Here is a 228,065-nt window from a genome sequence, read left to right as displayed (position 1 = left end):
AAAACCAAAGCGCGCAATGTGCACAAACTGGCCCACATCCTGGTGAATGTCCACGGCGGAGCGGTGCCACAGAGTTTTGAAGAGCTTGAAGCGCTTCCGGGTGTCGGTCACAAAACCGCCAGCGTGGTGATGGCGCAGGCCTTCGGCGTTCCCGCCTTCCCCGTGGACACCCACATTCATCGTCTGGCCCAACGCTGGGGGTTGAGCAAGGGCGACAGCGTTGTGAAAACAGAAGCTGATCTCAAGGCTCTCTTCCCCAGGGAGCACTGGAATCGACTGCACCTGCAGATCATTTTCTACGGCCGCGAGCACTGCACGGCTCGCGGCTGCGATGGCACGGTCTGCAAGCTATGCCGAGAGCTCTATCCCAAACGCCGCAAGCCGGTGATCTGGCGTAAACCCTGATGAAGGCCCATCACATCACTCCACCGATCGCCCTCACCATCGCGGGAAGCGATTCAGGAGGAGGGGCTGGAATCCAGGCTGATCTGCGCGCCTTTATGGCCTTCCGGGTGCACGGCTGCAGCGCTCTCTCATGCGTCACCGCACAAAACACCTGTGGAGTCGACCGGGTTGATCCAATTCCGCCCGCAGGCCTGGAAGCACAGCTGCAAGCCATCCAGAACGACCTGGCTGTCGATGCACTGAAAACCGGGATGCTGCTGAATGCCGAACTGATTCAAACCACTGCTGAGCTGTTACGGCACTGGACCATCCCCAAGGTGATCGACCCTGTGATGGTGAGCCGCACCGGTGCAGTACTGCTTGAAGCTGACGCGATCGCGGCGCTTCGCCAAAATCTCCTGCCGCTGGCAACCCTGCTCACCCCGAATCGCCATGAAGCCCGACTGCTCAGCGGCCATGAGTTGAACAACGACAGTGACACCGAGAAAGCGGCCGCCATCATCCACGCCCAGGGCCCTGCGGCGGTTCTGATCAAAAGCGGCAGTGATCGATCCCAGGGTGGCCGTGATCTGCTGTTCAACGGCCAACCCCACTGGCTTGAGGAAGGCACGTGGGTGGACACGCCACATACCCACGGCACAGGCTGCACGCTGTCAGCAGCCGTCACCGCAGGACTTGCTCTTGGCCAGGATCTCGAAGAGGCGATTGCGCGGGCGCGGGAGTACGTCAAACGAGGCCTGAAGCAGGCCCTGGCCATCGGACAGGGTCAGGGACCGATCTGCCACTGGGTGGAAATCAGAGACATTAAAGAAAGTGATTGAGAACAAAAGTCAATGTGCTGTTACATTGCTCAACATTCGCATCGGTTCCATGAGTCAGCAGCAGGCAACCAACAAGTGGTTTCAGGATTCAGCGGCCCGCGCCATCCATGAACAACAGCTCGAGCAGGTGGAACGTTTCAACGGGCGTGCCGCCATGTTGGGCATCGTGATTGGCGTCTTGACTGAAGCCATCACAGGTCAGGGAATCGTCCACCAGATCGGACTCGGACCACTCGTTGATGGATACGTCGCCTGCAGCGCCAAATATCTTCCCTTCTGTTTCTGACTCGCGTGCAGACCTGCAAGTCTCAGTCCGCCTGCAGGTCTCACTCCTAGGTTGAAGTCAGTCGACCCAGAGGCATGGCTCGCAAGCGTCGCAAACTGAGCAAGGAGATGGAGGCTGAGATCAAGGCAGCCGAGAAGAAAGTGGAATTTGTCTCGGCGATGATCAGAGACATCCGCGAGGAGGACGTTCAGAACGAATATGCGGAAGCCTTTGCCCAGGTTCATGCCGCTTGCACCCACCTGGCAGCGCTTTACGTCACCGAGGGGGTGACCGAAGAAAGCGAGGGAACTCTTGCTCTCTACAAAGGCCTTTTGACGCGCTTCGAAGAGGAATACGAGCTCTGAACTTGAGCCGCAGGTCACAGTGCCACCCATGGCCGAGCCGCTGGAAGCCGGTACAACCGGTGCATCAAGTGCATCCAAGCCATGGCAGACCAGGGCCCAAAGACCCCACAAAGCTCGGATCCACGTTGGTTCGTTCTGATGATGGCCAGCCGCTGGCCGCTGGCTGTGGTCATTGCCGCATGGGCCATTGCCGTGGCTGCCATTCAGATTCTTCGCCAACCGATTCCCATTGGCTTGCCACTCAATCAGCCATTTCCCGTGCGGCTCGTCGGTGGCATCACCGTCGACAAACTCTCTGCACCCGTCAGCGTGAAAGGCGAGGAGCCCCTGTCGATCGAAGCTGTCAAGGTGTTACCCGTCAGTGGTGACGTGGGAGTCCCCAAGGGTGTGGCTGTGACTCAACCAGTCAATGTCAAGGGCGGGGTCTCCGTGGATGGTTCCGTCACGGTGGGAGAGGTCACCGCTCCTGTCAGCGTGAATGGCCCCGAGGGAGGCCCAGTGCTGGTCGGCACTCCCGACGGGGAACTGCTGAATGTGACCGGAGGAGTGAAAGTGGATTCTGTTGGAGGCAAGATCAACGTGCAGCTGCGCGATGCCGCCAAATCCGTCCTGCCAATCCCCTGACGCAATGCCCACGCCTTTGGACCGCGAGTTGAAATCTCTCAAACTGGCGGTGGTGGGTCATCAGGAATGGGTCACCTTTCTGGAGGTCGATGCCCTGCCCAGGCCAGGCAGGATCGGCAGAGCTTTCCGGGACCTCGAAGAACCTGCGGGTGCCGGAGCTGTGATCGCAGTCCAGCTGGCACGCCTCACCGGTCAAAGAGTGCTCTTTTTCACAGCACTCGGTCGAGATGCGATCGGCCAACGCAGCGAACAACGCCTCAGGGAGTTAGGCGTTGAACCGGTGGTGGCCTGGCGTGACAAACCCAGTCGCCGCGGAATCAGCCTGATGGACCCCAGCGGTGACCGTGCGATCACAGTGATCGGAGAGCGTTTGATGCCTACGGCTCAAGATGAACTCGGCTGGGAACGACTTGCCGACTGCGACGGCGTCTTCGCATCGGCTACCGACTGCGATGGCCTCCGGCAGGCTCGCCAGGCCAGGGTTCTGAGCGCAACGCCACGGCTGGGCCTCTCGGTACTGCAGCAAGCATCGGTGCCACTGGACGCCCTGATCGGCAGCGGACTTGACCCCGGTGAACAGGTTCCCGAGAACTGTCTCAATCCTGCACCCGCTGTTCGCATCGCCACCGAGGGTGAGGCAGGCGGCCTGATGATTCCCGGCGGACGTTTTGATGCTCTGCAACTGCCAGGCCGGATGGTGGAAACCTATGGATGTGGTGACAGCTTTGCCGCCGGTGTCACCGCAGGACTGAGCGCAGGTTGGAGCACCCATCAGGCCGTTGTGCTGGGAGCGCGTTGCGGTGCTGCCTGTGCAACACGCTTCGGTCCTTACGGCTGAAGCTGATCCGTTCAGTGACAGAAAGCATCAATGGCGAACACACCGCTCTCGATTCGACGCGTTTGAACCGATGCTCTTATTGATGCATCAAGCTGCAATTGAGAACAGCAGAAACAATCATTCAAATGTGATTTGGCAGCGGTAGCGATAGCTCCTGCCTGTCCCAATTCTGATGCAGGATTGCTCTGTGATAGTTGCACCCTGTGGTACTTTTGACAAGAGGTTGTTTAAAGTCACCTCTTCGCTTGTGTGACCGAGTCTGATCAAGGTTTTGGGCTCTGCCTGAACCATGGGAACGCAAGCAAACAACCCCATGAAAAGCTTGATCGAGATCGAATTCCAGAGGATTTTCGACATCACCACAAATCGCTGCTAAGACTCTTGAACAACAAGATCAGCATCCTAAACGGATGAAATTTGACTTCACAAAAGAAGAATTCGACGAATTAGTTGCTGCCGCCAAGGAGGCAGGGATTCGCTGGAAAAAAGCCAGAACATTATGGAAAGTAAGACATCATGCCTATCTCAAGCATAACGAACAGGAGCTAGAAGAAAATATCGAACGATATAAGCAAACTGAAAAAATGCTGATTGATCGCTACAAGACCGTCACTGGCAACGACTGGCATCGGTGAGTCTCGCAACCGCAATGGTTTGATCAACTCAGGAATGCCGGGGCTAAAACCCTGGCGCGCAGCAACCAGTCATGCACATGCTCAGTGGAAGCTGCAGTGACCTTTCCCGCTTCGATATCGCGATAGAGATCAGCAATCTTCCATGCGCTGGTGCGCGGATCATCACCGCAGCGTGGGATCAGATGCAGATGCAAATGGCGGGCACCCTCTCCAAATGCAATGGCATAGACCCGATCGCAGCCTGTGACCTCACAGATCAACTGGGAAGCTCGTTGCACAACAGCGCCCCACTGTCGCGCTTCGTCAGGAGCAAAGTTCATCGGACCACCAAAGTGGCGCCGGGAATCCAGCAGACACCAACCGGTCAGCGGAGCAGGACGAGGATGATGTCGCAGCAACCAGAGATCACTCCGCCAGACCTCATGGGCCGTCAGCTCAGACTCATCGCCATGCAGGGCACAGATTGCGCAGGAGGCTTGCGGCTCCGGAGAAACCATGGACTTGAGGGAACGACCTGAGCCCACTCTGTCTTCGTCCCAGAAAAGGAGGGGGTTTTCGACTGCAATGGGCTCTATAAATCAGGGAAGCAGAAGGGCTCGCCTTCATGTCCATCCGTATTGGCATCAATGGCTTCGGACGCATCGGGCGTCTCGCCTTCCGACAGGCCATGGCCTGCCCCGACGTGGAGGTGGTTGCCATCAACGACCTGATCGAACTCGACTACCTCGCCTACCTGCTGCGTTACGACTCAACGCATCGCCGGTTTCCAGGTGAAATCAAGGTCGTGGATGGGCACTTGATGGTGAATGGCAGTCACATTCGGGTCACGGCCGAACGTGACCCTCGCCAGCTGCGTTGGGGTGATGTGGGAGCGGACTACGTGCTGGAGAGCACTGGATTCTTTCTGACCAATGACACCGCCCGCCAACACCTGGAAGCAGGCGCCAAACGCGTGGTGATGAGCGCTCCCTCCAAGGACGACACTCCGATGTTCGTGATGGGAGTGAATCACAACTCCTATGCAGGAGAGAAGATTGTGTCGAATGCCAGCTGCACAACCAACTGCCTGGCACCACTCGCAAAAGTGGTCAATGACCACTACGGCATCGTCAGCGGCCTGATGACCACCGTGCACGCCACCACGGCAACCCAGAAGCCTGTGGACAGCCCCTCTTTGAAGGACTGGCGTGGTGGACGGGGAGCCGGACAGAGCATTATTCCCAGCTCCACGGGTGCAGCCAAAGCGTTAGGCCGTGTGATTCCAGAACTCAATGGAAAACTCACGGGAATGGCATTCCGAGTACCGACACCGGATGTCTCCGTGGTCGACCTGACCGTCAATCTGGCCAAACCGGCCAGCTACGAAGAGATCAAGAAAACAATGAAAGATGCTTCACAGAATGGTCTCTCCGGCATCCTCGGTTACACCGAAGATCCGATCGTTTCCAACGATCTTCTCGGAGAAAGCTGCACCTCAGTGTTTGATGCAGGAGCGGGAATGGCACTCAATGATCAGTTCATGAAGCTAGTTGCCTGGTACGACAATGAGTGGGCCTATAGCTGCAAATGCATTGACCTGATGCAGCACATGGCCAAACATTCTTCAGATTGATAACTGAATCCCTCGATAGCAGAACTTTATCAGCAGAATTCAACTAACAAACTTCATGCACTAGCGGCGATGTTTTGCTGTTCACGCAGATGTCCAAGTGCCTGTTGGCAAGACCAACGCAGTGGAGCCCATGGAGCAGAGCTGGAAAGTTCAGCCAGTAATTCCATCTGATCAAAAAGCTGTAGTTCAACACAAGCCCAGGCGGCAGCAATTCTTGACTTGGTGTATTGAGGTGTTGTCTCCGCAAGCGCAGAGCGGATCAGATCTCCTTTCTCCTGAATTGAACGCAGTCCAACAATGCAGGTCAGGTAGTAGTGAGTCACATAATCAGACCAGAGCCTCTCCTGCATACTCTCAATTAACTTCAAACATTCATCACGATCTATTCTCATCAGACTCGCTGCAGCACCATATTGCCGTGCTTCATCACGATGACTGAGATTTTGCTCAATCTCGGAGGGATCTTCACCACACTGCCACTCAGAATTGATATCCAATAAAAGGGGATCATCACGTAAAAGCTGCTTTAAAAAAATCTGATGTCTGGGATCAGAGGCCGAGTCATTAGCATCAATAATCTGAAAGAAACTTTTAGCCCTGAGGGACATTGAAACAGGCGCACGAATCAAATCCGGAAGGAGAGCTTCAACGCCAGAGTCACCGATATCAATGACAGCGGACCTACGCTTGCCTGCGACAAGATCTGTCAGACATGCCACCAATGGCTTCATCAGATCATGTTCCCCGTAAATCGAGGCCATGCAGGCCCTGGCAGCACCAGAGATCAAAAGACTTTCGTGATCGCACAAACCTCCTATGCATTCTTTGGAACGAACGCTTTTGATGCGAAGCCTCGTGAAAAGCTGAATCACTGCACGTGCTTGCGTGACTTCTCCATCCAAGAGGTTGAGAAGATGACTTTCCTCTTCTTCACTTGGTGACCAGCCAATTCTGATCAATGCTGACAAGGAATTAATCACCGCCTCGGTATCAGTGCACCTCAGAACTTCAACCAATGCAGGAATCGCCTTTGCATCCTTCCTTCTACCCAGTGCTTCAACAGCTTTACGTCGAGTAATCCTGTCGAACAATTCGTCAACTTTTAGATCGCTAGTCGCCCTGATCAAAGCATCCAGAGTTTCGTCACAATCACACAGCCCCAATCTTGTAGCCGCAAAATACCGATCAGATGGTCTTTCAACAGAGTCTGTTTTGGCAAACAATAAATGAAGTGCATCAGGCTTTGATATCCCCTGAACCAAAACATCGAAACGCTCTGCCATACCCCTGCAGCATTTAACAAAGTATTTTAAACTATCGCCAAACCATTCAAAACCAGAACATTCAAGCAAATGCGTTACAGTTTTTAATTACACTTTGCCACCAATCAAAACCGATCAAACCAATACCGCTGACAGAACAATTAGACTTGACCTAACACCCATACTCAAGCAAACAATACAGCAATCTAAGAAGAACCCAATCTCAAACAAAACAAAACAAAAGCAACCTTAAACCACCAGACCCAAAAAACTATTTGGAGCGATGATCAATTAATTCAATAAGATGAGCATCATGCTTATTGCAGAAGTCAGAAACACACTCGCGCAAAATATGTCCAATAGAAACGCCTTCGGTATAACAGAGAAGTTTTAATTTCTTATGGAGTTCATCGCTGAGCTCAAACGTGACCCGTTTCATATGAAAACAGCTAGCTTAATAAGAGCGTAAAACAAAGAAAAGCCCTATTCCATTGATCCTAGATCGTTTAATAAGAAATGGATTCAGAAAGCAATTCAGTTTACAAAGCTCAACAGCCCTCACCCACGGTGCAAGCAAATATTGCAATCACAAGCTTGATAGCAATGAGAGAATCACAAAGCAGTAAATTGATGAAAACATCCAGGAGCCCAATGTCTAAGGCTGCGCTGCATGCTTTTATTGACAGAGCAAGAGACGACCAGGCATTCCGAGACCAATTAGCTGATCTTGGACCGCAACAAATCATTGATTACGCGGCTCGCAATGGCTTCATGTTCTCCGACGAGATCAAAGGCCGATTCATCAATCGCTGGGCTGGTGTTTATTTCTGCCCTCAGGCCATTGAGGTTGGAACTCTTTGCCCCAAGCTGGTTCCTGCCGGCTACAAAAATTTGATCCACTACGCTCAGTCAACCTGCAGCTCTTCAGAACTCAAAGAAGAAGAGCATGATTTCAGATCAGGACAAAAATACTAATTAATTTGCCCTATACCAAAGAGATTGGATTAAATATTTCAGGCAATTCACCTGCTTAATATTCATCTTAACGCCAAATCGTAATGCCATTTGGATTAACACATATCCGCTCGCTGACTTGAGCTGTCTAAAATCACACCTACGCTCAAGCAGGTCAAAAGCGACTTCAAAACATCCAAGACAAGGCACAGATCACAATCAATTATCCCACAATAATTACTAGTTTAAACAACAATCCATACAACCAAATTCAGCCAAGTATCCATAAAAAAGATCACCGACGAGTTAACGGCTAATTCGTCAATCCATTCAACAGATCAAAACAATCTTTGTTTCGCCTGCCACATCAGCAATGATCACTGATTGCCGGTCACTGATCTCACAGCAAACCAGCAAAAAGCCCCCTCGTGAGAGGGGGCTTCCCGATTCAGCTAAAGCTGAATCTCTTGGAGACTTCAGCCTCAGCCGATGGCGGGAGCTTGCAGAGCCACAGGAGTGGACTCAGCAGCAGCCAGGTCGAGGGGGAAGTTGTGAGCATTGCGCTCGTGCATCACTTCCATGCCGAGGTTGGCGCGGTTCAGCACATCAGCCCAGGTGTTCAGGACGCGGCCCTGACCATCAAGGATGGACTGGTTGAAGTTGAAACCGTTCAGGTTGAAGGCCATGGTTGACACGCCCAGGGCGGTGAACCAGATGCCGACAACGGGCCAGGCAGCCAGGAAGAAGTGCAGGCTACGGCTGTTGTTGAACGATGCGTATTGGAAGATCAGGCGACCGAAGTAACCGTGGGCAGCCACGATGTTGTAGGTCTCTTCCTCTTGGCCGAACTTGTAGCCGTAGTTCAGTGAATCGTTCTCAGTGGTTTCGCGAACCAAGGAGGAGGTCACCAGTGAACCGTGCATGGCGGAGAACAGTGAACCACCGAAGACGCCAGCCACACCAAGCATGTGGAAGGGGTGCATCAGGATGTTGTGCTCGGCCTGGAACACCAACATGAAGTTGAAGGTGCCGGAGATGCCCAGGGGCATGCCGTCAGAGAAGGAACCCTGACCGAAGGGGTACACCAGGAACACAGCGAAGGCTGCAGACAGCGGTGCGCTGTAGGCAACGCAGATCCAGGGGCGCATGCCGAGGCGGTAGGAGAGTTCCCACTGACGCCCCATGTAGGCGGAGATGCCGATCAGGAAGTGGAAGACAACCAGCTGGTAAGGACCGCCGTTGTACAGCCACTCGTCGAGTGAAGCCGCTTCCCAGATGGGATAGAAGTGAAGGCCGATGGCGTTCGAGGAGGGCACAACAGCACCGGAGATGATGTTGTTGCCGTAGATCAGGGAGCCGGCGACGGGCTCACGGATGCCGTCGATGTCCACCGCGGGAGCGGCGATGAAGGCGATGATGAAGCAGACGGTGGCTGCAAGCAGACAGGGAATCATCAGCACACCGAACCAACCCACATAAATGCGGTTATTGGTGTCGGTGACCCACTGACAGAAATTTTCCCAACTGCCGCGGCGCCCGCTGCGGATTGCAGTAGCCATGAAAGGAATGAGAACGGATTTGAACCAGGCTTTCCAATAGGTCGGCCAAGATTCGAACCAAGGCTATGGAAATGTCGACTGATGGCCTGGCAATCACATCATTCGAGTCAACTCGCAGCATTGATTCATGACGACTTCATGAAGGCTTCATGAACAAACTTGAAGCAAGTTGAATGAAGAGGCTCGGATCGTGTGAATCATGCCGTTGTGCAGCTGTTGCGTTCCTCGATCCATTCACGGGCCTGCTGAGCAAATCCAGCAAGATTGAGGCGCTCCTGCTCTGCAGCACGCGCCACCAACAATGGAGCCTGTCGCTTGAGCTCATCCAGATCGGGCTCAGCGACGCCGGCGTTCAACGCCATCCAGTCGGCCATGGAAACGCCCACCACCCGGGTCAGGTAAGCAGCGCTCAATCCCTGCATGGCACCTGCGGCGATCCAGCTGGCCCCGTCAAGCTTGGCCAGTCCAAGCAGCGCCTGCCCGCTCAACTCCACAACACCCTGAGCCAGGGCGGCGCTGCCCAGCTGCCTGGCGACCACCTGCAGCACCTCGGCACTCCAGGGACAGCTCCAGATCGTGGCCATCTCCTTCACCATCAGGCCATTGCCCACGGCAACAGCCAACAGATCAACAGAGGGAACAGGCGAAGCGATGACAACGCCAGCGACAATCCACTGACTGCGCTGCAGCAGCAGGCGGAATCTCTCTCTTCGCAGTGTTTCAAGGTCGGCTTGCCAGCGCCGATGCAGATTGCTGAGCAAGCGTTGACGGGTGCCCTGTCGCACCCTTCCCGAACGCATCAGCTGTTGGCGAACCGGCTGGAGCACTCCCCGCAGTTCGATGGCTTGACCGGACCAAGGAAGCAGGCACTGATGCCATCGCTCCGGCAACTGACAGCGCAAAGCCTGCAGATGGTCATCGGCAGATTTGCCGGCTGAGGATCGCAGCAGCAGCCAAACCGGACGATCCGCAGGCAGCTGATCCAACCAGAGCAGGTCTGCAGCACGGAGAGGCAGGGACAACACATGCAGCAGCACATCCAGCTCCTGAAGGTCGTCAGGCCAGCACCAGGAGGTGGATGTCACCGGCAATGGATTGGCCAGGCAGAGATCGAGAGAGCTCACGCCCACCAAAGCCTGCTGCAACTGATCAGTAGCGGGCAGATCGGATCCCTCAGTCGCCACAACACCGAGAGTGAGCGGCGCATCAAAGCCTTCGATTCGCCGCAGCTCAGTTTCACGGGAGGAGCGCAATCCCTGCAGTTCCAACACCTCCTCAAGCTCCGCGAATTGGTTCAACACCCGCTCACAGCGCTCGATCCAAGCTTTCAAGGATGTCGGCTCACGGAAGCTGGGTGGCTTCGGAGGCCTGGACAACCACCACAGGCCAGTAGCAGCAACAGCAATGCCCAGCCCACCACCAGGAATGTGCAGCACATCCGACAGAAGCCACTGACCGGTTCCGATCACGCCAACTGACAGCAGAACACGTCTGGTCAAACCGGATGTCATGGTTCCATCACCCAGCGACAGGGAGCGGATCAATTGCACCGGGTACTGCACTGGGATCCTCCAGATCAGGCCTTCTTAGCTCACCTCCAGTGATACAGCCCAGAGAATCCACAGCCTGCAATCGATCAACAACTCGGTTCTGCCTGCCCCACCCGAATCCTGCAAGGGGGGAAGGATCTGGTCTCGACCGCAACAATCTCAGCAAAGCTGTTTGAAACGGTGCGGGTCACTGTCAGAAGCGCGGTGATGCGTCACACTTGCGCCTGACTCCAGGCCCCAGGCCATGACTGATTCCTACAGCGATTCCCGCCATCAGGGCGGACAAGGTGACGACGGCCGCGATGGCCGTCGTGGAGGCCGCGGAGGTCGCGGCCAGGGCAACCGTGAGGGCGGTGGCTTCAGAATCAGACTGAGCGACAACGAAATGCGCTCCGCAAGAGCTCTCCAGGAGGCCTTCAATCTTCGCTCAACCGTTGCCGTGCTTGGCTTCGCAGTGCGCACACTCGGCCAGATGCTCGAGGAGGGGAAGCTGGAGGAGCTGGTGGCTCAGCAACGTGCCCAGGGCAACCAGGGCAGCCGTGGTGGTGGCCGTCGTGATGATGACCGTGGCGGTCGCCGTGAGGGCCGTGGAGAGGGAGGTCGCGGTTCCCGACCGGATCCCTTCGCGCGCCCGGCCAAGCCCCAGCCCCCCGCACCTGAACCGGAGCCTGAAGAGGTTGCCGAAACAGCAGCTCCTGCAGAAGCGGACTCAACTTCTCAACAACCGGCAGGAGATGACGGCGCAAACCAGGACAGCACAGCAGAGGCCTGATTGATGAGGCTGCCTCGTGTTCTTTCGGGCGTCCAGCCGACGGGCGCCCTTCATCTGGGCAACTGGCTGGGAGCGATCCGCAACTGGGTTGATCTGCAGAAGGATCACGACACCTTTTTCTGTGTGGTCGACCTGCATGCCATCACCGTTCCCCATGACCCGGATCGCTTAGCCCAGGACACTCTCAGCACAGCAGCGCTGTATCTGGCCTGCGGGCTGGATCCGAAGCACTCGACTGTTTTTGTTCAGAGCCAGGTGGCCGCCCACAGCGAGCTCTGCTGGCTGCTGAACTGCGTCACGCCTCTGAATTGGCTGGAAAGGATGATCCAGTTCAAGGAAAAGGCGGTCAAACAAGGCGACAACGTGTCTGTGGGCCTGCTCGACTACCCCGTGCTGATGGCAGCGGACATCCTTTTATATGACGCTGATCTGGTTCCGGTCGGCGAAGACCAGAAGCAACACCTGGAACTGGCCCGTGACATCGCTCAACAGCGCATCAATGCCCGCTTCGGCAAGGCTGAGACCCCGGTGCTCAAGGTTCCCAAACCACTCATCCTCAAGGAAGGCGCCAGGGTCATGAGCCTGACGGATGGCCGCAGCAAGATGAGCAAGAGCGATCCCAATGAGGGAAGCCGCATCACCCTGCTTGACCCACCCGAACTGATTGCCAAGAAAATCAAACGGGCCAAAACAGACCCTGAGCGTGGTCTTGAATTTGACAACCCCGATCGCCCCGAGACCGACAACCTGCTGGGGCTTTACGCCATCCTCAGCGGCAAGGGACGCGACGCCGTGTCCAAGGAGTGCGTTGAGATGGGCTGGGGCCAGTTCAAACCGCTGCTGGCGGAGGCCATGATTGCTGCTCTCGAGCCCATTCAGGAGCGTTACCGCCTGCTGATGGACGACCGCGCTCAACTGGAGATGGTCCTGCAGCAAGGTCGCGAGCGGGCTGGTGCCGTGGCTTGCTCCACTGTCAGGCGGACACGAGAAGCCATGGGTTTCCTCAGTGCCAGCTAATCAGTTCCAAATCAATTAAAAAGATTCGCTAATACTTAAAGCCTGATGAGAGCACCAAGCGCATCAAAGGGCACGCACTTGATGGGTTGCACTCCATCAGGCCGGTCTCGCGAGTCCAGCGCCGAGATTTGACTGAGCTTTTCTGCCTAGGCATATCAACGGCAACGCGTCAAGAGAGCGCTCGAGGCCCTCGCCATCAAGCCATGGCATTGACGAGGCTGGCGGCTCCTTTGTTTGGAGTTAACTCGGTTGCTGCATCGATTCACCCAACGGATCCAACCCCTTGTCCAGGCCGCTCCAAAAGCCATCGGTCTTGGCTCGATCGGAATGGGATTGGCGCTTTCCCTGGGACAGAGCCTGCAGGCTGAGCGCTCCAGCGAACGCAATCAGCAGAACCGCATGGTTGCCGAGGCACTGAAGCCGCAGCGATCCGCGAACACCACGGCGGACAACATCAGCGATGCGGCCCTCTCCAGCCAGCCCGCATCGCATTACGCGATCACCCCTGAACGTCGTGCACTGCTTAACACCATTCGCTTTGCTGAAGGCACCTGGAAGGACGGCAAGGATCTCGGCTACCGCATCCTTTACGGAGGAGGCCAGTTTCAGGACCTCTCTCGCCATCCCGAACGTGTGGTCGTCAAGCGATATACCAGCGCCGCAGCAGGGGCTTATCAGTTCCTCCCCACCACCTGGCAGGAAGTCGCCCACAGACTTGACCTGCCCAGCTTCGCCCCTGAGCACCAGGACCAGGCAGCGCTGCATCTCGTTAAAAAGCGTGGCGCCTTGCAGGAGATCGATCGCAATGGCCTCACCAAAGCTGCAATGAATCGGCTCGCACCGGAATGGGCTTCGTTTCCAACCCATGCCGGCCAAAGCGCCTACGGACAACCCGTGAAAAGCCATGCCGAACTGGTGGCCTTCTATGTGACCAATCTGAGTCAGCTGCGTCGGGGCGCCTGAAGGCGCTTCAGCTGACAACAGCAGAGAAACCCTGCCCAGCAGCGGATAGCGCCATCACCACATCCTGTTGGGCGACTTGCAGCCAAGTGCCACAAGCGGAAAGCTCATCCTGAGGAACGCGAAACACGGGCCGAAAGAGCCCAGACCTCCATCACCAGCTGATGCCAGGGAGCCATCGCTTTCATCGAGACGGCGACAGGCTCGGATGAGGCCTGCAACAGAGAGCGGGTGGCAGCGATCGAACGCTTTCCGTCAGCGAGACGTTCGGCCAAATCCAGACGATCACCGGACGCGAGAACACTGTCGGGACATTGCTCAAGTATTGACTGACCCCTGGTAAACCAGTGGTCGAAATCAGCAAGCAATGAAGCGAGGAGTGACCTCAGCAAGTCACCATCTTCAGCATCAGAGGACAAGTGAAACGAGCCTCGTTCTTTTGCGAGCGTACATCCACTAATAGGATGTTCGTGGCTGTCAGCTGCGGCAACAGCCATCGATCAGATCTCAGGACTCAAGCATCCATGCCCGTCGTCACTCTTCCAAACGGAACCACCAAAAGTTTTGACGGGCCAGTCACCATCGCAGACGTCGCTGCATCAATCGGCCCCGGACTGGCAAAAGCAGCTGTCGCAGGAGTCGTTGACGGTGAATCCTTGGATATGGCTATGCCTATCGAAAAGGATGTTGACCTACGTCTGTTAACAGCAAAAGATGCTGAAGGAATTGACATCATAAGACATTCATTTGCTCATCTCGTAGGACATGCGGTCAAACAGCTTTACCCAGAAGCTCGTATGGCGATTGGTCCTGTCATTAAAGACGGATTTTATTATGACATTGCCTATGACAAACCCTTCACCCCGGAAGACTTAGAAGCCATAGAACAGCGAATGAAAGAACTGATTGCAAAAGACTACGAAGTGAATGTTGAGGTAGTGAATCGCAACCAGGCAAAACAAGCATTCGAATCCAGAGAAGAGCCATACAAACTGGAAATTGTTGAAGAAATACCCGATGGCGAGATAATCAAGCTCTACCACCATGAGGAATACACAGACATGTGCCGCGGGCCTCATGTCCCCAATACAAGACACTTGCGACATTTCAAATTAATGAAGGTGTCTGGTGCTTATTGGAGAGGTGACTCCAAAAACCAGATGCTCCAAAGAATCTATGGAACTGCCTGGAGTACAGAGAAAGAACTCAAATCGCACTTAAAACAGCTCGAAGAAGCCGAAAAAAGAGATCACCGACGCCTCGGTCGTCAGCTCTCGCTGTTTCACATCCAGGACAATGCACCAGGAATGGTGTTCTGGCACCCACCGGGATGGGCTATCTATCAAAAGCTCCAACAATTCATCCGAAGACGACTAAGAGAAGCTGGCTACCAAGAAATCAGCACTCCTCAGATTGTTGACAGAACCTTGTGGGAGAAATCAGGACATTGGGACAAGTTTAAAGAAGACATGTTCACAACCTCCTCTGAAAACAGAGACTACGCGGTTAAGCCAATGAACTGCCCGTGTCATGTTCAAATCTTCAACCAGGGATTACGTAGTTATAAAGACTTGCCAGTCAGACTTTCCGAATTTGGCTCATGCCACAGAAACGAGCCATCAGGAACACTTCATGGATTGATGAGGGTCAGAAACTTCGTTCAGGATGATGGGCATATTTTTTGCTCAGAAGACCAAGTTCAGTCCGAGGTTTCCAACTTCATCGACCTTGTATTTGACGTCTACAAAACACTTGGATTTGACACGATTTCAATCAAATTATCTACACGTCCTGAAAAGAGAGTGGGTAGCGATGAAGTCTGGGACAAATCCGAAAAAGCACTCCAAGAGGCATTAGACAATAAAAACCTGGAATGGGAGTTGTATCCAGGAGAAGGAGCTTTCTATGGCCCCAAAATCGAATTCTCTTTACAAGACTGCTTAGGAAGGGTATGGCAGTGCGGAACAATCCAGGTCGACTTCTCAATGCCTGACCGTCTCGATGCAAGCTTCATTGGGGAAGATGGATTACGCCATACACCCGTAATGCTTCACAGAGCAGTTCTCGGCAGTTTCGAACGCTTCATCGGCATTCTGATTGAAAACTATGCCGGTGAATTCCCGTTCTGGCTTGCACCAGAACAAATCAGAATCCTTCCAGTGAGTGATGATGCGAGAAACTTCTCTGAAACGGTCCAGAAACAGTTACTCAATCAGGGTATTTCCGCCACGGTCGATGAATCAGGGGAGCGCCTTGGCAAATTAATCCGCAATGGAGAAAAATCCAAAATCCCTGTGTTGGCAGTGATCGGAGCCAAAGAAGCCGAAAACAACACAGTCAGCCTTCGAAGCAGAAAAAATGGTGATCTTGGGGAAATATCTGTTAACGAATTGATCGATTACTGCAATAACGCAAACACCAAAAAATCAGAAGATCCTCTTGTCAAAGCAGTGGATTAATGAAGCTGAGTGACTTAAACCGGTTAAGGACTGCACCAATACTCAGTGCGAATGAGAGGGCCTTATTAATTCCAGATCTTCAGGAACAAATGACTCTTTATCGATGGTTCACAGCTGGGATCATGGCGTTAACGGCTGATCAGGCTGTCGAATCACTTCGCCAGCTTGAACAACATCAGGGCTGGGCCGCTCACGAGCTCATCGCTGATCCCGCACTGGAAGGACCGGTTTATCTCAAGGCCAACCAACAGACATTGACCGCCAGGATGCGCATCGAGCATGGTCTCGGGGAAGGAATCCTGATCAGCGGTCACGGCTATGACAACACCGAGCCAAGCGTGACCTGGGGGCCGCTGCCCCTGGATTTCTTCGAGTCGACCACCTGAGGCTTCTCCATCCTTGAGCTGGGTGATCCCAATTGGTTGCCGAGTTTCGGCGTGAGCTCCAGCCTGAAGACAGCAGGCTTGATCCGTAGCCATGGCAGCCAAGACCTACCTGGCAGGCGATCTTGGAGGCACAAAGACACTCCTGAGCATCTACAGGGAAATTGATGGGCAGCTCAAGAAAGAGCACAGCCACCGCTACAAATCAGCGGATTGGCACGATCTCGAGTCGATGCTCAAGCATTTTCTGGATCAGACACCTGCCGAGCTGCCAAGGCCAACCACCAGCTGCATTGCCGTTGCCGGGCCTGTGCATCAGGGCAGCGCGAAGCTCACCAATCTGCCCTGGCAGATGAGTCAGACGTCCTTATCCGCTGCAACGGGGTTGCAACACCTGGAGCTGGTCAATGACTTCTCTGTACTGATCCATGGGCTTTCCCATTTCAGTCACGAGCAACAGGTCGTGTTGCAGATGGGACGCGACCGTTCGACTCCCGCACCTGCCGGTGCCGAAAACGGACCTGTGGCCATTCTCGGTGCGGGAACCGGCCTCGGCATGGCGCGCGGACTACCCACTCCGAACGGCTGGCTTGCCATACCCAGCGAAGGCGGACACAGGGAATTTGCACCGCGCAACGAGGCGGAATGGGAATTAGCTCAGTGGCTGAAGCAGGACCTTGAACTGCCACGGTTGTCCATCGAGCGGATTGTCAGTGGCACAGGACTGGGGCATGTGATGAATTGGCTGCTCCATCGTCAGTCGGGGATCGAGCATTTTCTGATGGCTCAGGCCCACGCCTGGCGCACCCTGTCTGCCGATCAACCCGGCTATCAAGATCTCCCGTCCTGCACAGGCAAAGCAGCCGCAAACGGTGATCATCTCGCTGGCGAAGCCATGAAACTCTGGCTGGGAGCCTATGGATCCGTCGCTGGTGACCTGGCGCTCCAGGAGCTCTGTATCGGAGGTCTCTGGATCGGAGGGGGAACGGCCCCGAAAAACCTGGATGGACTGGGTTCCAGGCAGTTTCTTGAGCCATTGCGGTCCAAAGGACGATTTCGATCTCTGATCGAGGGAATGACCATCCGTGCGGTCATTGATCCGGAGGCCGGATTGTTCAGCGCGGCTTGCCGTGCACGTGATCTCTTGGAGTCGGGTGGGACACTGGCCTGAGCAGAGCAGCAGGGATGGCGCAGCCGCGCATAGGCCAGACCGTGGTGGTGGATGTACCAGCCACCACCGCCAACATCGGGCCAGGCTTTGACTGCCTTGGCGCCGCACTGGATCTCAACAATCGCTTCACGATGCGGCGCATCGAGGGCCATGGAGAACGTTTTGAGCTGATTATCGAAGGACAGGAGGGATCTCACCTGCGAGGCGGTGCTGAAAATCTCGTGTATAGAGCTGCTCAACGCGTCTGGAAAGCGGCCGGAGAAGAACCAGTTGCTCTTGAGGCAAGAGTACGTCTCGCCGTGCCTCCAGCAAGAGGACTGGGCAGCAGCGCCACGGCAATCGTGGCAGGGCTTGTAGGAGCCAACGCGCTGGTGGGAGAGCCTCTGAGTCGGGAAAAACTGCTGGAGCTTGCGATCGATATCGAAGGGCATCCCGACAATGTCGTTCCCTCGCTGCTCGGCGGCCTCTGCATGACGGCCAAGGCCGCCTCACAACGCTGGCGGGTTGTGCGCTGCGAATGGATGAACAGCATCAAGGCCGTTGTGGCGATTCCAGCGATACGACTGAGCACCAGTGAAGCCCGTCGTGCGATGCCCAAGGCTGTGCCGATCAGCGATGCGGTGGTCAACCTGGGGGCACTGACACTGCTGCTCCAGGGATTGCGCACAGGGAATGGCGACCTGATCGCAGATGGAATGCACGACAGGCTGCATGAGCCCTATCGCTGGCGATTGATCAAGGGCGGACAGGAAGTCAAGGAAGCCGCGCTTGCTGCAGGAGCCTGGGGATGCGCCATCAGTGGTGCCGGCCCAAGCATTCTGGCTCTCTGTTGCGAAGAGCATGGTGCAGCCGTCAGCCAGGCGATGGTGAAGGCATGGGAATCCGTGGGCGTTGCCAGTCGCGCACCGCTGCTCAGCCTGCAAACAGCAGGCAGTCACTGGCAGCCCAAGGACGCAGGCTGAGCTCAGAGCTGGGTAGAAGTACTCAGGAGAGGCCTCGGGGCTGATAAGTTCAATCACAATCCGGGGAGTCTCATGGACGCCAACCTGCCGCTGACGGCTGCGTCCGACGCAGGGTTCCCCTGGCTTTCGCTGATCGTGCTGCTTCCTGCAGCAGCAGCGCTGTTGATGCCGCTTCTCCCAGGGGAAGACCAGAACACTTCGCCGATCCCACGCAATCTCACGATTGCCGTCCTGCTGGCGGATCTCGGCCTGATGATCATTGCGTTCAGCCGTCACTACGACCCGCTGGAGAGTCAACTCCAGCTGGTGGAACGGGTCAGTTGGGTGCCCGCAATCGGCCTGGAGTGGTCCCTTGGAGCGGACGGACTGTCAGCTCCACTTGTTGTGCTCAGCGGTCTGGTCACGCTGCTGACCGTTGCCGCCAGCTGGAATATCACCCATAAATCGAGGCTCTATTTCGCACTTCTGCTTGTCCAGGCCTCAGCGCAGGCCCTGGTGTTTCTGTCCCAGGACTTCCTGCTGTTCTTCCTGGCCTGGGAGCTGGAACTGGTGCCGGTGTACCTGCTGATTGCCATCTGGGGCGGTCAGAACCGTCAGTACGCGGCAACCAAATTCATTCTCTACACAGCGCTGGCATCTCTGTTGATCCTGATCAGTGGGCTGGCCATCGCCAATTCCGGTGACAGCTTCAGCCTCAACATGACTGAGATGGCCCAGCGCTCTCCCGGAGGCAGCTTCGGCCTGCTCTGCTACCTGGGTTTCCTGGTGGGATTCGGTGTGAAATTGCCGATTTTCCCTCTGCACACCTGGCTTCCGGATGCCCACGGTGAAGCGAATGCTCCCGTCTCCATGTTGCTTGCCGGGGTTCTGCTCAAGATGGGCGGTTACGCGCTGCTGCGCTTCAACGTGCAGATGCTGCCGGAAGCCCATTTGGTGCTTGCACCAGCTCTGATCATTCTCGGGATTGTCAACATCGTTTATGGCGCTCTCAACGCCTTTGCCCAGGACAATGTGAAGCGCAGGATCGCCTGCAGCTCAGTCAGTCACATGGGCTTCGTGCTGGTGGGGATCGGCGCCGTCGATGCTCTCGGCCTGAGTGGAGCCATGCTGCAGATGATCAGCCATGGTCTGATCGCGGCAGCGATGTTCTTCGTCACGGGTTGCTTCTACGAACGCACCAAGACCCTCTCGATCCCCAACATGGGAGGCCTGGCCAAGGCGCTGCCGATCACATTCGCTTTTTTCCTTGCCAGCTCCCTAGCCTCACTGGCCCTACCGGGCATGAGCGGCTTCATCAGCGAAATCACAGTGTTCCTCGGCATCACAAGTCAGGAAAGCTTCACCACCTTTTTCAGAGTCACGACCATCGTGCTGGCGGCCATCGGGCTCGTCCTCACTCCCATCTACCTGTTGTCCATGTGCCGGAGAGTGTTTTTCGGACCACGCATTCCCGCACTCGCTTTCGTGAAGGACATGCGCCCTCGGGAAGCGGTGATCGGACTCACCCTGCTTGTCCCAACACTGGTGATCGGTTTCTGGCCTCGGATCGCCATGGATCTCTATGAAGCATCCACCGATGCCCTTGCCTCCGATCTGGCAAGTCACACGGTTATTGCTGCCCGCGCCCTTCTCCCCACCGGCTGATCACCCATGAGTACCCCAGAACTGTTGCGCGGCAAAGGTCTTCCTCGCTTTGAGGCCATCGATGCTGAGCAGGTCAACAAGGAAATTCCTGTCTTGCTGACCACGCTGAACGATCAGCTGGAAACTCTGGAAACATCGCTGCAGCAGCGCCTCGCCGCAGCATCACCGCTGAGCTGGGACGAGCTGATGCCCAGACTGCATCAGCTTGGTGAGCGGTTGCGCTGGAGCTGGGGAGTGGTGAGTCATCTCACCGGTGTCCGCAACACTCCTGAGCTACGTGAGGCCCATGCAAAACAGCAACCCGAGGTGGTGCGCTTCAGCAATCGCCTCGGCCAGAGCCAGGTTCTGCACGAAGCGCTCAGCAGACTGAAAACATCCCCCGCTCAACCGCTGGACGGCACACAAACACGCATCCTCGACGCTGAACTTCTCTCGATGCAGCATCGCGGAGTGGGCCTGCGAGGGGCTGAGCAAGCTGATTTCAACAGCACAAGTGAGCGGCTGGCCGCTCTCTCGACCAGTTTCAGCAATCACGTGCTGGATGCCACGCAGACATGGAATCTGGTGATCCACAAACGTGAACAGCTTGAGGGGGTTCCCGACCGTGCCCTGGCAATTCTCGCTTCAGCTGCAGCTGAAGCTGGGGATCAGTCAGCTGACGGTTCAGCACCAACCGCTGCCGAAGGTCCCTGGCGTCTGGGTCTGGACATGCCGCGTTACATCCCGGTCATCACCCACGCCAAGGACCGAAACCTGCGCGAGACCCTCTACAAAGCACACGTGAGCAGAGCCAGCCATGGCGATCTGGATAACGCACCGCTGATCGAGGAAATCCTGCAGCTGCGGCGTGAGCAGGCATCACGGCTCGGGTACGCCAACTGGGCGGAGCTCAGCCTTGCCTCCAAGATGGCGGATGATATTTCAGCTGTTGAGTCACTGCTGGAAGAGCTGAGATCCTCGGCGATGCCTGTGGCTCAGAACGAGCTCCAGGAATTGCGTGAATGCGCCCTGAGTCATGGTGCCGCCGAAGCCGATGCACTGGCCCCGTGGGATGTGAGCCACTGGGCGGAACAGCTCAGACGCGAACGTTTTGATCTCGATCAGGAAGCCCTGCGTCCCTGGTTCCCGCTCCCCCAGGTGCTCGAGGGGCTGTTCAGCCTCTGCGAACGCCTGTTCAGCATCCGTATCAAGCCCGCAGACGGTGAGGCGCCCATCTGGCATGAGGATGTGCGCTTCTTCCGAGTGATGGACTGCAGCGGCGAGCATCTGGCGGCCTTTTATCTGGACCCTTTCAGCCGTCCCGCCAGCAAGCGCGGCGGTGCATGGATGGATGAGTGCCTGAGCCGTCAGCGCAATGCCGACGGTGATCTCACCCTGCCGGTGGCATACCTGATCTGCAATCAGACACCTCCCTCAGGCGACACGCCCAGCCTGATGAGCTTCGAGGAGGTGGAAACCCTCTTCCATGAATTTGGTCACGGCCTCCAGCACATGCTCACCACGGTTGAGCATCCGGAAGCGGCTGGCATCAACAACGTGGAATGGGACGCCGTGGAGCTTCCCAGCCAGTTCATGGAGAACTGGTGTCTCGATCGAAGCACCCTGATGGGGATGGCCCGCCACTGGCAGACGGGCGAGCCACTACCGGAGGCCGATTATCAGAAGCTCTGCAGCAGCCGCACCTTCATGCAGGGGAATGGCACGCTTCGGCAGGTGCATTTCGCCCTGACAGATCTGCGCCTCCACAGCCAATGGACCCCGGATCTGAAGATCAGTCCGGATGCGTTCCGTCGCCGCATCGCTGAAACCACCAGCGTGCTGCAACCGGTGGAGGAAGACCGCTTCCTCTGCGCATTTGGCCACATCTTTGCCGGCGGATACGCCGCTGGCTATTACTCCTACAAATGGGCCGAGGTGCTCAGCGCCGATGCATTTGCCGCCTTTGAGGAAGTGGGTCTGGAGAAAGACGATGACGTCGCTGCCACAGGTGAACGTTTCCGCAACACGGTCCTCAGCCTTGGTGGCAGTCTGCGGCCCGCCGAGGTCTATCGACGCTTCCGCGGCAGGGACGCCACCAGCGCTGCGCTCATCCGCCATACCGGCCTGGCGGTCTCGGCGTCCTGATCAGATTGAGGCCTGAGCCATGGCAGACAATCTGCTCGGGCTCAGTGCAACCTGGGGCCATTGCGCTGACGATGGCACTGATCTCGCGCCTCTGATCGCGCTGGATGAAGCACTGGAGCAAAGCAGCTTGCGACGCGGCATCAGTCGTGATGCGTTTATCAAAGAGCTGCTCAGCGATCTGAACCATCAACGTTTGATCCCGCTGTTACTGATGCTTCCTCGCCGTTGGCGCGGACAGAGCGCCAGCCTGCCGGAGCATCTGCGCAGCCTGGGGAGCCTGCTGGAAAACAATCTGGTCAGTCCACTGCTGTTAGCAACCCTGGCCGATGACCTGCAGCACTTGTTGCCCGCAGTCTCCAAATCCTCAGCAATCAATGCCCTTGAGCGCTGGTATCAGCGAACGATCAAAGGCAGCGCTGAACAAAACCTGGACCTGCCGCAAACCCTCGAGGAGCTCTGGTCGATGACGGCGGAAGCCATGGAGGAATTGCCGGTGATGCCAAAGAAGTCTTCAGGAACTTTGGCGAAGATCAGTGCCATGGGAGGGGTTCTGACCTGGAGCAACCGCGGACTCCCCAATGTGCAGACAGAAGCTGCACGACTGCGCAACCGTCTGCTGGCTCAGATCCTCAACGTGCTGGGGAGTAACCGAATGCCGAGAGCAGGGACTGCATCCGAACCATTCAGCTTCGAAAGCGTCAGCAGTGGCCGTGAGCTGTTGAATCATCTGAACAGCCAGGGATGGCAGTCTTGCGCTCGGATTCGCACGAGTGTGGCCAGTTTCGGCCTCGGTGCCAGCACTCGCGTGGAGGAGCAATGGCTGCAGATTCCCCTTGCGGTGCCTTATCGAACCGCTCTGGTCGATGCAACAGGCGAAGAGATCCAGGCACTGATGCCCCACTCCTCCCTGGAAATGGAGCTGCAGCCTCCCAGCGGCTCACCGCTGTTGTTGCAGTACTACCAGGGCGTTGAAGGACTGAATGGCTGGGCGGCCCTCAATGAGCTGCATCGTCCCTGGCAGAACGACCGGAGCAATGGCACCGTTGCCTATCAAGCCACCGAACTCAGAGGCGAACAGCTGGGCGAAACCCTCGACCTCTGTGAGCTCATGGCGGCAGTGCACAACAGCGAAGCCCAGTTCAGCCATCTTCATATGGGCGGATACGGAGCGCTGGGGTTCTGCATCGATTCCACAGCCCTGCTGGAGCAGGCCATCACGGGCACAACCAATCTGTTCCCGCTGACACTCGGAGACCTGTGGCGTCAGCGACTGCACCGCCAGTTGCAACATCAACTGGACGCTGGTCTGCAAGCGACCGACGACAGCGTGAACCGCTACCGCCTCGCCCTGGACCAGCTGCCCCAGGACCTCTTTCACGACAACCAGTCTCGACCTGAGGCTCATCGCAGGTTGAAAGCAAGCCAGCCAAGACACAGCCCTTTCGCGCTGGTGCGCGCTCTTAACGGAGAGCTCTCAGCGGAGGACTGAGCGCCGAACGCTCCAGTTCCTGGCAGATGGCCTCGACAACCGAGCCGCGGAACGCAGTGGAGAATGGACCGGATGATCCGTTGTGACTCATCCCCTCGATCATGTAGCGCTGCAGCGTGTGATGACGTTGCCAGCGATTCCAGTTGGTGAGTGGAAGCAGGGGCAAACGACCGGGATAAGCGATCCGCCCCAGAGCCGCCACGGGATCTCGGCTGCCCAACACCATGGCCACATCATTGACAGACTCGAGCGCGCCGTTGCCGCTGAAGACGCCACAGACCGTGATCACCTGAACTCTCACACGACAGAGCTGCTGCAGAATCTCAGCCGTTCCAATCGCCATCTCTCCACCTCCGCTGTAACCGACGAGGACGATGCGAGAAGCCTGATGGGGACGGAAGCCGATCGCATCGAGACGACGGGCGATCTTCAATGCCAACTCGTAGTTCATCACAGGGCCATAACGGCGATCCGAGGAGATTCCAACCTTGATCACGTTGTTGGCCTGCACGCAGAAGGCGCAGATGAAGCGAACCAGACCATTGGGGTGATGCTCCTGGAGGGCGAACAGGCGCTGCCAGAACCAGCCGGCGAAAGTGGTCGAGCGCAGTCCAACATTGGTGATCGTGTAGGCCTCGATCCCTTTCACCAGCATCGTGTCATCCGCAATCGACTCCTGCAGACAGCTGAGGAAATCGCTCACACGCGGTGGATGACTCTCTTCACTCTGATGAATGCCATCGAGATAGACGACATAGTGACGATGCCGATCAGAGCCCTCGCTGCCCGATGCAAAAAGGTGGCTGGGGTCTGGAAGACCATGCATCCAGCCTTCCCAGAAGACAAAATCCACCATCACCGAATAGACACCAACCAGTGCGACCACAACCACCAGCACGATCCCGAACCAGGTGAGCAGCTCCAGCAGCGATTCCGGTTGCAACAGGGAGGTCGCATCACGACGCACAGCGGTCAGACCAAGCAGGCCGAGCATGGCGACACAGACCAGCGCCACCACCAGCCAACGGCGCACATGACGAAGACGACGACGTTGATGCTGGACAGCTGCTTGTGTTTCTGCGTGGGGAGACCCTGTCATGGCGACGTCAGGGCTGACACCTCTGTGGCGAGCATGGCGTAGCTCGTGCGCCAGCGCTGCGCAAACAGCAAGCCCACCAGCAGCAGCGCGAGCACAAATCCAGGCAGCGCCACCACCAGGCTCGTCTCCAAGGGGATGTTGTAAACCGCCTGAAGCAGCAACATCACATTGAGATGGATCCAGGCCAGCAGGGTCACTGCAATCAGATCACTCACATAAGGAGCCGCCGCCAGCACATAAAACAAACCTGGCCACATGGCGGCACCCATGCGATTGGCGAAGGTGATCGGTTGCAGAGGAACACCTTCGAGAAGCATCAGCATCAGGCTGTGGCAGAGGATTCCGAGCAGAAAAGCCAGACTGAGCACCAGAGCATCCACGATCATGTGCATCAGGATCTGCATCGGCGTCAGTCGATTGGCGAGCAACGCGAACAGATGCGAGGCAGACATCGAGAATCCAACGCCGATCAGAAGTCCGACGCCGGTGTCCATGGCCAGCAGAACCTGACCCATGGACTCCAGAGATGCCAACAGCTGGTCAGCCATCGGCTTCAGGCCTGACGCAGATGGGGACGATTTACGATCCAGATCACAACGATCGAGAGCACGGCGCAGTAGAAACACCAGACCGAATTGAAAGTTGCGCTGTAAGTGGCCCAGGTGAGGAAGATCGACACGAAAATGAGCACACCAAACAGCTTCACTGCTTTGTCACTGAGGGCAATCAACGGCAAAACAATGAAGGCCCAGTACACCAGTTCACCGATCGGTTCCGTATTCACGAAGTTATGCAGGATGCTGTGCAGATCGGAAATGTTGTAGAGAAGTCGACCATTGCTGTGAACCGCTGGTTGAATCGCCGGCGGGTTGAAGAGCATCGGCAGATAGAAGGCGATGCCGATAACAGTGGCCACAATCGCGACCCATTTCAAACGTCGTTGCAATCCCTTGGAGTCCGTACTTCGGCTAACGGACCATGCGCTCCACGGGATCCAGATCATCCAGAAGCAATAGGCGAAGAAGAGAAAACCGAGCCCACCGATCGTTGCGAGGGGCTCGATGCCGCCACGGTCGATCGCAGTCCATTCCAGACCCTCGACAAATTGCTGAACCCCGAAGAAGAACGGCACCAGGGCGAGGGGTTTGTAATCAGGCCGCTCATGACTCGTAGCCAGATGATGCGAATAAAGACCGAGAGGAACGAGCACGGCTGATGCCGTGAAACTTGCCGAAGCCGAAAAACACATGCGCGGCAGGACATGGATGACATCCAAAGTGTGCCCATCAGCACAGAACATGTCACTGTTCGTGCACCAATCAGTCACTCAGAAGCGTTCTCAGCAAAACATCAAGCGATCGGGGATGCGACATCAACTGCTGATGGGTGAATACAGGAACACTGCTCACGAGTCCTATTGGCAGATGGGCCTGCCACCCCGGGAAAACCATCAAATCCCAGCGACAGTAATAACTGACGCAGTCCAATCCCTTGAGCGTCTGCAGATCAGCGTTGAGAGAACGCAACAGAGGACTGCCTCGTTTCATGTCGGCCAGCCCGGCGCAAAGCCATGAGGGAATCCATTGAGCCGTGACAGTTCCCCGCTGAGGACTGCCAACACTGACAAAACGATGGGTGCGTTTTGCACCACCCAGCTGCTGCAGCCAGACACGCCCGATGATGCCGCCCATCGAAAAACCAAGCAGGTCCACCTCCATGTCGTCACCCCAGCGCTCACGGATGTGAACGTCGAGCTGCTCCGCCAGGGTGCGCAGAGGAACAGCCCCCAGGCGGTGCGGAAGATGGGGCACGAGCAGTGGAACGTCATGCACCTCCAATCGACGGACCAATCGCCGAAACAGATGCGGCGTATCCCAGAGGCCATGGACAAGGACCAGCGGTCGCCGTGATGAAGAAGGCACCGTGGTGGTCATATCAGAACGGCTTACGGCGCCAGCGCTCAAGGCTCACCGTACCCGCGAAACCTGGAATCGGAGCATGACATTTGCTCAGCCGAAGATGGATCGGCAAAGCCCCATAGATCCCCTCAAGCTCTTCAAACATGCGCTCACTGAAATGTTCGAGGGTATGGCAGCGGATCTCGGCAGCAAGGTGCTGCAGAGCCTGCACTCCCAGGCTGTAATCAGCGGTGGCCGCCAGTGAATCAGCAGTGGCCGACTGGCTCAGATCAAGATGCAGCTCCAGATCAACACGGAACCACTGGCCGTGTTCACGCTCATGGTCGAGGACCCCGACATGGGCCCAGAGTCGGAGATTGTCGACTCTGATGATGTCCAGGGGATGGGTGACGTTGCTCATCCCTCCAGATCCACATGGCTGAAGCGACGCGCACCCGATGCATAGTCGGCAGCGATGTGGCCGTCACCACGCAATCGATAGCGATAGGTCACCAGTCCCTCCAAGCCCACGGGACCTCTTGGAGGCAAAGTCTGCGTACTGATGCCCACTTCTGCGCCGAATCCATAGCGGAAGCCGTCGGCAAATCGAGTGGAACAGTTGTGATAAACACCGGAGCTGTCGACTGAGCGAAGGAATCGCTCCGCAGTGGAGAGGTTACGGGTTGCGATCGCCTCGGTATGGCGTGAGCCATAGCGACGGATGTGTTCAAGAGCTGCATCGAGATCGTCCACAACACGAACGGACAGGGTCAAGGCCAGGTATTCCGTGCTCCAGTCCTCATCAGCCGCGGCCTCACTGATCCCAAGTGCACAGGCGCCTGGATCGCCGAGCAGCCGCACACCTGCCGACTGGAAGGCCGGGATGGCCTTCTCCAGGAAAGTGCCGGCGATATCGGCATGCACAAGCAGGGTCTCGATTGCATTGCAGGCAGCCGGGTACTGCACCTTGCTGTCCAGGGCAATGGTCACAGCCTGATCAGCGTCCGCCTCGGCATCCACATACAGATGACAGATCCCATCGGCATGGCCGAGCACGGGAATGCGGGTGTTGTCCTGAATGAAGCGCACCAGTTCGTTACTGCCCCTGGGGATAATCAGATCCACCAATCCCTCAAGGCGCAGCAGTGCAAGGCTGTCTTCACGGGTGGTGAGCAGAGCGAGGGCCTCGGGAGCGACCGAGGTGGCCGCGAGTCCCTCCTGCAGTGCTGCCATAACTGCCTTGTTGGTGCACTCGGCTTCACGTCCACCCTTGAGGATCGCCCCGTTACCGGACCGGATCGCCAGTGAGGCAATCTGGATCACAGCATCCGGTCGGGCCTCGAAAATCACACCGACGACCCCGAGAGGGACGCTGACGCGTTCAAGCACAAGACCGTCATCAAGCTCCCGGTGCAACTGACGTCGGCCGAGGGGATCAGCAAGCTCTGCCAGCTGTCGCACCCCGGTGATTGCTCCTTCAAGCTTGACTTCATCGAGCTTGAGACGGGCCATCAGTGCCGGAGCCAGCCCGTTGCGCTCGGCGGTCTCACGGTCCGTACGGTTCGCGGCAACGATGGCGCCGGAGTGCGCACGGAGTGAATCCGCCATGGCCAGCAGGGCCTGCCGACGCTGGTCGTCGCTGGTCAGGCCCAGATTGGTGGCGGCACGGCGCAGGCTCACCGCCACAGACAGAAGCTCCGGGGAGGGGTCTGGAACGGCCTGCACAGGCAACATTGAGAACGACTTCCATCATCCCGCCTGGGGAGACGCTGAAGGCAACAGCCGCTGAATCGCCAGGCGTGCAGCGCCCAGACGCCCCGCGCCATTGCCTAGTGCACACGCCTTGATCTGTAGGCCCTCGCGACTCACCGCCTGAACACGGGTAGCCACCTCATGACGCACCGCAGGCAGGAAATGCTCACTGGCCCCAGCCAGTCCCCCCCCAACCAGCACCAGCTGCGGCGTGAAAAGGTAAACGAGCGAGCTGATGCCTGTGCCGAGAAGCTGGCCGTAGCGCTCCCAGTGCGCCCTGGCCTGAGCATCCCCACTGGATGCAGCCATGGCCAGTGAGGACGGCTCAGTGCCACTCAGCCGCTTCAAGCCGGCGATGCTCGCAAACTGCTCCAGCGACCCCCTGTTGCCGCTGTTGCACTCAGGTCCATCAGGAAACAGCGTGATCAGCCCCGGTTCCGCGGCGGCTCCGTTGTGACCTGTGAATAACTGGCCACCGAGCATCACCCCTCCGCCAACACCGGTTCCAAGAGTCAGCAACACCACATCACTGCAGCCCACGGCCGCGCCTTTCCAGGCCTCACCCACGAGAGCGCAGTTCCCGTCATTGGCGAGGGTGACCCTTCGCTGCAGGCGTGGTTCAAGCCACGCAGCCAGTGGAACCTCCTCCCAACCGGGCAGATTGATGCAGACGCGGGCAACCCGCGCTTGGGCATCCATCGGACCCGGCAAGCCAATCCCGACTACCGAAGCCAGGCCATGGGGATCGAGGCTTCCGATCGCGTCAACGATCTCCACACAAACTGATCCAGGTGTGGCGGGTTGAGGCGTTGGACGCTGGTGGTCCGCCAGTAAATCCCCTTCAAGGCTGAACAGACCGAGCTTGATCGCGGTTCCACCGAGATCCACACCCAGAACGCACCGATCAGCACTCGATTGAGCCATCGATCAAAACCGCATGAACAGCTGCAGCTGGCTCTGCCAGGTGCCCTGACTATCAACCGATCCGGACAGACTCAAGTTCGGATTGATCTGATAGGTCACGGTCCCCTGCGACGGGATGTCGTTGCGATTGGGAGCAGCCAGCACCGAGAAGTCGAAGCGTTCAGTGATGGCAACACCCACTTCGGTCACGAGGGCGAGCTGGGGGGGGACCTGTCCAGAAACACGATCCTTTTCATTCTGAACAATGGTGGAGACGTAGGTCGGATAGAGGGCAAACTGCAGCCTCTGGCTGAACGAATCCGAGAGCGTCCCGAGGACCGGAGACAACAGCGACTGCCCCAGAACAGCGGCCAGAGCGGCACCGGCGCCAGCTCCCGATAGACCAGCCAGTGAGTTGCCGCCGATCAGAGCCAGCAGCTGCGGCTGGGGAAGAGATGGTGTGCTGCGCAGACGAATGCTCTGAGACAGACGGTCGGCCGGTCCGCTGGCCGAGAGCATCACCTTGATGAGGCGGAGCTCTCCTCCGGCACCGAGATTGCCAAGACCGTTGGTATCGAATATGGATTTGGAGAAGGCGTTGTCGTCGTCGTTGATGGTCACGTTGTCGGAGACCCGCGTGACCATGGCGATATCCACGTAGGGGATCAGCCCGAGCGAAGGGGTGAAGACCGCGACATTTGGGGCAGCACGATCAAGGTTGAAAGTCGTGGTGAACATGGTCACCCGACCGGACAGCAGTTGAACAACTCCCCGCAGTTCCAGGCTGGGATCCAGAGCCCCGTTGAGGTTGAGAAGCCCCGCTGTGGTGAAGTTGTACCACGGTTGCATCTCAACTCTCAGCTTGGGACCGAGCGTGACGCGCAGGTCGCGGAATCCGATGAAGGGCAGCTTGGGCAAAGACGCCTTGATCGAGCGGCTCGTCTCCGCCTCAACATCAGCACCCCGGAGAACCAGTGGCTCTTTGAAGTCCCACTTTTCCTCCAGGAGTTCATCAACGGAAGCGGCCTCGGTGGAAAACGCCTTTGTGGAGTCTGTTTTCTGAGCCAGTGGATTCCTGACGCGGGAGAGCACAGAGCGACCCGGCCGAATCGCTCCATCACTGACCTCGAGAATTCCGCCGATCTGTGGATTCACCACAGCTCCGGTAATCATCAGGTCAGCGCCAACGTTCACATCAGCATTGGGAAGCTTCAGGCGAGCCTTTTCGAGCTGGATTCGCAGGGGCTTGGGCTCAGGATTGGGGCGCAGAAGCGCTAAGGCACCACTTCCCTCGAGCTGACCACCAGAGCCGAAGCGACCCTTCAGCGACTGCACTTCCAAGCGGTCGAAGTCGAAGACCATGGAGCCATTGACTTTGGCAAGGCTCTGGCCCTGAGCCTTGAACGCAGCCTCCTTGATCACGATGTAGCCATTGGCCTTCGGCGCTCGCAGAGTGCCACCGAGCAACAGGCGAAGATCCGCGTCACCCTTCTCCCAAGACACGGTGTCATTGGTGAGTCCTGTCAGGAACTTCAGGCCATCGCCAAGACTCACGATCCGGACATCGAGTGGCTGATCAGCCGCAAAGGGAATCCTCCCGGTAACGGTCACTGGCTCTGTGGAGGTTTCGGAAACAAGAGCAAGGTCGAGCTTGAGAGCCTGATCACTCAGCAGCACCTGGCCGCGTTTGAGCGCAATCGGGTTGGGGCCGAGGCGCGCATCTTCGAGCACCAACTCACTGCTAATCGCTGCCTTGGAGCCATCGAGTCGATAAGTGCCGCTCATGCCAAGTGCTCCCATCAGTGACCTCGGAACGGGTGCAACCAGTGCCAGGAGGCTGAAGGGCAGATGGGCAAAGGAGAACTGCCCCTCTCCTCCCTGAAGTGGACCTTCTATCCGTGCGGTGAAGGGTTTCACTTGCAAGGCGTAATCCGCATCATCACCTTCGATCCAGAGGTGCCCCCGGGCATTGAGATCAAGGTTGAGACGACTGATCCGAGGACCGGTCAGATCGATCACTGCATCCACCTGACCGCGGAGATCCTCAAGCCGGAAGGGTTCACGGTCACGGTTCTCCTGCCGTGCCTGCAGCAGGGCTTTCCGGGCGTCACGCAAGGCCTGAAGTTGCCCGTCCAGAATGCCGCCGAATGTATTCACCAGCAGCGTGCCCAGATCTGCCGCTGAGCCCTGCTCCAAAGGCGCATCCTGATTGAGCCTGGGCAGGCTTAGGGCACTGTTGCTGAGCCAGCGAGCGCTCAGTCCCCTCGCCACGGCCTCACCCTTGAAAGGACCATCAAACCGTCCTTCGGCATCCACTGTGATCTGGCCCGTATCCGGTGGCAGCAGCTCGCCCGTGATCGCGTAACGACGATCCGAATAACGGCCGGTGAGCAGAATCTGCTGAAGCTGCAGCCCCATGATTCCAGGACGTTTGATGCTCAGATCGCCTGTCATGGCGAGCGGTTGCAGCCCAAGAGTGCCCTCACCACTCAAGCGGCCATACACCCCTTCCCAGCGTTGCCTGGGAGGAAGGGCCAGTTCAAGTCCATCGACCGTCAGGTCATTGGCTGTCCATTGGTAAGCAGCCGGCGTTCCTCTGAGCTGCAGATCCCCCTTGCGACGGCGCAGCATCACTTCGCTGGGAAGCCAGTTCGCACCTAGCCGAGCCTCAAGTGATCCCGCAATGACCGCTCCAACCGACGCCATCGACAGCACACCGCCTCCACCGGAGCGACCGAGGAAGGTTCCACTCCAGTCCTCCATCAGACGCACAGCACCCGCCTGCGGATGATTCACTGCAAGACGCAGATCAGGCCGCAGTGCATCAAGAGGGCCCTGCACCCGGCCGGATGCCGCAATCGTTCCATCCATTTCCGTACCCAGAAGAGGTCCCAGCCGCTTCAGGGGGTAGGACTCAAGACGCAGATCGGCCTCCAGTAGCCCGGTTTTCAGACCACCTGCACCGAGGCTGAGCGGCATCCGGGCGCGGGCGGTGAGATCAGGACTGCGGAACTGCTCAAGCTTCAGCAATCCCGATTGCGCAGTCCAGCCAGCCTGCAGCGACCAGGCCTGCAGCAAGGGATTGTTGGCCTGAGCCATGGCGAGAGACAGCTCCGGCTTGGATGATGCACCGGTCAATCTCAGCTCTCCTTTAAGGGGAGCTGCAGTCCCGAGAAGAGACGGGACCAGAGGCAGGCGCTTCCAGGCGGGCCCCGCCAGATCAAGCCGCTGGGTCGCAACGTTCAGCTGAGGGTGCAAGGCACCCTTGGCCTTCACATCCAGACCAGGTGCTTTGAGATCAAGCCCATCCAGTGTTGCCGACCAGTTCTTGGAGTCGCGCCAATCAGCACTCAGTTGAGCACCAAGTCGAAGAGGTCCGTCCACCGGGATGGTGTCCGGCAAAGCCCAGATCCCATTGATGCGCAATTTCGGTTGATACCAGTCGCCGTTCAGCTGGAAAGCCAGATTGCGGTTCTGATCCAGTTCCTTCAGAGCCCCCTTCAGATCAAAGGAACGATTGAGACGCACGCCGCCTCCAAGTGAAGCCCTGTAAGGCCCGTAGGTCCATCGACTGTTCGTGACTTTGAGCACGTCCCCACGACAACTGACGCGCAGCTGTGGCGACTCGAGCGTGTGCTCCATGGCCTGGCCGCTGAACTCCGCTCTCTGCAGGGACACTCCCCCGCTGCAATTGGCTTGTCCCCGACTCCAGCCCAGGCGCAGGTCGCCTCCGAGCTGCCCCCGCATCTGAAGGGGCAGCTTCGACGGCAGCAGGCCCTGATAGCGAGCCAACTGAATCCGTTCCAGTCGGGTGGTGAGCTCAAACTCCGGGCGGACCCAGCGCCCCCGTGCCTTGACGGTGATGCGCCCCCTCTCTGGAAGCACAAACTTGAGGACGCCATCAGCCCTGTGCTCATCAAGACGGATACCGCTCCAACCTGCAGCTGTGAAACTGAGTCCCGCAGGAGCGATACGGATCCTGGCAGGGTTGCTGAAACGCACCTTCAGATCCACGCGAGGTGGGTCGCCTTGTTTTGGGAAGGGGCCTGGAACCCAGTAAGCACCCTTGTCATTGCGCCGAAGCTCGAGATGAGCTCCTCTGACCCGCACCTGCAACACAGGCCTGAGTCGCTGCACTGTGGCCAGGGGATCGAGCCCGATGGTGATGCGCTGAATCTCCGCAGTCGACTGATCAAGTGGACCTTTGCCGACCTGAACAGGTCCTAAAGCGATTCCCTGCAGACCCAGGCCGCGATAGCGACCGATGCTGACGGGATGACCGAGGGGCCTGGAAATCTGAGCCTCGATCCCTGGACGCACACGCTGAAAAAGTGAAGCAGCGTAGCGATCGGCCGCGAACCAGAGCGCGCCCCCACCGATGAGGGATCCTCCGAGAACAGACAGAACGAGCCTGTTACGCCGCATGCTGGTTGGACCTCCTCGCATCGATGCCCGTCAATACGCCGGAGGTCGACGCAATATAAGGACCACATTCCCAGCAGACCAGCCCATGCCACTTGAGGAATTGCTCTCCACCTCCAGCATCTGGCTCGCCAAGGGAGGGGTGGCGCTGTTCGGCTTGACCCTGATCGCTTTCATCGCCCGCTGGGAGATCCGTTTCCGGCTGGTAGGAGTGAGCAGCTTCACGCTGCTGTTGTCGGCAAGCTGCTGGGCATTCGGTCTCAGCTACACACCCAGCGTCAGCGTGGAGGGTGCACTGCGGGCACCAATCGTTTTTGACAATGGTGATGACCTGGTTGTGGCTCAGGCCCAGGCCGATTTTCCAGATGAAGCGATCGAACCGACCCTGCAGCAATTGGCAGGGAATGTGCGACCAGGCGGCCGCAACAGCCCGAAGGTGACCGTTCGCCTGCGTCAGCTTCAGCCCGCAGGTGCAGGCGCTTCCCGATCGGTGGTTCTGGGTGAAACCGTGCGCGACTTCCGAGCCGGATGAGACCCGAGGATCCTCTGCAGGACCTGCCCCAGGGCCTGCGCGATGAACAGAAACAGCTTCTTGCCTCGGGCATTACCACCTGGGGGCAGCTGCAGGCTCTCGATGCGCTGCAGATCAGTCGACTGGCCGCCAGCGGACGGGCATCAGCACGCAACCTCAGAAGGCTGCAAGGCATGGCCGATCTCGCCTGCGCGTTGGACCTGGCTCCCCAGGATGCTGCCCTGCTGATGCATGCAGGACTGGCCACCGTGACAGCGATTGCTGGCGCTTCCCCTCAGGACTTGCTCACCCGAACCGGACGGCTTGAACGTCAGCTGCGCAGCGGGCGCCCCCCGGTTGTGGATCTGGTCCTGGCACGACGCTGGATCAAGCGTGCCAGGGAGAGGCAAAACACGAACTGACCGTCCGGACCAGCCAGGTCCGTCTCACCCGTTTCAAATGAGGACAGATTCGGACAGAGGTTCCGATGCGTTTCATCAACAACCTCAGTTTCGCAACAGTGGCCGCTGTGTCAACGCTGTTCGCGGTGAGCCCTGTCAGTCAGGCCCAGTCTTCGCTTCTGGAGAGCGTCAAGCGCAATCCCGGCGAAGCCCAAGCACTCTGCCAACAATTCAAATCCATCAATTCCCGAGGTGAGTCAGCTCTCTCGAGCCAATCCATTGCTTTGATCGCAGGCCAACGCAATCTCAACAAGACGGAGGCCGAAATTGTGGCGACCTACGTGATCGGACTCAACTGCCCGGATGTTCGCTGATGCGTCACTGATCACCCGCGACGGCGTTGAGCTCGTCTCGCGGTTGTGGCGCCCCCGCGGAGATGGACCCTGGCCTGCACTGTTGATGCGACAGCCCTATGGCAGGTCCATCGCATCGACAGTCACGCTTCCTCACCCCGATTGGTGGTGCAGTCACGGTTTTGTTGTCGTGGTCCAGGATGTGCGCGGTCAGGGAGACTCGGGAGGATGCTTCCGAGGATTCGCCCAGGAAGCGCAGGACACAGAGGACACCTTGACCTGGCTGAGGCAGAGACCGGAGGTCAATGGTCGTATCGGCATGTACGGCTTCTCCTATCAAGGTGTGACCCAACTGCTGGCGCCTGTGGACTGCCAGCCGCCTGACTGCCTGGCACCGGCGATGTGCGGCCTGAACGAACGCGATCACTGGAGCTGCGATGGCAACGCCCACTGGTGGCACCTGGGACTGGGCTGGGGATTGCAGCTGGCGAGTCTCCAGGCCAGAAGACGGGGGGATCATCAGGCCTGGGACGAGATGCGACGCAGCCTTGAGGACGGCAACTATCTGCGTGAAGGCATCGCGATGCTTGAACGCCATGATCCCGAAGGCATGGCCCTGCGCTGGCTCAGGCAAAACCCCGAAAGGGAGAGCGACTGGATCCAACATTCCATGCCGCATCGATGGCTGCAGCTACCCATGCTGTTACTGGGCGGATGGTGGGATCCCCATCTCCGCGGCGTGATTGCTCTTGCGGAACATGCCAGGGCGGCGGGAGGTCGACCTGAACTCCATATCGGCCCAGCCACCCACCTGCAGTGGTGGCCAGAGAGCAGCGCACTGCTGCTGAACTTCTTCCAGCGGCATCTGATCACCTCTCTCAGCGACTCCGCACCTCTGCAAAGTGCGGATGACATTGTTATCCGGCTGTGGGACCAGGTCAGCGAAAGCTGGAGCGGACCGAACGATCTGAACCCAGCATCGATCACAGCCTCATCCATGGGTTCAGCACAAACGACGGATCAGAAGCGCTGGCACCTCTGCAGTCGAGGCCTCGCCTGTCTTGACCCCGAAGAAGGACAGATCCTTGGCACAGCCCCTGACCATGCTGGTGGGGTGATGATCGTGCATGACCCATGGCGGCCTGTGCCCGCCATCGGCGGGCACCTCAGCCCCAGCGCAGGCCCCTGCGATCGGGCATCCCTTGACCGTCGAAGTGATGTAGCGGTGTTCACCGGAGCACCCCTGGAAAGCGCCCTCGCTCTGAATGGAACGCCGAAGCTGAAGCTTCGCGTCTGCGCCGACCAGCCTGGATTCGATCTGTGCGTGGCACTGTCGCGATTGCCGCTGGGCACGAACACGGTGCAACAGCTTTCAACGGGGATGTTGAGAGTTCGCGGACAGGGAGCCCTCGAGCTCAGTGCGCGGGAGCTGGACCTTCAGCCTCTGCATGCCACGCTCGAGCCCGGCGACCGGCTGCGCCTGTCGATTGCAGGAGCCGCCTGGCCCGCCATTGGCATCAATCCTGGGCAACCGGGCATGGCCTGCAGTGCACCCAGTGCCGATTGCCGCGTGATCAGCATCGAGTTGCACCTTGAGATAGCTCAGTTGTGGATGCTGCCTCTGCTGGCGCCCCAACACCTGGGAACTCCGGCAGACTGACGCGACTGTTCTGACGATTGCCGTGAAGTTCACCTCCTGTCTTCTGGCCGCTGCCATGGCCACCTGCACTGTGGAGATGATCCCTGCGGCGAGCGTGCGAGCCGACGTTGGGGTTGCACAGGCCCTCAATGCGCCGCGGACCAATCTCACCCCAAGCCAAGCCAAAGCGGCCGCCAGCAAACTTCTCAAATCGATCCAGACAAAGAACGCCCAGGGCATCTACGAGCTGCTGGCGACGCCACTGAAGTCAGCCACCAGCGTGGAAGCCATTAGCCAGCGCCTGCAAAGCGCACCCTTGATCGAGTCTTTCCGGGTGGGCGCAATCAACCCGGGGCTTGACGACACGACCGTGGAAACGGTGGCGATCACCAACAGTGGCACCCGTGAACTGCCACTTCTCCTGGTTCTCGATGACGACGGACAACTGCTGGCCTGGAAGTGGGTCGACACGATGCTCCCCATCGAGCAGACCGCACTGAACTTTGTGAAGGATCTAGATGCCGGTCGTTGGGTCGCAGCCCGCTATTACCTGGACCTCGACTTTCAGAGGGAGATCTCCCCAGCTGACCTCAAACGCAAGTGGTCGAAGCTGGAGCGGGTTCTCGGGGGCGTGAAGAGCATCAAAAGCTCACTTGCAGCCTCAAGCAGCAGTGAGCAGCAGCTGGTGCTGGTCACGATCGAATTCGGCAACATGACCGACAACCTCTTCGTGGTCTTCAACCGCCAGGGGCGGATCATCAACGTCGACTTCTCAGCAGATCTGGTCTGAAATCCCTGGCAGGGAAGGAGTTTGAGCGGGCTTTCCGCTTAAGCTCCCGGCCTACGAAAGCTCCGTCGTCATGACCATCACTGTGCAGGACTGGATGGTTGAGGACGCCCAGCGACTGGCGGAGTGTCGTCACGACTACCCCTTCTCCGTTCTCGGCCCTCAATCGCAGAACAACGGTGGCTGGGTGATCCGTGTCTGGATGCCCGAAGCCAGCCACGTGACTCTTCTGATCACTGGAGAGGAGATCGCCATGGCAACTCCCCACCATCCCTGGATCTTCGAAGCAGAGGTCGATCACAACCCAGGCAGTGCCTACAGGGTCCGCGTCAACCGTGGAGGGATCACCCATGAACAGCACGATCCCTGGGCTTTCCGTCAGGAATGGATGGGCGAAATGGACCGCCATCTGTTCGCGGAGGGCAATCACCATCACATCTGGCGGCGCATGGGTGCCCATCGCTGCGATCAGGACGGAGTCCAGGGGGTGATGTTCTGCCTGTGGGCTCCCAACGCACGCAGCGTCAGCGTGATCGGCAACCTCAACAGCTGGGATGGACGCCAGCACCCCATGCAACTGCGCCTGGGAGGGATCTGGGAGCTATTCGTCCCCGGACTGGCTGAAGGAGAGCTCTACAAATACGAAATCCGTACTCAGGACGGCCACTGCTATCAGAAGGCCGATCCCTATGGCTTCCAGCACGAAGTGCGTCCGGCCACAAGCTCGCTCGTGAGCCATCTCGATGGTTTCAACTGGACCGACAGCAGCTGGATGCAGACGAGAGACAGCAGCAATGTGCTGGACCAGCCGATCTCTGTGTATGAGATGCACCTTGGCAGCTGGATTCATGCCTCCGCGGAAGAGCCTTTCATCGAGGCCGATGGCAGCGCACGGACGCCTGTTCCCGCAGCAGATCTCAAGCCAGGCGCACGCCTGCTCACCTATCCGGAACTGGCTGATCGGCTGATTCCGTACGTCAAGGAGAGGGGCTTCACGCACATCGAACTGATGCCGATCACCGAGCATCCGTTTGATGGCTCCTGGGGCTACCAGGTCACTGGCTGGTATGCCCCGACCAGCCGTTACGGAACCCCGGATGAATTCCGGGCTTTCGTTGACCGCTGCCACTCCGAGGGCATCGGCGTGATCATCGACTGGGTGCCAGGTCACTTTCCCCGTGACAGTCACGGTCTGGCCTTTTTTGATGGCTGCCACCTGTATGAGCATGCCGATCCACGCATCGGCGAGCACAAGGAATGGGGCACGCTGATCTTCAACTACAGCCGCAACGAAGTGCGCAACTTCCTTGTGGCCAACCTGGTGTTCTGGTTTGACCAGTTCCACATCGATGGCATTCGCGTGGATGCGGTGGCTTCAATGCTTTACCGCGACTACCTGCGGCCGGACGGCGAGTGGCTCCCCAACGAAAACGGCGGCCGTGAAAACACTGAAGCGGTGCGTTTTCTTCAGCAGGCCAATCATGTGCTCTTCCAGCATTTCCCTGGAGCACTGTCGATCGCGGAAGAATCCACCACCTGGCCGATGGTGACCCAACCCACCGACATTGGCGGGCTTGGCTTCAACCTGAAATGGAACATGGGGTGGATGCACGACATGCTCGATTACTTCGAGCTTGATCCCTGGTTCCGTCAGTTTCATCAGAACAACATCACCTTCTCGATCTGGTACACCTACACCGAGAATTTCATGCTGGCCCTGAGCCACGATGAAGTGGTGCACGGCAAGAGTCATCTCCTGCACAAGATGCCTGGGGACGACTGGCAGAAATACGCCAATACGCGTGCTCTTCTGGCCTACATGTGGACTCACCCAGGCAAGAAAACCATCTTCATGGGAATGGAGTTCGGTCAGCGATCCGAATGGAACGTGTGGGGCGATCTGCAATGGGACCTGCTGAACCACGAACCACATCAGGGTCTTCAGCTCCTTGTGGGTGATCTCAATGCTCTCTACAAGGCGGAACCTGCTTTATGGAGGGATGACTTCGATCAGTTCGGCTTCCAATGGATCGACTGCAACGACAATCGCCATTCCGTGATCAGCTTCATGCGCAGGGAAAGCAGCAGTGGAACCTGGCTTGTGGTGGTCGCCAATTTCACTCCTCAGAGCCATTCCCACTACAGAGTTGGCGTGCCGCTGTCGGGCTTCTATGAGGAGATCTTCAACACCGATGCCTCCAAATACGGCGGCAGCAATCTGGGCAACATGGGCGGCAAACCCACCGATGAATGGGGCATTCACGGCTATGACAACTCTCTCGACCTCTGCCTGCCACCGTTGAGTCTGATGGTGTTCAGACACGATCCCAGACGCAGCCTGAGCGCTCTTCAACAATCCAAGAGCGACTGAGCCGTTACCAGCGATGTGACGAACCGCTCAGCATGCCTGGAATCCAGCGTTTGCGCACGGTTCCTTCAGGTAGGTTTCCGAATGATTTGATTTCGGCTTGATGAGCGACTCTCTGCCTCTGTTACTGCGTGCAGCCCGCGGTGAAGCGGTGGAGCGTCCTCCGGTCTGGATGATGCGCCAGGCCGGTCGTTACATGAAGATCTACCGCGACCTGAGGGATCAGTACCCGAGTTTTCGCGAGCGTTCCGAGAACCCCGATCTCTCCTATGAGATCTCGATGCAGCCGTTCAGGGCCTTCAAGCCGGACGGCGTGATCTTGTTCTCCGACATCCTCACGCCTCTCCCCGGCATGGGCATCGACTTCGACATCGTCGAGAGCAAAGGTCCCCAGATCGGTGATCCGATCCGCAACATCGACCAAGTCAATGCTCTGCGTCCTCTGATTCCAAGCGAATCCATGCCCTTCGTGGGCGAAGTACTGGGTCGTTTGCGCGAAAGCGTCGGCAATCAGGCTGCTGTGCTGGGTTTCGTTGGCGCTCCCTGGACCCTGGCTGCGTACGTGGTGGAGGGCAAAAGCAGCAAGAACTATGCGGTGATCAAGGCCATGGCCTTCCGAGAGCCGGAACTGCTCCACAAACTGCTCGACCATTTCGCCGAGTCCATTGCCAACTACCTGCGCTATCAGATCGATTCCGGGGCACAGGTCGTGCAGATGTTCGACTCCTGGGCCGGGCAACTCAGCCCAGCCGACTACGACGTCTTCGCAGCCCCCTACCAGAAAAAGGTGGTCGACCTGGTCAAGCAGACCCATCCCGACACCCCATTCATCCTCTACATCTCCGGCAGCGCCGGGGTGATTGAACGCATGGCCCAGACCGGCGTGGACATCATCTCTCTCGACTGGACCGTGGACATGGCCGAGGCCTGTGCACGCCTGCCTGAACACATCGGGGTGCAGGGCAATGTTGATCCCGGCTTGCTGTTCGGAACCCCGCAGGCCATCGAAGCCCGAATCGATGACTGCGTTCGCAAGGCCCGTGGCCGTCGCCACATCCTCAACCTCGGCCATGGAATCCTCCCCGGCACGCCTGAGGAGAATGGAGCTGCCTTCTTCACCGCCGGCAAGAGCGTGATGGACAGGGTCGGGGCTCTCGCTTGAGTCAGACCACCACTCGGGAGCGCATTCTGATCACCGGCGCCAGCGGCTGCGTCGGTCAATACACCACCTCATGGCTGCTGGAGAACAGCGACGCCGAGCTGCTGCTCTGGCTGCGTGATCCCAGCAAACTCACTGCGGTTTCCGCGAATCATCCGCGGATCCAACTGCTGGTGGGCGACCTTCGCGAGGCCGATCGTTTCGCCTCAGAACTGGCCAGCGTGCAGCGCGTGATCCACACAGCCACAGCCTGGGGTGATCCCGAGCGCGCCCAGCAGGTGAATGTGGTGGCAGTGAAGCGAATGCTGTCACTGCTCAATCCATCCTTGATCGAGCAGATCACCTATTTCTCGACAGCCAGCATCCTGGATCAACATCTGCAGCCCCTGACCGAAGCGCTGGCTTACGGCACTGAATACATCCAGACCAAGGCCCAGTGCCTGCAAGATCTGGAGCAGCATCCTCTGGCCAAAAAAATCGTTGCCGTCTTCCCCACCCTGGTGTTCGGAGGCCGGGTCGACGGCAGCAGCCCTTTTCCCACCAGCTACCTCACCGAAGGTCTTGCGGAGGCCAGCAAATGGCTCTGGCTGGCTCGATTTCTTCGGGCCGATGCCAGTTTCCACTTCATCCATGCAGCAGACATCGCTGCGATTTGTGGCCATCTCGCCACCCACCCCCATCAACGCAACCGGGAACCCGGCCAGGGCGCTGTCCGCAGGATTGTGATGGGACAGCAGGCCATCAGCGTGAACGAAGCAGTGGCCAGCCTCTGCCGCTGGCGGGGAATTCGACGAACCCCTGGCATCCCTCTCTGGCCCTGGTTGATCGAAACGTTGATCCGGGTGTTGCCGATCGAAGTCAATGCCTGGGATCGCTTCTCCATTCGTCAGCGCCATTTCATCCATGAGCCCGTGACCCAGCCGGAGCGTTTTGGAGAAAAAAGCCATGCGGCAGACCTAGAGGCGGTCCTGCAGGATTCAGGTTTACCGAGGCGAGGATCACCCTAAAGTGCCCCTATAATAAGCCAACTTCAACAGTCGTCATGCTGAAGAGCCTTAAATCGATTTTCTACACCGCACTCGCCTTTGTGCTGGCCTGCACAGTGGGTGTCGCATCTGCCAGCGCAGCCACCGTTGAGGTGAAGCTTGGTGCTGATTCCGGAATGCTGGCTTTCGAGCCCAGCTCCGTCACGATCAAAGCGGGTGACACCGTCAAGTTCGTCAACAACAAGATGGCCCCTCACAATGCCGTCTTTGAAGGTCACGACGAATACAGCCACGCCGACCTGGCCTTCTCCCCCGGCGAATCCTGGGAGGAAACCTTCAGTGAAGCCGGTACCTACGACTTCTACTGCGAGCCCCACCGTGGCGCAGGCATGGTTGGTCAAGTCATCGTCGAGTGATCTGTTCAGACAACACCTGATTTTTCAGGTTTCAACATATTCAGACCCCAGTTTGTCAATGTTCATTCTGGGGTCTTTTCATGTTGTTGATGATGGATAGGTTTGGCATAGAGATGAACGCCAAGGGATGCCAAACCCTGCTTCTGCACTGGCACTGATCCTCAGCATCTGCCTGAGTTTCGGGGCGGCTCTGCCTGTCAGAGCAATCGCTGAACCAGACCTGTCCCATGGCGCCCAGCTGTTCTCCAGCAACTGTGCTGCTTGTCATATGGGTGGCGGCAATGTCATCCGCGCCAGTCGCACGCTCAGTCAGACCGACCTGCAGGCCTATCTCGACTCCTACAGCCAGCATCCGATTGAAGCCATCGAACACCAGATCGAGAACGGTAAAAATGCGATGCCTTCCTACGAAGGAAAACTGAGTCTTACGGACATCGATGATGTGGCTGCATTCGTGGAGAATCAGGCCGAAAAGGGTTGGTCACGATGAGCAGAGAAGCATTGAGCGCCTTTGTTCATGCGCTCGAACACAGTGCATCGCTCAGACGACAACTGCATGGATGTTCAGATGACGCTGAGATTGTTTCCCTGGCAAGAAGTCTCGACTTCGCCATCAATCGTGCCGATCTGATCGAGGATCATCAGGCATCGACCCTGGAGAGCTGGTTCAGCCGCAGTGCCCTGGGAATCCGACCGCCCGGCAGCACAGACTGAACCTTTGCAGCCCCGGCCATGCCAGTGGTGACCCTGCTGAGCGACTTCGTTGATGGGACCTCCATGGCACTCAGCGAAGACACAGAGGCGCAAAGCCTCAACAGTTACATGGTCCGCAGCCCTGGCCAACTGTGGGCGGGCATGCAGCAACGGCGCCTGGCGAGGAATCTCACCCGCCGCCGCAGGGGGCCCGGCACGCTTTATTACGCACCGACGGAGACGGCCCAGGCGAGTGTGGCCGCTTACCTCCAGACCGATACGTGGTCTGACGAAGAAGAGAGACAACAGCAAGCCATGCAGGCAAGTGGTGTTGAAATAGCACCCCATGTCGGCGAAGCGATGGAGCGCAAGGCTCTGTTCAGCCGCCGGCAACTCAAGCTCACCCGGCAGGCACAAGCGAAAGGATTCGGCAGAGCCTTGCGCCGCGTTCAAATGGTAGCAATCACTACATTTTTAAACTTCCATTAAGGCTTTTAAGGAACAGCGGTGTCGAGCCCTGCTGATTGACGAAAGTGCATTGGCTCGAGAATGCTCATGAACGACACCGTTCACAACCGTCGCGGGACCAGCCTGAAATGGGAAACCAATGGAGAACTGGCTGGAGCCGATCTACGCAACATCCTGCATCGACTTCAGGAAGCCGACCCCAATGCCCAGGGACTGAATCAATGCGACCTGGTTGATCGCCCACTGGAGCAGTGATTGATCCGGTCAGAGCACCGATCATCAATGACTGAGATCAGCGCAGTTCTGCCATGCGATCAACACTCGATCCAATGCATTCCACAACGTATCCCTCCAACCCCTGATCGTCGCTGCCTGGCCTCAGCCTGAAGAGATAGGCATTCACCCAGGCCGTTTCAGTGTTGTTGAGATCGTGTCCTCGGTCGACAAAACCGGGTTTCTGATCAAACAGGTGCAAAAGGATCGCCAGCACATCCGACCGGGTAAGGCTTTCAGGATCGATGAATGGCAGCTGATCCCTAATCTCAAGACATGAGATCGAAGCTGAATAATCGAAATCCTCCGGCGCCACAAACGACATCAGCACTACCCGGATGTTGAGATGGTAGGTGCGCCGGACGCCATGATGATCAGTCAGCCATGAGCATTGAATCGAAAGACCGCCACCACTGGATCGACGAAATCGCCTTTCTTGAAGCGCGCCTGAATGGCAGTCAGGGGGATATTGACAAAGAGGATCGTGCTGCCTGTGAAGAAGCCCTGAAATCAGCAAAGATCAACCTTGCCGCCTGTCGCTGAAACTCAAAAAGCATAGGCTGCCGAATCAAGCAGCAGGACTGAGGAAAATGCTGGGATCGGGCCTCAGGAGCGCAGGGTATGGCTCGGCGAGACAAAGCTCTGGCGCTTCGCGAAGAGCTGCTTGCGAGGCCTGGAAGTACTTCGCAGACGAATTGTTTCAGACAGGAGCTTGGCCTGAAGCGACTTCTGACGGTTCTCCTGATCACGCCAGTACTGCTGGATCGTGCCAGGCCAATACTCGGACACCCGGTCAAGCTTGGGGGTCTTCTCACCGGAGATATTGATCACGGACATGCAGCTCACCACCAATGAGGTCACCTCCCATCCCTAGCCAGGGCCCAACCGAGTGGCAGCAAGCTCGTCAGTGCTGACATGAACTGGTCCAGAACTGACGAAACCGCACCAGGGATGACGCGGACTCAACGCTTGCCGGTCGGCCTGGTGGAATCCGCTTCACTTTTCAGATTGCAGCAGGGGAGTTGCTGGTGGTACTGAGCAGGTTCGCGCATCGCCCAGTACTCATCCACCACACCCAGGAGGTGAGAACTGATCCGAGCCAGCCATGAGCGTATCTTCATCCCTTCATCCTGACGAACAGAGGCAGATTCAGCCACGCGAACCACCATGCCCGTCTTGGTTGCCGTTCATGCCGGCGGACTTCGATTCAAGAGTCCACTGCCTCCACTCTGAAGCGGAGGCTGGCGAAACAGCGTCAACCAGAGCGTTGTCGGTCCAGTAGTCAGGTGAATCAAGAATCCCCAGATGCAGGGGACAGGACGGGGCAGCCTTCACGACCCACTCCTTCAGATTTGCTTAACCATGGCCCAGGCTTCGGCTGAGATGCAACTGCAGCGCACCGAGCACTTGGGTGAAGTGGAGCAAGGGGCGTGAACGTGGTGAGATCCATGCAGGTTTGTCAAACCCGAAACCCAAACATGGGCAGATCATCAATAGGCAGCTTCCATTGTTTCCAATGCAAACAGTAAACTTCAACGCAAGAACGATGCTCACCGATGAACACATCGAACACAGACAAGAGCTCTGCCGAAAGAGGATGAAACAGGATTGAAGAAGTGGAGCCATTGGGCCCACGGGTTGCTGATTCCCTCGACTCGAGGCGGCTCAAGCGCATCTAGCCATCCACTTTAGAAACCAGCCTGGATTGATTGTTCAGACCAGAACAGATCACTGGAGCCGGACAGCAGGATTGTCTTCACGGCATCACTAGAATCATCCTTCAAATAAAGAATTGAACGATCATTGGCATCAATTTCCGCAGTAATTCCCTTTTCATAGATCAATACATCCTCGTCCATGTTGTAGTCAAGGAAGATCGACTCACCAAACAAATCTCCCTTGGAAACTGCAATAACATCGCGCCCTTCTCCAAGCAACCACAACGACTGCCCCCTTCCTGGCTTGACAAAATCATCCCCCTCCCCGGAGTTAAATTTGAGCGTTCCATGCAAGCTGCTCAGGCCCGGCCCAAGAATCACATCGGCAAAGCGACTTCCCGTAACTCGATCCACTCCGCCGGCCATTGAGATGAATGTACTGAATTCATCAGGAAGGAAGTCGCCTCCAAATCCCACAAGATCATCAATGCGAACATTTTCAAAGGCATCATTATCAATGCGCGTACTAGCTTGAAGCGTATTCTTAAATTCAGAGGTCAGCTCAGCAGCAGAGAGCGTATCACTACTAACCGAATCCCGAGCGAAAACGGCATATTTAATCGTATCATCGTTGATGGAATAATTGCTTTTATAATCATTCAAATCACCACCGACGTCACTGTTCTTTAGCGATTTCTTTTTATCCAAATCAAACCATCCATCACTAGGATAAGTTTTGATATTTTGATCGGCGCCATCGGAACTTGAATTCAAAGACAACCAGCCCGCAGCAGCAAATTCGCCAGGATCAGGAATGATCAAATTATCAACAATAAACTCTTGCCCCATGAAAGTATCAAGATAAAAATCATCATTCAGAGTTATGTCCTCATAAGTTCTTCCAACCAATGGATTGGCAGCATTGGAAAAGCCTTCTCCATTGCTTCCCGTATTCAAGGAAGAGGAGCCAAGCTGAAAATTCTCAAACGAACGAACCAACACCACAAGCTCGCTGATAATCTCGGCTTGTCTAGATTCAACGTTTCCACCTTGATTCTCCAATTGAACATATTCCTTCAATCTGCTCCTTAAAAACTCCTCATAAAATATTCCAGACGCCTGGTCAAGGCTGAAATTTGGACCTCCATTGGCACCAAAGCTTTTATTAACACTCTTCATGAGCTCAAAAGCTCCTTCTGAACTGACAAATGCTTGAGGGAACCTATTCCATTGATCAAAATCAGCCTTCTTCAATCCCTCAGTGAACGCAGGAGTACCGTCTGGCTTTAGAACACTATTGGCACCCCCGGCACCAAAAAACAGCGGATCTTCTATACCAACAATCTTTCCATAATTTGTAGTCACCGGATCACTATTCGCATATCGCTCGCTTATTTCACGGAAGACAATCCCAGGAATAGGAATAGGGTTGTCAACATTTGCAGCAATCTTCTCGCCCAATAGCTCTTGCCAATAAGCCTGAGTTGGTATTCTCTGATCGATTGTCAGCTGATTGATCGCAATCTCATTCCCACTTGAGTCATAAGCCACAAAAGGTCCTTTTGTCTTGTCAAAGATGTAAGCTGAGATACCAAAAGTGTTCTCTATTACATCAAACACCGGATAATCAATCTTCTCTAATTCTTCAACATTCAGCAAGTTTTGATATCCAAAGCCAAATCCCACTCCACGCTCGAGTGCATTGATCACTTTCAGATCAATCTTTAATTCATTCGGATCATTCTTAGACAAATCAACCGATGAAGACTGGTATCGATGGTTAAGAACAAGCAAGTCGTACAGAGTCGCTGAACTTCCTGTCCAAGCAAATCCAAATTCCTGACGTTCAAGTGACTTAACTCCTGAAAAATTAAAAATTAAATCACTGGAAACTTCCTTCACCTCATAATTCAAAATCGCATCACGGAACTCTGCGATTGTAGAAATAATGTCTCGTTCAGCCATTCAAGAAAAAGCAATCATTCTATTAATAAAGAAAAAGCCTAAAATCGTCATCAGCCTTAACAAAAGTGTAAGGTTTTTCGTAGCATCGACAACATTTTTGGCACCTTTTGATATATCGCGTCGATTACGACAGCAATGTTATGCAACTGATTCAAGCAGCAAGATCGACCCAGCCAATACGGTGCAAGCCTTGAAGCTCCCATACGTCATCAGTCCCAGAGAGACTTGCTCAATACATTCACCTGTCAAAGGTCGATGCATCGGCCCATTGATCCACCCCAAACCAAGGCAGCGATGAGCCTCCAAGAACAGAACCCTGCGTAGCCATGGTCCCATCCAAAAGCAATATTTCAACACACATTCCCATAAGCTGGAAAGGCAATGGACGCCTCACCGATGGCAATCTTCAAAGTCTCTCGAATATCACCTGGGTCAGAGAATGGGGATTTTGAGCTTTTCCGTGGTGTTGAATCATGGATTTAAGATGCAACAAAACAGATTTTTTGCATCGATTGCTGTTTTCAACGTCGCTAGCATCCATTCAAAACAGCAATAAAGAGATGTTCTGAAATTCCCAGATTTAGCCTAGATTTTTAGCCAGGCGCTGACTGCAGTTAGAAACGATATAGATAAAACATCCATCGACAAGCCAATGATTGGTGATCAATCAGACAGAAACTCTTATTTATGGCAGTCAGTTGAAACGATTCAACCCAAATGCAGGGCTGATCGCACACACAAACGTCCTGCCAGTTGCTCGCTCTGCATTCATCAACGGTCTCTGTTGGTACAAAGCTCTCGCCGTAACAGCCATCCAAGGATGTATTGAACAACTTTAACTCGGGATGATTGTTATGAAAGCTCCTGCAACAAGCAAGTGAAATTATGGATAGGTATTTGTAGTTGGCGAATTTCCAGATCCAAAAGCCAGGGGCTTTTTGCAGGTGTTTCATCAACCGAAGATCAGGACCACAAGCATCAGTGCATGCTGGCGGTGATTCAGCTCAGCATGATTGGGATGTCGTGATGACATCGATCAGAAAGGTAAGACAGGCCACCTAGGGGAGTGGATATTCAATCATGTTGTTTTTCGGAGTTGACTGGGTACATGTGATTGAATTTGACTGAATCATCCCACCCTTTTCAGGCTAATAAATGTAGACATTCCGTTAGAGGTTAGCGCGTTCGGATCGTTGCTTGCCAATTGCGAAACATGATCCCAGAACCTGTTGATCTGCAGTTGGTTAAGCGATGTTCTCAGTGTTGAATCCAAGAATCCTTTTAAGAATCCTATTTGCTTTTGTATATTGCTTTGCTCGAATAGTTCGTCACAAGGCAGCTGCTGATGATGCGCTTCCTCCATCTGCCACAATGAACTCATCTCTGGAGTACACAAGATATTGAATATTTCGGCTGGTGATTTGCAATATTGTGGAATGAGCAGATCGATTGCTTGTTCTGGACTCAGTTCTTTGTTTGTAATCATTTGAGACTTGGCTTTCCGTAGTGTTTCAGCAAACTTTTCGCTGAGGTTGCCACAGTTCAATGAGCTATGAATATGGATAATGAGCCTGCCTCCTGGAACAATCTCGTTGGCACGTAGCAGGAGTTTGTTTTTCCAATTGTCTCTCGAAGCTTTCTCCCAGGATTGGCGTTCGAGACAATTCATGGGGAGCTGATTCGCCCAGAGGGCATCGCCAGGTAGCCCTGTTGGAGCGCCATTGTCCAGCCAATGCTGAGCGAAGCATGAATAGCCAAGATGGATCGAGGCCTCTTCAGCGATTGGAGAATACATGGTTTTCGCGAGATATTTAAAATCAATCCTGGGAAACTTTGCTTCAATCGTTGTTTCAAGTGTTTTCCAATCATTCATGGGCAAATCATTCATAATAATTACAACTTTTCGTTGACCTGCAAGCTCTTCGATCGCCCTGATTGGCGCAATTGATGATCCACCCGTTGCGCAACCGTACTCACAAACATTCAATATCTCATTCGGAGCTAAATGGACAAGGATCTTTGCCGCAAACTTTTTTATCAGTTCCGAGAGTATGCTTGCTGCTAGTGCCTGTACTTCAGAATTTTGATTGTAATCGACCATTCGCAAGGTATGAGCGTTGGCCATTGCGTTTTGCGAATCGGGATTCATGTCTTCGAAAGATAGTTGGTGAAGATTCTGATTGGAGGTGCGATTTAAAATACTAGTGTATATTCAGTGAGCAATCCAAGTCTTGCCAGGATGGAAGCGATAAGATCATATTAGGGCTCGACATGCGTCGATCCAGCAGCTGGTAGATGTTCCGTCAGTGCCTGATTTGCAAAGCCATCCACTAAATCTCGGAGCCCCTTAATCACCACCTGTCTGGAGGCAATTGGTTACGTTGACGAGCTGATCAACGATCGATGCCCAAGGGAAGAATTCCACTTGCTTTGGCCGGTCATGCACAGCTGTCTCGCTGAATGTATCCATCGCGAACTTGAAAGCCAGTTTGCTGCTTACAGAAGCTTTTGTGAGTGATGTGATGGGACTCAATCGGCTTTTGAAACAACGTCAGTCGATTGTTGGATTGATGCACGAGGCATCCAGTAAGGCAGGTTTTTGAGGTGTTGACTTGCCTCTGCATGCACCGGAGAAATTCTTCAAGCTCATTGCAGTGACTGGCGAGATGCGGTCAACACTGCAAGGTAAAGGTCCTCATCAACCTCGCGGATGTCGTACTCCGAGGGCATCGCGCCGTGATGATGTTCGTGGACCACGGTCCAGCACATTCTCTCCAGGTCCGAGGGAGAGGGTCCGTAAAGCTCCCTGACTCTGACAACCAGTCTCGCGACCAGATCAGGGGTCACACCGCTTCTATCCACTGCTGATGCACCATCGTTCGGTGGACCATACCGATCTGGACCGGTTGACCGCATGCTGGCGTGAACACCGAACCCAGAGGATCGGTTCCCCATGGCCATGACCATGACTTGCCCCATACGGTTGTTGCAGTACAAGAGTAATCATGCAACCCACGGCCGAACAATTCACTGAAAAGGCCTGGGCCGCGATCCTCTCGGCCCAGAACCTGGCCCAGCAGCGACGCCATCAGCAATTGGAGACCGAGCATCTGATGCTGGCACTCCTGGACCAGGACGGACTGACCAGTCGCATTCTCGAGAAAGCCGGTGTCACGCCATCCGTTCTGCAAAGCAACCTTGAAGCCCATCTCAGTCAGCAACCAGCGCTGCAATCTCCACCAGAATCCGTTTACCTCGGTAAGGGGCTCAATGCCCTGCTGGATCGTTCCGAATCTCTCAAGCAGAGCTATGGAGACAGCTATATCTCAATCGAGCACCTTCTCCTGGCATTAGCCGAGGATTCCCGCTGCGGCCAACGCCTGCTCACTCAGGTGGGGGCCGACGCCAAAGCCCTGAAAACCGCCATTGATGCCGTGCGCGGCAGCCAAACCGTGACCGACCAGAACCCAGAAGCAACCTACGAATCGCTGGAGAAATACGGACGCGATCTCACGGCAGCTGCCCGGGACGGCAAACTTGATCCTGTGATTGGCCGCGACGAGGAAATCCGCCGCACCATTCAGATCCTCAGCCGTAGAACCAAGAACAACCCTGTATTGATCGGCGAGCCCGGAGTGGGCAAAACCGCCATTGTGGAAGGGCTGGCTCAGCGCATCGTGAACGGCGATGTTCCACAGGCGCTGCAGAATCGTCAGCTCATCGCCCTCGACATGGGGGCCCTGATCGCCGGAGCCAAATATCGAGGTGAATTCGAAGAACGCCTCAAAGCGGTTCTAAAGGAAGTCACTGACTCGGAAGGGCAGATCGTTCTGTTCATCGACGAGATCCACACCGTGGTAGGTGCCGGCGCCACCGGAGGAGCCATGGATGCGAGCAACTTACTCAAACCGATGCTCGCGCGAGGTGAACTGCGCTGCATCGGCGCAACCACACTCGACGAACACCGTCAGCACATCGAAAAAGATCCGGCTCTGGAGCGTCGCTTCCAGCAGGTGCTGGTGGACCAGCCCACGGTGGAAGATACCATCTCAATCCTGCGCGGGCTCAAGGAGCGCTACGAGGTCCACCACGGTGTACGCATTGCCGACAGCGCTCTGGTCGCTGCCGCTGTGCTCAGCAGTCGCTACATCGCAGACCGCTTTCTGCCTGACAAAGCCATCGATCTGGTGGATGAATCCGCAGCGCGGCTGAAGATGGAGATCACCTCCAAACCGGAGGAGATCGATGAAATCGATCGCAAGATCCTGCAGCTGGAGATGGAAAAACTCTCTCTGGGCCGTGAGTCGGATGCCGCCAGCCAGGAGCGGCTGGAGAGACTCGAGCGGGAACTTGCAGAACTATCGGAACAGCAAAGCACCCTCAATGCTCAGTGGCAGCAGGAGAAGGGAGCGATTGATGAGCTCTCCAACCTCAAGGAGGAGATTGAGCGTGTGCAACTGCAGGTGGATCAGGCCAAGCGCAGCTATGACCTGAACAAGGCTGCTGAACTGGAATACGGAACACTGGCCACACTCCAGAAGCAGCTGGCGGAGAAAGAGACCGCGCTGACCGAACACGATGACAACGGTCAAGAGAAGTCGCTGCTGCGCGAGGAGGTCAGCGAAGACGACATCGCAGAGGTGATTGCCAAATGGACAGGCATTCCCGTGGCCAAGCTGGTGCAGTCGGAAATGGCCAAGCTTCTTGGGCTTGAGCATGAGCTGCACGACAGAGTCGTGGGCCAGCAGCAGGCCGTTGCCGCTGTGGCCGATGCGATTCAACGCTCACGTGCCGGTCTCAGTGATCCCAACAGGCCAATCGCCAGCTTCCTCTTCCTCGGTCCCACCGGTGTCGGCAAAACCGAGCTGTCCAAGGCCCTGGCGGCTCAGCTGTTTGACAGTGAAGACGCCATGGTGCGCATCGACATGAGTGAATACATGGAGAAACACACCGTGAGTCGTCTGATTGGTGCTCCTCCTGGTTACGTCGGCTACGAGGCCGGCGGTCAGCTCACTGAAGCGGTGCGCCGTCGCCCCTATGCCGTGATCCTTTTCGACGAAGTCGAGAAAGCGCACCCCGACGTATTCAATGTGATGCTGCAGATCCTCGACGATGGTCGAGTCACCGATGGGCAGGGCAGAACCGTTGACTTCACCAATGCCGTTCTGATCCTGACCAGCAACATCGGCAGCCAGTCGATCCTGGATCTCGGCGGCGATGATGGGCAGCACGAGGAAATGGAACGCCGAGTGAATGAAGCCCTTCGCGGCCATTTCCGTCCCGAATTCCTCAATCGACTTGATGATCAGATCATCTTCCACAGTCTGCGCAGAAACGAACTGCGCCAGATCGTGAATCTACAGGTGGAACGTCTACGCAAACGTCTCATGGAGCGCAAGCTCGGTCTGACCATCAGCGACAACGCCACCGACTGGCTTGCTGATGCAGGGTATGACCCGGTCTACGGAGCCCGTCCTCTCAAGCGTGCCATCCAGCGCGAACTGGAAACACCGATCGCCAAGGCCATTTTGTCCGGACGATTCGGCGACGGTGATGACGTCAGTGTGGATGTGCAGCAGACCGGCGGCAGCGAACAGCAATTGAAACTCATACTGCGATGATCGCTGGGCTGGTTGCCAATGGCCTGAATGCGATCGGGATATCTGGAGAATTGCTCTAGCTCCTTGAGGACGTACGGCTTCAAGGGGTTCCGCACCGCCAAAGACAGTGTTCAAACGAGTTGGCAACACGTCTCCACTGCGTTCAGCCACTTTGAAAGCAAAGCTGAAGTGAAGCAAGCCCAGGAAAGTGCGCGTCAATGATTCTGGGCTCAAGGCCTTCAAGTCATCACGGCGATTCGCATGATGCTGCACGATCCTTCAGTCCAAAGCTTGTCGATGGAGTCCGTAAGGTGCCCAACAGGCCTGATAATCCGATTGAGTTCAGACCACCAGCGCACTGCATCCCGATCACGTGGGATTGGCATGCAATGAGGCCAGGCGTAGCTAGAACTCCAAATCAGATAAAGATGAACGCAATGAACCTTCCACCCATTGGTTCAAGACATCGTGATTCATTCGGGTGCTGATCATCAGAAGAAATACACTCTCCTATCTCAGCGCGGCGGAGCAGAAAGGATTCACGTTGTAGTGTTCGGATAATGTGAATAGCAACCCAGTTGTTTTGGCATTCAATCAGGCGAATCAATCGATGGTGAAGGCACGAAAAAAGTATGAAATTCCATAAAAGTCTATGTTCGATAATCAAAAAAGTGAGGCTAAGGTTCAAACCTTTGCTAGTCGTGATGCAAGACTGATGCGATTGAAGGTCCAGCTTGCAGCAGAAGGAACATCAAACTAATTCCTCATGACCAGAGGTAGGGAATCACAAAACGGAGATCTTCAAGGCCTCACTTGAGACAACATACAGCAAATCAATGCTTCAGTGATGAATCATTCAGTGCCAGTATGATGACATTGATTGGTGTGACGGTGGGCACTCAATTGTGTTTTCAATGAACTCAAGACCATTGATCAGCAACTGATAAACCCGTGCCAAGCGACAGCAAAGAAAGAATACATCAAGGCTGGCAGGATGAAGGACAAAAGGACAGGGACTCCAGGCATCAAACGGTTCAAAGAGAGGCCATCAATCATGAAAACTGGCCTCACGGCAAAAGCAATCAAATCGTTAACCAATAGCAAATCATGCACACGGAGGGAGGTGCAAGATCCAAAACAATTGGTTGACTTGGGCTAATCAGCTCGGTAGCATCATGCAAATCTATTCTTTATAAATGCTCAGCTTGAAGCTTGGAGAACAGATCAGGCTTGTAGGCGTAGAGATTGTTCCTGCGATAAAGCGCACGAAAGGAAAAGAGCTATCCCCTAGAGAAGCAGCCGAAATCAGATGAAAAATGAACTAGAACAATCTAAGGCCAAAGGTATTGTTAATGTATCGATTCTCAATTCTCCCACAAAAATCGCAAGCTTGATCTTTATTGGGCTGGCGGGATTTACAGCTGCATGGGCATTTCTGGCACCGATTCCGGTCAAAGTGTCTGGACTGGGAATTTTAGCCCCAGTTGACGGTTTATTCACGTATAAATCCCCATCGTCTGGCAGGATCCTATTACCATTTGTCTACAATGAAAAATCTGCCCAAATCAAGTATTCGGTACCCGAATGGTCTAAAAAAGCATATCAATTCATCAGCGAGGGAAAAGGCAATAGTTACGAAGATTCTGTCGATCTAACTCAACAAATCCTTGACTACCTAAAAGTCTTGCAAACAACGCGAATGCCAGCCAGTCAATTCAGTGGTGGCGTGGAAAGCGGTGGGGACTATACCGTCAAGATGGAAGACGGCGATGTAATTGCGATTATTGACAAACCAGCGGCCCGGCAAGCTCTTAGAAATAATCTGATGAAGCTTCAACAATCGATCAGTAATTATAAAAATCTTATAGCAATCCACAAAGAATCACTAGAGTTAAGCCGGAATGTTGAAACAGCCAAAAAAGGCTTAATCGATCCGTTAAACAATCTTGTCGAAGAAGGTTTTGCCTCACGGGTCGAGTTCAATAACGCACTGGCGGAAGCAACACGCTCGCGGATCGGCGTAACCGACTACACATCTAAACTTCAAGACGTGCAGCTTGATATCAAAAAGAATCAAGCCAGTCTTATTGATGCTTTGTCTGAATTTATAAGGGATTCAGTGATTTTTGCATTCGACGAGGCTTATGTGCAGTCATTCGCGACTTCACAATGGGACTTTGTGAATGCAGGGGCAGAAATCATGACGGTCAGTTGGTCCAAAGTTGCAGAACCAAGCATCGTTCCAGTTTTTGTTGATCAGAAGGCTGCTACAGAAGTCGAAATTGGGCAGGAAGTCATCCTGACACCACTTGGCTTCAGTGCATCTGAAGTGGGAGGGATCAAGGGGCAGATCGCCTCACTTGAACCTATTCCATTCACAACTGCAACTTTATCGACTCGCCTTAATTCACAAGGTCTTGCAGCAATCGTCAGTCCACGCGGAAGCGCCTATCAAGTCAATGTAAAATTATTAAAACGAGATCTTGATGACCTTCGCATTAAAGCATCAAGCAAAGAACCCAACTACAAGAAACTCTTAGGTTCATCTAAGGATAATACAGGAGGATATGTTTGGAACAATAGAAGTAATCCTCCAATCGCTCCAAGAGAAGGGTTTTTACTGGCGAGTCAAATAACAACACGCATGAGAACACCTATCGAGATGCTGATACCAGCTGTCAAAGAGTTTACAGGTCTTGCAGCTCCAAACAAATTGATCCGCTTTAACCTGAATCAAGAATGAATAATATGATCATCAATAAATTTAGAAGACCTCGGGTTCCGTTAGTACTTCAATATGAAATGGTGGAATGCGGAGCAGCATCACTATCGATGATACTTAGATACTTTAGAAAGTATGTATCGCTATCAGAGCTGCGCTATCAGTGCGGAGTAAGTCGAGATGGAAGCAACATGCTCAATATAAAAAAAGCAGCGATGCATTATGGATTGGAGGTGAAAGCTCAAAAACCAACAGTCAAAGATATCGTTGAAGGAAAAATACAGTTTCCCTGTTTAGCATGGTGGAACTACAATCATTTTTTGGTCTTTGAATCGGCCAATGGAAACGTTGTTCATATTGCCGACCCTGCAGGTGGTAAATATAGGGTTAGACTCTCACAACTTGAAGAAAGTTTCTCAGGCATACTTCTTCAATTTAACAAAACAACTAGCTTTAAAAGATCTGGACAGCCTGAACGTGAGATCGTCAGATTTATCGCTGTTCTTTCTAAATATAAGACTGCCATCTTTCTGTTACTGCTCATTGCAACAGCATTGCTGGTAACCACGTTGGCTTCACCTGGCTTATCTGGAGCATTCGTACAGACATTTTTAGGCGATCAGCGCTATGAAATTGGATTACCTATTCTCTGGCTTTCAATATTTATTGTACTTCTAGCTGGATGCCTAACAGCAGTAGAGCTGACAATTGTGAGGCGAATAGCACTGGCCATTCAAAGACGCTTTGCAGTAGAGATATCATTTAAAATTCTTTCAGTTGACTACAATTTTTTTACGAGTCGGTTTATCGGAGATGTTGCTAGCAGACTCAATCTATCCGAAAGCATTTCAAACACTATAATCAACCAATTTTTAGTGTTCCTGCTTGGTGTTGGTGGTGCAGTCTTGCTAATCCCATTTTTGGCTTTAATTTCCTGGCAGTTAACATTAGTGTCTCTATTTTACATCGGAATAAGTATTGTAATAGCAGGTATTGCGTCGCAAATAATGATCGATTCAAATCGCTCAATTCAAATAGAAACCGGTAAGGTCAGTGGTGTCACAGTGAGAATGCTGAACGATACTCGTACGATCAAAGCATCTGGACTAGAGCAAAATTATCTATCCCTATACCAGAAATATTACACACCTATTCTAAGAAAGTCACAAGAAGTGCAAGAAAAAATGAATGGATTTAGCTTTTTATCAAACCTACTTGATTCTCTCTACAACTATGGAACTATTGCATTCTCAGGCTATTTAGTCATGAAAGGTTCAATGAACCTGGCCGGTTTCATGGCCTTTCAGGTTCTCCGATCGGAAATCACAGGACCTTTGCTGGGTGTTTCAACAATCATTGATCAATTGCAGAGGGCTGAAGCCGAACTTGGTAGGCTTCAGGATTTACGTCTGGTTAGTAATGACAAAAAAGTGAGATCTCTTGATGATGAAAAAGTATATTTTGGACCTTCCGTTATTAATGAAATATCCAAAAACGAATCGAGCAATAATGTTGATTCGTTAATCAAGACTTTCCCTAAACGTATCAGCGTCAGCCATCTGACCCAGAGCTTTTCACCGCTCTCGCAAAACGTATTGAAAGATCTAAGTTTTGAAATTGATGCTGGAGAGCTTTTCAGTATTGTCGGACCGAGCGGATCTGGTAAGTCAACATTAATCAAAAATCTGGTTGGTCTCTACACTCCTACAGAAGGACAAATCCTTTATGACGGCTCTGATTGGTTGTCAATTGAAGATAAATCAATCCGCCAATCATTTGCTTATGTTTCTCAAGAGCAAAGCATCTTTAGTGGAACAATCTATGATAATCTAACGCTTTATGATGATCAGCATAAGCTCGAGAAGGTTCGTGAAATTGCAAAATTAGCATGTTTTGATGAAGTTGCAATGGAGTTACCCCAGGGATATTCCACAATGCTGGGAAACCAGGGAATTGGTCTTAGCGGAGGAGAATTACAACGTCTTGAGATTACGAGAGCACTGCTAAAAGATCCCCAGATACTCTTCCTCGACGAAGCAACAAGTGCTCTTGATATATCTACTGAGAAGCGTGTCATCACTAACATCAAAGCGCTTGATAAGACAATTATTTCAGTTGCGCACAGGTTATTAATCGCAAAGCTAAGCGATCAAGTGATTGTGCTCGATGAAGGAGAAATAATTGAGTCGGGAAGACCTACTGATTTAATGTCAAAAGATCATTCCTTGTTCAAGTCTCTTGTAGATGCTGAAGAATCGTGAAAAATTCAAAACCATCAAAAACAAGCTTGCAACATACTTCAGGAGCAATACGCTCTCTTCTAACACTTGATATCGCAACATCAATCGGAGCGACAATCACTGATGGGCAAAGTGCTAATTATGAAAGCGAAAATTTAATCAATAAATTGCGCGACATTAGTGGATTAGATTCTAAAACACCTGTTCAATTGAGAGGCAGTCTTGAAGACTTATTGACTTCAAATGGATTTTATTTCAGGCTGTCTTCAATGAATCAAGACAGGTCAAAATACGAACAAATACCTATCGTTTGTATTCGCGAGCATGATTCGACTGCCCTGATTATTTATTCTAGAGGATCCAAAGTATATGCATATAGTGCACAAGATAATACCAGCATTGCAATTAATTTATCGGCAAATAGTTTCTCTAACTCTGTCTATGAAATCTACCCTGTATTTCCAGAATCACTAGATACATTTTGGAAGTTAATTAAATTTTCATTCCCTGCAATTCGCCCAGACTTAACCAGAGCATTATTACTATCAATTCTGGTCACAGCATTCGCATTATTGGGGCCGATTATCACGGCTCGTGTCGTTGGTGATGTTGTCCCGAGCGGTAATCTCAAGTGGATTATCTCAACTTTTATTATTTCGATACTGATTGCATTATACTCAACCGCACTTAGATGGATCCAGTCATTCTATTTACTCAGATTCAATCAAAAATTAAATCTCAGGATTCAAATCCCCCTTTACCACAGAATCCTCTCATATCCAGTTTATTTTCTTGATCAATATAAAACAGGAGATCTCTCGTCAAGAGCGATGTCAGTTAATAATATTCTTAGGTCACTCTCGTCATCAGCTCTTTCATCTGTGATCGGCCTGATATCTCTCATTGGATTTATCGGCATGATGCTTTATTATGATCTTTATTTAAGTATTCCAGCCCTATTATTCATATTAATAGCGGCAATTGTACAAACAATACTATTTCGAAGGCGGCTTATGTATGAGCGTAAACTTGTAGAACGCAAGGCCGACTTTTTTGATGAGTCACTTCAATCTATCAATAACATTGCACAAATTCGAACCAATGGGAAAGAGAAAACCATTTTAAATAGGTGGTCACAGTATATTTTCTCTGTCTCATCGTTAAGCTTTAAAGTTAGCATATTTTCTGATTACAATCGGATCATTTCAAAATTTTTAGATAATTTTGGGCTGTCGTTGATCTACGGTGTACTCATTTACCGTTTGCTCAATGCAAAAAATATTGACGAAGTCGTACTAAGTACATCAACTTTTATCGTCTTCCAAAACGCATTTTCTAATTTTGCGGCCAAATTTATTGAACTTGTAGAGCTATTTAATAATATTCTAGGTAGGTCCCTGGTTGATTTTGAACGGTCTATTCCTTTGATTCGTCAAGGTCCTGAGCCAGGGTTGAATTCCCAATTGGAGCGTATTGAGCTTAAAGGCTTAATTGAATTCAAAAATGTTTATTTTGCCTATCCAGATTCAGACCGATACGTGCTTTCAGATGCATCATTTAAACTTTATCCCGGCAAATTTAATGTCATCTTTGGGGCTAGTGGTTGCGGGAAATCGACTGTTGTTTCAATAATTTTAGGATTTTATCCCATTCAAAGTGGTAGTATTTTTATTGATGGTCGTGAGATCAATGAACTGGATATTAAAAACCTAAGGTCTCAAATAGGCACAGTCCTGCAATCTACAGCTCTATCGGTGTCCTCAATTAGGGATGCTTTGACTTCTGGATTATTGACACCAGATGAGCAAATATGGGAGACACTTAAAATGGTTAATCTTGAAGAAGAAATTCAATCATTACCAATGAAGCTAGAAACAATTTTATCCGAAGGTGCTACAAATATCTCCGGGGGGCAAAGACAACGACTTAGTATTGCGCGTGCTCTTTTGAGGCGGCCATCAATGTTGATTGAAGACGAATCAACATCTGCATTGGATAATTATTCACAAAAAGTCATCATTGGGAATCTCAAAGAGATCGGCATTACGCGCATTGTCATCGCCCATCGACTAACCGCCATTCGTGATTGTGATCACATGATCATTCTCAATGGAGGGAGCGTCGAATATTCTGGTTCATTTGAAGAATGTTTGGAAAACTCTTCATATTTTTCGAAAATCATGCATGACAATGAGGGCGGTTAAAAGATGATTAAATTCACTCAAAGTATGGTTCAAATGAAGATCTTTTTCTTCACTATGTTGAAAAGAAGAGCCTCTTATGTAAGAGTGACTTTGCTGACTCTATTGCTCCTCCCGACAACTTGTTATCCTGCAAAAGCTCAAAAAATCACACAAGATGATCTTAATCCCATTGAAATGCCGGTAGGTCACTATATAAAAGAGCTGAAAGCTCTTGACGATCAGGGACTCCTGAGTATTATCGAAGATTTTAAGGCTACATCTATTGATCCCAATCAATCAACAACCCTTAGTCTAGATGAATGTATATCAGTTGCCTTTGCTAACAATCCAAGTTTAAAATCTGAAATTGAATTATTAAAAGCAAGTCGGGATAGATTAATTGCTGAATCTCGCTCTTGGAATCCGACTGCTGGCATAACAGGTGATTCGAGTGTAAAGAATAGAACTACAAATGAAATTACACGTGTAAAGCAGCTTAATTTATCGCCAAGCAAACGAGGCTATACAAGAACCTCGGGCAGCACATCCTCATATCCTCAAAGCTTAATAGGAGAACTAAGTTGGACATTTCTTGATTTTAGTCGGCAACCCAAGATCAATGCAGCAACTTCTAATTACAGTAAGCAGAGATATGGTTTTTACTTAGCTTCACGACGACTTATTTTTGATATTCAGGATATCTACTATCAACTTCTCGCTACACAAGAACTGATAAATTCTTATGAAATCATCGCTGAATCTTATAAAAATATAGTCCTGTTAAACGATTCTCGCTTTGGTGCTGGTCTAACACATCTAGGAGAGGTAGGCCAAGCCCATGCTCAATTTTTCAGTACCCTGTCAGATTTAACGCAATATATAGAACGTTACTATGCGTTATCAAACAAACTTGCGAAACTTGTTTCTTTGCCTGGTGAACCTCTCATACTGACAGAAGGAGAAAATCAATTTGCTGGTGAATGGATCTTTGGATTAAAAGAATCGATTGACTTAGCTCAATTGAATAATGATCGAATACTAGAAGCTTTAGAGAACGCCAAAGAATTCAATTCTCGAGGCATTGCTCAAATCAACCAAACACTGCCTAGTTTCTCTCTAAAGTCTAGAGCTAGTCTAGAGAACAACTCATCAGATTCTTATAAAAAGACTTTCGCCTCAGGATCTTCCAATGCAAGCAGCAATTCATCTGAGACAAGACGAAATTTCACGTTTAATAATAATGCTTCATATGACATCTCTGCAGGCATTTTTTTCAATTGGCGTTTTTATCAGGGAGGCGTCAATGATGCCCTGGCAAGCAGTGATTTCGCCCAATCAAAATCCGCAGAATTTAAGGCCAAAGATATTCGTGATGAACTGATTGCAAGTGTCAGAACAAGCATCAATGCTCTGAAGTCTAATCGACTAAAATACATTTCTTCTGATGCGGCGGCTCAGTCAGCAAGAATAAGCTATATCGCTTCAATGGCACGATTAAACGCAGGTGTTTCGGATGTAACTACCATCAACCAGTTAGTTGGATTGTATCAAAGAGCAATTCAGGTAGAAATCAACGCCATTCAAAATTACAACATCCAACTTGCCAGGCTATATTTTGATACCGCCATTTGGCCGAAGGAGGCAGAAGGCCTTGCGCTTGAATTGCTCAAGGCAACAGGCTTACCCCGCTGAAAATCTGACGATTATTTGGATTCATCTCAATTGAATCATTAAATCTAAGTTTAGATTATTTTCTGATTAGCTATTGCGACCTGATCAATATCTCATAATTAGTTTTCCACGCTTGTCACTGACCGTCCAATACAACGATTCAATGCACATGCGGGAGTTGGGTCTATGGCAACTCAGGAATTGATCGCATTCGAAATTATGCACGTCTTCTTCGACGATTATGATGCTTCGATTCATTGACACAATTATTTTGAAGTCATTCTGCTGTTCAAGGCTGGGCGAGTTTTCATAAGCGGTTGATGGTATGAAAACGATTACTCGTGTGAAATCAACCTCGCCGTGCATCAGGACATTGTGATCGACGAGTGCTCGGCCGTTGTTCGGAATGACGCTGCGTTAGCGAGCAATCAAAGCCATCGTTGGAAGTCATGCTTTGCTGTAATGGCTTGATCATCTGTCGAACACACCGCGACACAGCTGATGGCAACGACATGCATCTCAAATTCTTTCAAGCAGTGCACCGGTCATATCGACGTTCCCAAGTCATCAAAAGCCCCGCACTTGGCGGGGCTGCAGGGATGGTGCACTGGATTGGCAGGTTGGGCTTTGAGCTGAACGATTGATCAGCCTTCGAGTTTGGCAGGCTCGGCTTCGCCTTCCCTCAGTTCGGCGTCGATGATCATCACAGCAGCAGGGTTGCCGGCAGCGAACTTGACGCGGCCCAGCAGGTAAGCGGCCTCGTGCTCAGAGAGACGCTGGCCGTCAACGATGGGATCGAGGAACACGGTTGTGCGGCGGTCAATGTCCTTTTCAGCAGTGCCGTAAAGCTGCAGCACCGAGGCGGTCACATCAGCTTCCATACGGAAGACATTGGCGATCACCTGCTCCACATCAGGCCATTGCTGGCGGGGTGGTTCGATCGTGTCGAGCACAGGGCGCTGACCTCTGGAGATCAGATAGTCAGCAAACTTGGCGGCGTGCTCCTGCTCCTGCTTGGCCTCATCGCGGAGATGCTCGGCAAAGCCGGTCAGTTCACGTTCAGCAAACCAGATCGCAGCAGCCAAGTAATCAGCAGCTGACTGACGCTCAAGGTTGAGATGGGCTTCCATCAGGTCGAGCAGTTCGCTGGACATGGGTTCGGCCATGGCACGGCCTGCAGGGCCGACGGGAATGGTGATGGTGGCCTGGGTGGCGGAATTTGTCATTGCGTTGTCCTCTGGGAGGGATGCATCAGTTCTACATCACAAAACAGCGAAAGATATGCGTAAAAACCGAACATTAGTGGATCAAAATATGCTTTTGAGAATCACATTCAAGAACCCCAAATATGCTTTTGAGAATCACATTCAGCAGTGCAAATCTGCTGCTGAGAATCAGTTTCGTTTGCGCATGCTTGATGGACCAGCGCCCCGCGGCGCTTAATCGCTTGAGACCGAGTCGGCTGCAAGATCAAGACCTCTCGCTAAAACGCACTGAACGTCCGTACCCATAGGTTGACGCCCGATGCCTGCTCAGCAGTCCACCACCCAACCCATTGCACGCTGCTGGGTATGGTTCAGAGATGCATCAATGAAGGCGTTCACTGGAGCTCTTGTGGGTACGGAAGCCGGTTACTGCCCGGTAGGGCCCGGGTCGAAAAGCTGATTAGGGCGCCTGTCACGTGGCCGATTGGCGAGTGGTGTTTTCAGAGCCGGCGAACATGAAGATTGGCCCAGAGATCTCTGATGGCGCTCAGTGGAAGCTGGTGCCAACAGACCCGAGATAACTGCTACCACTGGGGAAGTCCTGGAGAGGCTGATGATCGAAGACCAAGACAAAAAGAAAGAACGTAAGCGGAGCTCAGCAAGGAAGCGTTAAAGGGTGTCGAAGGTGCCGGTTGTGGATGTGAAGATGTGCCAGAACTCAGCGAATCAGAACTAAAGAATGTGAGTGGTGGGGTGGACTTAGCAGCCGTGGCCATACCGATGTATGACGAGGAATCTCCTAACCCTTGAAGCTGTTACTCACCGGAGAAGCTGATGACTGAGAAGCAGGAAAAGTAAACGTCCAGCAAGCAAGAACTCAGCGAGGAAGAGCTGAAGGGTGTCGATGGTGATCGTAGAGATCGTCCAGTCATTGACCTTATAGCGGGTGGACCAGCTGCTGTTCCAGTGGAGATGTCGACCGCTCAGCGTGAATGGGATGGCTTACCAGAAGGCCATAGCAGTCTTGATTCAGACCCGGATTCGTTGGCAAAGGGGATGAAGTCAGGGAAGACGGTTCTTATCTCTGAATTGCAAGACGACGAAATCACCTCCTCTGACGTGCCAACAGCCCCACGCTGCCCCCTGTTGATCCCAGAGATGTCAAAGCTCATCTCCATGATGACTTCGATCCTTGTTTTGATAAGCCGCAAGCGCAAGTGAACTGATGACCGTTAACAGTTCAATGACATGAGCCCAATCGCTGTCCCACCACATAGCTCTGCCTCAAAGTTGTTCTGTATTCATCAAAAGTCGGTGGCGAAGTAGTCGCCAGAGGGGAGAACCGAATGATTCAGTGGAGATGACACGCCATCAGCTGGAACTGGCTTGGTTGCGGCAGCCTCAGCCTCCAGCTGATGGCATGGGTGTCTCCGCTCAAAGGCAAATGCCAAGTGCTGTTAGCAGTCCTTGATGCAGCAGTGCTTCGGTGCCGATAAGGGCAAAAAAGCCAAGCATCGCCAGCCTTCCATTCAGTAATTCAGCTTTCGCCATGCGCTCGCGGCGCATCTGAGCGGCGGCAAGGTCCTGCCAATAACGCTCATCAGCCAGAAGGGTTGCAGTTGTCATGGATGTCTCCGGTTAAAGGCCAATGGTGTGAAGCAAGCCTTCGCCGCTGATCAGCTCCGTTGCAATCGCTGCAACGAAGCCGAGCATGGCCAGCCGACCGTTCAGCTTCTCGGCGCGTTCATGGAATCCCCAGCCGGCATCAGGTCCGGCGATTTCCATCGGGGTCTCCATGGCATAGACGTTGTCGTGTCCTTCCAGATCGTGTGTCACCAGACCGGTGGGTGCTTGAAATGTGGTTGCTGTCATGAGTGTCTCCGAGTGGGACCTGCTCGGTCTATGCCCGCTCGATCACACATGGAAGTGGGCCAACCGTCCTCTGAGGTTCGGTTTCAGGACCTTTTCGGACGGGTTCTACGGGAGCAAATTCACCGGTTTTTTGCCCCGGATGCCCAGAGCAGAATCAGGTGCTTCCTAGGCCGTCGATTTCTGCCTGCCCTCGAGCAGTTCCAGCCACTGCTCAAGATCCTCCAGTCGGTCAGCCACGGCTGCTATGGAAGCTGAAGGTGTCTTGCTCTTCAGGAGCAGCAGGCCTTCGCGTACATGCTGCACCCATTCGGCCGACGACCTGAAGCACCCCTGGCAAAACTCATCCCAGATTTCAGCGTCTGGCTGCTCACGCCAACATCATCCTGTTGCTGGTCGAGAACGTGACTCGCTATGCGCTAGGAATTCAGCTCTGCGACGCATTTGGCTAAAAATCGTTGTGATCAATTGTGCCAGGCATGACAACGAAGTCGTCACCTATTGGAGGCTTATTTATGGGATTTAGGTCGTAGTTCAAGAAATAAAAAGCCCATTTAATTGCGGGAACTTTGTTGTAAGTTCTTGAATAAGCCTTTCATTTCATGATCCAAGGGCATACAACAGGGTTTTTCAAGTCATTGCAATGTCCAGCTGATTGAAACTCCATCCCCCGTTGCTTGTTTGCAAGCTCTGTTGCTGGTTCAAATCGATCTGGGCTTGAATAGACCGCTAATCCCGAAAAAGTGATGACAGTTGCCACTGAGGCAATGATCGACAGCTTTGACTTCATCGACATTTTGTAGACCGAAAGGAAGCGATCGAGGCGGGGTGCTGAAGTCGTCATGGTTTTAGGAGTGCATGTTTAGGGGTGTTGCGCCCTCGACTCCTTCAAGATCACAGTCCTTCTGGTGAACCCCACTACACAGCTCTGGTGCAGACCCCAATAGGTTCTGGTGAGCATCTTGTGAATGGCTCAGAACATAGTTCTTGACTGGGTTTAGCTCGTTCAGGATCTGGTGACGCCATGACTCCAGTGCAATAAAAAGCCCCGCACTTGGCGGGGCTGCGGCGGTCAATGTCCTTTTCTGCGGTGCCGTAAAGCTGCAGCACCGAGGCGGTCACATCAGACTCCATGCGGAAGACATTGGCGATCACCTGCTCCACGCCAGTCCACTGCTGACGAGGTGGTTCGATCGTGTCGAGCACAGGGCGCTGGCCTCTGCTGATCAGATAGTCAGCAAACTTGGCAGCATGCTGCTCTTCTTGCTTGGCTTCATCACGCAGATGTTCGGCAAAGCCGGTCAGCTCACGCTCAGCAAACCAGATCGCAGCAGCCAAGTAATCAGCAGCTGACTGACGCTCAAGGTTGAGATGGGCTTCCATCAGATCGAGCATTTCAGCCGACATGGGCTCGGCCATGGCACGGCCTGCAGGACCGGTGGGGACATTGATGGGGGCTTGGATTTGTGAAGCTGTCATTTTGCTTTCCTCTGGGAGGGATGCATCAGTTCTACATCACAAAACAGCGAAAGATATGCGTAAAAACCGAACATTAAGCGATCAAAATATGCTTTTTAGAATCACATTCAGGAGCCCCAGATATGCTTTTGAGAATCACATTCAAGAGCGCGGGTCTGCTGCTGAGAATCAGTTTCGATAGATCGATATTGAGTGTTCGGTTAGCCGCCAAAGAAATGACGCCCTGAATGCAATAGACAGGATGAGTTGTTACCGAGAATTGTGTGATGACTGCAGTTTTACTTTTATGCGACTGCTCACTTTGCAAGCGCAGCGTTGAAGAATCGCGATCAATCAGGGTTGGCGGGCAGCATTTCTGCTCTAAGTCCTGTGCCAAGGGGCATCCCAACATGGAGCCATGTGATGGCGAGCGGAACGGCTGTAACTGCGGAATTGGAGAGTTGGAGCTGCTTTTTGCGGCTACCGATTAGTTCAGCAACCGCTTGATCGGATCGGAACCACCATCAACCAAATCGCAGCAATGAAGACGAGCGATCTCGTTCTCATGTGGTCTGTGGTGCTGAACCTCTGACGCCCCATGAGCAGAAGTAGCTACTGCTGTTTCGCCATCGTGGCGTCATGCCGAACAAGAACTGGCCCTGCCACTTTGCTCTTGGACCTTCCAGTCCGCACCGTGTTCGCGCTTGATTTGACGGCGCAGGTCAAAAACCCAGGCGTTCGCTTTGGCGTTGGTCTTGGGCACTTTGCATTCAATCCCTGCGCCATGCAGGGGAGCATTGGTAGTGCAAACACATGTGCAAAATTACACTATCTGGCTAGATCCGGATATATCAGAACAGGTGAATAAAAACTCATGCCAACAAAGAAGCCAGTTATAAACTTAGAAAATTCAGTGGAGCCAAGGAGACTCGAACTCCTGACCCCCTGCATGCCATGCAGCAATGCAGCAATGCATTCAGGCTAAATAGCAGTCACAGCGAAGCTTTTTGAAAAGACATAAAAACCACTTAGAGCAAGATTTAGAGCAAATTTGCGGGCTCTCTGGGGGTTTGCTCTAACTCCACCCGTACGGCTTCCACGTCAGATGGAGTTGACTCATTGCACATCCGTCCCCGAGCTATGAGGTCCATTGCTGTTCTTACAGCTGCGGTGTTTGCAACTGTTGTTAGTCCCGCCAACGCCGAGAAGTTGAAGCTCCGCTGCGAAAACCCTCAAGTCGAGTACGCCAGTTCGACTTTGTATATCGATGAAGTGAATGGTCGAATCACTCAAATTTGGGATGCCGACGGTTACAAGGACACCAGCCCGGCCACATTTAAAAACGGGGTCTGGAGATGGGTGGGCTGGAGAGCCCGAGAGTCCGACAGGGCTATCGACATCAGCCTTGATCGTCGAACGGGAGAAGTTTTCGCTGCAATCCAAGTGGGATCGGAGAGGCTCTTGCCAATCGGTCCGTTTTGTCGTTGACATAACGAGCCTTCTGTTTACGGCTGATGCCTGAGGAGACAGTGAGCAATGATCACGACTGTCCCGACCGGCATGGACACTTCCTCGTCTCCATCGGCTGTGTGTGATGCCTTTTCCAAGGCATTGCGCAGCGCTTCGAGTGATGCAGCCACCTGCCCTCGGCGATATGGCGCGCTTTCTTCCAGCTGATCCATCAGCAGCGTCATCTGGGTTCGCATCGCAACTTCATCGGCGGTGTCGGTCAGCAGCTCCCAGAGAGACGGACGAATTAAGCCGCTGGTGCCCCCACCAGCAGCAGTGTCGACGGGCGACCTCATGTCATCACCGCCCCCAGGCATGACGACAACTTCAGGTGGATCCACCACGTCCAAGACGGGTTCAGGTGCAGCGCAGCAGGCCGAACGACACCTTGCCTCGTGATCAGCCATCAGCTGATCCCCTGCTGCTGATCAGCTAGCCGTGCTGCGTCACGCTTCTGACTGCGCACGTATTCACTGTCTCGCCGCTGGCCGTGAACGCCATCAGGGAACTGGATCATTAGCTCTTCAGCAACCGCATCCACCAGCGCTGGCAGCTGTGCCCTCCACTGCTCTGCCACCGCATCAGTGGCCATGGTGTTGACCTCTGCTCTGGTGATCGGATCGGTCCAAGCGTCGGTTTTGCCCTCCAGCTCCTGAATGGCCACGTCGAGCTTCTGCTGACGGGTTTCACCTGCCACCAGCTGCGCCTCAACTGCGTTGCCCCGTTCCTCCATCGAGAACGTGGTGCTCGTCACTGAACCCGACAGCGCATCAATCGCGGTCGCTTGTGCTTCGAGCTGCTCACGATGCTGCGCTGCAGCCTGCTCACGCTCTCGCTGATGTTGCTCAGCCTCCTGACCAGCCTCTGCCCTGATCGCTGACAGGTTCATCACCTGCTGCGAGATCCCCGCCTCCTGCTCCAGTAACGCCTGGCTCTTGGCAACCTCAATCGCGTTGTTCTGCTGCTCAACCAGGCGCGTCAGCCCGACGATCAATGAATCCTTCTCAGCAGCGCCTTTCTCCAGCAGCAGCACCCGTTTCATCAACACCTCGTGCTGATCCAACAGGCCATTAGCAATCGTCGCGATGGTGTTTTGATCGCTGATGCCCTGCTCCTTCTCAGCCATCAACTCCTTAAATCGGCGCTGATCCGCTGGAGTGAGATCGAAGAACTCCTCGGGATAACGCTGACCATCAGCACCCTGAATAAACCGACCGCTAGGGGCAGCTGGTGCAGCAGCAGCTGGAGTGCCGAGCACCGCAGGTTCAGCAGGTGCCTCCTCCTGTCCCAACGCCCTTGCTCTAGCTCTCTCCACCGCTCCTGCAGGTGGTTGCCCTGACGATGCAGCAGCAGCACCGGCAGCAGCACCTTCAGCCGCCGCAATCTCCTTTCTCGTCTGCTTGTAAGCACGATCGAAGCTCCGTTGCTCCGCCTGCTTCACCTGCTCCTCAACCTGTGGACGCTGGGGCTTTGCTTGCAGTTCTTCCAACATCAGCTCATCACTCCCTGACGTTGCTGTTCACGAGCGGCTTGCTCTGCGTCCTGCGCTGCAATCATTCGCTTCGCCTGGCGCTCATCACCACCGGCCTGCAGAAGCGTGTTCTGAAAACGCTTCTCTTCAGCACCGCGCTCCAATGCCTTCATCTGTGCCTCAAGCCCCTTCTCTCACTGCTGCTGAAACTCAGCAACAAATTCAGGATCATGCGCCCACAGATCAGCCTGCGCCGCAGCACTTAGCTCCTCACCACCCTGCAGCTCCGCCATCGTCGCCACACTCAGCGATCCACCAGTAGCAACGCGCCACCTAGCAGCCTGCGCTGGATCTAATTCTGCAATCGCTGCCTGCAACATTCCCGCAGTAGATCCACTCTTCTCGAATGGATTAGTCGGGCTGATCTTGCTTGAATCAATGCCTGCCATCTTGCAAGCGCGATTCAACAATTGAATCTGCTTTGGTGTGAATTTCATGTGGGCTGCAATGTCCCATTTACAACCCCATTCTAAAAAGTCGGTTTTATCTATCTCTGCTCAACTGCGCTCAATCGTGCCAGATATTGAAGGCTGATTTGTGAGATTAGTCAGGCTATTGATGCAATGAAAAGCCTCTACAACCATTGGCTTTTGGTAAATATGTTGTTAGTCAGCAGTCGTGGTTATTAGTGTATATTATTAGCTTGTAGGGTTTATTGATTAATACGTTGTTTCAGGCTTTTACTAGTCGAATTCACGCCACCAGAAACTTCCTTTAGTTTCTTGTTCTTTGTTTTGCTATTTCAACTCAATGCCATGAGTAGATTATCAGCACTTATTTGAATGTCGTTACCAGCGGCAATCTTACGGTACTTCCAACGATTAATAGTATTGGATCTCTAAAACCCCTTGGTTGTTGCAACGCATTCAATAGATTTTATTTTACGGATATTATAGCTAATGTTCTTAGTTCAATTTCAGAATCGAGAATTGGCACAGCTTCCTTCTACGCAATTAGTCTCCAAGAATCGGGGTTTAGTTCCTTCCGCTACAGGCAACCAATTGTGTGTTTCCCTTCATACCGCAACCAATTGTGTTAAGCGAATTCACTGGATTAACTTTACCCCCAGACACTGCCTCGAGTTCTTCAGCTGAAAGTTCAGACATTTTGGATTGGAATGCTGAGAGAAGGTCATCAGCACTGATTTGAATGCCGGCGTCTGCAGCAATTCTCACAGCTTCCTCCGTAGAGGTAGCGGCCGTAATCGAGTTCCTGAGTTCAGGATTCGTCGTTATGGCATTCAAAAGATCCTCTAAAGCAGACATTGCATGATCTTGTGTTGGTTACTTAAGAATCATAGCAAAGGTCTGCTGCAGCGTCTTTGGCTAACAATTACTGCGCTCAATCGTGCCAGGCAATGAAGGCTGACTTGTGGGATTAGTCAGACTGTTGAAGTTATAAAAAGCCCCTACGGCAGCAGGGGGTTTGATGAGTAGGCTCAGAATCCATCACCAAATAACAGAATCATCCCAACCCACAGCAGTGAATTTAATCCCTTGTTAGACGACCTCGGTCCGTATAATCCCCCTCTACCAATTAGCAAATCCCCCTCTACCTTCACTTCTACATAGAAATCGATCAGGAAATTTGGTCCCTCAAAGTGGATTATGACCCATGACTCCCAGTCCACCAGCCACGCCTCCCAGCTCCTCTTCACTGAGTTCAGTCAACCCCGTGATCTTATCAGCAGTGAATTCGTGGCCGTGTTCTTTAGCGATGCTTACGACGTCTTCAGGAGTCTTCGCTGCCTTTAGTTTGTCTTGAATGGACTGGTCATCCTTGGCTTTGGCAAGGAAAGCCTTGAGCTGTTCTTCTGACATGGGTATCAAGTCCGTTGAATAATTAAAGCAATGGTCTGCTGCAGCGTCTTTGGCTAATACTTACTGGGCTCAATCGTGCCAGGTATCGAAGGCTAATTTGTTGGCTGTTTGGGTAATTGAAGAGATAAAAAGCACCTGCCGCTGCAGGAGCTTTTGAGGGATTAGCTTAAAGGGTGTTAAGTAGACTGCTATTCAGTTCGTTCAGCACAGCCAAGCGTAGGATTAGCGCCGCACGCCGGGTTGCAGCCAATGGTGTTTAGCGTATAAGCGCAGCGCCCACAATTGTAAGTTACCGTTTGTGGTTGTCCCCCAGCTAAAACCTCAAGCTCTGCATTAGACAGGTTTTGGCGATGAATGTTTAAGTCATCTGCGGTAATGCAGAAGCCTGCAGCCTTTGCAATAGCAACAATATCAACTCCTTCTGCTTTGAGCTGTTCCTGCAGTGAAGTATCGGCTTGAACTTTGGCAATGAATGCCTTCAGTTGTTATTCGGACATGAGTATCGGGAGTCTTTAATGGTTATAGCAACGGTCTACTGCAGTGTCTTTGGCTAATACTTACTTCGCTCAATCGTGCCAGGTATCGATTGCTATTTGGGTCTGATTGATGGACTTTTTGGGGATGATTGAACCAATAAAAACCCCTTGGGGCTTTCGCGGGTGTGTAGGCTATCCGCAGATGCCCCCACCTATTACCCTGGGCAGCCCCAGCTACAGGCGCCACATCTCCCAGTGTCGCAGCCTGCATAAGACAGGTAATCCCCTCCAGAATCCCCTCCAGCTGCGCCCTCCAATTCCTCGTCTGAAAGCTCTGTGACTTGAGCGTTCTTCAAGTCTTCAACAGAAATCTTAAACCCAGCCTCTTTCGCAATCGCAAGAACTGCGTCTGAATCAGCAGCTGCTTTGAGCTTCTCCTGCAGGCTGGTGTCGCCTTTGACCTTTTCTAAGAAGGCTTTGAGTTGCTCTTTTGATGTGCGTCTCAATCAAATTCCAGAGGAGTGGCATCAGGTGGCGGTGAGATTTAGACGAGCGAATGACATCCGTGATGGCGACATGGAGCGAAGTATTTGGCAGCTGCGTTGAGGGGATATGAATAGATGTAGGGCTAAAGAATGCTGAGGCTTTATTTGCTCTGCCTTGTATTTTTTGTGGATGGATTAGGCGACTGGGCGGGTGAAAGCGCTGACTGTTTTGTTGTCAGTGGTGCCAGGTATCGGATGCTATTTGGGTCTGATTGATGGTGGGTATGGGGTGATTGAAGAAATAAAAACCTATGCGGCGGCAGGGGCTTTGCAATGAGTAGGCTTTTAACAACTCGGGTCTGTCAGGCACAACTCGGGGTATGATCAAAGGCTCAGGCAGTCCACAACTCGGGTCTGGCGGAGGCATCGGTCGGTGCAGTACCTACAGGCCCCTCCAGCCGCGCCTTCTAACTCCTCCTCAGTCAGTCCAAAAATCTCTGATTGAGCGTTCTTCAAGTAAATCTCTGATTGAGCGTTCTTCAAGTCATCAGCAGAAACATTAAATCCAGCCTCTTTTGCAATCGCAAGAACTGCGTCTGAATCAGCAGCAGCTTTGAGTTTCTCCTGAAGGCTGGTGTCTGCTTTGACCTTTTCTAGGAACGCTTTGAGTTGTTCTTCGGACATGGATATCAGGTCTGTTCAGCATTTATAGCAATGGTCTGCTGCAGTGTCTTTAGCTAATACTTAAAGCACTCAATCGCGCCAGGTATTGAAGGCTGATTTACGGTGTTAGTCAGACTGTTGAAGTAATAAAAACCCCCTACGGCAGCAGGGGGTTTGAGTGTGTAAATTTTGAAGCCGAGGGGAAATCAGACTATTCAAATACCTCCAGAAATCAGCCAGTATTTATACAATGTTCAGTTTGATTCCAACAATGGCTTGCACCTCCCCCACACCCTCCAGCCACGCCTTCTAGTTCCTCTTCACTGAGATCAGTAATCTTATCAGCAGTGAATTCGAAGCCGTGATCTTTAGCAATACCCACAACGTCTTCAGGTGACTTTGCTGCTTTTAGTTTGTCTTGAATGGACTGGTCGTCCTTGGCTTTGGAGAGAAATGCCTTTAGTTGTTCTTCGGACATGAGTATCAGAATTGTTTCGCAATTATAGCAACGATGTTCAGAATTATGTATATCTGATAGTTACTGCCTTTAACTGTTGCGGGTCTAGAATGCAATTTTGCACTTATCACCTATCGAATGGACACAAGCACTTTTTCATTGTCGCAGCGACTGTCACAACGGAAATAATGCATAAATCACTAGGATTTAATCCTCCAGCAAATGACTCAAGTTCTTCATCAGAGAGTTCGGTGATTTTTATATCGTTAATTTTGCCGTCAAATTCATGACCATGATCTCTCGCAATACCGGACACTTCAACAGGTGACTTTGCTGTTTTTAGTTTCTCCTGAAGACTGGTGTCGCCTTCGACTTTGGCGAGGAAGTCTTTGAGTTCTTCTGGGGACATGGGTAGCAGGTCTGTTCAGCAGTCATAGCACTGATCTGAATCACCACATAGGCGGGCAACGCTTCCAGCCACCTGTCTCCCCCGTTTGGGTAGCCCTCTGCTTTGACCCCTCAACGAATCGGCATTGGCTTGTACGTCCGTACGCCTCCTACATATCGTCTCCGCTTCTCTTCATTGCCCCACATCAGCGGGTGCGCTCCACTTCGCTGTGATTGCCGATAGCTGTGCTGGCCTTGATTAGCAGCAGTCAATACATACCTCACAGCATCAGCAGAGTGATCAGGCGCAGCCTTCTCCATATCCTCAGGATTGCGATCATCACTGATGCAATAAGGCAACGTCGCCCAGAGGCTCTCGCATCGCTCTGAGATATACAAACCAGGCTCTTCACTGCCTGCCTGATACAGCAACAATTTCATCAGCTGCCACCCCACAGCCCTTGAACTCTTAGGGCTGCCTGTGACTTACCATCCGTACTTCTTAAATTCAGTGCTCAGTGTCACTGGATCGCTATGACCGCCGAAACCCAGCTGTGCAGTAACTGCTGAATCCATGATCACTCTGCGGGGCGGAATCACCCAATCAGTGAATCCATTGCGGATGTAGAGCTTTTTCACTCGCTCCACAAACTGCGGTGCAGTTAATGAGCGATCACCCCTATTCCATTCCTTTGATCCGTCTGGCTGAATCGAACAGACGTATTCCTCATCCACGCAGACCCAACTACCTCTGGCGATATGACGCTCTCCGACCATTATTGGCTCTTGGATCTGACACATCAGCACGACGCATGCAGGGCTGGCCGTGCCCCAGTCACCACCAATCCAGCACCAATGTGCCTTGGTCTTTTCAGTAAACGATCCGCTCTTGTCGGGATACCAAGGAATCTGAAAATCACGGGGCAGCATTGACCTTTCAATGCTCAGGCAAGAGCCAAAGAAGCCAGCAGTGACCTGCCCCCATTCGCCCAGCACCTCAGCGGCAATCTTGGATTCATCGCCAAAGCAACTCGCCCTCAACTCCTTCTCGTATTGATCTGGGTTGGAGAGATAGGGGTTATCCCTGAGAGTGGACTTGATCCAGACCGCAGGCTGAGCACCAAAGAACTCACAAGTGAAGATCCTGTTCGGCATTGCCTTGGTAACGATGTAATCCCTGATCCACCAAGATCCAGGACCCAACGGGTTAGCGGTAGCGATGAACTTCGGCGGACATGTTGGATCTGTGCTCCTCATGCTTGATCTCACCCTCAGCACCACATGTGGATCCGCTTCCTGCCCCAGCTCGTCCCAGCCGCAGAAATTCAAGTCCTCACCCTGGATCTTGTTGAAGCCGTCGTTGCCGTCCATATGGATCAGCTGCAACGTCGCTCCATTGCTCGCTGTCCAACGCCTCTTGGCCTTCAGATACCTGCTGCCAGGCATCATCCGCATGATCTGCTCTATCAGCAGTGTCTCCAGCTTCTGTAAGCCAGCTAGATCAGCCCTGATCAATACGCCGTTGAACTTCTCTCCATACAGCAACATGTAATAAACAATGATCCACACAAGCAGGATCGACTTGCCACCACCTCGACCGCCTGCCAATACGAGCGTGTTGAGCTCATCAACGCTCTGCAGTAATCCAGCAACTTTTCTCTGCCATGGGCTTAGCTGTATCCCGTTATCCACCTTGAGCTCTCTCTTTGTTTAATGTTAATTGGGCGCTACTGTTCCACGTACACACGCTGATCGCATGAGTCGTGATCCTGAACGCCAGCCAGAACAATTACGTGAATTCAACTTCACCGTAAAGGGAGATGAGCCCTTATCAAGTAAACCTGCTTCCGTACGGCTGTATCAGAGTGATGATGATGAGCTCCGCCCGTTAGGCAAACAAATGGCTGAATTTATCCGTGATGCTGTCAGAGAAAAACTAGATCGACAGCGTGAAGGGCATGCCGCTCGTAAGAGGTAGGTAACACTGAGGCTTCCAAAATGGCAGCGGTGAGCTCAGGCGAAATCGGAGCTTTGCTCTAGGTCTTGCTCTATTTAGCTGCCCTGTATCCGTACGACTACAAGCTGGGACAGCTATATGACGCGACTGACCCCCTGCTTAACCAGCAGGAGTGATGTCGAGGGTCTCGTTCCACTGCTGAGCAGAGAGTTTGCCTTGTGCATCGCCCTGGCCCAGAAAATCCTTGATCAAGTTGACGTTGACCGCCTGAACGCTCGTATCGGGTGACAACTGATTCTGAAGCTGTCGAGCTCTCCGATCGGTGTGCGTGCTCCAGGCGCGCAGGAGGGCTGGATCAACACGGTGCTCCACCGTCTCTTCGATCTGAACACGGCCAACAGGGTCAGTGATCCGTCTTGTGGTCTTAAAGCCCTCGCCCGTCTGTTTCCGGATCTCCGCTCTGATTGCATCCTCAGCCAACTGCCATCGACCCTCGCTGACCGCCATCCGCTCTTCGATGCTCAGCTTGTTCACTGGATGAGCTTTGGCTGCCTGTTGGATCATCTGCGTCACCCTCGCTGATGTAACTCCAAGCTCGGCGGCGATTGTGTAATGCGGTAGCCCGCTTATGTGCATCTCCCAGGCCCTATTTCTCTTGGCTTCAGTCTCTTTTTGTATTGCTCTTGATGCTGGCATTGCTGATAAGAACTGATGTACTACTCAAAAATTTAAGACGTTGTAAGCCGTTGCGTGAATTCTATCCGCCTCAGTAGGGGGGAGGTATATACCTATGTATATGCGGGGATGCGGGAAAAAACGGCTGAGAACCATTGGCAGCGCTTAATGGTGACCAAAAAAGCAGAGGTAATCCCGACAAATCCTGCGTAATCCCTAGATATTCCCGATGATGGAGACAAGAGAAAGCTAGTAATAGCAATGCTTTATAAAGATATTTTCCTAATTCCTTTTTATATATACCCCTATACGTGTGTCTTGGTGAGCTCGGTAACAGTGCGCTTGCCTTTGGCTGTGAGATGCCAGCTAGAGCCTGTCTTTTTAAGGAAACCGTCTTGACGGAGCTTGGTGAGGTTGTTGCTGATAGTGGATTCATTACGCGTAGAGAGCAGGTTATGAATGGCGTAACTGGTGGTTGCGGTCCCCATCTGCTCAAGGTCAGAGACGGTGATCAGGATGTCGTCGCGGCAGTTACGGACCAGTTCACCCTCGACAATCTGAAAGCCATCGGGTGCAAGTCGATAAAGAAACTCTCTGGAGACGTATCCACGAAGCTTGTGAGCAATCCAGCGAACGCATTTGGCTCTGTCATCAGAGACAGGTTCAACGCGGAGCTCATGAACGGCGTAAGGAATCTGATTGATGTTCTGGTTGCCGCCTGCCCCGCTGATGCCCTTGCCCTTTGTATTGCCTGAGGGGTGATGGAGATAAAGACCGCTGCAGTGTTTAGCGATCAGGGCTTGAATCAATCGAACGATGGTGTCGACAGGTCCGATACCGAAATCAACGCCAGCAAGGCTCAGGACAGCTTTCCAGCTATCGATGATGACCAGTGCGTAGTTGTTCTCTTCAAGCTCGGTCTTGAGCTCTTGGAGACCTGCTGGCGTGACAGACCATGCACCGATGCCGTCGTGTTCATCAGCACCCCAATGAGTGCAGCCATTAATCCAGCGTGGATCGTTGGCAATGCCGAGATCTTCAGCGGCGTTCTGCCACATGTCGTAGGCACCTGTGCCGCCATCAGAGCCAATGAATAGGACCTTGCCTGTGATGTCTCCAGGGATTTCGAAATCAAGGAGCGGTTCACCTGTAATGGCAGACCATGCGATCCGTACGGCTGCAGTGGTCTTGCCGACACCACCAGCACCGAAGAGAACTGCATCACGTTTCCAGGGGAGAAAACCGTGAACGAGCATTTGTTGCTGTTCTCCTTCACGGGTCTGGTTTGGTGATCGACCGCGACGTTTCTTGTTATGGGATTGGCTGATGGCTAGTTTCCAGCGATTAGCCAGAGCGGCGTACATCCGTTCTTCAATGTCGTGTCGCTTCAAGCCACGCCATCCGAGCTCAGCGATCAGTGCCATTTCTTTGGCCCAGGTGTCTTGCGTCAGCAGGCGGAGATCGAGCAGTTCACCGACCTTGCGAGCAATGAGCTCTTCGAGGGGTTCATCGTCATCAACGTGGCTGCTCTGTTGTGAGGACTTGCCATTTCTGGCTGAGGTCTGATCAGCAGTTGAATCAGTGACGTTGAAATCATTCTTGGCGACCTCAAAGAACGTGCCGTCAGTGATGGCGCCGTTAGCTTCACGGGCTTTCTCGACTAAGTCCTCTTCAGCTGCCCAGGCAGGGGAGTGAACAGCCATGGCAGCACCTGCACGATCAGGGCCAAGGATGTGAGCCAACCCCCAGAGCAAACGGAGATATGCATTTCTGGTGTTGGAGCCAGGAGTGCGTGAAGGGATGCGATAGAGCTGATCTAGAGCTCGTTCAGCAGTGCGATCGCTAGCGGGTTGTGGTGATGGTTGCTCCAGCAGAGGCGTCGGATCAGCTGGCAGCGCATTGATGATGTCTTCACGGGTGTACCTGCCATCGCCGACGTGAATGGTTTCCACCAGAGCGATCGGTTGTTGATCAGGTCCCATGTAGAGGGATCCAGGCAGCCGCATCACGCGTGATGGGTCATTCACTGACTTATCGCTGCCGAGATAACCAGCGAGCCGCTTCATGTCGGACTGCCAGAGAGCTTTATTGGCGATCGGCGTATCAAGCAGCCAATAGAAGTGGAGGGAGCCACCACCAGTGCGATTGATGATCGATGGTTCTGGCAATCCTGAGTCGTTTACACGCTGGAGCTGATCGGCTTCTGCAGTGCCATCGAATTCCGCGAAGTAGGCGATGCATTCAGTGATGGATGCTTTGTCATCGCCACCGCGATTGATGACGAGATAAATGCCTAAGCCATCGTTCTGAGCTTTCAGGACACGATCACTGGATCTATCACCGTTAATCTTGCGAGCTCTTAGCTGCCTCTTGATTTCTGGTGGCGTGTGCTTATGGGGGAATGCACGGAAGCGAGCATCACCGTTCTTGCCGAGCAAGTCGAGAAATGTCTTAGCTGCGTTTAGATCAGGTTTGAGCTCAGACATCAGTAATCGGATCCAATACGTTCAGCGACCAGGACAAATCGATCCACTTGATATGAAGCCGTACGGCTGCATTCAGGACTTGAAAGGATTAACGACTCCACCTGATCTGCGATTGATTCGCGCAGCAGGTGCGTTATCGGGAGTTGCCTTGTACGATTTCTCATGAGTGGCCTAAGTGCTGGCTGCTGTTCTGCTGGTGGTCTGCGGGGTATGGCTGGGGAGCTATGACCGCAGGCTTCCTTTTGGATTAGTGAACGCCGAGAGGTTGCGTGGGGCTAATGCCACGACGTTCCAGATACTCATGAAGAGCGTGTCTGATCACGACCGAGAGATCTTGCTTGCTTGCTTTGGAGAAATCGCGCAGAGCGTGATCAGTCTCGATCTGCAACTTGAAGGTATTGCTGACGCGGACTAGTGGAGCAAATTGCTTTTCATGCTGCTTGTATTCAGCAGGAGAGATGCAGTTCATTTACAGCTGGGGAGCACGTGTTACTCATTCAAATTAGGGAGGTAAAAGTGAGTTAAAACCCCTCCGCAGGCGGAACGGAGAAATTGCCAAGTCTTGCCATAGCAAGCAATAACAAATTCTCAGACTTGTGATGAGAGAGTGCGCCTGCAATAAGCCCAGCTAATGATGCACGCGTACGGTTGCTGCGTGTTTACACGCTAGGAGTTGTGTATGCTGCTAAGGAAGGGCAAGCCCTTCACAGTCACCTTGCACCCCCATGGTCCGCAAATCGCCAAAGCTGCTCTCTCGTGATCAGGATGCACTCCTGAGGACAGAGTTGCTGCGACTAGCTGCTTAGCTCCAGCCCCTCACCGTCCGTGGTCTCTACTACCAGGCGGTGGTCTCCGCATTGCTGGATTACATCAGCAAGGACAGCATGGGCAGCACCGTTAATTACGACCTAGTCCAGCGTCGCGTTCTGGACCTGCGTAAATCAGCCGAGCTGCCTTGGAATTACATCGTTGATGAATCCCGCGCCAGTTATGGCGTCAGTCGTTGGAACAACCCTGCTGGCTTCGCTGAGACTGCACCATGGTTTTACAGGCTTGATTTCTGGCGTGAGCAGAATCAACGGCCACTGGTGTTAGTCGAGAAGGCGGGTCAGATTCCTGTCTATATGCAACATGCTCGCGGGCTTGGTGTTGATGTAGCGGCCTGCAAGGGATACGGCTCCGCCAGTTACTTGCGGTCGGTTGCTCTCAGCGTGAACGAGCACATCTGCGAAGGGCAAGCCATTCACCTGCTGGTCTGTGCTGACTTCGACCCCAGTGGTGATGATTGGCCACGAGCAGCACTGGAGGAGATTCAATCTCATGTGAGCAACCCTGATCTGATCACGATGCAGCGGGTGCTGGTGACCCGTGATGACCTTGATGACTTTGGCGCTCAGGTTGCGTTGCGTGGTGCCAACAAGAACGACAGCCGCACTAAGCGATTCTTAGAGCGTCATGGCTTCACGCCTGATCAAGAGGTCTGCGTGGAGATGGATGCAATGTCTCCTGCAGTGGCTCGTGATCGGATCGAGGCGGCAGTGATGGGGATGTTCAGCGGTGATCTCGAAGCTGAGGTGCAGCTGCAGCAGGAGCATCGCGATCGGATTGTGCAGGTGCTTGAAGGATTGGTGTGAAAAGGGGGGCAGCCCCCCCTGATCATTCATCAACCATCACCCTCCGCCGCAGCCGTACGGACGTCTTCAGCTGAGGTGTTGGCGCTGTGCTGATCAAGCATCCGCTTGGCAATCTGCAGGCACTTGAATGCCTCGCCCAGATAACGCTTTTGGTTTTCATCAGCGTCAGGGTGAGCATCGGGATGCAGCATTGATGCACGGTGCTTCCACACCTCTTTCAATGCACGCTCCCAGCTGTCGCGCTCTGGTGTCGGGAGATTGGCGCGTGAGGCAGCAGCGCAGAGCTCATCCAGCAGCTCAGGCCGTCGTTGCGACACACCAAACAGCATCACCACCAGTGCTTCGAGATGGTCCTGTGGCGGGTGATCGAGGCCCGTATACAGTCGCATTTGACGTCCGAGCTCATCAGTCCAGACGGGCAGCGGTGGTATCTGTGTTGGCTCGGGATAGTGATCCCTTGATGCTGTGGCTCGACCCTTTCCACCAGCTCCAGAACCACCAGTGGCTCTGAATTCAGGGATCATCACCACCAGGCGATCAGCTGTTGTGCAGGTGCCGCAGACAAGTTCTGCTGCAGCCCTGGCCCATGCCTTCTGACCGCAGCTGGGGCATTCGAAGCGGACTTTGTCGAGACCCTTGGCACGACCCCTGGCTGCATCCATCGCGAGCTCTTGCCACGGCATCGCCTCTAATTCAGAGGCATGCGTACGGAAGCATCGAGCAAACAAACCATCTGGGTCGATGGAGTGTGTTGCTGGCCCGCGCCACGTCACTCCAACCCTGATCGGTGAAAGCCCGAGATTGTTCATCACGTTGCGCCATTCAGGACCGTGGCCCCCCGTGGCAGCTTTGTGATTCACCACCTCACAGACGTACTGATGGCACTGCTCATGAACGAGCGTTGACAGCAGTTCGATCAATGGGCGATCGATCGCAGTGGTGGAGTTCAGGGTGATGCAGTCCAGCTGGCGGCCATCGGCATCAATGAACTTGTTAGGGCTATAGAACCCGTTGCAGCCCTTCTTGTTCTGCAGCCTGAGCATGGTGCTCGGCAGCTGGTTATTGAAGAGCTCACGGTTAAACAGATCAGCTGCTGCTTGCAGTCGTCTGGCAGTCGCTAACGCTGGTGATTCCTGAAAGGAAACACTGTGAGCGATCTTTCTGGCGAGGGTTGTCATGCATTGCCCTCCCGCTGGAGCTCACGGATCACCTGATCAGCTCTTGCTTCTTGACGGGCTTTCATCCCCCGTTCATGAAGCATTGATCGGATTGTTTCCACATCCCAGAGGACGGGACTGTTAGCCGTGTCGGTCTTGAAGCGATAGTGCTTGCCACCTTCAAGAAACCCGCCGTTGATGTCGCGTTTGCGCTTCAACGTGCAGGGGGCGATCCCTAATGAACGGGCCGCCTGTGTGGTTTCAAGCCACGATGAATCAGTCATTGATGCCCTCCAGACGGTTGTTTGATGGATTGAAGAAAGAGCTCTTGCTTCAGCTGCTGCTCCAGCTCGGGCAAGGTCTTTTCTTTCTTGAACTGCGCTAACTCCCACTCCAGATAGAGGCGGTGAGCGTTATCCAGCAGATGCTGCAGCTTTGGTCGGTAGAGCTTTTCCACGCATCCGGCAAAGCCATCAGCGCAGTGAACCTGACCGTCGTGAACATCAACTGCGCCGTAGCCAAGGCTTCCGCTCGGACGGACCTCGACGCGAATGAAATACCGCCCCGGCTCTGGATGGATCACCAAGCAGCCTTCTCTTCCAGTTAGATCGGGCGAGAAATTGGGATCTTCGAGCGGTTCATCACGACGATCACAAGGGAAGACGTACCAACACGGTGCGATGACGTTGGAGTAATCCCGTGGCCAACCCTTGGTGATGAGCTGAGCAATCAAGTTGCTGAGATCAGTCATTCAGCCTCCTGATCAAGGGATTCGAGGCGTTGCGTGTAATGCGCGGACAGTTGCCGACACTCCTTCACTTGCTCGCGGTAGTGCGATCCAAGGTTCTGGAACCAGTCCGCTCTCAATGCCTCCCAGATGCAGGCGTACGTGAGCTCATCTCTGCTCAATGTGCGTCTAGGCATTGTTCACCTCCCTATCTGCGTTGAAGGCTTCGACGTTCCACCTGCGAAGACGCTTGGCGTCCCTTAAGCACTGGCGCATAAATTGCGCGGCGCTGGGATCCTCCTCTTCTTCTTCCACGGCTGGAAGCATGCACGACAGAAATTCGATGTCGTTTCGACAGGCTCTATCCAACGAATGGAAGTGAGCCCACACCAAATAATCATTGGGATCAGTTGGCAGGAAATCGGACTCCTCCCGGTGGTTGATGACATCGGTGTAAGCCGTCATCAATCCGCTGGGGATTGGCTTGGGCAACGGTTTCAGCCCGATTTTGGAGATGCTCATTTCTGGCCCTCCTGCTGAGCAAGCCACAGCGCCCGTACGGGATGCAGTGATCCCATCAGCAACTCACGCACATACTCCGCCTGAGTCAGTGACGGGCGGACTCTTTTCTCCAGCTTGTGGGCGTACTGGAGACACGCGTGATCGGCTGGAGAAATCTCAGCTTCTACGTGTGTGAGCTTGCCCTGCACTCCTTGCTCACGGCGGCGGAGCTCGGTCTGGAATCCATTGCTCTGCTCACTGCGAGGCAGCAGATGAGCTTTCAGCCAGCCTTCTTTCTTGGCGTGCTGCAGGACTTTCACCTTGACGGTGTCGCCTTCTTGAATCAGCGGCAGATGGCTGAAATCGCCACTGTCAGCAGCGAAGAGCACAAGGCTCTTGCCGCCTTCTGATCGAGCGTTGAAGGACCGCAGATTGTCCTTGTGATCGTGAACCTTGAAGACCGTGACATCGGCTTCAAATGGAAACGAGAGCTCTACGGATGAAGGATGTTCACCCTGCGTAGGCGTATTAGGTCGGCTCTGAGAAAAGTTCTCCGAGGTTGACCGTTTTGTTTTCGACTGGCTGCCAAGCGACAGCTGTGACGTCGGGGTTTTTGAGTGGTCCCCAGATCCGCTCGAAGTAGGCGCTGATTTCTGGGGAGTTTTCTGCTGGTGTCGCGGATGCGCGGTAGGCATCACGGGCTTCCTGCTGCAATGCAGCGGAGGGTGTTCCCTCAGTTGCAATCAGTTGCTGCTGCAGGCGGTGGTAACAATTTCCAAGCTTGTGGCTTAGGAGCTCGCCGCTTCGAGGTTGCCCCTCGGTGTATTCGAAGATGACGCCCTGAGCGTTATATCGCCGAACCCTGCAATGAGCAGCTGCCTTTTCTGCATCACTTGAAAATCGAACAGGGCGCTGGCCCTTTGGCGTGCGAATTGGCTGTGCGAGCCATTCCTCCAAAGGTGGATCACGCCTCGGCCGATCAAGTGATGTCAGCAGCTGCAATTCAGACAACTGTTGTTCTGATGGAAGGTTTTCGACGGAATCGCGGGTCAGGGGCTCTGAGAAGCGCAATCTCGTTGCCAGAAGTATAAGCACGCTATGGCTTGCGGATGCAAGACCCCTCACACCATTGCTGGTGTCACACTATTTCTGCGCGTGGTGGAGCTTTCTGGCGCCCTGATTGATCACTAAGGGGTGCCGTACGGGTGATCTTCTTCACTGCATCACGCAGACCCTGTTGATCAGTCCAGCGTCCGTAATGGCGATGGTGAGTGTTAGGCGTATGGCCCAGCAACGCAGCTGCATCACGGACTGACAGGGGTGTGGCGTATCCCTTGTGAGCTCTCCATGCCCATCCATGCCGCAGGCTGTAGGGCGTCAGATCAGGAGTCGTTGCAACTAACGATTGCCAATACGGGTATCGATCCAACAGCTGTCTGAATGCATCTCCAACCTTCTTAAATTCGCCGCTGTCGATTGCCGTACGGACTGCACGCGGCAGCTTGAGCTGACCCAGCTGATATTGCGCCAATGCCCGAGCTCCGTCATCACGACCGTCGAGCTCCAGTGCAATCACCAATCGCGGCAGCTTCTGTTTTTTCATGCTGCTTTTATTGCATTTGACGTTGCTGCGCACCATCAGTTCGCCGTCTTCAACATCTAAAGCTGCAAGTTCTGCTGGTCTTAATCCAAAGCATCCGACCAGAGCCACCGCCATCCAGAGCTCATGCTTTTCATCAGCAATCAATGCATCAAGCAATGCCGCTAATTGCTCTGGCTTGATCGGGGGAGTCAGATTGTCGTCAGCTTCATCTGAAGTGCCGATCAGCACGTCTCGATCCTCCCCCTCCAGAGGTTTCCACCGAGCAGGCGCACCACACTTGTCGATCGCGTAATTCAGAAATGCAGCAACATCCCCGAGATGACGCTTGCGGCCTGAACCGCCTGGAGCACAACCATCAAAGAAGTTGCGGGCGTACGCCCGCATCAGAGATGAGCCATCTGTCGGGCGTGGGGATGCTTCGAAGAGAGAAACAGCATTTCTGACGCGCTTGCTGGTGTCGGCCATGGTCGTGCCACGGCGATCGCTGCGAGTCTCCAGAAATGCATCGGCAGCAGCACTCCAATCGATGGCACCTGCCACCACACCCTTGCCAGTCACCACACCAGCAACTTGCTGCGATCGGCGGTGCGCTTCACGCAGGCTGATGTCGTGTTCATTCATCCGTGCGGCCAGGACGCCAACGGCATTAGCGATCGCGGTGGCAGAGCTCGGAGCCCATTCAATTTCCAGCATCACGCTGGACTTCTTTCCGTCCTCATATCTACGGGTGAGCTTGGTGCCGCTGCTCTGCGGATAAAGCGTCCAGCCGGTGCCATGCTCCCGCTTGATCTGGCGTCGCAGATCGTGATCCCAGGTGCCTTGCTTACTGAACGTCTTTGGCATTTGCTCTAATGCCCTGCGCTATGCAGGGGGTCATTCATAGAGCAAAAGGTAGAGCAAAACTGCTCTATTTGGCAATGGCATGCCGTAGCAAGCCTGAGCAAAAAGAATGCCCACCAGCTCATAAGCCAGTAGGCGTCTTGGAAAATCCAGTGGAGCCAAGGAGACTCGAACTCCTGACCCCCTGCATGCCATGCAGGTGCTCTACCAGCTGAGCTATGGCCCCAATAACGCAGACAGGGATTGAAACCGGCCTTTGTCGTTAAGCAGCTTACAACGACGGCGGGCCCCGCTAACCATCAATCACATCTGTCGCCATACGGCAGCGAGTTTGCCCTGAACCTGCACCTGATCGGCTGGCAACTCGATCGGCTCGTAGGCAGGATTCGCTGCTTCCAACCGCACCATGAGGCCATCGCAGTGAAAATGCTTCAGCGTGGTTCCACTGCCAGGAACCAACGCACTCACGATCGTGCCTTGACGCAGACGAGCCGCATCAACGACCGGTTCCATCAGAACCACATCACCGTCGGCGATATGGGCATCCACCATGGAGTCACCATTCACCGTGAGCGCGAACAGACCACGGGTTTCAAGAACAGGAGCAAGATCCAATCGATCTTGGATGTCGTCAAAAGTCTCAACCAGGCCACCAGCCGCAACAGCACCGAGCACCGGAATTCCGGAGGCAATCCCTCCAAGCAGCTGAAGGGTGCGAGCCTGACCTTCCTGCCAAGTGATCCAGCCTTTCTGCTGTAGGTGCCGTAAACGACTCTGAACAGGAGCAGGTGAACGCAGACCCATGGCCTGCATCATCTGACGAATGGACGGACTGTGATGATGGCAACCGATGTAGTCAGCAAGCCACTCATAAAGCTCTTGCTGAGCAGTCGTTAGCGGCTCGGGAGTTCCAGCAGACACCGGCAATTCATTTGTTCGTCAATACATGTGTACCGGTCATCACCCAAGATGGCAAGGGCTCAGTCGGGCGCTGGCAAAGCGCAGATCCAACGAACCTTGTCCGAAGTGTCCTCACGCCCCACGTAATCAAGCCATTGCCCCTGAGCACTGCTGCGCTGCAGCCTTTGCTGATTACAGAGTGCACGCATGCGCAGTTCACGCACCTTCCAAACATCCTGACCCTGACGGCGCATCAACAGCGCAGCATCAAATTCCACACCGCTTGATGTCCGGGCAGGATTACTGAGATATTCCCCGGCTTTCAGGCTTGGCGAATCCATCGCCTCCATGAACAACCAGGTGCGCTCAGACAACTTGCCCGAGGCCTGAAGAGACTGCCGAGTCTGCGACCAGAACGGCGGTTCCGGAGACGGTGACCAACTTTCCGCATACGCAGCAGCACTGCCAATGGTGAAGGTCAGCGCGAGAGCGCCGAATCGAACCAGGTTGCTCACTGCTCAGTCTGCACCTACTGCTCAGTCTGCTCCTGTGGACGCTCGGAACGTTCTTTGATCAGTTTCGCCAATATCTCCAATTTGGCATTTTCAGACTCCGAAGCTCTCGACGCCATCCAGGTACTGGCAACTTTCATTTGCGTGACCTGTTGCAGCAAGGAAAGTGCTGTTTGCCTGAGGGTTTCGATGTCATCGCATTCGCGGATGAGCCGTCCCCATCGTTCTGTTTCAAACGACTGTTCAAGCCCTTGCTGAAGAGGATCGATGCTCAAGATCCAGCCTCCCAAGTCAGCATGGGATCGGGGTCACCATCACAGATGGCACGCGCACGAACGTAGAAAGCACTTTCAGTGTCGCCGGCAGCTTCAAGCGAGTCGAGAACCTTTTGCCAGTTGTGTCGTTCCTGCTGATCCATTGGTCATATCTGGAATGCGGTGACCCTAAAGGTCTTTCAAAAAAAACAGGGTCTGATCAGCCACTGTTTTCCACTCAGCATCGGCGGTGATCACGTGACCACTGCCCTCCAACCAATGCACTTGCACATGCTCGGAGCCGGTTCGATGCAGGAGTAACTCCACGCCTCGGCGCGTGATCACCTTGTCGCGCGTGCTGGCCATCACCAACAAGGGTTGATGCAGATTGCCGAGATGCCTGCGAGTGGAGGCGATGAGAGCCAGCACACGCACGCAGCAACGGACTCGGCCAACGTGGATACTTCCAGAGACGCTCAGCTGTTGCGGGATCCACGAAATCGTCGGCAGGACGAGGCACCGAAGGCAGAAGCAGGGACAACAGCGGGGCAATCAGCGCTCGAGGATCGCCACTCACAATCGGTGGTGAGTAAGCAATCACTGCTTCAACGCCCGGACGCCGTATGCCGGCCTGAATCGCAAGGATCGAACCCAACGACAAGCCGGCGACCACCACGCGCTTGCCGTGATCGAGAAGCCGGTCAACGACGCCATCGACCTGCTCCAACCACTGGCTGGGCTGCACAGGCATCAGATCCTCAAGGCAAGTTCCATGGCCGGCAAGCAGGGGCGCTTCCACACCAAAACCCTGCTCATGCAGCGCCTCAGCCAGCAGAGAAAGTTCCGCCGGTGCTCCGGTGTAGCCGTGCAGCAACACAACAGTGATTGGCCCACCCAGCATCGAGAACGGTTCAGGAGAAGCGGCCATCACCTCAGCGAACAATGCGGTGCTGGGATTCTGGCGAAGCCATGAGCCTCCATCAGCGGGGAAGACAACGTTGCGACTGAGGTCCAAGCCGCCATGACAGGAGCCACCACTCTTGCTATGTCCAACAAAGGGTTTTCAGCTGCAGATGCCATCCATGCAACGACTCACCAAGCTCGCATTAATCCTGCTGATCTTCAGCGCCATTGGATGCGGGAAGGAAGCCGTCACCGGCAACGCTGCGACAGAAAAAGGCGCCACAGAAAAGGCCGTCAGCACCCAGGCAGTCACTGAAAAGAACGTCGCAGAAAACCCTGTCACCAGCAAAGCGATCGATTCAGACGATGCGCGGTCAGAAAACAAGCAAGCATCCCAGCCCGTGCATGGCCAGGCCTCCTGGTATGGCCCTGGTCACTATGGAAACAAGACAGCAAGCGGTGAAATTCTCAAAAAAGGAACGATGACTGCCGCGCACAGCAGCCTGCCGATGGGAACCAAAGTGAGAGTGACACGTCTGTATAACAACAAAAGCGTGACTGTGGTGATCAATGACCGCAAACCGTTCAAACAAGGCACCGTGATTGATCTTGCCCATGGCTCAGCCACAGCCCTCGACGTTGACGACGACGGCAAGACATCCGTTGAGATCGAAGTGCTTGATTGAAAGGAAGCAGAAGCCAAGAAAGCAAGCTCAATCGATCCATGGATATCGGAGTGGTAACTCAGATCGCTCAAGCATCAAACACCAGGACAACCTGCGCAAAAACAAACTGTCGAAGCTAAGGTTTAAAAAACTGGAGCTTGCGATGGCAAATTCTGGACTCGATTACTTACTACAGTTCAGCAAAATACAAACAGGTGAAATCATTGGCAACATCGAAGCAAAAGACTTTTCAGTCATTAAAGACGGGTCTCAGATGGGCCATTTGATTATCGACTGCCGTTGCACGAAGTACAATAAACGGTTCAACATTGCGGCAAGCAGCCTGAACTGGAAGATCACAAAATTCCTGAAGGGATCATTACAGTCACTTGATTATTCAACTGTTCAGCACCGCCGCAAAGAGTGATACCAGCTCCAGGTTCGTTCATGACGGATCGCAACACCTGGCAGGAATCAATCCAGAAGAGCAATCACCAAACCGCTTCACAATGGGTCCAGCCAATGTGCTGAAGCTCTTTGTATAACGAGATGGCGTCTTCGTAGCGCATATTTCTGCGTGACTTCAACATTGCAGGCTGGTCTCGAGACAACCTCCGGCCGTGGTCAACGAGAACCCGCACATCCTTATGCCCACTCTGTGGCTCCCTGTGAAAGCGCACTGCCCAGTATTTTTGTGGATCCTTTAGCCAACCGTCCGTCATCAGTTGATTATTCAGCGGAAACGGGTTTTAACGAGTACGAAGGGCGACCGCTTGAATTTATAACTGCAGGAATGACTTCCAGCGGCTCTTTACAAATTCTTCCAAAACACCATATGTGGGAGAAAACGAGTGCTTACGGCTCGACAATTCCAGCAATAGCGTCTTCTCACAGCAACCATAAGCCAAAGATGCCACCGCAACTGCCGGAAAACACGCCCGAATAGGACCATTTCACGACGAACTGACACCCGGTTTATGGCAGCACCGGCGTGATCGGTCGGCTTGAGAAGACATGGACCTACCACCACGGCCAAGCTGCAAGGCAAGGGCCTGATCGGCGGCAGCAGGATCAATGGCGAAGCAGCACAAAACCAGCAAGCTCAATGCATCAACTGTTCACCTACGGGAGAGCGATGAATAATATCGACACGGCAAAGACCGAGCGAGGAGACAGCGCGGGCTGAGCAACCGAGGAAAGGAAGTGGCCTTGCAGCGGTGAAGCTCAAGAAGCACCTGTCACCCCCCAATGCCATTAAGTCAACCCGAAGCGGTACATCTTTGGCCAAACCAGCAAAAATCCAGCCAACCAGAGTGGGCATAACGATCAGAACTAATAAAAAGAGACAAGTAACAGCAACAAACTGATTCTAAGACCGCAAGAATACAGACACAGACATCAACTCATTAATCACTTGCCCATGAAACCAATCCTGACCATCAGCGCCGATCAAAACAACCATTCATCCCTTCACAGACGACAGCACACACCTGATTTTTTTCAGGAGTACAACACTTGAACAGACACTGACTCCAACATTAGCCCGAGCAGAGAATCAACAGCGATAGCATGAATCAAAACCTCGCCCATGCCATTAAACATACTCAATGGATTCGCCAGAGAAGGATTGGCAAGGAAGAGTTGCTCCAACTAGTTGCCCCAACTTCTGACCACCTGTTGAACCAATTCCCTGATTCGTAGAATTAAAGCCAATGAAACATTCCATCAAGTTTGGACGCTGTCATTGAGTCCTATTTGCATTGATTGACTGCGCAATGCCAGCATTGTCGGCAGACGCGGAATAGAGAATCGGTACTGAAAGGCTGTGGAGAGTAATTCCCTCAGAGGCATCCAACATCTCTCCACCGACAGGAGACCTCATCACCCAGATCAAGGGCAACTGCAATCCTGCTCACAGGGGTGATGGCCACTTCAATCAGACCGAAGTCCAAGCTCCGCAAGCCCCTAGGCACATGCAATGAAGGTCCACATCAGAACATGACGCTAAGCAAGGGTGTGATGCCTCTCGCGGCTGGGCAAGTCAGCATGCCTCCAACCGCTAACAGTCGGTGGATGAGAGCAAGATTGGAGAACTCCGCAAGATGCGCGTTCGTTTACCGATGTTGGTGAGCACCCATCTCGCTGCGATCAATCACAGAACACTTCGCCCATCCATCGGAGAAGTCGTCATGCAACAAGGCACTCTTGCGGAACGCGTCTTGGTGGTCCGGGCAGGAGAACTAAGCGTTCAGCGAACGGAAGCCGGAGGCCAACCGCGGCTCATCGCCACGGTTGGTCCCGGCGAAATGGCTGGAGAGATGGCCTTGATGGGCGACCAAACTCACAGCGCCACGGTCACGGTGAGCCGTGGGCCTGCTGAGCTATTGGAGGTAAAAGCAGATGACCTGCTGCAAGCGGCGGTCTACGACAGCGACCTGATCATTGAACTCCTCGCTCTGAGCAGTCACCGCTGCAGGGAAACCAGCCGCCATCTTGCCCTGATCCTTGAATCCCTTGATGCACTGAACACACAAGATCATTCAACCTTGAAGCGGTGCTGTGAAGAGCTTGACAAGGACTACGGACAATCCCTTTCAGGCAGTGCAGATCTTCTGCAACAACTGGCAGAAAAGATTCAAGCAGTGCAACCTGAAGTGGTGAGACACACCTCAGATTCCTACCCAGACAATACTTAACGGCTGAGTCGAAAACTGATCGCAAATGGATCAGTGAGAGCTAGCAGGCAGTGGCCAGCAGCAAGAGCCATCCAGAAACCTTCGACTATCAACTTTCCATTGCTCTGGACATTAAGCAATCCAACACCAGCTGCTTTGAATTCAATACTCCAGTGATGGCGTTGAAAGTCGTGAGTCCTTAAAAAGAACTTCAAGCGTGTAGTGCAATACATTTCATCGCGGATTGGAGAATATCGATTTGGCTTAGAGGTTTTCACTGAGGATGAACTTGCAAATTGTCGAAAGCTGCATCATCCCGATTGGTGCTCAACTCTGCTCTTCACCATGAACCATGGCCATGGCCATGGCCATGGCCATGGTCATGGTCATGGTCATGGTCATGGTCATGGTCATGGTCATCAACAGACCTAGCTGAAATCAGTTGAGGCATCACGGCTGACCACCATCTCTTGCTTCACAGTGATTCCAGCAATGAAGATGAGATCGACCGTGCATCACTCACTATGGAATGGATTATCCGCCCTATCCGTGCCGTCTTCTTCGCTGATGAGCAGGCGTTCAACTGGATTCAGAAAAAACTGGGGCTATCGAACTATCAGATGGCAGCACTTGTTTGGCTCAAAGGCCTGATCCTTGGCTTACTGCTTGGATGGTGGTTGCTCTAAGTCGCTACGGATCCTGAACTGGCTTGACTAACAGTCGTAAATCAGCTCCGACTGCTGTTCACGCCTGGTTCCGTCGCTTTCCTTCATTTGAGACTCGTCGTAGTCAATGGCCCTCAAGGAACAAGCCGGTGCTCGATAGGGCTGACGTTTGCCGTCGGTCATTTCTGTGCCGATTGACTGGGCCGAAGCCATGCAGATCACAGTCAAAGATGTGTCGCGACACTCGGTTAATACCCACGAACGGCGGGCATGTCAGCTCTCATTTGTGCTTTCCATCACGCGAGAGCATGAATCGACAGGAGAGACTCGGACAGTCGTGATCACCACTCAGCTACAGCACAAGAAGAGTCGCCTTGAAATCTGATCCTTGACGAGCACTGGCACCTGCCAGCACTCTCAGACGCCTGAGCGATCTCAGCGGCAAGGGCTGAAAGGGCTGAAAGGGCTGAAAGGGCTGAAAGGGCTGAAAGGGCTGAAAGGGCTGAAAGGGCTGAAACATTGGCAAAGCCGGACAATCGCCAAACAGGCGTCAACCGATCGTTACGTTCGTTAATATTTGAAAAACAACAGGTAGTTCCATGACTTCTTCATCCTCCAACACCCCTGATCCACAAAAGGTTTTCAGCGAAAAGCTCAACGGGCGAGCTGCCATGCTTGGCCTCATGATTGGCCTGGCCGTTGAAGCCGTAACAGGCAAAGGAATCATTCAACAGGTCTGGGGTTTCAACGAATCAACCAAAGGAATCGATTTCTCTGGTCTTCTCAGCTTCTTCAGCTGACTGGTTCAGCAACGCAGGCCTCAACACGGCTTCGATTGGCCAATTCCATCGGGCACGACAACTCCAAACCAAACTTACCCTGAGGCTGGAGCAACCAGCCTCTTTTTTATTTATTCTGGCTCGCTGAAACCAATTTTAGTGCATAGCGTGCGAGAAGTTGGCGGTTCTAATTCGGCAAGTCTTCATGAAGATGCCTTGGGTTTTACTTCGATCAAGGTAAAAATTGAATTCTGCTAATCCAACACAATCAAATGATCGAAACCGTCGTCTGCACACTCGACATCAGCAACTCTTTTACGGAGTTTGCCGACAGATTCGATCACGAGGAAGCAGCTGGGCGAGAGGCAAAAGGCATCAAAGTGCTTTATCGCGGTGTCTGCAGGGAAAATCCTTCCAAAGTTGTGATCATCGTCCAAGCCGAGACGGGTGTGATTTCAAGACATATGCAAGAAAACACTTCGCGGTTCATGCGTAACGGTGCGCTGATGGACACAGCTGTCGCCACTGCGTATCAGGAAGGCTGCTAGCCATAGAAGACACGAACTAAAAGAGACGGATTGGCTCATTCGTTACCAGCACTCTTCACAAAGCCATTGCCTGCAGAAACCAATACCCCTCTGGCAACGATTTCTTCCGTGACAAAGAACGCTAAACATTTAATAAGCTGGCTTATTGTTGATTTATGAAGCGTTGCGCAAGATTGAACATCAATTCAGCGCAAATGCTTCTTTTGGTGCTATTAATTTTAACAAGGGGTCTATTTTCTAATGGCTTTTGCTGCCTCCCGAAATCACCAAGGCTTTTATCCAATAAACTGAGAGGACTGCAAATTAATTCCATGGAAAACAAAGTTACCGATAACACTGTTCAAGCATTAGACAACGAGGCCGCAAACGACGTAAATCCAACAGTTCTGATTGGAATTTTTATTGCTGTAAGCACCTTTTTCATTCTTGCATCGACAATAGGATCTGTCGTAGAGAGTTTTTCATAACGGCGAAGAGAGAAAACAAGGATCTTTATAAAAACCAGTATCTATCGACGAATCATGATCAGCCCGCTCAAGAGCGGCAGTTTTCATGTGTCATTGATCCACACACCTCACCAGTGCCTGCATATAGCACTGGTTGAAAAGCTTGCTCAAAGTTTCTTACCAAGTGATCGAGTCAAATCATCCTAAATATTAAACAAAAGAGTCGACTGCCATTACTTGGATCAAGTTCTAACACGTGAATCTATATCGCAGCAAGCAGAGTTAAGAAGAAAGTATCACGCACATGGTTGATTTTCAAAGTTTTAAAACCAGTGTCCAACTCCGACAAGCACTGAGTTTACTCATACAGTCTAAGTTGATTCTGTGCGACCTGCAGACCGTTGCTATGACCACTGAACACAGCACAGGATCCTAATGACTGAAGAACAAGCCAACAAGGACAGCAAAAAGCTGTCAAAGGAAGAACTCAGAGGCATCGTTAAGCTGTCTGATGAAGAACTGAAAGGGATCAGTGGCGGTGGTGCCGCAAGAATGATGCAAGTCAAAGAGTCGATTATGAAAAAATAATCAACGAATGCCTCCAAATAAAATCGATAACTTCACCATCGCGCAATCACTAATGTCCCTAGAACAACTCAGGGCCTTCCTCGCCAAAGCCAAAGGCAATTCCAATCTTCAAGAGAAGCTCAAAGCCGCTCAATCACCTCATGAAGTAATAAACATCGCTAAAGAACATGGTCATGAATTCACTGCTGATAAAATAAGCCTGCTGAGCGAAAAAGAGCTTGAACACGTAGCTGGTGGCGTGGCGGGCTGCATTAATTGTCACGACTCAAATCAATGGGTTGCGAGCAGGGGCGAACTCATGCCGTAATTGCTATGGATCCAAATACTCTGACTTTATCGCGTAAGCCACTTCAAATAATCGCGATTTTATCTTAATTCGACCAGTCCAAAAAGGCCACAAATCAGCTTCTGAAACACGAAACAAATTTGCGAATCATTTACAATCAAGGGGCAAGCATTAAACACTCAATATAACGATAACGAATCAACGGATTCAAGTTCAGGATTTAGCTTTCTAAAATGACCGAAGAATTTTGCATCATTGCCTAAAGTCCACCAAGCAAGGCCGCTAACAAAGCTTGTTGCGCATGCAAGCGATTTTCTGCCTGATCGAAGATCCGACTGGCGGAGCCCTCCATCACCCCCGCACTGATCTCTTCACCGCGATGGGCAGGAAGGCAGTGCAACACGATGGCGCGCGAGTCGGCTTTGGCCAACAGTTCTTCATTCACGCAGAACCCCTGGAAGGCCTTTTCCCGCTCCAGCTGCTCCTGTTCCTGCCCCATCGAGGCCCAGACATCTGTGTAGAGCGCCTGCGCACCCGCAACAGCAGCTGATGGATCACTGCTGACGCTGATCTCAGCACCGCCAATCGCAAGGGAGCGGGCCTGGTCAAGCACGGCTGGTAGTGGCTCAAATCCATCAGGACAGGCGATGCGCACGTTGACGCCCAACAAAGCGCCACAGAGCATCAAGGAGTGCGCCACGTTGTTGCCATCGCCTACGTAGGTCAGCGTCTGACCTTGGAGCTCACCGAAGGCTTCCTGCATGGTGAGAAAGTCGGCCAGAGCCTGGCAGGGATGCTCCAGATCGGTGAGAGCATTGATCACCGGAATCGAGGCCCAGTAGGCGTAATCGGCAAGCTCCTGCTGGGCGAAGGTACGAACTGCCAGCACATCACAGAAGCGACTCAACACTCTGGCGGTGTCCTCCAGGGGCTCCCCTCGTCCCAACTGGGTGACCTGGGGGTTGAGGTCCACGGTCTGTCCGCCCAGCCTGGCCATCGCCACCTGGAAGCTGACGCGGGTGCGTGTGGAGGCTTTGGTGAAAATCAGGCCCAGCACGCGGTTGCCGAGATCAATCCGGCGGTCACCACTCTTGAGCTGGCAAGCCAACTCAAGCAGTGCCGCTGTCTGCTCAGCTGTTGTATCCGCCGAAGAGAGGAAATCTTTGCCGCTCAGTGCCGAGAGGACGGCAGCAACGCTGGTGGTGGCGGACGTCATGGACTGAGTTCAAAGGAGTGTTATCGGGGACAAACAGTGAATCCGTCAAGCCTCAGGCAGCAATTGCCTCAGGCATGACGCTGGCATCGAGCATCTCTTTGAGCTCATCGCCTTCAATCACTTCCTTCTCCAGAATCTTCTGAGAGATGGTTTCCAGCAGAGCCATGTTTTGACGCAGGATCGTGAGGGCCTGGTCATGGGCAGTGTCGACAAGAGCACGCACCTCCTTGTCGATGGCCTGAGCCGTGGCATCACTGACGGTGCGGCGAGGGTTGTTGCCGCCGCCGAGGAAGCGACCTCCGCCCTGTTTGTCGTAGGCCAGTGGTCCGAGGGTCTCACTCATGCCGTAGGTCCCCACCATCTGCTCAGCAATATCCGTGGCTCGCTGCAGATCGTTGGATGCACCAGTGGTGACCTTGCCGAACACCACTTCCTCCGCAGATCGTCCACCCAACAGCGTTGCGATCTGACCCTGCAGTTCTTCCCTGGAGTTGAGGAACCGCTCCTCGGTGGGGAGCTGCAAGGTGTAGCCGAGCGCGCTCATGCCCCGGGGCACAATCGAGATCTTGGCCACCTTGCTGCCACCAGGCATCAGGTGACCGACGATGGCGTGGCCCACTTCGTGATAAGCCACCACCTTCTTTTCGTCTTCCTGGAGTACACGGCTTTTCTTCTCCAGACCAGCGACAACCCGCTCGATCGCTTCACCGAGATCTTGTTGCTCAACTTTGGTGCGCTTGGCACGGGCCGCCAGCAGTGCTGCCTCATTCACGAGGTTGGCCAGGTCAGCACCTGCGAACCCGCTGGTGGCCTGAGCGATGCGGTCGAGGTCGACTCCTTCTGCCAACTTCACCTTTTTGGCGTAAATCTCCAAAATCGTCTTACGACCAGAGAGATCAGGGCGATCCACAAGCACCTGGCGATCAAAGCGACCGGGACGCAGCAGGGCCGCATCCAGCACTTCTGGCTGGTTGGTGGCTGCGAGCACAATCACTGGCTTGTCTTTGGAAGCAAAACCATCCATCTCGGTGAGCAGCTGGTTGAGGGTCTGCTCACGCTCATCGTTGCCGCCCACAACACCCATCGAGCCCGAACGACTCTTGCCGATGGCATCCAATTCATCGATGAAGATGATGCAAGGAGCATTCTTCTTGGCCTGCTCAAACAGATCGCGAACGCGCGCAGCGCCAGCGCCAACGAACAGCTCCACGAATTCCGATCCGCTGATGATGAAGAAGGGCACGCCCGCCTCTCCAGCGACGGCTTTGGAGAGGAGCGTTTTACCGGTGCCGGGAGGGCCCACCAGCAACACACCTTTGGGAATGCGGGCACCGATTTCGGTATAGCGATCAGACGACTTGAGGAAATCAACGATTTCGGCCAGCTCATCCTTGGCCTCGTCAACGCCGGCTACATCCGCAAAAGTGACACGCGACTGCTCATCGGGCACGTAGACCTTGGCCTTGCTCTTGGTGAAGTTCAAAGCCCCCTGGGCTCCGCCAGCTCCCATGGAGCGGCGCGCAAAGAACTGGAGCACCAGGATGAAAATCAGCGGGGGAACGACCCAGCTGAGAATGGTGGTGAAAATATTGGGCTTCTTCGGTGGTGCAGCAGCGAACTCAACGCCCTTGGTCTCCAGGCGCTGAGGTAAATCCATATCAAAGATCGGTGTGGTGGCAAGCACCGATGGCGCTCCCTCTTCGGCTTCGGAGAGCTCGTAACGAATCTGATCCTGGGTGATGTAGGCGCGCTTAACGGCACCGTCATTCACCTGATCAATAAACAGGGAGTAAGGCACACGCGGAACCTGCTGCATGCCTTGGTTAGGTATGAAGCTGCTGATCAGCAGCAACACACCAAATCCGATTAGCACCAGGTTGAGGATTCCAAAGCGGCGGTTGGGGCGGTTGTCGTCCTCGCGGATCGGCATAAATCACGTCCTGTGCTGGTGAAAGGTTAGAGCCGGGATTCCAAGCCTGGTCAGAGCGCGATGGCGGAGAACCGAACGACACATCATGTTCTTGATGCTCGCCAGCACTGGCAAACCTGGCCATTCTCAAACTGAGCGTGGCGAACACGATGCAATTGGAATCAGGGCTCACCCCTTGGAAGGACAAGATCTACGAGCTGCTGTTGGGGCTCTGCCTGCTGGTGATGGCGAGCTTTGCCTTCCCTCGCATCAGCTGGTTGGGCAACTTTGGTTATGCCTTGATCGCCCTGCTGCTCACCCAGCTTGTGATGCTGCGCAGGACAAAGCTGAGCTTGCACGACCGGATGTATCAGGTTCTGGGGATTGTTGCCCTTCTGACCCAGCTTTTGTGGTTGTGCACGCCCGTGAAGTGGTATTTCAGCGCCGTCCCTCTGGTTCTGAGCTGGAGCCTGCTGGTGGGCTGGAGCCTGGTGCGCCTGGTGACGCGACTTGCCAGCGAACATCGCGTGAACTCCAAGGTGCTGATGGGAGCCGCCGCTGGCTACCTCCTGCTTGGGCTGACCTCCGGCTTGGTGATGATCGGCATCGAAACAATCCAGCCTGGCAGCTTTGAACCAGTCCCCCTGCCAGGGGTCGAAGTAGTGGGCAACTCCAATGTGCTGGAGTTCACTCCCTTGTTTGCACAGATCAACTATTTCGCGTTCATCTGCCTCACCACCGTGGGCTTCGGTGACATCACGCCGGTGCATCCGATGGCACGCATGCTGTCGGTGAGCACTGGCGTGGCCGGTCAGTTGTATCTGGCGGTGGTGATGGGGATCCTGATCGGCCGTTTCAGTTCGAGGCTGAAAAAGGGCTGACCAGCCCCTGCATCAACAGGTCCTGACCAAGGCTCAGGCATGGCTCACAGTTCAAGCTCAACACCTGATCCATCGCCGTTAAGCCCAGGTCACCGAGTGGCGTTCGAGCCAGCGCCCCTCCCAGGAGCTTCGGCGCAATCACAGCAGCGATCTCCTGAACACAACCCTGCTGCAAAGCCGCTGAGGCCAGACCCGGGCCGCATTCCCACAGCACCCGATTACAACCACGGCGAGCAAGTTCCCGCAATAGGTGTTCAGGCTCACAGGGATCGAGCTTCTGAAGTTCAACCCCCTTGGCCTGCAAGGCAGCCAGATTGTTGGCCTGGGTGTCCATTTCCCTGTCTTCAGGGGCTGCATGGGCCACCAGGGTGGGAGCTGTGGCCTGCTGCCAAAGCTGAGCTGACAAGGGCAGGTCAAGGCTGCGGCTGAGCACGACTCTCAGCGGTTCTGGCGAGCGATGACCACGGCTGGTGAGCAGCGGATCGTCGGCCCGAACGGTGCCACCACCCACGATCACTGCATCACAACGAGCCCTGAGTTGATGCACCCAGGCACGCGCAGACGGACCACTGATCCACTGGCTGGCGCCATTCGGCAGCGCCGTGCGCCCATCCAGGCTCATCGCCCACTTGAGCACCCCCCAGGGACGACCAGTGCGCACGCGATGCACAAAGGCCCGGTTCTGATAGGCGGCCTCTGACGCCAGGATTCCGCTGATCACCTCCAAACCGGCATCGCGCAGACGCTGCAAACCACCACCGGCAACGCGCGGATCAGGATCAGTCAGGGCGACCACGACCCGCTCGATACCAGCAGCAAGAATCGCTTCGGTGCAGGGAGGTGTCCTGCCCTGATGGCAGCAGGGCTCCAGGGTGACCACGATCGTGCCGCCACGTGCGGCTTTGCCAGCTTGCTTGAGGGCCCCAGGTTCGGCATGGGGCAGTCCCGCTCGGGCGTGGAAACCCTCTCCCACCAAGCAGCCCTCTGAATCGAGCACAACCGCTCCAACCAACGGGTTGGGACTGGTGCGTCCTTCCGCCAGGGCAGCCAGCTGGAGCGCACGGCGCATCCAGGGAATCCAGCGCTGCTCCGGTGTGGCCAGACCCGCCATCAGCTCAGCGGCTCGGTCTGCACATCACGCCATTCAGCCACCACGTAGGGAGGCACGGGCATTTCATTGAAAACACCGGGCAGGAAGAGGCGCAACGGACGCTTGTTGGAGAGATCATTGAGCAGCGGATCGAGGGCAAATTCAGCTGCAGCTTCACGGCCATCCGTAGCCAGCAATGCATTCTCGAGGGTGATGTCTTCGAGCTGCCATTCCTTCACACCAGCCTGCACCAAGAGGGAAGTGGGGTGCTCAAGACGCATCTTGCCGGGGTAGCCAACGATGCGCAGAACCACCGGATTCCCCGGCTCGCCAACGCGATAGGCCACCGCCTGCCAGCTCTGGTAATCGAGATCGCGCAAGCTCTCCAGGCTGCGCAGCATCGGCGCGCCATTTTCATCCTGATGCTCATGCACCTGGGCGCTTGCCGCTGCTGGGGTGAGCAGCAGCAACACAACAGCAACCAGCAATGTGCAGAACAAACGACGCAGCGCGAGCATGAACAGAGCGTGGAAGGTGTGACCATGATTAGTCATGAATCACTGAAAGCGGCGTCCTTGCTGAATCCACGTCTCGACTCCTGCAGCACTGGACTGCGTGAAGTCGATGAGATGACACCAGCTGGGAACCATGATGCCGAGCTGAGATTCGGCCCAGGCCAGTTGGGCTACGACGTGAAGCGCATCCCGAATCCCCCGCAACCGCTTACAGCGATCAAACGCCATCTGCAGGCGAACCAATGGCTGAGCTCTGTCGAAGGCCGACCCTTCTGGATGCTGTTGGCAGCGCGGGAGACCCAGGGCCCGGTGCTGGATGCTTCAGCCGAATAGCTGCTGAAGCTGAACCCCGGTGAAGGCATCAAGTTGCATCTGGGCACCTGGCACGCAGGGCCGCTGTTTGAAGCAGCGTCGGCATCGTTTTTCAACCTTGAGCTTGCTGACACCAACCAGCGCGATGAAGAAACACAGCCGCTCAGTCGCTCAGTGAATGTGGAGCTGGATTGAGAACAGCCATGAAAACCGCTCTCAGAAAAAGCCTGCTCACGCTATTGATCAAAATCGAGCCACACATTTTTTCGCCTCTGGCTGCATCATCAAATTGACCAGTGCAGGGCCTCCCTGGCCGGAAGCATTGGCAATTTGAGAGATTGCCGACAACGTTTTGCCGTCGTAACGGCTGTTGTAACTGCTCACCATGCAGTTGCAATAACCCCGCTGATTAGAAACGCCTTCGGTCTTACCAGAGACACATCCTTTCAGAAAGCCATCATTGAATTGACGCGTTAGTTGAGCACTAGAGGGCTGCCTCTGTGATGACTGCGCTACCGCTACCTGTGGGATCAAGATGGTTGCCAAAAGACAAGAAGCCAGAGAAGTGAATCGCATGAGAAGCCCCAGAATTGCAGCCACTATAAAGAAAAATTGCCCAAGCACAATCTTTCAAAAATTATGTTTATTGACATTTAGAGACTGGCATTGCCGCTTTTTTTCATTCCAAGCTTCTCCATGATCGCATCAAATTGACGCTTCAGCTTGCCGAACCGCTTGTCGCTCTCATCGAGCTTCTGTTCGAGGGCCTCGATCTGCTCCTGGCTCTGAGAATCACGCTCCGTAAGCTTTTCGATCACCAGATTTTGACGCTGATCTTCAGCAATAGACTGGCGCTTCTCCTCTTCGAGCTGTTCAATACGCTGCCGCAATAACGCCACCAACTCACGGGTTGATTCGGATCCTGGAGCATTCATGCTTTCACGATCATTTTGCTGCTCCAGCAAAGCCTCAAGCTTGGCTTTCAAGGCATCAATCTGCTGATCACGAGACTGAAGATCATCCTTGAGCTTCACGAAGCTGGCATTCATCTCAGTGCGGTATTCAGAGATCTCAGAAGAGCTCAGCTTGCTTGACTCTTTCTTTTTACCCAAGGGGAAGGAGAAACCCAAACGGCCGGCCACGGAAGGTGTTGTTCCGTACTCGTAATCCACTGAAGGGGTGTAAGACAGTGCACCGTTGAGGTGCAAGCGATCCCCCACTCTCACTGCACAACCTGCAGAAATGGCGTATTGGGAACCAAAGGCACCCGTGCCCACACCGCAACGCGCCGGTTCATCTTCCTGCAAAGTCACTTCCGGAATCGCCGACATCGCAGAGGCAATCGCACCACTGGATTGAACGGCCTGTCCAAGCCCTCTTGCTGCAGACTCCAGCTTGGGAATGTGCTTATTCACAGCATCATCCAATTGATCGAACGACACCGAGGTGCGCTTGAGCGTTCCGTCTTCATTCGCCGCGATCAGCTCAGTGCCATTACCGGCAAGATTGGGTGCGGTGACATCTGTCTTAGAGGTGCCCAAAACGATCTGGTTGGTGCGCGTGGTGGACGCACCAGCACCAACGGCAGTTGAATCATCGTGCGTCGCGGTCGCCTTGGCACCGACCGCTAAAGCATTGACTCCATCGGCATAGGCATAGGCGCCTAGTGCCGTGGTGTTGGTGCCGAGCGCAGTTGCCTTGGTGCCGACGGCGACAAGGTCTGTGTTGAAACCTTCAGCGCGAGCGCCTGCACCAATGGCCAGTGCTTGGCGGCCATTGGCAATGGCATCGGCACCGATGGCATAGGAGTTGGTGCCATTGGCAAAAGCAGAGCTGCCGATGGCCAGAGTGTTGTTGTTCGTGGCGATGGCGTTAGAGCCATACGCCAAGGCCCCTTCGCCGGTCGCCGACGCATTCTGACCCGTTGCGATTGCCCCCTCACCAGTGGCACTCGCTGAACTGCCAACGGCCATCGCTTCCGAGGAGGCACTGGCATCTGATCCCACTGCAAGTGCATTCGTGCCCGAGGCGCGGGCTGCAAATCCTGATGCAATGGCACCTCGTCCAGAAGCAGAAGAACGCTGGCCTGTGGCAAGAGCTCCTTCACCACTCGCCGTGGCAGAACCACCGATGGCTGTTGATTCCGCCGAAGCGATGGAATCAGCACCAACGGCTATGGCATTGCTACCCGTCGCTCTTGCGAAATAACCGGAAGCCAACGCACCTCTGCCCGAGGCGTTAGAGCGCCTGCCTACTGCTGTCGCACCCTGTCCGTCGGCAATCGATCCAGAACCAAGCGCTGTTGCCTCAGTCGTCGCAGACGCTGCAAATCCATACGCTGCAGAATTGTGTCCAATCGCGGTGGCGCTGTTACCCGTCGCTGTTGCATCCTTACCAGAAGCAAAAGCATTGGTGCCGACTGCCACAGAGCCGTCACCAGTCGCCAAGGCGCCTGCACCCTTCGCGATGGAGCGATGTCCAGAGGCAACGGAGTCGGCACCGACAGCCACAGAGCTCTCTCCAGTCGCCGAGGCACCTGCACCCTTGGCGATGGAACCATCTCCAGAGGCAACAGCACCAGAACCAAACGCAGTGGCATTCACACCTGTGGCCTGGGCACTGTTGCCCACGGCGATCACGTCAGTGCCATTGGCAACCGCACCGGTGCCAAGAGCTGTGGCATTGGAGCCATCAGTATCCGTCTTATAACCAATCGCAATACCACCCGTGGCATTCGAATTCGCTTGATACCCCGTTGAAATAGCAGCAAGGCCTTGTGCCTCTGCATTTGCGCCTAAAACAAGAGAGCCATTACCAACCGCAGAGGAATTCACTCCCAAGGCCGATGAGCCTTTTCCGGTTGCACTGGTTTGAGATCCCACCGCAGTTGCGGCATCAGTGCCTACTGGAGATGCAACTACTGGTGCAGAAACAGTGCCAAATCCAGCAGAAGACAAAGAACTCGATGAGGTAGAGGTGCTTGGCACACTGGCTGTTGCGTTGGCACCGATGGCTGTGCTGTAACTACCGGAAGCTGAAGCATTGGGGCCGTAGCAAGCAGAGGTGGAGTCCCCGCCGACACAGAACACAGTGTCATCGGGCAGGATCCCTGCGGTGGCAACCATCAAGGTGCCATCCTCATTGGCTGCAAGCAGATTGACAGAACCATCATTGAACTGTCCAATCGTGACTGTCTCGCCGGTTGTTCCACTTCTGCCGAGCTGAATCTGATTAGCCCGAGTGGTCACCGCACCAGATCCGATCGCTGTGGAGTCATCAAAACTGGCATTAGCTTTAAATCCAAAGGCAGCGCTATTCGCACCTTTCGTGATCACCTCATAGCCAACTGCCGTTGACTGCAAGCCTGAAGCATTTGCTGATTTACCAAACGCGGAGCTGTCTTCTGCAGAGGCGAGCGCTTCATAGCCAACAGCTGTTGACTCTTTCCCTGAAGCATTTGCTGCTTTACCAAACGCGGAGCTGTCTTCACAAGAAGCGATGGCTTGATAGCCAACAGCAGTTGACTCCTTGCCTGATGCTTTTGAACCCTTACCAAAAGCAGAGCTTTGATTTCCAGAAGCAGAGGTATTGACACCAACAGAGGTGGATTGCTCTCCCGTGGCCTGAGCTCTTGAACCGAAAGCGGAACTCTCTTGCTTGGTAGCAAGTGATGAATAACCAACTGCGATGGCTTGCGAGGCCGACGCATTGGAGTCCAGACCCATCGCCGTAGACGATGCCCCCGACGCCCGGGAATTGAAGCCAATGGCCAAAGCGCCGGTCTTTGACGCGTTGGATGTCCCACCAACCGACGTTGCTCGATCAGCGGAGGCAGAGGAACTCACGCCAATGGCTGTCGATTGACTTGCCGTCGCCCGAGCCTGCGAGCCAAAAGCGGAACTCTCCTGCTGCGTGGCCTGAGACGAATAGCCCACCGACGTTGCAGCTGAAGCTGAAGCTGAAGCATTGGCTCCAAACGAGGTTCCGTAATCGGCCGTTGCTTGTGCGCCAAGACCAACCGCTGTTGATGATTTTCCAGTAGAGCGGGTGTCGACACCGATGGCCAATGCACTGATGCCAGAAGCTGCAGAATTGAGACCAGTGGCGATGGCGTTGTTACCTGTCGCTGCAGCAGCAAAGCCTTGAGCAATGGCGTAATTGGCGATTGCACTTGCATTGAATCCAATGCTTTGCGAATAATTTCCTGAGGAATTGGCTTGGTAACCAATCGCAATCGCTGCTTTCTGAAGACTCGATGCCTGATTACCGATGGAAATGGAGCTATTTGCCGTGGAATTTGCTTCACGCCCAATGGCCACTGCAGACAGGCCTGTAGCTGCGCTTAAAGCACCAATCGATGTCGCATAATTCGAATTGGCTTTTGATTGGTAACCATAAGCACTAGTGAACCTGGACGTGGCATTAGCCAATGCACCCGTTGCTGTTGCATCAGTAGCAGCGGCCAAAGAGCTACGACCAATGGCCACGGCATTTTTGGCCGTTGCCGTTGCCAGGTAACCAATCGCAGTGGCACCTGATTCAAGGAAGTTGCTCGCCGCAGAAGCATTGGCTTTAGCACCAATCGCCGTTGTAAACCGACCAGTGGCATTGGCTCCATTGCCATAGCAAACAGCGTCATTTCCGTTAGCGATGCAATCAAGTGATTCAAGAACGCCCTCGCCGATTTCCTTACGCGATACCGTGCCAGTGGCGTTGGCAACCACAAGTGCGTCTCGTTGCTGTGAGCTATTGGCCAGTGATCCAACGGTCAGCGTGGTTTGCAGATTGGCTGCTTGACTCACATTCAACGTGCCGCCAATCACCTGGTTCTTCGTAATCGTTGAATTACCTGAAACCGTCTGATTGCCTGAAACTGTTTGATTACCTGAAATAGTCTGATCACCAGCAACTGACTGATTACCAGTAATGGACAATGAATTATTGATCGTTGTCGCTCCATTCAGTGTTGTTGTTCCAGTTACACCCAACGTTCCGACAATCACCTGGTTCTTTTTGATCGTCGAATCACCTGTGATCGTTTGATTGCCTGAAACGGTCTGATCGCCACCGACTGACTGGTCACCGGTAACCGTTAATGAATTATTGATCGTTGTTACTCCATTCAGCGTCGTTGCTCCCTGCACATCCAACGTGTTCTGGAAATTCGCAGCTCCTGTTGCCGTGACAGTGTTGAAGCTACTGGACCCAGTTACTGCGAGGCTGTTATTGATCGTTGTTGCTCCATTCAGCGTCGTTGTTCCCTGCACATCCAGCGTGCTCTGGAAGTTCGTCGATCCTGTTGCAGTGACAGTATTGAAGCTGCTTGAACCAGTGACAACAAGGCTGTTATTGATCGTTGTTGCTCCGTTCAGAGTTGTTGCACCAGCGACTGACAAAGCACCACCAATCGTCTGATTGTTGGCAACTGTTAAGGATCCATCGCTAACGCCAATGCCGACAGCACGCTTCAATGTGCCATCTTCATTGGCGAACACCATTTCGCTTCCATCACCTCGGATGTTGGCAATCGTTATTTCTGCAGAATTGGAACCGAGTGCAACCTGACCGGATCGAGTCGTTTGAACGTTCTGGCCCAAGGCAGCTGAGCCTGAATAGTTGGCAAATGCTCCACTTCCTAAAGCCAGTGTGTCGTTCTTGGCTGCTCTGGATTGATAGCCAAAGGCGAACGATCGATCTCCCAATGCCTGAGCCTCTTCACCAATCGCGAGTGAGCTGACTCCAGCGGCATTGGCAAGCCCACCCACAGCAATGGAATTATCTCCACTGGCAGTGGAATAGGCGCCAAGGGCGGTGGCTCGATCAGCTGCTGTTGCATTCGATCCAACCGCAGTTGCTCCCAAACCATTCGCTGTTGAATTAACGCCAAAACTCGACGTGTAATCACCAGTTGCACTGGCGTTGTGACCAAAACAAGTTGCATCAACACCTTCAACAGTGCAGTTGAAGTTAGGAAGAATCACATTTACATTGGGGGGAATTATTGTGGCAGGTGCCGCAATAATTCGCCCTTGTGAATCCACAGTTAAGTACTGCGTTCCTCCATCCTGTTCAGAATCTCCTGGCTTATTGGCGAGGCCAGGCAGGAAATAATCTGTGGTTCCATTTCCTTTTAATCCAAGAGTGATGGACGTTGTAGAACCACCCGGTTTCTTCGTAGCAACTGAACCAACACCAATTGCAATGCCATTAGCTTGATCTGAGCGTGCGCCTGAACCGATCGCCATTGAGTTCTCTTTGGATGCAATGGTGTTAAGGCCTAAAGCAGTCGAGTTAGTACCAGAGGCTGTTGCACAGGGCCCCATGGCCGTAGCCCGCTCGCCTGTCGCCTGCGCCTCGTAACCAAATGCAGAACTATCGTCTGCAGTCGCTTTCGCTTCATAACCAACAGCTGTTGACTCCTTTCCTGAAGCATTCGCTGATTTACCAAACGCGGAACTGTCTTCTGCAGACGCGACGGCTTGATAGCCAACAGCTGTTGACTCCTTTCCAGAAGCATTCGCTGATTTACCAAAAGCGGAACTCTCGTCACCGGAAGCACGGGCATTGATGCCTACAGCAGTTGATAAGTTGCCCGAAGCATTGGCTTGCGACCCAAAAGCCGTTGAACTGCTTGAAGAAGCTTTTGCGCTGTAACCCACAGCAAGCGAATAGTTTCCGCCAGCCATCGCGGAACGGCCAAGAGCAGTCGATTCCTCTCCACTCGCATTAGCCTGCCGACCCAGGGCGGTTGAATAGTTCCCACTTGATTGAGTGCGATAACCCAAACTGGTGGAGTAATCACCCGAGGCTTGTGAAAAATATCCCAACGCAGTTGCATGACATGCTGACGCATTGGATGCACTACCGATGGCGGTGGACTGATATCCAGCAGCATTCGCTGATCGGCCAAACGCCGAAGCATTGAATCCAGCAGCGGTAGCAGACACTCCCACTGCCACGGCATTCGTGACACTGGCCGTTGCACAACGACCAATCGCCAAAGCGTTACCGGAGAGCGCGTTGGCCCGATAACCCAAGGAAATAGCAAACTCGCTCGCAGAATTGGATTGATAGCCATAGGCCTGTGAATAATCTCCTGCAGATCTAGCTGCATTACCGATAGCCGTAGATGAAAGACCAATAGCATTGGCTTGATAGCCAAATGCTTGGGCAGATCCACCGGAAGCAATGGCGCAATGACCTAAGGCTTGTGCATAAGTGTCCAACGCTTGAGCATTAGTGCCCAAGGCTAGAGACCACTTTCCTGAAGACTTGGCGTCGTACCCTAGAGCCTGGGAATAATCCCCTTCAGCAGTAGCCTTACGGCCAAGCGCTAAGGCACTATTACCTGCTGCATTGGCTTGATATCCAGAAGCCACAGACGATTCGCCAGCAGCAGTGGATTGATAGCCCATTGCTGTTGAATTTTGCCCTGAAGCAATCGAGCAAGCACCTGTGGCTTGTGCATATTTCCCGGAGGCATTCGATCGATAACCGGATGCCAGTGAGTAATTACCGGAAGCATTAGAGTAATAACCTAATGCCGTTGAAGCGGAGCCATTTGCATTGGCAAAACGACCAAAAGCAGATGCATTATCACCACTTGCATTAGCCGCTGCTCCAACGGCTGTAGCGCCAAATTCACGACTACCTTGATCAGTTGCTGCGATTGCAAATGCACCTAAGGCCGTACTGTTTTTTCCAGTGGCGTTGGCATTTGGCCCATAACAAACAGCATTCGAACCATCAGACTCACAATCAAGAGAATCAAGACCTGTCTCGCTGATATTGGAGCGAGACAGAGTGCCATCTCCGTTCGCCACAACAATGGCTTTTCCCGTACCACTGAGATTTGCAACAGTGACCTGAGTGTTAGCCTCACCAAACATCAATTGATCGTTGCGCGTGGTTGTGGCGCTGGTGCCAATCGCGATTGAATTTTGATAAGAAGCGTTGGCATCACTACCGATCGCAAATGCATTATCAGCATTGGCAAAAGATTGTGTTCCGATTGCGATGGCATTGAGCTGGTTTGCCGTTGAATTAGTACCAAAAGCTGTTGAATTTGAACCACCAAGAACCCTGGCTCCCACACCGAAGGCCATGCTGCAGGGAGCACTCACATTGGCATTAACACCGAATGTTGATGATTTTTTTGCAGATTGGGTTGCTACAGCTCCATCGCCAAAAGCAAATGAATCATTTCCGAAGGCATAAGCATTACGCCCAAAAGCGAACGCACGATCTCCCAGGGCTAATGAATTGACACCGCCTGCGAATGAATCATGACCAATCGCATTAGCCCTACGGCCGAAAGCCTGGGCATTCAATCCAATTGCGGAAGCATGTGTTCCAATTGCGGCAGATTCAGCGCCAACAGCATTTGCATTTTTTCCAATGGCGACGGATCGAGCGCCAACAGCATCGGCATTTTTTCCAATGGCCATGGATTCATTACCTATCGCATATGCATCTTTTCCAATGGCTAATGCAGCACGCCCGAGAACTTGGGAGTCAGCGCCAATCGCCAGCGCACCCAAACCTTCAGCTTTGGAACATGCACCAATAGCGATTGAGTTCATGTCGAGTGCAATGGCGTAATAGCCAATTCCAATCGCATTGGGGCCTAGGGCAGTGCTCAGAGCACCAAGCGCTAATGTTCGATTTTCACCAGCTATAGAAGTAGCGCCTACTGCGATGGCATCGTTTCCTGTGGTAGAAGCATTCCGTCCAATCGCTGCAGAGTTATTCCCAGCACTTACAGCAAAATATCCAACTGCCAAAGAGTTGGCCTCTTTTGCATTCGCAGAAGAACCTAAAGCCAAGGAATTACCGCCAGCAGCTTTTGCGCTATCACCCAAAGCAATAGCGTTCGTTTCTATCGCTTTGGCATCGGCACCGATGGCCATTGCATCCGCCTTATTAGCGACTGCGGATTTACCGATAGCGATTGCATCAGTTGCCGTAGCATTAACTTGATAACCAATCGCAATAGCATCCTCCTGTGATGCAATGCTTTCTGTGCCAATAACAACGGCATTCGCACCAGATGCTGTGGAATTCGTTCCAAAAACAATCGATGCTTTATCAGAGGATTTAGCTCCTGAGCCAAAGGCCATAGCTGCCGGTGCATTCGCGATGGCATTGGTTCCATAGGAGCTCGAATAGTCTCCAGTTGCCTTTGCTAAGGTCCCCATGGCAGTGGTGTTCTGGCTATCAGCTAATGAATTAGAGCCGAATGCCATAGAGTTCTTACCTATGGCTGAAGCATTGGTTCCGTAGGCACTTGAATTAACCTGCGTGGCTCTGGATAAAGTTCCAACAGCAGTTGCATTTGCAGCACTGGTTTCAGCGGAATCGCCAATCGCAATGGAATTCTCAGCTGTTGAAGATGCGCTAAACCCAATTGCCATCGAGCAAATCTCTGTGGCCTTGGAGTACACACCAACAGCAATCGATCGGTTTCCTGCTGCATTAGAACAGGCCCCCAAGGCCACTGAACCGAAGCCTTCGGTTAATGAACCTCGACCGATAGCGACGGATGTCGAACCGCTCGCATTAGACCGTGAGCCAACCGCCGTCGAATTGACCCCATTACTGAAGGCCTCACGGCCTAATGCAGTGGAATTCCCTTTGGCGGCAACCGCCTTCACCCCTAAAGCGGTGGTGTTTGGTGCTGAGGCCTGTGAGCGTGTACCAACCGCGATCGAATCATCACCACTGACAACAGATTCACTACCAATCGCAACACTATTTTTGCCAGACACCGAAGCATTAGTACCAATTGCTGCTGAATTAACTTCTGTGGCTCTAGAAAATGCACCAAAGGCCATGGAGCATTGACCCGTCGCGGCGGCTCCTGTTCCGTAAGAACTTGAAGAGGTTTGATTAGCGACAGCCAATGTTCCAACAGCAGTGGCGTTAGCAGCAGATGTGTTTGCTAAATCGCCTATAGCAATTGAATTTTCTGCTGTTGCCTTTGCTTCGGTGCCGATAGCGAGTGTATTAATTTGACTGGCTAAGGAAGATTGACCTATCGCAATGGCATCCAATCCAGATGCATTAGCGGATGTACCAACTGCAGTAGAGTTGGTTGCCAAGGCATTAGCTGTGTAGCCCAGTGCGATTGCATTAATGGCTGTGGCATTGGCTTTCCATCCAACCGCCAACGCACAATTTTGATTGGCTTTGCTACCTGTTCCAATAGCGGTTGAACGAAAACCAGTTGCGTGCGCCAGATGGCCAATCGATGTTGCTCCTTGCTGAGTTGCCTTGGAACGTTTGCCAATACTTGTTGTATCGCCAGCAGAGGCAGTTGCGTTATATCCAAATGCTGCACTGTTTGTGCCACTAGCAATTGCGCCATCTCCAGAAGCTGTTGAATTCTCACCACTGGCCTTCGAGTCTGTTCCAACAGCTGTTGAGTTACCTCCGCTAGCAACTGAGCATTTTCCAATAGCAATGGCATCTAATCCAGAAGCCGTAGCGAGATGACCAACGGCGATCGCATCTTCTGCAGTGGCATTAGCTTCTGTGCCAAAGGTTGATGAATTAGTTCCAGACGCTATTGAATTCACTCCATAGGCAATGGCACCGGTTTCACTGGCGTTGGCTCCTGCGCCAAAAGCCATCGATGCCAAGCCACTGGCATTCGCCAATGTTCCAAAAGAGCTGGAATAGTTCGCTTCTGCCTGAGCAGATGTACCAACTGCAGTGGAGTTGGTTCCCAATGCATTAGCTGTATGGCCAAGTGCGATTGCATTGCTAGCCGTGGCGTTAGCATTCCAACCCACAGCCATTGCGCAATCTGCATTAGCAGTACTCCCTGATCCGATTGCAATGGTTCTGCCACTCTCAGCATTCGCTAGATGACCAATCGCGATTGATCCTTGCCGTTGAGCACGAGAGGAATGTCCAATACTGGTCGACGATGCTCCAGATGCATTAGCTCTTGAGCCAATAGCAGTTGCATCAATTGCACTGGTGTTAGAAAGTAAGCCAAAGGCGATTGAGCCAGCAGACAGCGCTCGTGCTTCAGTACCAACAGCAATCGAATTATTGCCTATTGCTGATTGATTAGTCGAATCATAATAACCAGTAGAAGCCCTATATCCAATACTGATAGTATTTTCTGTTTGGCGATTTTCTGATTGATAGATTGGATCTCCAGTCTGTGTGTTAGTACCAATTTGAACCTGAATTCCCTTCTGAATTCCCGAAGATGCACTATCGCCGATGGCAATACTGGCTGATCCATTGGCAATTGATGCACGGCCATAAGCTGATGAGTTTTGCCCGCAAGCTTTAGCTCCTGAGCCTGTCGCAATAGATCCATTCGCGAGAGCACAACTGCTGCTTCCTAGTGCGATTGTTTCTGAAGCAACCGCATTCGCCAAAGCTCCGATGGCATAACTATTGGCGGCGGCAGCCTTCGCACCCTTACCCGTCGCAATGGAATTAATCCCAGTTGCTTTTGCCTGCCTACCAAAAGCAATTGAGGCTGTCTTTGATGCTTGAGAACCTGCTCCAACAGAGAGTGATTCCGTTCCAGTGGAGCTCGCTGCTGCACCGATGGCAATGGAGTTTGTAGATTTCGCATTAGTAGAAAGGCCGATTGCAACAGAGTTATCTGCTGAGGCATTAGACGTGGCACCAAAAGCAAGACTGGATTTACCCGCAGAGTTGCTGTTTTTGCCAAATGCCACAGATTGCTCACCCTTAGCAAGAGAGTCGTCCCCGCCAGCGATTGCATAACTACCAGCAGCGTTTGCACAGGATCCAATCGCTATTGAACTGATATTTGTGGATCTGGAAGAGACCCCTATGGCGATTGAGCAACTACCAGATGATCTAGAACTTTTACCAATCGCGGTTGATCCACCACCGGAGGCAATGGATAATGTTCCTGTGGCAATTGAGTTACTCCCATTCGCCAAGGAGTTAGTTCCAGACGCCTGGGAATTGTTACCCGAAGCTGAGGCATTGGTCCCCTTGGCAATCGTGAAACGACCACTCGCTTTTGCATCACGTCCTAGAGCTAAAGCAGAGGTGTTGGTCGCACTGGAATTAGCGCCTAAAGCAGTCGTATATTCTTGATTTGCTTTCGCATAAGCTCCCAATGCTGTAGCTCCCATCGCGGAAGCCGAAGAACTTTGACCATAAGCAGATGCATTGGTGCCTGAAGCCTTAGATTCATTACCAAGACAGATCGACGAAGCTTCTGATACATCACAATTAGTGCCACTATATGCAATGGTTACAGGATCAAGTATCTCAGCACTTTGCTGAACCTGTAGTAATCCGTCCTGGTCAACTGTTAGGTAGCGAGTTCCGCCAGATTGAAGATTTGACAAGCCTGGCAAAAAGTAATCTGTTCCTGCTCCAGTTTGGGAATTTCGAGCTTGGCCAAGCGTTAGTGATGTTTTGCTTTGCTCTGCAACTTTGACCTTAGCTTCTGCTCCTATGCCAAAGACAGCGGCTTGGTCATAGACCGACAAGCTTGATTGGCCAACAGCAATGGCATTAACTCCTTGAGCTTTTGCACCACCACCAATTGCTATCGAATTGACTTGGACTGCGTTTGTGCCTGCTCCAATCGCAATGGAATTGACTCCTCGCGATTTTGATCCAGTACCAACCGCTGTGGAACCTGTTCCTTCAGCTCTTGCCCCTTGACCGGAAGCAATACTTTGAGCCCCAAGGGCTTGACTGCCAACGCCAATAGCGAGTGAATGAGAGCCGTTCGCAAACGCGCTGGACCCAATCGCCGTGCTGTTTAGTTTTGCAGCATTCGATGCATAGCCAATCGCAGTCGCGGAGTCGCCATCTTTCCCTGATTGACTTAAAGCTCCAAAACTCGAAGATTGATTTCCAAATGCATCAGAGTCGTAACCAAGACAAACAGAAGAATCAGAGTCTGCATTACATAGCAAGGAAATAAAATAACTATTAGGCACAGACGCCCTGGAAAGAGTTCCATCTTTATTGGCGATAATCAGGCCATGAGTTTTACCTGAGAGTTGGCCACTAGACTGCCCCGTTTTTAATTTTGGAATTGTCAACTCAGCAGAGTCTCTGAACTTGACCTGATCTGGACGATCAGTTACGACCCCCATTCCTAGAGCGACTGCTCCACGATGTTTCGCCGTAGAGCTGCCACCAAGGGCGACTGAACGTTCTCCCAATGCGCTAGCGGCAGCTCCTAACGCCAATGCTGAGATGTTTGAGGCATTGGCATCAAAGCCAAGTGATGTGGCTTTTTCCGCAGATGCCGTGGAAAAAGATCCAATCGCTGTCGCTCCAAGATCAAATGAACTATTTCCTGTTGCTGCTGATGCCCCCGCACCAATCGCCGTGGCATTGATGCCTGTGGCGTTAGCACCGGGTCCATAACAGACAGCATTATTGCCTTCCCCTTCACACGTCAAAGAATCAAGTACACCTGCCCCAACCTCCTTTCTTGCAACCTTTCCATCAGCATCGGCGACAACAATGGCATCAGCTGCTTGGTCTGATTTGGCCAGCGAACCAACAACGAGAGTGCTCTGCAGATTTGCAGCGCCTGTGACATTGATCGAACCCCCAACAGTTTGATTACCAGTGATCGCTGAGTTGCCAGCAACAGACTCATCACCGGTCACGCTGAGAGTGCCATCAACGGTGGTGTTTTTCAGCGTGGTTGCGCCCGTTACCGCAAGGCTGTTGTTGATGGTTGAGGCGCCGTTCAGCGTTACAGCACCTGTGACATTGATCGAACCCCCAACAGTTTGATTACCAGTGATCGCTGAGTTGCCAGCAACAGACTCATCACCGGTCACGCTGAGAGTGCCAGCAACGGTGGTGTTTTTGAGGGTTGTCTCCCCCTCAACATTCAGCGTGCTCTGAAGATTGGCGGCTCCAGATGTCGTCAGCGTCTTGAGAGATGTATCGCCGCCTGCCGACAAATTGTTGGCAACAGTCAGAGAGTTATTAGTGGCTACAAGGCCCTCTGCTCGCTTGAGCGTGCCGTCTTCATTGGCAAGGATTAATTCATTACCTGTTCCAGAAAGACTTGCCGCTGTGACATCGGTTGAGCTTGCGCCCAACATCATCTGATTGGCGCGAGAGGCAGTCGCCCCAGCGCCAATTGCGGTGGCATTCACTCCCTGGGCATTCGCGCCAGAGCCAATGGCCATCGAGCACAAGCGATTCGCATCTGCTCCTCTGCCGATCGCAAAAGCACCGACACCAGTGGCAGTGGCAGTAAGACTGCCGCTGCCATAGTCACCTGGAATTGCAGTGATCTGTGCCTTCGCGAGCTGCGGCTCCAGGGCTTCGCCAACGAGCACGCCGATAGCACCGAGCTGGCCAAGCACCGCCCAACTGGCAAACAGGGTCTGCGCCGATCGGCTCCAGCGTCTACTACGGCTGCTTCGTCGTTTGGGAGTGCCGCGCCGGAATCCAGCAACTTTCAGCAGCATTCCAAGGAAAAGGATGTCCTTCGAAGCAGCCACTGAGCAAAGTTCGGTTAATTATGAGAATTTGCTGAGTTCGTCGTTGAAGCGCTCAGGGTTGTAACAGCTTTTAGGCGAAAATTGCCCGTATGGGATCTTTTCAGCATCGAGAAGGCGCTGATAGGCAATGGACCTCGAGATACAGCGACGGCATCACACTCGCGGAGCGAACCATTCGCTGATTCAACTATCACTTGAGCGAAAAATCGCAATAACCTTGACGCCAAAGTGTTCGAATCGACGCACGCACGCATCGGCATCAATCTCTATGGCGATGCCGAAGACAGATCAGCACACATTTGCTTCATAAACAACGCCTGGTTAAAGAATTCCCTTTAAAGTCGCTTCCCTATAGGGCTCAGCTGAACTCCAATGGCAGTGAATTCGATAACTGCTTCCAGCACGCTTCTGGTGGGAGAAGCTCGTTGGATGCTGCTGCCCATACCCAAGGTGGCCTCCACTCTGCTCAAGCGACTGGCTGTGATTGCAGCAGGACGGGAACCTTATGAGGGGGCTTCTTTTGGTGAAACCAAACCGGCTTTAGCAATCCATCAGCCGCAGATTCATGGGCTGCCATCGCTTCGCCAGCTGTCAGTCATCGATCAAGAGCTTTGGTTTAACGACGCCCATGCGCTGCGCCTCGCGGTCACCCGTCATCCAGGTGAACGCTTGTTGTCGTTCTGGCACGACAAACTTCATCTGGCCGATCCTGCCTATGCGCCACTGAACAGCTCGGTGCAAGCGGCTCGTCGCAAAGATGAATCAGAACCCTGCCGCTTCTCAGACTTCCTCAGTTATCTCAATGATCACTGGGAACTGCTGCAGAGCGACGGCCACTTGATGCCGCAGCATCGCTATATAGACCAAATCGATCTGTTCAATCTGCGCCTCGATCGAAATCAACTGGTCAAAGAGTTGCCAGTACAACTGAAATCCTTGCTGCCGGGAGAGCGTTTGCAGCGGCTGGATCAGGAATTGAAGTACTACGACACCAATTGCCGGCAACGGCTCAGCAAACGCTGGGAAGAGGCTTACAGCAAAGAAGGTATTGCACTTCTGCAAACAATCTATGGCCAAGATCTAGACATTTTTGAATACTGCTTGCCCAGCCGGCGAACCGACAAGGTGAAGCCTCTGGCGGCTGTGGATCACGACGCTCTCGTGGATCCCCTTCAGCAACTGCGCGAGCGGCATCAACAAATTGCAGGTCTGCAACAACAACTGCTGGAGACGCAGCAGCAACTGGCCAAAGCCCAACAGGATCTGGCCCAACCTCCCTTACCTCCAATCTCGAATCCACAGGGACATTGGCCAGACCACAACACTCCCGAAGCAGGGCTAGCTCATCTCTACGAGGCGATCAGCCAGAACCGTTCCCAGGAAGTCGTCGAACAAGCAGCCTCACTTCATGGGCACCCACATGCCGGAGAAGTGGCTTATCTCGAAGGGATTGGCCATGCATCGCTGGGCAGACACGAACAAGCTCTGCGTTGCTTTGAGAGAGCACAAAGCAACGGTTTCCTCACGCCCTATGTGCTCTTCAACGGCGGAAACGCCTGTCGATCACTCGGCAACACCGGTGAAGGTCTGCGCCTTTACCGAGAAGCCCTTGAAATTCATCCTGGCTTCAGTGAGTGTCGCCACAATCTGGCGCTCTGCTTTGTTGAAGCCGGCCAACCAGCAGAGGCCGAACGCGAACTGCGCCTGCTGCTGCGCGATCAACCCAGTTATTTCTCTGCGGCGTTCTGCCTCGCCAATTTGCTGCGGGATCACAAACGTGATCCTGAGGCCATTGAAGCCTTCCGTCTTTGCCTCCAGCATTCTCCGAGCTATGCCGATGCCTGGAACAATCTCGGACTAGCCCAGGGCAACTCCGGCGACATCGACGCGGCGATCTCCAGTTACCGGCAAGCTCTCTCCATCAATGCACAGTTCAAACCATCCCGCCAGAACCTGGCACAGGCGCTGATTCAGAAGAAACAGCATGAACAAGCCCTCACAGAATTTGAACGCTTCTGCCAGTGCCCCGATATCTCACCCTTGGAAGCAGTGGTGGGGATTCAAGGGCGCATTGCCTGCCTGATGGAACTTGATCGCTATGGCGACGGTCTGCACGTGGCTGACGGCTGCAGTGATGATCGGAGGGTTCAGCTGATGACGCGACTGCATGTGCTGCCAGTTCTTTATGCAACCGATCAAGAGGTCACTGCAGTTCGCAAACGCTGGAAAAAAGATGCCAAAGAGCTCTACAAACTGTTGAAAGACATCACTCAGGAGGATCCAGCTTGGGAGCAGCTCTACGCCCATACCTGGTCGCTCACCAACTTCTATCTCGCTTACCAGATGGAAGACGATCGACCTCTACAGAGGATCTACGCCGGCATTCTCGATCGCATCCTGCGCCCGAAACTTGGCGCATTCATGCAACCTTTGCCCCAACGCGATCCAGCTGACACCACCCCATTACGCGTGGGTGTGATCTCTCCTCATCTGATCAACCACAACGGATCGATCTGGGCCCTGGGCTGGCTGGAAGGCATTGCCGCCAATCCCGGTTACGAGATCTTCAGCTACAACATCTCCGACAGTGAAGACAGTGGCAGTGAACGCTTCGCCGCTCTTGGCACCTACCGCCATCTACCGCTGCGTGCGGAGAATCCCGAGCCCATGCTCCAGCAGATCATCGACGACCAGCTCGATCTACTGATTTACACCGATATCGGCATGCATCCAGCCAGCAAAGCCACTTCCGTGCTGCAGCTGGCTCCAGTTCAGGCACAGGGCTGGGGGCACCCGATCACCAGTGGATCCAAAACGATTCATTACTACCTCTCGGGTGAGGGGATGGAACCCGAAGGCAATGAGGATCACTACAGCGAAACGCTGTATCGCTTGCCGAAAACCGGTCTGAACTACGAAAAGCCCGCCGCCATTCACGACGGCCAGTTGCTGTACGACAAGTTCGATCTTCCCCGCGACAGGCCAATCCTCAATTCACTGCAGAGCACTTTCAAATACCTGCCGCGCAACGACTGGACCTTCGCCGAGATTGCCCAGCGCCACCCCGAAGCCTTCATTGTGTTGGTGGGTCATATGGGCAACGGCAGCATCGCCGAACGCTTGCATGAACGCATGAGGCCACACTTTGAACACCGTGGTCTAACCATCGAAAACCATCTGCGCATCCTGCCCCGCCTCGATTACGGCGACTTCATGGGGCTGTTCGCAATCAGTCATCACACCATCGACACGATTGATTGGAACGGTGGCAACAGCTCAATGCAGTCCTTCTCGCTGGATTGCCCTGTGGTCACCCTGCCAACAGCCTTCATGCGCGGACGTCATACGGTGTCGATGCTCGATGTACTCGAGCTACCCGAGTTGATTGCGAGCAACGTCGACGACTACGTTGCCATCTCCTGCCGGTTGCTGGAAGACGAGAGCTTCTACCAACAAATGCGAACATTGATTAGCGAACGCAAGGAGCGTCTTTTCCAAGACACGAGTGTTGCGCAAGCTTTCCAGGTTGCAGTGGAAACCATCTGTCGCAAACGACCTGATGTTGGCCAGCAGCCATCCGCCGTTCACTCACTTCCCTTGAACACGATCAACCCAAGCGTCAGCCCTGACGACACCGATCAAGCAATGGCGGCATGAACCAGACAGTGCAAGCCCATGGGCTGATGCCTGGTCTGCGAATCACAAACTATTCACAATGGTGTTCCCTCCAGAAGCATCTGCAAACTGGTGGAACACTCACACCACTCCTGCCCCTAGGCAACGACGCGGCCATCGTCTGGGTCCCCAAAAACGGCTGCAGCACGATCAAACGTGTATGGCTGCAACTGCAGGGATGCCATGAACAGCAGTTGCTCAGTGATCCCCACGGTTCAGCACTCCATCACACCTACTGGCTGACTCCAGAAGAATTGAAAATCGCCGCGCAACACCGTGCCCTGATCGCAATCTGGCGAGACCCAATTGACCGATTTGTGTCGGCATGCAGAAGCCACCTCATAGAACTGACACGTGCAAAAATCGACCAAAAATTACACGCAAACACTGTGGATGAGGCCTCCTGTCGAGAGGCCCTGGAATATCAACGAAATCTCTTTCTCCAGCATGGAATCGCCAGCTTCGCTGATGACGCCGACCCTATCTACGCCATGAACGATGTCGCACTGCAACTGCAGCATTGGATCCCCTGCCATATCGACTGGAGTCATCACACAATTCCTCAGGTGGCCTATCTGGGCGGCGATCCCGGCTGTTATCACTCCTTGCATGGGATGGAGAACATCAATGAACTGATTGAGCACTGGCAAACAGTCAGCGGAATGGAGATTGATGCATCATCTCAACATGTTTCCAGAGATCTTGAAGATGAGAATCCCTGGCGGCGTTTGAAGCGTCAACATCTCACACCTGAGGCTCTCAGAGCCCTGCATCAGTTTTATTCCGCCGACTGGGCATTTCTTGAGCTCGCTCAAACAGTTTTAAAGACAGAGAAATCCGATCAGCAGGCAGCGTGAAAAAAGTTTTACCAGAGCTACTACTCGATCGATCAGAGGCTGAACGGCAGTGCTGGGCACGCTGGGTTTTGGGGAGTCACAGTGATCAGTTCCTGCCAGAAATGGCAGCAGCTGTGGAGCAACTCAATCAGCAAGAGCCCATCGAATTAGGCGATCCTGTGATTGCACCAGGTGCCTACAACAACGATCTAGTCGTCATCACCTGCAAGCAAGGTCAACACGGTGTGATAGTGGATCAGCCTCTAGCCTGCCGCGTTGTGCTGTTCGACTGGACAGGCCAAGGCATTGCCCAATCGGATAATCCACAAAACTGGCAAGTCATCAGTGAGAAGACAGAGTGCAAAGGTGAGCTAATGGAGTCCGCATGGCATCAGCTCGACATGCCCCCAGAGGATCACTATGTTGCATTTTTAGATGATGATCTGTGCCTGCGAACAAGCGATATCAATACAGTGATGGCATTATCTAGAATGCATCATCTCTCAGCAGCGCAGCCTTCCTTAAGCCTGAACAGTCCTACAAGTCAGGAATATCCCTGGCTACGTCAGCGTGCGTGTACCTCACTCCATCGCTTACCGATTGTGGAGCTCCAAGCACCTTTCATCCGCAAAGATCTTTTGGATCTGTCGATGCCATTTCTGGCATCGACTAAATCAGCCTATGGATATGACCGCTTTGCACTACCTCTATGTGCAGCAGAAATGCAAGCATGGCGTTTCGGAGCGATTGACCTCGCGGCAATGAGCCATCTCAGGCCCTTAGGATCTGTGAACCTAAAATTCAGCAACGGCCTAACCAGTAAAGAGGAAGAATATTTAGTACGACTTAGACTGATGACTGCCATGGGCTTTACTGTTGACGAAGAAATACACCAACAGCTTGAACATGCAGTGAGTATGAAAAAATGACAGTACTCATTGTTGGAGCTGGTTTTGCTGGAGCAACCATTGGCAGAGTCCTTGCCGAGGCAGGAATCAGATCTGTAATCATTGAAAAACGTTCTCATATTGGAGGAAATGCTTTCGACGAATTGAATGAACAGAATGAGCGAGTCCACCGCTACGGCCCTCATCTTTTACATGGAAATATTAATTCCGAAGCGGTAAATTTTTTAAGTCGTTTTTGTAGCTGGGTCCCCTACGAGCATCGTGTTCGCGCCTTATTACAGGGCGGAGAAACCACTCCACTACCCATCAACCGCACAACACTGGAGGACATATTCAATCTTGAACTTTCGAACAATGATGAGACTCAAAAATTTCTCGACTCTTTGCGCGCTCATGGAATAACACCAACAAATTCCGATCAACTTTTCCAAGCCAATGTCGGCGATCAACTTGCTGATCTTTTCTTTCGCCCTTACACAAAAAAAATGTGGGGCGTCGACGCCAAAGAACTTGCAGTAAGCGTCGGCGCTCGACTGCCAGTTAGAACCAACCGCGATGATCGGTATTTCACGGATACCTTTCAAGCATTACCAAGTAATGGCTATACATCGTTATTTGAACATCTATTGGATCATCCATTAATCGAGGTGCATTTAAATCGTACTTTCTCCAAAGACATGGAGTCCGGTTATGATCACTGTTTTCTTGCGGTGCCGATTGATCAATACTTTGACTACTGCTATGGACACTTACCTTACAGGTCAATCTTATTTCATCAAACCACTTCCAACAGCAAGCAATCAGCGACACAAGTGAATTTCACTGATTCCGGTCCATACACTCGAATGACGCAATGGTGCCTACTCCCCAACTCTCCTGGCAAAGGGCCTGGACCATATCAAATCACCTTAGAAGAGCCCTGCAGCATGAAGAATAATCCAGGCGAGTACTACTACCCAGTCAAAACAAAAGCTTCAGAAGAACTTTTTAAGCGCTACGAGAAGATCGCAAAAAGCAAGCCTCACATTACTTTTTGCGGGCGTACTGGGCTATTCCGATACATCGATATGATACCAGCTGTGTCGATGCATCTTTCAATAGCACGCAATTACTTGAGCAAGTTGAACGAACAAACAGCCTATGCAATCTAATAAATTCATAGTTTCGATTAGCCAATCAAATCACCTCACTGAATAATATCATCCAGCTCAAAACTTACTGTTTTTCTATTAACGCTCGGAGCCTGGAATCACCTCCCAGTCTGTCTGAGTTGCCCACAGCCCCCAGATCGCCATGGCTCGCAGATAGTGGCAGGCTCGGAAAGTATTCACGGCCGTAATCGCTTCCGGCGTGCGGAACTGCAGCCCACCTGAATACACCTGCTTCACCACCGCTGAGCAAATCGCTTCTGCTGTTTGCCCTTCGCCCATCAGCTGAAAATAGCTGGCGATGCCGAAGTTGATGCCGGTCCACACCTCAAGCGGATGAGTGCCGTTGGGATCCAGTGGCGTGCCATCACGACGCAGGCCATTGGCCACACCCAAGGTTCCGCCTTCGAACTTGTCAAAACAGGCTTCCTTCACCGCCTTGAGCGTGCTGCGGCTGTTGGCTTCACTCACCACGGGCTCCAGTCCGAGCAAACGGGCATAGAAATCACCGCAGAGCTGATCCGCCATCACAACCGGCGTGCCACTTTCTGCATCGATGTCGTAAAACTCGCCGTTCCAGAGCAGCTTGTCGAAATTGCTGCGCGATTGCTCCAACCAGCCGCCGAACTCATGCTGCTCAGCGGAGGTCTCCAGTCCGGTTTTGAGCTGCAGCGTCTGGGCGATGGCCAATGCGGCCTCCAGAGCAGCGATCCAGAGCGCACCGCAGTAAGCGCTCACACCTTTCAGGGGCCAGTCGTCGAAGGTCTGATCCGGCGCTCCGCCGTTATCCGGAAGGCCGTCGTCATTCACATCAAAGGTTTTCAGGTAGCGCAGCGCTTCAACAGCAGCTGGCCAGCACTCCGCCAGAAAACCCAGATCTTCGCCGCTGGGGGCCAGCTTGTAGGTGCGCCACACCTGCAACACAAAATCACTGCCGAGATCCTTCCAGAGATTGCAGTCTTGATAGGCGGTGTAGTTGGTGGCATCCCAGGGCTGCTCGTTGGGCGCACCGAGATCATGCGGGGTTGCACCCTTCACCTTGCGATCAGCTTCCACCCGGCCCTTGCCCTGGGTGAAATACCAACCGATCGGCCTTTGGGTGGCATCCGCCGCAGGGATGGCCCGCGCGAAGCTGCGCAACACCGACTTATCCAGCTCCGGCCAAAGCTGCAGCAAGGCAAAGGATCCGTACAGGCGTACATCCAGACTTTCGTACCAGGCGTAGTCGACACACTCGAGTACGCCGAAACGACCGTGGGGATCCTCAGGTGATGCCGCACTCCAGAGGCTGCCACCACTGCAGAGGTCGTAGAGCTCATTGAACAACGCCATGCGCAACGGCTCCGGCAGCTGATTGCGCTGCAGCACCGGCTGCTGCCAGGCGTCGATCTGATCCCTCCACTGCTTCCAGTCGCGCAGTGCTTCGGCGGCAATCGCCGCGGCCTGGTTGCCACCAGATCCAAAGAAATCGGTGTAACGACGCAGGGCTTTACTGCCGGTAGCAAAGGCCGTGATCGGTAGATCCCAGCTGATCACCACAGGGATCTCGATGCTCTCCCCGGGATCCAGATGACAACGCACCGCCAGGGCTGCGCTGAGCGGATCATCGCTGCCACTGTGCCGATCATTGTTGCTGTTGGGGATCGAGCCGTCATCGCTGAAGCTGTTCCACAGCTCACTGCCATCACCCGCAGGGTTCCAGCGGCTGCAGCGTTGAATGATCACGCCTGGTTGCTCAGCTGTTGCAATGCACCATTGCCCTTCGCCTTCAGCGATCGGTGCGGAGACATTGCTCTCAAGCAGCACTCCCCGCAGCTTGCCTTCATCCACATAACGGTTGCGTTGCCCCTCGGTTCGGCCGATCGCCGGGGCGTAGTTGTGCTCCGGGCTGCCGTCATCGCGGAAATGCACTTCAGCAGAGGCGTCGGTGTTGGTGAACCAACCACTGGTGTTGCGCCAGCTCAGCAACAGCGAGAGATCAAGAGGATTCTTGGTGGGGTTGCTCAGAGTCCACACAAACACCGCGACCGGATAACTGGTGCGCTGGTAATCGCCAGGGAGAATCGGGCTGAAGGCCTCACAATGCACATCGGCGGCGTAAACGCCGTCGTAGTTCATCCAGCTGAGCGGATAGCGGGCCGCGTAGGTTCCGGTGCTGCACTCCTGCGTGCTGGCGGGATACCAATCCCATGACTGAAGGAAATCGGACGCTTCAGGTCGGGAGGCATCCGCCTGCGGCTTCACCGCCAGGGCATGGGCGCGTTTGTTAGTGCCGTTGTCTTCAAACAAAGCGAACTGACAGTCGGGCAGCACGCCGAACCAGTGCTCACCGCCATCGAGATGCCAGAGGTTGAAATTGCCATCGGGAGCACGGCCGATGCAGCCAGCCCCAAAGCCACCCAGGGGCATGCCGTGATTGGGGCCGTCATCAAGGTTGCTGGCATAACGAACCGTATAGGGCTTATCCCAGTTCAATCCGAAGGGCCTGCTCCAGCTGGCTTGTGGTGCACTCCAGGATTTAGGACGGGACCTGCGGCGCAGCAGCGAACGCAAAGCAGTCAGTCCAAGCGGAGCCATGGAAAGGCGGAAAGTCGCCCCAGCCTGCCAGACCTGAACGGTCTGTGCTCAATGCCAGAAGGAACATCCCGGAATGGCAATGGTGAATGCGGTTGGATCAACGCACTTCCCAGCCGTTGCCACCCAGCATCCTTCTCAGCAGATGGCACTGTTCTAATGGTTCTGCCCAGATGGCTCAGATCTTCCTGGAGGGCTGAACCTGCTCGGCATCCAACAGGGCATCCAACGTCACTGCCGTGCGCACCAGTGATTGATAGTGCTGCAACACCCGCCGGTTGCGATCCAACCAGCGTGCTGCTTCCGCTGGGCCTTCACCAGCGCCTGAGCTGGCGAATCCGGAGGGGCCGTCGGCATCCATCAGCTCAAAGTCGTCCTGGCGAGCGATCAGGGCAAGCAGAAGCTCATGCAGGCGCTGACGGCGCTCGGCCTGTGCATCATTCCCAGTCACGACCACACCGGTTGCGTTCATAATCCTCCCTCAAATCTCTGTAATTGCGGGTCTGACGCGAAAGCAATTCACTCGCTTGCTCGGCCTGTGCCTTGTTTTCTCCGGTCTGTTGCGAGGCCGCGATCAACATCCGATTGCGAGCCATTGAGGCACCGAGTGTGTTCATCAGCCTCTTGATCAGACTGCAGTCCTCCAGGGCATGAACAGAACCGGCACACGACAGTGACAGCACCAACGCAACAACGACGGGGCGGAGCACAACAGAAGGAAGAATCATTAGCGCCAAGGTACCTCTGAACAGCCAAGCTGATCCCGATCAGGCAGAACCACGGTCTGGTGAGCCATTCATGGTCATGGTGTCGAAATGGAGGATTGCAATCCTCCGCGACCCCCTACACCCATGCACAGCTTCGTTCGCTGCAGGGTGCTGACGGGCCTGACGGTCTTGCTCGGCAGCCTCAGCGCATCCGCAGCGGTGGCCCAGGAGCTTTACACCCTGGAAACCACCTGCAGAAGCGCAGGTCAAACCTACTCCTGCAATGTCGTGGCATCCAATGTCGACGACACCACTGAATACGTTCACCAATTTGGATCCAAGACCGTGAGTTATCGCGTGATCGACGATCCATACGTGCGTATTGAAGGCCGAGCCAGCGACACGACACCTTGGAAATCGGTGAAGAACGCCACAATCGATTTCAGAACTGAGGAGCTCTGTTTCAACAACGACGCCTTCTGTGTCAAAAATCCCAAATATCTCGCCGACGTGCTGGTCGGCAGCGGTGATGCCATGCAGGGCCGCACCAAGGTGGGAATGGTCTTCGCTGCCAATGGCCGCGTGGATGTGGCTTGTTTCGACAACGGCTGTGATCGGCTGAAGGAGGCCATCAGACAATGACAATCAACACTCGCCGATCCTCCAGGCGTCGTCTCGCCGGCCTGCTGGGTCTGGTTCTGGCACTGCAACCAGCAGCTGGACTAGCAGCCATCGGCACTGATTCAGCAGCCACCACAGGTACAAGTGAGAACATCCAGCTGGCCCAGCGCCGCGGCGGTGGCGGCGGCTCTCGCGGTGGCTCACGCGGCGGATCACGGGGAGGCTCTCGAAGCAGCTCCAGAAGCAGTTCACGCGGCTCACGCAGCAGTTCACGCAGCAGCTCCAGAAGTGGTGGCCGCACTGGATTCAGCAACTACAGCGGCAGTCGCTCAGGCAGCAGATCAGGCAGCCGTTCGAGCAGTCGTCAGGGCACCAGACAAACCACGCGGAGCAATCGCCAAGGTCAGGCACGCACCAACAGCGCGAACCGCCAGGGCAATCGCCAGAACACCAGGAGCAACCGCCAGGGCCAGGCACGCACTAACAGCACCAATCGCCAAAGCAACAGGCAGAACACCAGGAGCAACCGCCAGAGCCAGGTGCGCAACAACAGCTCCAACCGCCAGAACAATCGCAACGACCGCTTCAACACACGTCAGAACAATCGCAACGATCGGTTCAACACACGATCAGACAATCGGCGCAAGGCGATCAACAACTGGGATCGCTACGGCAACGGTTGGTACAGCGGCAACAACTGGTACAACAACCGCCCCTGGAACAGCGGTTGGTACGGCGGTTCCTACTACAACAACTGGGGCTGGTACCCAGGCCGGGCAGCGGCCTGGGGCGTGGCAAGCATGGCCACCTTCGGTGTGATTAACAGCCTGGTCAACACAGCCCAGAGCAACGAAGTGAGTTACATCGTTGTACCCGACTCGGAGTACTCCCTCTACTACCCCAGCGTCACCGCCACGGGCGACACCGTGACGTTCGAGGCCGATGACGGCGACTCCACAGCGAGGTTCTATGCCGATTGCCGGCAAGGAACCATCAACGGTGGAACGCCTAACAACGGCAACGAAGCCCAGCTGCTCAATGCCGCCTGCCAGGTGGCCTTTGGCAAGTAAGGGCTAGTCGGTGGTTGAAGCGTTTGCAGGTGCCATCAGCTCCTGCAGACGCTTCTCCGCCTTGGGCTCCAATAGAACCTGAGAAGGGTTGTAGGTCCGCGCACGTTCGACCCTGGCTTGAACAGCATCACAAGCCTGATCCCAGCCCTCGATGGAAAGCTCGCGGTAGATCCTTTCAACAGTGTTCATCGGCGAGTCCACCAATTCGTCGTAATTCACCTCCACCAGCTGACCAGCGGGAATCTGTGGACGGGCGGCTTCAAAGGCTTCCAGCAATAAACGATGAGCCATCGCCGTTTCCTCGACCTGCCGCTGCTGATCCGGTGCCGGCTGCAGACCGACCAGATCGGCAAGTTTCTGCTTCACCAACGTCAAAGACCGGACTGCATCCACAGGCTCTCGTTTCATCAACACAAAACGTGCTTTCGGGAACAAATCCAACAAAAAGGTCACCCGCGCAGTGTGGGTTGGATTTTTAATCAATAAATATCGCTTTCCCTCCCCATCATGGGCCCAGGTAAGACGAACAAAGTGCAACAGCTTTCGCTGAAAGTCTCGGGTGGTTGAGAGGACACAGCGATGAAAATGCCTCAGGTAATCCTGAGGAAATGCCACTCCAGCCATGTTGGTGTCAAGAGTGAGACGAGCCAGTCCGATTTCGTCCTCCTGAGGATCCAGAGCACTCCAGGGCACAGCATCGATCGGACGTGTTGCCGTCATCAGGCGATTGAGAACAGTGATGATCCACGGCTTCAGCAGCAGAGACACCTGCGGAGCCACCGTGAGAGCGTTCCTGGCAGTGGCTGCACCAGGATCTGCAGCCATCAGCTGATGGAGATAAGTGGTACCGCTGCGCCAGTGACCGATCACGATGACCGGATCATCAGGTAAATCAAGACGCTTCAGGGCACGGCCCCAAAACACAGACTGCAACCAGGCGAACGGCTGCAACAACAATCCGCCCAAGCCGAGCTGCAGCCCTACAAACAATCGACTTGGCGCAGGTCGGGTCATTGCCAGAGCTGCAGCCAACGTGCGGGGCGTGATACAGCCCCCGGCTACTTGTCGATCAACGCCGCGACGCATCGGTCATACACGTACGTTCACTAATTTCAGCTTAACCATTGAAAAAGGTATAAATTGTCATCTGCTTTTGCAGATCCGTGTTCACAAGCGTTGCCAGCACTGGAGGCAAGAGCCAACAGCCTGGAGGCTCTCAGCCTCAGCAGAGCATGGATTTGCCCTTTCACTCTGCCAGCGAGCTCAAACAGCTGTTCAAGCTAATTGGAAAAAGCTTTGACGCGGTTCAACTCAGCCAAGGTCGGCTGCAGGGGCGCTTCAGACTCGCCAACCTAGGCAGCATTGTTTTGATCGAGCTGCAAACCAATCAGCACTTGCTGCTGAATGGAGAGAGAGGCCCTGACTGCATGAGCTTCTGCCTCGAAGCCACAGGCTTGGTCGAAGAATGTCGACTTTTCAATATTCCGCTCGCACGATATTCACTCAATGGCTTTCGCCAAGGGCAAATTGAATCGCATTTTCAACTTTCAGCTAATACCACAATTTACCTGGCAATTCTATCAACCAGTCGCTTCAACGCATTCTTAAGCCATCGCGACTCCGAAGATATTATCGAACAATTGGAAACAAACAATGGATTACAAATTGACCCCATACTGCATGCTAATTTCCGCAAAAAGTTTCAATATTACCTTGATCATCAGCCACTCACGCCTCAGCAGCGCAGACAAACAACAAATCATCTATACAATTCATTTTTAGAAGCAATTTCCAACAGAACAAATTCTAATTTTCTATCCTATGCGCCGTCACCAAGACAACGGCTAGTCAGAGAATTTGTTTCCTGGGGCTTCAGGAACACAGCTCAAGATTACAATCTTGACCAGATCAGCGAATCTCTCTTCGCATCAAGGCGTACATTAATCCAAGGCACTAAAGAATCACTCGGCATGGGTCCGATGGAGATGATGAAACGGGTGCGACTGGAGCAAGTGAACTGGATTCTGCGTTCACCAGATGCACGCGCAGATCAAAAATTTCGAACGATCTCAGAGATTGCCCAGCACTACGGTTTTCAAAGTCGAGGTCATTTCGCCAAGGCGTATCAGCAAGTTTTTGCCGAAAGCCCAAGTGAAACCTGGCTTAAATCCACGAGCCGGTAGCAATTGTTTCAGATCCCGTTTGTGCACACCTGGCAACGCAGTTAGCGGCAGCACTAGGCAGAGCGGCTAACAACGAAGGGATGGTATGGACACCACCGCCCTCTCATTCATGACAACAAGCCAACAAGTCGACGGGTCGATCCTGCCCTTCCCCGCCAAACCCTCGGGAAGCAAGGCTGGCACGACGATGCAGGACTCGACGTACAGCCCACTCCCCGATCCCAGGTACCTTCCAGACGATGCACCCAACATTCTTGTGGTGCTGATCGATGACGCCGGTCCAGCAATGCCGGAATGCCTCGGCGGTGAAATCCACACGCCCACGCTTCAGGCGGTCAAAGACGGTGGCGTTGGCTTCAATCGCTTCCACACCACAGCGATGTGTTCTCCGACACGCTCTTCGTTAATGACCGGTCGCAACCACACCTTCGTGGGTAACGGCCAGATCTGTGAATTAGCCAACGACTGGGATGGTTACTCAGGCCGGATTCCTGAAAGCTGCGCTCTGCAGGCCGACGTTCTGCGCAACTATGGCTACGCCACCGGAGCATGGGGCAAGTGGCACAACACACCTTCGACGGAAACCACGGCTGCAGGTCCTTTCGAAAACTGGCCGACCGGACTCGGCTTTGAATACTTCTACGGCTTCCTCGCCGGCGAATGCTCCCAGTACGAGCCCCATCTGGTGCGCAACACCACAGTCGTATTGCCTCCGAAACAAGAGGGCAAGGAATACCACGTCAGTGAAGATCTGGCCGATGACGCCATCACCTGGCTGCAGACCCACAAAGCTCTTCGCCCGGACGCACCCTTCTACATGTACTGGGCATCCGGCGCCCTGCATGGTCCTCACCATGTGAACAAGGAGTGGGCTGATAAGTACAAGGGCAAGTTCGACGAGGGTTGGGATGCCTATCGCGAGAAGGCTTTCAAAAATGCCAAAGCCAAAGGCTGGATTCCCGAGAACGCCCAGCTCACGCCACGCCACCCCCGCTTAGCAGCTTGGGACTCCATCCCCGATCATCAGAAACCCTTCCAGTCGCGTTTGATGGAAGTGCTGGCTGGCTTTGCCGAACACACAGATCATCAGGTTGGTCGCATCCTTTCCGAGATTGAACGACTCGGATATGAGGAGAACACCCTGGTTGTCTACATCTGGGGAGACAACGGATCCTCCGGTGAAGGTCAGGATGGCACCATCTCAGAGCTGCTTGCTCAGAATTCCGTGGCCACGGAGATCGATGAGCACATCAAGGTGCTCGACGACCTGGGAGGTCTCGATGCCCTTGGCTCCGATCTGGTCGACAACATGTACCACGCTGGCTGGGCCTGGGCGGGCAGCACGCCTTATCAAGGCATGAAATTGATGGGGTCTTACTTCGGTGGCACCCGTAACCCCATGATGGTCAAGTGGCCCAAGGGCATCAAGCCGGATCCCAAGCCTCGTGCTCAGTTCCACCACTGCAACGATCTGGTGCCAACGATCTACGAGCTGGTGGGAATCACGCCACCCAAAATGGTGAACGGTGTTACGCAGGATCCCATTCACGGCACCAGCTTTGCCTACGCCTTCAATGCACCAGATGCACCGGGTGAACTGAAGACCCAGTTCTTCGACATCTTTGGATCACGGTCCATCTATCACGAAGGCTGGATGGCTGGCGCCGTTGGTCCTCGCCTGCCCTGGGTGAAAGGCGTCGACCCCGACATCCTCACCTGGTCGCCGAACACTGACGAGTGGGAGCTGTACAACCTCGAGGAGGACTGGAGCCAGGCCAATAACCTCGCCGATCAGCATCCCGAGAAGCTGCAGGCGATGAAGAATCAGTTCCTGGTGGAATCGGCCAAATACAAGAATCTTCCCATCGGCGGAGGACTCTGGACCGTCATCTTCCACCCGGAACTGAAGGTTGCACCCGATGCCAAGTCCTGGGAACTTCCAGGCAACATCACCAGAATTCCAGAGCCCTGCGCACCTCGGCTTGGTTGTCTCAACAACAAGGTCGTCCTCGATCTTGAGATTGTAGAAAACGCCAGTGGTGTGCTCTACGAATTCGGTGCCAATTCAGGTGGTCTCACCCTGTACATGGATCAGGGAGTGCTCATCTATGAGTACAACCTGTTCATCATTGAACGCACCAAGCTGCGCTCCAGCCAGCCGCTGCCAACCGGTCGCCACAAACTGGAGATCATCACCCAGCACACCGACGACAATCCAAGGGGCGCCATTTCCATCAAGGCATCCCTCAATGGCACACAGGTGATCGACGGCATCGTGCCCCGAGTGGCTGCGTTGCTGTTCACCGCCAACGATTGTCTTGATGTGGGCCAGTCACTGGGCTCGGCGGTTTCCATGGACTACCGCAAGCGTGCTCCGTTCAAGTTCAACGGCACCATCCATCAGATGAACGTGGACTACACCGACTAAGACAGCCAGTCACGATCGATCCAACTGATCAACAATGGCAGGGAGCAGACTTCATCACGGAGTCTGCTCTTTTTCTTTGAGCTCAAGGCTCAAAAAGTAATTCAAAAATGTACGCACCAGTGCCACTGCACCCAGCTGAATCAAAGCCGATGCTTCGCGACTGATGGTGGTCTGCACCACATCGGCGCCAAGCTGAAACTCCAGAGCCAGAGCTACCCATCCACCGAAGGTCAGGCGCGCTGCGGTCAGCGGTCCCCGCTGCATGAGATGCGGTGGAATCGCCCGCAGACGCAACGGCCCACCGCGACTGAATACCGCAATCAAGCCAACCGCAACAGAAAGCACCGAAAGGCACTCAAGAATCAAGCGCAATGCTTCGGCTGAATGCGCCAGCAGATGTTCAGCCCACTCCATCAATGATTGCTCGCAGTTTGCGGTGATTGTGAATGGCAAAGACAACGATCACCAGTTGGTGAATAGCAAAACGCTGCAATCCAGCACAATCGGGAGCAGTTCAGGATGACGTCAATCACGGCGATTTCTACCCTGTCGACAGCGGTCAGCCCTTCCCACACGGATGAGCAATACCAATACTGAGCTGGCCAAAACCCGAAATCGCGCCGCGGCTGAGCGCACAACACTGGCCTGGATCCGAACAGCTCTGGCTCTGATCAGTTTTGGATTCGGTCTCGACAAAATCATCAGTGCCATCCGCGATGCAGGAGGCGAAACCAACTCCGGCAACGACGTCGGCGTGCAGCTGATGTCGATGGGATTCATCGGGGTTGGCATTTTCACGTTGCTGATTGCCATGAGGCAACACAAACGTGAACTGGTGCGCTTGCGCAATGACCCGTACCTCTACCGGGACGAGCCATCACTTTCGATTGCCACAGCAACAGCTGTACTGGTGATCGGAGTGATTGCATTTCTCTTACTGCTGTCCGGCTTTATCTGATCCCATGGCCTCTCCCGCATCACTGTCAAATCTCTCTCTCTTGCCATGTCACTGCTGATCTCTCTGGCCCTGTTTTTCATCATGGTGTCTCTGGGCCTGAATCTGCCCAGCCTGCAGTTCGACTTGCTGAAACACAGGCCAGCACTGATCGCGCGCGTGTTGTTGGCAACATGCGTGGTCCTGCCACTGGCGGCTTTGCTGCTGCTGCGGACCCCACTTGGACAAGGGCTGTCTCCTGCCATTACAACAGCGGTGATGCTGATGACAATCTGTCCCAGCGCGCCAATGATCGCTCTGAAGAGCAGGAAGCTGGCGGAAAACCCTCAACTGGCCACAAGATTGCAGTTCTGGTCAGCCTGTGCCGCCATTATCACTGTGCCGCTGTGGGTCACTCAGCTGCCATTGGAAGCGGGGGAGACCATCTGGAGCGTCTCCGCCAAGGACGTCGCCTTCCAGGTCTTCACCGTGCAACTTATTCCGCTGCTTGTGGGCGTGTCATTGCGGCGCTGGTGTACGGAATGGTCTGAACGCTGGAATCCGGTGATTCAAAAAGGCGCGAGCATCCTCTTGCTGGTGCTGCTAGCCCTGATCCTGATCGTGGCATTGCCGAAGGTGACGCCGATCTTGATCGGCAACCTCAGAGGAGCCTTGCTGATGTTCATCCTCACCTGGGTCGGGATCGGACTGGGATATGTCGTTGCAGGCGACGACAACGACGAACGCAGCACACTTCCTTTGGTGGTTTCTATGCGTAATCCAGGTCTTGCCCTGCTCATCATTCAAGGCATGGCTCCTAACGCGATTGACCTCAAAGCGGCCGTGGTGGGGTACGTCGTCGTGACGGCAGTTGGTACAGCACCGTTCATGAAATGGCGCCAGGCCAATGCAAGCCAGGAACAGATCACAAGAGACGCTTAGAGCGAATCCATGAAAACCCCATCAGATCCGAAGCTGCTGCTGAAACAGAACCCTCGCAAGGGAGCCGATATGGCTGCATTGCTGCTCGGCGCCGGGATTGGCTACGCCATCAATCTGAGTCTGCCGCTGCTCGCAGATGTCACGATCAGCTGCATCTTCTTGATCCTGCTGAGCAGGCTGCGCAATCGCCTGAAAACACCAGCGCAGTGGTGGGGCAGCATCGGGCTTTGCTCCGGCAGCTTCCTAGGCACAGCATCCTCGATGGTGTATGTGATGCAGCGGGCCGGCGAAGTTGGATCTGCCTACTCACCCTGGGAGCGACTGGCTCTGATCGTCATTCTGGGCATCACAGGTGTTCTGGCCGGTCGCCATGTCGGCATCGACCCTGATGCTGTTGAGGGCCGCTCGATCGGAGACCTGCTCAGGTCCCTCAGTGGAACGTTCACAGGAGTCTTCGGAGTTCTGGTCGCCATTGCGTTCGTGTTCAACGGACTGGAAGAAGCAAGAACTCTCTCCAGTCGTCTCACCACAACACTCACCATCATCATTCTCGGCCTGGTTGGGCCTGGCTGGATCAGCCATCGCTTGAAAAATCACCAACGCAATCAACCGCATTGATCCCACCACAAGCCATCAAGACCATGATGCTGCCGGGATCTTTGAGACATACTTGATGAAGAACTGGATGCTGTTAAAAGCCCTTCGATACAGATCCAACGTCGTTCTATACCCCTGCACAGCGAAACCACGAAGTGCCCAGGGAACCAATCGCTGAAACATCCGATCAGCAAAAGGAAGCAGCTGACCAGCAACACTTGGCTTGACCAGAGCAGACGGCTACCAAATGAGGGATGGCACTGACACCACAGCCCTCTCATTCATGACAACAAGCCAACAAGTCGACGGGTCGATCCTGCCTTTCCCCGCCAAACCGTCGGGAAGCAAAGCTAGTACAACGATGCAGGACTCGACGTACAGCCCGCTCCCCGATCCAAGATATCTTCCAGATGATGCACCCAACATTCTTGTGGTGCTGATCGACGACGCCGGTCCAGCGCTACCGGATTGTCTGGGAGGGGATATTCACACACCCAACCTGCAGGCGGTCAAAGACGACGGCGTTGGCTTCAATCGCTTCCACACCACAGCGATGTGTTCTCCGACACGTGCTTCGCTGCTTTGCGGTCGCAACCACACCTTTGTGGGCAATGGCCAGATCTGTGAATTCGCCAACGACTGGGACGGTTACTCAGGCCGGATTCCCGAAAGCTGCGCCCTGCAGGCCGACGTTCTGCGCAACTATGGCTACGCCACCGCTGCATGGGGCAAATGGCACAACACTCCAGCCACAGAGACCTCTGCCGCCGGTCCCTTTGAAAACTGGCCGACCGGACTCGGCTTTGAATACTTCTATGGATTCCTGGCGGGAGAAGCCTCCCAATACGAGCCCCATCTGGTGCGCAACACCACGGTGGTGATGCCACCGAAATCACCGGAGGAGGGATATCACATCAGTGAAGACCTGGCCGATGATGCTATCAACTGGCTGCAGACCCATAACGCTCTGCGTCCCGAGAAGCCCTTCTACATGTACTGGGCATCCGGCGCCCTGCATGGTCCTCACCATGTGAACAATGAATGGGCTGATAAGTACAAGGGCAAATTCGACGATGGCTGGGATGCCTATCGCGAACGCGCCTTCAAGAACGCCAAGGCCAAGGGCTGGATTCCCGAGAACGCCCAGCTCACACCCCGCCACCCCCGCCTGGCGGGGTGGGACTCCATCCCCGATCACCAGAAGCCTTTCCAGTCGCGTTTGATGGAAGTACTGGCTGGCTTTGCCGAACACACAGATCATCAGGTTGGTCGCATCCTTTCCGAGATTGAACGGCTCGGATACGAAGAAAACACACTGGTTGTCTACATCTGGGGCGACAACGGCTCCTCCGGAGAAGGCCAGGAAGGAACCATCTCAGAGCTTCTTGCTCAAAATGGCATTGCCACGGAGGTCGATGAGCACATCAAGGTGCTCGATGACCTGGGCGGACTCAATGCCATTGGCTCTGCGCTGGTCGACAACATGTACCACGCAGGCTGGGCCTGGGCGGGCAGCACGCCCTATCAAGGTCTGAAGCTGATGGGGTCTTACCTGGGCGGCACCCGCAATCCCATGATGATCAAGTGGCCCAAGGGCATCAAGCCGGATCCCAAACCTCGTGCCCAGTTCCACCATGTCTGCGATCTGGTGCCAACGATCTACGAGCTGGTGGGAATCACGCCACCCAAGATGGTGAATGGCGTCACGCAGGATCCCATGCACGGCACCAGCTTTGCCTACGCCCTCAATGCTCCTGATGCACCGGGTCAACTGACAACCCAGTTCTTCGACATCTTTGGATCACGGTCCATTTATCACGAAGGATGGATGGCAAGCGCCGTTGGACCTCGCCTGCCCTGGGTGAAGGGCTTTGACCCCGACATCTTCACCTGGTCACCCGACACCGACGAGTGGGAGCTATACAACATCGAGGAGGACTGGAGCCAGGCCAATAACCTCGCCGATCAGCATCCCGAGAAACTGCAGGCGCTCAAGAATCAGTTCCTGGTGGAATCGGCCAAATACAAGAACCTGCCAGTCGGCGGCGGCCTCTGGACCCTCGTGTTCCATCCGGAATTGAAGGTTGCACCCGATGCGACATCCTGGAAGTTCCCAGGCACGATCACCAGAATTCCAGAACCCTGCGCACCACGACTCGGCTCCCTCGACAACAGGGTCGCCCTCGACATCGAAATTCCTGAGAATGCCAGTGGTGTGCTTTACAAACTCGGTGCCAATTCAGGTGGTCTCACCTTGTATATGGATCAAGGGGTGCTCATCTATGAGTACAACCTGTTCATCATTGAACGCACCAAGCTGCGTTCTGCTCAGCCGCTGCCAGCTGGTCGCCACACACTGGAAATCATCACCCAGCACACCGACGACAATCCGAGGGGTCCGCTGTCAATCAAGTGCTCCCTTAATGGCACGCAAGTGATCGATGGCATGGTGCCGAGACCAGCAGCTCTGATTTTGACGGCGAATGACTGCCTTGACGTTGGTCAGGCTCTCGGCTCTCCGGTTTCCATGGACTATCGAGAGCGTGCACCGTTCAAGTTCAACGGCACGATCCACACCATGAAGGTGGACTATCTCAAATAAGTAAGGTCCGGTCTACATGATCAAAACAAAAAATCTCAAGACAACCTGATCGAGAACTCATTGGCTCGATTTCATCAACCGGAGCAGATCTCTTCAAGAGGTCTGCCCTTCTTTATGAGTCCCAGACTCATAAAGAAGGATTCAAACTCATGCAGGCTTCTATCCTCACTGTTCACCAAATCAAACAGAGAGGGATTCAGTAGTCTCGACAGCTCCAACCCTATGCTGGGCCGTCATCGGAGATCTTCTCCTCTCCATGAGGAGTTGCATCTAGGCTTCAACAAGGCAACGCTGCAAATCACAATTCATCCACTCGCAACGCATAAAAAATGGTGATGTTGCTCCCCTGAGCAACATCACCATCCAACAGCTGATGATCGACTCAATCAGCTCTTCTTGGCATCAGTCTCCTTGGGATAGATCTCAAGGGTGACCTTGTCAATCTGTCCGCCATAGGCGCTGTAACGCTGGGGACCAATATTCTTGACCGTGACAGCCGAGCCGCGGTCAAGACCAACATCAGCACCTTCATCAATGGAGAATCGAGAAGCGATGGTCTGATCAAGGCGACCAAGAGCAACAACTTTATCGTTGATCTTCATCCGCACATCGGCACCTTTGCCAACACCACCACCGTCGTAGTCGATCTCAAAGCGAAGTTCAGACTGACCAACTGGCAATGGCTCATTACTAGTGAAGGTGTAAAGCTTACCCATGTAGTTGTAGGTGTAAGCAGGCACGTTGTTCTCCACATAGAGAGACCAGCCGCCAAAGCGACCGCCCTGGGAGAAGATCACGCCACTCTCCTTCTGGCCAGGCTTCACATCCAACTGAGCCGTAATGCTGCTGGAGGTGTTCTTCACATTGAGGATCGAATCCTCGACCATGTTCCAGGCATAGGGATACAAATCCATCGACGTCCGATCACCCAGAAGTGTCGGACGACCAGCAACAGAGGGCACAAGACGCTCGAGCAGACGATCGTCTAGCGGCAACACCTGATTTGCGATGGCCTCTTCCATGAACTTCTTCTTCATGGCAATCAGGCGTTCAGGCTCCTGATCGGCGAGATCATTCGAGAGACTGAAATCCTTGGTGGTGTCATAAAGCTGCCAACCAGAATCGTCTGCAACCGGATTCATTCTTTCCGGCGCCATCCATGGATACATCACTGTTGTCCGCGCCATCCAGCCGTTGTGATAGATGCCTCGATTACCAATAATCTCAAAATACTGCGTATCATGCTTTTCTTTGGCATCTGGAGCATCAAAGGTATACATCAGACTGGTTCCTTGCATGGGAATCTGAGTAACGCCATTCATTGTCTTAGGCATCGGCAGATTGGCCGCCTCAAGGATTGTTGGGGCCACATCATTCACATGCGAGAACTGTGTGCGTAGACCACCACCCTGTTGGATGCGTTTCGGCCAATGAATCACCGTGCCGTTACGTGTTCCACCGAAATCACCTGCGACTTGCTTGGAGAGAGCAAAGGGTGAATTGAAGGCGATCGCCCAGCCCATGTGATACATGGGATAGGTGGTAGGACCACCCCATTCCTCAAGCTTGGCCTCCTGTTCATCAGGCGTTTCTGCAACGCCATTGAGGTAGTGGTTCCAATTCCACTGACCAGTTCTATCCCCTTCGGGACTGGCGCCATTATCACCAGTGATGTAAATCACCAAGGTGTTATCAAGCTCGCCAAGATCATCGATCGCCTGGACCAAACGGCCAGCTTCATAATCTGAATACTCCGTGAAAGCAGCAAAAACTTCAGCCTGACGTGCATAGATTTTCTGCTGTTGTGGCGTGAGGCTGTCCCATTTGGGAATGCTGTCTGGCGCCTTGGCCATCTGAGTGCCTTCAGGAACAATCCCTGCCTTGATCTGATTCTGAAGATTGCGCTCGCGCAGAACATCCCAGCCTTCGTCGAACTTGCCTTTGTATTTGGCAATCCATTCCTTGCTCACATGGTGAGGGGAGTGAGAACCGGCGGATGAGTAATAGATGAAAAATGGTTTATCCGGTTTGATCGATTTCTGCTGCCGCATCCAACCGATCGCCTGATCGGTCATGTCTGCAGTGAAGTGATACCCCTCTTTCTTCGGTGCATCCACAACGGTGACACCATCGTGGATCGTTGGATCCCACATGTTGTCTTCCGCCCCAACAAAGCCGTAGAACTTCTCGAATCCCTGCCGCGTTGGCCAACGGGTCTGGGGGCCGGCTGCCGTGGTCTCCCGACCCGGCGTTTCATGCCACTTGCCGAAGGCACCGGTGTTGTAGCCGTTCAATCGGAGAATCTCAGCAACCGGCTGGGCATAATCCGGCACCACAGTGGAATTACCCGCGTAACCGGTTGCGATCTCTGGGATCGAACCCATATTCACCTTGTGGTGATTGCGTCCGGATTTCAAAGCCGCCCTGGTCGGCGCACAGAGAGCTGTGGTGTGGAATTTGTTGTAGCGCAGGCCATTATCAGCCAGCTTTTCCGCCGTCGGCATGTTCACCGCACCGCCAAAGGCGGAGGGTGCGGCAAAACCCACATCATCGAGAAGGATGATCACCACATTGGGGGCATCCTTTGGTGCCGTCACCTCAAACTGTGGAGGCAATGGAACCTCAGAAGGGAGAGCCTTGGTGACCTTTTCAGGCTTTGGCTCGGCAATCGGCAAATTGGTCCGATCCAGGTTTCCACCCAAGGCCTGCTTCTGATCCGTACAGGAGGTGGAAAGGCTTGAGAGCAATAGCAATCCACTACCCACAGCTAGGTGGCGAATCAGCTTGGACACTTTTACTTGATCAAGCATTCTGAAAAATCGAATAAAGAAGTGAACAGGCGTACAGGCCAATAAATGACTCGCATTCAACTCAGCGGGCTCTGTGAGGAGCCTCTACAGAGGCGTGATTCACAACAAGAACATGGCAACAACCTCAACACCCTCTGTTAGCTGCGGGTATGGGATCGAGAATCAGCAGCAGCACAGATCTGCACAATTGGGACCAACAGACCGAGCGAAATCGCTGATGCCGCAGACCTTCAGCCATCTGCGTCTGGCAGAACGATGCTTGCTTAGCTTTCCTGCAGATCATTGGCTGAGGAAGACGCCTTGCCTTTTCGCTCCACGCTCTACCGCCTGGCCAGTGCGATTGAACTGGTCACGGGAGTCACTCTCCTGTCGCTGCCAGCGATAGTGATGCAACAGCTGTTCAGTTCGCCAGCAAGCGACGCTGGCGAACAACTGACACGTTTGTACGGCCTGGCACTGATCGGACTGGGCGTTGCCTGCTGGGGATCCCCCTGTCCAATATCAGCAAGACGCGGACTGCTGGTTTACAACTGCAGCGCCGCAGTGCTTCTCATCATCCTAGGCTCACAGGCGCTCTCGGGTGGAGCAGCGGTCTGGGCCGGTGCCCTTATTCACGTGGTTCTGGGCGTACTGATGATTCGCGACCAGCTGGTCAATTCCTCAGGCTGAATCGGTTGCACATCGGAAACCCATATGACAAGTGGCCGTATCGGTGGTCTGCCCCATCAATGCCGCCGGCCTAAAGCGATGGCAATAGTTCTCGGCACAGAGAAAGGATCCACCTTTGATGATTCGCCTCTCCTGTTCACCCTTGGGCACTGGGAACAGTGTGGAAGTCCATTCCCATACATTGCCGCACATGTCGACAAGTCCGTAGCCGTTGGGGGGGAATGAGCCCACAGGGGACGTCCAGAACCATCCATCCGTCTGTTCATTCGTCCAGGGGAACGAACCCTGCCAGACATTGGCCAGCCACTGACCATCCGGCATCATCTCTTCACCCCAGGAGTAGTTCTGCTGCAACAGACCACCTCTGGCAGCAACCTCCCACTCTTCAGCGGTGGGCAACCGTTTACCGGCCCACTGGGCATAGGCCAGCACATCGTCGTAGGCGAGATGCACCACAGGGTGGTCCATCAGGTCGTCAATACCTGTGTCAGGGCCCTGGGGATGGCGCCAATCGGCTCCTTCAATCAAGGCCCACCACGACATCGGTTGATTGCGATCCACCGATGCTGGGGGCGGAATGAACACTGCCGATTCCGGATTCTGCTGATCCGGCGGAAGATTCGGATACAGCACCGGATCGGGTGGCTTTTCCGAGACGGTGACGTAGCCGGTCTCCGACACGAAACGCGCAAACTCGGCGTTGGTCACAGGAGCTGCATCGATCAAGAATGAACGGATCTCGATTGAACGAACTGGGGCCTCTTCTGGATAAAAAGAATCAGATCCAATCGCATATTCACCTGCAGGAATCGTAATCATCTGATCGCGCTGGTCAGTCATGTCAGTCAATCAATGAAATCAGGATATTGAGGCGAAGAACAGAGAGCAGCAAAGATCACAATTTGTGAGCAGACTTGAATCCTATTCAAAAAAGCATCTTGTTTGAGTCGGACTGACTCCAAAAAGATACCTAGTGCTAAAACAATCAAATGTTCAGAATAATTCAACCACCAGTTGGGAATAGGAATTGCGCCTGAAGCCGAAATGTCCAGTCTCCGGCAAGAGTTTCACCAGCAATCTTAGGCTTGACAAGATTATAATAAGCACTGAGCGAAGTATTAATAGGCTGAGTTCCAAGCTTAAAAACACGTCCAACGCCAGCACCAACAGGAACCATCCAGCCTTTGTTATCTTCATTCATCCAATTGGCGGTAATAATTGGTGAACTTGTGAGATACCAGCCCTTCGGCAAGTTGTAATTCAGAAAAGGCTGAATCAACATCTTATTGACATCGTTTTTACCTCCTCCCGCAAATGACCAAACATTATTGATCAAACCGCCCGCAACAACTTTCCCTTTGCTGTAGACCAAGACACCTGTAGGACCTGCACTCCAACGCCCCGATGCCAACCTGGAGTCGGTCGCCGAGGGGATAATCAGCGTTGGCCCCACCCCGACAGTGAAATTACCTTTCAGAGTCGGCACAAAAAAGACCGAAGGATTGATATCACCCATGGCCTGGATATTGGTTCCACGTGCCCAGGGCTGAGAGATGAAAGGAACAATCGTTCGAGTCACCAATGTCAGACCATCGCTCACCTTGAAGGGAACGACGGGCTGCACATTCACAACATTCTGAGTCTGATTGTGCTTGGCACGCGGATCAAGCACATTGGGAGCCCATTGGCTATTAGGGGTGCTGTTCCATTGAATGGGCAGGCTGATCAAACTGGCAATCGGATTCTGTGCCGCCTTGGCCAATGAGGCATCCTCAGCAGAAGCGGATTCCCCAGGAGTCACCGTGACCGGCTGATTATCCGTGCCGGGTTCTTGTGAGTCGGATGGGGCCTGTGCGACTTCAAGCTCACCCAACACCAGCGGGGTGAAATCAAATTCAACCGCCTCATCCATCAGGAACCGAGGCTGTTCCTGAGCTGCAGCAGCTGAAGGGACCAGAAGGGCCGCGAAGCTCAACAACCCGATGAAGCGAAGACTTCGACGAAAAAGAGGTCCCATCAACATTAATGAAAAACACGCGTTCTTTAATACCAATCAGCAATTAGGCCAAGGCTGACGCAAAAAACTTCGCACGATTGGGATCAGATCCAGCTGCACGACTTCAATCCCGCTCCTACGGTTCTCCCAATCTCCATTTTCCTTGTGGTCCGCTATCTGCCCCTCGCACTCCTCACACCACTGAGCGCCCTTTGCGTCGAGGCCGTGGCACAACCTCAGAATGATTCTCACGAGATTCATTCCAGCGACTCCAATGTCGCCTCGCTGATTGAAAGCAGCCATCAAGCCAAAGATGGCAGCGAAAGTGATTCAACCAATCAAGCTGATAGACAACCTCTGAACAATGAGATCAGCGAAGGGAATGATTCCTCCACTACGGGCGTGATGGAACCCTTGGTCTTGAGCCAAGCCAACGACAGTGCTTCGGCAAGCGAAAAGGAAGAAGACGAAGAAGACAGCTGGCGCGTTTATCTCGACCTTTACGCTTTCTTACCTCCGATAACACGCAGCACATCAACAATTGACGGTAACACAACAAAAGTAGACCTTCCCCTATCGGATGTAATCAAGTCAATCGATGAGGCATTGACTTTAAAAGCACAATTTGAATACGGGCGATTAGGTGTTTTAGCTGCGATCAATTATGCAACCATATCTTCATCCACCTCAAGATCATCCTTTTTAGAAACGCAAAACCCGTTACGAAACAAACTAGGCATTGCTTCACCACTTCGAAAACGCACTATCCGCGTTCAAGGCGATTTAGACGTTGATGTTGATGCCAGTCAAACAATTTTTGATCTTGCGATGCGATACCGAGCTGGTGCAATTCAAAAACCGCGCATGAAAAAAGGCAGCACAAGCTTCCTCGGCTTAGTGGGTGCAAGATTCATTGATGCAAATCTATCGACAGACTTCAATATCAAAGGCAAGTCAGACGTAACTGTCGAAGGAGTTAAAGTTAATCGATCAAACTCCAGAGAACTTGAGAAATCTTCAAATGTGAGCTGGGGCAACACTTGGGTACAGCCAATGCTGGGAATGTTCGGCACTTACGCAATCAACGAAGATTGGCAGGCTTTCGCTTATCTCGATGCAGGCGGATTTGGACTCAGTGGCAGTGAGGATCTAAGTGGAACAGCTCAGGTAGGAATTGCTTATGCACTTGGAAATTCTGCGCAAATTTCGCTTTCCTATAAATACTTTGGAATTGCTTATTTCGAAGGAGGTAGAGAAAATAATGGCTACAGCTCCTATCAGAGCGGAGTTAACCTAGGCCTGCGCTGGCTGTTTGATTAATCAGCGTTACTGAAGAGATTGGAGGCTTCAGGGGTTGAGGCTTGCCGCCACAGCCACTGCGGTTTTGGATCCGCTGGAAATGGCGCCTTCAATGAAGCCGCGCCATCCCTCGCCATGATCACCAGAGGCAAAGAACAGATTGTTGTCTGGCTTTGGTAGTTCATCAGCGAAGCGGACAAAGGTGCAGGGGCGGTACGTGCACCAACTCCCCTGGGAGAGAGCATCGCCTCCCCAGTCATGTCCGAAGGTCGACAGCAACCGAATGCCGGGCACAAACTCCTCAAGAACCAGTTGCCAATCCGCAACAGATCGTTCCAGTGCATCCGGCTCCAAACTGAAACCGACCAACACAGAACGCTGATCACCGCGCTGATAGGTGAAGCTGCCGATCAGCGCAGAGTCAGTCGACCTGGCCAGAGTCATCACTGCACCAGGGTCTCCCTCAACCTCAAAAAACACTTTGGCTCCACCACCCACATGCTTGAGTTTTGAGGCCTCCACTTTCACCGGTTTCAGGGGAGGATCAAACGCCACGCTGTGAAGCACATTCAGCGGCACGGTGACCACTGCTCGCTTGGCACTCACCTGCTCACCAGCTGCTGTCGTCACCGTCACGCCGTTGGCCGTTTGCTGAATGGATGTCACGCTGGTGTCCAGCATCACATCAAAGCCACCATCACTGGCCATCGCTTGCACCAGAGCGCCGGTGCCGCGCTTGAGTTTGTAGCGGGCTGCTGAGTCATTGAACAGGGAATAATTCCACCCCGTGAGCGACCAACAGCGCATCATCTCCAGATAGGAGGCATTCTGCGGCTGATTCATCGACAAAATCTCGAGAAAGCCACCAATGCTGGTGCGCTGTAAAGGCGTGAGATCCAGAGAAGCGAGACGATCGGCCACACTCAGGGCATCACGTTGCTCAATCGCGGGCCAGTTGTAATGGGAGTCGTAGGGACGTTCCCAGACCAGTTGAGCTTCAGCGAAGAACTGCTCAAAACCTGAGACAAACTCACCGAGTTGGTCCTCACGCAACTCCTGAACCTGACCATCCACCTTGATCGCCACCCGCTCGGCAACGCACCCTGGAGTCTCCTGAATCTCGAGGCCGTAGCGTTCCTTTTCCGCCCATACAAAGGGTTGGGTCCAGTGAATCCAGGTGCCACCCAGCTCCACATGGAATCCATTGCGATCGGTGCTCCAGGTGCGACCACCTAAGCGATCGCGCGCCTCGAGCACCAGCACCTTGAATCCACGCTTCTGCAGGTCCCGGGCAGCGGTGACGCCGGCAAAGCCACCACCGATCACAACAACATCAACGGTCTTCATGTTCACGATTCAAAAAATCAGTCAATGGTCTGCCTGAATGATTTCGGACGGAAGTCACCCGCTGGAAAACAATCAGCCCACGTGTGAAGTCGAAACATGGTCAGACCTTTTCGATATCCCCGAGTTTCCAGGTGCGGTCAAACCACTCCTGCCCGGGTCCGTAGAGACGGAAGATGCCGAACCATCCCTTGCCTGGAACAGTCTTCACCCAGTTAGCCTCCATTCCAGTAGGTGCTTGCGGGCCGAAGTAGAGATCAATGCTGCCATCCGCATTCTTCACCATGTCAGCGTTGCGCTTGTTGTTCTTGCTGGGATAGGGCATTTCGCCGGTCTGCAGCATCGAACGGGTCTGCGGGTCGTAAACCACAAACGACCAGAATTTCTGAGCCGGAGGGTTGGCCGGAATATTCAGTTTGTAGGTGTTGGAACCATTGAGATAAGCGCCGCTGCCGTCCCTTGAACTGAAGGCGTACTGGGAGCCCACACCCGGAATTTCCAGGGCCATGGCCGGTGTATTCACCGTGGCCAGATAGAAGAACAACGTGCGGCCATCCATATCGCGGCCACCGTTACCCTTATCCACCAAATACTCGTGACTGCCACCAGGGAAGCCGGTTTGCCAGTAACCGGCCTTGCCGGGGTAGATGTAATTCTTGGGATCCTTCGGTCCGAACAGAATCGAACGCGCTGTGGCATTACCAATGGCGACCGCCTCGGTGAGCAGGGCCTTCTGCTCCGGGGAAGGGTTGAAAGGCTTGCCTTTCTCAATCCCGATCGACGATGCCATGCCGAGCAGTTCAGGCGAGAACAGGTCGGAAGGCTCGCGTTGAATCACCTCATCAAGCTCCTCATAGAACTTGAAATTGTTGGCATGAATGGTGTTCGTTTCCCAATCCGTGAGGTTTTTGAAGTTATTGGCTGGAGGATTGGCTCGCTCTGAATAGGGATAGACCTTCAAACCACCCTTGAAAGCATTTCTGGCGGTGTCTGTCTTGCCCTGATCATCCAGAAAACCTCGCAGGATCAACCAGTTGATCTTGCTGGGAGTGTTGGCAACGAAATAGCCCTCGGTGTTGGCAGGAGCTGTCTGCCCTGGACCAACAATCAGGTATTTTCCGCCCTTGCCTTTATCGGGGCCGGGACCGCCCATATCCACTACAAAGCGGAAGAAGGCATCGTTCACTGTGCCGGGGCCGGTACCAGCGGGCACCTCAACCACGATGGGACCCTTGGAGAGATCAAGGAAGGCAGTGGCGTAAACCGTGTCGGTATTGCCGGTTAGCCAGAGTGATTTGGAACTCATCAGCTCTTCAAACAAACCGATATCCCGGTTCACCTGCATGCCGTAGCCATCACGGTGCCCCACGTAGAGCATTTCGAGCGATGCCGCCGGCATGAAGTTCAGGAAGGTCTGCACACCACGACCAAGATCCACCTGACGGCGGGCCTTGGCCATGGTGTCGTCGTCGGGGAAACCATCGAAATAGTTGAACGTACCGATCCGTGTCTGCACCCTGTCAGGCGTCAATACATCCTCAGGAATGGTGGTGTTGTAGCCCTTGGGGACGACATCAGCGGCCTGCAAGGCTGAACCGCTGCAGGCAAGCAACAATGCGGAAAGAAGAGCGGAAGGGAAACGAGTTAGAGGAGTCATGGTTGAGAATGAATCGTGGTGTTGATGGGTTCAGGTCTCAACCGAGAGGCTGAATGTCGTTGAGCTGCCAGGTCTTGTCGAACCAAGGCTCCAGCGGTCCGTAAAAACGGAAAATTCCAAACCATCCCTTACCGGGAATGGTCTGAATCCAGTTGGCTTCCTTACCCTGCGGCGCAGTCGGACCGAAGTAGAGATCAATGCTGCCATTGGCGTTGACCACCATGTCTTTGTTGCGCTTGCTGTTTTTGCTGGGCAGCATCTGGGGCGTTTGCAATTCAGAGCGCGTCTGGGGGTCGTAAACCACCATCGACCAGAAATCCTTGGCCGGCACGTTGGCATCCACCGTGAACTTGTAGTTCTTACTGCCATCGAGATAGACGCCATCGGCATCAGTCGCCACCACCCCGTACTGGGATCCAGCACCGACCATCTTCAGGACCATGGCAGGGGTATTGACGGTGTAACCCCAGAAAAAGTTGCTTCTGGCATCAAGGTTTCTGCCGCCCTTGCCGCCATCGATGAGCCATTCATGGCTTCCGCCGGCAAAAGGACTGAACCACTGCTTGTCCTCATAGAAGTAGACGTCGCGATTACGAGGCTTACCCATATCGGAGCGCACATAGGCGACTCCCACCTGCACAGCTTCCTCGAGAATCCTGCGATCCTCAGCACTGGGATTGAAGGGTTTGCCTTTTTCAAGTCCGATCGCCGAAGCCAGCCCGAGCAGTTCTGGGTCAAACAGATCGACCGGTTCACGCTGAATCACCGTGTTCAGCTCCTCAAAGAAGTGGAAATTATTGGCATGGACCGTGTTGAAGACGAGATCGCCTCCTTGCACAAAAGTCATCGCCGGAGGGTTGTCTTTCAGTGAGAGCGGATAAAGACGTACGCCATTTTCATAGTTGGCAACCGCCTGATCAGGCTTGCCTTGATCATCGAGAAAAGCACGCATGATCAACCAGTTGGAGTAGCTGGGTGAACGAAACACGAAATAGCCCTCGGTGTTCGCGGGCTCTGCGTCGTCGGGACCAAGGATCAGATACTTGCCTCCTTTGCCCCGATCTGGGCCGGGAGCACCTGTATCGGCCACAAATCGGAAATAGGCATCATTGATCGTGCCAGGGCCGAGGCCGGCTGGGATTTCAATCACCATCGGCCCCGTGTCCTTCAGATTGAAGAAGGCGGAGCCATACACCGTGTCGGTATTTCCGGTCAGAAACAGTGGATTGGAATTCAGCGGGGCCATCAACATGACCTTCGTGTAGTCGTCGACCCCCTGCTGCGCATGACCGACACGCATCATCTCGATGCTGGCAGCCGGCATCAACGTGAGAAACGTCTCATAGGCGCGGATGAATTTGAGGTAATCAAAACTGGCGTCTACCGTGGCGGCATCCGGCATGCCGTCGAAAAAGCGAAACGTGCCTGCACTGGTATCGACCTGATCAGGCGTGAACAGCTCAGCGGGAATTGGCGTGGTGTAACCCCTTGGGACAGGACCTGAAGCGTTGACAGCGCTCTGTGCAAGGACTGGCGTGCTCAGACTGGCAGCAAACGCTGAAGCGAGAAAAACAGCGGAAGACCTGGTGCGGAATCTGCTCGCGAACCCTTTCATTGACTGCCGAATTAGCGTTCTTTTTTTGTTTAAAGAAAATCAGGTGATGCGACTGCGCAGCAAAAAGAAATTCGCCCAAACGGGATCAGGGGGAATTCTGGCTGCATACCATCCGGCAAAAACCACAAGCGAAAACGCGTGCGAACATCATCCACACGCGCTCAGCCAAATGGTTTTTTTTCGCCAGCAACAAGGACCTTACTCAGACAAAACTGCGTCGATCCAACAGAAAAGTCATAACACAAAGCCCTTGGGCGGCATTCATTTTGCCGATTCGAATTGAGGAGAAGTCCACGAACCATCAAAGTAAGCTTTCGTTGGTGAGTAGATGCGAATCGCGGCATTCCATCCCGGATAAATATCAAGATAATTGTCTTGATTTTTATCACCACCGAGATGAATCACATACTCTCCTTGCTCATTCTGCTTGGCAAAAGCACTGTTGATATTATAGTTTTCACCAATGGAAAAACCTTCCCTATCATAGATAGTCACTGACCAGAACGCCCGCGGATCAATCGGAACGTTTTTCAGAGTCAGCGTCTGAGGCTCTGTCGAGTCAACGACCTTCGGGAATGGATAAACAGCGCCTTCCTTAGGGAGGCCGCCCCAGCCGATGGCAACCCCGAAGTTGCGCATTTCAGGACTGATCTGCCCTTTTTTGCCAAAAGCCATTTCCGATGTGATCCCCTCTGGCTGCCGTCGCGCGTTGTAGTCAGCGCGCAAGGCCAGAATTTGCTTCATGTCGTACTTGTGACCCACAACAAATGAGCCCTTCTCGCTCTGCTCAAGCTTGATCTGCTCCTGAACAGCAGCTGCCTGCTTGAGATCTTCGGGATCCTGCATGTTCACCTGAGTCCGCACAAAAGCGAACACATAACGACTACCCATGGAATCCTTGGTGAGGTTGTAGCGCCCCGGCTTGTCACTGATCAACGGGATCCAGTGTTCGTCATCCACGACCTCGAGAATCTGATAGCGATCGGTGTCGGGCAACACCACAGTGGCCGGACTGTTGAGATCCAGCACAGCGAAGGAATAGAGCGTATCGAAATTGGGCCGCAGAATCGAACGTTCTTTTGGATCCTGGGCCGTCTTTTGGTGGAAGAACACACCAACGCCATCACTGCAGGTGCCTTTGGCGATCTTGCGCACATAATCGGCAAGGATCACTTCGGTTTCCGCAAAGGCATAGTTGGCTTTCGTGACCGGAGTCACCACCGTGGCGGTCTGTTCAACAGCAGCTTCAGGACAGCTTTGGCCGCTCGACGCCAACCTGACGCTGCCCGCTTGGCCGTTGAGCCCCGTCAAGGCAGCGCATCCCATAGCTGAAGCAAAAAGAAGCGAGGCTCCGCGGCGTAAAGACTTGCTCACAGACAGTCGTTGTATGAACTAAGGACCTACTAGCAATGCTGTTGATCGCCGGCAATAGAAGGCCTGACGACACGAGTGGGCATCATCAGCATTGCTAGCGCCCTGACGATTGAAACCAAAAACCTGACTTACAACCGGCCCACTTTCAATCCAGGGAAAATTCTTTTACCAGGCTCAGAAGATCACGCATATCTCCCTCTGACAATCGGCAGACATTTTCAACCCATTTTTCCATCATTTCTTGAATTTCTTCGCCCTGAAAATCGTCACTAAACGTGGAGTGAGCTTGCTTCAACATCACTCCAATATCCTTATGAGGCAACCACCAGTGAACACTGGAAATCCGATCGACTCGACTCGATGTCATTCGAGACCAATCGCAAAAGCTTACTGTAAGAATTCAGGGCATTGGCTTAAAGTTGAATGCATCGATGGCAAGTAGTGATTGATGCGGACGCTTGGGGCACAATTAACCACTGCAGCCATGCTCAAGATGGCAAGCATCAAATCATCAACTTAACACTGATCAAATGATTGCTGATCAAGCGTTATGGGCAGCAGATTCGGTTGTTCCGAGAAGCTCAGCCAACCTTGTGGTGTCTCTTGCAAAACTGATCGCACCAGCCATTGTCATTGAGATTGGCTGAAAAGCATGGAACCAACGATCAATCGCTTCATGCTCTTCATCGCGACATTCAGACAGGAATTGAATTAATCTCAGATCCATTGCGCTACAAAATCTGGGAGAATAATGCAGGCAACTTTCATTCAACCTTGATCAATTGTTGCTGTGCAGAAGCCCAAAATGTATCTGGCAGAAGTGATTGAGTATTTATTCCCCAAAACCATAAAAAGCAGCAGCAATATACTCGGCAATCAATGTCAGCCATTGTTCTGGGAACAATGAGAGACAAGCGCAACAGCAAGGGATCACACTGCATGGATGGATGTCAGTGAAATGGCCTTGGCGACCGGAACCTGGGCCGCTTCTGTGGTGAAGACTGCCAACGAGCTCTGAACTGCAGAGGCTCGGCGCTGGCATGAGAATGACACCATGATTGATGTGATCGGTACCGATGCAGGTGCCCCTGACTCGCTGCCAGAAGCACTCCAGGCCTTGGTGCGACAAGCCGATCTGATCGCTGCGCCGCACAGGATGCAACCAGCGCTGAAGCAGTGGCTGAAATGTGACTCCTCAGCAAGGTGCCTCAACAGCGACGAGCCGATCAGCCTCTGCCAGAGCCTGAGAGCCCTCGGCTCAGACCAACGAGGTGTGGTGCTGGCCAGTGGCGATCCGCTCTGGTTCGGTATCGGCCGGATCCTGATCGAACGTCTGGGGCGAGAGAGTCTGCGCTTTCACCCCGGTCCATCCTCACTGCAACTGGCTTTTGCTCGATTGGGGAGACCCTGGCAGAACGCGGAATGGATCAGCCTGCATGGGCGTGATTCAGCTCCACTGATCCAACGACTGCAACAGCGCCCCTCCGCCCTTGCTGTGCTCACCGATCCCAGCCGCGGCGGGGTGAATGATGTGCGACGCATCCTCAGCAGCAGCGGGCTGGAAGCGAGTTACGCCCTCTGGCTTTTTGAAGCACTGGGCCACAATGATGAGCGCGTCCAGCGTCTTAACCCAACGCAGGCCACCCCCTCTGATCTCAATCCCTTGCACCTGGTGGTGCTGCTGGCAGAACCTCCTGCCGATCCGATTGCAGACACTTTGCCTCTGTTCGGACTCGACGACGGCCTGTATCTACAACACCACGACCGACCGGGTCTGATGACCAAGCGGGAAGTGAGAATCCAGCTGCTGGCTGATCTGCAGCTGCCTCAACAAGGGGTGCTCTGGGATCTAGGCGCTGGCACCGGCAGCGTGGGTTTGGAAGCACTGAGACTCCGGCCGCAACTGCAACTGTTTGCTGTAGAACAACGCAGCGGTGGCGGAACGCTGATTGAGGCCAATGCCAGACGACTGGGAGTGAAACCAGCAGTTGTGGTTGAAGCCAGCGCCCTGTCTGTTCTCGAAGAGTTGCCAGCACCCGATCGCGTGCTCCTGGGCGGGGGCGGCCGCCAGCGATCAGAGCTCTTGCAAGCCGTGATCGATCGCATGAACCCGGGAGGCGTCGTTGCCATTCCGATGGCCAACGTTGAAGCCCTTGCAGAACTGAAGCCAATCCTGGATCAAGCCAGCTGGGCCATTCAGATCAGCCAGCAGCAGGCCTATCGCGGTCAACCTCTGGCGGATGGCACCCGGCTAGCACCCATGAACCCAGTCCTAATTCTCCGCGGCAGCAAAACGAAAGGCTGACCTGCAGAATCAAGGCCGTTCCAATCCCGATCCATGCCGGTGCAGAAGGAGAAGCAGGTCTCACCCCTGCGCATGAAAATCACGCTGCTGATCGCTGGATTCGGCCCACTGCTGGCTGTCGGGCTGTTTTTACAGTCCAAGGGATTCTTTGGCTGAACTTGGCCAAGCTGCACTGTCACACCATCAACCGAAGAACCAATGGCAAGAACGACAGAAAGTCTCTAAGAGCAAAACATCACGACAAAGCACCCAAGACTTAGCCAGTCGCATGTCAACGCTGACGAAAGTTCTTTACTGGTCTGGGGTCGATGAATCTGATCGGGGAACACACTGTTGAGGTCCACAGCAAAAGGATTGGAGCCAAGAGGGGCCGACCAATCAATGAAAAGACAAACGATGCACAGGAAATGAAGCGTCGTGGGGTCTCAGTTCTGCCAATGAACGTCACCACCTGAGCGATCCAGGAGTAGGTGGATCCACTGGAGTTTCAGAGGCAACGTTCTGACAGGGCTCAGTTGACCAGGAAGCCAGTGGCGGCACACTACCGGAGCAATAAAAAACCCCGCACTTAGCGGGGCTTGGCCTAGTCGTTGTAGTCATCATTAAGTCTCCAATGACTGTTAGACCATCTCAATCACTCCAGCTGGTGTAGACGTTGACCGATAGGTTGCGTTAGCTCCCACAGCCTCGAACGGATCACTTATCACTGGTTTCCCAGCGATGGATGTTGCGATCGGATCGACGTCAAGAACGCTGAGTGTTTCAGGATGAGTGTTGAACTCATTGTTGGAATTGATGCCATTGGAATGAGCTGCAAGCAGATTTCCTGAATGATTCACAGACCCTTCACTGAGGCCGGCATCTTGATGCATTGGAGTCCAGTCAGAGCTGTCTGAGTCTGCATTGGTCATTGTCTCTCCAGTTAAAGAATCAGTACCTCCTTTTAATTGCGGGGCGGTACCGGTGACATTGCTGGCGGATTCACCAGTGTTTCCAGTGAGTGAATCAACCATCATTGGCTGATCAACTGATGCAGAGGCAGAGGCAGAGGCAGAGGCAGTTGTTGGCTCAGCATCAGATTTGGTTAGCGGGCTAACACTTGGATCGACCTTTTTAACCTCTTGACCTACTGGTTTGGATGGATTGAACTCTGGCTCAAAAACTTGATTGTCTTTGGTGATGACTGTTGGATCTCCCATGACGTTTTGATAGCCAACAATTGTTTTCTTATCATTCTCTTTAACGAGGTTGACCTCTTTTTTTGTTCTATCAATAGATACTTTGTACCCATTTTTAATCTGTGAGTCCAAGCCCTTGATAATGAGTGAATTTCTCCCACCGGCTCCATCAATTGTTGTTTTTTTGATAGAATCAGAATGTTTTGTTGTACTCTCAAAGTCAACCACAAAGACTTCGTTGTACTGAGAACCCTTCGCTTTAGAACTGTGCCCCATTGCCAATGCATAGTGGCTGGCAACATTTGTTGTTCTGGCTGGATCCAACGTAGAATATTCAACAGGTCGCGAAGCTCCTTGAAGGTTAATATCAGCCTTGTCGCCAAGAATAATCGTTTCAATCCCAGTCAACGTATCATTCATGATTGCTGTTTCGCTGGAATTTGCAAACGAGACTTTTAGATTGCCATCATTTCCAGCTCTTATCTTTAAGCCCTTATTGATATTGCTATAGCTGGCCACATCACGACCCTCCCCTCCATCAACATGGTCCACTCCAAGACCTGGCGTGATGTGGTCGTTACCCCGCCCTGCACGAATAGTACTATCACCTTTATCGCCTTTAACAACGTCATCACCTTGATGAGTTGCAACAACCAGGTTTGTGCGATCATCAACTTTAGTCTTGTCACGCCTGATCTCTACCTGGTCACGACCGACACCAGTCTGAGGATCTTGACTTGCATTTTCTTTATACTTCCATGCAGATTTAGTGCTAAAAACTTTTACAGCCGTAGCGCCTATTTTCACGTAGCTCAAAAACGAATTGATGTATTCAGTTTTGTTTGTCGTGTTTCTCATTGCTTCGGTTTGCTCTTTTGTTAATACAAACCTCATGATTTGCTTTGCATTGGCAACATCAGAGTTGCTTGAGTATTGATTGTGGTAAACATTGATAATGCCTTTGTTTTGATCGTTTTTGCCTCCCCATTTCAGGATTGCATCTTGACCTGGCTGAAAAATTACCCCGTGGGTACCTAATTTGAAGTCATGGGTGGTTGTGATTGTTCTTGAGTGATCTTTTTGAGTGTCCGATATATGTAAACCGTTTCTAATTTGGGCGCTATATGCTTCATGCTCTTTGATTGTGACCTCTCTTGCTTTTAGTTCGTCCTTAATCCGCTGATCTTCCTTGAGTTCCGTCATCAAGGCACCCCAGAATCCTCCGACTACTGTCCAAGCCTTCATGGTATGCGCTACAGCTGGACCCCACATACTCGAAATGTTCGGTGCATGCATTTTCCCTGGAGTCATCACACTATTGATCCAATTCTGCGCAAAATTTCTGCGACTTGCTTTTATTTCTTCCACACTCTTTGTAGCATAGATTTTGCTACCTACCGCTGTCAGCGCATTTTGCCAATTTTGCCATCCGTCAATCGCATGGGCATTCACGTTACTTTGACCAGTTTCAGTTCGTGAAATAATTAACTGTGGGATATCAGGATTCAGATAAATTTCTTTTCCTCGTATATTAGCTTTAGTTTCATCCTTTTCGTAGGAAGTTGCCTTAACGATAAAAGATGTGGCGCGACCTTCTTTCTTCTCAATCGTCGTAAACTTGCCTGAATGATCAAATATTTTGCTCTTGTCTACTCCGTTTGGGTCGGCATTCTTAGTAATCCCCTGCACCTTCTTGAGATTCACAGCACTTGATTGCTTATCATCTGATTCGCGTACATCATCAATTTTTGCTTCAACACTCCGCATGAACATTCCTTTAACTTTTCCGGCACTCTTTGACGACTCTGCTTTGTTGCCTCGGAAATCAGACTCAGTAATTTCTACTGAGTTTTTGCCATTAGCGCGTGCCAGAGAACTTACAACTCCAAGCGCAGCACCATTACCGGACTTGCCAGGTTCTGGAGCATTAAATTTATCGTTGGGATTGTCTGAATAAGACTCAGCGTTGCCACCCCACGTTCCTGCTTTACCACGCTCAGTGCTTGGTGTGACTTTGATGTTGTACCCGTATCGCTTAATTCCTTTCCAGCCATCTGTTGTATGCCATATTGCAGATCCACCAACAGTTCCTTTGATTGATTCTCCCGCTCCATAACCGCTGGTGCCAGGCCGACCTGGTTGGCCTGCATAGCCACGTGAGCCTGGTGACATTGATTGGAATAATGGTTGGTGATTTGCTTGGACATATTCGCCACCACCACCACTTCCGCTACCTGGTGCAGCCTCACCAAGATTGCTTGTACTTGTGGCATCGCTTCCTCTGCGGCCATCATGATCCATGGGGCTTGGACCTGGACGATGAAATCCAAGCCCCCCATGCGATTGCACGACCCCTTTTTTCCCGCCGGCAATCTCTTTGCGATTCAGGCTGTGCTCTCTTCCGTTGAGCGTTCCTCCATTACGGCCAGGTTGCCCATTTTGAGGAGCAGTGCTTCTATTTTTACGACTGTAAGCAAATGCTCTGCCATTGCCACCTTTAGCTCCGACTGCGCCTTCACCGCCGATGACGTTATTCCCCTGAAAAACACTATCGTGAACTTTGAGATGTCCATTGAAATGAAGGATTGCTGATCCTGCCCCAAGGCCACCACCGCCACCGCCATTAGCTAATCCATCGCTTCCCTTTGCCGTAGTGTTGGCAACATTAATTTTAGCTAGCGAAACATGTAAATCTGGCGCATTTTCAAGGGGTGTTTTGTTTGCATACTTGTATTCACCAACCGTGATTGCAGGCCCATCATCCTTACGAGTAATGGTGATATTTTTGGTTTCATTTACGTTAAAGACTGTGTCTCCGTGTGTGACATGAAGGCCTTCCGTTTGTTCAATATACATACTTTTGCTGAATCTAATCTCACTTGCAATCCCCTTTTTACCATTTTCGTTGGCTTTTTCGATTGCCTTGCCCAGCGATCCTTCGCTATTATCCCCATTATTATTAGTGACCATGATTAATGCTCGCTGTTTGAGCTCAACATTCTGAGTTTTTTTTGTTTCAGTAGAATTATCTTTCACTTCTACTGCAAATTCATAGCTTTTGCCAGCTTCTAGGCTTGTCCCTTTCTTAACACTCACCCTCCCATTGGCGTTGACCTGGAAGGATTGCGCGTCTCTGCCACTGAGTTGATAGCTGCACTTCCGATCTGTATTCCATGTGCCCACAGTCGTCTTAGCTATAAGATCTTCTTGACCATTAAGCGTGATCTTAACTCGATCATTTGCATCACCCATAGGTCCTTGCAAATTCAACGTGCTAGCGCTGATAGTTCCATCATTGTTGATATCTCGATTGTGATTTTCCTCAACCTTGTAGATTGAATTTGGAGTGGCTAAATGTTTGACTTCTGTTTGCGTCCAGCTTTTATTTGTTTGATTGATGCTGTACTTGGTTTCGCGGAATGCTCCGGTATCAGCATTTTGCCAGATCACACTTCCGCTTTCGCCAACTTGCTCGGCACTGATCATGTGCCACTTCTGATCAACTGCGGTGCTGGCTTTGCCATCTTGGCCATGAATGGCAAAGCTGGTCTCGCCTTGCTTGGCCACCATTGTTTGGTCGCCGGTTTGCTCCAGCAATTCTGTTTGGCCAGCTGCGTCGAGTTGGAGTTTGGTGTAGGTGACCTGCATTGATCTTGTGTTGGTGTGGGATTTCTCCCGGACACCTGCACCATGTCTGATGCGTTTGTGAGCTCCTGGTTGCACCCTGGTGCAACCATTGAGCAGTTCTGGTGGAGTCCTGGTGAACGGATCAGATCCCCTTCCTAGGCAGCGTTCAGCTCACCCTGAAACCAGACACGCCAAAGCTTTCCGTATCAGTCCTTTTTGGAATGAGATGCAAATATTTCCCAGCACATCTGCCGCCTGGCGGTGCTTGCTGGACATCGAGCAGAAATTTCCTAAGCCCCATGGCACAACAGCACGGACACTGCCCCCCTGCCCCCTCTCCTTGCCTTCAGGGAGTGTTGGTCACGGGATTGGCACTGAAATGAAAGCATCAGCTGCGGTAGGGCTTCGCAGCACGAATAGCACGAGTGATAGCGATAGGAAATAAAGTCTTTGGCACTTGGATTGAGCGAATATCATTAGAACCAGGGAAAAGAATTGCGAGGCTTTATTCGCTGTAACTTACATTTTTGTGGATTTTTCAGGTTGCTGTATGGGTGAAACCAGTGACTATTTTGTCGACAATGATACCAGATAATGAAAACTGATTTGCAGGCTTTTAGGGGTGCTTGAAGTAAAAAACACCCTTATCAATGTAGGAGGCTTTTGAATGTGTAGGCTTGCTGATTGGATCATTCTGGAGCTGCTTTGAATATGGATCTCCAGATACAGCTCTGTCTACAAATTCCACCAGCCACACCTTCCAGCTCATCTTGTGAAATCTCGGCCTGAATGTCATCAGCTGAAATCGTAAATCCCAGATCTTTAGCTATTGCAACCACTGCATCAGAATCGGCTGCAGCTTTTAGCTTCTCCTGAACGCTTGTGTCGCCTTTGACTTTCTCTAGAAAGGCTTTGAGTTGCTCGTCTGACATGGTTATCGGGAGTCTTTAACAGTTATAGCAACGACATCTTAAAGCGTCTTTAGCTAATAATTGCTGCACTTAATCGTGCCGGGTATTGAAGGCTGATTGATGGTCTTTTTGGGGTGATTGAAGCAATAAAAAGCCCCTGCAGTTACAGGGGCTCTTATGAGTAAACTAATGAGTAAACTTGTCTAACACTCATAAATCGAGCAAAAACACCCACAGCTGCCGGTGCCACAGGTATGGCGCCCGGTGCCACCTCCAGCCGATCCTTCCAGCTCCTCGTTAGAAATCTCTGATTGAGCGTTCAAGTCATCAGCAGAGATGCTAAAGCCAGCATCTTTTGCAATCGCAAGAACTGCATCTGAATCAGCAGCGGCTTTGAGCTTATCCTAAAGACTGGTGTCAGCTTTGACCTTCTCAAGAAAGGCTTTGAGTTGCTCGTCTGACATGGGTATCAGGTCTGTTCAGCAGTCATAACAACAGTCGGCAGTAGGCAATGAAAAGCCCCGCTGTTGGCGGGGCGTGATTGATGTGAGATTTTTTGTCGGGAGATCGATAGCGACTACTCAACGCCCCCTGCTTTTCCCTTTCGGGTCTTGTATTGCTTTCAGCCTCGCTTTCACGGCTTCAGGCTTCCCGACAGGAAATGCAAATCAGAACCTGAGTTGGATTCCGAATCCAGGGTGACGATACCCATAGCCATAGCCATAGCCGTAAGCAGGAATCACACGCGGATAGCCATACATCTCGCGGTTGTAAACCCTGCCAGCATGACGCCAATTGCGATTATATACTCTCCTATAATGATTAAATTCGCGATCATCATGGCGGAAATCTCGACGAATTCTTCTTAGCTCATGATGACGTTGATGATTGTAATGGTGATGTTTATTAGCTTCCGCAGCCGGTGGGGCAACAAACATTGAAGCGCCGATAACAGAAGCGGCAGCGATGGAAGAGAAGAGTTTCATTGATCTGATCTGGATAGTGGAGGTCATCCCTCCTGGACCTCTTCACCATCTCCTAAATCGATCTGAATTACATCGCCCAAAGGAGTGAACATCCGCTGATAGTTCTATGAGGACGGGGATCAACTCACGCAGAAGCTTGTGACGCCACGGCTCCAGAGGAGTAATCCTTTCCGGAGCGCGATGCAGGCATATCCCTGTGCATCGGCCATATGGCGGTAATCGCTGAAAACTTGGCAGAAATATCTAAAGCCGTATTGACTCTCTGCACTGACGTAGAAAGCCCCTCATACCCCCTCGTGTTGCCTTTGGGGAATGTTGCTCAAGGGCTTGCCACTCATCTGTGCTTTTTCGGTCGGCGTCAGTGGCCTAATTTTTTGAAGCGAACGGGCCATGCAAGGTGACGTGCCGAACCTCCTCAAGACTCTTTAAGGCATGAAAGATGAGGACTCTGCAGCCGTTTGGCTCCAACCCACAAACTATGGCTGGACATCCTGTGACACCACCTGGTGAGCAGGCTATGAACGCTTATGGAGCGTCACGACATTGGGAACATGATCCGAAGGGTGTCAGAGATGAATGTTTTGATCCTGCTGCTTGCGGTTGGGGGAGCTGCCTTTCTTCTCCTTTTCAAGGAGGTGGCCCAGCATTCCAGGGGCCATAACCGCTGTGTGTCCATCAGCAAGAAAGCACTCATGGCGAAAGGGTTGGCCGAGCCTCGTTCGCATGCTGTGGCTGTAAGCGAGTGCAATGGCAACCCAAATTTTCTGAGCAATTAATACCTCAAGTCACATGGCTGGACCGTTGCTATGGCTGAGCCCTGGCTGAAGTGGCTTTGCGTGCCCGAAAGTGAGTCGTTACGTGAATCTCTAGCAATCAAACCCTCTCCCACACAGGCATTGTCAGGTTCTATTAACCAATGAGATTCTTGGGCTGAAATCCGCTGATTTGCTCTGGCCAACAAAAGGCTTATCAGAGCACTAAGCCCTTAAAAGAGGCTGCCTGGTAAGCCCTGATGGGTCGACATCGGATGGGAGTACGCAAACTTCACAGCCCTGCAGGACCAGGACAGCCCTCAAAAGAAAAACCAGAGCATGAGTTGATGAACTTTTTTGCCTGACTTGCTCTGATTAACCTCTACCAGGATCTTTTTTGACCTTGAGAGAGCGCTATGAGGCCTTCCGAGAAGCCTTAAAGCACAACAGCAAGACGCATTGACCTCAACCCCTTGAATGACCAGTAGAACCTCGTGTAAGACAGATGTGAGCTGGAGCACAGAAGATGACAAAGAAAGAGGCAAACACCTACTTCATCAAGGAAGTCATCTCGATGGCTGACAAAGAACGCTGGACTGATTCTTTTCGAGTCAGATTGGCTTCCAGGATCTTGCTTGGGCGTGCATACAAACCTGAATGACCGCTTATCAACCTCTCCGTTGCGCCTGAGTCAATGCTCACCATTGAGCAACTGATCAGGACTGAGCGTCTCGATCACTGCCTTCAGGAGCGCTTGGTGATGCTGATCCATAAGAGTCACATCAATAATGTGACTGGAATTTGATATTAAGATCGCGTCAAGTATCTGCCCGGCGTTCGATACTTTGCAGCCCCATTCGAAATAGGCAGGCCAAGTATCGAAGACATAACCTCTCATCAAAATTGTTTCATAGATGATTGATCCAGGTTAAGAGTCGTTCTCTTCTGGATCGAGCTACATAGATCTGATCATAACCATCAATCATCACACCATCGGAGACTAGAACGTCGTTAGCTGAATCTTGTCCTGTTATTCCAATGACTCTCAGCTGCACTGGACCAGGCAAGGAGCATTCAATACATTTACTTTAGGCTCTGATGATTCCATAGGGAGACGACACCCGGACATCGCAAGCATTTCCCGATCAATACACGAAAAGGTGTCATTTAGACAAGGGATCAGATCTCCCTTTCTGCAGCGGCCCAGGGGAGCAGAAGCACCACCTGCAGATGCTCAGCAGCATGAATAAAGGTGGGACAAGCCCAATCGAAGCGAAGCAAGGAGATCTCACTCGAGAACAAAAACATAACTGCAGAGATTCACAGAACATGGCAATCAAAAGCTCCGATCGTGCATGAGTTGAACAAAGATACGTGCTCAATATTTTGATTTAGTTTTCACGTTTCTACTGAATCAGCAACCCATTTGGAGGATTTATATCAAGACAGCTCAGCGCAGGGTGACCACAGACAAGCCCACTGACGACTCACCGCTCTTTAATCTGCTGGCTTGATGCCAAGTTCCAGCCCATGATTGGGAACAGCCAATGCTTGGGGACAGCCAATTCTCCTGCCTGGGCAGTCGCGCTTGCTGTCTTCGCTTTTTGCTTTCAAACGGCAAAAGCGATTCAAAAACCTTGAAACAGAGCTCTCCTCCGCCTGCTAAGCGCTGCCAAAATCGGCGGACGGGTGCAAACATTCAAAGTGCTGCATTGGAGGCTTGCCGGTAGCGCTGATCTCACAATCACAACCATGAAACGCCTCTCCACAATCACAGCCGCTACCACTGCCTCACTGCTGTTAGCAGGCTGCCAGTCGAAACGAGACATTTGCCTTGAGTACCTCGCCAACCCTCGCCCTGATGGTTACGAGAGCTTGGAGCACGTCTCTGAATACTGGGAACGACTTGGCATCAATGCAGAGGTCCCAGACACCTACGACGATGGCTTTGACGGGATCGAGCTGTTTTGCCAGACCCACAAGGACTAGTCATGATACGCATGTACCACTACAGTCAGTGGTCACTGCCGAAAGCAAAGAGCGATGGATGGATGGCTGAAGGATCCAAAGGGATTCTGGTACGCAAGGTTTCACAGAGACCCCAAGGCCTGGGCCCTGAGCGCAGGGGTGGTGGTTGATAACGGAAGACCCATGCCTGGTGATGAGCCTGCTCTTCTGAAGACCCGGCGAAGCATGAGATACGAGGACGCCGTTGCTCTGTGGTTCCAGCTCAAGCAATATGGCTGGACCGTAACTGAAGCAGCCTGGTGAACCCGCAATAAGCACTTGCAAAAAGCAAGGAACTGAGATCAAAACCGGAACGAACGTCCAACGACCTTGATTGCGGACCTCGATTGTCTTGAGTTGCGCTTTCTGCCCCTGTTCAGACGGACTCAATCGCCAGGCAATTCAGAACGTGAAACAACTGCCTGGACAAGCGGCACGAAAAACTCAGAGACCAGTACAGCAAAGAAGACCTACAGAAGCGATGAATAAGCGGGCACGCATCTGCAATCGCAGGGGAAGAGCAAAGCGCAAAAAAAAGTTCCTGAACCTGGGAGAACCCTGTCCACAGTGACGATATCAATCAGCACTCATACAAGAGATCACTAGAGACATTCAGCTGATTTCATCACTCTCAGGCCTGACAATCGTCAATTTCCGTTCAAGTTCAAAATCCTCAAACAGAGCTGCAGCGTCATAGGCCTGTCCATTACCGATTAAATATCGAATCCTTTCTTGCCACCATTGCTCAACCTCACGGCAATAATGATCGTCCGCCTCATAGAACAAGGATGACATGGGAGATGTCATAACTTTGGCGCTTTGGCAGATACTTGCTCGAACCGCAAGCCGTGCGAGCATGATTTATCACAGCAACCAAGATCACATGAAGCAGGCCAGTTTTTAATTGTTATCAATCGAAGTGTCCATTGCCCAGGCCAGCCATCGCTAGCGTGCATAGCGATTGATCAACATAGTCATATTGGAGCTGTAAAGCCTTGGGAGCTTGTTGTCATGAATCAGACCAACATCAATTGCTTTTTTGTAAGCAGCCGCCTGCCTTCTATAACGATCTTCAAGAGCTTGAACTTTTTTAAGGCAATACTTGGTTTTCTTCCCTCTTGAGGCAGATTCGAAATTGATTTCAAGATCTGAGGCAAGAGATGCCACTTCCTTGAGCCAGGCCTCTAGGCCAGCATCACCACCAAACTCAATCACATCCTTGAGACGAAGCCACTCTTCATTGGGCTTTGATCTGATTTGACCAACAAGTTTTTGCAGATAACAGGAGATCATTTTTTACAACTCCAAACAATTTCAACATAGCCCTGCCGAGCCAAAGCCGCATCATCTGTTAACAAGAGTGCCGCTGATGAATGGCACCCTGGTGGAGCTGACGACCATCAGCAGGATCATCAACAGCTCTCAACATCAAGGCTGCTTAGGCAGCCTTCAGCTGAGCAGTCCGATAAGGAACGAAACTTGCTTTTGTAACACCACAGATTGGACAACTCCAATCATCAGGAATGGCTTCAAATGGTGTGCCTGGAGCAATACCTGAATCAGGATCACCGGCCACAGGATCATAAATCATCGAGCATTTTTTACAGATCCATTGATCGGATACGGGTTGTTCCGACTCGCCAGGCTCTCCATCACCCTTCAGTGCAGAAAGAGCCACTCCGTAGCGATCAGCGTGATGTTTTTCGATCGCAGTCAGGAGGCCGAAGTTCTTGGCAGCTGAATGAAACATGTTTGCATGCTCTCTTGATTCTTCGCCCTGCTCTTGGAATTCCTCACCTGCGGCGTGATCCTCATCTTGGTGCGCCTCAGCTGCAAACGCTGGATACATCGTAGTGAATTCATACACCTCGCCTTCAATCGCCAACTCGAGGCATCGGGCTAGCAACATCTGCTTGAAGTCTTCACTGAGGTCCTCAGGATTGTCAAACACAAGTTCTGGATGCAACAGACGAAAGTGAGCAAACGCATGCTCTGTCTCCTGTGCTGCAGTCTCTCGAAACAAACGCGCAAGCTCTTGATTACCGAGCTTTTTGGCCACGTCGGCAAAGAACAGATACTTGCGGCTCGCCATGCTCTCACCGCCGAAAGCTGCCTCCAGGTTGGTCTGAGTGGAGGATTGAATTTTGAGTGAATTCATGACCGCCTCTATGAGGGATGTTTTTGGTCTATTGCCCTGATATCCATCCCTAAAGGGAGGATAACCGTCATCCAAGGTTCGGTAAAAAGAACAGCTATTTCAAAGTCTCACCAAGCACAAGCAGTCATGACTCCACAATTCTGAGCTCATCAACTTCCGCACTTTTCAACAGTAAAAGTGCGGAAAACGACGTTAATCGCCGCTGATTGCTTCAATCCTCACTGCATCACCCGAGCGAATGTTCAAGCGCTGTGCTTCTCCCGCGCCAATTTCGATCACACCATCAACAAAATCAGCTCGACCATTGCCATCAGCATCAGCCCAATAGGAGCGACAAGGCAATGCCGCACATATCGGCACGTTGGCTGCGATGTCGAGCACCCTGCCATCGCGGATAAACACCATGTCCAGGGGAGCGAGCGTATGACGCATCCAAAAACGCAGCGGCTGAGAGGGGCGGGCCGGAAACCACATGCCTCGGAGAGGCGGCAGTGGCGGGCGCTGCATCAGCCCACGCCACTGCTCTTCAGGCTGATCAGCCACCTCCAGATCAATACAACGCGCAGGGTGCTGCTCCAGGCACCAACGCGCTTCGATCGGCAGGATCTGAGGGGGCAGAGGTGGCTGATCCATCAGATGTGGCGCAGACTCGGGAAGCCGTCGTTGAGGCAGTAGCCACGACCACGGATCGTATGAATCAAACGAGGCTCCCCGCCTTCCTCGAGTTTCTGGCGCAGATAACGCACATACACCTCGATCACGTTGCTGGAGGAACCCTGGTCCTCCTTCCAGACATCCCGCAAGATGCGATCTCTGCTCACAACCCTGCCTCGCTCCTCCAACAACAGCAGCAAGAGCGCATATTCCCTGGCCGTGAGGACAACAGAGCGGGAACCACGATGAACCTGCCTGCAACTGATATCCACGCTGAGATCAGCGAGCTGCAGCAGCGGGGGTCTCAGTGCACTGCGGGAGTGAATCGAAAGATGCAAGCGCAACCGCTGCAGCAAATCGCTCGGGGCACTGAACGTGAACCAAAAATCATCCGCACCACAGGCCAACACCGACTCCCGGGCGGCAATGCTGTCGTCGCTCACTCCGATCAGAATCGGCAGTGACCCAAAACGAGAGCGCAACTCGAGAACCCTTGATTCCTGGTCGCTTGCCAGGACCGCAGCAACCGGAGTTGGATTGGAACCGCTAACTGGCCCTCTTTCAGCTCCATCGGTCCAGTCGATCGGAACGTATCCCGAAGCCCTCAGACGTTCGGCCAGAGCTGCTGCCTCGTGGCCAACCAGCAGCACAACGGCATCCTGCAAGCTGGCTGCACTGGAGCCTTGCTCAACGGTCATGGACGATCGGGCTTAGCCACATGCGGCAATCCCCAGCCCAGTTTGTTGCGGAGAACCTGGAAAAACTCATGGTCCCTGAGACGCACAAAGCGAACGGGATGATCACTGCGGCGAATCAGAACGCGATCTTCCGGCCACACATAACAACCTGCACAGCCGTCCACCACCATCATCAGGCGTTCCGGTGTGGCGGGAAAGACGGTGACCGGCTCAGCGTCACTGAACACCAGCGCCCTTGAAGCCAGGGAATGGGGAGCGATCGGCGTGAGCTGCAGCACCGGACAGTCCGGAGTGATCACCGGTCCACCGGCACTGAGTGCATAGGCGGTGGAACCCGTCGGGGTCGACAGAATCACACCGTCGGCGGAGATATCAACCGGAGCATGGCGTCCAATGGCGATCTCGAAATGACACATGCTCGTAAGCGGTTCCCGGTGCAACGCCATCTCATTGAGGGACAACGCTTCCCAGCGGCGCTGATCACCGCGCATCACACTCACCACCAGATTGGCCCGCTCTTCGATGGTCCACTGCTGGGTGAGCACCTGCTCCAGGGCATGATCCAGATCGTCGAGGTAAGCCTCTGCCAGGAAGCCGAGATGTCCTGTATTGATGGTGAGAATCGGCACTCCCACAGGAGCGGTCTGACGCGCTGCCGACAACACCGTGCCGTCGCCACCCAGCACGATCGCCAGCACCATCGCCTGATCAAAGCCCTCCGGCACGCAGGCGTTGTACCCGAGCATGCGCAGGTGCTGATCAGGATTGGCAAAACCCACCATTCCACCTGAGCTGCTGGCGCGGATCACTTCGTGACCGCCCCGCTCCAGACGCGACTGAATGGTGCTTGCAGTTTCAACCGCCTGAGGCTTGCCGTCATTGACGATCAGTCCGACACGGGGCACCGATCGCAGCAGGCAACATCGGATCCACTTTATGAGAAGGATCCTGCTCCGGCCCTCAGATTTGCGGATATTGATCTGCGGAGACTCTCTGACGGCGCTTGAAGAGCCCCTGCGAAAGGCTCATGCTCCCCCTACCCACTCGCCATATAGAGCTGCAGCCATGGATTCTCAGCACACCACCAAGCTGACACTGCTGCTGACTGCGATCGGTTTCGGTGTCGCATCCTGTTCCTTCGTGGGTGACCCGAGTCTCAATGGCCAGGCCTCGTTGATGGGGCAACCTCTGCAGCAGGCCTCTGTGAGCCTGTGGGAAAGCCGGGGTGGCGAAAAGCCAAAACGACTGCGAACCGTCCGGACCGACAACAAAGGTTTGTTTCGCATTGCTCTCAAGCAAGAACCTGGCCGGGTTCACTACCTGGTTTCACGGGGAGGACGTGTGAATGGAATGGAGGCAGACAAGCTTTCCATGCTCACCGTGTTGGATGACCAGGCAAGCGACAGCATCAAGGTCAATGAGCTGACAACGATCGGATCGGTCTGGCCCAATGCCCAGCAACTGCAGGGAGATCTCCTCAAAGGCAGTGCAACGGCGTTGAGCATTGGCTCATCACAAGTGAAAAATCTGGTGAACCAAGGCACAGGAACATTCGGCGACACCCTCTTGAACGGCAGCAATCTGCTGAACTCCGAGACCGCAGCCAGAATCAATGTGCTCTCAAATCTGTTGGCATTGTGCGGAAGCAAAGCACAAAGCAATGGTTGCAATCAGCTACTGAAACTGACCGGTTCGGATGACACATTGGCGGCCATATCGTCAATCGCACGCGAACCCTGGAGAAATGTCAAAGACCTCTATCGACTCTTTGTGAAGAGCTATCCGATTGACCCAAACACACAACTTCGCGCCACTGCAACCAAGCCGTATCTTCTTTTCGAACCCAAAAGTTTCTCGCTATCACTTCGATTTGAAGGCGGCGGAGCTCTAGCGCTCGGCAAAGTGATGATCGACCACAAAGGGAATGCCTGGAGTGGTGCCAACTGGATGCCGGGCTCGCAATCAGGAGTGATCATCAGCATTGGAGGAGGGGTCACCCGTTTCGGGCCGGATGGCACAGCTATTTCTCCAGCGATTACCGGCTACAACGGCCAAGGACTGAATGGCACCGGCTGGGGAACAGGCATTTCCGAAAAATATGCTTGGGTCGGCACATTCAACAATCGTGTCGGCGTGTTCTCGCTTGAAGATGGTGAAGCCTTAGGCCCAGCCACGATTGACCAACCCGTTGGAGAATTACAGGGAATCGCTACTGCCAGGAATGGCGATGTGTGGATTGCCGACAACACAAGCAATCACATGATTCATTTTCCAGACGGCGACTACACCAAAGGCAAAAGACTTTCAATACCGGGACTCAAGGGACCTTTTGGAGTCGCCGTGGATGATCAAAATCGTGTATGGGTGAGTAGCAGTTTCAACAACAAGATCACTGTTTTTTCTGCTGAAGAGCCTGATCAAACCAACACCGCTGAGGTCTATCTCGGGACACGCGGAATCGCCGTGGATTCGACAGGTCATGTCTGGGTTGCCCAGCAGACAAATTCAACGAAGGGAGCACCTGGACCTGGAGGGAAAGTTCCACCAGGAATTCCGGCCAATCCACCACAACCGAAAACCATCATGCAGGAATTCACTGCGGGTGCGGAATACTATATCGATAACCCCAAACTGACGCAGACAGGCTCTTTAGCCGTTATCTCACCCGACATTAAGGTCGTGCAAAATAATGTCGCAGAAGGCATCGCCTACATTCCATGGGGAGTCTCAATTGATGGCAAAGACAATGTCTGGGTCGGCAACCTTTACGGAAAAAGCCTGATTCACATCTGTGGAATGAAAACAGAGAATTGCCCTGAGGGGAAAACAACTGGCGATGTCATTCACAATTACCAGAGTGGAGTCATTCAGATCACAACTGATGTCGTTGTCGACGATGCAGGCAATCTCTGGAGTGCCAACAATTGGTTCGAAGGCGATACCGTCATCAACGAGACTTATACCGGCAGAACTTCAACATTCCCTGGCGGCCAAGGCATTGTCGTTACTTATGGGGTTGCTGCACCGGTGCAGAGCCCTTTGATGGGCCCGGTGCGTCGAGCCGACTGAGGCATTCAGCGTCTGCTAGATCGCAGCAACGACACAATCAACCAGATCCCGAACACGGTGGCAACAATGAACAGCACCTCGCTCACATTGCGCAGTAGCTGCTGTTGAGCAAGGGTGGCCATCAGTGTGGCGCTGAGCAGCAGAGCCGCCACCAGAATCGCCAGAGACACGCGTCGCGACAAACGATCAAGGGTTCTGCGCAGGGATTCAAGGCCCTCAATCTGCAGGGCAAATGAAAGCTCATCACTGCTGAAACGCCGCAGCAACTGACTCAGCTGTCTAGGTGAGTCAATCGAGAGGTTGCGCAGGTCAAGGCCGAACTGCATCAAACGCTGCTGCGGCAACATCACCGATCGCGCCAGCAGTTTTGCCACCAGAGGCTGCATCTCACCGGTGAAGCTGAAGGCGGGATTGATCGAGCAGCCCACGCCCTCCAGATTCGTGACCGATTTCACGAACAACCCCAGGGTCCCTGGCACACAGAGGCCCGTACGGTTGGCTAACTGCAGCAGCTCCGCCAGGAACAGCGCGAAATTCAGCTCCTGCAGCGGCTTAGAAAAACTGCGGGAAATCAGCTGATCCAGCTGTCGCTGCAGCTGCTGGCGATCCACCCGCACGCCGCGTGCAGGCGGCGCAATCTGCTCCAGAAGATCGGTGGCGCGCGCGCCGTCCTGATTGATAAGCGCCAGCACCAGATCCAGCAGGTTGCTGCGGGTGCGTGGATCAAACTGACCCACCATGCCGGCGTCAAGCAGGATCACCGTTCCATCAGCCTGTACCTTGAGATTGCCGGGGTGAGGGTCGGCATGAAAGAAGCCCTCAACGAAATACTGCTCAACAAAGGCCCCCAGCATGACGCTGGTGGTGGAGGCGATGCCTGGACCAGCCTCCAGGGACTGTCTCGCGGCTGCGGTGAGGATCGGATCGCCATCGATCCACTCGAGCACCAACACCCGCTGACCGGAGAGGTTCTCCTCCACCTGCGGAAGCCTCAGCTTTCCGTCGGGCACAAAGCTGGAAGCAGCCAGGCAGCGCTGTAGCCGCAAAGTGTTTTCAGCTTCAATGCGGAAATCCAGCTCGCGACCAAGAGCTTCGAGAACTTGGTCGGCAAGCCCCACGAAGTCGTATTGGCTACCGAGCGCAGTCGCCGACGCCATTGCGGCGATTTTGCGCAATAGACGACCATCCTCCTGCACCTGTGATTCGATACCAGGCCGCAGCACTTTCACCGCCACCTTCTGCCCGTTCTTGAGATTGGCGCGATACACCTGGCCGACACTGCCTGCGGCAATGGGTTCTTCTTCAAAACTGCCGAAGGCTGAGCTGACGTCACAACCGAGCTCCTGCGCCATCTGTTCACGCACTTCCGGCCAGCCCGCCGGCGGAACATTGGCCTGCAGCTGGCTGAGCGCCTCGATGTAGTCATCCGACAGCAGGTCCGGGCGCGTGCTCAGCAACTGACCCAACTTCACATAAACGGGCCCCAGTTCGGTGAGCAAATTGCACAGCACCGAGGGCAACGGCAGACGCGTCTCAGCCGCATGACCGCGGCGCAGCAACTGGGACAGGAACGACCACTCATGGCGACTGACGATCCGCACGATCTCCACTGCCCGAGTGGAACCGTCGAACACAGAAAGCACGGACATACCTGACGCCGGGCGAGAACAGTTCCCGCATGTTGAGCCCTGTGCGAAAGAGCGTCAGCGCTCAGCCGTCAATCCGGAATAAATGGGATCAGCGACCGGAGAACGACGCGCAAGTTCAGACATCAATGGACTGCAGGTGATCACTGCAGCCTGTTCAAAACTGCTCCAGAAAACGCAGGTCACTGGTGTACAGACGGCGGATGTCATCAATTCCGTGGCGCACCATGCAGAAGCGCTCCACTCCCACTCCAGCCGCAAAACCGCTGTAACGCTCTGGATCCAGACCCAGACCCTCCAGCACTGCGGGATCGACCATGCCGCAACCCATCACTTCCAGCCAGCGGCCGCGCCACTGCACATCCACTTCGGCAGACGGCTCCGTGAACGGGAAATAACTGGCGCGGAAGCGCACGGGCAGATCCCCGAAAAATGCCTTGAGGAAAGCCATCACCGTGCCGCGCAGATGGCTGAAATCGAGGTTCTCGTCAATCGCCAGCACTTCCACCTGATGAAACACCGGCGAATGGGTGGCATCAACCGCATCCCGGCGATAAACGCGACCAGGAGCCACAATCCTCACCGGTGGCGCATGGGATTCGAGATGGCGGATCTGCACCGGTGAGGTGTGGGTGCGCAACAGCAGATTGTCTTTGAGATAAAAGGTGTCCTGCATATCCCGGGCGGGATGATCCGGCGGGATGTTCAGAGCGGTGAAATTGTGGTGATCGGTTTCCACTTCAGGGCCTTCAACCACCTGATATCCGAGGCCGCAGAACAGATCAACAATCTCCTCGGTGGTCGTGACCAGGGGATGGCGATGGCCCATGGGAATCCCCTGGGCAGGTGCGGTCACATCAAGGGTCTCTGACGCGATTCGGGCTTCCATCGCTGCCTGCTTCACCGCCTGCAGGCGATCGCTCAGCAGAGTCTGAACCTGAGATTTGAGCACGTTGGCGCGCTGGCCAACCAATGGCCGTTCGTCACCAGGCAGCTTGCCCATCGCACCCAGCACGCCTGAGAGACGACCCTTCTTGCCGAGCAATCCGATCCGAAGCTGCTCGAGGGCCTCGGCATCAACCGCTGCAGAGATCGCTTCAGCCGCCTCAGCTTCAAGCGCTTCCAGCTGGTCGGTGAGCTGCTGCAGGGACACGGTGGCGCTCAAGGCTTTGACATCACAACAGCTGACTGTAAGCAGTGATCACGTCTAGGTTCGCCCCACCGGTACGCAACCCCATGGCCCCGCTGCGGATTCTGATCAGCAATGACGACGGCATCTTCGCCGATGGAATCAAGGCCCTGGCCCGGGCCGCCGCGGCCCGGGGCCATCAGGTGGCCGTGGTCTGCCCCGACAAAGAACGCTCGGCAACCGGCCATGGCATCACCCTTCAGCATCCGATCCGAGCTGAGCGGGCCGACCAGCTGTTCGGCCAGGGCATCACAGCCTGGGCCTGCAGTGGGACCCCTGCCGATTGCGTGAAACTGGCCATCTGTGAACTGCTGGAGACCCCGCCGGACCTGGTGCTGTCGGGCATCAATCACGGTCCGAATCTCGGCACCGACATCTTCTGCTCAGGCACCGTGGCAGCGGCGTTGGAAGGCACCCTGGAAGGCCGTCCGGCCATGGCGGTGAGCAGTGCCTGCTTCAAATGGCGGGAATTCGAGGGGGCCGCTGTGCTGGCTATGGATACGGCTGAATCAGCGCTGCGGGAGGGCTAGCCTACCAATCTGCTGCTCAACCTGAACCTGCCCCCCTGCAAGCCTGAGATCATGGGGCCGATGCGCTGGACCAGGCTGTCGATTCGTCGATACAGGGAGCAGTTCAGTCCGCGAACCGATCCGCAGGGTCGTTCGTATTACTGGCTGGCGGGGAAACTGGTCGAAGACCTGAAGTCAGGGGGCGATGGTCCCCGCGACTGGCCCACAGACGTGGCCCAGATCGGAAGCAATTCACCCTCGCTCACACCAATTGAGCCGGAACTGTTCTGGCGCGGATCACTGAGTGGCCTGCCCCAAGTTGAAATTGATGGTCAGCGGGTCCGGTAGATCCGCTGCAGCATCCAGAGCGAGAACAGCAAGCCGATCAGATGGGCGAACAGCACCTGGGTGTTGCTCAACACCGAGAGCATCTCCAGTGAAGTGATCGCCAGGTTTTCTGCTGTGCCAGCACCACCGATGGCAATGCCAGGAGTCTGAGAGGACGCCTGCACAAACAGGGCTCCGGCCAGAGATTGATACCCGATCGACGCGAAAACCAATCCCAGCAGGTCCGCAAAAATTCCACGTTTGAGCAGACGACTGGCCTCACCGCGGCTGGGGCGGGCGCCACTGTCTAGAGCACGGCCAAGACGCACGATCAACCACCCCTGCCAGAGGCTGAACAACAGGACTAAAAACGACAGCGTGGTCAGCGACAGGCCCGGGCTCAAGCCAACGGCCCGATCGGCGTTGCGGGACAGGCTGCCACCGATGTTGTTGAACAACAGCACCCCCACCACCACCACACCGAGAGCGGTCTGAATCCAGAAACGGATCCAGGCAGTGCGCCGCAGGCCAAGGGCCAGCAGCTGGAAGTCGAGCCGATCGGCCATGCGGGCGAGGAGGTCTGTCGTCCAAACTTGCCATCAACCACTGCACCGTGCACGGCCCGTTGATTCCTCTCTGCTCCCCTGAGGAGGCCCGCATGCCCACCGCCCTGGCGCTGGGCAGCTTCGATGGGCTGCATGCCGGCCACCGGCGGGTGATCCAAGCCGTGTGCCAGCACCCGGCAGGTGGAGTCCCCACGGTGGTAAGTTTCTGGCCACACCCGCGCGAGGTTTTGCATGGCGAACCAAGACTCCGCCTTGATCTGCCTGACGAAAAGCTGCATCTGCTCGAACCACTAGGGATCAGGCAGTTGGTGCTGGTTCCCTTCGACCGCCAGCTGGCCCAGTTCAGTGCTGCCGAGTTTGTTGATCAGATTCTGATTGGCACGTTGCAGGCACGTCACATCGCCATTGGCGCTAACTTCCGTTTTGGGCGAGGACGCGAGGGGGGTGCCGACACGCTGAGCAGCTTGGCGGAGGCCGCCGATGTGATGGTGAGCGTGCTGCCGATTCTGGAAGACCCTGGTGGTCGCATGAGCAGCAGTCGCATCCGTGAGGCCCTCTCAGAGGGCGACCTCACAACAGCCAGTGAACTCCTTCAACGGCCTTACCGCTTCCAAGGCGAGGTTGTGCAAGGCCGCGGCCTCGGCAGAAAGCTGGGATGGCCGACCGCCAACCTGCAGGTCGACGGCAGAAAATTCCTGCCTGGATTGGGGGTCTATGCCGCGCGGGCCTGGGTCGACAACGAGACGCACGCACTTCCTGCAGTGATGAACCTCGGCCCTCAACCCACCGTGGATCCAGCATCGCCTTCAGCGGTGGAGGTGCATCTGCTCGACGCCAGCCGCGAACTGGTGGGCCGAATTCTGCGGGTGGAACCCGTGGAGCGCCTGCGCGGCCAACAACGCTTCTCAGGCCTTGAGGAACTGAGTGACCAGATCAGTCGTGATGCCCAGCAGGCGAGAGCTCGGCTTCAGGACACCGCTGGGTAGGCGTTGGTCAGGCCCCACACGATGAAAACGCCGATGCCACCGAGAAGACCGATGCCCCACACCAGAACATGCATCGTGCTTTCTGATCCACCGTTCTCCATCGCCACACCAGACATGAGATCCTGCCCACAGTGCCATGGAATGGATGCACGTCGCCCCCAGCACTGACACGCGTATCGCCAGGCTGATCGATGCCAACCTCGACCGAGCCCGGGAAGGCTTGCGGGTGATCGAGGACTGGTGTCGTTTCGGACTGGACCGGCAGGACCTGGTGGTGCCGCTGAAGGACTGGCGCCAGCAGCTGGGACAACAGCACGCCGACTGCTACAGACAGGCACGTTCCACCGCCACCGATACCGCTGCAGGGCTCAGTCATCCTGCTCAGCAGACCCGCACCGACAGCACTCAGATTTTGAAAGCCAATGCCAGCAGGGTGCAAGAAGCCTTGCGGGTGATTGAAGAATTCGCGCGCAACAGTGATGCCGAGCTGGCACAGACTGCGGCAAACGTTCGTTATGCGCTCTACGACCATGAGGTGCGCATCCTGGAGGCCTGCGGGCAGAACCAACGGCATCAGCGCCTGGAACGCTCACGGTTGTGCCTGATTACCAATCCCGGCGGCGACGAAGCGAGCGGTGAGATGTTGAAGCGGGTGGAACTGGCTCTGCGAGCAGGCGTTTCGCTCGTGCAGTACCGGTGCAAGCAAGGAGCTGATGCACTGAAACTGCAGGAAGCACGTCAGCTTGCCGGGCTGTGCCAGGCACACCAGGCGTTGCTGATCATCAACGACCGCATCGATCTGGCATTGCTCGTGGATGCCGATGGAGTGCATCTCGGCCAGGATGATGTGCCCCATTCAGAGGCGCGTCAGCTGATGGGTCCCGACAAACTGATTGGTCGCAGCACCCACCGACTCGATCAATTACTCGTGGCCCAGGAGCAAGGTGCCGACTACCTGGGGGTCGGGCCGGTCTTTGCCACCGCCACCAAGGCTGATCGCAAACCGGCAGGGTTGGATTGGGTGCGACAAGCCGAGCATTCAGCCACAGTCCCCTGGTTCGCCATCGGCGGCATCAACGGCGACAACATCACTGAGGTTCTGACGGCGGGCGCCACCCGAGTGGCGGTGGTGAGCGCAATCATGGGAGCGAGCGATCCGGCTGCCGCAGCTCGCCAGCTGCTGACGCAGCTCGGCTGAGCCCCTTCAACTGGCAGGGTTCCGCTTCACTGGCGATCTGGTTTCATTGATCCACTCGTTTCAGCCAATGCAGCTCACGGTGAACGGCGAACAGCGCAACCTGAAGGCAGGTCTCACCCATCTGGATCAGGTGGTTGAAGCGCTTGGCCATCATCCCAAGTTGGTGGTGGTGGAATTCAACGGACTGATCCTCACCCCTGATCGCTGGGCAGAGCAGCACGTCAAGGACGGTGACAGCCTCGAGATCGTCACCATCGTTGGCGGGGGTTCCTAGGATCAGCCCAGCTTTCAACGCCACTTTGGCCCAATTGCCGAATCGTTCCGCCCTGATTCAGCTGCGACGCTGGCTTTCCGGCCTCATGGTGCCGGTGCTGATGGTCGGGCTGCTGATCTTCCACCCGCTGCCGAGTGACGCGGCTCGCGGCGGGCGGATCGGCGGAGGCAGTTTCCGGGCGCCCACCATGCCCCGCACCGGTGGGTATCGCGGCGGTGGCATGGGGGGTGGTTACAACCGTGGCTACGGCGGTGGCATTGGCTTCCCCTTCATCATTCCGTTCTTCGGATTCGGTGGCGGCGGCCTGCTGGGCTTCATGGTCCTGATGGCGTTTGTCGGTGTGCTTGTGAATGCCTTTCGCGGCGCAGGAGCAGGAGCTGGTCGTCCAGCGATGGGCGGCTACGAGCGTCCACGTGAAATTGCAATGGGCCCGGTGTCTCTGCTGCAGCTCCAGATTGGTCTGCTCGCCAGCGCCAAGGATCTGCAGAGCGACCTGCGTCAACTCGCCAGCAGCGCCGACACCAGCAGCTCCAGCGGTCTGCAACGGGTGCTGCAGGACACCACCCTGGCGCTGCTGCGTCAGCCGGACCTGTGGGTTTACGCCAACGTGGAGTCCGGCAGCGTGCCGTTCAATGCGGCTGAATCAACCTTCAACCGACTGTCGATGACCGAGCGCAGCAAGCTGCGCGAAGAACTCACCACCAACGTGGGTGGTGTTCAGTCCGCTGGCAGCGACCTCGCATCGCGCGGCGATGCTGATGCCACCAGTGAATTCATCGTTGTCACCGTTTTGGTGGCCAGCCGCAGCGCGGTCAAACTCAAGCAGGCCGATAACGGCGAACAGCTGCGCGAGTCGTTGCGCATCCTCGGTTCCACGGCATCCAGCGATTTGATGGCCCTTGAAGTGATCTGGCAACCGGATGGAGTCGGCGATGTTCTCAGCGCCGATGAGCTGGTCACGGCCTATCCGAATCTCCAGCACCTCTGATCGATCAAGGCCGTTTCTGGACTGAGCCGTTTCTGGACTGAACCGACAACAATCCGGAACCTGAATTGTCCCCTCTTGCTGAGAGGACAACCTGCATCCAAGGTTCGCGTGTCGCCCAGCAACGATGCGCGCACGATCACCTCATTGGGTCAACTCAACCGTGTTGGTTGAAGCGCTGCACCGCTACGAGCAAAACCTGTTACCGCGATCGATGCGGCTCTGGGTGGAAACCTTGCTTGACATCGACTCCAGTGAACCGGTGCAACCACTGTTGCCCAGCCAGCCGCACCCTTCTCAGTCCTGAGAAGCCACTCCCTTGAGGATGCGCAGAGCCGCCATCGCAGCGCCATAGCCGTTGTCGATGTTCACAACGCTCAGACCCGGAGCACAGCTGGCGAGCATGCCATCGAGAGCAGCCCGACCACCTGCGCTGACCCCATAGCCCACAGACACCGGCACACCGATGACCGGCTGAGGGACAAGACCTGCCAGCACCGTCGGCAGAGCTCCCTCCATCCCTGCACAGGTAATCAGCACCGACATCGATGTGAGCTCAGGCAGCACATCCAGCAGACGGTGCAGACCGGCAACACCCACATCCAGAAAAGACTTGCTGGCAACCCCATGAACGCTCAGAGCCAGAGAGGCTTCCTCCGCCACGCGACGATCACTCGTTCCACCACTGAGCACAGCCACCTGAGTGGCTTGCCTCGTGGCCGGAATCTCACCGAGGGTGAGACAGGCAGCCTGCTCATGCACCTGAACAGCAGGACAGAGATTCACTACAGCTGCCGACTTGATTGCATCAACTCTGGTCACCAGTGCAAGCTCACCTGCCGACTGCATGCTTCGCAGGATGGCCACGATTTGATCAGCGCTCTTGTGCTCACCCCAAACCGCCTCGACCATGCCAAGCCGATGGCGGCGCGTCAGATCGAGGCGTGCCTCCTGGAACGTCACGGCGGCAACAACTCGCCTTCAAAGACCAAAGGGAAGGGATTGCCTTTCTTCTGACCGGTGGATTCACGGGCCAGTTGCTCGAAACGCTCCTGGACTGCCTCAACCTCGAGCTGGGGGATCGCCTTCCAAGCTTTACGGCTGCTCCAGCCAACCAGGATCGTTCCTTCCTCGGTTTCAGGATCCCAGAGCAGATCCCGGCCGACGAATCCTTCCTGCCTGGCAAGCCAGGGCTGCCAGCTGCCACGTTCCGCATCCATCCAGGCCTCGCGTTTCCGACTGGGAACCTGAATGCGCAAATGCTCGACCACTGCAACATCGTGGCCGCCGTCCAGATCTGAAAAGCAGGCCAGACTGACATCGGGATTACCGGAAATCAGGATCAGGAGCACCGCAAAGGAGGAGATCAGAGTAAGGAGATCTCTACGCAAGTGCTTCATGGTCATGGCCTGGTCAGCAGCGCGACGGCATGGCAAGACATTCCCTCCTCCCGTCCTTCGGGTCCGAGCCGCTCGTTGGTGGTCGCCTTCACACCCACCTGATCAGGATCCAGCCCCATGCGCAGCGCAATCGCCCCACGCATGGCCTCGATGTGTGGCTTGAGCTTGGGACGTTCAGCAATCACGACAGAATCCACATTGACAACCTGCCAACCGCGTTCTTTCACCAGCGCCACGACCTGCTCCAGCAGAACCAAGCTATCCGCACCCTTCCAACGGGGATCAGTGGGGGGGAAATACTTGCCGATATCACCGAGCGAGAGCGCTCCAAGCAGTGCATCCATCACCGCATGGACCAGCACATCGGCATCGCTGTGACCATCTAACCCCAGGCCTTCCGGATGCTCCAGAAGCTGACCACCCAGGATCAAAGGGCGCCCCTCCACCAACCGGTGCGTGTCGTAACCATTGCCGATGCGGAGGTTCATGCTTACTGGCGGTCAGTTCGTGCCGACGTTGTCATTCTCGGCGTTGGAGCGCCGATTCCAGCGATCCAGCAGGTCGGGGCGTCGATCAGCGGTGCGCTGTTCACGTTGCTGCTGACGCCATTTGGCAATGGCTCCATGGTCGCCACTGCGCAGCACGTCTGGCACGGTCATCCCCCGAAACTCGGCGGGACGCGTGTAATGCGGGTGTTCCAGCAATAGGTCGCTGTGGCTTTCCTCCACCAGTGAGGCCGGCGTTCCCACGGTTCCAGGCAACAGACGCACCACGCCGTTGATGATCGTCATAGCCGGCAGCTCCCCGCCGGTAAGCACGAAATCTCCAAGCGACACTTCCTCATCGGCCAGTGAGCGAATGCGTTCATCAAAGCCCTCGTAATGACCGCAGAGCAGTACCAGCTGGTCATGGCTCTCTGCCCAGCGCTGCAGATCGGCCTGGGTCAAAGGTTGGCCTTGAGGCGTCATCAGCAGCACCCGGCGCCGAGAGCAAACAGGAATCGACTCGAAGGCAGCGAACACCGGCTCAGGCTTGAGCACCATGCCCGCACCGCCGCCATAGGGCTCATCATCAACCTTGCGGTAGCGATCGGTGGCGTAATCGCGGGGGTTATGCAGATGCAGCTCTGCCCCTCCCGCAGCAAAGGCTCTGCCGATCACCCCAAGTTCCGCGAGCGGCGCAAATGCCTGAGGCGCCAGGCTGATCACATCCAGGCGATAGGCCGCCATGGCTCAGGCCTGAGGGGATGACACGCGCCGGATCTCGGAGCAGAAGCGCGCCTGAAGAGGGGTCCCATCTGTCGCGATGGCCGTCGTGCTGCGCAGACGCAGATTGGGCTTGATGAACCAGATGCGCTCCAACACGGTGGCAGCCGAGACAACATCTTTGAGTTCAAGCTCGAGGCTGGCATCTGCTCGCAGCTGCCAGACGCCACTGCGCTCTGCCCCCCCAGCCAAGACCACAAGATTCCCATCGCTGGCAAAACGAAGTTCGCTAGAGGCTCCATCGGCAGACTGCACCGACAAGACCGAATCAGCGGCCTGAGTACTCAGGGTCACAGTCACCTCGCCACGGTCACTGGTATGCCAGTCATCCTCCTCGGAGCCACTCAGGTCAAAGCGGCTGCGCAGGCTCATCCAGCACCCCTCACACAGTGTGAGGAACGCCTTCAGATCAGCTGGAGGGAAAGCGGTCTCATCCATCGGGCCATCTTCGCAGGGCAGCGATCTGATCCAGGGGAATCGCTCATGCCCCAAACCTGCATGTTGGCCAGGCTGTGGCCTGAGAGTGAGACACGACTGGCTTCAGAGCCAGATAGCGATCGTCTCTCAGCATTGCTTCCTGCCTTGGCAAAGATGCCCAGAAGCTGTCAGAAAGAGCAGCTCACGCATTCTCATAGAGCCATCACGAATGGCGTGATCCTTGCCCTCGCGAACAAACTCACGATCTGATCCTCGGGTTGGCGTCATTGATCAGTCCAACAAGCTGCCGAAGTCAAAGCTGATTGCGCTTGGCTAAGAGAGCACTGAGCGAAGGAATATGGTCCGTTTCCTCCAACTTTGCATCGACATCAGGAACTGAACAGCAGACGATCACCGAGTATCAAATTTTCGTTTTTGCCCAGTACAGATGAAATAAACAGAGGTCTTAACAAGTCAAGAAAAATTGCGCAACCACATTGCCTGCCAGGCCCTGGCCAGTATGAGCATTCAGGTATTTACGGAACTGATTCAATGAGTTTCTTCGGACGGCGCACCTTCATGGTTCTTGCCGGCTCCCTGGGCATTGGCGTTGTTGCATCCACTCCACGCAAAGCTTTTTCCTCATCTGGCAAAGGTCAGTGCCTCTCCCTCGAAGACCAACGGGTGAAACGTTTCACCGCTTATCGGGAGATGGCTTTCCAAGATCCAGCCAAGGCCGTGGAGACATACAGCTCGCCTAATTTGAGTTATGCATCAACATCTGGACAGGAATTCAACAAGCCTCAGTTGATCGAACGGATCAAGCAGTGGAACGAAGGCTTCCGCCGAAATGCAGTCAAACCAGTTGTTGCCACGGAACTTGAAGACGGGTCAATCCTGATTGTTTACGATCAAAATATTCTCAATTCTGGCGACTTCAGAGGCGCTTCCGCATCCAATAATACGCTTGATCTAACTAGCCTATTCAAGGTTTCCTTCGACGACAAAGGGATGATTTCAAGTTATTCCTCATACCAGGACTACGGACACCTTGCCAAAAACATTGGCTCTGCAAACTCAGTGCAACTTTTAGGGCTTCGCTGATAGAGAGCAACGAGTTCAAACTAACGATCGCGCGTGAAGGATGAGAAACAGCCCATCCACTCCTTCACGCTTTGGCAAAGCCAACTCAACGAAGATTCAGCAAGCCAAAAAATAACTCAGATTGACAGCCAGCCAGCACCCAACCTGTCCAAGGATTGGCTGCAAACAAAAAAGAAGCCCTACACAACACCCGCATGGCAAGCAACTCCGCCATGGCACATTGCAACGCCTTCTTGCAATCATTAAATCAATTAATTTTCAATTGCAAAATCTGAATCAGGACCTACAATACTTCGCACAGACCAACATCAATTTAACAATGAATCGAAGAGAGATGATCAGCGCGCTCGGGTTAACTGCTGTAGGCGCCGCCGCACCTTCTGCAGCAAGTGCACTTACTCACCAAATAACAAATGGGGCAGCTTCCACCGAAAAGGACGCCGCTTTGACTGCCTCTTCTGGCAACATTTCTGCACCAAACCCCTATGCCAATTGCATCATAACCGCCAAAAACTGCGTGGCCTCGGCCGAAATCTGTTTAACCAAAATGGTGGAGCTACTGGCGAAAGGCGAGGAGACATTTTTTGAATGCGCTGTCGCCACAAGACAAATGCTGCCGATCTGCGAGGCCCTGCTGAGCCTTTCCGCACAAGAGTCGCCTTTAACCACAGGGATCGCGAAGCTCTCCATCAAAAGCTGCACGGAATGTGCCGCTGCTTGCAAGCCACACGTTGATCACCACCCAGCATGTCAAGAGTGTTATCTATCATGCTTAGCATGCATTAAAAGCTGCAGAGAGATTACCTAGCCCTTTGAGCATATCCAATTCATTCCTGCCGAACTGAATAACCAACAAACCATTCAATCTCTGACCGTCAATCACATCAGAGTTTGTCATGCTCAGGGTGCAGTGAACAACATCGGCAGAGTTTCACCGATCTTCGATCAACACCATGGCCTGGAAAGACCTGAGATATTTGTCTGTCAAGAAAACTTCGACAAGTTCTACACATTTCCGTTTCCCCTGACAAGCATCAGAAAGCATCACCGCTGTAGCCAAGCTCGTTGAGGCGTTGTGGCTTGCTGCGCCAGTCCGGTACCACCTTCACAAACAACTCCAGATAGACGGGGCCATCGATCAGGTTCTGCATCTGCAGGCGAGCGCCCTGGCCGATGGTCTTCAACATGGCGCCGCCTTTGCCGATCAGGATGCCCTTCTGGCTCTTGCGCTCAACAAGCACGGTGGCCAAAACGGCGGTGCGCGCCTTGCTGTTTCCCTTTGCCGGCATGTCTTCCACCCGATCAATACTCACCGCCACGCTGTGGGGGACTTCTTCACGGGTATGCATCAGCACCTGCTCGCGGATCAACTCGGCCATGAGCAGCTTCTCGGGCTGATCACTCACCATGTCGGGCGGATAAAGCTGAGGGCCATCAGGCATCAGAGCACTGACAGCAGCCACGAGCTCAAGGCAGCCGGCACCGTTCAGGGCTGAGCAATGGTGCACCGGCCAGTCCGTCTCCCCCAACAGTTCGCGATAGGCCGCATCAGCCTCGGGCTTGCGATCGAGCGGGACCAGGTCCCACTTATTGAGTACCACCTGTACCGGTAAGCGCTGCTGACGCAGAAGGTTGACGATGAAGGCGTCCCCACGACCAGGCGGTTCGCAGCCCTCAAGCAGCAGCAACACCTGATCCACTTCCCCGATCGCAGAGCGTGCGCTCTGAACCAGACGCTCCCCCAGCAGGTGATGCGGCTTATGAATACCTGGCGTATCGACAAGAATCAGCTGGGCATCAGGCGTGGTGAGAATCGCTCTGAGGCGGTTGCGTGTGGTCTGAGCCACCGGTGAGGTGATTGCCACCTTGTCGCCCACCAATTGATTGACGAGCGTTGATTTGCCCACATTGGGACGTCCGATCAAGGCGACAAAACCCGAGCGGTAGCCGTCAGAGAGCGACGATGAGGCTGCATCCATCCCTTCAGCATCGCCTGAAGGCCGCACCCTGCCCATAGGCTTGTGAGGCCAATCATTTGCTGTTCATGACCCAGCGAGAACCGAGCTTCCAGGAAGCCATGGAGATCGCCGCCGGCTGGATGAAGCAATGGGACCTGGAGGAAATCAGCGATGAAGTGATGGCAGACCGCGTCGGAGCACTCGTGGCCAGCCGAGATGGTGCCAGAGGGTTCTTCGTTGTGAGTCTTGCGGGCGACAGCGCCCTGATGGACAGGCTTCCGGATGCCCTGGTGATCAAACTGCGCGAAGCGGGCGACGGAGTGGTGGATCTCACGGCACGCAATCTGGCCATGAGCGCAGCCATGGCTGTGCATCACCGCAACAACAACGAGGACGAGCAAGCCGCCGGCTCAGAGCGCGTGAATCAACGCTGCTGCGAACTGCTGCGCCAGCTCGATTCCCAGCGTGTCAAAGACCGACTGGAGGTCCTTCTGGAAGCCGCAAACCACAGTCGTGGCGAAGATCTGGCCTTTCTCGAACGCTGGGGTTATGACGATCGCCAGAGACGGGCCATCGGCGATGCCGTGCAAACCGTTGCAGAGTGACCTCAATCACTCAGAAGCCCTAAGGCAAAAGCTTCAGGCCCGTTCACGAGAATCGAAAACCTCAGCCGGATCATCAACGGGCAGCATGCACCAGATCTAGCGTAACGAAGCATGAAGCATCTGCTTGCAACACTATTAGGGCATTCTGAAGTTGAGACAACTTTCGTCGCACACTGATTACTGTTAACACCATCGGCCGGGTGATGGGGATCAACCGATGTCGACACCTCGGATTGGATCCGGGGTTTTTTATTGAAAATCGATCAGAACAACACGGTCATCTGCACACCGATAGCGATGGAATCAGGAACTTCACCAGTTCCATCCGGATTGAGAATGTACTGAAGATTGGGTTGGATACTTGCATTGTCACCAAGGGCGATCTGATAACCCAGTTCAAGGATCGATTCCCAATCCTGTCCGCTTGGGGCCTGCGAACTCCAGGTCGCATGGGTGACCCCCAACACCAAAGCGTCATGGGGACGCCGTCGCAGCACGCCCTTACCCACCCAACCAGCTGCAGCAAAAACGGGAATGGTCTGGACATCGGGATCAAAACCGTAAGAGGCCGTTGCCCACAGGCGACCATCCAGGGCCAGATCCCCCAGGGTTACCGGAAGCGAAACGAGTCCATAGACACCATCATTTCGAGCAGACCATTGCTCTGGATCCTCCAGTTGCGGAAAATCCCAACGGCCAAGCCAGCCGCCCAACTTCAATCCAGGTGCTGGAAGACCCGAAATGAAGTCCAGGTCTTTCTCATCTTCAGGCACTCGAACAATACGTCCATCATCGAGTTGCTTCACAGGAAGGGCGTGAGTCCTCGAAAAGGGCCAATCGATCTGCAGAAACTGAGCTACGCCATCTCGGGATGCATTCAGCTGAAAGTCAGCACCGTGAAATCCAGGCTCAAATCCATCGGGATTGATCTGATAAATCCCATAGCGGAGAGTTGTTGAATCGGTCGTACCCAGATGCGCCACTGCACCGTATTGATTCGCCGGGTAGGCGGCGACGGGAAGCGAATTGGGTATTCCCCAGATCTGCCCACAGAAACCATTGTTGGAATAAAAGCAGAACAGAGACGATGACGCAAAGTCATCAAACGTTGCCACTTTCCCAGCTTTGATCTTCAGCAGGCCTGTTTCGGCCTGTTGACGCTCCACCCAGAGTCCAGCGAGCCGGAAGGTCTGGCCATAGCCAAAGATCTGCTGCACCGCCTGAGCATTGGGAATGGATTGAGAAAGACTGGTTCCTGATCGCTGAGACAGATTGGCCGTCAAACTCCAGCGGTCCCACTCCTGCCAGTCTTCGGCGGAACGAGCAAGACCGCTGGAAGCAGTCATGTTCAGCGAAAGATTATGGGTATAGGTCGCAGTCTGCTCAAGACCACCCCAAGGATTGCCATTGATTTCATTCACATAGCCAAAGGAGAGCGACAACCAGTCGGGAACATCCAGCCAGTTTTGAAGAATGGGCTCAGGCCTCAGCTGCAGTAGCGGAACAGAATCCTCAACAGAGGGAAGCTCATCGGCACGGGCGCAATCTGTCGCACTGAAACAACTGATCAACAATGCCAACCCGAGCAAACGCTGCAGAGGATTACGGAGCTTCATCAATTCAGGCCATTTCCTCCAGTTCCTTACCACGGGTCTCCTGAACCAGAAACAGCACGAAGAAGAATGAGATCGCACCGGCTGTGGCGTAGAGCCCATAGGCGAGCGCTGGACCTGAGGACTTCAACAGCATCGGGAAAGTCGTGGAGATCAGGAAGTTCGCAAGCCAGTTCACAGTGGCCGACAACCCCAGCGCGATTGCTCTGATGCGGTTGTTGAACATCTCACCGAGCAGGACCCACATCACAGGTCCCCAGGAGAATCCAAACGCAAACACGAACACATTCGCTGAAATCAGCGCAACCAGCGATGGGACTCCCGTTAGCTGAGGCATTCCATCCACAACGGGCGCTCCGGAGAACGTCCAGCTCATCAGCCCCAGGCTGACCGTGATCACCACTGACCCCAGCAGCAGCAGCGGACGTCGACCTAGGCGGTCGATGGTGGCGATGGCCAGAAACGTGGTCACCACATTGGTCACAGCTGTGATCACGGTGACGCTGAGACTTTCGGTGGTGCTAAAACCCACCGACTGCCACAGCTCGCTGGAGTAGTAGAAGATCACATTGATACCGACCAACTGCTGGAAGATCGCCAGCAGGACCCCCGTCCACACGATCGGGAGCAGTCCGGATCGACGACTGAAAAGATCTTTGATCGAACCGCCACCGCCCTTGCCTTGGCTGGACTGAATGCGATCAATCACCTCCTGGGTGGGTTCGCCAATCGTGCGACGGATCACCGCTCTGGCCTGATCCAGATGTCCGATCTGAACCAGGTAGCGGGGACTTTCAGGAATCCGCAAAACCAAAAAGCCATACAACAGAGCCGGAACCACCTCCGCCATCAACATCCAGCGCCAGGCCGCCATCGGGCCCACAAGCGATGTGGGCTCCTGGTCAGATGTGACCAGCACGATCAGATAGTTGAACAGCAGCGAAATAAAGATGCCGAGCACAATGGCCAGCTGCTGGAGAGAGCCGGTGCGTCCGCGCATCGCCGCTGGGGAGACCTCAGCGATGTAGGCCGGAGCGAGCACACTGGCGAATCCCACGGCAACTCCACCAACCACTCGCCAGACCACCAGGTCCACCAGCCCTGGCGCCAGAGCCGAACCGACGGCACTGAGGATGAACAGCACGGCTGCGAGCACCATGCTGGGTCGACGTCCGAAACGGTCAGCCAGCCAGCCGGCCCCCAAGGCTCCAGCGGCGGAACCCAAAAGCGCCGAAGACACGGTGAGTCCCAGCAAGGATGCCGAGGTCTGGAATGTGGCCTCAATGGCGCTCACCGCACCATTGATCACAGCAGTGTCATATCCGAACAGGAAACCACCCAGTGCAGCGGTGATGGCAATGCTCAGGATCGCGAAAACCCGCTTTTGTTCTTCTGCAGTGCGATGTTGCATGCCTAAAGGACAGCAGCAGTGACCTCAATTCAGCGAAAGATTCTGGAATTGTCCGATCAATGTCACACCCTGAGATCTCGGCGATCAAAAAAACCCCAGCTGCTGCCAGGGCTTATCTGCACTGAATCAATCAGTTCGGACTCAGTCGCGGCGGCCGCCACCCTGCAGCGCAATGACAAGACGCAGGATGAAGATGAACAGGTTGATATATGTGAGGTACATCCCCAGAGCGCCAGCAAGATATTGATCATCCCGATAGGTGCGGGGCATCGTATAGAAATCAACAAAGGCCATACCGACGAACAGCACCGTGCCAAATCCAGCAATGGCCAGGTTGGTGGCTGCATAGATGCCAGGGATAAAGAATCCGGCAACGAAGATGCCGAGCATCGCAATGATCAGCCCCATCAGGCCGAGGCCGACAGCAGCCGATAAAGCCTGACCGACGCTGTCGCTCATGCGGCGACCAACCACCGAGGCGATGACAAAAGTGAGACCCGTGGCAAGCGCAGCAATCCCGATCGAGGCAACACCTGCAACGGCAATCGCCTGCACCACAAGACCAGTGAGCGTGAAGCCGGTGAGCAGACTGAAGGTGGCCATCAGCGGCAGCGCCGTACCGTTGTTGCCCTTGTTGGCGGCATTCTGAGCCACAAAGAAAAGAATGAACCAGGGAATGATTGCCACCAACGACAAGGTGTTGAAGGCAGAGAATCCGATGGACCCCATCGTGGCCATTCCACCAACCACTCCTGCAGCCGTCAGGGCCATGCCACCGCCTACGTATGGAAGGGCTTTGTTGACCACATTGGGTCCCACCAGTGCGCTGGATTGCGCATCGCGGATGGCGTTTTGGAAGTTGCTGCTGGCTGGCATGGTGCCCCAGATCACTGGACATATCCTGCCAGCTACAACCAGGTTGTGGTTTTCAAACCGGTGCGGATCTCCCCATTGAACGCCGCACCGGCCTGGCATCCCGACGGGGGTTGCTCTTGTCACGCCGTGCGTAGGCATCTACGACGCGCTGCACGAGCGGATGCCGCACCACATCAGCCGACGTCAAACGGCAGACAGCCACCCCCTCGACCCCATCAAGAACCTCTGAAGCTTCCACCAAACCGCTGAGCTGGCCGGGCGGAAGATCCACCTGGGTGATGTCTCCAGTGACAACCATGCGGGAACGCTCTCCGAGACGAGTCAGCACCATGCGCATCTGAGCCGGAGTGGTGTTCTGCGCCTCATCGAGGATCACAAACGATTCGGCCAGGGTTCGGCCGCGCATGTAGGCCAGAGGGGCCACCTCAATCACCCCCTTTTCCAGCAGTGCTGCTGTTTTCTCCTGTCCAAGCAGCATGTGCAGGGCGTCGTAGAGCGGACGCAGATAGGGATCCACTTTCTGCTGAAGATCACCGGGCAAAAATCCCAGTCGTTCGCCTGCTTCCACTGCAGGCCTGGTCAGCACCAACCGCTCCACCTTGCGCTCGGTGAGCATGCGGACAGCCAAAACTGTTGCCAAAAACGTTTTACCTGTGCCTGCAGGACCGAGCGCGAAAGTGAGATCGTGACGCTCCATCGACTCCACGTACGCCTTCTGACGCAGCGTTCGCGGGCGCAACAGACTGCCACGCTGGTTGCGTGCCAGAACCTGCTGGCCCATGGCTTCATGTTCATGATTGCGGCCAGTGTCAAGCGCCTGCAGCGCCGACTGAAGATCTACCGGCGAAATGGATTCACCCTCTTCCCAGAACTTGCGCAGCAGCTCAACAACAGCAGCAGTGCGTTCCAGCTGGTTGGGGCGACCGCTGATCTCCAGTTGCAGTCCTCGCAAAACCAGAGTGGTTCCCGTCAGAGCCTCGAGTTGACGCAGCGTCTGTGAAGTAGGACCACCCGCCAGAGCGAGCGCAGCCTCTGTATGCGGCAGATCAAAAACGAAGCGACCGGGTGAGGTTGCCTCGGACATCGTGTTGATCAGCCTTCAGCGCTGGCTGCGTCATCTCCAGCTGGTTGCTCAGCTTGAGCTGCAGCGGCCTTGGCCTCAGCCGCATCCTTGGCAGCCTGTTTGGCATCAGCTTCACGCTTGAGAGCCTGCTTGGCCTTGCCGACCACTTCTGCCGGGCGGACTTTCTTCTCGATCAAACCACCCTTTTCAAGCAGGGTGCGGACGACATCGGTGGGCTGAGCGCCCTGGCTCAGTCGCTCACGCAGTGCCTCTGCATCCAGACGGGTCTCTTTGGTGCGGGGGTTGTAATAACCCAGCTCCTGAAGAGGACGACCATCACGGCGTGAAGTGCTGTTGCAGGCCACTAGGCGGAAGCTTGCTTCCCGCTTCTTACCGAACCGCTTCAGGCGGAGCTTGATCATCGTGGCGCTGGTGTGGGTTGGGACAGTTCGGCGACCTCTGACAGAAGCGCCAAACAACCAACTTAACCTGCCGCCTGTCAGAGGTCGCCGAAACCTTTCTTCTTCTTGAAGGGTCGCTGACGCCGTGGGGGGCCACCGCCTCGACCGGCCGGCATGCCACCAGGCATCCCCGGCATTCCGCCGCCACCCATTCCAGGGAATCCGCCCATCCCCGGCATGCCCCCCATACCGGGCATGCCTCCCATGCCAGGCATCTGGCCCTGAGACATCTGCTGCATGAAACCGCGCATCTTCTGAAAGTCAGCCAGCACCTTGTCGACATCGGCGGGTTGGTGGCCGCTGCCACGGGCGATGCGCCGACGACGTGAGGGCTCGCTGGCCAGCAGGTCGGGGTTCTCCCGCTCCTGCTGCGTCATGGAGCCGATCATCGCTTCGATCTTCTTCAGCTGCTGCTCCCCCTGCTTGAGCATGCCGTCGTCGATCTTGTTCATGCCCGGGATCATCTTCATCAATCCACCCAGCGATCCCATGCGCTTGATCAGGCGCATTTGCTTCACAAAATCCGAGAAGTCAAAGGTGGCTTCCTGAAGCTTCTTCTGCATCTGCTCGACATCGGCGAGCTCCACCTCCTTCTGGGCTTTCTCGACAAGGGTGAGCACATCTCCCATCCCGAGGATGCGGCTCGCCATCCGCTCGGGGTGAAAAGGCTGCAGTGCCTCCACCTTCTCCCCCGTACCGATGAATTTGATCGGTTGACCGCTCACCTTGCGGATCGAAAGAGCGGCACCACCCCGGGAATCGCCATCGAGCTTGGTCAGTACGGCTCCGGTGATCCCCACCTGGTCGTGGAAGGCCCTGGTGAGATCGGCCGCTTCCTGACCGATCATCGAATCCACCACCAGCAGCACTTCATCCGGCTGCACGGCGGTTCGGATCCGCACCATCTCCTCCATCATGTCGGTGTCGATCTGAAGACGACCGGCGGTGTCGACCAGCAGAGTGTCGAAGCCTTCCTGCCTGGCCTTATCGAGTCCTGCCGCTGCGATGTCTTCCGGTTTGGCGTCAGCACCGAGACTGAACACTTCGACACCGATCTGTGCACCGAGCGTCTTCAGCTGCTCGATGGCGGCAGGACGGTAGACGTCCGCACCCACCATCAGCGCCCTCCTGCCCTGATCTTTGAGGTGGAGTCCGAGCTTGGCTGTTGCCGTGGTCTTACCAGCACCCTGCAGGCCGGCCATCAGCACCACCGTCGGAGCCTCCTCGGCCTTGGCCAGAGGGGCGTTGTCACCGCCCATGACCTCCACCAACTGGTCGTGGACCACCTGGATGAACTTCTGGTCTGGAGAGACCCCGCGCACCACCTCCGCACCCACGGCCTTGTCACGCACCTCCGCGACAAAATCTTTGACAACCGGGAGGCTTACATCCGCCTCCAGCAAAGCGCGGCGCACATCCTTGAGCGCGCCCTCCACATTGGTTTCGCTGATCTGGCCCTGGCCTCTCAGCCCTTTGACCGCGTCTTCAAAGCGGGCTGACAGCTCATCGAACATCGGCCGGACATCGGTTTCAGTTCTCTGATCGTAAAAGTGGCAGGGGGTGGAGGTGCAATCTCCATCTCCGCAAGGCTGATCGGTCGATCAGACCGGCGCATAGGCCTGCAGGCGCCAGCCATCCTCATCTCGGCCAAGGATGTAGGTCACCTTGAGCGATTTCGGGGCTGTGCTGTTCACCACTGTTCCAGCTGCGTTCAGCGTTTGATCGCTGTAGTCCACATCGGCACGCAGCTCGATGCGTTGGGGAGTGCGGCTGATGACCCTCATGAAGTCGATTGAGGCCTCAACCTTCTGCGTCAGTCCTGCTGACTGATCAGCAGATCGCTGCTGGCGCACCTGATTGATCAGCCCGGCCCGGGCGATGGGCTGAAGTTGTTCATCTGCGGTGCCCTCTCCGCCAAGAACAGAGGCTTTGCGATCCAGCCAGGCCTGAAGCAGGGCCTCCAGCTGGGCATCGGAGGGGCGCTCGGAACGAAGCACGGAATCGGCTGCGGAGTCAGCAGTTGAGACAGGCGCCGGCTGAGGCTGTTCCGTGAGAGCAGGCACAGCATTCGCAGTGGACTCATCAGCGGCATCCTCCACAGAGCCCTGCTGCTGCGCATCTGGAGCCGACTGATCAACAGGTGCATCCATCGATGTCTCACCAGCCAGCTGAGGCTGCTCTGCTTCACGGCGTAGACCGACGACGCTGAAGACACCGATCACCAGAACCACAGCAAGAAACACCCCGGTTCCGATCCAGGTCGAACGACTCGGTTGAGGCAGCTGCGGCCATTGCAGCTGCGGTACCGACGGCAGAGATGGACGAGGCATTGCCGGCCAGACGAAACCTCCTCCAGGCGCATCATCTTTGTCCTGCTTGTCATCTGCTGGAGCATCGGGATCCAGCAGAGGCAGCGGCAGCGTTCCGTCGGGATCCACCGTCAGAGGAGACAAGTTCTCAAGAGACCAATCGCCTGGCTGCTCCTGACGCTCCAACCGCTCGACGTAAGCCTGCACATCCCGATCAGCAAACCAGGCCTCCAGATCGATGGCTTCGGCATCGACATCCCGATATCCGGGCAGCACATCGCGTCCCAGCCAAGTGCGGCAGTAGTCGCAGAGCGCTGCCAAGGTGTCGCCAGGGTGCTCTGACAACCAAGTTTTGAGGGCTGGATCAGCACTGCTTGCGAAATGACGCTCGGCCCGATCCACATCGCCAAGGAGCAGGTCAAGACATCCCAGAAGAGGTTGGGTATCAAGACCGTCCAGCGTGAGTTCTTGCAGACGGGTGCGGGCGTCCTGGACCCGTTCAGGCTTGCGCTGGGAAAAACCTGCAGCTGCCAGAGCCATCACAACGAGGAAGGATGCATCAGCTGAGCCAGCCTCCTTCAGGCGTCTGAACAGATCCACTTGCTCCTGCACGGTCAGGAAGCGACGAATCTGCTGAAAAAACAACTCAAAGGAACCCTGATCCATGCCTGCTGGCAGTTCAGCAGTCTCCAGCCCCTCAAGAGCACTCCCTTCCAGTCCGCCCCGATCGCTGATGAAGGTTTCCAGCATCATCAAGCCTTCATGTCGCGCCGATTGCTCAGCAAGATCACGACTGAGCAGATCAAGGATTCGAAATGGACGAAGCCTGGAGAGATCGGTTTCGAGCACCTGCCTCTGCTCGGGAAGCTTGCCCATCCGCTGAAGCAGCTGCATCCCTTCCTGCAGCAGATTGGCAGCTGACTCATAGCGCCGCTTCTCCTGGTCCTGCTCAGCAGCGTCGCGGGCTGCCAGAGCCGCCAGCAATGCCAGATCCGACTCCCTGCCACTGCCTAAAGCAGGCGCCTGAGGCGGCTGCAAGGCCTGACGGGCTAACTGAAAGGCCTCATGGGGTGCATGGGCTTCCCAGAGCAACATCAGGCCAGCGACCTCCAGATTGGAGGACAGTTCCAGACCTGTGGTGTCGCCAGGATGAACCTGACCGAGTTCCAGAAGTGTTGCTTCGTACTGTCCACGGCGTTCAGGATCCGTGAGCAGATCGGCTGATAAGCGGAGCAGCTCAGCCCTTTGATTGAGCGCCTCATGGGTGAACCCCTGATCGGGACACCGATCCAGGCGCAACTGAAGGGTGCGCAACACTGCCTCAGGTTCAGCCGTTGGACTAACCCCCAGCAGACGGAAATGGTCGATGGGAAGGTCCACCAGCATTGCAGCCATTGGCAGCAGACTGTAGGCAGTGTCTGGGATTTTGCCCATCGATCCGCCACGGACCCTTAAAGTCGGTGGTCAAACAGGTGGTGCCATGGGTCAGGACATCGCAATCGGCACAGAGTCACGCAGCGCCGCCGCCTCCGACGGACAGTCTCTGCTGGGTGCCCATGCGGAACGGCTTTCAACCCTGGTGACAGCCCAAAGGGCCACCGTTGACAGGGAGACCGGCCTGGCACTGTTCCGCGACATGACCCTCGGACGCCGCTTCGAGGACAAATGCGCGGAGATGTACTACCGCGGCAAAATGTTCGGCTTCGTGCACCTCTACAACGGTCAGGAGGCTGTGAGCACCGGTGTGATCGGCGCGATGAAGCGACAACACGACTGGTTCTGCAGCACCTACCGCGATCACGTTCATGCCCTCAGTGCCGGGGTTCCAGCCCGTGAGGTGATGAGCGAACTGTTCGGCAAGGAAACAGGTTGCAGCAAAGGGCGGGGAGGCTCGATGCACCTGTTCTCCAAAGAACACCACCTGCTTGGCGGTTTTGCCTTCATCGGGGAAGGCATCCCTGTGGCCCTCGGTGCAGCCTTCACGAGCCGCTACAAGCGCGATGCCCTGGGTGACCCCAGCAGCAATTCCGTCACAGCAGCATTTTTCGGAGACGGTACCTGCAACAACGGCCAGTTCTTTGAGTGCCTGAACATGGCGCAGCTCTGGAAGCTGCCGATCATTTTTGTGGTGGAAAACAACAAGTGGGCCATCGGCATGGCCCACGACCGAGCCACCAGTGATCCCGAGATCTGGCGCAAGGCCGGTGCTTTCGGCATGGCCGGTGAAGAGGTCGACGGCATGGATGTTCTGGCCGTTCGGGCTGCAGCACAGCGAGCCGTTGAACGTGCCAGGGCTGGAGAAGGTCCCACGGTGCTGGAGTGCCTGACCTACCGCTTCCGAGGCCATTCTCTGGCTGACCCCGACGAACTGCGCGCCGAAGAGGAAAAACAGTTTTGGGCCAAACGCGACCCTCTCAAAGCGCTTGAACGCGACCTGGTTGGCTCCGGTTTGACCAGCAGCGAGGACCTGCGGGCAATTGAAAAGGACATCGATGGCATCGTGCAGGACTGTGTCGACTTCGCCCTCAGCGCACCCGAACCGGATGGTTCTGAACTCACTCGCTACATCTGGGCCGAAGACTGACGTCCTGCCTCAGCACGAGAGCTTGATCCACCGATCGAGGCTGATCAGAGACCATGCAAACGGGCCTGATCAGCTGCGGCCCTGAACACCAGGGCATGACGCTTCACAAGCGGTGTCATGGCGTCGTAACCGCCACCGATGACGGTTGCCACAGGGATATTGCGGCGTAGACAGGCATCCAGCACCAGATGATCCCTTTGCAGAAGGCCAACATCCGTCAAGGCCAGTCGTCCCAGACGATCATCGCGATGAGGATCAACCCCCGCGTTGTAAAGCACGATCTGCGGATTCAAACGGTCCAGCAAATCGGGCAGATGATCGCCAATCAAGGCGAGGTAATCCTGATCCTCCACCCCATCGCGGAGGGGAAGATCCAGATCACTGATCTGCTTGCGGGCTGGGAAGTTGGACGCTGCATGCGCTGAAAAGGTGAACACACGGGGTTCGTCCTGAAAGATCAGCGCAGTGGCATCGCCCTGATGAACATCAAGATCCACCACCATGATCTGGGTGAGGCCCTCCTGCTCCAGCAGCACGCGAGCACAGATCGCCAGATCATTGAAGATGCAGAACCCACTGCCGTAACCAGGAAAGGCATGGTGCGTCCCACCAGCAAGGTGACAGGCCAGACCATGCTTCAAAGCCAATCGAGCTGTCAGCAGCGAACCGCCAACGGCAAGAAAGGTGCGCTGCACCAAAGGAGTGGTGACAGGAAGTCCAATCCGCCGCTGTGCCTGGCGATCGAGCCTGTCCCTGGCAAACGCTTCGTGATAAGCGCGGTCATGGACCAATTCCAGTAGCCGAAGAGGCACTGGCATCGGGCGATGTATCTGACCATCACTGGCCAACCCCGTTTCCCTGAGACAACTGTGGAGATGGCGAAACTTCGCCATCGGAAAACGATGACTACTGGGAAGCGGAGCGCTGTAAACCTCGTGATAAACGAGTGGTGGTTTCAACGATTCAAAGGACCACTGACCTCTGAACAATCAGAAGCTGGGTGCAACGCGACGAGTCAGGTTACGCAGTTTGCGCAATGCCTTGAGCTCAACCTGACGGACGCGCTCACGCGAGACCTCAAGCAGACGACCAATTTCGGCCAGTGTGTGACGCTCATGGCCGTTCAGACCGAAACGCAGGGTGAGAACGTGCTGTTCCTGATCACTGAGATGGCTCATCCAGCGCCCGAGCTGTTCGTGATGAATCCGTTGCTCCACCTTGTCGAGCGGCTCTCCCAGTGAAGAGTCAGCAATCAGGTCGCCAAGGAAGCTGCGACCTTCCTCCCCATTCACAGGTGCATCCAGGCTGCTGGTGGTCAGGGCCTGCCTCAGCAGCGAATCAAGCTCCTGCACAGGCATGTCCATCGCCTCAGCAATCTCGAGACGACTGGGCATCGCACCGAGCTTGTGGGCGAGATCCAGGCTCACTTTGCGGATCGTGGTGAGGCGCTCACTCAGATGCACCGGCAAACGGATTGTGCGCGATTGACAAGCAATGGCGCGCGTCATGCTCTGGCGAATCCACCAGAAGGCGTAGGTCGAGAATTTGTAGCCACGCGTGGGGTCAAACTTCTCAACAGCACGCTCCAGCCCGAGAGAACCTTCCTGGATCAGATCAAGAAGTTCAAGACCTTTTCCCTGATATTTCTTGGCAACACTGACAACCAAGCGCAAATTGGCTTTCATCATTCGCTGCTTGGCACGAAGGCCAACGCGAATCATCCGCTTCTGCTTGCTTGAGAACGACTCACTGTCAGAAGGGATCGTTCCATCCTCTGTGAGTTGCATCAGTTGCTGCACCTGGTTCCCTAACTCAATCTCCTCAGCTGGAGTGAGCAGTGGAATCCTGCCGATCGTGGCGAGGTACCAACTGATCGGATCACTACTTCGTCGTTTTTGGGTTTCTGAAACCCCTGCTGCCGCTGAGACCATGGGGATGAATCTGTGTCGTGATGCGACTTTCCTATGAATTTCTCGATCAGCGATGTGTTTTCAGCAACCCTTCAGATTCATGCGTGGAAAACGACACAAAACCCGGCGAATCGTGTAAAAAATGTAGAAAAGTCAAGCCCAATCGCACATCAAGTCAAGATCGCAACGTGAAACGCGTGAGACTCGCTAATTGATCTGAAATTGCCATTGCGCCACTGCTTTGATCGCATTGTCGAGCCGCAACAGCATGCAACAAGGCAGATGCGGCAAGGTCTTCGAAACTGAGATCACCCTTGGCCGCTAGGCAGCGTGATCCCCAACCGGCGGCGTGACCAGCAAGAAGATCACCCAGCCCGGTGCGCGCCACCTCAGGATCAGTGCCTGTCAGCTGCCTCACGTCCCCGCCAGGGGAAGCGATCACGCTGTGAGCACCCTTCAGCAACACCACGGCACCTGAGCAATCCGCAGCTGCCGCAGCCTTATCGGGCGGAGAGTCCTGCAGGCAGTCGGGGAAAAGGCGATCAAATTCACTGCCATGGGGCGTGATCCACGTTGGTCCGGATCGTTTCAACAACCAGCGCCAGCCTCCATCAGCGGCGGCCAGTTGATTGAGTCCATCGGCATCGAGCACAAGCAGTCCGGTGAAATCCAGCAGGGGATCCGCCCACTGCCGCCAGCATCCCTGCACCATTCCCAGACCAGGCCCGAGCAGGACGGCATCCAAACGAGCCAGATCACACTGCTCCCAGGCCACTCCCCACTCCAGTGACCCGTGTTGGTCCGACGAGAGACGCGCCCTCAGGACCACCTCAGGAACCTGCTGCCAGAGATGGTCCGCCACACAATCAGGAAGACAGGCCTCGACACTGCCGGCACCGCTGGCGAGGGCCCCACGCAACACGAGGTGGGCTGCACCCCGGTAGCGCTCACTGCCAGCGATCAGCAACAGACGCCCCCGCTGATATTTCATGGCCACCGGCAACGCCGGAGGACGCGGCAGACCAGCAAGATCATCCCTCCCCAGGAGCAGCTTCAGCGGTGGTGGGAGCGACTGCGTGAGCCGCACGGGCACATCTGGGTCAATGCGGTGCAGGCGGCCCACATGCGCTAACGCAGCGTCCTGCACCAGCCCGCGCTTGAACAATCCCACGCAGAGAGTGTCCGCAGCAATCGCGGCACCACCGTTGATGGGGCAGCCGGTGTCGGAATCCAGGCCAGCGGGAAGATCCAGGCTCACCAGACGCCCCGGGCAAAGCTGCTGTCTGCGCTGCAGCAGATCAGCAAGATCTGCAGGCAAGGGACGCTTCTGACCCAGACCAAACAGCGCTTCGATCCACAGACCCTGTTCGGCTGGATCAGGCGAAGACTGCAAGGAAGCGGCGCCAAGCCATTGCAAATGACGCCAATGCTCCTGTGTGAGGGGCTGACGCAAAGCAAGAGGCGCCCAGACCCTGACATCCACATTCGCTTCCAGCAGCTTGCGACCAACCACCAGTCCATCGCCACCGTTGTGGCCTGGTCCCACCAGCACCAAGGCGCCGGAAGCCAATAACTCCGGACGTGCCAGAAACCAGTCGGCCATGCGCTGGCCCACCGTTTCCATCAGAGCCGCCACCGGAAGGCCACTGGCCAGCCACTGCCTCTCAAGAGCGAGCATCTGATCAGCGGAGACCAGAAGATGGTCGGCATCAACGGGTGGCCAGATCACTGCCGAGACCCATGGCACCTCACTATGGAAAGAGAATCCCGTTCATGCCCGCCCAGCCATGTCGGCAACGACGCCCAGCATTGCCGCCACGTCAGCCGGCGCCCAGGCCCTGGAGCGCCTGCAGGCCTGGCCTGGCGAGCACCGCGTGGCGGTGGGGCTGTCAGGGGGCGTTGACAGCTCTCTCACCGCTGCACTGCTGGTGGAGGCAGGCTGGGAAATTGAAGGGCTCACCCTCTGGCTGATGAGCGGCAAGGGCGCCTGCTGCGCCGAAGGACTGGTGGATGCAGCGGGAATCTGCGAGCAGCTGGGCGTCCCCCACCACATCGTCGATTCGCGCGACAACTTCGCGCGCGAGATTGTGGAGGGCTTGATCGAGGGCTATCAAGCTGGCATCACGCCCCTCCCCTGTTCACGCTGCAACAGGTCGGTGAAATTCGGACCGATGCTCGAGTGGGCACGGCAGGAACGGGGTCTCGAACGCGTTGCCACAGGTCATTACGCCCGGATACGCCTGGATGAGACCACAGGACGCTGGAAGCTTTTAAGGGGTCTGGACACCCGCAAGGACCAGAGCTATTTCCTTTACGACCTCAACCAGGACGTGCTTTCCCGCGTGGTTTTTCCACTGGGCGAACTCACGAAACCCGATACCCGTCGGGAAGCGAGCCGGCATGGACTGCGCACCGCGGAGAAACCAGAGAGTCAGGACCTCTGCCTGGCCGATCATCACGGCTCCATGCGAGCGTTCCTCGACGCCTATCTGCCGCCGCGACAGGGAGAGATCGTGCTTCAGGACAGCACGGTTGTGGGGCATCACGATGGAATCGAGCACTTCACCATTGGCCAGCGCAAGGGACTGGGAGTGGCATGGAGCGAACCTCTGCATGTCGTGCGCCTTGATGCGGCGATGAATCGCGTGGTGGTGGCACCTAGGGCCGAGGCAGGTCGCGCTTGCTGTGAGGTGGGAGCCATCAACTGGGTCTCGATCCCACCTCCGGCTGCAGGTTTCAGCCGCAGAGTGGAGGTGCAGGTTCGTTACCGCAGCGGCCCGGTCATGGCTGATCTCACCTGCATCGAGGCCAGTGATGCCGACATCGCTGGGCAGCGTCCCCATCGCTGCCAATTGAGGTTCGACGAGCCTCAGTTCTCAATCACCCCCGGCCAGGCGGCGGTGTTCTACGAAGGCGAGTCCGTGCTGGGAGGGGGCCTGATCCAGAACTCGTTCTAATCAGAACACCGACAGCCAGCAAAAGCATCAGCCAGAGCGGCCACTCACGCCAAACCGCATAGAGCGTCATGCCCTGCACTGGTTCCAGTTGCACCGGCAGCAGCCCCGGGAGCATGGCGGGCAGCTCTGCCTGAACCAGTCCCCTGTCGGCTATCAGAGCCGTGGGGCCGGTGTTGGCAACCGAGACGAGTGGCCTGGCAGTCTCCAGGCTGCGCAGTTGTGCCAAGGCCAGGAACTGCCTCTGCAGCAGCCGTGGATAGGGATCGAGATTGGCTGCTGCCAGGATCCATTGCGCGCCATCCGCAACGGCCTCGGCCAGGGCTGTTCCATTGCTGATCTCGTAACAGATGGCCACCGCCGCAGGAGGACCGCCCCAGCGCCAGAGCCTGGAGGACTCACCTGGCTGCAGGCCTCCGACCGCCGACAATCCTGCCAGGCCAGGCCAGGAGGGCGCCCATTCCCCCAGCGGCACCAAACGGTGCTTGTCGATGCTGTTGGACGTTTCTGGCATCTCTGAAGCCATCAACAGCAGGGAGCTGCGCTGCTGGCCCGCCACGAAACGAAAGCCACCACTGATCAGGGGAATCTCCCCAGCGTGTTCAACGCCAAACTTCGCAGGGAGCGTGCCCTCAGGAGCAATCAGCAGTTGGGCCCCGCCTCGTTCGGCGCTGTCCATGGCCTGACGCAATCTGCGAGGCAGCTCGGTCTGCCGACGAACGCTGAACTTCTCACGGGTGGGGATCGCCGTTTGCCAAAGGGCCAGCGGCAATGCAGCTGCGTCGTTCCGCGAGCCCTGAGCGACTCCCTGCAAGGCCACGGCACCCAGACCATGGGCAACCAGCAGGGCAAGAACACCCCAGCGAAGCAGCCGCCAGCGCTGCTCTCCCTCAAGGCGGACTGCGCTCCAGATTTGCCAGAGCCACCAGCCCAGCAGAAGCTGAACGGTTGCCAGACCTCCGGCACCGAACCAACCGGCCAGACCTGCAAGCCAGCGGTCAGCGGGGAGAGAGCTGCCGCCAACGCCTATCCAGAAGAGCGGTCCTCTGGCGAGAAGCGTCTCGCTCAGGCCCCAGACCAGAGACAGAACCACGGCCTGCAGCAAGCCGCCGCGACCCGGCAGCCAGCGCGCCAACAGACTCCATGCCACCACAAGCAGCGCTGCGGACAGGACGCAGGCCAACCAGACCATCAGGGCAAGGGGGAGACTCAGCGGTGCTGGTACCCCCAGCCAGGTCAGGGGGTGAAGGGCAATCAACCAGCGATGGCTGATGGCTATCGCCACAGCAGCCCACAGCGCCGCAGCCACAGGAGATCGGAGCACAGACCACAACAGCGCCAGGGCGGGAACCATCCACCAGGGGCCTGAAAGGCAGAGGCCGATTCCTGCCAGAGCGCCACCGCTCAGTCCCCTGAGCAATGGCAGGGATCGGTCATTGCCCATGGTCAGCACCATTGGATGCCGTCATCCTGAATTCAGACTGAACTGCGATTCTCGATGGAGACCGCCAACCCCCTTCAGCAGCTGCTGCTCCGTGGTCTCGGAACCACCACCCTGGTGGCTGACCGTCTTCGCTATGTAACCCAGGAATGGGTCAGCAGTGGACGCCTGGATGCGACTCATGCCTCCGCACTCGTGGATGACGTGCTGAAGGCTCTGCGCGGAGAAACACCGGAGCTTGAGCAGCAAATGGGGCGCAACCTCGAACGCAATCGCGACAACTTGCTTCAGGATCTGGGGCTCGCCAGCCAGAAGGAGCTGGATGAACTGCGCGGTCGGATCGATCGACTCGAGCAACAGCTGCGCCAACGCGATCGTCAGGAGTAAGCCTGCCAGAATCGGCGGGAACAAACGGAACTCCAGTGCGCGACATTCTGATCAGTTCTGCCGTCTGCGTGGGATGCCTGATCGTGGCTCTCATCAGTCAGATCGTGGCTCCATCCACCGTGATCGCCGCAGCTCCGGCAGCGCAACCCGCCATCGTTCAGACCGCTGGTCTGAGCAGCGCATCCAGTCCGATGGAACTGGATCCCGATGAGACCAATCCAACCCTTTTCGCCATGGCTCCTGAGACCAACCAAGCCGACGCCTCGGCACTGGGAGGCGCCATGAGCGCCGACAAATCACAGATCCTTGCCAACGGCTTGCGCATCACCGACCTGGAAGTCGGCACCGGCCCTGAAGCCGTCGCAGGGCAGACCGTGGTGGTCCATTACCGAGGAACGCTGGAGAACGGCAAACAGTTTGACGCCAGCTATGACCGCGGCAAGCCCTTCACCTTCCCGCTCGGACGTGGGCAAGTGATCAAAGGATGGGATGAAGGCGTCCAGGGCATGAAGGTGGGCGGCAAGCGCAAGCTGGTGATCCCTCCTGAGCTCGGCTACGGCACCCGCGGAGCCGGCGGTGTCATTCCACCGAACGCAACGCTGATTTTCGAAGTGGAGCTGCTCGACATCAAGTCCTGAGCGACAGTTAGTCTGAGTGGACGGCAGTTGACTATCAACCCACATGCTCCGCTCGGCACTCACAGCCATTGTTCGCGCACTACCTGCTGAAGCAACACAAGCCCACTGCGACGGTCCTTGTGGGGTCTATGACCCGGCTTCAGCTCGCGTAGCTGCGGAAGCTGTTCTCTCAATGACCAAGAAGCTCAAGGCCATTGAGGCACCTGCAGCAGGCGACGCTGCAGCTCTGGCGACCTACAACAACACGTTTTCTCGCTACGTCGCGATCAAGGAAGAGGAGGCCACCAAGGCCAAAAAGGAGCTGATGATCCTCTGGACGGATTACTACAAGCCCGATCACCTCGCCACCTTCCCCGATCTGCACGACACCTTCTGGAAAGCAGCCAAACTCTGCAGTGCCTGCAAGGTCAACATCGATCAGGGCAAGGCGGAAGAGCTGATGGCTGCCGTTGAAAAAATCCATGGCATGTTCTGGACGTCCAAGGGTCGCAACGACGCCTGGGTCACCGCATCCTGAGTGCCCCACCGTCTGGGTGAGTCACTGTGAACAATCCGATTCCAGCAGCAGGTCTCAAGGACCTGCTGCTGTTTTTTTTGGGCAGGCGAAGACTGTTCCAGGTGGAAGGTGACTCGATGCTCCCCGCTCTTCAGCCCAAGCAACGGCTGCTGGTGAAGAGTCTGGCTAAACCCGACCAGCCACCCTCACCGGGCACTGTTGTGGTGTGTCATCACCCAAGCGATTTCAATCTGGTGATCACGAAGCGCGTCTGGCACTCAACAGAAACCTGGCTTGAGCTCAGGGGCGACAACCAGGATGAGAGCACAGACAGCCGTCACTTCGGACCGGTTCCATTGGACCGCGTGATCGGAGTGGTGACCGCGGTTATTCCTTCAACAAGTCGGCAGATCGACAACCGCTGAATCAGCCTGAGATCAAGCTGCGAAGCCCCTGTTCAACGTTCTGCTGACGCATCAGGGCTTCTCCCACCAACACCGCGGCAGCACCTGCGGCCTGCACACGATCGAGATCTGCACGCAGAAACAGACCCGACTCACTCACCAGCAACGCTCCCTGGGCCTTCAAGTCGGCTTCAAACTGATCGGCCAGTTGCTCTGTGGTGGAGAGATCGGTCTCAAAACTGGTGAGATCCCTGTTGTTGACTCCAATCAACGGGAAACCACCAAGAGTAAGAACACGCTGCAATTCTTGCGAGTCGTGCACTTCCACCAGCACCGTGAGTCCAATCGTCGCGGCCACTTTCTGCAAATAGGACAGATCCTGATCCGAGAGGATGCCGGCGATCAACAACGCGGCATCAGCGCCAGCGGCACGCGCCTGATAGAGCTGATGCGGGCTGAGAATGAAGTCTTTACAGAGCAGCGGCACATCCACTGCTTCGCGGACGGCGACAAGCACATCAAAACCGCCCTGAAAAAAAGTCTTGTCCGTTAGCACGGACAGGCAGCTGGCACCACCAGCCACATAGGAACGTGCGATCGCAACGGGATCGAAATCCTCACGAATCACACCTTTGCTGGGACTGGCCTTTTTGACCTCAGCGATGACAGCCGGCAAGACCGGAGCCGATCGCAACGTCGCCAGAAAATCCCTTGACTTCGGAAGCTCAGCAACCCGGGCTTTCAGCTTGGCCAGCGGCATGCGTTGACGCGCTGTTTCAATTTCCCGGTCTTTCTCCCAAACAATCTTCTCCAGGATGTTGCGTGGCTCACTTTCCTCGTGAGGGATCGCATATTCGAGATGAGCCACCTGAACCTTGGGGTTGGGTGGACGGCGACGAAACTCCATAGCGGCAATCGTGGGAGGTGATCAGGCAGCGGCGGCAAGGGAAGCTGCAGCCTGCTTGTAGGCCACTTCAACCACTTCGCTGAGGGTGGGATGGGTATGCACTTCGGTGGCCAGCTGGCGCACGCTCTGACGACGGGCCACCGCATTGGAGACCTCCTGAATGAGGTCGGCGGCGTGCAATCCATAGATGTGGGCACCAAGAACCTCACCCGTGACCTTGTTGAAGAGCAATTTCATCAGGCCGTCACTTTCCAGTTCGGCCAGAGCCTTGGAATTGGCCTTGAAGTAGCTGCGCACCACCCCGAGCTCGAAGCCCTGATCAGCTGACTGCTGCTTGGCATCGGCTTCGCTCAGCCCCACAGAGCTAATTTCGGGGTGCGTGAAGGTGGCTGCAGGGATACTGCGGTAGTCGATCTCACGGGTGTGGCCGAGGATGTTGTCCACAGCAACCGTGCCCTGAGCAGCGGCGGTATGGGCCAGCATCAGCTTGCCGGTCACATCCCCCACGGCCCAGAGATGAGGTACGGGCTGACCACCGGCCAGAACACGCATGCCATCGTCGATGGGCACAAATCCCCGGTTGGTTTCAATACCCAGTGCCTCCAGATTGAGTCCTTTGCTGCTGGGCACCCTGCCGGTCGCCACCAGCACAGCATCGACCTCCAGAGTCTCAACGGGTTCACGGGTCTGCATATCGACCAGCTCGATCAGAGCGGGGGAACCGGGCTTGATCGACTTGGCCAGCACGCCTGAACGGGCGTCGATGTCGCGGCCATCAATCAGCTTGCGCGCAGCAAGCTTGGCGATGTCTGGATCGAAGGTGGGCATCACCCGGTCCAGGGCCTCGATCATGGTCACCTCGCATCCGAGCGCGGTGTAGACGTCGGCGAACTCCAGGCCGATGTAACCACTGCCAATGATGGCGATCCAGCGAGGAAGCCATTCCAGGTTCACGGCCTCATCACTGGTGAACACACTGCGTCCATCCGTCTCGATACCTGGCGGGACGAAGGGATCGGAACCTGTTGCCAGGATGACATCACGAGCCGAGAGAGTCCTGTCGACACCACTGATCTCACGGACTCCGACCCGCTGTGGAGCCTCCAGACGCCCCTGTCCTCGAATGATCGTGACACCAGCTCTCTCCAGCGTCTTGGTGAGGTTGCTGCGGATCGTGGCCACCAGTTCATTGGCATGGTCTGCGATCTTCTGCCGCTCGAAACGCACGGGTGCCGCGTGGATGCCAAAGCTGGAAAGGTGCTGCGCGTCAGCCAGCTCTCGTACCCGACCTGAGGCGGCCAGGAGCGCTTTAGAGGGCACACAACCGCGATTGACGCAGGTGCCGCCCATATCACGGGATTCGATGATCGCCACCTTCAGTCCGTGATCGGCGGCATGTTTGGCAGCATCGAAACCGCCATAACCGGCACCGATCACGATTACATCGAAGTCGAAACTGGCGTCGCTCACCCGGACAGCTGCATGGAGGCCGTCATTGTCGCCCGTCGGCGTTCCAAAAGGAGAGGAACAGCTGCTGAGGCGACATTGAGAGACTCAACCTGACTGCTGTGGGGAAGCGTGACCCCATGGCTGCAGCAGGCCTGCAGCGCTGGATGAAGACCTGCGGCCTCATTGCCGAGCACCAACACGGTGGGATGGCACCAGTCCAGCTCCCAGTAAGGAATCACCGGCATCCCCACCACGGAATCCGGAACCAGAGCCGCCACCACCTGAAGGCCACGATCCCGGGCTGCAAGGAGCTGCTCGGCCAACTGTTCCACTCCAGCTCCATCGGTTGGTCCCAACCGTCTGAGCGGCAGTCGCAGCACTGCTCCAACGGCGGAACGCACCACCTTCGGAGCCAAGGGGTCAGCTCCCGCAGCAAGCCAGACCTCCTCCACGTCGGCTGCCAGTGCCGTGCGCAGCAAGGTGCCCACATTGCCTGGATCCTGCACGCGATCAAGCGCCAAAACAAACGATGGAGCTTCAGCAGACAGCGGCAACTGGTCGATCGGCCAGAGGCAGGCCACCCCATCGGGGTTAACGGTGGAGAGGGCTGCCCGGAGTGCTTCATCGGCCATCGGCTGCAGCTCGATGTGATCCGCCAGCCGATCCATCAGATCTGTATGTGAGTCCAGCCATGCCGGCGTTGCGATCACCTTGACGGGCTTTGTAAGCCTTCTCGAGAGAGACAACAGCTCCTGCAGCTGATGGGTGCCCTCAAGCAGAAGATGACCATCCTGCTGGCGCCCTGAGGACGTCGCCAGAGAGCGGAGACGCCGAACAAGAGGATTGCGGCGACTGGTGATCGGATCAACACCGGATCCCGAAACCTGATTCACCTCAGAAGCTGGTGTGCTTTCTGACCTTCAGCCCATCGTGAAGGCTGAGTTCACTTCCATCGAGATCGACACCATTGACGGACGCAATCTCTCCCTTGATTCCCTCAGCTGCGAGATTTTCCACCAGCTTCTTGATGACCTGGTCTTCAACAGCTGCCTGATCGACCTTATCGGGAGTCAGAGCTTCCAAAAACTTTCCAACCTTGGACGCCACAACCTCTGATGAGTTGGAGATCTTCAGAACAATCATGGGCAGTGGGTGAGGCCTTCTGAGCTCAAGATAGTTCGGATGGAGAAGGTTGAACGGCGGCCATGCTGGAGGGCAAAGCTCGCTGAACAGAGGCGTCAACGCAATAAAGAGCCAACTTGAGCCGGACAAGACGTGGTCGCGACATGGAAGGACAACCAAATAAACCCGTGGATGCAAAGACTCCAACACGGAAGCTGAAACACGCAGCGTTGAAGCCCACTGATTCCACATTGCCTCTGTGAAGGCCAAGGAAACAGTGAATCAACCACCCTTATCGAACCTTGCCGCAAGGAGCGACAAGCGAGGGCCCTTCATCATCCAAACCAAAGGCAACCTTTGGTGATCAAACGGAAGAAATCAGGAGCTTGTTGCAATCCATCTCGTCAAGGAGACTTCAGCTCAAAACGCTGACGCTGCAGACATCTGAAGAACTTCAGACAGCTGTTTGGGAATTTCAAGCAAAAAAAATCATGCTGCAGCGATTCAGAACTGGATCAAGCAAAAACCGGCGAATCAAACTTGAAAGAATGACTCTCTGACTACAGGAGTAAGCAAAGCTCAAAGCAGAGCCCATCACAAAAGCACTCGTGTTCGGTGGTGGCCAGTGCAATAACAAAGGGGCCGACACATGTCGAAGCTCACAGCTGGCAAGCAACACACGACCGTAGAGGGTGTGCCATGACAAAGAACATTGAAACCTTAAGAATCAAAGCTTGTTCCAGCGGGAACCAGAAACTGCAAATCGGCCAGGGATTCGTGCAATCGATGATTCATCGCTCCGTTCAATTCAATTAGTTCAAAAGGCATAGGATTAGCATCTGTGTTCACTTCACATTCGAAGCAATACGATTTCAGCAGTGGAATTGAACAAAGATTTTCCAGTCGACATGCGACCATATTTAGCACCCTGCCCTGGAATAAGAATACCGCTGACAATGACCAGAGTTTCCATAGTGACAAGCATCTGATATTCATTGAACAACTGACTGCTTTCCTCGCCAAGGCGAAGGGCAATACAACCCTTCAGGAGAAGCCCAATTCAGCCCAATCACCTGAGGAAGTGGTATCGATCACCAAAGACAGTGGCCACAAGCGCACTGCTTACAAGCTCAATAAACTCAATAGCGGGGAGCTTGAGCACATTTCCGGGGGTGACAAGCAGAGAAACACATTCCATCCACAGGCGTGGCTTGATTCATAGGCGTAGGCAATGCTTAGACATCGTTGCCTCAGAGCACAAATTAAATCATTCCCACCCAATCCCAGCAATCGAATCTTCAAACAGACGACATAACTTACTTTAAAAGATCAATACTTATAGTGTTTAAAAATAAAGTCAGAACAATAGATATTGGAGTACAACGCCAAACTATACGAGCAAGCTGTCAAGATTTAAAACTACTTTAAATGAAAATCATTTCGATCAGAACAAGAAAGCTGTTACATTTACAGTGAGATCTTTGCCGCCTGCCTTAACCACACATGAACCACCCTTTCCTCCTGCTACTGCTTGAAGTTCTTCCTCAGACAGCTCAGTCATCCTTGATTTGAATGCTGTTACAAGATCTTCTTGACTGTTTTCTATGCCTGCGTCTGCAGCGATTTTTACGGCCTCCTCGGCGGTAGTGGTTGTTGTAATGGCAGCCCTTAGTTCAGGATTAGTCGCAATAGCATTCAAGAGATCTTCAGCCTTGGACATAGTATTCAAAAAAACTTGAGATTAAACGATTCAACGCAATAAACCAAAAATCATAGGAAGCTATAAGTATTACGCCTGTACTATGTAGCATTTCCCCTAAAAGTCAAGTAGTAAAATTAGCGATCGAGAAAGCAATTGTCATGGCCGATACTCATGATTGAATCTCAATACTATGACAAATTCAGATTACATCTCAGAGCGAGTAACAGCGGGTCTTGAAAATTTACTCTTAAATTAAATGGTTAAAACATTCAATCTCGATTATTCTGAAGGGGCCATACGCACTGCGCCTTCCAATTGCAGGCTATGCCAATGATGTTGAAAACAAATAGAACGTCTCAAGCATCAGAAACCCATGACCCATGACCCATGAAAGAGCTTGAGACGAAAATCATTCAGAAATTACATCAACACTCAGCATCTGAAGCCACTTTGCATGTACCTGAAGACATTAGACGAATAACACTGAGAAGATTTGAAGATTTCGAACAGCTAGCTCTCCGTGAAAAATATCCAAATATTTATCTCGAGTCCACACCAGCGGGAAAAAAAATCAATCATGGCACGCAAATACAAGGCCTGTTCCCAGAATTAGAACAACTCGTCGAGACTGAACCTATGGAAAAGATTGCAATGGAGCTCTTTAGACCAAAAAGTATAAGCAAAGACCAAGAAATTTTTGTCAGGAATCCAGGCGGAAGTTCAATCATACCGCATCAAGATTATATCTATGAAAGAAAACACAAAAACCATCGAACGCTATCACTCAATATTAAATTAAACCCTATAAACTATCGAGAAGGGCACATGAGCTACCATAGTGTAAAACAAGGGACTAAGCTCAGACATATATTTGATGCAAGCAAATGGGAGTGGAAGCTATTCTCTCTTAATGCACAACACAAACGCATGCATGAATTAGAAGACTCCGCAATTCATGCAATTTGGCACACATCTTACAGTGCACACAAGGCAAGGATACCAGTCAAAGGAGATAAAAGAGGTGTATTTATTCGATATATTGTGAATTGCTATGATTGAAGCAACTAATGCCTGAGATTGCACTAAAGACTGAAGTAGCGTTGAATCAGCTGACAATGTAAATACTGATCAAAGAAGAAGATGTCAAAGAAAAAGAAAGGCCGTGAAATGAGCTCCTGCGCAAGTGAGTCGCTATCAACGAAAAATTGCTAATGCGATTCGCTTATAACGAAAGTGAATAGCTCAGATAGCTCGTTTCCAAGCGAAGCATTGGCCGAAGCCATTGATGCAACTTGGGCATGGTTTTATTGGTATTAAGATAAGAAAATTTAAATTCATACTGCTCGGGTGGGGCTAAAAAAGGAAAAAAACGTATAAAACTCCTGTAAAACATTGCATACGATACAGCAACAGAAACAGCAGAAGGATCAAACCAAACAGTTTCGATAGCCAAAGATTTGGAATTCAATGTATCGGCAACAAACCAAGAGATTGCAGTGTCTCCTCTGAAAACTGCAACACTATATCTTGAATGATGACTGGATAACAAGGATGGGTGAAAAGGGGCTGCCCAGGATGGTGAAGTAGTCTCCTGAAGAGAAAAAATCTGTTGAGATGTGAGTTGATCAAAGTTGATAAATTTCAGACCTTCACGATCGACCATATAACGATAGACACGTCCGATCCTCAAGAGCTGTGAATACCAATACTGGACGGATGAAAATGGATCAAAGCTACAATAAACCGAAGACGAATCAGGGACCCATCCGTTTGCTTCTAAATGGAAAATAATTCCCGGAAAAAGATTATTACGCTCGAACATATTCAAATTGATAGCGTCGAAGTGTAAATCTGAAAAAAAGGATGGCAAGTTCGTAAGCATATTCGCAATATCTTGAATCATTGATTGATCGGGACTGCGATGAAGTGTCGCAAGATGCTGAATTTCAATCTTATGATTTTCACCATTGCAAAGAACACGATGACCGATATAGCCACAAGGCAGAAATCCGGAAAAGATAATAAAAAAGAAATAATCTGAGGATTTCGGACAGGCAAAAGCTTTAACATCAGCCAAAGAATGCTGGAATGGAGCTGGTATCATCTGACAATAGTCAGTATCAGGCAGTGAATGAACGGGCTTTAGAACTAACATTGACTATCTTGTGAGGGCAGAAGCGAATCGTTATTGCTGGTGAACACATGTATAAATTTATTTTAGATCAAATCACTGAATTGTCTAATAGATTGTTATTGACTTAAAAAGCAGATGATTTGCTGAAAGGCCGTTGCAAAAGATCCGTTGACGAAGAAAATAAAAAAAATGCAAGATTTTCCCAACTCTTACACTTGAACATGTAGAATACATAATAAATTTTCAATCATGCCTGCAATTAATGATCTTATTGCTTCACTTCAGAATGATACAAAGCTGCAGCAGGCTTTAATGAACGCCACTGATCCTTCGGTAGCTGAGAAAATCGCTAATGATGCAGGGTTTCAAGTGAGTGCTCAGGAAATCCTCGACGCCTACCAAGCCAATCTAAGTGAGCTAACAGAAGAAGAATTACAGGCTTGCACAGGAGGCAAACTCAATTTGAATACACCTGTAGCGCCCCACTCAACACCGACACAGCCAACATCACCGGTTCAGGAACCACCCTTTATACCCGAATGAATAATAGTCAGATCAAGAAAATTAAAGAATCATCTTTGATCAGAAATTGATGGTGAATCAATCCATGTTTTTAAGAATGTGCACATATTTATGATAGTTGGGAAAACCAGATCTGATTGAATTGAGCCCATTGTATAATCATGCATTGAGCTTTTTTTTGATACAATTTTCTGAAGGCGCTATATTTGCCCACAGAAAAGACTGTGCTGGTGATCTCATGCAGAGGTGAAAAAATAGACCTCGCGGTTCAACAGATAATTTTAAAAGATAAGCGTTCATGCCTAGAATACGAATCAGCAATAGTCTTCAACGGATGCGACTAGAACTTAAGTGTTTTGAAGATCAAGAGATCTGTGCTGAAACGTGCTTCAAAACTCCACCCATTTTGAAAATTCAGTTGGCACCTGAACAGCAGCAACTAACAGAGTTGCAGGATTGCTTTTTAGAGCTATATGATCAATGTAAGCAGAAGAATCAAAACCAGTCTGGCGCATATACAGGTGATGTAAATTACAATTCAGACTGGTTTCAGAATAAAAAATTAAGCTGGCTGAATCGATCAGTTGAAAAATACATCAAAAAATATGTTGAAGATTATTTTTTGTGTGGATCAGACCTGAAATTATTGTACCAAAAGGCTTGGCCAGTCGTCATGGAAAATGGACATTCGATTATGGCGCATAAACACAATAATGCCCATCTATCAGCAGTTTTTTATGTGCACTGCCCAAACGAATGTAAAGGCGGAGATATATTATTTTCAAACGAGTGTAATTGGTTCCCTTCAATGAGCCCTGGAATACAGTCCAAAAAATTATTCACAGTTGGGATTCGTCCGAAGACAAAATTGCTTCTTATCTTCCCATCATCATTCACTCACGCGGTAACAAGATACGAGTCAAAGGATCCACGATATTCAATCTCGTATGACATTTTCATAACCGCCTCGAAAAGATTGAAAAACAATCTTCACGAGAATATTGCTTCAGATCCCAGCAATTGGAGGGAGTTTCAAGGGTAATTATATCCAAAAAGATTCTTCTAGTTGATCAACTCAACAACATTATTAACCGAAGCTATGGCCCCCTCTATCCATCCATGCTGGCAGGAAAACGCTTCACCAACCAACCAACATGATGTGTTGGGCGGATTAAGTGATTGAAGCACACTATTAGGATTGTACGCTTTACGCCAGTAATGTGCTGCAATCCCAGATTGATGCTGGGCCCAGTCATATCGAACCAATTCCCGAGGTTGAGGAATTACACTTTTGGTCATCATGTTGAGATCAGAAGATATTCGAGCCCATTCAACCTCGGATGACAATTCAGCGTTCTTTGAATGATTCAGTGATTGATTACGATACTCAGCAAGAATCATCAATGAACGATCAATTTCTGGCTTTTGACAAGGCTGCCAATGACCCTGCCTGATCGAGAGGTTAGTGCGAAAGAAACCAGAGGAAGTCTGTTGGGTATTAAGGCCTTCTAGAAACGGAAGCAGTGCATATGTTTTGACTGAACTATAATGACCAATAGCTTCAATGCATACTAATTGTTTACTGTTAAGAAATGGCTTCCGTTTATGAATTTCTAATAGTGCAACAGGGGGGATCGCGAGAATTAAGGTTTTAGATTTATATGTCTGGCCAAGATTAGTCGATAACACATAAGTCGAATCAGAGTACTCAATCTTTTCAATTGTATCAGAATTGAGCAGATTGCCTGCTCGCGCCAAAAAGTTAGTCAACAGAGTTGAGACCAATCTCTGCATACCACCTTTAATATGATAAAAAGATGAGTGGTATTCATCATGATTCGACGAATGGAGAAGACAAGACAATGCACTAACATCAGGAATTTTGAGATAGTCATATCCCAGCAAATCCCAAAAAAGAGCTTGATCTTGTGAATCAATAACGATTTCAACCCATTCTTTAAAACTAAGCTTTGAAAAAATGACTCCCAAAGACGAAAGCTTAGAGAACATTTTTTGATAAAGAGCCTGAATCGAGGTCAGATTGTCATTTCCCGTACTGCAAAACCTTGTTAACGATTGGGAAATAATATCTGTATATAATTTGTTTGTATGAATCAGAGCAGATTGATTGAACAAGTAAGTGTTGCAGGGGGAGATACCACCGATAAAAGGGTCAAGTTCAAGTCCTAGTCGATGACATAAAGCCAGCGTCAGACGATTAGCTTCGGGAATACGCATGGCACCAAGTTCTAATTGATAGCCATATTTGCTCTCATAGGTAAGAATTCGACCTCCTAACTGACGTTCACGATTTAATAAAGCGAGTGATTTACAAGGATATTTAGTTATAAGTTGTTCTGCTATTAAGGTTCCGGATATACCACCTCCGACAATTAAAATATCAAAGACATGTTCCATTACAAGGAAGCCCGTCGCAATGTGTCCCAAGTCATCAAATTTTTGAGTTGTTGTGGGACAGATTGAGGGGAAATTTCAATCGATAGAAGAGCCTGAGAGGTGTCCGTCTCAGCAAAATGTTGAAACACATTGTTCAATGATTCTGCGATTTTGACTGTCGCTGTGTAGCCAAAACCAATCGACTTTGCATACAAGCACCAATCGATATCAAAGCCGCGATTGAAGCTACCAGTAGTCTTTAAGTTCTCTGTTAAATATCCGTGATTATCTAGAATAATAATCTTAACTGGTATTGATTCGCGAACAAACATAAGCATATCTTGCATAGCCATAACCGCTGAACCATCACCGCAGACGATCCAAAGATCCTGCTTTGGAAATATTTTTGCTGCTGCAAGTCCCGCTGAGAAGGAAAATCCCATATTGGCCCATACATGATTGGAGAGAAAAATATCTTCGCCTCTTGCGATCCAATTAAACAAAGGGAGGCAACCAATACCAACATCAGCGACCAACACCATTGGTTTTTTTTGGCGATTCAAAAGATTAACAAGCTGGTCATATCGGTTAGAATCATTGGGACAATTACTATTTAAAGATAATACAGGTATTTTTTCAAGCTTATCGATCGTAGAACGTTGAAATAGTTTGGATAGCCAATCTACTGGACGCAAAGTCTCTTTCTCCAATACAAGCCCCCCGGATTCACTTATTAGAACAACTTTTTTTTGCTTTTGGATTAACTCATCTCGGAGTCCACGATAGATCGATTTGGCATATGGTTGCCAAAATGAGGCCGGAAACTCATGGTCTTCAACCTCAACCAACAAAAAGGTTGAAGTACTATAAAATACTGACAAAATATCATTATTACTATAATCACCTTGAAAAACGCCAATACATCGAGGGTCGTCCTCATCAAGACAACCTTTAGCGCTAGGAAGTAAAAGATAATTTTGTTCAATCGAGTCTTTCAGAGTATGGCCTCTTAAACGTGATCGATGCCGATTAATCCCATTTCCGAAGATCAGGATCAAATCTGAGCAATTAATTAAAAGTTCATCAAGTTTCTGATTAGCAGATTCAGCAGCTGAAGAAGCAGATAACGGAACAATTTCTCCAAGCGCTGTTTCTGCATCCCAGCGGAAATTGAGCAGGTCACTTCTTGTAAAGTTAAGGACAACGGGTTGTTGAGAGCGTTGAGGAGACGTAAAAGCTTGAAAAAATGATTGATCGCTTGAAAGATGATGTGCTGAGATACAGTCCAAGCCGATGCTATGCATCATGACACCCAAACGTGAAGGTTGTGGGTGACAATTCAACAATGATCTGTTTTCTAGAGCCAGATCCTGGCTTATGACAACAACAAGAAGCGGGCTATAACGCAAACGAGCTGCGATCAGACCGTTGATCAATTTTGAAACTGAATATCCATCGGTGGCAATTAAAAGAGAAAACCCGGTAAGGTGTGCTTCGATATCTGCAGCAACGACCATTCCCTCCTCATTAGCTACGCTCACAATTTCAATGCCTAATTCTTCAATGGCACCAAGTAGAGGTAATGACAAATCAGCGGGAAGTGTATACACGCGACGACAGCCGATCGTCGACATACATCGTGCGAGCAACTCACTTGTACTTAGCGAACTCATCACTCCATTGACATCGCGATATCAAGCACCAGATTAATTCTATCGGTCGTACTATTATTTCCTGAACCATGAGGAGTACGAACATCGAACGCGAGGCAATCACCTTGCTGACTCAGTTGACGCCGCTCATTGCCAACCTCAATCCAGGCTTGGCCTCCATCCAGAGAATTCAAAAGGAAATGAAATATCCTACGATTTTGTGAATGCTTATGAACTGCAATCTCTGCGTCAGGCGGCTGTTTAAAAATTGCTGAAAATTGAAGGTTAGGAATATGGTTAAGCATTTGTAGAGTGTTTGGTAAATAGCGAGAAGCGAGAGCTTCTGTTTGAGGTAAATCTGACTTAAACAGCGGAAGAGTCTGCCACTCTCCAGATTTTCGAGAATCGTATCCTATTTGTTCACTATGGAAACCACCATCACGAATCCAATTCTCAACGCAATTAGAAATTTCAGGTAAATTAAGTTCTTTTGAAATCCAGTTTCTAGGACCGAAACCAAGTGTTTGTGCTGTCATTTGATGAGACTGTGTCATTGCCCATAATTCGTTTCGAACTATAGACAACTGGCTTTGAACTTCATCAACAAAATCCCATGAAGAGGGATCAACCCACCCACTGCCTAATGAAACAGTATTGTTAGACCGAATCATAATCGTTTTTCAGTTTTAAGTTGAGGAGTGGAATCAACTTGATCAGCATTCATCATCAATGCCTTATACAGATCTTCGTATTTTTCCTGTTTCTTAAATTGCAAACTAAGCATATAACGCTCAGCCCCTCTATTGATGACCATGTGGTCAACTGACGTGTTAAAGAGATAAAACGTGTTTGGCTTATAAAATAATTCAACAATTGAATGCTTAGAACCATCAATTTGTCTTCCAAATAAACATGTGCTGTCAGCGTGGTTATTTAATAACATATTAACCGTTGCAAGACGGTGCTCATCAACATGCCAATTGTATGTTGTCATTGGTGGCATAGAAACAACAGCAATTCGATCGATTTTTATGACTCTATTGACCTTTTTAAAAACAGGAACGCGGTCGATCAACGAGTTATTAAGCAACATAACCTTGAAATCAAAGTGATTAAACCATTGGCTGGCATCGTTAATTTGTTGTTCAGGCACCAAATCCTGAATGTTACCATCATAGGTGCCAATTGAGCTATAACACGCACTAGGAAACAACAGTCTCATCTAGCCAGTCATCAGAAAAGCCGTAGATCTCTACTTTAATTAGCCCTCTACAATAAAACCACGATTATTTCGCTTGCATATCAGAGCGCAGTTAAAACATTATAAAGATTAACGGCATACAAGAGTTATTCATATTGATATTGCTATGTTAAAAAAAAGTATGAATTTTGTGGTTGATTTCAATACTAAGGCCTTGCATTGGGGTTACATCCCAGGGCAGCACCAAAAATGTCTTTCGCCTCCTATCTACCAAAATACAGCCTTTGAATTCTCAAGCATCGAAGAAGCTGAGGCACTAAACACAGGTAAATTATTTGGGCACATATACACACGAATCAGTAATCCTACTAATGAAATTCTTGAAAGCAGGGTCTCGGCCCTGGAGGGCGGAATATCTTCAATTGCCTGCGCTTCAGGCCACGCAGCACAATTTTTGGTGATCAGTACGCTTCTGCAGGCTGGAGATCACATCATCAGCTCGCCTTATTTGTATGGAGGCACTTACCACCAGTTTAAAGAACAACTTCCCAGACTCGGGATCAAGGTAGATTTTGCTGATCCAAATAATCCCAGCCAAGTTGCCTCCAAGATAAACAATAAAACAAAGTTGATCTATGCTGAATCACTTGGCAACCCTGAGTTGAATCCGGTGAATATTGAAGCCTTGGCAACTGTAGCTCATGCAAATAAACTTCCTCTTGTTATCGATAATACGCTTGGATGCTGCGGCTATCTAATCAAGCCAATTCGTATGGGTGCTGACATTGTAATTTCGAGTCTCACAAAATGGGCTGGTGGACATGGCAATGCAGTTGGAGGAATAATCACGGACTCCGGTAATTTTGAATGGGGCAATGGAACATTCCCCCAATTCAAGGAGGCGAATAGCGCGTATAAGGGGCTCAGCTTCTGGGATGAATACGGTTTTGGCGGACCTGGATGCCAACGCAATCGAATACCATTCTATAAAAATATTGCCTTTTCAACGCGGCTAAGACTTGAGCATCTAAGAGACTGGGGTCCATGTATTTCACCTTTCAATAGCTACTTGATTCTTCAAGGTATCGAGACACTCGGATTACGCGTGGAACGAGCTTGCCATAATGCACTAGCGATTGCAAAAGTACTATGCAATCACGAATCTACTCAAAACACTCGTTATCCAGGGCTTGAAAATGATAAGTATCATTCCATAGCAAATCAGATAATGACAAATGGATATGGAACAATCATCACATTTGAATTAAAGGATGGCTATGACGCTGCAGCGATGCTTGTGAATAGCTTACTGATCTTTAAGCATGCAGCAAACATTGGTGATTCGAAATCACTGGTTCTGCATCCAGCCTCGACAACACATTCACAATTAAGTGAAAAAGAGCAATTGGATTCCGGTGTGACTCCCTCAATGATTCGTCTGTCCATTGGGATTGAAGGAGAAAGAGATCTCATTGAAGACCTTGAACAAGGTTTAAATAAAGTCCGCCACACGTATAGCAACAGATCCTCTGGTTAGCCTTAAAGGATCAGGCTACAGCGTTGAAAGCATTACAATGTCATTTAGCCAATCAACACTTTTCTCGTCAGAAACAAAGTTAATCCCGACCTTAAAGCAAAACATCAAGCAACTCCAACAGGTATAACTACCCGCTTAGATAATATGGCTATAAAGATTCAACAGTCTGTCAAACAAAAGCGCTAGTCAATGAAGTACAAGCACTTTGTTGAAGGTGTAGAGGCAGACTCAATCAACGATGTCATGTGGGAAGAGCACATGGAATCTCCTGATGAGTTTGGCCTTGATGGTCAGGAGCGTCACTTCGCTCAACTCCTCTATGACAATGGCTATGGAGATGACAGCGAAGAGTCCAATTTCTTTTAAAACCTTATCTACCCATGAATAACATCCAAGAAAAACTTGACCAAGCTATGACCTCATTTCAAAAGAATGCTGAGGTCTACGAACAACTTGGCAAACAACTACTCGTTCAACAGGGGGCAATTCACGCTCTGGAACAACTGTTGAAAGATGAGACTTCCGAAGCAGATGCAGAAGCCACTGATAGTCCTGCACCCGCTTCTGATTAATTAAAACCTTTTGGGGACCCTCCCTCTTAGCATCCTTTGGTGGGAATGCTTGAACTGATCAAGGGAATCATTTGTTTATAGTGAACAGTCGAGCTGATTCTGTCGAAAAACAGCACGTAAAAACAAATAGAGGCAGTACCTAACGATGCTGTCTCACTCAAAGGCTGACCAGAAGTTGGGAATAACAAGCGAGAGAAGGGTGGACTCAAGCTTATTATTTGAAGGTGCGATACCTTCTCAGCCTATTTTTTATATCGAAATCAATGAACGTACACCGATCCTTTATTACGTCTCAAGCCGATGCCTACCACGATAAATTTGTCAATGCACTTCAGGGACTAAGAAGCGAAACTGGTATTGCTAGAGAGTTTCTATTTCAAGACCTCTCTGAATCAATCAAAATGGCCAATCTGCTCAAGGATAATTATCCTGAGTATCTAACTGGACAAGCTGAAGTCAAAGTCAAACATATCACTGCCAGATCAATTCAACAGTGGATGGCTTTCCTCAAGATCGATAACTCTAAAAACAACCTCATTAAAGCTTACTAATGTCTCACAACTACGATCAAATCCTTGATGGTATCGAAGATCAAATTAATGATCTGAAAACTACTAAGGCTCAATACGAACTACAGATGGCTGCAATCCAAGCAGCACTAGATGAGATCCCTGGTCAAATTGCTGACCTCGAAGCACTCAAGGCCAATACTCATTCCCTTGCTTCTAATGCAGTTGATTTGAATATCAATTTGAGTGTCAACGGTTCTGCCATTCGTAGCCATTCAACTGCTGTGAACTAATGGCTGCTCAGTATCTCAAGCGATTAGAGCTTTATGAGGTTGATGAAGAGAACTACCAAACCCAATACCTAAAGCGTGTTGACATTGTCGAAGTAGTTGATGAAGACGGGAACCTATTCCCAGGCCCTTCCCCTGACCCTGAATAAGCGTTGCCGAAGGCTGCGCCTCCGGTACACTTGTTGCAGTTCTGTGTCACTCCTAGTGCCAAGCTCCAAGCAACGTGTTCAAGTACTGCTTGCTGGTGATGTCCTGGAGCTGGTGAAACAGATCTCAGAAGAAACAGGACTCTCCTACTCCCGTGTCAGCTCAATGCTTGTCCATGACGGACTTAGAGCTAGGGGTTACCTGGAGCACAAAGGCATACGTGAGAAGCACCCTATCGGGACACTTCAAGACAAAACCGAAATGGAAAGACGCTGGGATGCTGAACGCCTTGAACAGGCCAAGGAAAAAGCCTTTTCTCAACTCAGTGAAGACGGTAAGGATGAAGCAGTTCGCCAGTGGACAGACCAAAATCCTCACCAAGTAGATCAAACAATTCAGGACCAAATGAATGGATTAGATCCTGGCGATCTGGAACTACTGAAGAAACTTAGGAAGCTCAAGGCTCTTGAGGAAGCTGGGATTATCTAGATCCAGACAAGTCTGATTGATAAATACGGACCACTTGAAAAGCAAATAATTCTAATGTCTAATTTAAATGTATTCCCATATTTGTGGACCACGAAAAGGTGGTCTTAATACATATGCCGACAACACCCCTCGCTTCCCTATTCGTGATCGAGAGAAGGTCCTGATCGGTGAGAGAATCCCTGAATTTGAAGCACTGAAGCTACTGGCTGATCGGAGTAATAAATCATCCCATTTTAAAGGATGTACAGAGTGCTTGAACCTACGCTGAAAACTCTCAAATAGGCCGTTTAAATCGCCTCAGACCCCTCTCTGAGGTTATTTTTACTGGGATCTCAAGGCCTACCATACTGATATACCTAACGCTCCAGGATCCTTCTCTAATTGTCGTTAACACTCCAATTATCAAAGGATCCAATGCTGATTGTTGACTCATCAATAGGTGACTCATATAAGGTCTATATTTATATGCTGAACTGTACGTGGATCTTGAATACGACAAGTCTCTGAAGCTTGTCTAGAATGGGACATCTGAATCATTCCTATTGTCAGAAGAGCAACTCAAGGCCTTCATCGCTAAGGCCAATGCTGACCAGTCCATTCAGGACAAACTAAAGGCAGCAAAGACTCCTGAAGATGTTGTGAGCATCGCTAAAGAACACGGCCACGAATTCACTCCTGATAAGTTCGCTGAACTCAGTGAAGAGGAACTCGAAGGCGTGGCTGGCGGCGGCCTCGCCAATTGTGGGCAGGAATTTGGAAGAGAGAAGAACTGGTCGCCACTGTCGTATTGAAGGATGAATCAAAGCCCCTGCAAACGCAGGGGCTTTTTATTGCTTCAATCACTCCAAAAAGACCAACAATCAGCCTTCAATAGGTGACGACTATCGTCGCCATAGCTGACACGATTGAGCGCTTTAAGCATCAGCTAAAGACACTGCAGCAGACCGTTGCTATGACTGCTGAACAGACCTGCCACTCATGTCAGAAGAGCAACTCAAAGCCTTCCTAGAAAAGGTCCAAGTCGACACCAGCCTTCAGGAGAGGCTCAAAGCAGCTGCTGATGCTGATGCTGTATCTGCGATTGCAAAAGAAGCAGGGTTTAGTATTTCTGCTGATGACTTGAAGAACGCTCAATCAGAACTTTCAGATGAGGAACTGGAAGGCGTGGCTGGTGGAGAGGTCGAAGTGGAGCCTTTACAACCCCCGTGGCTGGTGGGATCAACCCAAGGCAACTGCCTTTGATGATTTGCCTGAGGCGAAGTAGTGGAGCCTTAACCCCAACTGATTGAACGCTCAATGCAGCCTACGACGATTATCGCTCCTGAAACTGCTGATCGCTCCTGATGCAGCCTACTCATTTCTGAGTCTACTCATCAAAGCCCCTGCAACGGCAGGGGTTTTTTTATTGCTTCAATCACCCCAAAAAGACCATCAATCAGCCTTCAATACCTGGCACTAATTATTTGTCCGTTGTCATCGTTTAACCCGATAAAAAATGACAAAAATGTCTCAGGCCATGTCTCAATAACGCACCACCTGGCGCGACCCCCATGGCGGTGTAGCGCGTAGCAGGGTGGCTAAGCAAGACGCGGGGGAGAGGGATATTTATTTATTTTTTCCTTGAAGCATTATGCGGCAGCAGGTCGGGAATATAAAAAAGTTATTTTCGTTGGGGATTCCAACCTGGAAAATATAAACAACCTCCCACATTTAAGGCATGGGGGAGTATGGGGTGCAAGCCTAGTCATACCAGTGGATCTCAGTGTTAGCTCACTAGTCATGACAACTAGTTGCTCTGACTGGGCTGAGGGCTGAGGGCTAGACAGCAGGAATAAATACTTACCAGCTGCAGCCTGGCTCAGAATAATTTATGCACTAAGTATTTATACTCACCCCTATTTTTCACGTGTATCTGTTGCCTTGGGAGAGTGACAATGACGCCACAAAGGTCAAGCTGTAATGAGCCGCTTCAGACAGCAGTGCAAGCAAGCGTTGCGCTCATCCTTTCAGTGATTGCTTTTATCGCGTTGCCTCTAGCAGGTTTAGCGCGGAATAACAAAGGTGAGCAAGGAGAACTCCAAGAAGTTCGTCGTCAGGAATGCCTCACCTGGCAGAACGCTGACGAGAGCACGAAAACTCCAGCACAACAACAGTTGCAGGAAGAGTATTGCCGTCAGTAAAAAGTCGACACACCTGATCCCGCTCAGGCAATTCTCACCACCAGTGGCGACTGATACATGACTTATCAAGACTCAAGCAACGGCAAAGATTGATGAACTTTCAACTCTTCACCACTGTCACAAGACTGCTCACTAGTTCTCCTCACTGATACGACTAGCAGTCAATATCACTAACGATACGAAGTCTGATTAAGGGTTATAAATAGCAATGCACATTATCCTTCAATTGTCAACAGCTACACACTGTGTGTCGACAAGCTCAGCCTATTGAAGAACCCAGTGACATCAGTGTATTTGATGCGGATGGGGAGACTTGAACTCCCACGACATTGCTGCCACTAGTACCTGAAACTAGCGCGTCTACCAATTCCGCCACATCCGCTGGCGTATGTCGCAAAGCGACCCGAGAAACATACGACACCGGCAACCGGCCCTTCAGTCGACCGCCAAGACAGTTTGGGGGCCGGCCGTCTAGACGGTCTCAGTCATAGCCGTCAAAATAAGCATTCGGCAGGAAATAACAGGGATGACAGCCGCGGCGCCCGCGTCTCAAGACATTCTCAAGCCACATCTTGAGATCCAAGGCGGGAACAAACTTCACGGCGAGCTGCGTGTAAGCGGTGCCAAGAATTCCGCTCTGGTGTTGATGACAGCTGCCCTGCTGACGGAAGACACGCTCTCCCTCAGCAACGTGCCTCCGCTAACCGACATCGACGGAATGGAGAGCATCCTGGTCTCAATGGGAGTGAAGGTACGGCGCAGCAGCGAAACCATCCACCTTCAGGCTTCCGATCTCACCAGCGCCGAACCTCCCTATGAACTTGTCAACGGGCTGCGAGCCAGCTTTTTCGCGATTGGTTCAATCCTCGCTCGCATGGGCCACGCCAAAGTTCCCCTGCCAGGCGGATGTCGCATCGGCGCCCGACCTGTGGTCGAGCACATCCGCGGACTGAAAGCGCTCGGCGCTGTGGTGACCGTTGAGCATGGCGTGGTCTCTGCCACGGTCCCAGGCGAACGAAAACGTCTGAAGGGCGCCTCAATTGTTCTCGACTGCCCGAGCGTCGGCGCCACCGAAACCATTTTGATGGCGGCAAGCCTGGCGGAAGGCACCAGCGTGATCGAAAACGCAGCACAGGAGCCTGAGGTTCAAGACCTGGCCAACCTCCTGAATGCCATGGGAGCTCGCATCAGCGGAGCCGGCGGACCATCGATCACGGTTGAAGGGGTGGAACGGCTGCATGGTTGTGACTACACGGTGATCCCCGACAGGATCGAAGCAGGCACGTTCCTGCTCGCTGCCGCAATCACCCGCTCAACCCTGCGTGTGGCCCCGGTGGTTCCCGATCACCTCAGTTCCGTGCTCCAGAAACTGCGCGACTGTGGCTGCGCTCTCGAGATTGATGGTGATGGCATCGTGATCACACCGGGCTCCATCAAAGGTATCGACATCACCACACAGCCTTTCCCCGGGTTCCCAACCGATCTGCAGGCACCGTTCATGGCCTTGCTGGCGACAGCCCAAGGCACCAGCGTGATCACTGAAAAAATCTACGAAAACCGTATGCAGCACGTTGCGGAGCTGCAGCGCATGGGTGCAGCCATTCGAGTTCAGGGCAATGCGGCTGTCGTCGAAGGTGTTTCCTCCCTCAGCGCAGCGCCTGTCAACGGAACTGATCTGCGCGCCTCAGCCGCCATGGTGCTTGCAGGCCTGGTGGCACAGGGCAGAACGCAAGTGAGCGGCCTGAACCACCTCGATCGTGGCTACGCCGGAATTGAAGCGAAACTCACGGCCAGCGGTGCGAAGCTGGAACGTCACTGTCCCTGAGACACTCCTGCGAATTGCATCACCTAAAGTCGAAGCGTGGGAGCGTGGCGGAATTGGTAGACGCAGCGCACTCAAAATGCGCCGCCTTCGGGTTTGTCGGTTCAAGTCCGACCGCTCCTATTCATCTTCAAGGTCTCCAACAGGATTGAGCTGATCTCTGCAAAAGCTGCGGGACACTGCGAGACAATGAGCTTGTCTTTGATTTCCTCCGGGAAACAGCCCTGAACGACCCATGGTGGAGCCAGAGCCAGTGCCCTCGTCCGACGCGGTGATGGGCACCTACAACCGCTTCGCGCTCTCCCTCCAACGCGGCAAAGGTTGTTGGGTCTGGGATGAGAGAAGCCGTCGCCATCTGGATGCCGTTGCCGGCATCGCCACCTGCACGCTGGGGCACAGCAACAGAGCGATGCGCAAGGCTCTCACCGGGCAGCTGCGCAAGCTTCAGCATGTGTCCAATCTCTATCGAATTCCGGAACAAGAAGCGCTGGCGAAGTGGCTGGTCAACAACAGCTGCGCAGACAGTGTGTTCTTCTGCAATTCCGGAGCTGAAGCCAACGAAGCTGCGATCAAACTGGCCCGGAAACATGGTCATCTGCGGCGTGGCATTGAACGCCCCGTGATCATCACTGCCTCGGCCAGCTTCCATGGACGCACGCTGGCAGCGGTAAGCGCCACTGGACAACCCAGATACCACCAGGGATTTGAACCCATGGTGGAAGGCTTCGAATTCTTCCGATACAACGATCTCGCGGATTTCGAACAGCTGCTCGAGCGACTGGAGCAAAACGGTCCACGGGTGGCCGCAGTGCTGATCGAGCCTCTTCAGGGCGAAGGAGGCGTGAATCCCAGTGATCCCAGCGTGATGCAGGCGATCCGCGAGCACTGCGATCAACGCAACATCCTGCTGATCTTCGATGAAGTGCAAGTGGGGATGGGCCGCACCGGCACGCTCTGGGGTTACGAGCAGCTCGGGGTTCAACCCGATGCTCTCACCCTTGCCAAAGGCCTAGGCGGCGGACACGCCGTCGGTGCACTGATGGTGCGACACAACGCTGATGTGTTCGAACCTGGCGACCACGCAAGCACCTTCGGCGGCAACCCTTTCGCTTGTCAGGCCTGTCTGACAGTGGCGAGCGAAATTGAGAAGCGCAATCTGCTGCGCAATGTGCGCGAGCGGGGCGCCCAGCTGCGTGCAGGACTCAACAGGCTTGTGCAACATTTCCCTGATTTTTTAGAGGGGTCACGTGGATGGGGGCTCCTTCAGGGCCTGGTCCTCAAGCAGGACTGCGGGATCACGGCGATGGACGTGGTGAAAGCCGCTCTGGAGGAACAGCTGCTGGTGGTGCCCGCTGGTGCTCAGGTGGTGCGCATGGTGCCCGCTCTGGTGATTAATGCGCGAGAAATCCAGGCTCTGCTCACGCGGCTGGAACGAGCCCTGAACCGCGTGAGCTGAGTGAATCAGCAGGGCCTTACTCCCCATGATCTGAGTGATCTACTGCCGCGCTTTGACGTCCGTGGGATCGACTTGTCATTGGACAGGATGACGATCGCTCTGGAACAACTGCATCAACCAGCTCAGTCGATTCCTGCGGTTCAGGTCGTGGGCACCAACGGCAAAGGGTCCATCGCCTGCCTGATCCACCATGGATTGATGGCGGCCGGTCTGCGCTCAGGCCTGACCACGTCGCCCCATCTGGCGAGCTGGTGTGAACGCATCCGCATCAACGACCAGCTGATCTCCATCAGGGCCTTGCGACACACGCTCCAGCAGTTGCAACCACTGACAGAACAATGCCGCCTGACGCCATTCGAGCAGCTGATCTGCACTGCGCTGATTCACTTCGAAGCCCAGAAAGCCGACTGGCTGGTGCTCGAAGCAGGGCTGGGGGGCCGGCTGGATGCCACCACAGCCCACAGCTGGCGCCCTTTGATTGCTGTGGCGTCGATCGGCATGGACCATCGCGAGCATCTGGGCCCCAACCTTGAGGCCATCGCTGCAGAGAAAGCCGCGGCCATCGGTGAGGGTGCCCACGTGATCAGTGCAACACAGGAGCCTGAGGTGTCTGCGGTGCTGGAGCAACGAGTGGGTGAGATGAAAGGCAGCCTGCAGTGGGTCGACGCTCTGGATGAAAGCTGGAGCCTGGGCCTGTCAGGGGCTTGGCAGAAACGCAATGGAGCCGTGGCTGCCGCCGCTCTGCAATGGATGAGTACACGCAGTGAAGCGATCTCAAACCAAGCCATCCGTGCAGGTTTTGCCACGGCACGCTGGCCCGGTCGCTTGCAGTGGATGCGCTGGAGGGGCTTAAGGCTGCGGGTGGACGGAGCCCACAATCCTCCTGCCGCCATCGAGCTGGCACGAGAACGCTGCATCTGGTCATCCCATGGCACGCGGCAGGTCTGGATCCTGGCGATCCAGGCACAGAAGCAGGCACCGGAGATGCTGCAACAACTGCTCAGCTCTCAAGATGAGGCCTGGATTGTGCCGGTGCCCGGACATCGCAGCTGGAGCCTGGAACAACTGCAGCAAGCGCTGCCGCTGCAGGCCCATCAGCTGACATCGGCGCAGACTGCCTCCCATGCGCTCGATCAACTGCTTGAGCAGGGCTGGCCTGAATCGGCACCGGTGATTGCAGGATCGCTTTATCTGATCGGCCACCTGATGGAAAACGGCTCATTGGAGGCAGAGTGAACGTCAAGCCACTCACTGGAACCATGGGATCGCTGCTGAAGCTGCTCGCCGCACTCACCCTGGTGATGACCTGGCTGACGCCGGTCACGGTGCTGGCTCTCGACACCTCTGCTGGGGTGGGCCTGCAAGACCGAGCGCTGTTCCAGGATCGGGTGGATTACACGCTCACGAATCAGAGCGACGGTGACTTTCACGACCAGCAACTCACCAACACCTCATTCGCTGGCGCAGTGGGGCGTGGCGCTGATTTCAGCGGAGCCAATCTGCATGGGGCAATCTTCACGCAGGGGGCTTTTGCCGAGGCTGATTTTCATGGAGCCGATCTCAGCGATGCGCTGATGGACCGGGCGGATTTCACGCGTACGGATTTGCGCGATGCTCTGCTGCTCGGCGTCATCGCTGCCGGCAGCAGCTTTGCCGGAGCCCAGATCGAGGGTGCTGACTTCAGTGATGCTCTGCTGGACCGAGATGATCAGCGCCGGCTCTGCCAAGAGGCTGAGGGGGTGAACCCCACCACGGGCGTCTCAACGCGCGACAGCCTCAGCTGCTGAAGCCTCCCAGTTTTCCGGGGTTGAGCAGACCGGCAGGGTCGTAACGATGCTTGGTGGCCACCTGATCACCATCCACCACACCGAGGCCACCACCCTCCACGGTGAGCACATGCGGGTTGAAGATCAGGGCGCCGAGATCCCGGCATTGCTGCATCAACTGCTCCAGCGCTTCAACACCGCGCCAGCGCACCAGCGGAAGCGCTGCGATGCGCTGAGCTCCCTGCTGTCGGACACCCTCCAGATGCCAAAGCAGGTCATCGCCCCAAGCCTGCTTGAGGGTCTCCAGGCAGTTGATCTCCGGCTGAGGCAGCAGCATCTGCAGGTAGGTCCAGTCAGGGTCCCGCTGGCGCAGATGCAGGGTGGTGTGATTCCAGCTCAGCTCTCGGAGTCCGTTGCCTTGACGGTCGGCCTCCGCTCCGAGATGGGTCAGATCAGCACCCACAGCTGCCGCCAGCCGCTGAACCGTGCTCACCGCATCGGGCGCCACGAGCAGCAACAGCCGATCAGAGCGGCGCTGAGGCAGGTCCCACTTCGGCAGCAACTCGACCACAGCGGCCTCCAGAACGGTGCAGAGATGCAGATCGATGGCCGCTGAACTGCAACGCCTTGCCAACTCCACTGCCGTGGCCCAGTCCGGACAATCCACGACCACTTCCTGCCAATCAACACGCAGCGCCGTGGCCAGCCGCAATGCCGTAATGATCCCATTGGTCCCGTAGGCATGATTCAACGCCTCGGCATCACAGGCTTCGAGCTGCAGGACCTGTGGCTCCTGCTCCATGGTCACCACTTCCAGTCCCAGCAGGTGCCCAGGATCCCGAAGAAATCCCCAGCGCACGGAGCCGATGCCACCGGAACCACCGGCGATGAACCCACCGATGGTGGCGCTGCGCCAGGTGCTCGGCATCAGACGCAACTGCCGGCCAAAACCAGCCAGCTCTCTGTTGAGATCCTTTAGGAGGCATCCGCACTCAACCACGGCTACGCCGCTGGCCTGATCGATGGAACGCACCGCCCGCAGCTGGGTCATCACCATCACCACCCCAGATTCCAGAGGCACGGACTGGCCGTAATTGCCAGTGCCTGATCCACGCAGGGTCAAGGGCACCGCATGGCGCCGGCACGCTGCCGCCACATGAACAACCGCCTCAACCGTGTCCGGCCTGACCACCAGCTCCGCTCTGCAATCGGCCAACCTCTGCTGAAGCACAGGCGAGTATTCGTAAGCATCACGGGAGAACCGATCCAGCTCCTCCGGCTGCGTCAATAACCTCAGGCCGGGGACTACCGCCAACTCAGTTCGCAGGGCATCAGGAAGCATCGGTCGGTCTTGAGGGCGTTACGCCCAATCCTGCACCCAATGTCCACCGGCAAGAACCCGACGTCGGGATGCCATCGACAGCAACTCAGGCCAGCTCCCACCGGGCAGATGAATCAGGTCCGCTGGTGCTCCGGCACGCAACCGTCCGTCCCAATCCAAACCCATCAGACCCGTCGCATCGGTTCCGAAGGGCTTCAGGCCATCGTCATCCCAGGGGGCGAGCTGAGCCAGCGGCAGACTCATGGCCATCAGTGCCAGGGGATCAAGCTGTCCGCCTGGATACCAGGGATCCTGAACGTTGTCACCACCGACAGCCACAGCAATCCCCGCGCGTTGCAGCTGACGGATCGGAGCCAGCGGCCTGCGCAGCGGAGTTTCGTTGTCACGATGGCCGAGCAACCAGCCATTGGTGAGCGGCAGTGCCACCACACGCAGGTTCTGGCGCGCCATGCGGGTTCCCAACCGCTGCAATGCACCGGCTGACAGCAGCGACAGGCTGCTGGCATGGCTGCAGGTGACAGGCACCGAAACAGTCATGCTCTCAAGCACACGCAACAGCTGGCGCACGCCCTCTGCAGGTTGGGAGGCTGCTTCATCGATATGCAGATCCACTGGGCAGCCATGTCGATCCGCAAGCTCCAGCAGACGTCGCAGAGCACGGCGCGTGGCCCGACCCCTGCAGGGAGGTGCCAGAACACCGCCGATCAGTCCATCCACCTTGGCCACCGCAGCAGCCAGGTGCTCCCCCTCGGCCGTGGACCAGTGCTCAATCGGCACTAAAGCCACGAGCTGCAGCTCAATGCGTTCACGCCAGTTGTTGCTTAGGTCAGCGAGCACCTCCCAGCTGAAGTTCGCGCCAGGTCCAAGGCTGTCAATGTGACTTCGCACGGCTCGCAGACCGTGTTGCCAGGCCAGTTGCAAACAGCGCTCTCCACGCTGCTCAACCTTCGCTGCCGTGCGGGTCTCATGCTCCCTGAAGTTGGCCGCCAGGGCCTGCTCATAGGTGCCCTGAAGGTTGGGGTGCTCAGTCCAGGAAAACGCCTTGTCCAGATGGGCATGGGGTTCCACAAGTCGGGGCAACACCAGACCGGTGGCCTCAGACGTGGCCCTCACCGACTGGATCCTGCTGCCTGACCAGGTGAGCAGCACGGGAATCAATCCATCAACACCAGCGGTTGGCATCGGATCGGAACCCAGATCGAGCAGAGAGCGAGGACAGCGTGCTTTGAGCTCACCGGATGACAACGAAACAGCTGCTGTGCTCATTCGAGCTTGCCGGCATCCGAATGGGCATTGAGCACCAAAAACTGGCCTGCAAGTCCCAGGCTGGTCACTGAGTAGCGCGGCAACCGCAGAGCGGGCAACAGGTTCTGACCACCGACGGTTGTTGTATATACGCTGGCCAGACCAAGGTTCCAGCGACGGGTGAACTGATCAGCAAGCAACGCCAGAGCCTGCTCTTGATCAGCGATCAAGCGAGGACAGTCACTGATCCAAAGCTGCAGCACCATCGGCAAGGTCTGACGCTCGCAGATCTCCTTGGTGGCCAGCTTCGCCAATGTTTCGCCGGCAAAGACCCGGTAGTCCTCCCTGGTGGGATTGGTCACGAACAATGCAGCGCTACTCCCTACCAGCACCAGCACAGCTGAAGTCGCCGTTGCTGAAGGCCAGCGCCAACGAGGCGAAGACATGCGGGTGTGACTGCAGGGCGAATTGATAGATTCTTACCGACGCGGCGGGCGTCGCCAAGTGGTTAAGGCAGCGGCTTGTGGCGCCGCTATTCGGGGGTTCGAATCCCCTCGCTCGCCCTTTCACCTTTGAGGCAGGCAGTCTCTTCAAGAGGTCATCAACGCCTGAAGCAGATCATCCGCGCCATGGCGGATGGGATCTCTGCACAGAATTCCAAGACGTTCGCCGCACTGCTCGACGACTTCCGACGCCTGCTGATCGTCCAGTCGGGCGGTGTTCAATGCCAGTGCTCGCACCCTGGGAGCTGGAGGGCTACCGGCAGGTCGACCGATGGCTGCCAGCGACTCACAGAGCGCCACCAGATCCTCCAGAGACGGCAGAGGGATGTCCGGCAGTCGATCAATCGTCGACTGCTGAGCACGATGCACCATCATCAGGGCTGTTGGCTGACTGCCTCTCAGCAATGGCAGGGTGGCTGATGAACCGGGATGGCAGAGCGACCCCTGCCCCTCCACAAGCACCAGACCCCTTGGCGGCAGAGTCTTTGCTGCCGCAAGCACGGCGGCCTCCACAGCACCAGCGGCGAAATCCACCCGGACGGCATCCAAAGGGACCCCCTGGCCACTGATCAGGATCCCTGCCTGGCCTGTTCCAACGAATGCAGAGGGCACTCCAGCACGAGCGGCGGCTTCATGAACAGCCAGACAGGCGCTCATCTTGCCAACAGCCATATCCGTGCCCACAGCCAGGATCCGC

223 protein-coding genes, 4 tRNA genes and 3 pseudogenes (2 of these 230 cut by a window edge) are annotated in these 228,065 nt (G+C 53.9%); 108 read left to right on the top strand and 122 right to left on the bottom strand.

Features of this window, described 5'->3' with window-relative positions:
* The 7 genes from nth to SynBIOSE41_RS04995 all read left to right on the top strand — a co-directional run.
* Positions 1-405, top strand: partial view of an endonuclease III gene (gene nth / locus SynBIOSE41_RS05025; protein WP_186539855.1) — the 3' portion only. The gene continues 249 nt to the left of window position 1, outside the view; 405 of the gene's 654 nt are visible here — the last part of the coding sequence; its start codon lies off the left edge, out of view; its stop codon occupies positions 403-405.
* On the top strand, positions 405-1,226 hold the full coding sequence (gene thiD, locus SynBIOSE41_RS05020) for a bifunctional hydroxymethylpyrimidine kinase/phosphomethylpyrimidine kinase (protein ID WP_186539854.1): 822 nt from the start codon (positions 405-407) through the stop codon (positions 1,224-1,226). Before nth ends, thiD begins: the two co-directional genes overlap by 1 nt.
* A gap of 49 nt (positions 1,227-1,275) precedes the next feature.
* Positions 1,276-1,512 (top strand): high light inducible protein, encoded by a 237-nt coding sequence (locus SynBIOSE41_RS05015; protein WP_066908462.1) that lies wholly within the window; start codon positions 1,276-1,278, stop codon positions 1,510-1,512.
* 74 nt (positions 1,513-1,586) lie between these two features.
* Entirely contained in the window at positions 1,587-1,856 is a 270-nt protein-coding gene (locus SynBIOSE41_RS05010; protein WP_186539853.1) for a hypothetical protein, read from the top strand.
* Positions 1,857-1,937: 81 nt separating this feature from the next.
* Complete coding sequence (locus SynBIOSE41_RS05005) at positions 1,938-2,480, top strand: hypothetical protein (protein WP_255475961.1); 543 nt, start codon at positions 1,938-1,940, stop codon at positions 2,478-2,480.
* A 4-nt stretch (positions 2,481-2,484) separates the two neighbouring features.
* Positions 2,485-3,318 (top strand): PfkB family carbohydrate kinase, encoded by an 834-nt coding sequence (locus tag SynBIOSE41_RS05000; RefSeq protein WP_186540823.1) that lies wholly within the window; start codon positions 2,485-2,487, stop codon positions 3,316-3,318.
* 410 nt (positions 3,319-3,728) lie between these two features.
* Positions 3,729-3,953 (top strand): hypothetical protein, encoded by a 225-nt coding sequence (locus SynBIOSE41_RS04995; RefSeq protein WP_186539852.1) that lies wholly within the window; start codon positions 3,729-3,731, stop codon positions 3,951-3,953.
* 23 nt (positions 3,954-3,976) lie between these two features.
* Here SynBIOSE41_RS04995 and SynBIOSE41_RS04990 read toward each other — a convergent pair whose 3' ends face one another.
* Positions 3,977-4,450 carry an HIT family protein gene (locus SynBIOSE41_RS04990; protein WP_186539851.1) on the bottom strand — a complete coding sequence of 158 codons (474 nt, stop codon included), beginning with the start codon at positions 4,448-4,450 and terminating at the stop codon, positions 3,977-3,979.
* A 107-nt stretch (positions 4,451-4,557) separates the two neighbouring features.
* On the opposite strand from SynBIOSE41_RS04990, the gene gap reads away from it, so the two are divergent.
* Positions 4,558-5,565, top strand: coding sequence for a type I glyceraldehyde-3-phosphate dehydrogenase (gene gap / locus SynBIOSE41_RS04985; protein WP_186539850.1), 1,008 nt, complete (start codon positions 4,558-4,560; stop codon positions 5,563-5,565).
* 53 nt (positions 5,566-5,618) lie between these two features.
* Here the strand turns inward: gap and SynBIOSE41_RS04980 are convergent, their stop codons facing one another.
* Positions 5,619-6,848 carry a HEAT repeat domain-containing protein gene (locus SynBIOSE41_RS04980; RefSeq protein ID WP_186539849.1) on the bottom strand — a complete coding sequence of 410 codons (1,230 nt, stop codon included), beginning with the start codon at positions 6,846-6,848 and terminating at the stop codon, positions 5,619-5,621.
* Positions 6,849-7,343: 495 nt separating this feature from the next.
* Here SynBIOSE41_RS04980 and SynBIOSE41_RS04975 point away from each other — a divergent pair, with 495 nt between their 5' ends.
* A complete protein-coding gene (locus tag SynBIOSE41_RS04975) occupies positions 7,344-7,802 on the top strand; it encodes a Nif11-like leader peptide family natural product precursor (protein ID WP_255475959.1) in 459 nt (152 codons plus the stop codon).
* A gap of 461 nt (positions 7,803-8,263) precedes the next feature.
* On the opposite strand, the gene psbA is transcribed toward SynBIOSE41_RS04975, so the two are convergent.
* Both psbA and SynBIOSE41_RS04965 read right to left on the bottom strand, forming a co-directional pair.
* Positions 8,264-9,340 (bottom strand): photosystem II q(b) protein, encoded by a 1,077-nt coding sequence (psbA, locus tag SynBIOSE41_RS04970; RefSeq protein WP_186539848.1) that lies wholly within the window; start codon positions 9,338-9,340, stop codon positions 8,264-8,266.
* Positions 9,341-9,537: 197 nt separating this feature from the next.
* Positions 9,538-10,851 carry a YcjF family protein gene (locus tag SynBIOSE41_RS04965; RefSeq protein ID WP_186539847.1) on the bottom strand — a complete coding sequence of 438 codons (1,314 nt, stop codon included), beginning with the start codon at positions 10,849-10,851 and terminating at the stop codon, positions 9,538-9,540.
* A 283-nt stretch (positions 10,852-11,134) separates the two neighbouring features.
* Between SynBIOSE41_RS04965 and SynBIOSE41_RS04960 the strand changes: the two genes are divergently transcribed.
* From SynBIOSE41_RS04960 to SynBIOSE41_RS04950, 3 genes are all read left to right on the top strand, one after another.
* Positions 11,135-11,662: a hypothetical protein gene (locus SynBIOSE41_RS04960; protein WP_186539846.1), complete on the top strand. Its 528-nt coding sequence runs from the start codon at positions 11,135-11,137 to the stop codon at positions 11,660-11,662.
* 3 nt (positions 11,663-11,665) lie between these two features.
* On the top strand, positions 11,666-12,679 hold the full coding sequence (gene trpS, locus SynBIOSE41_RS04955) for a tryptophan--tRNA ligase (RefSeq protein ID WP_186539845.1): 1,014 nt from the start codon (positions 11,666-11,668) through the stop codon (positions 12,677-12,679).
* Positions 12,680-12,928: 249 nt separating this feature from the next.
* Positions 12,929-13,642 (top strand): endolysin, encoded by a 714-nt coding sequence (locus tag SynBIOSE41_RS04950; protein WP_370594182.1) that lies wholly within the window; start codon positions 12,929-12,931, stop codon positions 13,640-13,642.
* 104 nt (positions 13,643-13,746) lie between these two features.
* Here SynBIOSE41_RS04950 and SynBIOSE41_RS04945 read toward each other — a convergent pair whose 3' ends face one another.
* Complete coding sequence (locus SynBIOSE41_RS04945; protein WP_255475957.1) at positions 13,747-14,031, bottom strand: DUF2605 domain-containing protein; 285 nt, start codon at positions 14,029-14,031, stop codon at positions 13,747-13,749.
* Between the two features lie 132 nt (positions 14,032-14,163).
* Here SynBIOSE41_RS04945 and thrS point away from each other — a divergent pair, with 132 nt between their 5' ends.
* The 7 genes from thrS to SynBIOSE41_RS04910 all read left to right on the top strand — a co-directional run bounded on the left by thrS (position 14,164) and on the right by SynBIOSE41_RS04910 (position 23,871).
* On the top strand, positions 14,164-16,098 hold the full coding sequence (thrS, locus tag SynBIOSE41_RS04940) for a threonine--tRNA ligase (RefSeq protein WP_186539843.1): 1,935 nt from the start codon (positions 14,164-14,166) through the stop codon (positions 16,096-16,098).
* Complete coding sequence (locus SynBIOSE41_RS04935; RefSeq protein WP_186539842.1) at positions 16,098-16,484, top strand: DUF1824 family protein; 387 nt, start codon at positions 16,098-16,100, stop codon at positions 16,482-16,484. The genes thrS and SynBIOSE41_RS04935 overlap by 1 nt, the downstream gene beginning before the upstream one ends.
* A gap of 91 nt (positions 16,485-16,575) precedes the next feature.
* Entirely contained in the window at positions 16,576-17,652 is a 1,077-nt protein-coding gene (locus SynBIOSE41_RS04930; protein WP_186539841.1) for a glucokinase, read from the top strand.
* Between the two features lie 14 nt (positions 17,653-17,666).
* Positions 17,667-18,614, top strand: a complete 948-nt coding sequence (thrB, locus tag SynBIOSE41_RS04925; RefSeq protein ID WP_186539840.1) for a homoserine kinase — start codon at positions 17,667-17,669, stop codon at positions 18,612-18,614.
* A 72-nt stretch (positions 18,615-18,686) separates the two neighbouring features.
* Positions 18,687-20,258 carry an NAD(P)H-quinone oxidoreductase subunit 4 gene (locus SynBIOSE41_RS04920; RefSeq protein WP_186539839.1) on the top strand — a complete coding sequence of 524 codons (1,572 nt, stop codon included), beginning with the start codon at positions 18,687-18,689 and terminating at the stop codon, positions 20,256-20,258.
* 6 nt (positions 20,259-20,264) lie between these two features.
* Positions 20,265-22,382: a M3 family metallopeptidase gene (locus SynBIOSE41_RS04915; RefSeq protein ID WP_186539838.1), complete on the top strand. Its 2,118-nt coding sequence runs from the start codon at positions 20,265-20,267 to the stop codon at positions 22,380-22,382.
* Between the two features lie 19 nt (positions 22,383-22,401).
* The gene (locus SynBIOSE41_RS04910) at positions 22,402-23,871 is read left to right on the top strand and encodes an ArgR family transcriptional regulator (protein ID WP_186539837.1); all 1,470 of its coding nucleotides are present in this window, start codon (positions 22,402-22,404) and stop codon (positions 23,869-23,871) included.
* On the opposite strand, the gene SynBIOSE41_RS04905 is transcribed toward SynBIOSE41_RS04910, so the two are convergent.
* From SynBIOSE41_RS04905 to SynBIOSE41_RS04870, 8 genes are all read right to left on the bottom strand, one after another.
* Complete coding sequence (locus SynBIOSE41_RS04905; RefSeq protein WP_066908307.1) at positions 23,843-24,970, bottom strand: alpha/beta hydrolase; 1,128 nt, start codon at positions 24,968-24,970, stop codon at positions 23,843-23,845. The genes SynBIOSE41_RS04910 and SynBIOSE41_RS04905 overlap by 29 nt on opposite strands.
* A complete protein-coding gene (locus SynBIOSE41_RS04900; RefSeq protein ID WP_186539836.1) occupies positions 24,967-25,518 on the bottom strand; it encodes a hypothetical protein in 552 nt (183 codons plus the stop codon). The genes SynBIOSE41_RS04905 and SynBIOSE41_RS04900 overlap by 4 nt, the downstream gene beginning before the upstream one ends.
* Before the next feature lie 5 nt (positions 25,519-25,523).
* Positions 25,524-26,219, bottom strand: a complete 696-nt coding sequence (locus SynBIOSE41_RS04895; protein WP_186539835.1) for a DUF6629 family protein — start codon at positions 26,217-26,219, stop codon at positions 25,524-25,526.
* A gap of 70 nt (positions 26,220-26,289) precedes the next feature.
* Complete coding sequence (locus SynBIOSE41_RS04890) at positions 26,290-26,904, bottom strand: triacylglycerol lipase (protein WP_066908313.1); 615 nt, start codon at positions 26,902-26,904, stop codon at positions 26,290-26,292.
* Between the two features lies 1 nt (position 26,905).
* Positions 26,906-27,289 (bottom strand): dihydroneopterin aldolase, encoded by a 384-nt coding sequence (gene folB / locus SynBIOSE41_RS04885; protein ID WP_186539834.1) that lies wholly within the window; start codon positions 27,287-27,289, stop codon positions 26,906-26,908.
* Positions 27,286-28,602 (bottom strand): glutamate-5-semialdehyde dehydrogenase, encoded by a 1,317-nt coding sequence (locus SynBIOSE41_RS04880; protein WP_255475956.1) that lies wholly within the window; start codon positions 28,600-28,602, stop codon positions 27,286-27,288. The genes folB and SynBIOSE41_RS04880 overlap by 4 nt, the downstream gene beginning before the upstream one ends.
* A 15-nt stretch (positions 28,603-28,617) precedes the next feature.
* Positions 28,618-29,544: an ROK family protein gene (locus SynBIOSE41_RS04875; protein WP_186539833.1), complete on the bottom strand. Its 927-nt coding sequence runs from the start codon at positions 29,542-29,544 to the stop codon at positions 28,618-28,620.
* A 3-nt stretch (positions 29,545-29,547) separates the two neighbouring features.
* Complete coding sequence (locus tag SynBIOSE41_RS04870) at positions 29,548-33,948, bottom strand: translocation/assembly module TamB domain-containing protein (RefSeq protein ID WP_255475955.1); 4,401 nt, start codon at positions 33,946-33,948, stop codon at positions 29,548-29,550.
* Positions 33,949-34,033: 85 nt separating this feature from the next.
* Between SynBIOSE41_RS04870 and SynBIOSE41_RS04865 the strand changes: the two genes are divergently transcribed.
* From SynBIOSE41_RS04865 to SynBIOSE41_RS04805, 13 genes are all read left to right on the top strand, one after another.
* Positions 34,034-34,477 (top strand): Ycf51 family protein, encoded by a 444-nt coding sequence (locus tag SynBIOSE41_RS04865; protein ID WP_186540808.1) that lies wholly within the window; start codon positions 34,034-34,036, stop codon positions 34,475-34,477.
* A complete protein-coding gene (locus tag SynBIOSE41_RS04860; protein WP_186539831.1) occupies positions 34,474-34,878 on the top strand; it encodes a DUF4332 domain-containing protein in 405 nt (134 codons plus the stop codon). Before SynBIOSE41_RS04865 ends, SynBIOSE41_RS04860 begins: the two co-directional genes overlap by 4 nt.
* A gap of 65 nt (positions 34,879-34,943) precedes the next feature.
* The gene (locus SynBIOSE41_RS04855) at positions 34,944-35,231 is read left to right on the top strand and encodes a hypothetical protein (protein WP_255475954.1); all 288 of its coding nucleotides are present in this window, start codon (positions 34,944-34,946) and stop codon (positions 35,229-35,231) included.
* Positions 35,221-36,870, top strand: coding sequence for a CocE/NonD family hydrolase (locus tag SynBIOSE41_RS04850; RefSeq protein ID WP_186539830.1), 1,650 nt, complete (start codon positions 35,221-35,223; stop codon positions 36,868-36,870). Before SynBIOSE41_RS04855 ends, SynBIOSE41_RS04850 begins: the two co-directional genes overlap by 11 nt.
* Positions 36,871-36,892: 22 nt before the next feature.
* Complete coding sequence (locus tag SynBIOSE41_RS04845) at positions 36,893-37,639, top strand: DUF3887 domain-containing protein (RefSeq protein WP_186539829.1); 747 nt, start codon at positions 36,893-36,895, stop codon at positions 37,637-37,639.
* 70 nt (positions 37,640-37,709) lie between these two features.
* Complete coding sequence (gene glgB, locus SynBIOSE41_RS04840) at positions 37,710-40,007, top strand: 1,4-alpha-glucan branching protein GlgB (RefSeq protein WP_186539828.1); 2,298 nt, start codon at positions 37,710-37,712, stop codon at positions 40,005-40,007.
* A gap of 100 nt (positions 40,008-40,107) precedes the next feature.
* Positions 40,108-41,166 (top strand): uroporphyrinogen decarboxylase, encoded by a 1,059-nt coding sequence (hemE, locus tag SynBIOSE41_RS04835; protein ID WP_186539827.1) that lies wholly within the window; start codon positions 40,108-40,110, stop codon positions 41,164-41,166.
* Complete coding sequence (locus tag SynBIOSE41_RS04830; RefSeq protein ID WP_186539826.1) at positions 41,163-42,170, top strand: NAD(P)-dependent oxidoreductase; 1,008 nt, start codon at positions 41,163-41,165, stop codon at positions 42,168-42,170. The genes hemE and SynBIOSE41_RS04830 overlap by 4 nt, the downstream gene beginning before the upstream one ends.
* A gap of 35 nt (positions 42,171-42,205) precedes the next feature.
* Positions 42,206-42,565 carry a plastocyanin gene (gene petE / locus SynBIOSE41_RS04825; RefSeq protein ID WP_186539825.1) on the top strand — a complete coding sequence of 120 codons (360 nt, stop codon included), beginning with the start codon at positions 42,206-42,208 and terminating at the stop codon, positions 42,563-42,565.
* Positions 42,566-42,692: 127 nt separating this feature from the next.
* Entirely contained in the window at positions 42,693-43,055 is a 363-nt protein-coding gene (locus SynBIOSE41_RS04820; protein WP_186539824.1) for a c-type cytochrome, read from the top strand.
* A gap of 11 nt (positions 43,056-43,066) precedes the next feature.
* A complete protein-coding gene (locus SynBIOSE41_RS04815) occupies positions 43,067-43,279 on the top strand; it encodes a Nif11-like leader peptide family natural product precursor (protein WP_197461542.1) in 213 nt (70 codons plus the stop codon).
* Between the two features lie 18 nt (positions 43,280-43,297).
* Positions 43,298-43,747: a hypothetical protein gene (locus tag SynBIOSE41_RS04810; RefSeq protein ID WP_186539823.1), complete on the top strand. Its 450-nt coding sequence runs from the start codon at positions 43,298-43,300 to the stop codon at positions 43,745-43,747.
* A gap of 66 nt (positions 43,748-43,813) precedes the next feature.
* Complete coding sequence (locus SynBIOSE41_RS04805; RefSeq protein ID WP_186539822.1) at positions 43,814-43,981, top strand: hypothetical protein; 168 nt, start codon at positions 43,814-43,816, stop codon at positions 43,979-43,981.
* A gap of 37 nt (positions 43,982-44,018) precedes the next feature.
* Here the strand turns inward: SynBIOSE41_RS04805 and SynBIOSE41_RS04800 are convergent, their stop codons facing one another.
* The gene (locus SynBIOSE41_RS04800) at positions 44,019-44,324 is read right to left on the bottom strand and encodes a hypothetical protein (protein ID WP_255475953.1); all 306 of its coding nucleotides are present in this window, start codon (positions 44,322-44,324) and stop codon (positions 44,019-44,021) included.
* A 59-nt stretch (positions 44,325-44,383) separates the two neighbouring features.
* On the opposite strand from SynBIOSE41_RS04800, the gene SynBIOSE41_RS04795 reads away from it, so the two are divergent.
* Positions 44,384-44,542 carry a hypothetical protein gene (locus SynBIOSE41_RS04795; RefSeq protein ID WP_186539821.1) on the top strand — a complete coding sequence of 53 codons (159 nt, stop codon included), beginning with the start codon at positions 44,384-44,386 and terminating at the stop codon, positions 44,540-44,542.
* Between the two features lie 63 nt (positions 44,543-44,605).
* Here the strand turns inward: SynBIOSE41_RS04795 and SynBIOSE41_RS04790 are convergent, their stop codons facing one another.
* The 6 genes from SynBIOSE41_RS04790 to SynBIOSE41_RS04765 all read right to left on the bottom strand — a co-directional run bounded on the left by SynBIOSE41_RS04790 (position 44,606) and on the right by SynBIOSE41_RS04765 (position 50,484).
* Positions 44,606-44,836, bottom strand: a complete 231-nt coding sequence (locus SynBIOSE41_RS04790; RefSeq protein ID WP_186539820.1) for a hypothetical protein — start codon at positions 44,834-44,836, stop codon at positions 44,606-44,608.
* A 125-nt stretch (positions 44,837-44,961) separates the two neighbouring features.
* Positions 44,962-45,120 (bottom strand): hypothetical protein, encoded by a 159-nt coding sequence (locus SynBIOSE41_RS04785; protein WP_255475952.1) that lies wholly within the window; start codon positions 45,118-45,120, stop codon positions 44,962-44,964.
* A gap of 28 nt (positions 45,121-45,148) precedes the next feature.
* Positions 45,149-45,334, bottom strand: coding sequence for a hypothetical protein (locus SynBIOSE41_RS04780; protein WP_186539818.1), 186 nt, complete (start codon positions 45,332-45,334; stop codon positions 45,149-45,151).
* A gap of 353 nt (positions 45,335-45,687) precedes the next feature.
* The gene (locus SynBIOSE41_RS04775) at positions 45,688-47,622 is read right to left on the bottom strand and encodes a hypothetical protein (protein WP_186539817.1); all 1,935 of its coding nucleotides are present in this window, start codon (positions 47,620-47,622) and stop codon (positions 45,688-45,690) included.
* Between the two features lie 1,129 nt (positions 47,623-48,751).
* The gene (locus SynBIOSE41_RS04770) at positions 48,752-49,771 is read right to left on the bottom strand and encodes a hypothetical protein (RefSeq protein WP_186539816.1); all 1,020 of its coding nucleotides are present in this window, start codon (positions 49,769-49,771) and stop codon (positions 48,752-48,754) included.
* Between the two features lie 497 nt (positions 49,772-50,268).
* Positions 50,269-50,484, bottom strand: a complete 216-nt coding sequence (locus tag SynBIOSE41_RS04765) for a hypothetical protein (protein ID WP_186540802.1) — start codon at positions 50,482-50,484, stop codon at positions 50,269-50,271.
* A 143-nt stretch (positions 50,485-50,627) separates the two neighbouring features.
* On the opposite strand from SynBIOSE41_RS04765, the gene clpB reads away from it, so the two are divergent.
* From clpB to SynBIOSE41_RS04740, 5 genes are all read left to right on the top strand, one after another.
* Complete coding sequence (gene clpB / locus SynBIOSE41_RS04760; protein WP_186539815.1) at positions 50,628-53,243, top strand: ATP-dependent chaperone ClpB; 2,616 nt, start codon at positions 50,628-50,630, stop codon at positions 53,241-53,243.
* A gap of 1,288 nt (positions 53,244-54,531) precedes the next feature.
* Complete coding sequence (locus tag SynBIOSE41_RS04755; RefSeq protein ID WP_186539814.1) at positions 54,532-55,965, top strand: hypothetical protein; 1,434 nt, start codon at positions 54,532-54,534, stop codon at positions 55,963-55,965.
* On the top strand, positions 55,962-58,205 hold the full coding sequence (locus SynBIOSE41_RS04750) for a peptidase domain-containing ABC transporter (protein ID WP_186539813.1): 2,244 nt from the start codon (positions 55,962-55,964) through the stop codon (positions 58,203-58,205). The genes SynBIOSE41_RS04755 and SynBIOSE41_RS04750 overlap by 4 nt, the downstream gene beginning before the upstream one ends.
* Entirely contained in the window at positions 58,202-60,388 is a 2,187-nt protein-coding gene (locus tag SynBIOSE41_RS04745; RefSeq protein WP_186539812.1) for a peptidase domain-containing ABC transporter, read from the top strand. Before SynBIOSE41_RS04750 ends, SynBIOSE41_RS04745 begins: the two co-directional genes overlap by 4 nt.
* Before the next feature lie 3 nt (positions 60,389-60,391).
* Positions 60,392-62,059, top strand: a complete 1,668-nt coding sequence (locus tag SynBIOSE41_RS04740; protein ID WP_186539811.1) for a TolC family protein — start codon at positions 60,392-60,394, stop codon at positions 62,057-62,059.
* A 623-nt stretch (positions 62,060-62,682) separates the two neighbouring features.
* Here the strand turns inward: SynBIOSE41_RS04740 and SynBIOSE41_RS04735 are convergent.
* The gene (locus tag SynBIOSE41_RS04735) at positions 62,683-63,264 is read right to left on the bottom strand and encodes a ferritin (protein WP_186539810.1); all 582 of its coding nucleotides are present in this window, start codon (positions 63,262-63,264) and stop codon (positions 62,683-62,685) included.
* Between the two features lie 687 nt (positions 63,265-63,951).
* Between SynBIOSE41_RS04735 and SynBIOSE41_RS18305 the strand changes: the two genes are divergently transcribed.
* Both SynBIOSE41_RS18305 and SynBIOSE41_RS04725 read left to right on the top strand, forming a co-directional pair.
* A complete protein-coding gene (locus tag SynBIOSE41_RS18305) occupies positions 63,952-64,053 on the top strand; it encodes a bacteriocin (protein WP_186539809.1) in 102 nt (33 codons plus the stop codon).
* Positions 64,054-64,215: 162 nt separating this feature from the next.
* The gene (locus SynBIOSE41_RS04725; protein WP_186539808.1) at positions 64,216-64,464 is read left to right on the top strand and encodes a hypothetical protein; all 249 of its coding nucleotides are present in this window, start codon (positions 64,216-64,218) and stop codon (positions 64,462-64,464) included.
* A gap of 213 nt (positions 64,465-64,677) precedes the next feature.
* Here the strand turns inward: SynBIOSE41_RS04725 and SynBIOSE41_RS04720 are convergent, their stop codons facing one another.
* From SynBIOSE41_RS04720 to SynBIOSE41_RS04705, 4 genes are all read right to left on the bottom strand, one after another.
* Positions 64,678-64,869 carry a chlorophyll a/b-binding protein gene (locus SynBIOSE41_RS04720; protein WP_186539807.1) on the bottom strand — a complete coding sequence of 64 codons (192 nt, stop codon included), beginning with the start codon at positions 64,867-64,869 and terminating at the stop codon, positions 64,678-64,680.
* 12 nt (positions 64,870-64,881) lie between these two features.
* Positions 64,882-65,115: a chlorophyll a/b-binding protein gene (locus tag SynBIOSE41_RS04715; RefSeq protein WP_186539806.1), complete on the bottom strand. Its 234-nt coding sequence runs from the start codon at positions 65,113-65,115 to the stop codon at positions 64,882-64,884.
* 592 nt (positions 65,116-65,707) lie between these two features.
* Positions 65,708-65,956, bottom strand: coding sequence for a hypothetical protein (locus SynBIOSE41_RS04710; protein ID WP_186539805.1), 249 nt, complete (start codon positions 65,954-65,956; stop codon positions 65,708-65,710).
* Positions 65,957-66,030: 74 nt separating this feature from the next.
* Positions 66,031-66,591, bottom strand: a complete 561-nt coding sequence (locus tag SynBIOSE41_RS04705; protein WP_186539804.1) for a ferritin — start codon at positions 66,589-66,591, stop codon at positions 66,031-66,033.
* A gap of 266 nt (positions 66,592-66,857) precedes the next feature.
* Here SynBIOSE41_RS04705 and SynBIOSE41_RS18300 point away from each other — a divergent pair, with 266 nt between their 5' ends.
* Positions 66,858-67,061 carry a hypothetical protein gene (locus tag SynBIOSE41_RS18300; protein WP_074159389.1) on the top strand — a complete coding sequence of 68 codons (204 nt, stop codon included), beginning with the start codon at positions 66,858-66,860 and terminating at the stop codon, positions 67,059-67,061.
* A 1,014-nt stretch (positions 67,062-68,075) separates the two neighbouring features.
* Here SynBIOSE41_RS18300 and SynBIOSE41_RS04695 read toward each other — a convergent pair.
* From SynBIOSE41_RS04695 to SynBIOSE41_RS04660, 8 genes are all read right to left on the bottom strand, one after another.
* On the bottom strand, positions 68,076-68,486 hold the full coding sequence (locus SynBIOSE41_RS04695; protein ID WP_186539803.1) for a hypothetical protein: 411 nt from the start codon (positions 68,484-68,486) through the stop codon (positions 68,076-68,078).
* Positions 68,486-69,571, bottom strand: coding sequence for a hypothetical protein (locus tag SynBIOSE41_RS04690; protein WP_186539802.1), 1,086 nt, complete (start codon positions 69,569-69,571; stop codon positions 68,486-68,488). Before SynBIOSE41_RS04690 ends, SynBIOSE41_RS04695 begins: the two co-directional genes overlap by 1 nt.
* Positions 69,571-69,723, bottom strand: coding sequence for a hypothetical protein (locus tag SynBIOSE41_RS04685; RefSeq protein ID WP_186539801.1), 153 nt, complete (start codon positions 69,721-69,723; stop codon positions 69,571-69,573). Before SynBIOSE41_RS04685 ends, SynBIOSE41_RS04690 begins: the two co-directional genes overlap by 1 nt.
* A 21-nt stretch (positions 69,724-69,744) precedes the next feature.
* Positions 69,745-69,999: a hypothetical protein gene (locus tag SynBIOSE41_RS04680; protein WP_186539799.1), complete on the bottom strand. Its 255-nt coding sequence runs from the start codon at positions 69,997-69,999 to the stop codon at positions 69,745-69,747.
* A gap of 585 nt (positions 70,000-70,584) precedes the next feature.
* Positions 70,585-70,875 (bottom strand): Nif11-like leader peptide family RiPP precursor, encoded by a 291-nt coding sequence (locus SynBIOSE41_RS04675; RefSeq protein ID WP_186539797.1) that lies wholly within the window; start codon positions 70,873-70,875, stop codon positions 70,585-70,587.
* Between the two features lie 330 nt (positions 70,876-71,205).
* Positions 71,206-71,430, bottom strand: coding sequence for a Nif11-like leader peptide family natural product precursor (locus SynBIOSE41_RS04670; RefSeq protein WP_186539796.1), 225 nt, complete (start codon positions 71,428-71,430; stop codon positions 71,206-71,208).
* Between the two features lie 188 nt (positions 71,431-71,618).
* Positions 71,619-71,912, bottom strand: coding sequence for a Nif11-like leader peptide family natural product precursor (locus tag SynBIOSE41_RS04665; RefSeq protein WP_255476026.1), 294 nt, complete (start codon positions 71,910-71,912; stop codon positions 71,619-71,621).
* Positions 71,913-72,121: 209 nt separating this feature from the next.
* A complete protein-coding gene (locus tag SynBIOSE41_RS04660; protein WP_186539794.1) occupies positions 72,122-72,412 on the bottom strand; it encodes a Nif11-like leader peptide family natural product precursor in 291 nt (96 codons plus the stop codon).
* A 190-nt stretch (positions 72,413-72,602) separates the two neighbouring features.
* Here SynBIOSE41_RS04660 and SynBIOSE41_RS17995 point away from each other — a divergent pair, with 190 nt between their 5' ends.
* A complete protein-coding gene (locus SynBIOSE41_RS17995) occupies positions 72,603-72,728 on the top strand; it encodes a hypothetical protein (RefSeq protein WP_255475951.1) in 126 nt (41 codons plus the stop codon).
* A 47-nt stretch (positions 72,729-72,775) separates the two neighbouring features.
* On the opposite strand, the gene SynBIOSE41_RS04655 is transcribed toward SynBIOSE41_RS17995, so the two are convergent.
* The 4 genes from SynBIOSE41_RS04655 to SynBIOSE41_RS04640 all read right to left on the bottom strand — a co-directional run bounded on the left by SynBIOSE41_RS04655 (position 72,776) and on the right by SynBIOSE41_RS04640 (position 75,590).
* The gene (locus SynBIOSE41_RS04655; RefSeq protein WP_186539793.1) at positions 72,776-73,075 is read right to left on the bottom strand and encodes a Nif11-like leader peptide family natural product precursor; all 300 of its coding nucleotides are present in this window, start codon (positions 73,073-73,075) and stop codon (positions 72,776-72,778) included.
* Positions 73,076-73,286: 211 nt separating this feature from the next.
* Entirely contained in the window at positions 73,287-73,532 is a 246-nt protein-coding gene (locus SynBIOSE41_RS04650) for a Nif11-like leader peptide family natural product precursor (protein ID WP_186539791.1), read from the bottom strand.
* 106 nt (positions 73,533-73,638) lie between these two features.
* A complete protein-coding gene (locus tag SynBIOSE41_RS04645) occupies positions 73,639-73,920 on the bottom strand; it encodes a Nif11-like leader peptide family natural product precursor (protein ID WP_186539790.1) in 282 nt (93 codons plus the stop codon).
* A gap of 464 nt (positions 73,921-74,384) precedes the next feature.
* The gene (locus SynBIOSE41_RS04640; RefSeq protein WP_255475950.1) at positions 74,385-75,590 is read right to left on the bottom strand and encodes a hypothetical protein; all 1,206 of its coding nucleotides are present in this window, start codon (positions 75,588-75,590) and stop codon (positions 74,385-74,387) included.
* A 64-nt stretch (positions 75,591-75,654) separates the two neighbouring features.
* Here SynBIOSE41_RS04640 and SynBIOSE41_RS04635 point away from each other — a divergent pair, with 64 nt between their 5' ends.
* Positions 75,655-75,876, top strand: coding sequence for a hypothetical protein (locus SynBIOSE41_RS04635; RefSeq protein ID WP_066907134.1), 222 nt, complete (start codon positions 75,655-75,657; stop codon positions 75,874-75,876).
* A gap of 138 nt (positions 75,877-76,014) precedes the next feature.
* Here the strand turns inward: SynBIOSE41_RS04635 and SynBIOSE41_RS04630 are convergent, their stop codons facing one another.
* Complete coding sequence (locus tag SynBIOSE41_RS04630) at positions 76,015-76,389, bottom strand: hypothetical protein (protein WP_255475949.1); 375 nt, start codon at positions 76,387-76,389, stop codon at positions 76,015-76,017.
* Positions 76,390-76,835: 446 nt separating this feature from the next.
* Positions 76,836-79,016: an AAA family ATPase gene (locus SynBIOSE41_RS04625; protein ID WP_186539789.1), complete on the bottom strand. Its 2,181-nt coding sequence runs from the start codon at positions 79,014-79,016 to the stop codon at positions 76,836-76,838.
* A gap of 175 nt (positions 79,017-79,191) precedes the next feature.
* Here SynBIOSE41_RS04625 and SynBIOSE41_RS04620 point away from each other — a divergent pair, with 175 nt between their 5' ends.
* Both SynBIOSE41_RS04620 and SynBIOSE41_RS04615 read left to right on the top strand, forming a co-directional pair.
* Positions 79,192-79,431: a hypothetical protein gene (locus SynBIOSE41_RS04620; protein WP_186539788.1), complete on the top strand. Its 240-nt coding sequence runs from the start codon at positions 79,192-79,194 to the stop codon at positions 79,429-79,431.
* Positions 79,432-79,861: 430 nt separating this feature from the next.
* Positions 79,862-80,650 (top strand): hypothetical protein, encoded by a 789-nt coding sequence (locus tag SynBIOSE41_RS04615; RefSeq protein WP_186539787.1) that lies wholly within the window; start codon positions 79,862-79,864, stop codon positions 80,648-80,650.
* A 29-nt stretch (positions 80,651-80,679) separates the two neighbouring features.
* Here the strand turns inward: SynBIOSE41_RS04615 and SynBIOSE41_RS04610 are convergent, their stop codons facing one another.
* The 15 genes and pseudogenes from SynBIOSE41_RS04610 to SynBIOSE41_RS17985 form a co-directional block, all read right to left on the bottom strand.
* Positions 80,680-81,828, bottom strand: coding sequence for a SprT-like domain-containing protein (locus tag SynBIOSE41_RS04610; protein WP_186539786.1), 1,149 nt, complete (start codon positions 81,826-81,828; stop codon positions 80,680-80,682).
* On the bottom strand, positions 81,825-82,091 hold the full coding sequence (locus tag SynBIOSE41_RS04605) for a hypothetical protein (protein WP_066907112.1): 267 nt from the start codon (positions 82,089-82,091) through the stop codon (positions 81,825-81,827). Before SynBIOSE41_RS04605 ends, SynBIOSE41_RS04610 begins: the two co-directional genes overlap by 4 nt.
* Positions 82,088-82,558 carry a hypothetical protein gene (locus SynBIOSE41_RS04600; protein WP_186539785.1) on the bottom strand — a complete coding sequence of 157 codons (471 nt, stop codon included), beginning with the start codon at positions 82,556-82,558 and terminating at the stop codon, positions 82,088-82,090. Before SynBIOSE41_RS04600 ends, SynBIOSE41_RS04605 begins: the two co-directional genes overlap by 4 nt.
* The gene (locus tag SynBIOSE41_RS04595) at positions 82,555-82,731 is read right to left on the bottom strand and encodes a hypothetical protein (RefSeq protein ID WP_186539784.1); all 177 of its coding nucleotides are present in this window, start codon (positions 82,729-82,731) and stop codon (positions 82,555-82,557) included. Before SynBIOSE41_RS04595 ends, SynBIOSE41_RS04600 begins: the two co-directional genes overlap by 4 nt.
* On the bottom strand, positions 82,724-83,056 hold the full coding sequence (locus tag SynBIOSE41_RS04590) for a hypothetical protein (RefSeq protein ID WP_186539783.1): 333 nt from the start codon (positions 83,054-83,056) through the stop codon (positions 82,724-82,726). Before SynBIOSE41_RS04590 ends, SynBIOSE41_RS04595 begins: the two co-directional genes overlap by 8 nt.
* Positions 83,053-83,424: a hypothetical protein gene (locus tag SynBIOSE41_RS04585; RefSeq protein WP_186539782.1), complete on the bottom strand. Its 372-nt coding sequence runs from the start codon at positions 83,422-83,424 to the stop codon at positions 83,053-83,055. The genes SynBIOSE41_RS04590 and SynBIOSE41_RS04585 overlap by 4 nt, the downstream gene beginning before the upstream one ends.
* 139 nt (positions 83,425-83,563) lie before the next feature.
* Complete coding sequence (locus SynBIOSE41_RS04580) at positions 83,564-84,106, bottom strand: hypothetical protein (protein ID WP_186539781.1); 543 nt, start codon at positions 84,104-84,106, stop codon at positions 83,564-83,566.
* Between the two features lie 67 nt (positions 84,107-84,173).
* A complete protein-coding gene (locus SynBIOSE41_RS04575; RefSeq protein WP_186539780.1) occupies positions 84,174-85,481 on the bottom strand; it encodes a site-specific integrase in 1,308 nt (435 codons plus the stop codon).
* A 150-nt stretch (positions 85,482-85,631) separates the two neighbouring features.
* Positions 85,632-85,704: transfer RNA gene (locus tag SynBIOSE41_RS04570), tRNA-Ala, on the bottom strand.
* Between the two features lie 77 nt (positions 85,705-85,781).
* Positions 85,782-86,405, bottom strand: a complete 624-nt coding sequence (lexA, locus tag SynBIOSE41_RS04565) for a transcriptional repressor LexA (RefSeq protein WP_186539779.1) — start codon at positions 86,403-86,405, stop codon at positions 85,782-85,784.
* A 53-nt stretch (positions 86,406-86,458) separates the two neighbouring features.
* Positions 86,459-86,893 carry a hypothetical protein gene (locus SynBIOSE41_RS04560; RefSeq protein ID WP_255475948.1) on the bottom strand — a complete coding sequence of 145 codons (435 nt, stop codon included), beginning with the start codon at positions 86,891-86,893 and terminating at the stop codon, positions 86,459-86,461.
* Between the two features lie 14 nt (positions 86,894-86,907).
* On the bottom strand, positions 86,908-87,165 hold the full coding sequence (locus SynBIOSE41_RS04555) for a hypothetical protein (protein ID WP_066907100.1): 258 nt from the start codon (positions 87,163-87,165) through the stop codon (positions 86,908-86,910).
* Positions 87,162-87,308: a hypothetical protein gene (locus SynBIOSE41_RS04550; RefSeq protein WP_186539778.1), complete on the bottom strand. Its 147-nt coding sequence runs from the start codon at positions 87,306-87,308 to the stop codon at positions 87,162-87,164. The genes SynBIOSE41_RS04555 and SynBIOSE41_RS04550 overlap by 4 nt, the downstream gene beginning before the upstream one ends.
* Before the next feature lie 25 nt (positions 87,309-87,333).
* Positions 87,334-87,573 carry a carboxylesterase gene (locus tag SynBIOSE41_RS17990; protein WP_255475947.1) on the bottom strand — a complete coding sequence of 80 codons (240 nt, stop codon included), beginning with the start codon at positions 87,571-87,573 and terminating at the stop codon, positions 87,334-87,336.
* A gap of 52 nt (positions 87,574-87,625) precedes the next feature.
* Positions 87,626-88,045: pseudogene (locus SynBIOSE41_RS17985) on the bottom strand (alpha/beta hydrolase); the annotation flags it as partial.
* Between the two features lie 172 nt (positions 88,046-88,217).
* On the opposite strand from SynBIOSE41_RS17985, the gene SynBIOSE41_RS04540 reads away from it, so the two are divergent.
* Positions 88,218-88,733 (top strand): septal ring lytic transglycosylase RlpA family protein, encoded by a 516-nt coding sequence (locus tag SynBIOSE41_RS04540; RefSeq protein ID WP_186539777.1) that lies wholly within the window; start codon positions 88,218-88,220, stop codon positions 88,731-88,733.
* Complete coding sequence (locus SynBIOSE41_RS04535) at positions 88,726-89,139, top strand: hypothetical protein (RefSeq protein ID WP_186539776.1); 414 nt, start codon at positions 88,726-88,728, stop codon at positions 89,137-89,139. The genes SynBIOSE41_RS04540 and SynBIOSE41_RS04535 overlap by 8 nt, the downstream gene beginning before the upstream one ends.
* 64 nt (positions 89,140-89,203) lie before the next feature.
* Here SynBIOSE41_RS04535 and SynBIOSE41_RS04530 read toward each other — a convergent pair whose 3' ends face one another.
* Complete coding sequence (locus SynBIOSE41_RS04530) at positions 89,204-89,434, bottom strand: DUF1651 domain-containing protein (protein WP_066907094.1); 231 nt, start codon at positions 89,432-89,434, stop codon at positions 89,204-89,206.
* A gap of 1,347 nt (positions 89,435-90,781) precedes the next feature.
* Here SynBIOSE41_RS04530 and SynBIOSE41_RS04525 point away from each other — a divergent pair.
* Positions 90,782-91,408, top strand: coding sequence for a cyclic nucleotide-binding domain-containing protein (locus SynBIOSE41_RS04525; RefSeq protein WP_186539775.1), 627 nt, complete (start codon positions 90,782-90,784; stop codon positions 91,406-91,408).
* Positions 91,409-91,857: 449 nt separating this feature from the next.
* Positions 91,858-92,073 carry a hypothetical protein gene (locus SynBIOSE41_RS04520; protein WP_186541443.1) on the top strand — a complete coding sequence of 72 codons (216 nt, stop codon included), beginning with the start codon at positions 91,858-91,860 and terminating at the stop codon, positions 92,071-92,073.
* A 27-nt stretch (positions 92,074-92,100) separates the two neighbouring features.
* Here SynBIOSE41_RS04520 and SynBIOSE41_RS04515 read toward each other — a convergent pair whose 3' ends face one another.
* A complete protein-coding gene (locus SynBIOSE41_RS04515; protein ID WP_186539774.1) occupies positions 92,101-92,265 on the bottom strand; it encodes a hypothetical protein in 165 nt (54 codons plus the stop codon).
* 386 nt (positions 92,266-92,651) lie between these two features.
* On the opposite strand from SynBIOSE41_RS04515, the gene SynBIOSE41_RS04510 reads away from it, so the two are divergent.
* The 4 genes from SynBIOSE41_RS04510 (at position 92,652) to SynBIOSE41_RS04495 (ending at position 94,720) form a co-directional block, all read left to right on the top strand.
* Positions 92,652-92,852 (top strand): hypothetical protein, encoded by a 201-nt coding sequence (locus tag SynBIOSE41_RS04510; protein WP_066907079.1) that lies wholly within the window; start codon positions 92,652-92,654, stop codon positions 92,850-92,852.
* Between the two features lie 251 nt (positions 92,853-93,103).
* Positions 93,104-93,379 (top strand): DUF3764 family protein, encoded by a 276-nt coding sequence (locus tag SynBIOSE41_RS04505; protein ID WP_186539773.1) that lies wholly within the window; start codon positions 93,104-93,106, stop codon positions 93,377-93,379.
* Between the two features lie 881 nt (positions 93,380-94,260).
* Positions 94,261-94,413 carry a hypothetical protein gene (locus SynBIOSE41_RS04500; protein ID WP_186539772.1) on the top strand — a complete coding sequence of 51 codons (153 nt, stop codon included), beginning with the start codon at positions 94,261-94,263 and terminating at the stop codon, positions 94,411-94,413.
* Between the two features lie 52 nt (positions 94,414-94,465).
* On the top strand, positions 94,466-94,720 hold the full coding sequence (locus SynBIOSE41_RS04495) for a Nif11-like leader peptide family natural product precursor (protein ID WP_186539771.1): 255 nt from the start codon (positions 94,466-94,468) through the stop codon (positions 94,718-94,720).
* Positions 94,721-94,958: 238 nt separating this feature from the next.
* Here the strand turns inward: SynBIOSE41_RS04495 and argF are convergent, their stop codons facing one another.
* Positions 94,959-95,915: an ornithine carbamoyltransferase gene (argF, locus tag SynBIOSE41_RS04490; RefSeq protein ID WP_186539770.1), complete on the bottom strand. Its 957-nt coding sequence runs from the start codon at positions 95,913-95,915 to the stop codon at positions 94,959-94,961.
* 52 nt (positions 95,916-95,967) lie between these two features.
* On the bottom strand, positions 95,968-97,845 hold the full coding sequence (gene ftsH, locus SynBIOSE41_RS04485) for an ATP-dependent zinc metalloprotease FtsH (RefSeq protein ID WP_186539769.1): 1,878 nt from the start codon (positions 97,843-97,845) through the stop codon (positions 95,968-95,970).
* Positions 97,846-97,994: 149 nt separating this feature from the next.
* Between ftsH and SynBIOSE41_RS04480 the strand changes: the two genes are divergently transcribed.
* A complete protein-coding gene (locus SynBIOSE41_RS04480) occupies positions 97,995-98,705 on the top strand; it encodes a potassium channel family protein (RefSeq protein WP_186539768.1) in 711 nt (236 codons plus the stop codon).
* Here the strand turns inward: SynBIOSE41_RS04480 and ribD are convergent.
* Both ribD and SynBIOSE41_RS04470 read right to left on the bottom strand, forming a co-directional pair.
* Positions 98,680-99,816 (bottom strand): bifunctional diaminohydroxyphosphoribosylaminopyrimidine deaminase/5-amino-6-(5-phosphoribosylamino)uracil reductase RibD, encoded by a 1,137-nt coding sequence (gene ribD / locus SynBIOSE41_RS04475; protein WP_186539767.1) that lies wholly within the window; start codon positions 99,814-99,816, stop codon positions 98,680-98,682. The two genes, SynBIOSE41_RS04480 and ribD, sit on opposite strands and share 26 nt — an antisense overlap.
* Positions 99,816-100,313 (bottom strand): DUF3122 domain-containing protein, encoded by a 498-nt coding sequence (locus SynBIOSE41_RS04470; RefSeq protein WP_186540790.1) that lies wholly within the window; start codon positions 100,311-100,313, stop codon positions 99,816-99,818. The genes ribD and SynBIOSE41_RS04470 overlap by 1 nt, the downstream gene beginning before the upstream one ends.
* 24 nt (positions 100,314-100,337) lie before the next feature.
* On the opposite strand from SynBIOSE41_RS04470, the gene SynBIOSE41_RS17980 reads away from it, so the two are divergent.
* A complete protein-coding gene (locus tag SynBIOSE41_RS17980) occupies positions 100,338-100,643 on the top strand; it encodes a hypothetical protein (protein WP_255475946.1) in 306 nt (101 codons plus the stop codon).
* Positions 100,644-101,275: 632 nt separating this feature from the next.
* On the opposite strand, the gene SynBIOSE41_RS04455 is transcribed toward SynBIOSE41_RS17980, so the two are convergent.
* Positions 101,276-114,796, bottom strand: coding sequence for a YadA-like family protein (locus SynBIOSE41_RS04455; RefSeq protein WP_186539765.1), 13,521 nt, complete (start codon positions 114,794-114,796; stop codon positions 101,276-101,278).
* A gap of 690 nt (positions 114,797-115,486) precedes the next feature.
* On the opposite strand from SynBIOSE41_RS04455, the gene SynBIOSE41_RS04450 reads away from it, so the two are divergent.
* The 4 genes from SynBIOSE41_RS04450 (at position 115,487) to SynBIOSE41_RS04435 (ending at position 121,684) form a co-directional block, all read left to right on the top strand.
* Entirely contained in the window at positions 115,487-118,771 is a 3,285-nt protein-coding gene (locus tag SynBIOSE41_RS04450) for a sulfotransferase family 2 domain-containing protein (RefSeq protein ID WP_186539764.1), read from the top strand.
* Positions 118,768-119,646: a sulfotransferase family 2 domain-containing protein gene (locus SynBIOSE41_RS04445; RefSeq protein WP_186539763.1), complete on the top strand. Its 879-nt coding sequence runs from the start codon at positions 118,768-118,770 to the stop codon at positions 119,644-119,646. Before SynBIOSE41_RS04450 ends, SynBIOSE41_RS04445 begins: the two co-directional genes overlap by 4 nt.
* Before the next feature lie 101 nt (positions 119,647-119,747).
* The gene (locus SynBIOSE41_RS04440; RefSeq protein WP_255475945.1) at positions 119,748-120,554 is read left to right on the top strand and encodes a hypothetical protein; all 807 of its coding nucleotides are present in this window, start codon (positions 119,748-119,750) and stop codon (positions 120,552-120,554) included.
* A complete protein-coding gene (locus tag SynBIOSE41_RS04435; RefSeq protein ID WP_186539761.1) occupies positions 120,551-121,684 on the top strand; it encodes a UDP-galactopyranose mutase in 1,134 nt (377 codons plus the stop codon). Before SynBIOSE41_RS04440 ends, SynBIOSE41_RS04435 begins: the two co-directional genes overlap by 4 nt.
* A 78-nt stretch (positions 121,685-121,762) precedes the next feature.
* Here the strand turns inward: SynBIOSE41_RS04435 and SynBIOSE41_RS04430 are convergent, their stop codons facing one another.
* The 3 genes from SynBIOSE41_RS04430 to SynBIOSE41_RS04420 form a co-directional block, all read right to left on the bottom strand.
* Positions 121,763-124,258: a GH116 family glycosyl hydrolase gene (locus SynBIOSE41_RS04430; protein WP_186539760.1), complete on the bottom strand. Its 2,496-nt coding sequence runs from the start codon at positions 124,256-124,258 to the stop codon at positions 121,763-121,765.
* Positions 124,259-124,433: 175 nt separating this feature from the next.
* Complete coding sequence (locus SynBIOSE41_RS04425) at positions 124,434-124,727, bottom strand: hypothetical protein (RefSeq protein ID WP_186539759.1); 294 nt, start codon at positions 124,725-124,727, stop codon at positions 124,434-124,436.
* The gene (locus SynBIOSE41_RS04420) at positions 124,693-124,983 is read right to left on the bottom strand and encodes a hypothetical protein (protein WP_186539758.1); all 291 of its coding nucleotides are present in this window, start codon (positions 124,981-124,983) and stop codon (positions 124,693-124,695) included. Before SynBIOSE41_RS04420 ends, SynBIOSE41_RS04425 begins: the two co-directional genes overlap by 35 nt.
* 123 nt (positions 124,984-125,106) lie before the next feature.
* Between SynBIOSE41_RS04420 and SynBIOSE41_RS04415 the strand changes: the two genes are divergently transcribed.
* Complete coding sequence (locus SynBIOSE41_RS04415) at positions 125,107-125,604, top strand: hypothetical protein (protein ID WP_186539757.1); 498 nt, start codon at positions 125,107-125,109, stop codon at positions 125,602-125,604.
* Positions 125,601-126,653: a hypothetical protein gene (locus SynBIOSE41_RS04410; RefSeq protein ID WP_186539756.1), complete on the top strand. Its 1,053-nt coding sequence runs from the start codon at positions 125,601-125,603 to the stop codon at positions 126,651-126,653. Before SynBIOSE41_RS04415 ends, SynBIOSE41_RS04410 begins: the two co-directional genes overlap by 4 nt.
* A gap of 3 nt (positions 126,654-126,656) precedes the next feature.
* Here SynBIOSE41_RS04410 and SynBIOSE41_RS04405 read toward each other — a convergent pair whose 3' ends face one another.
* Positions 126,657-127,739 (bottom strand): sulfotransferase, encoded by a 1,083-nt coding sequence (locus tag SynBIOSE41_RS04405; RefSeq protein ID WP_186539755.1) that lies wholly within the window; start codon positions 127,737-127,739, stop codon positions 126,657-126,659.
* 146 nt (positions 127,740-127,885) lie between these two features.
* Between SynBIOSE41_RS04405 and SynBIOSE41_RS04400 the strand changes: the two genes are divergently transcribed.
* Together SynBIOSE41_RS04400 and SynBIOSE41_RS04395 are read left to right on the top strand one after the other, a co-directional pair.
* Positions 127,886-128,836 carry a helix-turn-helix domain-containing protein gene (locus tag SynBIOSE41_RS04400; RefSeq protein ID WP_186539754.1) on the top strand — a complete coding sequence of 317 codons (951 nt, stop codon included), beginning with the start codon at positions 127,886-127,888 and terminating at the stop codon, positions 128,834-128,836.
* 109 nt (positions 128,837-128,945) lie between these two features.
* Positions 128,946-131,264 carry a sulfatase-like hydrolase/transferase gene (locus SynBIOSE41_RS04395; protein ID WP_186539753.1) on the top strand — a complete coding sequence of 773 codons (2,319 nt, stop codon included), beginning with the start codon at positions 128,946-128,948 and terminating at the stop codon, positions 131,262-131,264.
* Positions 131,265-131,318: 54 nt separating this feature from the next.
* Here SynBIOSE41_RS04395 and SynBIOSE41_RS04390 read toward each other — a convergent pair whose 3' ends face one another.
* Entirely contained in the window at positions 131,319-131,678 is a 360-nt protein-coding gene (locus tag SynBIOSE41_RS04390) for a DUF1622 domain-containing protein (protein ID WP_186539752.1), read from the bottom strand.
* A gap of 163 nt (positions 131,679-131,841) precedes the next feature.
* On the opposite strand from SynBIOSE41_RS04390, the gene SynBIOSE41_RS04385 reads away from it, so the two are divergent.
* The 4 genes from SynBIOSE41_RS04385 (at position 131,842) to SynBIOSE41_RS04370 (ending at position 136,339) form a co-directional block, all read left to right on the top strand.
* Positions 131,842-132,222: a YidH family protein gene (locus tag SynBIOSE41_RS04385; protein ID WP_186539751.1), complete on the top strand. Its 381-nt coding sequence runs from the start codon at positions 131,842-131,844 to the stop codon at positions 132,220-132,222.
* 45 nt (positions 132,223-132,267) lie between these two features.
* Positions 132,268-133,140 carry a bile acid:sodium symporter family protein gene (locus SynBIOSE41_RS04380; RefSeq protein WP_186539750.1) on the top strand — a complete coding sequence of 291 codons (873 nt, stop codon included), beginning with the start codon at positions 132,268-132,270 and terminating at the stop codon, positions 133,138-133,140.
* A gap of 9 nt (positions 133,141-133,149) precedes the next feature.
* Positions 133,150-133,758 (top strand): hypothetical protein, encoded by a 609-nt coding sequence (locus tag SynBIOSE41_RS04375; RefSeq protein WP_186539749.1) that lies wholly within the window; start codon positions 133,150-133,152, stop codon positions 133,756-133,758.
* Between the two features lie 262 nt (positions 133,759-134,020).
* Complete coding sequence (locus SynBIOSE41_RS04370; RefSeq protein ID WP_186539748.1) at positions 134,021-136,339, top strand: sulfatase-like hydrolase/transferase; 2,319 nt, start codon at positions 134,021-134,023, stop codon at positions 136,337-136,339.
* A gap of 386 nt (positions 136,340-136,725) precedes the next feature.
* Here SynBIOSE41_RS04370 and SynBIOSE41_RS04365 read toward each other — a convergent pair whose 3' ends face one another.
* Complete coding sequence (locus SynBIOSE41_RS04365) at positions 136,726-139,131, bottom strand: arylsulfatase (protein ID WP_255475944.1); 2,406 nt, start codon at positions 139,129-139,131, stop codon at positions 136,726-136,728.
* A gap of 300 nt (positions 139,132-139,431) precedes the next feature.
* Between SynBIOSE41_RS04365 and SynBIOSE41_RS04360 the strand changes: the two genes are divergently transcribed.
* Positions 139,432-139,818, top strand: coding sequence for a hypothetical protein (locus SynBIOSE41_RS04360; RefSeq protein WP_255475943.1), 387 nt, complete (start codon positions 139,432-139,434; stop codon positions 139,816-139,818).
* Here the strand turns inward: SynBIOSE41_RS04360 and SynBIOSE41_RS04355 are convergent.
* Both SynBIOSE41_RS04355 and SynBIOSE41_RS04350 read right to left on the bottom strand, forming a co-directional pair.
* A complete protein-coding gene (locus SynBIOSE41_RS04355; RefSeq protein WP_186539746.1) occupies positions 139,810-140,658 on the bottom strand; it encodes a formylglycine-generating enzyme family protein in 849 nt (282 codons plus the stop codon). The genes SynBIOSE41_RS04360 and SynBIOSE41_RS04355 overlap by 9 nt on opposite strands.
* 163 nt (positions 140,659-140,821) lie before the next feature.
* Positions 140,822-141,835 (bottom strand): neuromedin U, encoded by a 1,014-nt coding sequence (locus tag SynBIOSE41_RS04350; protein ID WP_186540786.1) that lies wholly within the window; start codon positions 141,833-141,835, stop codon positions 140,822-140,824.
* Positions 141,836-142,039: 204 nt separating this feature from the next.
* Here SynBIOSE41_RS04350 and SynBIOSE41_RS04345 point away from each other — a divergent pair, with 204 nt between their 5' ends.
* On the top strand, positions 142,040-143,134 hold the full coding sequence (locus SynBIOSE41_RS04345) for a hypothetical protein (protein WP_255475941.1): 1,095 nt from the start codon (positions 142,040-142,042) through the stop codon (positions 143,132-143,134).
* A gap of 27 nt (positions 143,135-143,161) precedes the next feature.
* On the opposite strand, the gene SynBIOSE41_RS04340 is transcribed toward SynBIOSE41_RS04345, so the two are convergent.
* The 3 genes from SynBIOSE41_RS04340 to SynBIOSE41_RS04330 all read right to left on the bottom strand — a co-directional run bounded on the left by SynBIOSE41_RS04340 (position 143,162) and on the right by SynBIOSE41_RS04330 (position 147,729).
* Positions 143,162-144,460, bottom strand: coding sequence for an NAD(P)/FAD-dependent oxidoreductase (locus SynBIOSE41_RS04340; protein ID WP_186539745.1), 1,299 nt, complete (start codon positions 144,458-144,460; stop codon positions 143,162-143,164).
* A gap of 100 nt (positions 144,461-144,560) precedes the next feature.
* Complete coding sequence (locus tag SynBIOSE41_RS04335) at positions 144,561-146,114, bottom strand: DUF1254 domain-containing protein (protein ID WP_186539744.1); 1,554 nt, start codon at positions 146,112-146,114, stop codon at positions 144,561-144,563.
* Between the two features lie 37 nt (positions 146,115-146,151).
* Positions 146,152-147,729 carry a DUF1254 domain-containing protein gene (locus tag SynBIOSE41_RS04330; protein ID WP_186539743.1) on the bottom strand — a complete coding sequence of 526 codons (1,578 nt, stop codon included), beginning with the start codon at positions 147,727-147,729 and terminating at the stop codon, positions 146,152-146,154.
* Between the two features lie 25 nt (positions 147,730-147,754).
* Between SynBIOSE41_RS04330 and SynBIOSE41_RS04325 the strand changes: the two genes are divergently transcribed.
* Positions 147,755-148,012 carry a hypothetical protein gene (locus tag SynBIOSE41_RS04325; protein ID WP_186539742.1) on the top strand — a complete coding sequence of 86 codons (258 nt, stop codon included), beginning with the start codon at positions 147,755-147,757 and terminating at the stop codon, positions 148,010-148,012.
* Here the strand turns inward: SynBIOSE41_RS04325 and SynBIOSE41_RS04320 are convergent.
* The 3 genes from SynBIOSE41_RS04320 to SynBIOSE41_RS17975 all read right to left on the bottom strand — a co-directional run bounded on the left by SynBIOSE41_RS04320 (position 147,991) and on the right by SynBIOSE41_RS17975 (position 150,159).
* Complete coding sequence (locus SynBIOSE41_RS04320) at positions 147,991-149,055, bottom strand: DUF1254 domain-containing protein (protein WP_186539741.1); 1,065 nt, start codon at positions 149,053-149,055, stop codon at positions 147,991-147,993. The genes SynBIOSE41_RS04325 and SynBIOSE41_RS04320 overlap by 22 nt on opposite strands.
* 193 nt (positions 149,056-149,248) lie before the next feature.
* The gene (locus tag SynBIOSE41_RS04315) at positions 149,249-149,470 is read right to left on the bottom strand and encodes a hypothetical protein (protein ID WP_066906988.1); all 222 of its coding nucleotides are present in this window, start codon (positions 149,468-149,470) and stop codon (positions 149,249-149,251) included.
* 563 nt (positions 149,471-150,033) lie between these two features.
* Positions 150,034-150,159 (bottom strand): hypothetical protein, encoded by a 126-nt coding sequence (locus SynBIOSE41_RS17975; protein WP_255475940.1) that lies wholly within the window; start codon positions 150,157-150,159, stop codon positions 150,034-150,036.
* Here SynBIOSE41_RS17975 and cbiE point away from each other — a divergent pair.
* A complete protein-coding gene (gene cbiE, locus SynBIOSE41_RS04310; protein ID WP_186539740.1) occupies positions 150,158-151,408 on the top strand; it encodes a precorrin-6y C5,15-methyltransferase (decarboxylating) subunit CbiE in 1,251 nt (416 codons plus the stop codon). The genes SynBIOSE41_RS17975 and cbiE overlap by 2 nt on opposite strands.
* Positions 151,409-151,441: 33 nt before the next feature.
* On the top strand, positions 151,442-151,564 hold the full coding sequence (locus tag SynBIOSE41_RS17970) for a hypothetical protein (protein WP_255355636.1): 123 nt from the start codon (positions 151,442-151,444) through the stop codon (positions 151,562-151,564).
* 464 nt (positions 151,565-152,028) lie between these two features.
* On the opposite strand, the gene SynBIOSE41_RS04305 is transcribed toward SynBIOSE41_RS17970, so the two are convergent.
* The 4 genes and pseudogenes from SynBIOSE41_RS04305 to SynBIOSE41_RS04290 all read right to left on the bottom strand — a co-directional run bounded on the left by SynBIOSE41_RS04305 (position 152,029) and on the right by SynBIOSE41_RS04290 (position 158,137).
* A complete protein-coding gene (locus tag SynBIOSE41_RS04305) occupies positions 152,029-156,234 on the bottom strand; it encodes a hypothetical protein (RefSeq protein WP_186539739.1) in 4,206 nt (1,401 codons plus the stop codon).
* 668 nt (positions 156,235-156,902) lie between these two features.
* The gene (locus SynBIOSE41_RS04300; protein ID WP_186539738.1) at positions 156,903-157,145 is read right to left on the bottom strand and encodes a Nif11-like leader peptide family natural product precursor; all 243 of its coding nucleotides are present in this window, start codon (positions 157,143-157,145) and stop codon (positions 156,903-156,905) included.
* Between the two features lie 182 nt (positions 157,146-157,327).
* A pseudogene (locus SynBIOSE41_RS04295) lies at positions 157,328-157,588 on the bottom strand (Nif11-like leader peptide family natural product precursor).
* A 204-nt stretch (positions 157,589-157,792) separates the two neighbouring features.
* Positions 157,793-158,137, bottom strand: a complete 345-nt coding sequence (locus SynBIOSE41_RS04290) for a hypothetical protein (RefSeq protein ID WP_186539737.1) — start codon at positions 158,135-158,137, stop codon at positions 157,793-157,795.
* 2,477 nt (positions 158,138-160,614) lie between these two features.
* On the opposite strand from SynBIOSE41_RS04290, the gene SynBIOSE41_RS04285 reads away from it, so the two are divergent.
* Both SynBIOSE41_RS04285 and SynBIOSE41_RS04280 read left to right on the top strand, forming a co-directional pair.
* Positions 160,615-160,851, top strand: coding sequence for a hypothetical protein (locus SynBIOSE41_RS04285; protein ID WP_186539736.1), 237 nt, complete (start codon positions 160,615-160,617; stop codon positions 160,849-160,851).
* A gap of 54 nt (positions 160,852-160,905) precedes the next feature.
* Positions 160,906-161,133 carry a DUF1651 domain-containing protein gene (locus tag SynBIOSE41_RS04280; protein WP_186539735.1) on the top strand — a complete coding sequence of 76 codons (228 nt, stop codon included), beginning with the start codon at positions 160,906-160,908 and terminating at the stop codon, positions 161,131-161,133.
* Between the two features lie 348 nt (positions 161,134-161,481).
* On the opposite strand, the gene SynBIOSE41_RS04275 is transcribed toward SynBIOSE41_RS04280, so the two are convergent.
* The 7 genes from SynBIOSE41_RS04275 to SynBIOSE41_RS17965 all read right to left on the bottom strand — a co-directional run bounded on the left by SynBIOSE41_RS04275 (position 161,482) and on the right by SynBIOSE41_RS17965 (position 165,678).
* Positions 161,482-161,727, bottom strand: coding sequence for a hypothetical protein (locus SynBIOSE41_RS04275; protein WP_186539734.1), 246 nt, complete (start codon positions 161,725-161,727; stop codon positions 161,482-161,484).
* An 87-nt stretch (positions 161,728-161,814) separates the two neighbouring features.
* Positions 161,815-162,162, bottom strand: coding sequence for a hypothetical protein (locus SynBIOSE41_RS04270; RefSeq protein ID WP_186539733.1), 348 nt, complete (start codon positions 162,160-162,162; stop codon positions 161,815-161,817).
* A 145-nt stretch (positions 162,163-162,307) separates the two neighbouring features.
* Positions 162,308-163,027, bottom strand: a complete 720-nt coding sequence (locus SynBIOSE41_RS04265) for a rubrerythrin family protein (protein WP_186539732.1) — start codon at positions 163,025-163,027, stop codon at positions 162,308-162,310.
* A gap of 192 nt (positions 163,028-163,219) precedes the next feature.
* Positions 163,220-163,660: a DUF192 domain-containing protein gene (locus SynBIOSE41_RS04260; protein ID WP_067325956.1), complete on the bottom strand. Its 441-nt coding sequence runs from the start codon at positions 163,658-163,660 to the stop codon at positions 163,220-163,222.
* On the bottom strand, positions 163,660-164,379 hold the full coding sequence (locus SynBIOSE41_RS04255; protein WP_186539731.1) for a response regulator transcription factor: 720 nt from the start codon (positions 164,377-164,379) through the stop codon (positions 163,660-163,662). Before SynBIOSE41_RS04255 ends, SynBIOSE41_RS04260 begins: the two co-directional genes overlap by 1 nt.
* On the bottom strand, positions 164,376-165,284 hold the full coding sequence (locus SynBIOSE41_RS04250) for an NAD(+) kinase (protein ID WP_066906936.1): 909 nt from the start codon (positions 165,282-165,284) through the stop codon (positions 164,376-164,378). The genes SynBIOSE41_RS04255 and SynBIOSE41_RS04250 overlap by 4 nt, the downstream gene beginning before the upstream one ends.
* A 55-nt stretch (positions 165,285-165,339) precedes the next feature.
* Positions 165,340-165,678, bottom strand: a complete 339-nt coding sequence (locus SynBIOSE41_RS17965) for a hypothetical protein (RefSeq protein WP_255475939.1) — start codon at positions 165,676-165,678, stop codon at positions 165,340-165,342.
* Positions 165,679-165,876: 198 nt separating this feature from the next.
* Between SynBIOSE41_RS17965 and SynBIOSE41_RS04245 the strand changes: the two genes are divergently transcribed.
* On the top strand, positions 165,877-167,448 hold the full coding sequence (locus SynBIOSE41_RS04245; protein WP_255475938.1) for a hypothetical protein: 1,572 nt from the start codon (positions 165,877-165,879) through the stop codon (positions 167,446-167,448).
* A 5-nt stretch (positions 167,449-167,453) separates the two neighbouring features.
* On the opposite strand, the gene SynBIOSE41_RS04240 is transcribed toward SynBIOSE41_RS04245, so the two are convergent.
* Together SynBIOSE41_RS04240 and pheS are read right to left on the bottom strand one after the other, a co-directional pair.
* Complete coding sequence (locus SynBIOSE41_RS04240) at positions 167,454-169,097, bottom strand: AarF/ABC1/UbiB kinase family protein (RefSeq protein ID WP_186539729.1); 1,644 nt, start codon at positions 169,095-169,097, stop codon at positions 167,454-167,456.
* A 154-nt stretch (positions 169,098-169,251) separates the two neighbouring features.
* Positions 169,252-170,259, bottom strand: a complete 1,008-nt coding sequence (gene pheS, locus SynBIOSE41_RS04235) for a phenylalanine--tRNA ligase subunit alpha (protein ID WP_186539728.1) — start codon at positions 170,257-170,259, stop codon at positions 169,252-169,254.
* Positions 170,260-170,330: 71 nt separating this feature from the next.
* On the opposite strand from pheS, the pseudogene surE reads away from it, so the two are divergent.
* Positions 170,331-171,140: pseudogene (gene surE / locus SynBIOSE41_RS04230) on the top strand (5'/3'-nucleotidase SurE).
* On the opposite strand, the gene SynBIOSE41_RS04225 reads toward surE, so the two are convergent.
* Positions 171,125-171,685: a DUF3611 family protein gene (locus SynBIOSE41_RS04225; protein ID WP_186539727.1), complete on the bottom strand. Its 561-nt coding sequence runs from the start codon at positions 171,683-171,685 to the stop codon at positions 171,125-171,127. The pseudogene surE and the gene SynBIOSE41_RS04225 overlap by 16 nt on opposite strands.
* Before the next feature lie 59 nt (positions 171,686-171,744).
* On the opposite strand from SynBIOSE41_RS04225, the gene SynBIOSE41_RS04220 reads away from it, so the two are divergent.
* Positions 171,745-172,671, top strand: a complete 927-nt coding sequence (locus SynBIOSE41_RS04220) for a bifunctional riboflavin kinase/FAD synthetase (RefSeq protein WP_186540780.1) — start codon at positions 171,745-171,747, stop codon at positions 172,669-172,671.
* On the opposite strand, the gene SynBIOSE41_RS17960 is transcribed toward SynBIOSE41_RS04220, so the two are convergent.
* Positions 172,653-172,787, bottom strand: coding sequence for a hypothetical protein (locus tag SynBIOSE41_RS17960; protein ID WP_255355638.1), 135 nt, complete (start codon positions 172,785-172,787; stop codon positions 172,653-172,655). The two genes, SynBIOSE41_RS04220 and SynBIOSE41_RS17960, sit on opposite strands and share 19 nt — an antisense overlap.
* Positions 172,788-172,807: 20 nt before the next feature.
* Here SynBIOSE41_RS17960 and SynBIOSE41_RS04215 point away from each other — a divergent pair, with 20 nt between their 5' ends.
* The 4 genes from SynBIOSE41_RS04215 (at position 172,808) to SynBIOSE41_RS04200 (ending at position 175,435) form a co-directional block, all read left to right on the top strand.
* A complete protein-coding gene (locus SynBIOSE41_RS04215; protein ID WP_186539726.1) occupies positions 172,808-173,869 on the top strand; it encodes a thiamine phosphate synthase in 1,062 nt (353 codons plus the stop codon).
* Between the two features lie 67 nt (positions 173,870-173,936).
* A complete protein-coding gene (thiS, locus tag SynBIOSE41_RS04210) occupies positions 173,937-174,143 on the top strand; it encodes a sulfur carrier protein ThiS (RefSeq protein ID WP_066906915.1) in 207 nt (68 codons plus the stop codon).
* Between the two features lie 25 nt (positions 174,144-174,168).
* Positions 174,169-175,131, top strand: coding sequence for a DUF1517 domain-containing protein (locus SynBIOSE41_RS04205; RefSeq protein WP_370594223.1), 963 nt, complete (start codon positions 174,169-174,171; stop codon positions 175,129-175,131).
* A gap of 124 nt (positions 175,132-175,255) precedes the next feature.
* Positions 175,256-175,435, top strand: coding sequence for a hypothetical protein (locus SynBIOSE41_RS04200; protein WP_186539725.1), 180 nt, complete (start codon positions 175,256-175,258; stop codon positions 175,433-175,435).
* Here the strand turns inward: SynBIOSE41_RS04200 and larB are convergent.
* The 5 genes from larB to SynBIOSE41_RS04175 are packed head-to-tail and all read right to left on the bottom strand — an operon-like array spanning position 175,426 to position 178,231.
* Positions 175,426-176,091 carry a nickel pincer cofactor biosynthesis protein LarB gene (larB, locus tag SynBIOSE41_RS04195; protein ID WP_186539724.1) on the bottom strand — a complete coding sequence of 222 codons (666 nt, stop codon included), beginning with the start codon at positions 176,089-176,091 and terminating at the stop codon, positions 175,426-175,428. The two genes, SynBIOSE41_RS04200 and larB, sit on opposite strands and share 10 nt — an antisense overlap.
* On the bottom strand, positions 176,088-176,528 hold the full coding sequence (locus SynBIOSE41_RS04190; protein ID WP_370594222.1) for a TIGR03792 family protein: 441 nt from the start codon (positions 176,526-176,528) through the stop codon (positions 176,088-176,090). The genes larB and SynBIOSE41_RS04190 overlap by 4 nt, the downstream gene beginning before the upstream one ends.
* 2 nt (positions 176,529-176,530) lie before the next feature.
* On the bottom strand, positions 176,531-177,016 hold the full coding sequence (gene ispF / locus SynBIOSE41_RS04185) for a 2-C-methyl-D-erythritol 2,4-cyclodiphosphate synthase (protein WP_066906902.1): 486 nt from the start codon (positions 177,014-177,016) through the stop codon (positions 176,531-176,533).
* Between the two features lie 12 nt (positions 177,017-177,028).
* Positions 177,029-177,757, bottom strand: coding sequence for a tRNA (guanosine(37)-N1)-methyltransferase TrmD (trmD, locus tag SynBIOSE41_RS04180; protein WP_186539722.1), 729 nt, complete (start codon positions 177,755-177,757; stop codon positions 177,029-177,031).
* Positions 177,758-177,760: 3 nt separating this feature from the next.
* A complete protein-coding gene (locus SynBIOSE41_RS04175) occupies positions 177,761-178,231 on the bottom strand; it encodes a phycobiliprotein lyase (RefSeq protein WP_186539721.1) in 471 nt (156 codons plus the stop codon).
* Between the two features lie 531 nt (positions 178,232-178,762).
* On the opposite strand from SynBIOSE41_RS04175, the gene SynBIOSE41_RS04170 reads away from it, so the two are divergent.
* Both SynBIOSE41_RS04170 and SynBIOSE41_RS04165 read left to right on the top strand, forming a co-directional pair.
* Positions 178,763-179,314, top strand: coding sequence for a hypothetical protein (locus SynBIOSE41_RS04170; RefSeq protein ID WP_186539720.1), 552 nt, complete (start codon positions 178,763-178,765; stop codon positions 179,312-179,314).
* A gap of 121 nt (positions 179,315-179,435) precedes the next feature.
* A complete protein-coding gene (locus SynBIOSE41_RS04165) occupies positions 179,436-180,122 on the top strand; it encodes a four-helix bundle copper-binding protein (RefSeq protein ID WP_222930576.1) in 687 nt (228 codons plus the stop codon).
* 226 nt (positions 180,123-180,348) lie between these two features.
* Here the strand turns inward: SynBIOSE41_RS04165 and era are convergent, their stop codons facing one another.
* Positions 180,349-181,293, bottom strand: coding sequence for a GTPase Era (gene era / locus SynBIOSE41_RS04160; RefSeq protein WP_186540776.1), 945 nt, complete (start codon positions 181,291-181,293; stop codon positions 180,349-180,351).
* Between the two features lie 65 nt (positions 181,294-181,358).
* On the opposite strand from era, the gene SynBIOSE41_RS04155 reads away from it, so the two are divergent.
* Positions 181,359-181,877, top strand: a complete 519-nt coding sequence (locus tag SynBIOSE41_RS04155; RefSeq protein WP_186539718.1) for a hypothetical protein — start codon at positions 181,359-181,361, stop codon at positions 181,875-181,877.
* Positions 181,878-182,140: 263 nt separating this feature from the next.
* Here the strand turns inward: SynBIOSE41_RS04155 and SynBIOSE41_RS04150 are convergent, their stop codons facing one another.
* The 7 genes from SynBIOSE41_RS04150 to SynBIOSE41_RS04120 form a co-directional block, all read right to left on the bottom strand.
* On the bottom strand, positions 182,141-183,493 hold the full coding sequence (locus tag SynBIOSE41_RS04150) for a carbohydrate porin (protein WP_186539717.1): 1,353 nt from the start codon (positions 183,491-183,493) through the stop codon (positions 182,141-182,143).
* Positions 183,494-183,497: 4 nt separating this feature from the next.
* Positions 183,498-184,901 carry a sugar porter family MFS transporter gene (locus tag SynBIOSE41_RS04145; protein WP_186539716.1) on the bottom strand — a complete coding sequence of 468 codons (1,404 nt, stop codon included), beginning with the start codon at positions 184,899-184,901 and terminating at the stop codon, positions 183,498-183,500.
* Positions 184,902-185,042: 141 nt separating this feature from the next.
* The gene (locus SynBIOSE41_RS04140) at positions 185,043-185,777 is read right to left on the bottom strand and encodes a Bax inhibitor-1 family protein (RefSeq protein ID WP_066906886.1); all 735 of its coding nucleotides are present in this window, start codon (positions 185,775-185,777) and stop codon (positions 185,043-185,045) included.
* 52 nt (positions 185,778-185,829) lie between these two features.
* Positions 185,830-186,861 carry a PhoH family protein gene (locus tag SynBIOSE41_RS04135; RefSeq protein WP_186539715.1) on the bottom strand — a complete coding sequence of 344 codons (1,032 nt, stop codon included), beginning with the start codon at positions 186,859-186,861 and terminating at the stop codon, positions 185,830-185,832.
* An 8-nt stretch (positions 186,862-186,869) separates the two neighbouring features.
* A complete protein-coding gene (gene rpsP, locus SynBIOSE41_RS04130; protein WP_186539714.1) occupies positions 186,870-187,262 on the bottom strand; it encodes a 30S ribosomal protein S16 in 393 nt (130 codons plus the stop codon).
* 77 nt (positions 187,263-187,339) lie between these two features.
* Positions 187,340-188,815 carry a signal recognition particle protein gene (gene ffh / locus SynBIOSE41_RS04125; protein WP_066906882.1) on the bottom strand — a complete coding sequence of 492 codons (1,476 nt, stop codon included), beginning with the start codon at positions 188,813-188,815 and terminating at the stop codon, positions 187,340-187,342.
* Positions 188,816-188,902: 87 nt separating this feature from the next.
* A complete protein-coding gene (locus SynBIOSE41_RS04120; protein WP_255475936.1) occupies positions 188,903-191,005 on the bottom strand; it encodes an ARC6/PARC6 family protein in 2,103 nt (700 codons plus the stop codon).
* 85 nt (positions 191,006-191,090) lie between these two features.
* Here SynBIOSE41_RS04120 and pdhA point away from each other — a divergent pair, with 85 nt between their 5' ends.
* Positions 191,091-192,194, top strand: coding sequence for a pyruvate dehydrogenase (acetyl-transferring) E1 component subunit alpha (pdhA, locus tag SynBIOSE41_RS04115; protein ID WP_066906878.1), 1,104 nt, complete (start codon positions 191,091-191,093; stop codon positions 192,192-192,194).
* Between the two features lie 44 nt (positions 192,195-192,238).
* Here pdhA and SynBIOSE41_RS04110 read toward each other — a convergent pair whose 3' ends face one another.
* From SynBIOSE41_RS04110 to SynBIOSE41_RS04100, 3 genes are all read right to left on the bottom strand, one after another.
* Positions 192,239-193,153 (bottom strand): histone deacetylase, encoded by a 915-nt coding sequence (locus tag SynBIOSE41_RS04110; RefSeq protein WP_186539712.1) that lies wholly within the window; start codon positions 193,151-193,153, stop codon positions 192,239-192,241.
* A 30-nt stretch (positions 193,154-193,183) separates the two neighbouring features.
* Entirely contained in the window at positions 193,184-194,125 is a 942-nt protein-coding gene (locus tag SynBIOSE41_RS04105; protein ID WP_066906876.1) for an RpoD/SigA family RNA polymerase sigma factor, read from the bottom strand.
* Between the two features lie 154 nt (positions 194,126-194,279).
* Positions 194,280-195,782: an NAD(P)H-hydrate dehydratase gene (locus tag SynBIOSE41_RS04100; protein ID WP_255476025.1), complete on the bottom strand. Its 1,503-nt coding sequence runs from the start codon at positions 195,780-195,782 to the stop codon at positions 194,280-194,282.
* 109 nt (positions 195,783-195,891) lie between these two features.
* Between SynBIOSE41_RS04100 and mnmA the strand changes: the two genes are divergently transcribed.
* Positions 195,892-197,061: a tRNA 2-thiouridine(34) synthase MnmA gene (mnmA, locus tag SynBIOSE41_RS04095; RefSeq protein ID WP_186539711.1), complete on the top strand. Its 1,170-nt coding sequence runs from the start codon at positions 195,892-195,894 to the stop codon at positions 197,059-197,061.
* Here the strand turns inward: mnmA and SynBIOSE41_RS04090 are convergent.
* A complete protein-coding gene (locus SynBIOSE41_RS04090) occupies positions 196,985-198,502 on the bottom strand; it encodes an apolipoprotein N-acyltransferase (RefSeq protein ID WP_186540774.1) in 1,518 nt (505 codons plus the stop codon). The genes mnmA and SynBIOSE41_RS04090 overlap by 77 nt on opposite strands.
* A gap of 54 nt (positions 198,503-198,556) precedes the next feature.
* Between SynBIOSE41_RS04090 and SynBIOSE41_RS04085 the strand changes: the two genes are divergently transcribed.
* From SynBIOSE41_RS04085 to sodX, 4 genes are read left to right on the top strand one after another with little or no spacing between them, the layout of a single operon-like run.
* Positions 198,557-198,886: a phasin family protein gene (locus SynBIOSE41_RS04085; protein WP_066906872.1), complete on the top strand. Its 330-nt coding sequence runs from the start codon at positions 198,557-198,559 to the stop codon at positions 198,884-198,886.
* A 35-nt stretch (positions 198,887-198,921) separates the two neighbouring features.
* Positions 198,922-199,524 (top strand): FKBP-type peptidyl-prolyl cis-trans isomerase, encoded by a 603-nt coding sequence (locus tag SynBIOSE41_RS04080; protein ID WP_066906871.1) that lies wholly within the window; start codon positions 198,922-198,924, stop codon positions 199,522-199,524.
* A gap of 43 nt (positions 199,525-199,567) precedes the next feature.
* A complete protein-coding gene (gene sodN / locus SynBIOSE41_RS04075) occupies positions 199,568-200,041 on the top strand; it encodes a superoxide dismutase, Ni (protein WP_186539710.1) in 474 nt (157 codons plus the stop codon).
* 26 nt (positions 200,042-200,067) lie between these two features.
* Positions 200,068-200,445, top strand: a complete 378-nt coding sequence (sodX, locus tag SynBIOSE41_RS04070) for a nickel-type superoxide dismutase maturation protease (protein ID WP_082826354.1) — start codon at positions 200,068-200,070, stop codon at positions 200,443-200,445.
* Between the two features lies 1 nt (position 200,446).
* Here the strand turns inward: sodX and trpC are convergent, their stop codons facing one another.
* From trpC to SynBIOSE41_RS04050, 4 genes are read right to left on the bottom strand one after another with little or no spacing between them, the layout of a single operon-like run.
* Complete coding sequence (gene trpC, locus SynBIOSE41_RS04065) at positions 200,447-201,331, bottom strand: indole-3-glycerol phosphate synthase TrpC (RefSeq protein WP_186539709.1); 885 nt, start codon at positions 201,329-201,331, stop codon at positions 200,447-200,449.
* Between the two features lie 21 nt (positions 201,332-201,352).
* Positions 201,353-202,801, bottom strand: coding sequence for a dihydrolipoyl dehydrogenase (lpdA, locus tag SynBIOSE41_RS04060; RefSeq protein WP_186539708.1), 1,449 nt, complete (start codon positions 202,799-202,801; stop codon positions 201,353-201,355).
* Entirely contained in the window at positions 202,798-203,673 is an 876-nt protein-coding gene (locus tag SynBIOSE41_RS04055) for an RNA methyltransferase (RefSeq protein ID WP_186539707.1), read from the bottom strand. Before SynBIOSE41_RS04055 ends, lpdA begins: the two co-directional genes overlap by 4 nt.
* A gap of 1 nt (position 203,674) precedes the next feature.
* A complete protein-coding gene (locus tag SynBIOSE41_RS04050; protein ID WP_186539706.1) occupies positions 203,675-203,923 on the bottom strand; it encodes a hypothetical protein in 249 nt (82 codons plus the stop codon).
* Between the two features lie 820 nt (positions 203,924-204,743).
* Here SynBIOSE41_RS04050 and SynBIOSE41_RS04045 point away from each other — a divergent pair.
* Entirely contained in the window at positions 204,744-205,124 is a 381-nt protein-coding gene (locus SynBIOSE41_RS04045) for a Nif11-like leader peptide family natural product precursor (protein ID WP_186539705.1), read from the top strand.
* A 222-nt stretch (positions 205,125-205,346) separates the two neighbouring features.
* On the opposite strand, the gene SynBIOSE41_RS04040 is transcribed toward SynBIOSE41_RS04045, so the two are convergent.
* Positions 205,347-205,622 (bottom strand): Nif11-like leader peptide family RiPP precursor, encoded by a 276-nt coding sequence (locus SynBIOSE41_RS04040; protein ID WP_186539704.1) that lies wholly within the window; start codon positions 205,620-205,622, stop codon positions 205,347-205,349.
* 369 nt (positions 205,623-205,991) lie between these two features.
* On the opposite strand from SynBIOSE41_RS04040, the gene SynBIOSE41_RS04035 reads away from it, so the two are divergent.
* Entirely contained in the window at positions 205,992-206,663 is a 672-nt protein-coding gene (locus SynBIOSE41_RS04035) for a hypothetical protein (protein ID WP_186539703.1), read from the top strand.
* 163 nt (positions 206,664-206,826) lie between these two features.
* Here the strand turns inward: SynBIOSE41_RS04035 and SynBIOSE41_RS04030 are convergent, their stop codons facing one another.
* Positions 206,827-207,681 carry a hypothetical protein gene (locus SynBIOSE41_RS04030; RefSeq protein ID WP_186539702.1) on the bottom strand — a complete coding sequence of 285 codons (855 nt, stop codon included), beginning with the start codon at positions 207,679-207,681 and terminating at the stop codon, positions 206,827-206,829.
* Between the two features lie 306 nt (positions 207,682-207,987).
* Here SynBIOSE41_RS04030 and SynBIOSE41_RS04025 point away from each other — a divergent pair, with 306 nt between their 5' ends.
* Both SynBIOSE41_RS04025 and SynBIOSE41_RS04020 read left to right on the top strand, forming a co-directional pair.
* On the top strand, positions 207,988-208,281 hold the full coding sequence (locus SynBIOSE41_RS04025) for a Nif11-like leader peptide family RiPP precursor (RefSeq protein WP_186539701.1): 294 nt from the start codon (positions 207,988-207,990) through the stop codon (positions 208,279-208,281).
* Between the two features lie 313 nt (positions 208,282-208,594).
* Entirely contained in the window at positions 208,595-209,302 is a 708-nt protein-coding gene (locus SynBIOSE41_RS04020; protein WP_186539700.1) for a TIGR02466 family protein, read from the top strand.
* Between the two features lie 20 nt (positions 209,303-209,322).
* On the opposite strand, the gene SynBIOSE41_RS04015 is transcribed toward SynBIOSE41_RS04020, so the two are convergent.
* Genes SynBIOSE41_RS04015 through SynBIOSE41_RS04000 form a run of 4 tightly spaced genes read right to left on the bottom strand, consistent with a single transcriptional unit; the run spans position 209,323 to position 213,462 of the window.
* Positions 209,323-210,708, bottom strand: a complete 1,386-nt coding sequence (locus SynBIOSE41_RS04015; protein WP_186539699.1) for an NAD(P)/FAD-dependent oxidoreductase — start codon at positions 210,706-210,708, stop codon at positions 209,323-209,325.
* On the bottom strand, positions 210,678-212,330 hold the full coding sequence (locus SynBIOSE41_RS04010; protein WP_255475935.1) for a thiamine pyrophosphate-dependent enzyme: 1,653 nt from the start codon (positions 212,328-212,330) through the stop codon (positions 210,678-210,680). Before SynBIOSE41_RS04010 ends, SynBIOSE41_RS04015 begins: the two co-directional genes overlap by 31 nt.
* On the bottom strand, positions 212,330-212,980 hold the full coding sequence (locus SynBIOSE41_RS04005; protein WP_186539697.1) for an aspartyl/asparaginyl beta-hydroxylase domain-containing protein: 651 nt from the start codon (positions 212,978-212,980) through the stop codon (positions 212,330-212,332). Before SynBIOSE41_RS04005 ends, SynBIOSE41_RS04010 begins: the two co-directional genes overlap by 1 nt.
* Complete coding sequence (locus SynBIOSE41_RS04000) at positions 212,977-213,462, bottom strand: hypothetical protein (protein WP_186539696.1); 486 nt, start codon at positions 213,460-213,462, stop codon at positions 212,977-212,979. The genes SynBIOSE41_RS04005 and SynBIOSE41_RS04000 overlap by 4 nt, the downstream gene beginning before the upstream one ends.
* A 238-nt stretch (positions 213,463-213,700) precedes the next feature.
* On the opposite strand from SynBIOSE41_RS04000, the gene SynBIOSE41_RS03995 reads away from it, so the two are divergent.
* From SynBIOSE41_RS03995 to SynBIOSE41_RS03965, 8 genes are all read left to right on the top strand, one after another.
* Positions 213,701-215,047, top strand: a complete 1,347-nt coding sequence (locus SynBIOSE41_RS03995) for an O-acetylhomoserine aminocarboxypropyltransferase/cysteine synthase family protein (RefSeq protein WP_186539695.1) — start codon at positions 213,701-213,703, stop codon at positions 215,045-215,047.
* 243 nt (positions 215,048-215,290) lie between these two features.
* Positions 215,291-215,413 carry a hypothetical protein gene (locus SynBIOSE41_RS17955; protein ID WP_255475934.1) on the top strand — a complete coding sequence of 41 codons (123 nt, stop codon included), beginning with the start codon at positions 215,291-215,293 and terminating at the stop codon, positions 215,411-215,413.
* Positions 215,414-215,427: 14 nt separating this feature from the next.
* The gene (locus SynBIOSE41_RS03990; protein ID WP_186539694.1) at positions 215,428-215,619 is read left to right on the top strand and encodes a hypothetical protein; all 192 of its coding nucleotides are present in this window, start codon (positions 215,428-215,430) and stop codon (positions 215,617-215,619) included.
* Positions 215,620-216,169: 550 nt separating this feature from the next.
* Positions 216,170-216,421, top strand: coding sequence for a hypothetical protein (locus SynBIOSE41_RS03985; RefSeq protein WP_186539693.1), 252 nt, complete (start codon positions 216,170-216,172; stop codon positions 216,419-216,421).
* A 201-nt stretch (positions 216,422-216,622) separates the two neighbouring features.
* Positions 216,623-217,054 carry a hypothetical protein gene (locus SynBIOSE41_RS03980; RefSeq protein ID WP_186539692.1) on the top strand — a complete coding sequence of 144 codons (432 nt, stop codon included), beginning with the start codon at positions 216,623-216,625 and terminating at the stop codon, positions 217,052-217,054.
* A gap of 542 nt (positions 217,055-217,596) precedes the next feature.
* Positions 217,597-217,845: a Nif11-like leader peptide family natural product precursor gene (locus SynBIOSE41_RS03975; protein WP_186539691.1), complete on the top strand. Its 249-nt coding sequence runs from the start codon at positions 217,597-217,599 to the stop codon at positions 217,843-217,845.
* 187 nt (positions 217,846-218,032) lie between these two features.
* Positions 218,033-218,296: a Nif11-like leader peptide family natural product precursor gene (locus SynBIOSE41_RS03970; protein WP_255475933.1), complete on the top strand. Its 264-nt coding sequence runs from the start codon at positions 218,033-218,035 to the stop codon at positions 218,294-218,296.
* A 737-nt stretch (positions 218,297-219,033) separates the two neighbouring features.
* Entirely contained in the window at positions 219,034-219,234 is a 201-nt protein-coding gene (locus tag SynBIOSE41_RS03965; protein WP_186539690.1) for a hypothetical protein, read from the top strand.
* A 298-nt stretch (positions 219,235-219,532) separates the two neighbouring features.
* On the opposite strand, the gene SynBIOSE41_RS03960 is transcribed toward SynBIOSE41_RS03965, so the two are convergent.
* Positions 219,533-219,616 (bottom strand) — tRNA-Leu (locus SynBIOSE41_RS03960).
* A gap of 144 nt (positions 219,617-219,760) precedes the next feature.
* Between SynBIOSE41_RS03960 and murA the strand changes: the two genes are divergently transcribed.
* The 5 genes from murA (at position 219,761) to SynBIOSE41_RS03935 (ending at position 224,299) form a co-directional block, all read left to right on the top strand.
* Positions 219,761-221,059: a UDP-N-acetylglucosamine 1-carboxyvinyltransferase gene (gene murA / locus SynBIOSE41_RS03955; protein WP_186539689.1), complete on the top strand. Its 1,299-nt coding sequence runs from the start codon at positions 219,761-219,763 to the stop codon at positions 221,057-221,059.
* A 38-nt stretch (positions 221,060-221,097) separates the two neighbouring features.
* Positions 221,098-221,179: transfer RNA gene (locus SynBIOSE41_RS03950), tRNA-Leu, on the top strand.
* Between the two features lie 112 nt (positions 221,180-221,291).
* On the top strand, positions 221,292-222,512 hold the full coding sequence (locus SynBIOSE41_RS03945; RefSeq protein ID WP_186539688.1) for an aspartate aminotransferase family protein: 1,221 nt from the start codon (positions 221,292-221,294) through the stop codon (positions 222,510-222,512).
* Between the two features lie 87 nt (positions 222,513-222,599).
* Positions 222,600-223,748 (top strand): folylpolyglutamate synthase/dihydrofolate synthase family protein, encoded by a 1,149-nt coding sequence (locus tag SynBIOSE41_RS03940; RefSeq protein ID WP_186539687.1) that lies wholly within the window; start codon positions 222,600-222,602, stop codon positions 223,746-223,748.
* 65 nt (positions 223,749-223,813) lie between these two features.
* On the top strand, positions 223,814-224,299 hold the full coding sequence (locus SynBIOSE41_RS03935; protein WP_255476024.1) for a pentapeptide repeat-containing protein: 486 nt from the start codon (positions 223,814-223,816) through the stop codon (positions 224,297-224,299).
* On the opposite strand, the gene SynBIOSE41_RS03930 is transcribed toward SynBIOSE41_RS03935, so the two are convergent.
* The 3 genes from SynBIOSE41_RS03930 to SynBIOSE41_RS03920 are packed head-to-tail and all read right to left on the bottom strand — an operon-like array spanning position 224,289 to position 227,311.
* A complete protein-coding gene (locus tag SynBIOSE41_RS03930; RefSeq protein ID WP_186539686.1) occupies positions 224,289-225,620 on the bottom strand; it encodes an FAD-binding oxidoreductase in 1,332 nt (443 codons plus the stop codon). The two genes, SynBIOSE41_RS03935 and SynBIOSE41_RS03930, sit on opposite strands and share 11 nt — an antisense overlap.
* An 18-nt stretch (positions 225,621-225,638) precedes the next feature.
* Positions 225,639-226,886 (bottom strand): amidohydrolase family protein, encoded by a 1,248-nt coding sequence (locus SynBIOSE41_RS03925; RefSeq protein WP_186539685.1) that lies wholly within the window; start codon positions 226,884-226,886, stop codon positions 225,639-225,641.
* Complete coding sequence (locus tag SynBIOSE41_RS03920; protein WP_186539684.1) at positions 226,883-227,311, bottom strand: DUF4359 domain-containing protein; 429 nt, start codon at positions 227,309-227,311, stop codon at positions 226,883-226,885. The genes SynBIOSE41_RS03925 and SynBIOSE41_RS03920 overlap by 4 nt, the downstream gene beginning before the upstream one ends.
* Positions 227,312-227,355: 44 nt before the next feature.
* Here SynBIOSE41_RS03920 and SynBIOSE41_RS03915 point away from each other — a divergent pair.
* Positions 227,356-227,428 (top strand) — tRNA-His (locus SynBIOSE41_RS03915).
* Between the two features lie 27 nt (positions 227,429-227,455).
* Here SynBIOSE41_RS03915 and SynBIOSE41_RS03910 read toward each other — a convergent pair.
* On the bottom strand, positions 227,456-228,065 hold the 3' portion of the coding sequence (locus SynBIOSE41_RS03910) for a DUF1611 domain-containing protein (protein ID WP_186540772.1). The gene runs 437 nt beyond the window's last position; only the last 610 of its 1,047 coding nucleotides appear in the window; the start codon falls outside the window, past its right edge — the gene reads right to left on this strand; its stop codon occupies positions 227,456-227,458.

Origin of the sequence: Synechococcus sp. BIOS-E4-1 (genome assembly GCF_014279995.1) — a bacterium.
GTDB lineage: Bacteria > Cyanobacteriota > Cyanobacteriia > PCC-6307 > Cyanobiaceae > Synechococcus_C.
Note: the sequence above shows the minus strand (reverse complement) of the source record. Positions and strands in the feature narration are given on the sequence as shown.

Coding starts and splice junctions, on each gene's coding strand:
- glgB (WP_186539828.1), top strand. CDS start 37,710: ATGACCATCACTGTGCAGGACTGGATGGTTGAGGACGCCCAGCGACTG.
- SynBIOSE41_RS04290 (WP_186539737.1), bottom strand. CDS start 158,137: ATGACCTCCACTATCCAGATCAGATCAATGAAACTCTTCTCTTCCATC.
- SynBIOSE41_RS04395 (WP_186539753.1), top strand. CDS start 128,946: ATGACAACAAGCCAACAAGTCGACGGGTCGATCCTGCCCTTCCCCGCC.
- SynBIOSE41_RS04605 (WP_066907112.1), bottom strand. CDS start 82,091: ATGACTGATTCATCGTGGCTTGAAACCACACAGGCGGCCCGTTCATTA.
- SynBIOSE41_RS04370 (WP_186539748.1), top strand. CDS start 134,021: ATGACAACAAGCCAACAAGTCGACGGGTCGATCCTGCCTTTCCCCGCC.
- SynBIOSE41_RS04800 (WP_255475953.1), bottom strand. CDS start 44,324: ATGTCGTTTGTGGCGCCGGAGGATTTCGATTATTCAGCTTCGATCTCA.
- thrB (WP_186539840.1), top strand. CDS start 17,667: ATGGCGCAGCCGCGCATAGGCCAGACCGTGGTGGTGGATGTACCAGCC.
- SynBIOSE41_RS04010 (WP_255475935.1), bottom strand. CDS start 212,330: ATGAGTTCGCTAAGTACAAGTGAGTTGCTCGCACGATGTATGTCGACG.
- SynBIOSE41_RS04270 (WP_186539733.1), bottom strand. CDS start 162,162: ATGATCTCCTGTTATCTGCAAAAACTTGTTGGTCAAATCAGATCAAAG.
- argF (WP_186539770.1), bottom strand. CDS start 95,915: ATGACGTCCGCCACCACCAGCGTTGCTGCCGTCCTCTCGGCACTGAGC.
- SynBIOSE41_RS04005 (WP_186539697.1), bottom strand. CDS start 212,980: ATGATTCGGTCTAACAATACTGTTTCATTAGGCAGTGGGTGGGTTGAT.
- SynBIOSE41_RS04170 (WP_186539720.1), top strand. CDS start 178,763: ATGAGTTTCTTCGGACGGCGCACCTTCATGGTTCTTGCCGGCTCCCTG.
- SynBIOSE41_RS04675 (WP_186539797.1), bottom strand. CDS start 70,875: ATGTCTGCTTTAGAGGATCTTTTGAATGCCATAACGACGAATCCTGAA.
- SynBIOSE41_RS03930 (WP_186539686.1), bottom strand. CDS start 225,620: ATGCTTCCTGATGCCCTGCGAACTGAGTTGGCGGTAGTCCCCGGCCTG.
- SynBIOSE41_RS04455 (WP_186539765.1), bottom strand. CDS start 114,796: ATGGCCATTGGCTCTGGCGCGAATGCCCAGGGAGTGAATGCCACCGCA.
- SynBIOSE41_RS04255 (WP_186539731.1), bottom strand. CDS start 164,379: ATGACCGTTGAGCAAGGCTCCAGTGCAGCCAGCTTGCAGGATGCCGTT.
- SynBIOSE41_RS04590 (WP_186539783.1), bottom strand. CDS start 83,056: ATGAGCATCTCCAAAATCGGGCTGAAACCGTTGCCCAAGCCAATCCCC.
- SynBIOSE41_RS04595 (WP_186539784.1), bottom strand. CDS start 82,731: ATGCCTAGACGCACATTGAGCAGAGATGAGCTCACGTACGCCTGCATC.
- ispF (WP_066906902.1), bottom strand. CDS start 177,016: ATGAACCTCCGCATCGGCAATGGTTACGACACGCACCGGTTGGTGGAG.
- SynBIOSE41_RS04280 (WP_186539735.1), top strand. CDS start 160,906: ATGGATGGATGGCTGAAGGATCCAAAGGGATTCTGGTACGCAAGGTTT.
- SynBIOSE41_RS03925 (WP_186539685.1), bottom strand. CDS start 226,886: ATGAGCACAGCAGCTGTTTCGTTGTCATCCGGTGAGCTCAAAGCACGC.
- SynBIOSE41_RS04385 (WP_186539751.1), top strand. CDS start 131,842: ATGAGCAATACCAATACTGAGCTGGCCAAAACCCGAAATCGCGCCGCG.
- SynBIOSE41_RS04145 (WP_186539716.1), bottom strand. CDS start 184,901: ATGCAACATCGCACTGCAGAAGAACAAAAGCGGGTTTTCGCGATCCTG.
- SynBIOSE41_RS04785 (WP_255475952.1), bottom strand. CDS start 45,120: ATGAAGATACGCTCATGGCTGGCTCGGATCAGTTCTCACCTCCTGGGT.
- SynBIOSE41_RS04320 (WP_186539741.1), bottom strand. CDS start 149,055: ATGGGATGCGCTGCCTTGACGGGGCTCAACGGCCAAGCGGGCAGCGTC.
- SynBIOSE41_RS04870 (WP_255475955.1), bottom strand. CDS start 33,948: ATGCGGCGTAACAGGCTCGTTCTGTCTGTTCTCGGAGGATCCCTCATC.
- SynBIOSE41_RS17955 (WP_255475934.1), top strand. CDS start 215,291: ATGTGGGAAGAGCACATGGAATCTCCTGATGAGTTTGGCCTTGATGGT.
- ftsH (WP_186539769.1), bottom strand. CDS start 97,845: ATGCCGATCCGCGAGGACGACAACCGCCCCAACCGCCGCTTTGGAATC.
- thrS (WP_186539843.1), top strand. CDS start 14,164: ATGCCCGTCGTCACTCTTCCAAACGGAACCACCAAAAGTTTTGACGGG.
- SynBIOSE41_RS03945 (WP_186539688.1), top strand. CDS start 221,292: ATGGTGGAGCCAGAGCCAGTGCCCTCGTCCGACGCGGTGATGGGCACC.
- SynBIOSE41_RS04980 (WP_186539849.1), bottom strand. CDS start 6,848: ATGGCAGAGCGTTTCGATGTTTTGGTTCAGGGGATATCAAAGCCTGAT.
- SynBIOSE41_RS04550 (WP_186539778.1), bottom strand. CDS start 87,308: ATGGATCAGCAGGAACGACACAACTGGCAAAAGGTTCTCGACTCGCTT.
- SynBIOSE41_RS04340 (WP_186539745.1), bottom strand. CDS start 144,460: ATGAAGACCGTTGATGTTGTTGTGATCGGTGGTGGCTTTGCCGGCGTC.
- SynBIOSE41_RS04480 (WP_186539768.1), top strand. CDS start 97,995: ATGCAATTGGAATCAGGGCTCACCCCTTGGAAGGACAAGATCTACGAG.
- SynBIOSE41_RS04040 (WP_186539704.1), bottom strand. CDS start 205,622: ATGTCCAAGGCTGAAGATCTCTTGAATGCTATTGCGACTAATCCTGAA.
- trpC (WP_186539709.1), bottom strand. CDS start 201,331: ATGGAGTTTCGTCGCCGTCCACCCAACCCCAAGGTTCAGGTGGCTCAT.
- SynBIOSE41_RS04880 (WP_255475956.1), bottom strand. CDS start 28,602: ATGTTGCCTGTGCAGGCCGTTCCAGACCCCTCCCCGGAGCTTCTGTCT.
- SynBIOSE41_RS04625 (WP_186539789.1), bottom strand. CDS start 79,016: ATGTCTGAGCTCAAACCTGATCTAAACGCAGCTAAGACATTTCTCGAC.
- SynBIOSE41_RS04495 (WP_186539771.1), top strand. CDS start 94,466: ATGTCCCTAGAACAACTCAGGGCCTTCCTCGCCAAAGCCAAAGGCAAT.
- SynBIOSE41_RS04930 (WP_186539841.1), top strand. CDS start 16,576: ATGGCAGCCAAGACCTACCTGGCAGGCGATCTTGGAGGCACAAAGACA.
- SynBIOSE41_RS04750 (WP_186539813.1), top strand. CDS start 55,962: ATGAATAATATGATCATCAATAAATTTAGAAGACCTCGGGTTCCGTTA.
- SynBIOSE41_RS04795 (WP_186539821.1), top strand. CDS start 44,384: ATGAGCATTGAATCGAAAGACCGCCACCACTGGATCGACGAAATCGCC.
- SynBIOSE41_RS04770 (WP_186539816.1), bottom strand. CDS start 49,771: ATGAATCCCGATTCGCAAAACGCAATGGCCAACGCTCATACCTTGCGA.
- SynBIOSE41_RS04425 (WP_186539759.1), bottom strand. CDS start 124,727: ATGAACGCAACCGGTGTGGTCGTGACTGGGAATGATGCACAGGCCGAG.
- clpB (WP_186539815.1), top strand. CDS start 50,628: ATGCAACCCACGGCCGAACAATTCACTGAAAAGGCCTGGGCCGCGATC.
- cbiE (WP_186539740.1), top strand. CDS start 150,158: ATGATTGATGTGATCGGTACCGATGCAGGTGCCCCTGACTCGCTGCCA.
- SynBIOSE41_RS04735 (WP_186539810.1), bottom strand. CDS start 63,264: ATGACAAATTCCGCCACCCAGGCCACCATCACCATTCCCGTCGGCCCT.
- SynBIOSE41_RS04990 (WP_186539851.1), bottom strand. CDS start 4,450: ATGGTTTCTCCGGAGCCGCAAGCCTCCTGCGCAATCTGTGCCCTGCAT.
- SynBIOSE41_RS04505 (WP_186539773.1), top strand. CDS start 93,104: ATGATCGAAACCGTCGTCTGCACACTCGACATCAGCAACTCTTTTACG.
- SynBIOSE41_RS04515 (WP_186539774.1), bottom strand. CDS start 92,265: ATGGCTTCGGCCCAGTCAATCGGCACAGAAATGACCGACGGCAAACGT.
- ribD (WP_186539767.1), bottom strand. CDS start 99,816: ATGGCGGGTCTGGCCACACCGGAGCAGCGCTGGATTCCCTGGATGCGC.
- SynBIOSE41_RS04510 (WP_066907079.1), top strand. CDS start 92,652: ATGACTTCTTCATCCTCCAACACCCCTGATCCACAAAAGGTTTTCAGC.
- SynBIOSE41_RS04500 (WP_186539772.1), top strand. CDS start 94,261: ATGACTGAAGAACAAGCCAACAAGGACAGCAAAAAGCTGTCAAAGGAA.
- SynBIOSE41_RS04900 (WP_186539836.1), bottom strand. CDS start 25,518: ATGGCTGACCAGCTGTTGGCATCTCTGGAGTCCATGGGTCAGGTTCTG.
- ffh (WP_066906882.1), bottom strand. CDS start 188,815: ATGTTCGATGAGCTGTCAGCCCGCTTTGAAGACGCGGTCAAAGGGCTG.
- SynBIOSE41_RS04100 (WP_255476025.1), bottom strand. CDS start 195,782: ATGCTCGCTCTTGAGAGGCAGTGGCTGGCCAGTGGCCTTCCGGTGGCG.
- trpS (WP_186539845.1), top strand. CDS start 11,666: ATGAGGCTGCCTCGTGTTCTTTCGGGCGTCCAGCCGACGGGCGCCCTT.
- SynBIOSE41_RS04025 (WP_186539701.1), top strand. CDS start 207,988: ATGCCTGCAATTAATGATCTTATTGCTTCACTTCAGAATGATACAAAG.
- SynBIOSE41_RS17975 (WP_255475940.1), bottom strand. CDS start 150,159: ATGGTGTCATTCTCATGCCAGCGCCGAGCCTCTGCAGTTCAGAGCTCG.
- SynBIOSE41_RS04715 (WP_186539806.1), bottom strand. CDS start 65,115: ATGACAGCAACCACATTTCAAGCACCCACCGGTCTGGTGACACACGAT.
- SynBIOSE41_RS04405 (WP_186539755.1), bottom strand. CDS start 127,739: ATGCGTCGCGGCGTTGATCGACAAGTAGCCGGGGGCTGTATCACGCCC.
- SynBIOSE41_RS04355 (WP_186539746.1), bottom strand. CDS start 140,658: ATGACTGACCAGCGCGATCAGATGATTACGATTCCTGCAGGTGAATAT.
- SynBIOSE41_RS04600 (WP_186539785.1), bottom strand. CDS start 82,558: ATGACTGATCTCAGCAACTTGATTGCTCAGCTCATCACCAAGGGTTGG.
- SynBIOSE41_RS17960 (WP_255355638.1), bottom strand. CDS start 172,787: ATGTCTGGTGTGGCGATGGAGAACGGTGGATCAGAAAGCACGATGCAT.
- SynBIOSE41_RS04265 (WP_186539732.1), bottom strand. CDS start 163,027: ATGAATTCACTCAAAATTCAATCCTCCACTCAGACCAACCTGGAGGCA.
- SynBIOSE41_RS04260 (WP_067325956.1), bottom strand. CDS start 163,660: ATGGATCAGCCACCTCTGCCCCCTCAGATCCTGCCGATCGAAGCGCGT.
- SynBIOSE41_RS04305 (WP_186539739.1), bottom strand. CDS start 156,234: ATGCAGGTCACCTACACCAAACTCCAACTCGACGCAGCTGGCCAAACA.
- SynBIOSE41_RS04375 (WP_186539749.1), top strand. CDS start 133,150: ATGAAAACCCCATCAGATCCGAAGCTGCTGCTGAAACAGAACCCTCGC.
- trmD (WP_186539722.1), bottom strand. CDS start 177,757: ATGGCGGCCTATCGCCTGGATGTGATCAGCCTGGCGCCTCAGGCATTT.
- SynBIOSE41_RS03935 (WP_255476024.1), top strand. CDS start 223,814: ATGACCTGGCTGACGCCGGTCACGGTGCTGGCTCTCGACACCTCTGCT.
- SynBIOSE41_RS04655 (WP_186539793.1), bottom strand. CDS start 73,075: ATGTCCGAAGAACAACTCAAAGCGTTCCTAGAAAAGGTCAAAGCAGAC.
- SynBIOSE41_RS18300 (WP_074159389.1), top strand. CDS start 66,858: ATGACTGCAGTTTTACTTTTATGCGACTGCTCACTTTGCAAGCGCAGC.
- SynBIOSE41_RS04275 (WP_186539734.1), bottom strand. CDS start 161,727: ATGCTCGCACGGCTTGCGGTTCGAGCAAGTATCTGCCAAAGCGCCAAA.
- SynBIOSE41_RS04445 (WP_186539763.1), top strand. CDS start 118,768: ATGAACCAGACAGTGCAAGCCCATGGGCTGATGCCTGGTCTGCGAATC.
- SynBIOSE41_RS04895 (WP_186539835.1), bottom strand. CDS start 26,219: ATGTGTTTTTCGGCTTCGGCAAGTTTCACGGCATCAGCCGTGCTCGTT.
- SynBIOSE41_RS04215 (WP_186539726.1), top strand. CDS start 172,808: ATGGAATGGATGCACGTCGCCCCCAGCACTGACACGCGTATCGCCAGG.
- SynBIOSE41_RS04695 (WP_186539803.1), bottom strand. CDS start 68,486: ATGGCTGATCACGAGGCAAGGTGTCGTTCGGCCTGCTGCGCTGCACCT.
- SynBIOSE41_RS04225 (WP_186539727.1), bottom strand. CDS start 171,685: ATGGCCGATCGGCTCGACTTCCAGCTGCTGGCCCTTGGCCTGCGGCGC.
- SynBIOSE41_RS04905 (WP_066908307.1), bottom strand. CDS start 24,970: ATGACAGGGTCTCCCCACGCAGAAACACAAGCAGCTGTCCAGCATCAA.
- SynBIOSE41_RS04200 (WP_186539725.1), top strand. CDS start 175,256: ATGCGCGCACGATCACCTCATTGGGTCAACTCAACCGTGTTGGTTGAA.
- thiD (WP_186539854.1), top strand. CDS start 405: ATGAAGGCCCATCACATCACTCCACCGATCGCCCTCACCATCGCGGGA.
- SynBIOSE41_RS04710 (WP_186539805.1), bottom strand. CDS start 65,956: ATGACGACTTCAGCACCCCGCCTCGATCGCTTCCTTTCGGTCTACAAA.
- SynBIOSE41_RS17980 (WP_255475946.1), top strand. CDS start 100,338: ATGATTAGTCATGAATCACTGAAAGCGGCGTCCTTGCTGAATCCACGT.
- SynBIOSE41_RS04120 (WP_255475936.1), bottom strand. CDS start 191,005: ATGGCTGCAATGCTGGTGGACCTTCCCATCGACCATTTCCGTCTGCTG.
- SynBIOSE41_RS04105 (WP_066906876.1), bottom strand. CDS start 194,125: ATGGTCTCAGCGGCAGCAGGGGTTTCAGAAACCCAAAAACGACGAAGT.
- SynBIOSE41_RS04965 (WP_186539847.1), bottom strand. CDS start 10,851: ATGACATCCGGTTTGACCAGACGTGTTCTGCTGTCAGTTGGCGTGATC.
- SynBIOSE41_RS04335 (WP_186539744.1), bottom strand. CDS start 146,114: ATGACTCCTCTAACTCGTTTCCCTTCCGCTCTTCTTTCCGCATTGTTG.
- SynBIOSE41_RS04020 (WP_186539700.1), top strand. CDS start 208,595: ATGCGACTAGAACTTAAGTGTTTTGAAGATCAAGAGATCTGTGCTGAA.
- pdhA (WP_066906878.1), top strand. CDS start 191,091: ATGGGTCAGGACATCGCAATCGGCACAGAGTCACGCAGCGCCGCCGCC.
- SynBIOSE41_RS04685 (WP_186539801.1), bottom strand. CDS start 69,723: ATGAAGGCATTGGAGCGCGGTGCTGAAGAGAAGCGTTTTCAGAACACG.
- SynBIOSE41_RS04415 (WP_186539757.1), top strand. CDS start 125,107: ATGCACAGCTTCGTTCGCTGCAGGGTGCTGACGGGCCTGACGGTCTTG.
- SynBIOSE41_RS04050 (WP_186539706.1), bottom strand. CDS start 203,923: ATGATTGTTCTGAAGATCTCCAACTCATCAGAGGTTGTGGCGTCCAAG.
- SynBIOSE41_RS04875 (WP_186539833.1), bottom strand. CDS start 29,544: ATGGCTCAATCGAGTGCTGATCGGTGCGTTCTGGGTGTGGATCTCGGT.
- SynBIOSE41_RS04960 (WP_186539846.1), top strand. CDS start 11,135: ATGACTGATTCCTACAGCGATTCCCGCCATCAGGGCGGACAAGGTGAC.
- SynBIOSE41_RS03985 (WP_186539693.1), top strand. CDS start 216,170: ATGTCTCACAACTACGATCAAATCCTTGATGGTATCGAAGATCAAATT.
- SynBIOSE41_RS04890 (WP_066908313.1), bottom strand. CDS start 26,904: ATGACCACCACGGTGCCTTCTTCATCACGGCGACCGCTGGTCCTTGTC.
- SynBIOSE41_RS04935 (WP_186539842.1), top strand. CDS start 16,098: ATGAAGCTGAGTGACTTAAACCGGTTAAGGACTGCACCAATACTCAGT.
- SynBIOSE41_RS04670 (WP_186539796.1), bottom strand. CDS start 71,430: ATGTCAGAAGAACAGCTCAAGGCTTTCCTTGCCAAAGCCAAGGATGAC.
- SynBIOSE41_RS05000 (WP_186540823.1), top strand. CDS start 2,485: ATGCCCACGCCTTTGGACCGCGAGTTGAAATCTCTCAAACTGGCGGTG.
- SynBIOSE41_RS04690 (WP_186539802.1), bottom strand. CDS start 69,571: ATGTTGGAAGAACTGCAAGCAAAGCCCCAGCGTCCACAGGTTGAGGAG.
- SynBIOSE41_RS04855 (WP_255475954.1), top strand. CDS start 34,944: ATGCGTTTCATCAACAACCTCAGTTTCGCAACAGTGGCCGCTGTGTCA.
- SynBIOSE41_RS04805 (WP_186539822.1), top strand. CDS start 43,814: ATGAACGACACCGTTCACAACCGTCGCGGGACCAGCCTGAAATGGGAA.
- SynBIOSE41_RS04300 (WP_186539738.1), bottom strand. CDS start 157,145: ATGTCAGACGAGCAACTCAAAGCCTTTCTAGAGAAAGTCAAAGGCGAC.
- SynBIOSE41_RS04850 (WP_186539830.1), top strand. CDS start 35,221: ATGTTCGCTGATGCGTCACTGATCACCCGCGACGGCGTTGAGCTCGTC.
- SynBIOSE41_RS04435 (WP_186539761.1), top strand. CDS start 120,551: ATGACAGTACTCATTGTTGGAGCTGGTTTTGCTGGAGCAACCATTGGC.
- SynBIOSE41_RS04910 (WP_186539837.1), top strand. CDS start 22,402: ATGGCAGACAATCTGCTCGGGCTCAGTGCAACCTGGGGCCATTGCGCT.
- SynBIOSE41_RS17970 (WP_255355636.1), top strand. CDS start 151,442: ATGCCGGTGCAGAAGGAGAAGCAGGTCTCACCCCTGCGCATGAAAATC.
- sodN (WP_186539710.1), top strand. CDS start 199,568: ATGCTCCGCTCGGCACTCACAGCCATTGTTCGCGCACTACCTGCTGAA.
- SynBIOSE41_RS04450 (WP_186539764.1), top strand. CDS start 115,487: ATGGCAGTGAATTCGATAACTGCTTCCAGCACGCTTCTGGTGGGAGAA.
- SynBIOSE41_RS04085 (WP_066906872.1), top strand. CDS start 198,557: ATGGAGACCGCCAACCCCCTTCAGCAGCTGCTGCTCCGTGGTCTCGGA.
- SynBIOSE41_RS03990 (WP_186539694.1), top strand. CDS start 215,428: ATGAATAACATCCAAGAAAAACTTGACCAAGCTATGACCTCATTTCAA.
- SynBIOSE41_RS04420 (WP_186539758.1), bottom strand. CDS start 124,983: ATGATTCTTCCTTCTGTTGTGCTCCGCCCCGTCGTTGTTGCGTTGGTG.
- SynBIOSE41_RS04035 (WP_186539703.1), top strand. CDS start 205,992: ATGAAAGAGCTTGAGACGAAAATCATTCAGAAATTACATCAACACTCA.
- SynBIOSE41_RS04240 (WP_186539729.1), bottom strand. CDS start 169,097: ATGTCCGTGCTTTCTGTGTTCGACGGTTCCACTCGGGCAGTGGAGATC.
- thiS (WP_066906915.1), top strand. CDS start 173,937: ATGCAGCTCACGGTGAACGGCGAACAGCGCAACCTGAAGGCAGGTCTC.
- SynBIOSE41_RS04150 (WP_186539717.1), bottom strand. CDS start 183,493: ATGAAGCTCCGTAATCCTCTGCAGCGTTTGCTCGGGTTGGCATTGTTG.
- SynBIOSE41_RS04530 (WP_066907094.1), bottom strand. CDS start 89,434: ATGACGGACGGTTGGCTAAAGGATCCACAAAAATACTGGGCAGTGCGC.
- SynBIOSE41_RS04315 (WP_066906988.1), bottom strand. CDS start 149,470: ATGACATCGAGTCGAGTCGATCGGATTTCCAGTGTTCACTGGTGGTTG.
- SynBIOSE41_RS04175 (WP_186539721.1), bottom strand. CDS start 178,231: ATGGATGAGACCGCTTTCCCTCCAGCTGATCTGAAGGCGTTCCTCACA.
- hemE (WP_186539827.1), top strand. CDS start 40,108: ATGAGCGACTCTCTGCCTCTGTTACTGCGTGCAGCCCGCGGTGAAGCG.
- SynBIOSE41_RS04390 (WP_186539752.1), bottom strand. CDS start 131,678: ATGGAGTGGGCTGAACATCTGCTGGCGCATTCAGCCGAAGCATTGCGC.
- SynBIOSE41_RS04790 (WP_186539820.1), bottom strand. CDS start 44,836: ATGTCCGTGATCAATATCTCCGGTGAGAAGACCCCCAAGCTTGACCGG.
- SynBIOSE41_RS04740 (WP_186539811.1), top strand. CDS start 60,392: ATGATTAAATTCACTCAAAGTATGGTTCAAATGAAGATCTTTTTCTTC.
- murA (WP_186539689.1), top strand. CDS start 219,761: ATGACAGCCGCGGCGCCCGCGTCTCAAGACATTCTCAAGCCACATCTT.
- psbA (WP_186539848.1), bottom strand. CDS start 9,340: ATGGCTACTGCAATCCGCAGCGGGCGCCGCGGCAGTTGGGAAAATTTC.
- mnmA (WP_186539711.1), top strand. CDS start 195,892: ATGTCGGCAACGACGCCCAGCATTGCCGCCACGTCAGCCGGCGCCCAG.
- SynBIOSE41_RS04920 (WP_186539839.1), top strand. CDS start 18,687: ATGGACGCCAACCTGCCGCTGACGGCTGCGTCCGACGCAGGGTTCCCC.
- SynBIOSE41_RS04865 (WP_186540808.1), top strand. CDS start 34,034: ATGCCACTTGAGGAATTGCTCTCCACCTCCAGCATCTGGCTCGCCAAG.
- SynBIOSE41_RS04705 (WP_186539804.1), bottom strand. CDS start 66,591: ATGACAGCTTCACAAATCCAAGCCCCCATCAATGTCCCCACCGGTCCT.
- petE (WP_186539825.1), top strand. CDS start 42,206: ATGCTGAAGAGCCTTAAATCGATTTTCTACACCGCACTCGCCTTTGTG.
- SynBIOSE41_RS05005 (WP_255475961.1), top strand. CDS start 1,938: ATGGCAGACCAGGGCCCAAAGACCCCACAAAGCTCGGATCCACGTTGG.
- SynBIOSE41_RS05010 (WP_186539853.1), top strand. CDS start 1,587: ATGGCTCGCAAGCGTCGCAAACTGAGCAAGGAGATGGAGGCTGAGATC.
- SynBIOSE41_RS04285 (WP_186539736.1), top strand. CDS start 160,615: ATGAAACGCCTCTCCACAATCACAGCCGCTACCACTGCCTCACTGCTG.
- SynBIOSE41_RS03920 (WP_186539684.1), bottom strand. CDS start 227,311: ATGTCTTCGCCTCGTTGGCGCTGGCCTTCAGCAACGGCGACTTCAGCT.
- SynBIOSE41_RS04410 (WP_186539756.1), top strand. CDS start 125,601: ATGACAATCAACACTCGCCGATCCTCCAGGCGTCGTCTCGCCGGCCTG.
- SynBIOSE41_RS04140 (WP_066906886.1), bottom strand. CDS start 185,777: ATGCCAGCCAGCAGCAACTTCCAAAACGCCATCCGCGATGCGCAATCC.
- era (WP_186540776.1), bottom strand. CDS start 181,293: ATGGATGCAGCCTCATCGTCGCTCTCTGACGGCTACCGCTCGGGTTTT.
- SynBIOSE41_RS04440 (WP_255475945.1), top strand. CDS start 119,748: ATGGCAGCAGCTGTGGAGCAACTCAATCAGCAAGAGCCCATCGAATTA.
- SynBIOSE41_RS04635 (WP_066907134.1), top strand. CDS start 75,655: ATGAGTCGTGATCCTGAACGCCAGCCAGAACAATTACGTGAATTCAAC.
- SynBIOSE41_RS04610 (WP_186539786.1), bottom strand. CDS start 81,828: ATGACAACCCTCGCCAGAAAGATCGCTCACAGTGTTTCCTTTCAGGAA.
- SynBIOSE41_RS03970 (WP_255475933.1), top strand. CDS start 218,033: ATGTCAGAAGAGCAACTCAAAGCCTTCCTAGAAAAGGTCCAAGTCGAC.
- SynBIOSE41_RS04860 (WP_186539831.1), top strand. CDS start 34,474: ATGAGACCCGAGGATCCTCTGCAGGACCTGCCCCAGGGCCTGCGCGAT.
- SynBIOSE41_RS04775 (WP_186539817.1), bottom strand. CDS start 47,622: ATGGCTGAACGAGACATTATTTCTACAATCGCAGAGTTCCGTGATGCG.
- rpsP (WP_186539714.1), bottom strand. CDS start 187,262: ATGATCAAGCTCCGCCTGAAGCGGTTCGGTAAGAAGCGGGAAGCAAGC.
- SynBIOSE41_RS03940 (WP_186539687.1), top strand. CDS start 222,600: ATGACGATCGCTCTGGAACAACTGCATCAACCAGCTCAGTCGATTCCT.
- SynBIOSE41_RS04380 (WP_186539750.1), top strand. CDS start 132,268: ATGTCACTGCTGATCTCTCTGGCCCTGTTTTTCATCATGGTGTCTCTG.
- SynBIOSE41_RS04090 (WP_186540774.1), bottom strand. CDS start 198,502: ATGGGCAATGACCGATCCCTGCCATTGCTCAGGGGACTGAGCGGTGGC.
- SynBIOSE41_RS04575 (WP_186539780.1), bottom strand. CDS start 85,481: ATGCCAAAGACGTTCAGTAAGCAAGGCACCTGGGATCACGATCTGCGA.
- SynBIOSE41_RS04470 (WP_186540790.1), bottom strand. CDS start 100,313: ATGCTCGCGCTGCGTCGTTTGTTCTGCACATTGCTGGTTGCTGTTGTG.
- SynBIOSE41_RS04915 (WP_186539838.1), top strand. CDS start 20,265: ATGAGTACCCCAGAACTGTTGCGCGGCAAAGGTCTTCCTCGCTTTGAG.
- SynBIOSE41_RS04995 (WP_186539852.1), top strand. CDS start 3,729: ATGAAATTTGACTTCACAAAAGAAGAATTCGACGAATTAGTTGCTGCC.
- SynBIOSE41_RS04650 (WP_186539791.1), bottom strand. CDS start 73,532: ATGTCCGAAGAACAACTAAAGGCATTTCTCTCCAAAGCCAAGGACGAC.
- SynBIOSE41_RS04820 (WP_186539824.1), top strand. CDS start 42,693: ATGCCAAACCCTGCTTCTGCACTGGCACTGATCCTCAGCATCTGCCTG.
- SynBIOSE41_RS04720 (WP_186539807.1), bottom strand. CDS start 64,869: ATGACAACTGCAACCCTTCTGGCTGATGAGCGTTATTGGCAGGACCTT.
- SynBIOSE41_RS04680 (WP_186539799.1), bottom strand. CDS start 69,999: ATGGCAGGCATTGATTCAAGCAAGATCAGCCCGACTAATCCATTCGAG.
- SynBIOSE41_RS04190 (WP_370594222.1), bottom strand. CDS start 176,528: ATGAAGCACTTGCGTAGAGATCTCCTTACTCTGATCTCCTCCTTTGCG.
- SynBIOSE41_RS04330 (WP_186539743.1), bottom strand. CDS start 147,729: ATGAAAGGGTTCGCGAGCAGATTCCGCACCAGGTCTTCCGCTGTTTTT.
- SynBIOSE41_RS04400 (WP_186539754.1), top strand. CDS start 127,886: ATGGATTTGCCCTTTCACTCTGCCAGCGAGCTCAAACAGCTGTTCAAG.
- SynBIOSE41_RS04645 (WP_186539790.1), bottom strand. CDS start 73,920: ATGTCCCCAGAAGAACTCAAAGACTTCCTCGCCAAAGTCGAAGGCGAC.
- folB (WP_186539834.1), bottom strand. CDS start 27,289: ATGAGCAACGTCACCCATCCCCTGGACATCATCAGAGTCGACAATCTC.
- SynBIOSE41_RS04350 (WP_186540786.1), bottom strand. CDS start 141,835: ATGGGACCTCTTTTTCGTCGAAGTCTTCGCTTCATCGGGTTGTTGAGC.
- SynBIOSE41_RS04975 (WP_255475959.1), top strand. CDS start 7,344: ATGGATTCAGAAAGCAATTCAGTTTACAAAGCTCAACAGCCCTCACCC.
- SynBIOSE41_RS04755 (WP_186539814.1), top strand. CDS start 54,532: ATGAAAAATGAACTAGAACAATCTAAGGCCAAAGGTATTGTTAATGTA.
- SynBIOSE41_RS04725 (WP_186539808.1), top strand. CDS start 64,216: ATGTCGACCGCTCAGCGTGAATGGGATGGCTTACCAGAAGGCCATAGC.
- SynBIOSE41_RS04430 (WP_186539760.1), bottom strand. CDS start 124,258: ATGGCTCCGCTTGGACTGACTGCTTTGCGTTCGCTGCTGCGCCGCAGG.
- gap (WP_186539850.1), top strand. CDS start 4,558: ATGTCCATCCGTATTGGCATCAATGGCTTCGGACGCATCGGGCGTCTC.
- SynBIOSE41_RS04540 (WP_186539777.1), top strand. CDS start 88,218: ATGCCATCCATGCAACGACTCACCAAGCTCGCATTAATCCTGCTGATC.
- SynBIOSE41_RS04135 (WP_186539715.1), bottom strand. CDS start 186,861: ATGTCCGAGGCAACCTCACCCGGTCGCTTCGTTTTTGATCTGCCGCAT.
- SynBIOSE41_RS04155 (WP_186539718.1), top strand. CDS start 181,359: ATGACCCAGCGAGAACCGAGCTTCCAGGAAGCCATGGAGATCGCCGCC.
- SynBIOSE41_RS04810 (WP_186539823.1), top strand. CDS start 43,298: ATGCCAGTGGTGACCCTGCTGAGCGACTTCGTTGATGGGACCTCCATG.
- SynBIOSE41_RS05015 (WP_066908462.1), top strand. CDS start 1,276: ATGAGTCAGCAGCAGGCAACCAACAAGTGGTTTCAGGATTCAGCGGCC.